Here is a 226,180-nt window from a genome sequence, read left to right as displayed (position 1 = left end):
GTACCAGCCGAGACCCTTGTAGGTCTCGTAGCCGGGCGTGGCGTGGAACGCGACCATGCGCCCGGAGATGTCCTGATAGAAGCCGCTGCGTTTGCCATCGAGCTTCAGCGACACCCGCTCGCTGAGAATGCCCTGGCCGTCCGAGGACGCGATGACGCGCAGATTCGAATCCACCAGCAGCACGCGCGCCTTGTCGCTTTCGCTGACACGGACGCCCTGCACGATCGCGCGCGCCTGGGCCTCCCAGTCGAAATGGATGGCGAGCACGCCGAGCGGCTTGCCATGCGCCTTGCCGTCCTCACGGACCGAGGCGCAATAGGTTGCGACCTGGGCGTTGCCGAGCAGCGGCTGGCACTCGACGTCGCCGGCGACGTAGTCGTCGCCCGAGCGCAAGCCCCGCGCCTCGCGAAACCATTTGGTGTCGGCGACGCTCTGGCCGACGACGTTGAAGCGGTCGGCGCGGCCGTTGGCGATCACCTTGCCGCTCGGATCGCACAGCCACAGATCGAGATAGACGGTGTAGGCCGACAGAATCACCGCGAGCCGATCGGAGACATGGGCGACGCGTGCGGCGTCTGGGTCCGCCGCGCAATCGACCACGGCCGAATCGGTCGCCCACCAGCGCACGTCGCAGGTCCGCTCGTAGAGATTGCGGTCGATCAGCTCGATCGCATTCAGCGCCAGATCGACCATGCGCTCGCCGCGCGCCCGCTCGGTCATGCGTTCGATCGAGCTCTTCAGATTGCCGGTGCGGGTCGTGAGCTGGCCTTCCAGCTCGCGCGCGATGGTCTCGACGAGCTGTCCGACGGCGCGGACCTCCTGGGCCACCACGGCGAAGCCCGCGCCTTGGGCGCCGACCCGCGAGCTCTCGATCAGCGCGTTCAGCGCCAGCATCTTCATCTGGTTGGTGATCTGCTGGATCGACTTGGTCTTCTCGCAGGCGATCTGATTGACCTCGCCGGTGAGCCGGGCGATCAGCGCCGAGACGTCGGTCTCGTCATCCTTGGGAGTCGTTTGTGCCGGAGCGGCGGAGGGCTGCGTCTTCAACTCGGGCGCGGTCAGCATCGGCAATGAACTCCATGTTGCCGCGCCTCCTGGTCGGCACGAAGAGGGCGGACAAATCGGATGTAATAATTGATTGAAATGTTACGGAGTTCGCCTAACGGCTGTTTAATGCACTCCATTGAACGCAGCTCGAATTTTAGGCAACCAGCCGTATATGGGCGGCATTTCCCTGATTTCCTGTGAGTTCCGCCAAGTTCTGGGACGATTCTGGTGGGTTTCATGGATGGAACCTGCTGAGGCAGGCCAGTTGCTGTAGATTCGACGGCGTCCGTTTCGAATCGCTGCGCTGCAAGCGAGGCCCCGCGCGTCATGGCACCATCCGCCCTTGCACTGCCCCTGAGCGCCCCGCAGGCGTTCCTGGGCGTGCGGCTGTCGCTGACCAACAAATTGTGGCGCGACCGGCTGGATGCGCGCGGCGCGGCGCGCGCGCTTGCGATGGTGCAGCGCTATCAACTGCCGGAGATGCTGGCCCGGGTTCTGGCGGGGCGTGAGGTCGAGCTCGATCAAGTCAACGACTTCCTCGATCCCACCATCCGCAAGCTGATGCCGGATCCGTTCACGGTGACGCAGATGGAGGCGGCGGCTGAGCGCATTGCCGACGCAGCGGTCAAGGGCGAGAAGGTCGCGATCTTCGGCGACTACGATGTCGACGGCGCAACCTCGGCGGCGCTGCTCGCCTGGCATCTGCGCCATTGCGGGCTCGATCCGCTGATCCACATTCCCGACCGCATCTTCGAAGGCTACGGCCCGAACGTCGATGCCATCCGCGCGCTCGCGGCCAAGGGCGCGACGCTGCTCGTCACGGTCGACTGCGGCACCACCAGCCTCGAGCCGCTGGCGGAGGCGCGGCGGCTCGGCATGTCCGTGGTGGTGATCGATCACCATCAATGCGGCGAGGAACTGCCCGAGGTCGACGCGCTGGTGAATCCGAACCGGCCCGACGATCTCTCCGGCCTCGGCTATCTCGCCGCGGTCGGGCTGACGCTGGTCACGCTGGTTGCGGTCAATCGCGAGCTGCGCGGCCGCGGCTTCTGGAGCAGCACGCGCCCGGAGCCGGATCTGCTCAGCATGCTGCATCACGTCGCGCTCGGCACCGTCGCCGACGTCGCGCCGCTGATCGCGCTCAACCGCGCGTTCGTCGCCAAGGGCCTGATCGCGATGCGCCGGCGCGACCATGTCGGGCACACCGCGCTGATGGATGTCGCCCGGCTCAACGGTCCGCCCGAAGCCTGGCATCTCGGCTTCATGCTGGGACCGCGCATCAATGCCGGCGGGCGCATCGGCCGCGCCGATCTCGGCGTGCGGCTGCTGTTGGAAAGCGACGTCTCCGAAGCCGCGCGCATCGCGGCCGAGCTCGACCGCCTCAACAGCGAGCGCCGCGTCATCGAGCAGCAGGCCGAAGCGCAGGCCGAGGCCGAGGCGCTGGCCTCGCTCGGCCTGGAGGACAAGGGCGCCGTCATCGTGACGGCGTCCGAAGGCTGGCATCCCGGCGTGGTCGGGCTGGTCGCGTCCAGGCTCAAGGAAAAGTTTGCCCGGCCGGCGTTTGCGATCGCGCTCGAGCCGGGCGGCATCGGCACCGGGTCGGGCCGCTCGATTCCGGGCGTCGATCTTGGCAAGGCCGTCCGCCATGCCGTGGAGCAGGGCATCCTGATGAAGGGCGGCGGGCACGCGATGGCCGCCGGCGTCACCTTGCGCAAGGAGCGGTTGGCCGAGTTTCGCGCCTTTCTCGAAAGCGCGCTCGCCGCCGACGTCGCCGACGCACGGCACGTCAACGAGATCCTGATCGACGGCGCCATCAGCGCGCGCGCCGCGACGCCGGAGCTGGTGGCGACGCTCAATCGCGCCGGTCCCTTCGGCAGCGGCAATCCGGAGCCGATCGTGGCGCTGCCGTCGCATCAGCTGGTTTACGCCGACGAGGTCGGGCAGGCGCATCTGAAGCTGCGCTTCAAATCCGGCGACGGCGCCATGGTGAACGCGATCGCGTTCCGCTCCGTCGGCCAGAAGCTCGGCAACGCGCTGGTTCAGCATCGCGGCCAGATCCTGCATGTCGCCGGCACGCTCACCGTCGACCGCTACCAGGGAGTCGAGCGCGTGCAACTGCGCGTCCTCGATGTCGCCGTGCCGGATCATGGACCGGCGATGATCAGGTAGCAGCCCCAACACCGCTGTCGTCCCAGACAAGCTTCGACGACGCTCGCGTCGGCGAAGCGCCGATCCGGGACCTATACGCAGCAGCAGACGTTGTGAGAACGAGATGCTCACTCCGATCATGCCTCAAACGGCTCCCTGTGGGTATGGGTCCCGGCGCGGAGGCCGGGACGACAGCGGAGTGCGGGGTGGCCGTCGCGTGTCTCATTGCAGGGCAAGTCTTTGTAATCTCGCCGCGCATCTGCGCCCGAGTGATGCTGGATCAAGACCCTCATCAGAGAAGAGAGGGCGCAGGGAATGCCGGGTGAAGGCCTCACCCATGGCCCGCCTGCAAACAAAAAGCAGGCGGCAGTCACCACAGGCAAAGCCGTTTCAACCGGCATTCCCTGCGCGGAGGTCTTAACGCTTATACGCGATCTCCCCGGTGTTCGGCTTGATAGCCACCGTCGTCTCCGGGATCATCATCACCCAAAGACTTGGCGCCAGCATCGGGGCGCCAGGACCACGCGATTTCACGTCCGCAACCTGCCGTTCGTCCGCGTACATCGAGCACGCTGCGACACGATCGCGGCCACCGCATCCCGCCCTCCACGTTCATGACGATCGCGAAGCGCCCCTCTCATGAGGACGGGACCGTCATATAATTTCCGATTTTCGTAAGAAAAGCAAGCGAAATCTTGCGCCTCCCAAAGCGGTTTCGGTCATCCGACTGACATCGCTGCGAGACATGACGTTCGCTTGCTGTGGCGTTGAGGAGCACGCGGCGACGGGACGTCGGTGTTGCAACCTGCCGCTCGTTCTTGCCATTTTGCCATCTTGGCGCACTGAGTCATCTTCGCGACGAGGGCGGCTGTCCGACAATGTGGGTGTTCGATGCAATATCTGTCTGGTGTCTTCGTGGTGCTGTTGCTGTGCTTGCCGTGGGCGCATGCCGAACCGGGCCTGCACTGGCAGACAGCAAACCCCAGCGAAAAGCCTTGGACCGCGGCGATTTCGCAGGAGGTTCAGCAGTTCGCCGACGCGCAGAAGCCGACGGCGATCATGGTGGTCAGAGACGACGAGATCATTGCGTCGTCGGGTGACATCGGCGCCAAGGTCAATATCCGGTCCGAGCGCAAAAGCCTCATCAGCGCCCTGTACGGCTTGGCGGTCGAGGAGGGCCGGATCAACCTCGACAGCACCCTTGCCGAACTTGCGATCGACGATCGTCCCGACGCCCTGTCGCCGACCGAGAAGACCGCGACGGTTCGCCAATTGTTGATGGCTCGTTCCGGCGTCTATCATCTCGCGGCCTACGAGACGCCGCGGATGAAGGACCTCCGGCCTGCCCGCGGAAGCCATCCGCCTGGCAGCTTCTGGTACTACAACAATTGGGATTTCAATGCGCTCGGCACGATCTATCGGCAATCCCTGGGCGACGTGTTCAAAAGCTTCGAGACGCGGATCGCGCGGCCGCTCGGCATGGAGGATTTTTCGACGAAGGATGGTCACTACCAGAAGGAGGACTCGTCCTCTCATCCCGCCTACGTGTTTCACATGAGCGCACGCGACCTCGCGCGGTTCGGCGTGCTTTATCTCAACGGCGGACGCTGGAACGGGACCCAGCTGATCCCGGCTCATTGGGTGACGGAATCGACGACGCGGCTGTCGGACACCGAGCAGCCTGAACGCGGCTATGGCTATCTCTGGTGGACGTACACGAAGGGCAGTCCGGGCGTCAGCGCCTTCTTGGCCAATGGCTATGGTGGGCAATTGGTCGTCGTCGTTCCGTCGAAGCGCCTGGTGCTAGTCGAGCTGGTCGATCTCGCCGTCAACCCGCATGGCGTCCGAACCCAGCGCGTCCTCGATCTCGTGAGCAGGATCAGCGCGTCGGTGCCGTGAGGAGCATGCGATGGCGATCGCGCTCGATCTGAGATCGGATCACGTCTCAGCAGGTGAGATCGAGCGTCCGTGGGATCGGGTCGCAGCGCGCGACACAGGGCTCCTCGACAACCGCGACTGCTCAACGCCAGGACGGCTTCGGCAGATGATCGGGACTGAATTTCGGCGTCGGCCGGGGCGTTTGCGGAGGTGCGGCGTCGTCGGACGCCGAGAACAGCAGCAGCGCCTCGAACGGCACGTCGGGAGCTTCCGCGGCATAGCCGGAGCACGTGACGGGCGTGCCTCTGCAGCACCCTTCGAGGCTGAGCGTCAGCTCGTCGGGGCCGAACAGCGACGGCTGTCCCGGCGCGTGACGCTTCGTCTTGATGATGGCGGTAAACCGATCGCCATGCGTCTCGTAGCTGCCGGCATAGCTCAGCACGGTATCGCCGCCGCAGACCTTGCCGCCCACCAGCTCGACGATGCCGGTTCCCTGGCCTTTGGGGGTCCTGAACCAGGCCGAATAGGTGCCTTCCTTCATCATCTGCCGCAGATCCCATCGTTGGGTCGTCCGCATCGTTGTGCGAGGCGAATTAAGAGAAGGTGAAAACAACCGTCAGAACAGGCCTGGAGCCCAAATTTGTTCGTGTACGAACGGAGGGAGCGTCAGCGGCCGGTCTCCGCGCACCCAGCCAGCCGTGCCGCGACTCGCGGAGTGCCTGGTTGCGCATCCCGTGGTCTTGCCATTCGTCTCAAGAAAATCATTCGGCTGGATGTCGGCCCGCGTATAAGGGCGCGTATAAGGGAATGAGAACTGGGCCAACTTTGAGGACTATCCGATGCCGTCCGAACCTCGCTCGCCGCGTCTTGCCGTTCTGATCGATGCCGACAATGCCTCGGCCAAGATCGTGGACGGGCTGTTCGAGGAGATCGCCAAGATCGGCGAGGCGAGCGTGCGCCGGATCTATGGCGACTTCTCCAGCCCGCGCTCCAGGCCCTGGGCCGACACGCTCGCCAGACACGCCATCGTGCCGCAGCAGCAGTTCGCCTACACCACGGGAAAGAACGCCTCCGACATCACGCTGGTGATCGACGCGATGGACCTGCTGCACAGCGGACGGTTCGACGGCTTCTGCCTGGTGTCCTCGGACAGCGACTTCACCCGGCTCGCGGCGCGCATCCGCGAGCAGGGCATCGACGTGTTCGGCTTCGGCGAGCAGAAGACGCCGGAGAGCTTTCGGCAGGCCTGCCGCCGGTTCATCTACACCGAGAATTTGCGCAGCGACGCCGCGACCAGCAAGGACGCCGATACGGCTGCGGCACCCAAGTCTCTTTTGCCCATCACCGCGGCGACGCCGATGATCAAGAACGTCATCACGCAGATGGAAAGCGAGGACGGCTGGGTCGCGCTCGGCGAGGTCGGCAAGCAGCTCTCCAACCTGGTCTCCGACTTCGATCCGCGCACCTATGGCTGCCGCAAGCTGAGCGATCTCGTCCGCAAGACCGGCGCGTTCGAGATCGAGGAGCAGCCGAAAGGCGGCTCGGTGCGCATCCGCGTCAGGGCGTCGAGCGCGTCGCAGCCCAAGGCGAAGGCGCCGAGGGGACACCGCGAGGCGGCGGCCAAGGCGTGACGCAAGCTGAGCGTCGCCGTTACTCGCAACATGACGGACACGTAGGATGGGCAAAGCAGCCGCCGAAGGCGGCAGCGTGCCCATCGTCGGGCGGCGTGCTCAGCGTGAGGTGGTGGGCACGGCGCCACTACCAGCTCTCAGGTGGCGAGAGCACGGCCGCGCCTTTTGCCCACCCTACATTTCTTCGCGGCTAGCCGCCCTGCCTGAGCTTCGCCAGCACCTTCAATCCCCCATAGCCGTCGGCGGGAGTGATGCCGGCCTTGGCCTGGAAGTCGCGGATCGCCTTCATGGTGTCGTTGCCGACGCGGCCGTCGGTGCCGCCGGTGTCGAAGCCGGCGGCCGTCAGGCGCTTCTGCATCTCCTGCACCTCGGCAAGCGTCAGCGCGCGCTCGGAGCCGGGGAAGGGCTGCAGGAACGGCGGTGCCCCCAGGATGCGGTCGCCGAGATGGCAGATCGCGAGCGCGTAGCTCATCGCCGGATTGTAGGACTTCACCGAGTAGAAGTTCGGGCCGAGCAGAAAGGCGGGGCCGCCCGCGACCGGAATCCAGAGCTGCGCGGTGGCATTGGGCTGTGGGAACGGCTGGCCGTCGGCGCGGGTGATGCCGGCTGCCTGCCAGGCCGCGTAGCTGCGGCTTCCTGACATGTTGCCGGGCGCGCGCACCTCGTAGCCCCAGTGCTCGCCGCGGTGATATTTGCCGCGGTTGACGAGATAGCGCGCGGTCGAGCCGAGCGCGTCGTCGGGGCGGCCGAACGGGTTGATCTTGCCGTCGCCGTCATAGTCGAAGCCGACGTTGAGCCAGACTTCGGGCATCCATTGCGTGTGGCCCATCGCGCCGGCCCAGGAGCCGCGCATCTCCTCCGGCGTGCTCCAGCCGCGATCGACGATTTTCAGCGCGTTGGTGAGCTCGGTCTCCCAATAGGCCTTGCGGCGCGGCTCGTTCCAGGCGAGCGCGGCGAGCGCCGGAAACACCGGGCGCATGTGGTTCTGCTGCACCAGCGGATCGCCATAGGCGGACTCGACGCCCCACAGCGCCAGCAGCGTGCCGCGCTCGACGCCAAAGTCCTTCTCGATGCGGGCGAACAGCGCCTCGTTCTTCTGCAGCGCGATCTTGCCGTTGATGACGCGCCAGTCGGAGACGCGACGGTTGATGTACTGCCAGAGCTGCTCCTTGAACTCCGGCTGGTTGCGCAACTCCTTGAACACGGTCATGTCGGGCTCGAGCCGCGCCATGACCCGGGTCCAGGTGGCCGGCGAGATGCCCTTGGCGAGCGCGCGGGCGCGAAAGCCGTCGCGCCAGGCCTCGAACTCGGCCGGGGCAGCCGCTGCCGGCAGGGCGGGGCCGAGCAGCGCGGCGGCACCGATGCCGGAGCGGAGCAGGGCGCGGCGGGTCATCGTATCGGGCTGTGAATCGGACTGAGTCATGGAGGGCAGTCTACCCGCTGATGCGGGCCGGCGGCAAAGCCCGGAACGGGCGGAACTTTCACGCTTGGTGGAGCTCGGCGGCGATGCGGGCCAGCCAACGGCGGATGGTCGCGAGGTCCCGCTTGCTCAGGTCGCCGGCGAGTCGCCGCTCCAGCGCGCTGGCGCGGCGCCGGGCCTTGGCGAGCAGAGCGAGGCCGTGCCGGGTCAGGGTCCATTGCAGCGCCCGGCCGTGCACGGGATGCGGCGCTCTCTGGATGGCGCCGTCGCGTTCGAGATTGCTGATGATGACGTTGACGGTCTGCGGCGTCAGCAGCGCGACGCGGGCGAGGTCGGCGCCGGACAGCCCGGGATAGGCCTTGAGCATCGTCAGCACCACGAATTGCGGATGGGTCAGTCCGGTCGCGATGAGCGCGCGGTCGAGCGACAGCCGCGCCGCGGCCTGTGCCTGGCGCAGCAAATAGGCGAGGTAGCCGTCCTCGCCGCGCTTGCCCTCGCCGGGCGATGGCGGGCGGGCCGCTGTCTTCGGCCGACGCGCGGGGCCGGCCTTTGCGGGGGCTGCCTTTCGCGACGCTCGCGAGGTCGTCAATTCCGGTGCCTTGCGCATATCATCAGAGCTCTGATAAGTTATCATATATCTGATAACATGAGAGACAGACCATGTCACATGCGCGCAGCGAGTACACCACGTTCCGGAGGCAGGCGCCGGAGCTGTACGATGCCATCCTTGCGGTGAGTCAGCAGGCGGCCAAGGCCGGCCTCGACAAGCAGCTGCTCGAGCTCGTCAAGATCAGGGCGTCGCAGATCAACGGTTGCGCGTTCTGCGTGCAGCATCACGTGCTGCTGGCCGAGAAGCTCGGCGTCTCCGCCGACAAGATCAATCTCGTCGTGGTATGGCGCGAGGCGCCGCAATTCTCGGCACGCGAGCGCGCGGCGCTGGCCTTCACCGAGGCGTTGACCACGCTGCAGGGCGGCGTCAGCGACGAGGTCTATGCGCAGGCCCGGGCGGAATTCTCGGAAACGGAGCTGGTGTTCCTGACGTCGGCGATCGGCGTGATCAATCTCTGGAATCGCTACGGCGTCGCGTTCCGCTGGACGCCGGCGGAGCGGCCGGCGCGGGCGGCGTCCTGAGTTGCCTGGAACCGCGGCACGGCCCGGCGGGTTATGCGCGGGAGGTAGAGGAGGCGCGCATGACCGGGACGGACGAACCGCTCAAGCCGGAGGATTTTCCGCTGGAAGCCGACAAGGAGCGCGTGCAGCGCCAGGACGGTAAGCCGATCGCCACGACCAAGAACAAGGCGATGGCGCAAGAGATTGCGGACCGCCTCAATGCCGAGGAGCATCGTCGCGAAGAGGACAAGTGGTCGGCGTGACTGTTGACTGTCTCCCCGTCTCGTATCTCGCTGAGAGTTGCGGGAGACAGATGCCGCTTGCAATCAGCTCGAACTAATAAGCGCGCGTGCCACGCTCAAAACGGATTCGCCGGCTGCGCCGGCTTGGGGCCTTCCGGCTTCGGCTCGACCGCGAGGCTGGGGTCGGTCGGCATCACGCGCGCGCCGGCGGCACGGGCGACCTGGCCGGTCGTCGAATGCCGTGCCGTCTCGACGGACTTGATCTCCGGCGGATGCCAGCGGTCGCGCACCAGCATTGTCAGCGCGCCCACGCAGAGCAGCGCAATCGCGGCTGAAACGAGCGCCGGTCCGGCTCTGCGATGCGGGTTGGCTGTCATCATCTGCGATCCTCCGTGGCCAGACAACCCGGAGCGGTGGGCCCCGGTTCCGGGTCCGCCGGCGATCAGTTCCGGTCGCGCGCGGCGGCGGCGGCGTCGGCCGCAGGTCCGAGCGGCGACGATCCGAGTGCCCCGGTGGTCGCCGGCGGCGACGCGGCGATCTCCTCCAGCCCGACCTCGCGGCCGCGGCCGCCGATCAGGCGCTCATAGGCTGCAATCAGCGTCACGTAGGGATTGACCCAGATCCAGCCGTCGCGCGTGAACAACTGGACGTCGAAATGCAGATGGCGCGTGGTGCCGTTGGGATGGTCGAGATAGTTCGAGACCACGCCGATCGGCTCGCCCTCGCGAAGGCTGCGGCCGTTGAGCAGGCCGTCGGCATCCATCGCCGCGGGATTCATGTGCATGTAGCGGAAGCGGACGTGCTCGGTGCCGCTGTTGACCTGCACCGTCACGGCCTGCTGCCGGGCCGAGCGGATCACGACGCCGTCGCGCACGGCGAGCACGCGCTGCCGCCACGGGTTGCAGCCGTTGGCGCCGTCGCGGCGCACCGGGCAGGCGCCCGGCCTGAGATCCTGGCCCTGATGGCCGAAGCCGCTGGCGCACTGGCCGACGTTGAAGCTGCGCGCCTCGCAGAAATTGTCGCGCCAGGGATACTGGCTCCACGGCTGGTCGAATTTGTCGCTCGCGCGCCTGCGGCCGAACGACTGTGAATGCACATAGGCCGGCGCATCAAGAGGGTAGCGGATCTGGGAATAGACGGTGCGGTCGGCCCGCCCGCCCTGGCCGCGTCCGCCGCTGTTGGCGACGATGTCGCCAACGGGCCGATAGGTGAAATCGGCATCCAGCGTGACCGGGCGCTCGGCGGCGAGCGGCGCGATCTCCGGCGGGATGCGCGACGGCTGTCCGCCGGCGATGCGCAGTGCCTTGAGGAAGCGCTCGGCGATGGGATAGGCCTCGCGGCAGGCGAGCCGCCGCGGCCGCGGCGCGCTGTCGAGGCACTGGATCGAGATCACATAGGGCACGCCGAAGCGCGTGAAGGCGTAGCGGACATAGCCCTCGCGAATGAAGCGGCGCAGATCGGGATATTGCGCTGACAGCGCCTTGACGGCTTCGCCCTTGCCGCCGGCGGGATCGGCGACATCGTAGGTGAGGAGTGAGCCGGTGATCTGGATCTCGACCGGCTTTGCGAAGACGCGCGACGGCAGGCCGGAGGTCACCTCCGGCGGCAGCGAGAACACCGCGTCGTAGCCGGACGGGCCGGCATCGAACAGGTCGGTCTGGAAGTCGGCCTGATAGCGCGGCAGGCCGCGCGCCGCGATGGCGGCGCTGCGGCGCGCGGCGAGATAGGCGGTGGCGTCGAACGGCAGCAAAACGGGGACCGGACTGCGTCCGATCCCCGTGAAGATGGTTGAGGTCACGCCGTTGAGCTGGACCAGCGCGGGCCTGCGCCGCGCATCACCGGCCGAAACGCTGCTCCGGCGCGCCGGCGCGAAGTCGGCGGCGACCTCGGGCGCCGCGTTGAGCTCGGAGCGGAGCTGGTCCAGCGCCGCGCGCCAGTCGGCGCGATTGACGGTGACGGAGGGCGTCGTGAAACCATCGGCCGCGCGCGTTGGCGACGCGGCCAGCGCGATGACCGCCGCAAGGGCGGCGGCGATGATGGTGACCCGTGCCCCCAATTCCCCCCACGCCCCCCGGCGTCAGATCCTCGAGATGCCTCAGTCCTTGGCGCGCTCGCAGTAGGAGCCGTCCTCGGTCATGACGACGATGCGGGTGCCGACCGTGATGTGCGCCGGCACGCCGGTACGAACGCCGTTGGAGAGCACCGCCGGCTTGTAGGACGACGACGCGGTCTGGCCCTTGGTGACCGGCTCGGTCTCGACGACCTCGAGCGTGACCCGCTGGGGCAGCGTGATCGCCACCGGGACCACGTCGTGCATCGACAGCTTGACCGTCATGTTCTCCTGGAGATAGGCGGCCTGGTTGCCGACCACGTCCTTCGGCACCTGGACCTGATCGTAGGTCTCCGGGTTCATGAAGTGGAAGCCGTCGGCATCCTCGTAAAGATACGTGAAGTTGCGCTCCTCGATCGTCGCCTTCTCGACCTGGTCGGTGGTCTTGAAGCGCTCGGAGATCTTCACGCCGTCGCTGATTCGGCGCATTTCGATCTGGCTGACCGGAGTGCCCTTGCCGGGATGGATGTTCTCGGCGGTGACGACGACATAGAGCTTTCCATCTTGCTCAATGACGTTACCCTTGCGAATAGAGCTGGCGATGACTTTCAAAGCTGTTTTCCTGACACTGAAAAAGGGGCGCCGGACTGGGCCGGGGCGCCACGCGACGCGGAATGCGGTTTCGGGCGGCAACATACTGATTTTGTCCGGGGTTGCCAGTCTTTTGCGGCCCGATCGGGCGATCCCCTGATGTCCCGGGAGCCCGCGCCTTCGCCCTGGTGGTCGCCGCAGCGGCACGCCGACATCAGGCCGTTCCTGCTCGCCCGGGCCGCCATCATCCGCGCGCTGCGGGCCTGGTTCGACGAGCAGGGCTTTATTGAGGTCGAGACCGGCATCCTGCAGGTGTCGCCGGGCAACGAGACCCATCTGCACGCGCCGGGCACCGACCTGACGAGGCCGGACGGAACCCGCCATCGGCGGTATTTCCGAACGTCGCCGGAATTCGCCTGCAAGAAGCTGCTGGCGGCCGGCGAGCGGCGGATCTTCGAGTTTGCCCGCGTGTTCCGCGACCGCGAGCGCGGCGACCTGCATCTGCCGGAATTCACAATGCTGGAATGGTATCGGGCGGAGGCGCCCTATGACGCGATCATGGCCGACACGGTCGTGGTGATCGCGCACGCGGCCCAGGCGACGGGAATCCGGCAGTTCGCCTTCCGTGGCCGCACCGCCGATCCCTTCGCCGAGCCCGAGCTGCTGACGGTTGCCGGCGCGTTCGAGCGCCATGCCGGCATCGACCTGCTGGCGACCATCCGCGACGGCGCGGGCGACCGCGCGGCGCTGGCGCAGGCCGCCGCTGGCAAGATCCGGATCAGCGACGACGACACCTGGTCTGACCTGTTCAGCAAGGTGCTGGTCGAGCATGTCGAGCCGCATCTCGGGCAGGGACGTCTCACCGTGCTATATGAATATCCGGCGCCGGAGGCCGCGCTGGCGCGGGTGGCGGCGGACCAGCGCGTTGCCGAACGGTTCGAGGTCTATGCCTGCGGCGTCGAGCTCGCCAATGGCTTTGGCGAGCTCACCGACGCCGCCGAGCAGCGCCGCCGCTTCGAGCAGGAGATGGCCGAGAAGGAGCGGCGCTATGGCGAGCGCTATCCGCTCGACGAGGACTTCCTCGCCGCCGTGGCCGCGATGCCGCAGGCGAGCGGTGTGGCGCTTGGCTTCGACCGCCTGGTGATGCTGGCGGCCGGCGCCACGAGGATCGACCAGGTGGTATGGACGCCGCCGGCAGGTGAGCGATGAACAGGGTCGAACGTCCGACGACATTGCGCAGCGCCGAGGATCTCGTCGCGCAGGGATTGGCTGACGCGGCGGACCAGCCGGCGCTGGCGCGCGTGGCGCAGCGCTATGCGGTGGCGGTGACGACGCATCTCGCCGACCTGATCGACGCTGACGATCCGAATGATCCGATCGCGCGCCAGTTCGTGCCCAGCATGGACGAGCTGAAGGCGGCGCCCGGCGAGCGCGGCGATCCGATCGGCGACGACGCGCATGCGCCGGTGCCCGGCATCGTGCACCGCTATCCCGATCGCGTGCTGCTCAAGCTCGTGCATGTCTGCGCGGTGTATTGCCGTTTCTGTTTCCGCCGCGAGATGGTCGGGCCCGGCAAGGACAACGCGCTGTCGGAGGAGGCCTATCGCGCGGCGCTGGACTACATCCGCGCACATGACGAGGTCTGGGAGGTGATCCTCACCGGCGGCGATCCGCTGATGCTGTCGCCGCGGCGGCTGAAGGAGATCATGGCCGATCTCGCCGGCATCGATCACGTCAGGATCATCCGTATCCACACCCGTTTGCCGGTCGCCGATCCCCAGCGCATCACGCCGGCGCTGGTCGAGGCGCTGAAAGTGCCGGGCGCCGCGACCTGGGTCGCGCTGCACGCCAATCATCCGCGCGAGCTCAGCCCAGCGGTTCAGGCGGCCTGCGCGCGGCTGATCGATGCCGGCATTCCCATGGTCAGCCAGTCGGTGCTGCTGCGCGGCGTCAATGACGATGCGGCGACCCTGGAGGCGCTGATGCGCGCCTTCGTCGAGATTCGCATCAAGCCGTATTACCTGCACCATGGCGACCTCGCGCCGGGCACGGCGCATCTGCGGACCACGCTGGCGCAAGGTCAGGCCCTGATCCGAACGCTGCGCGGCCGGGTGTCCGGCCTGTGCCAGCCTGACTACGTGCTCGACATTCCCGGCGGCTACGGCAAGGCGCCGGTGGGGCCGCAATACCTCACTGCCGATGAAACTGTTGAGCAGGATCATGCGGCAGGTGCGCAAACGCGCTATCGTGTGATTGACTATTGCGGCGAGGCGCACCTCTATCCGCCCGCCGCGGGATGAAGTGTCCTGCCGATTCCGCTGACACGGAGGAGCAACATGAAGAGACTTGCGATCGCGATGGGGCTCCTGATGGTCGTGACTGATGGCATCGCGCTGGCGCAGAGCGGCAGCGGCTCCTCCGCCGGCACCGGATCGAAGAGCGGCATGCCGCCGCAGGCGCCGGTCGGTCACCGCCAAGTCCGCCCGAGCGATTTGCCCAAGGCCGAGCAGGCCGAAGAAAATTCATTCAGCGGCATGACCAAGGAAGACCGCGAGCTCGATCGCAAGATCAAGGGCATCTGCCGCGGCTGCTGAGCGCGACCTGCGGCGCGCGCCCGACGCGCGCCGCTCATCGGTCGTGAGTGCTACGCCGAGCGCTCACGCGGGGAGTTGCGCTGCGCCGCACGCCGGGCGGCGACGGCATCGGCGAGCTGCTCCAGCACCTCCACCGTCGTGTCCCAGCCGATACAGCCGTCGGTGATGCTCTGGCCGTAGGTCAACGCCACGCCCGGCTTCACGTCCTGCCGACCCGCCACGAGATGGCTCTCGATCATCACGCCCATGATGCGCTGCTCGCCTGCGGCGAGCTGGCGTCCGACGTCGGCGGCGACCAGCGGCTGGTTCTCCGGCTTCTTGCTCGAATTGGCGTGGCTGGTGTCGATCATCAGCCGCGCCGGCAGTCCGGACTTGATCAGCTCGGCCGAGGCCTGCTCGACATGGGCGGCGTCGTAATTGGGGCCGCTGCCGCCGCGCAGGATGATGTGGCAGTCCTCGTTACCGGTGGTCGCCGCGATGCCCGAGCGGCCGCCCTTGGTCACCGCCATGAAATGATGCGGATGAGCGGCCGATTTCACCGCGTCGGCGGCGATGCGGATGTTGCCGTCGGTGCCGTTCTTGAAGCCGACCGGGCACGACAGGCCCGAGGCCAGCTCGCGGTGGATCTGGCTCTCGGTGGTGCGCGCGCCGATCGCGGCCCAGGCCACGAGGTCCGCGATGTATTGCGGCGTCGTCATGTCGAGGAATTCGCATCCCGCCGGCAGGCCGAGATTGTTGACGGCGGACAGCACGCTGCGCGCGAGCCGCAGGCCCTTGTTGATGTCGAAGGAATTGTCCAGGCCGGGATCGTTGATCAGGCCTTTCCAGCCAACGGTGGTGCGCGGCTTCTCGAAATAGACCCGCATCACGATTTCGAGGCGGTCGGCGAGGCGCTCGCGCAAGGTGGCGAGGCGGCCGGCGTAGTCGATCGCCGCGTCGGGATCGTGGATGGAGCAGGGGCCGACGATGACCAGCAGGCGGTCGTCGCTGCCGGTCAGGATGGCGTGGATCGCGTTGCGCGCCGCCATCACCACACGGGTCGCGGTGAGGGTGCGGGGGATTTCACCCATCACCTCCGCCGGCAGGCTCAATTCCTTGATTTCCTTGATACGAAGATCGTCCGTGGTGCTCAGCATGGCGGGCTCCTGGGTGTCTTGATGGGCACCTGCCGGCAACAAAAAAGCCGCCAGGTTCTGGCGGCTCGTTCGGATATCTTGCTGCAATGTGTCAGATTGAGCGCGATCCTCCCGCCGCCAGCGAGCTGTCGTAGCTAAAGTACCAATAGAAGCTGGTGGCGGCGTTGATCATGGCCATCCTATAGCGGCCGCGCGGCCGCTTGTCATCCCGAAAATCGAGCCCCCCGGCGTCAGCCGTTGCGCGCGGCGAGCGCCATGCCGATCATCGACAGCCCGCCGAACAGCAGGTTGATGCCGACCAGCAGACCGATGGCCCACATCGCCGTGCCCGGTAGCCCCGAAATGATGATGCCGGCGATCGCGATGTCGACGACGCCCGAGATTGCCAGCCACGACCAGCGCCCGGACAGCTCGCGGCGGTGCTCCAGCGCATACATGATGGTGGCGACGCCCTCGGCGAGGAAATAGACGCCGATTACGATGGTCAGCGTCACCGTCCCTTGAACCGGCTGCGCCACCAGAATGATTCCGGCGATGATGGCGAGAACCGCCGACAACAGCGACCACCAGAAGCCCGGCATGCCGCGGGCCCAGAAGGTGAGCGCGAGCCCCGTGATGCCCGAGATCAGGAACATCCAGCCGAGGAAGATCGTGACCGCAAGGCTTGCCAGCGGGGTGAGGATCATCGCAAGCAGGCCGAGTACGGCGAGGAGGATGCCCTCGATCAGGAAGGCCTTCCAATGCGTGCGCACGGCTGCACCCATTTGCGACCTCATGCGCTCGAGCTCGGGCGGAATCGTATCCTGCGGAAGGGTCATGATCGTCACTCCGGGCAAGGTCACGGGCTGGATGCCGCGTCCGCCTTCCCACGCAGATGGTGAGGAACGACGGCCGGGACAAGCGCGTGATGCGCGTTTCGTTGCTCTGATGGCGCGGCGGGGCCGGGATTATGCCGTCGTCCGCATCCGGTTGCGGCCGAAAACATAGATCGTCGTCGTGACAATCAGAAGGGCCATCCCGACGATGATCGCGGTGAGGCCCAGCGGAACCAGAACGCCGGCGACGTTGCGGTCCGGGTTGAGCAGCCAGTGCCGAATCGAGGTCAGCACGAATCCGAGCCCGACGAAGCCGGCGGCGCCGCCGAGCAGCAGCAGCGCCCACATCCTGCGCAGCTGGCTCAGTCTTGCCCGCGCCACCTCGGTGCGGGGCGTGTGGTGATGGGCGACCCGGCGCACCAGCCGTACGGCGAGGCCGATCGAGGAGAACCCGATCAGCACGCTGACGCCGCCGAGCCAGAGGCGCGCGGCGGTGTCGAGCGTCGACGCCCGCTGCAGCAACAGCAATGGATAGTCGAAGGCCGCATGCAGCATCACGGGAGCGGCCAGCACCAGCGCCCAGCTCGACAGCCGTGCCCCTTCGCGATTGTGGCGGTTGGCGCCGAGCGCCGTACTGGTGCGGGCGATCGCGAGATAGGCACCGGCAATGATGCCGAGCGCGCCGTGAAACGGCACGGTGAGCACGCTGCGCAGCACCGCCAGCGAGCGCCACATCTCGGCATGCTGGACGAGGTAAGCGAGATTTTCATAGGCAGCAAAGCCGAGGCCTACGGCCGCGCCATAGAACACCGTGTCCATGGCGTTGCCGACCTGCCGGCGCCGCGACCATAGCGCGGCGATCACCGCGACCTTGGCGAGCTCTTCCGGCAAGGCGACGCCGAACAGGGCCCGGACCGCCTGGGCGATCCAGGGATTCTCCAATGTCAGCCCGACATGCTGGAACGGCATCCTGACAATGCCGAGCAGCAGCACGCTGGCTGCCCCGAGCAGGAAGGCGGTCCAGATCTTGAGCGGGGGGCCTGAATTGTCACCGGCGGCGACCACCAGCCAGAGGATCAGCAGCGCGGGAGCGATCGCCGCGGTGCCGATCACGGTCGCGAGGGCTTCGAGCAGGTTCATTTGCGATGGCAAGTAAGCCATGGTCTCCGATCATCCAATGCGGCGGAGCCGAACCGGCCCTCCACCGCCCGCGCGGGGGTGGATTTGACATCGGTCCGTGGCCGCACGGCAAGATCTACATGTCGGCAGAATGAGCCGCCCTTCAAGGGAAAGAACCGCGCCCTGGCGCTCGATTGGGGAGAGACCGCCGCAGGGCCGAGTGCAGCCGCGGTCGGCTGCCGCCCGGCTGGCCTCAACGGGGCCGGGAGGTTCTCGGCGCCGTCGCCTCGCCGCCGCGCACCGGGGCCTCCTGGCGCGGCTCGACCGGGGTCCAGGCGTCGGTGCGGGAGGTGGTTGGCGCCTGGGCGGTCGTCGGCGTTTCCACGCAGCTCAAGCGTGGCGTCGGGTCGGCCACACGCCGGCATTCCAGACCTTCAGCGAGAGCGGCCTGACTGATCGCGCACGCAACCAGAACAATCGAAAGAACTCTCATGGTGCCCCTCGGAGCAGGCGTGGGTCGCCCGTGATGCAGGCTCGACTCGGTCGTGCCGTTCGATGATGCCCAGCTTGGTCGCAAAAGCGTGCAAATATTTGACCATTCCCGCCGTCATTCAAAAGATTCTTCCGAAATTCACGCGTGCATTCCATGAGTTGCAAGCGATGCGAGCGTTTTCCGCTGATGCAAATGCGAAGCCGTTCGCTCCGTTGCGGCGCCAAGGCTCGGCGGCTGGCGCCGAACCGCTATTTGCCCCCAGCTTGCTCGGCATGGGCGGCCGGGCGGGCTTGATGTGGCGAAGGGATCATGGTCGGTTGCCGCGATGAATTCGCCGCCTTGGTCAGCTTCCGACAGAGCCCGTGGTCCACGCTATCGCCGTGGCTGGGTCGACGACGCCGTGGCGGCCATCGAGGCCGACCAGTGCCGGACCGCCGACACGCACTTGATCCGGCTGATCGTGCCCGCGCTCGCGGGCATCGACATCTACCTGAAGGACGAGTCGACCCATCCGACCGGGAGCCTCAAGCATCGGCTGGCCCGATCGCTGTTTCTCTACGCGTTGTGCAACGGCCACATCCGCGAAGGCACGCCCGTGGTCGAGGCCTCCTCCGGGTCGACAGCGGTATCGGAAGCCTATTTCGCGCAGATGATCGGCGTGCCGTTCTACGCGGTAATGCCGCGCACCACCTCGGCGGAGAAGATCGCCGCGATCACGCATTACGGCGGCAACTGCCATCTCATCGATGACGGCCGGTTTCTCTATGCCGAGGCGGCTGCGCTCGCGAGCCGGCTCGGCGGCCATTACATGGACCAGTTCACGTTCGCCGAACGTGCCACCGATTGGCGCGGCAACAACAACATCGCCGAGTCGATCTTCAACCAGCTGCAGGGCGAGCGCTGCCCGCTGCCGGAATGGATCGTGATGGGCGCGGGCACCGGCGGCACGTCGGCGACGATCGGCCGCTATCTGCGCTACCGCCGCCACCCGACGCGGCTGTGCGTCGCCGATGTCCAGCATTCCGCGTTCTTTGACGCCTTCTGCAACGGCGACAGCGCCCGGACGTGCGAACGGCCGTCGCTGATCGAGGGCGTCGGCCGTCCGCGCTGCGAGCCATCCTTCGTGCCGGGGGTCGTGGATCGCATGATGAAGGTGCCGGATGCCGCCTCGGTCGCGGCGATGAACGCGCTGACGCGGCGGCTGCGCCGGCCGGTCGGCGGCTCGACCGGGACCAACTTCCTGGCGCTGTGCCGGTTGGCGGCCGAGATGCGGCAGGATGGACAGAGCGGCTCACTGGTCACGCTGATCTGCGATTCCGGGGAGCGCTATCGCCAAACCTATTACGAGCCGCAATGGCTCTCCGCGCGCGGTCTCGACCCCGCGCCGTACGAGGCAGCTCTGTCTGCCTTCCTCGACACCGGTGCGCCGCTGCGGCTCGAGGTTGCCGATGCGGAGAACCCGCTGCGCGCCTGAACGCCTCCCGGGGGGCGTCGCGGACCGCGGCGAGCGGCATCCGGATGCCCGGCATCGTGCGCGATCCCTGATCTGGATCAACGAAGGACGCGCCGGATTGCGCTTTGGTCCGACCCCGAACAGGCCTCCAAGGGCGCGCCGGAACGCAGGTTCGGGACGCGGGCAGGGGAAGGACGGATCAGGTGATGAACTACGACAGCTATTTCGAGCGTGCCCTCGACCAGTTGCACCAGGAACGGCGCTATCGCGTCTTCGCCGATCTGGAGCGCCTCGCCGGCCGTTTCCCCCGCGCAATCTGGCATTCGCCGGAGGGGCCGAAGGACGTCGTGATCTGGTGCTCCAATGACTATCTCGGCATGGGCCAGCATCCGAAGGTGATCGGCGCCATGGTCGATGTCGCCGCGCGCATGGGCACCGGCGCCGGCGGCACCCGCAACATCGCCGGCACCAACCATCCGCTGATCGACCTCGAGCGCGAGCTTGCCGATCTCCACGGCAAGGAAGCGGCGCTGGTGTTCACCTCGGGCTACGTCTCCAACGAGACCGGCATCTCGACCATCGCAAAACTGCTGCCGAACTGCCTGCTGCTGTCGGACGCGCTCAACCACAATTCGATGATCGAGGGCGTCCGCAAGGCCGGGAGCGAGAAGCAGGTCTGGCGGCATAACGACCTCGCCCATCTCGAGGAGCTGCTGCGGGCGGCCGATCCCGACCGGCCCAAGCTGATCGTCTGCGAGAGCCTGTATTCGATGGATGGGGATGTCGCGCCCTTGCACCGGATCTGCGATCTCGCCGAGCGGTATGGCGCGCTCACTTACGTCGACGAGGTCCATGCGGTCGGCATGTACGGCCCGCGCGGCGGCGGCATCGCCGAGCGCGACGGCGCGATGGCCCGCATCGACATCCTCGAAGGCACGCTCGCCAAGGCCTATGGCTGCCTCGGCGGCTACATCGCCGCCAATGCCAATCTGATCGACGCCGTCCGCTCCTATGCGCCGGGCTTCATCTTCACCACCGCCTTGCCGCCGCCGGTCTGCGCCGCCGCGACCGCCGCGATTCGCCACCTCAAGACCTCGCAGTGGGAGCGTGACCGGCACCAGGATCGGGCGGCCCGACTCAAGGCCGTGCTGAACGCCGCCGGGCTGCCGGTCATGCCGTCCGACACGCACATCGTGCCGGTGCATGTCGGCGATCCCGAGAAGTGCAAGACGGCGTCCGACCTGCTCTTGTCCGAGCACGGCATCTACATCCAGCCGATCAACTATCCGACCGTGCCGCGCGGCCTGGAGCGGCTGCGGATCACGCCATCGCCCTACCATGATGACGGCCTGATCGACACCCTGGCCGAGGCGCTGGTCGACGTTTGGGACCGGCTCGGCCTTGCGCGGGCGCCGCAGGCGCTGGCCGCGGAGTGAGCCCGTCCCGCTGACCTATCACATCGGCCAGTCAGTTTGATCTGCCGCAATGCCGCCCGCGCTCGCGCGGGCGTAATCTTTTGTGTTCAGGGAAAATGCCGGTTCGGCAGGGCCCGGCCGGCGCACAGGCGAGGGCGGCCATGGCTAGGATCATCGAAGCGCTGCTGCAGGAGCACGAGAATCTCGAGAAGCTTCTGTCGGTGCTCGAGCACGAATTGGAGCTGTTTGATCACAATCGGCGGCCGGACTACGACATCCTGCAAAGCATCATCGCCTATTTCGAGGACTATCCGCAGCGCTGTCATCATCCCAAGGAGGAGATGATCTTCGACAAGCTGCGCGAGCGCGACCCTGCCGCGGCCGCAGCCTATGGCGACGTCGACGACGAGCACGAGACCGAGGCGCGGCGGCTGCGCGGCTTTGCCGACGCCGTGAACGCGGTGCTGTCGGACCAGGAGATCCTGCGCGAAAGCTTTCATGCCGCCGTGCACCAGTTCATCGACAGCCAGCGCGAGCATCTGCGCAAGGAGGAGACCCTGCTGTTTCCCGCGGCGCTGCGCACCCTGAGCGCGGAGGACTGGGCCGATATCGATGCCCGCATGTCCGACCGCAAGGACCCGCTGTTCGACGGCGACGTCGCCGAGAAGTTCCACAATCTCGAGCGGACCATCCTGCGCTGGGAACAGGAGGCGGAGCAGGCGCGCGCCACCGCCGGCTGATGGCGTTTTGCCCAATTGCGCCCCGTGGCTGGTGGACTATAGTTCCAGTCGGGGCAGGCACTCTTTCGCGGAGCTGGCTATGGCCGCTTTGAACACTGGGCTCGATCCGGTCCGAGGTTCGTCGAATGCAGGGGGAGGGGCAGATGCGGCCCGGACGCCTGCGCAGGTCCCGATGGCGCAGCAGAGTGCCTTTGGCAGCCACGGCTACGACATGTATCCCCAGGAGCTCGTCCGGCTGTCGGGCTGCCAGGAGCAGGCGCTGCGCCGTGAGACGAAGCGCACCCTGCAACTGAGCTGACGGTCTTGTCCGATCTCGCCGCTCGATGGTCCTCGCGCTGCTTCATGGCCGGAACGCAAACCCGGGATCATGGTTGTAGAGCTCAGGATCGTGGTTATTCCGGTATACGTGCGTTAACCTATCATTAACCAGATCGCGCGACCCTGTTCGCATATTCCCCAGGAATGCGACGGAACCGGACGGCCGGAGCCGGCAGTCGCGACAAGAGGCCGGCGGCGTAACGCCCGCCGGCCTTTTTGCGTGGGCGGGTCAGCTGGAATTGACACCGCACCCTTGCGTCAGTTGCGCCGCGCCAGCGAGCGCAGGAACCCCTGATATTCCTCATTCAATTCCATATCGACCGCGGGCGCGAGCCTCAGCAGGACATTGGCGATGAACGCCTGGTCGTTTCGCGGCTCCTCCAGCACCTCGCGCAGCACCGGGACGTTGTCCTCGATGTGATGCAGAAAGGCGACGCCTTTCTCCGCCGTCTCGGTCCAGCGCGCCCGCGTCCATTTCGCCAGCGGATACATGATCTCGTGGACGAAGTTCGACTTGCGCGCCTTCTCGAAGAAGCGCAGTCCGGCGCTCCAATATTCCTTGGCGCGCAGTGGCGGCGGCGGCAGATCGCCCGTCAGCATCTTCTTGCCGGCCTGGCCGACGAAATCGTCGAGCGTGGTCGGTGCATCGATCGTGGCGCGGAAGTGCCACAGCGCGAACGAGCCGGGAAAATCCTTGCCCATGCCGTCGAGCAAGGCGGTCTCGACCTTGTCGACCGCGGCCTTGTCGCCCTTCAGCGACGCCGTCATCGCGAAGGCGAACAGCGCGTCGTTGCCGACCTCGTGGACGCCGCCGTTCTGCAATTGCGCCGCCGACAATGCGGGTGTCTTGCCGTCTGCAGGCACCGTGGCCTCGCCGGCGCGCTGCGCCTTGATGAAGGCGGTGATCTCGAGCCAGCCCATGAGGTTGGCGATGAAGGCGTCGGGATCGACATGCACGATGGCGAGATTGAGCGGCTCCTTGCGTGTTCTCAGCTCGGTCATGTCGGTCATGTCGCACTCCGCCGCAACTCGCCGCCGAGCGGTCTGTCGCCTTTGCGACACGTCGGCTCGTTCGACCAGATCTGCAGGGCAGGCAGCAAGAAGGGTGCCACGGTCTTGTCGGGCTCGCGGGGTACAGCGCGGTCCGCGGAACGAGTTTTGCTCGTGGTCCTTCGATTGCGATGGTCGCAATGGAGCATGAGGCCAGCGAATGTTCACCCGAGTCTGCAAGGCCGACACCATCGACGAAGGTGGCATGCGCCTCGTCATCGCCGACGCCCAGCTCATCATCCTTGCCTGGCCCGACAATGGCGAGCTCAAGGCGTTCCAGGGCGTCTGCCCGCACACGGCGGCGCCGATGGAGGAGGCCGGCTTCGACGGCCGCGTCCTCAGTTGCCCCGTGCACAATTGGACGTGGGATGCTTTCACCGGTACGCCGCTCCACCCGCCGGAGAGCGCGCTGGCGCAATATCCGGTCAAGGTCGAGGAGGGCGTGGTCTACATCGACACGGACGGCATCTCTCCGCTGTTTGCTGCGCGTTGAGCATGGCCGGAGGAGGCGCGGAAAGACCGCCGAGGGGTGGCTTGCCCGGCCGGCGAAACGCCTCTATACGTTCGGCGCGCGGCACGGAATCACTGTCGGTGGTTCAGCCGACCTCGCAGATCATCGCCTCAAGCGGCTGATTTGCTGAAGGTTTTACCGAAACGTGCAAGCGGCGATGGCACCGGGACCTCGTGCCCTCTGACATCGTGCGTATTGCTCCCTTCGTCTATCGGTTAGGACGCCACCCTTTCACGGTGGAGAGAGCGGTTCGATTCCGCTAGGGAGCGCCACTCCGCGCCGGCTTTCCTTACCCATCCCCCGATCTTGAAATCCACGGTCCGCGTCGAGATGCGGTCGGCGCGAGGTCTGCGCTCATGCACCGCAGGCGAGTACGTGGTCCGGTCAACCGTCCATTAGGGTCCTTGCCGTACTGCAGCGGGCGAAGCAGGAGCAGGATGATGGCCGCGCCCAAGAAGCGGGAAGCCCGCAAATCGATGAAGCAGCCGGCGTGGATCACGCTGGAGGGCGGGTTCGCCGTGCGCCATTGCCTGGTTCAGGACATTTCCAGCGCCGGCGCCAAGCTGACCCTGCAGGACGCGGCGGCGCTGCCGGCGACCATCCGGCTCGCCTTCGCGCGCGACGCAAGAACGGGCCGCCAGTGCCAGGTGGTGTGGCGCCGCGGCGCCTCGGTCGGCGTCAAGTTCATCGGCAAGTAGGCGTCGCTATCGCTTCCCTGCGGCAGACGCGCTAACAAGCGGCATGTGTCGATCTCTCATCCTGGGCGCCATCGCGGCGCTGGCCGCCGTGACCGTGGCAGCCGCCGGCTCGCCGGGATCATCGCTTCTTGCGCCACCGCTTCCCGCGCCGAAGGCGGCTGGACCCAACAAGGCTCCACTCCGCTCAGGCGCCGCCAGCAACAATCCCTGCGCGTCCTACGGTGCCAACTTCGTGCGCGTCGAGGGAACCGATACCTGCGTGAAGGTCGGCGGCGCCCTGCGTGTCGAGATGGGCACCTCGACCAGCCGCTGAGGTGCTCACGACAGCGGCGGCGCGATGTGGCGGATGAAGGCCGGGCGTTGCGCGATCTCCCCGTACCAGCGCGCGAGGCTCGGCAGCTCCGGCTTGACGACACCTTCAACCCCGAACCAGCGCCGGGCATAGGCGCCGAGCGCGATGTCGGCGAGCGTGAAGCGCTCGGCCTCGACATGGCTGCGCGTGGCCAGATGTGTGTCGAGGATGCACCACATCGCCGCGGCGTCGTCGGCCGCCTTCTGCAAGGCGGCCATGTCGCGCTGCTCCGGCGGCGTTCGCACCAGTCCCCAGAACAGCGGACGCTCGATCGGCTGCACCGTCGACAGCGTCCAGTCCAGCCAGCGCTCCACCGCGGCGCGGTGCCGCGGCGTCGTTGGATAGAGCGGCGTGCCATCGCCATAAGCGAGGCAGAGATAGCGCATGATCGCGTTGCTCTCCCAGAGCACGAAATCGCCCTCGACCAGCGTCGGGATGCGGCCGTTCGGATTCATCGCGAGATAGTCCGCTTCGTTGTTGCGGCCGAACTGCATGCCCGCGTCGATACGGTCATAAGCGACATCGAGCTCGGCGAGACACCACAGCACCTTCTGCACGTTCACCGAATTGGGGCGGCCCCAGATCGTCAGTCTGTTGTCGGCGGACACGTCCGGCTCCTGTCTGGGCGAGCGGCATTGCTAGCGAATGTTACGCAAAAAGCCCCGCTCGAAGCGGGGCTTTTCCGTCGAACGCGTCGTGCGCGGCGATCAGTGGCCGAAGAACAGCCACAGCAGAATGATCACCGGAATCGGCACGCCCAACAACCACAGTAGAATTCCTCGACCCATCTCGGCCTCCTCGAATCCTCTCCATCAATCGGAGCGACAACGCGAGGATGGCCTCGATGTTCCGGCAGGTGGAGGAGTGCGAACAGCTCACCAATGTCCGGTGTTCGGCATCGACAGCCAGGGCTCGGCCGGCGCCTTCGGCTCGCCCTTCTGCAACAGCTCGATCGAGTGCAGATCGGGCGAGCGGATGAAGGCCATGTTGCCGTCGCGCGGCGGCCGGTTGATGGTAATGCCGAGCTTCATCAGCCGGTCGCAGGTGGCGTAGATGTCGTCGACCTCATAGGCGAGATGGCCGAAGAAGCGGTCCTCGCCATAGCTCTCCTCGTCCCAATTGTAGGTGAGCTCGACCAGCGGGGCGCCGCGCGTCGGCGGCAGGCTCTTCAGCAGGTGTTCATCTTCGGGTGCGCAGAGAAACACCAGCGTGAAGCGACCCTTGTCGTTGTCGATCCGGCGCACCTCCTTGAGGCCGAGCGCATCGGAATAGAATTTGAGCGCGGCGTCGAGATTGCGCACGCGCAGCATGGTGTGGAGATAACGCATCGTTTCTTCTCTCCCTGAACTCGAAGCGGATGCTCAACGGCCGCCTGCGGACGCCGATCCATAGCAGCAATTCGTTCGCCCGTGTATCGAGCCTGATGCTGCGGCGATGCCGGCTCGCGCGGATGTGCAGTGCGCGCGGCGACGCATTCGACGGGGCCGCGCGGTGTTGCGAGAGCCTCTCCGTATGCCAGCGAATCGCTGTTTTGGCAGTGATTCGCGGCAGGGATGAACGGGCGCGATGCGACCGCATGCAGGGATTTCAGCGTGTTTCGCCCGCAATGTGAGGCCAAAATCACGCAGGACCATCGAAAATGCCTGGAAATATAGGGGAAAATGAATCGCATGCTCCGTTCGATCGCCATCGCAGCTTGACTTCTGCGCGCTCCGTTGGAATTTTGGCGCCGCTGTGGGTGCTTCGGGGCCCCTTGAAATGCAGGAGAATCCCGAAAAATCGCGGGGTGATACGCCACCAGACGACTGAAGTCCCGGCTGTGCAATGCAGCCAGAAAGCCCCGACCAGTCTGCGCAGCAATGCGCTGATAGCCGCGCAGTCGTCACGTCATTCACCGGTACCAATCACAAGGAGATACGATGGCTACCCAACTTTCCAAGTCGCAGCTGATCGAGAAGATTGCGACCTCGACCGAGCTGTCCAAGCGCGACGTCAAGAACGTCATGGAGACGCTCACCGACGTCGGCCACAAGGAGCTGAAGAAGAACGGCGTGTTCCTGGTGCCGGGCTTCGCCAAGTTCGTCGTCGTCAAGAAACCCGCCGTGAAGGCGCGCAAGGGCACCAACCCCTTCACCGGCGAAGAGATGATGTTCAAGGCCAAGCCGGCCCGCAAGATCGTGCGCGCGCGCCCGGTCAAGGCCGCCAAGGACGCGGTTGCCTGATCTGACCGTCAGTCACGGTCGTGATCACGTCAGAGGCCCCCTGAGAAGGGGGCCTCTTTCGTTGCGGAATGTGTAGGCTGCAGCGGGCCTGAGTGTCGCGTTCGCGGATCGCGAAGTCTCGCGCGGGGAGAGCGGAAAACGACAGCAGCGCCAGCGCGACGGAATATCTTCGTCGCGTGGCGCCACCCTCGAGCACTGGGCCCTGAAATCCCCAGTACTGATCTGTCTCGGCGTGCCGCAGGAAGGTTCAAGGGCTTTTCCGGGAAGTTTGACCGGCCCGTGCGGCCTCCGCCCGAGCGGGCAGCGTCGTCGCGCGCGCTGGGGACAAGCTGGTGGATGTTGCGCAGCAAGCCGTTGATCCGGGAGCCAAAAGACACAGGCTGGGAGCTGTGGACAGGCGTTGGATCGATTGTGGATGAGCCTCCGGCGTGATCGCCACGCGGCTCGGCGTCAGTCGCGGTCCAGATCCGCTCCGTCGTCCGTACCGGCCGCCTCGGTCCCGGGATGAAGGAACGCAAGCACGACGAAGCCGCCATAGCCGATGATGTTGAATAGAAGTTCCAGCCAGGATGCCATCGCGGACTCCCCCTAGAGGGGTGAACGCATGACTAGCGTTACCGTTCCCGCCGCGCGCGGGGGCGACCAGCCTGCAACCAATTCCCCCGCATCTGCGTTGTTTGGACGCATCGGAATTGGAGGACAACGATCATGAGAAAGGCATTGGCAGTTCTGGCGACCGCGGGTGCCGTCGCCGTCACCGCATTGGCGGCACCCGCGCCGGCACAGGCGCGCGGTCTTGGTCCGGGTCTCGCATTCGGCCTCGCGGCGGGCGCGCTGACCGCCGGCGCGATCGCGGCGTCGCATCCCTATTACTATGGTCCGGGCTACGACTACTATGACTACGGCCCGCGTTACGTCTACGCGCCCGGCCCGTATGCCTATTACGGCGGACCGTACTATCATCGCTACCACCACTGGCGTCATCACTGGTAGACGTCAGTCGTGAGAAGGAGAGCCCGGATGGCGAAAGCCTCCGGGCTCTCGTTTCATCCCTGCTATTCCGCGGCCTCGCCGCGCTGCGCCTTCTTCCACGCCGAGCGGGCATATTCGTCGCGTTCGCGCGCGAACTTCTCCTGGGTCGACTTGAACCGTGCAATCCTTGCGGTGATGTCGGCGCGCTCCTTCGCGCGGCGGTCGTCCTGCGTCTCGTTCTGCCTCACGGATCCTCTCTGCTCCGGTTGCTATCCGGCGAGCCTCGCCGTGAGACGCGTGACAAACTTCCTGGCGAATCGCTGGCGCGATGTGGATGTCCGATTGAGGCGTGATTGCGGACGCACGGCCCGGCTGCAGGCGGCCCGCGCGTTTTGCCGGGGACAGACCGCGGGAGGCGAGCGGCGCCAACGTCTTCAGGTAGACACGGAACAATCCGACTCGTTTTGCTTGTGGCCGCGTCGTTCACGGCCGGTTCCGGTGGATACGGAGTGGCACGACGACGCAGCCGGGCCGGACACGCTTGGAGGCGGGAGCCAGCTTGCCGTGCTATGAAGGGAGGACAATGATGATGCGAGGTCTCATGGTTCGGGGCAGCCGCTGATGATTGCATCCGATCTGCACGACGGGGTGAATCGCCTGGGAGACATGATCGCTGCGGCGCGTGCGATCGTGCCCTTCACCGGCGCTGGACTATCGACCGAGACGGGCATTCCGGATTTCCGTTCTCCCGGCGGTCTATGGACGCGCAACCGGCCGATCCATTTCGACGAATTCGTCGCCAGCCAGGAGGCGCGGGACGAGGCTTGGCGGCGGCGCTTCGCGATGCAGGAGACGTTTGCCGCGGCGCGGCCCGGCCGCGGCCATCTGGCGCTTTCGTCGCTCTACCGTGCGGGGAAAATTCCGGCCGTCATCACTCAGAACATCGACAACCTGCACCAGGACTCCGGTTTCGCCCCGGATCACGTCATCGAACTGCACGGCAACACCACCTACGCGCGATGCATCGGATGCGGGCAGCGCTATGAGCTCAACTGGATGCGCGAGCGCTTCGAGGCCGACGGTGCCGCGCCGGATTGTCCCGATTGCGCGGAGCCGGTGAAGACGGCGCCGGTATCCTTTGGTCAGTCGATGCCCGAGCATGAAATGCAGCGTGCCACCGAACTCGCGCAGCACTGCGATCTGTTCGTCGCGATCGGCTCATCGCTGGTTGTGTGGCCGGCCGCGGGCTTTCCATTGATGGCAAAGCGGGCTGGCGCGCAACTCGTGATCATCAACCGGGAACCGACCGATCAGGACGACGTTGCAGACCTTGTTATCCACCACGACATCGGCGAAGTACTCGGATCGTTCGTCCGTAATTGAACGGAAATTGATGCATTTTTGTCGGCATCTCTGTTCATATGCCTCACTGAAACCGATTTTTATCTATGCGCGGCACGAGGGAATGTTATCTTTGATTCGAGAGATTCGCGTGACTCATCGTGGGTATAGGTGGTGAGCACGTGTATGAGGGCGCCGTTGCAGGGGTGGCGGCTCACAATTCATATGTGAGGTCCGGGGTTATGGGGTCGGACGGATTTGAGTCCAAGAAGCTTGGGATGCCGGTCGTTGGTGTATCGACACCAACCCGGCTCGGGGCGGAATATCAAACCGGCGTCGCGCGCGACTCGGCAATCGATGCGATGACCGGTCTTGGCGAGAACCTCGTCGAAATCAGCGGTGTCATCAAATGGTTCGACGCCTCGAAGGGATACGGTTTCATCGTTCCCGACAATGGCTGGCCGGACGTGCTGCTGCACGTCACGGTGCTCAGGCGCGACGGCTACCAGACCGCCTATGAAGGTGCTCGCCTGGTGGTGGAGTGCGTGCAGCGCTCCAAGGGCTACCAGGCGTTCCGCATCGTCTCGATGGACGAGTCGACGGCGATCCATCCGGCGCAGATGCTGCCGCCGCGCACCCATGTGACGGTGACGCCGACCAGCGGGCTGGAGCGAGCCCAGGTCAAGTGGTTCAACCGGCTGCGCGGCTTCGGCTTCGTGACCTGCGGGGAAGGGAGCCCGGACATTTTCGTCCACATGGAGACCCTGCGCCGCTACGGCATGACCGAGCTGCGCCCCGGCCAATGGGTGCTGGTCCGCTACGGGCCCGGCTCCAAGGGCATGATGGCGGCCGAGATCCACCCCGAGACGGGCTCGCCGGCATTGTCCTCGCACTGAGCGGATGCTTCCTGCGACCACGGTATTTGACGGCCCCCGGAACGGCGCTTCCTGGGGCCGTTTTCATGTCGGCCCCGCTTCACGGACCGGGCCGCGGTCTTGCTGCGGAGGCCGCGACCGTGTAGTGACGGGTCCTCCAGGACAATGGTCCTTGAGAACATCGGGGTATAGCGCAGCCTGGTAGCGCGGCAGTTTTGGGTACTGCAGGTCGTTGGTTCGAATCCAGCTGCCCCGACCATCTCCGCAGCGGCGCGGCTTTCTCAGGCGGGGCCTGATAGCTGGCGCGATACTCACGATAGCGAGAAAGATTTCGGCCAGGCCGCCAGCGCTCAATCGGCCGAGCGACCGCGAGCGCGGCTGGGCCGATAAAAAAATTCGGATGCTCCCGCAGCGGCAAAACCCGGGAGCATCCGAAGTGTGCGGGTGAATCCGGGGAAGGAACATCCGCTGGTGGTCAGCATCCTCTGAATCGAAATCTCGCGTCTTTGCGCTAAATCAAATCAGGCGCAGGAGGCGGTTCGCGCGTCGGCCGTGCCGAGGTCGCGGCGGGCGGATCAGCGCGCCAGCTCGTCCTGCGCCAGCCGGCCGTCGATGATGTGCACGCGCCGGTGCATCTGAGCGGCGAGGTTGAGATCGTGCGTGACCGCGACGACGGTCTTGCCGCGCAGCGTGACGAGATCGCGCAGGATGCCGAACACCTGCGCGGTCGCGGCGGTGTCGAGGCTGCCGGTCGGCTCATCGGCGAGGATCACCGGCGGATCGTTGGCGAGCGCGCGCGCCACCGCCACGCGCTGACGCTGGCCGCCGGACAATTTGTCCGGCGTCTTGCGCAGATGATCGGCGAGGCCGAGCGACGCCAGCAGCTCCTCGGCGCGCTGGGTGGCGGCGCGCGGCGACAGCCGGGCCAGCGCGCGCATCGGCAGCGCGACGTTCTCGGTGATCGAGAACTCCGGCAGCAGGAAATGAAACTGGAAGACGAAGCCGAGCCGCGACAGCCGCACCTCGGCGCGCTCATCCTCGTTCATGCCCGTCGTCGAGCGGCCGTCGATCAGCACGTCGCCCTGGCTCGGCAGGTCGAGCAGGCCAAGCAGATAGAGCAGGGAGGATTTTCCCGAGCCCGACGGTCCGGTGATGGCGATGAGCTCGCGCGGACGGATCACGAGATCGATGTCGGCGACCAGCGTCACCGGCACCTCGCCGGGCAGCACCTTGGTCACTTGCCGCGCCTCGATCAGGGGCGGGCTCACGTCGCGCCCCGGATGATGTCGACCGGATGCAACCGCGCCGCGGCCCGGGCCGGAAAGTAGCCGGCGACGGCGCTGGAGATCAGCGCGACTGCGCCCGCCAGCAGATAGTGCTTCAGCGAATACAGCACGGGCAGATGATTGTAGTCGGAGAACGGCGTCTTGAACTCGAGCGAGGCGAGCCCGCGGGTGAGCAGGTAGCCGAGTGCCCAGCCGAGGGCGGCACCGGTGAGGCCGATGAACAGCGCCTCGACGATGAAGATGGCGCGGACCGTGCGGTCGCGGAAGCCGAGCGACTTGAGGATGGCGATGTCGCGGGTCTTCTCGTGGGTGATGGTCGAGATGATGTTGTAGGTGCCGAAGCTCGCGACCAGCAGGATGGCGCCGACGATGGTGTACATCAGCACGTTGCGCAGCGTGATCGCCGCCAGCAGATCCTCCTGCGCCTCCTGCCAGGAGACCGCCTTGTAGCCGGTCTGCTCGCCGATGCGCTCGCTGATCAGGCGCGCCTGCATCGGATCGTTGGTGCGGACGCGGATCTCGTTGATGATCCCGGTCTGGCGCTCCAGGATCTGCGCGGTGCGCAGCAGCACGTAGCCGGTGGTCTCGTCGGTGCCGCGGAAGCCGGAATGGAAGGTGCCGGCGACGGTCGCGTTCATGCTGATGCCCTGGGCCGAGGCGAGCGTGATGTTGGAGTTCACTCGCGCGCCGATCTTGGCCGCGAGCCGGTCGCCGAGCAGGATCGCGTGCGAGGACCGGTACAGCGAATTGAGATTGCCCTGCCGCATGTGGCTCGGCAGCGTCGAGACTTGGCCCTCCGTGCGCGGATCGATGCCGATGATCGTGACCGTCAGGTTGCGGCCGGCGAAGCGCAGCACGGCCTTTGACTGCACCGACGCCGTCAGCGCGCCCGGCACCCAGCCCTGCAGCGAGGCAATGGTGGCCATCGGGTTCTTGATGCCGGGGCGGCGGACGTTCGGGGTCAACCGGTGGAATTCGGCCGCCGCATAGACCTGGTCGGCCGGCTGGCGGGTCGGCTGGCGCAGCTCGTCGGTGATCGAAATGTGCGGCAGCGCGTCGACCAGCGTGCGGATGAAGTCGTCCTGGGAGCCCTCCATCATCGCCGCCATCATCACCGAAAACGCCACGCCGGTCATGACGCCGGCGATCGCGACCAGCGTCTGCCGGGCGCGATGGCGCACATGGGTCCAGGCGATGGTCAGGACGAGGCTCATGGCGCGGACGTCTCGGGCTCGATCACGCGGATCCGCTCGCCGTCCTTGATGTCGGCGGTCGCGGGCGCCGCGACCAACTCGCCTTCGCGGGCGCCGTCGAGGATCTCGACCGCCGCGGAGCCGCGGATGCCGATCCGCACCGCGCGCCGATGCACACGGCCGCCTTCGATCACCATGAGGCTGTTGTTGACGACGGCATTGGCCGGCGCGAGCAGCGTGTCGGCCGTCTCGCGGCTGACGATGTTGGCCTCGACGCTCATGCCGACGCGCAGCGGCGTGTTGTCGGGCAAGCCGATCCGCACGCGGAACGTCTTCGCCACGGGATCGCCCGCCGGCGTGATCTGCTTCACCGTCCCGGGCAGCGCCTGGTTGCCGAACGCATCGGCGCGCAGCAGCGCCTTCTGGCCGACCTGGACACGGGGGATGTCCTCTTCGTTGACGTCGGCGACGACCCAGAGCGGCTTCTCCAGGCCGACGCGGTAGAGGATGGTGCCGGGATCGACCATGTCGCCGACCTCGCCGTCCTCCTTGAGGACGACGCCGTCCATCGGCGCCACCAGCTTGAAGTAGTCGAGGCGCTGGGTCTGGGCCGCGATCTGGGCGCGGATGCGGGCGAGATCGCTTTCGGAGCGCTGGTACGCTTGCGAGGTGGCCGCGCCGCGCGCCAGTAGCTGCGTCTGCCGCTCGAATTCGAGGCGCTGGAATTCCTCCTGTGCGCGCAGATCGTTCAAGGTGGCCAGCGCCTCCTTGTCGTCGAGCCGCGCCAGCACGTCGCCGGCCTTGACCAGCTTGCCCTCGCAGCGGCAGCGCTCGACGATGCGGCCGCGAACCAGCGGCGTGCTCCGCGACCACGTCTCCGGCTCCACCGCGCCGGTTGCATAGACGATCTCGGCCGCCGTGCCGCGAGTGATGCGGGCGGTCGCGATGAGCGGTCCACGCATCCACCATACGGCAAACCCAGCCAGTGCGCCGAACAGCAGGATGATCGAGAGCAGGCCGCGCCACGGAAAACGACGCCGGCCGCGATCGACGGCCGGCGTGGCAGCAATGGCGTTGGATGGGTCCGGCGTCAGCATGTCCATGATCGAACGGACCCTGCGACGGGAGAAAGGCTATACTTAGCCCGCAGTGCCAGTCGCCACGCGGGGCGGAGCCATCTTGAAGTGCTGTTTGGCATAGGCGACGATCTGGCGATCGGTCGGGTGATCGGCAACTTCGACGCCGACGATGCGCTTTCCGACCGCAGGATGCTTCTCGTGCAGGTACTTGGCAAGCTCGGTCTTGGCGCTGGCCGGACCGATGATCAGGATCTCGCCGGCGTCATCGAGCGCGTGCGCGACCTCCTCGAGGAAATTCTTGTCGGGCGCCGCGTGGCCGCTGCCGATCTCGTTGGCCTTGTGGTGCAGATGCTTGGTCTGCAGGTGTGGATGCAGCGTCAGCTCGTCGGCACCGGTCAGTCCGATATGGAACACCTTGGCCTCGCTGTGATCGAGCCACACGACGGCATGGAAATGAGTCGGCATGTTCTGGTCCTTGTCAGCAAATCGCCGCGTGGCGGCCTTGTGCGTTCGCCAGGGAACGCGCGCCGCGGAAGGCGGCACCCTTTGTGATGCAAACCTTAGCGTGCCCGATCGTGGCCGGCTTGATGCAGGTCAACGGACGCGGGAACCCACCCCCGCGCCCCTGATGTGCGGGGTTTACTTCGGCGCAGGCGGCTTCGGCAGCGGCTTGTCCTGCCGCTTCGACCAGGAGATGTAGTAGGCCACGGTGGTCATGATCGCGATGCCCGCCGCGCTGACGAGGATCTGCGCCAGCAGCGAACCTGAGCTCAGCATGAGGGTGAAGTGGCCGATGAAGGACAGGAACACGCCGACGCAGAACACCGCCAGCGACTGTTGGCCGCAGACGACGAGGGGATCGAGCGCCTTCCACTCCAGGCCCGGCCATTCCTTCGGCACGAAACGGATGACCAAAATGACGATCACCACGAAATGCAGGAAGCGGTACGGCGCGAGATTGGTCTTGTCGTTGGGATTGAAGGCCGAATAGAGCCAGTTCGGAAACATCGATCCGAGCTCAGGGAAGCGGCCGGCCATCGTCATGACCAGTGCGAGCACCATATAGGCGATGCAGAAATAGAGCGTGGCCGGCGCCATGATGATGCCCATCGAGCGGCGGGCGCCGCCGAGCGCGCACCATGAGCCGAACACGAACAGCACCTGCCAGCAATACGGATTGAAGTACCAGGTGCCCGCCGGGTAGGCCGCGAAATTCCAGCCCATCTGTCGCGCCACGAGCCAGAGCACGATCGAGGCGATCATGGTCAGGTCGGGCTGGCGCAGCATCATCCACAGCACCGGCGGGAAGAAGCCCATCAGCACGATGTAGAGCGGCAGCACGTCGAGATTGACCGGCTTGAACTTCAGGATCAGCCCCTGGGCCAGCGTATCGCTGGCGTGGTCGACGAGGCCCGCGACGTTGAACTCGTCGATGATCTCGGAGACGCCGAAGCGCGTCGCCAGATAGCTGATGGCCACAATATAAATCACGAACAGCACGATGTGGGCGACGTAGAGCTGCCACACCCGCTTGAACAGCCGGGTGGCGCCGACGATGAAGCCGCGGTCGATCATCATGCGCGCATAGACGAACGAGGCGGTATAGCCGGAGATGAAGACGAACAGGTCGGCGGCGTCGCTGAAGCCGTAATTCCGCGTGGTGATCCAGTTCACCACATTGTCCGGGATGTGATCGAGAAAGATCGCCCAGTTGGCGATTCCGCGAAACAGGTCGAGCCGAAGGTCGCGCCCTCGCTCGGGCAGCGTGGCATTGATTTTCATGGCCGCTTCAACGCACTGTTTTGAATGGAAAACGTCGGGGGGCAGAGGCGCCGTGGCAGTCGACCGAGATTGTCACGGGACGGCAGAATGACTATACGGAGCACGATAAACGGTCATGTCCAGGATGGGAATCACCGTTCCGTGCTGAAGCTTGCCTGTAACCCATCCCGGCCGTTTCCGCCAAACGCATGACGACCGCAGCTTCCAGGGGCTCTACCAGCCATGACCGCACGCATTTTCAAGCCCGCCAAGAACGCGATGCAATCGGGCAAGGCCAAGACCCGGGACTGGCAGTTGGATTATGAGCCGGAGCAGCCGCGTTCGGTCGAGCCGCTGATGGGCTGGACGTCGTCCTCGGACATGAAGCAGCAGGTCACCTTGCGCTTCGACACCAAGGACGAGGCGATCGCCTATTGCGAACGCAAGGGCATTCCCTATGAGGTGATCGAGCCGAAGGAGCCGGTGAAGCGGCAGATCGCCTATGCCGACAATTTCTCGTTCCGCCGCGGCGAGCCCTGGACGCATTGAGGGGCCGACACGGCCATCATCCGTTCAGCAGCCCGCCGGGGATGGGCAGCGGCGCGTCCTTGGACAGGCCAAGCACCGGGAAGCTCCTGATGGCCCGGACGCCGGGCAGGGCAGCGAACTGGCGGAGCTGGCGGCTCATGCCTTCGACCCCGGTCGACACGCATTTCAGCAGAAAATCCGCATCTCCCGACAGCCGCCAGCATTGCTGGACCCAGGGCAACGGCACGATCGCGGCCTCGAACGCCTCCAGCGCCGTCTGGTGCTGGCTGTCGAGCTGAATCGACACGAACGCTACGACCTCATAGCCCAGCGACCGCTCGTCGATGCTGGCGCGGATGGACTTGATCACGCCGCTATTGCGCAGCGTCCGCACGCGGCGCAGGCAGTTCGGATGCGAGATCCCCACCCGGCCGGCGAGCTCGTTGATGCGGATCCGGCCGTCGACCTGGAGCTCCGCCAGGATCCTGCGATCGATCGCGTCGAGCTCCGGGCTGCCAGCCATCGGCGCGGCCCGTTCAGCCGGTCGGGTGATCAGGCCGGCCGCCGCCGGCCTGCGCAGGCCCGGCGGTGCGCGGCATGACGCCGGAGAGGACGAGCTTCTCATGGGCCGCGATGATCGTCTCCTTGCTGAGCCGGCCGCCCGGACGGTACCAGCTGCACAGCCCGGTCAAGAGCGCGATGATGGCAAAGGTCGCGACCTGGATGTCGTCGACGTCGAACACGCCTTGCGCCACACCGTCGCTGAGGATGTCGGCCAGCCGGCGCTCATAGGCGCCGCGCAGCGCTACCACCGCCTCATAGTTGCGGGGCTCGAGACTGCGCAGCTCCGAGTTGGCGATGAAGACCTCGCGCTTTCGGGTCATGTGATAGCCGACGTGGAAGGCGACGAACGCCCTGAGACGTTCGACCGGACCCTGGGTGTCGCGCAGCGCCTGTTCGAGCTCGCGCAGGAGGTCGTTGATGTGGTCCTGGATCAGCTCCGCCAGCAGCTCCTGTTTGGTGCTGATGTGATTATAGAGCGAGCCTGGCTGGATGCCGACCTCGGCGGCGAGCTGGCGCAGGCTCATGGCCTCATAGCCATGCTGGAAGATCAGCCGCAGGCCGGCCTTGCGGATCGCCTCCATCGTCGTCGGACCATGTGACCCGATCGTGCGCGCCATCTCGTCCTCGCTGGACCGTCCCGGTGCCGATAGCGGCGGATCCGCCACGGTAGGGGGTCCCGTAGTGAAGTCTGAAAATTCCGTGGTCTCAAGCAAATGCTGCCCGCCCCGGACCCTACAACAATCCGCTTGAGAATAGAATTTAAAAACGTATGATCGTTTAATTCGAGAAGGACGGATGGCCGCAAACCGGGCCGCCGGCGGGCAGGGAGGACAGCATGCGGGCAAAGATGGTACACCCGGGCTCGCAGCGGCCTGGACGGCCGCGACCGCTCTGACGCGTGCTCCCACGGCTTCCCCCTCCAGCCTCGCAACGAAGACGCCGGTCATGATGCTTCATTCCACGATCGATCCATCGTCCTCCGATTTCGCCCGTAATGCCGACGCCATGCGCGCGCTGGTCACCGACCTCAGGATGAAGCTGGCGCAGGTCGCCGAGGGCGGCGGCGAAGCCTCACGCAACCGGCACCTGTCGCGCGGCAAGATGCTGGCGCGCCAGCGCGTCGACCTGCTGCTCGACCCCGGAACGGCGTTCCTCGAACTGTCGCCATTGGCCGCACATGGGCTCTATGGCGGCGACGTCCACTCGGCCAGCATCGTCACCGGCATCGGCCGCATTGCCGGCCGCGAATGCGTCGTCGTCGCCAACGACGCCACCATCAAGGGCGGCACCTACTACCCGATGACGGTGAAGAAGCATCTGCGTGCCCAGGACATCGCCCGGCAGAACAATCTGCCCTGCGTCTACATGGTCGACTCGGGTGGCGCGTTCCTGCCGCTGCAGGATGAGATCTTCCCCGACGAGCGGCATTTCGGCCGCATCTTCTACAACCAGGCGCAGATGTCGGCGGCCGGCATTCCGCAGATCGCGATCGTGATGGGCTCGTGCACGGCGGGCGGCGCCTATGTGCCGGCGATGTCGGACGAGAGCATCATCGTGCGCAACCAGGGCACAATTTTTCTGGGCGGCCCGCCGCTGGTGAAGGCGGCAACCGGCGAGGTGGTCAGCGCCGAGGAGCTCGGCGGCGCCGACGTGCATTCGCGGCAGTCGGGCGTGACCGATCACTATGCGCAGAACGACGCGCACGCGATCGGCATCGCGCGGCGCATCGTCGGCACGCTGAAGCCGCCGGGCGCACGCAGCGCGCTGAACATGCGCGAGGTGCGCGAGCCGCGCTATGCGGCGGAAGAGATCTACGGCGTCGTGCCGGTCGACGGCCGCAAGCCGTTCGACGTGCGCGACATCATCGCGCGGGTGGTCGACGGCTCGGAGTTCGACGAGTTCAAGAAGCTCTACGGCCAGACGCTGGTGTGCGGCTTCGCGCATATCTGGGGCCATCCGGTCGGCATCATCGCCAACAACGGCATCCTGTTCAGCGAGAGCTCGCTGAAGGGGGCGCACTTCATCGAGCTGTGCTGCCAGCGCAACATCCCGCTGGTGTTCCTGCAGAACATCACCGGCTTCATGGTCGGCAAGAAATACGAGGCCGGGGGCATCGCACGCGACGGCGCCAAGCTGGTGACGGCGGTCGCGACCGCGTCGGTTCCCAAGTTCACCGTGGTGATCGGCGGCTCCTACGGCGCCGGCAATTACGGCATGTGCGGCCGCGCCTATGCGCCGCGTTTCCTCTGGATGTGGCCGAACGCGCGCATCTCGGTGATGGGCGGCGAGCAGGCCGCGATGGTGCTGAGCCAGGTCCGCCGCGATGGCATCGAGGCCAAGGGCGAGAGCTGGCCCACGGAGGAGGAAGAGAAATTCCGTAGCCCCATCCGTGCGCAATACGAGGCCCAGGGCAATCCCTACTACGCGACGGCGCGGCTGTGGGACGACGGCGTGATCGATCCCGCCGATACCCGCCTCGTGCTTGGCCTCGGATTGTCTGCCGCCGCCAATGCCCCGGTCGAGCCGACCAGGTTCGGCCTGTTCAGGATGTGATCATGGTTCGTCCCGGATTGTATCGCCGTTTCCGCAAGCTCCTGATCGCCAACCGCGGCGAGATCGCCGTGCGCGTCATCCGCACCGCACGCGCGATGGGATTGAAGACCGTCGCTGTCTATTCGGAGGCCGACCGCAACGCGCTGCATGTCGCTCTCGCCGACGAAGCCGTGCTGCTCGGCCCCGCGCGTGCCCGCGATTCCTATCTCAACATCGAGCGCTTGATCGAGGCTGCAAGGCAGACAGGCGCCGAGGCGGTTCATCCCGGCTATGGCTTCCTGTCCGAGAGCGCCGAATTCGCGCAGACCTGTCTCGACGCGGGCCTGATGTTCGTCGGGCCGACGGCCGCGATGATCACCGCGATGGGCTCCAAGTCCGGCTCCAAATTCCTGATGGAGCAGGCCGGCGTGCCGCTGGTGCCCGGCTATCACGGCGAGGCGCAGGACGAGGCGACGCTCGCCAATGAAGCCGCGCGGATCGGCTTTCCCGTTCTGATCAAGGCCTCCGCCGGTGGCGGCGGCCGCGGCATGCGCGTGGTCAATGCAGCCGGCGATCTCGCTGATGCCGTCACCAGCGCCAAGCGCGAGGCCAAGGCGGCGTTTGGCGACGACCGTGTGCTGATCGAGAAATTCGTCCAGAACCCACGCCACATCGAGGTGCAGATCATCGGCGACAGCCACGGCAATCTGGTGTCGCTGTTCGAGCGCGAATGCACCTTGCAGCGTCGGCACCAGAAGGTGGTCGAGGAGGCGCCGTCGCCGACGCTGACGCCGGAGCAGCGGGAGACGGTTTGCGCGGCGGCGAGGCGCGCGGCGGGCGCGGTGAACTATGTCGGCGCCGGCACCATCGAGTTCGTCTCCGACGGCCGCGACGTGTTCTTCATCGAGATGAATACACGCCTGCAGGTCGAGCATCCCGTCACCGAGTTGATCACCGGCGTCGATCTCGTCGAATGGCAGTTGCGCGTCGCCTTCGGCGAAGAGCTGCCGCTGACGCAGGACCAGATCCGGTTGCATGGTCATGCCATTGAGGCCCGCGTCTACGCGGAAAATCCCGCCAAGAACTTCATGCCCTCAGTCGGCACGATCAAGACCTGGCGGCTTCCTGCTGAAACCGGCGGCCTGCGCATCGATGCCGGCTATCGCGAGGGCGATGCGGTCTCGCCCTATTACGACGCGATGCTCGCCAAGATGATTGCCTGGGCGCCGACCCGCGAGGTCGCGATCGAGCGGCTCAACCGCGGCCTGGAGGACACCGACGTCCGCGGCATCGTCAGCAACATCCCGTTCCTGTCGGCGCTGCTGACGCATCCCGACGTCGTGGCGAACGCGATCGACACCGGTTTCATCGAGCGCCATCTGACGCATCTGACCCAGTCAGGGGCGGTGGCCGGTGACGTCGAGCTCTGTGCCGCCGTCGCGGCCATTCTCATCGACGAGCAGACCGTGGCCGTGAAGGAGCAGGGATCGCCGTGGCGCGCATCCGGTTGGATGCCGGTGGGACTGCGGCAGCGCATGTTCTCGTTCCGCCAGGGCGCCGGAGCGGAGTCGCGGACGGTGACACTGGCCTATGGTCCGGGCGTGCAGCGCCTGTCGATCGAGGGCCGCGAGAGCTCATTCTCGGTCACTCCGACCGACGATGGCGGCTTCGACCTTGTGCGCGACGGCGTCAAATCCCATGTGGTGGCCGTAATCGAGGGCCACGAGCTGTACCTGCGAACCCGCAACGGCCGTTTCGATCTGCATTGGATCGATCCGTTCGGCGGTGACGACGAGGAGCAGGCCGGCGAGGACAAGATCGTGGCGCCGTTGCCGGGGACCGTGGTGGCGCTGCTCGCGCAGGAAGGTGCGGTCCTGGAGAAGGGCGCGGCGATCCTGACGCTCGAAGTCATGAAGATGGAGCAGACCCTGCGGGCGCCGTTCGCAGGCCGGCTCAAGGCGATCAAGTGCAAGGTCGGCGACATCGTGCAGGAAGGCGTCGAACTGGCGGACCTCGAACCGTCCGCCTGATCCTCGAACCCGAAGAGGTCGGCATGAGCGAAAGCGTGCGCATCATCGAAATGGGCCCGCGGGACGGCCTGCAGAACGAGAAGATGCCGATCAGCGTGGCCGATCGCATCGCCTTTGTCCGTGCGCTGGTGGACGCAGGGCTGACCACGGTCGAGGTCGGCGCCTTCGTCTCGCCCAAGGCAATCCCGCAGATGGTGGGATCGGACGAGGTCATGCGCAGCGTCGCCGCGTTGCCCGGCGAATTCCACGTGCTGGTGCCGAACGTGAAGGGCTATGAGGCGGCGCGCGCCGCGGGCGCCAAGGTGATCTCGGTCTTCACGGCGGCCTCCGAGAGCTTCTCCCGCGCCAACATCAATTGCTCGATCGAAGAGTCGCTGGAGCGCTTCAAGCCGGTGATCGCCCACGCCAAGGCCGACGGCATCCGGGTGCGCGGCTACGTCTCCTGCGCGCTGGGTTGCCCCTATGAAGGCGAGATCAGGCCGCAGGCCGTCGCCAATGTCGCGAAGGCGCTGTGGGACCTCGGCTGCTACGAGATCTCGCTGGGCGATACGATCGGCGTCGGCACGCCGCTCAAGGCCAGGCAGATGCTGCGCGCTGTCTGCGACGACGTGCCGGTGACGCATCTGGCGATGCATTTCCACGACACCTACGGCCAGGCGCTGGCCAATCTCTATGCGGGCATGGAGGAGGGCGTCCGCGTCATCGATGCCGCGGCCGGCGGCCTCGGCGGCTGCCCATTCGCGCCGGGCGCGACCGGCAACGTCGCGACCGAGGACGTCGTCTACATGCTCGAAGGCATGGGCATCCGCACCGGCGTCGACATGACGAAACTGCTGGCCGCCACCAACGAAATCAGCCGGCTGCTCGGCCGGCCACCGGTCAGCCGTGTTGCCGCGGCACTGAATGCGAAGATGAGGCGAGTAGCGAATGGCGAGTAGCGAATAGGGAAGGCCCATTCGCTATATCCCCTATTCGCCACTCCCCATTCGCCATTCGCCGCCGCGTCAGCGGCTCAGATCCGGCCCCATCACGAGATCCGGCAGCGCCGTCGAGATCTGCGGCACGAAGCAGAGCAGCAGCACGGCGGCCATCATCAGCAGCACGAACGGCAGCGTGCCCCAGATCACGTCCCGCAGCGGGATGTCCGGCGCGACGTTTCTGATGACGAAGATGTTGAGACCCACCGGTGGATGGATCAGGCCCATCTCCATGACGATCGTCATCACCACGCCGAACCAGATGATGTCGAAGTTCGCCGCGCGCAGCGGCGGCAGGATGATCGGCGCTGTCATCAGGATGATCGACACCGGCGGCAGGAAGAAGCCGAGCACGACCACCATCAGCAGGATCGCGGCGAGCAGCTCCCAGCGCGGCAGATGCATCGCGACGATGTATTCCGCCACCGACTGCGAGATGTGCAGGTAGCTCATCACGTAGGAGTACAAGAGCGACATGCCGATGATCAGCATCAGCATGGTCGACTCGCGCAGCGTCGCCTTCATGATCGGCGCGAGGTCGGTCGGGCTCCAGACCCGGTAGATGATCGCAATCAGCACCAGCGCCAGGATGCCGCCGAGACCTGCCGTCTCCGACGGCGTGGCCAACCCGCCATAGAGCGCAACCATGACGCCGGTCAGCAGCAGCACGAACGGGATCACGCGGGGCAGCACGGAGAAGCGCTGCGCCATCGTGTATTCGTCCTTGATCAGGATGTCCGACCAGGTGCCCGACTTCTCATAGACCGTTTTTGCGCGCGCGTATTCCTGGCGGAAGCGCACGACGGCATAGACGCCGAACAGCGTGACCAGCAGCAATCCGGGGCCGATGCCGGCCAGGAACAGCCGTCCCAGCGATTTCTCCGCGGCGATCGCGAACAGGATCATCGTGATCGACGGCGGCAGCAGGATGCCGAGCGTGCCGCCGGCGGCGATGATGCCGGCTGCGAAGCCGCCGGAATAGCCGCGCTTGCGCATCTCGGGAATGCCGGCCGAGCCGATCGCCGAGCAGGTCGCGGGCGACGATCCCGCCATCGCCGCGAACAGCGCGCAGGCGAACACGTTGGCGACGCCCAATCCGCCGGGCACGCGATGCAGCCAGGCATGCAGCGCGGAGTAGAGATCCTGTCCGGCGCGGGAACGGCCGATCGCGGCACCCTTGAGGATGAACAGCGGGATCGACAGCAGCGTGATCGACGCCATCTCCTCGTAGACGTTCTGCGTGACGGTATCGAGCGACGCGGCCGGCATGTAGATGGCCATGAATACGACGGCGACGGCGCCGAGCGCGAACGCGATCGGCATGCCCGCGAACATCGCAAACAGGGTCGAGAGTCCGTAGGCAACCCCAATTCCGAACACGCTCATCGACGCGCTCCGGTCAGCGGGGCCACGATCTGCAGCAGCATCTGCAGGCACAGCAGGGTCATCCCGGCGGCCATCAGGCCGTAAGGAATCGCCAGCGGCGGCGACCACATCGAATTCGAGACCTGGCCATCGACCCAGGCCTCGTGTGTCAGGGTCCAGGATTTCCAGGTGAAGAAGGCACAAAACAAGAAGCTCGCGACGTCGACCAGCCAGAGCCTGATCTTGTTGGCGAGCGGCGACATCAGCCCAACGAAGGCTTCGATGCTGACGTGGCCGCGATGCTCCTGCACATAGGCCGCAGTCATGAAGGTGGCGCCGACGAGCAAGAACACGGCGGCTTCGTCCTGCCAGTAGTTGGCGGCCTTGAACAGTGCACGGCCCGCCACGCTGTAGCTCAGGATGACGCAGGCCGCGACCAGTGCGAACGCGGCCAGAACGACGATGATGCGATTGAGTAGCGAGACAACACGCTGGAGCGGCGCCAGCGGACCGCTGGCGCCGATGGCTGTCGTGGCCTCGGTATCGATGACGGGCGCGTGCATCAATCAGGCCGCGACGTCGGAAGCGAGCTTGAGGAGCTTGGCGCAGTTCGCAGACTTGCCGCCATAGTCCTTCCAGGCCGTGTCACGGGCAATGTCGCGCCATTTGTTGACGGTCTCGACATCGAGCTCCACAACCTTGGCGCCCGCCTTTTCGTAGACCTTGGCAACTTCGATGTCGTCGTCCTGCGCGCCCTTGCGCCCGAACGCCTCCATCTCCGCGCCGACCGCGAGGAGGATGTCCTGCTGGTTCTTCGGCAGCCTGTCGAACGAAGCCTTGGACATCATCAGCGGCTCGAGCATGAACCAGTACGACGCCTTGGCTCCGGAGGTGAGGGCCTTCGACACTTCTTCCAGGCGGAACGAGATCAGGCTGGTCGACGAGGTGATGCCGGCATCGCAGGCACCGGTCTGCATCGCGGTGTAGATTTCGTTCGATGGAACCGACAGTACCGAGGCGCCGGCCGTCTGCAGCACCATGTCCATCTCGCGCGAGCCGCCGCGCACCTTCATGCCCTTGGCATCGTCGGGTGTCACCAGCGGCCGCGATCGGCTGGCGACTCCGCCCGCCTGCCAGACCCAGGTCAGCAGGATGATGCCCTTGTCCGCCAGAAAATCGCTCAGCGTCTTGCCGACCGGCTCGTTCTTCCAGCGCATGCCCTGGTCGTAGGTCGTGACCAGACCCGGCATCAGCGCGATGTTGGTCTCGGGAACTTCGCCGCCGGCATAGGGCATCGGATAGAGGCTGATGTCGAGCGCGCCCTTCCGCATGGCGGAGAACTGCGCGACGGTCTTGATGAGCGAGGAGTTCGGATAGATCTCGGTCGCGATCTCGCCGCCGGAGCGCTTCGCAACCTCCTCCGAGAACACCCGGCAGAGCCGGTCGCGGAAATCGCCCTTGTCGATGGTGCCGCCGGGAAACTGGTGGGAGATCTTCAGCGTCGTTGCCGCGTGGGCCGTACCGGTTCCAAAACGCAGAATGGCCGGCGCAGCGAGCGCGGATGCGATGACATGACGGCGTGATAGCATGAGATTTCCCCTGGACAACTTTTGGTTGGGTTCCCGACCCCGGTTCGTTGGCGTGACTTATACCAGCCAATTTGCCGGACTTACCTCTAGCCGAACTAGACAGTTCGTTCGAGGCCAAATGCATGGGAAGCGACATATTGCTGCGGCGCACGTGCCGGCCTGTGAATCCCTTGCGCGGGTTGTACTAACATGGCTTTGCCGGGCAAAATTGTGTCGTTGATCCCAGAAGAGGGCGCATTCGAGTCAAATTTGATCGAACAATGATTCTCGTCCGCGCTCGTAACAATCGCCTTCATCGGAACGTCGATGTCCAAGAACGGCGCGTCCGTCGCCGTCGAACCCGTCATACGAAGGAGCGATCATCATGACCAATCGTAGCCGCCTCATCCTCGGAATCTCCGCTGCCGCACTCGCGTTCAACGTGGCCGTCGCGCCGGCGGCATTCGCGGAGGACAAGATGAGCAAGGACGATGGGATGAAAAAGGGCGCGATGTCCCACGACGGCATGAAGAAGGACTCGATGGCGAAGGACGCCATGAAGAAGGACGATGCCATGTCCAAGGACGGGATGAAGAAGGACGACGGCATGATGAAGAAGAACTGACGCGTCTCGCACGTCATCGTGCGATGGGACGACCGTATCAGTCCCATCGCCGATGAATGAGGAATCGCAGCGATGCCGGCTGCGACGACTCGTGGTGGCAGCGTCGCTGCTTACTTCTTCTTTCCACGGGCCTTGCGCGCGGCGTAGCGCGCATCGCGCTTCGCCTTCTGCTCGGCTTCCATCTCGGCCAGGCGGGCGGCTTGTTCTTCCGCCTCGCGCGCAAGCCGGGCACTCTCGGCGGCCTTGGCCTCTTCCTCGAGACGCTTCTGCTCGGCCTTGGCGGCCTCGCGCTCCAATCGCTGCTGCTCGCGGCGGGCGGCGGCGGCTTCGCGCTCCTGCCGTCGCTTCACGACTTCGGGATCGTCCGGTCCCGGCTGCGATTTGAACTTCTGCACGATGCTCTGGCGGGCCTGCTGTGCGGCCTTCTGCCGATCGGCAAATCCAGGTTCCTTGAATCCTCTCATGGAGACGTCGTCACTTCGCTAGTTGGGTGTTCGGTCAGGGTGTGGTCGGTCAGGGGCTGCACGCGCCGCCAGGCAATTCTTCCACGATGTCGTGAACACGAGCGGAGGCCGACGCGAGCCCGTGTGTATAGGATCGCATGCGTCGATGACAAATGCTTTATCGCCGCTCCTCCACATCCGACCTGCCCGGCGCTTGCATGGCGTTCGCCGGAGGCTATGTAAGCAGCCCCGTCGCTGACGCAGGTCGGCGGGCTGTGAGTCGCTTCACGCCTCGCGGCACCAGCGCACCGCCCGGGTGCGACATCCAACGGAGTTGACCGGCATGACCTCTGTTCGCCGTGGGCGCATGGCGCTCGGCCTCGCGCTCGTCGCTCTCGTGGTCAGCGCATGCGTGATGACCGCGGTCCTCGCCCGCCCGAGGCCCGTTTCGGCCGGTGTGCTGGGTTCCGAATGGGAATGCGGGCAGCTGTTCTGGGTGACGAGCTGCACGCGGATCGAGTCGATCTCGCCGGCATCGCGCCAGCAGCAGCAGCAGCAACCGCACGGTGAGGCCGCTGGCCTGCGGGCCGCCTAGGGCACCGATGAGTACGCAGGGGCCGGATAACGGGCGACGCGGCGCCGTGGCGGGACTCGTGTTCGCGGCTGTCGTGGTGGCCTTCGGCTTGTGGTTGGCCCGCAGCCTGACCTCCGCAAGCCGGATGCAGGATTGTCTGATGTCGGGACGAACCAACTGCAACGTGATCGTGCCCGACCGGTGACCGCCGATCAGCTCGAACCGGACCGGCAAGACCGCGCAAGCGAGGTTGCACGATCGGAGCGGCGAATCAGCGTGCGTCTCGGTTAACCTGACGCGGCAGGCTGACTTGGCCGCAAAATAGTCGGGATTTTACCCGTTTGTCGCGCAAATTATGGTGTGTCCGGACCGTACACGCGGAAGCCGGCGAGCCGGAGTCATCAGTCCGCATCGCACCCCGCCCTGTGCGGCAACCAACGCAGAAGGCGGGCGATCAAAGGGGTAGGGGAGAATGACGTTGTCCAACCAGAGCACACGGTGGCTGCCCGCGATCGCAATCCTGACCGCGGTCGCGATCCCCGCCCAAGCCGGGGCGCAAACCCAGGACCAGGCTGGTCCTGGCGCCGGGCATTCGCCCCAGGCCCGCTCGCCGGGTGTCATCCGCCAAGCGCCAGCCCAGGGTGGGCAACCGGGCGGCCAGCCCCATGTCCAGATTCCGCGGCAAGCCGGCCCCATGGCCGGCCAGCCGCAGGGAGCACAGCCGGCCGCACCGCCGCGGGCTGCCGTTGCCCCCCAGGGACGTCCGCCAGCGCCTGTGGCGCAGCAGGGACGTCCGCCGGGAGCCAGCCATGGCTACGCCGCAGGCCCGGGTCCGGCGGCGATCGGGCGGGGACCGGATGCGCGCTATGCGCACGGCAGGGTCTCCGTGCGCGACTATGGTGGGCAGCCTTATCGCGGCCGGATCGGCTGGGAAGGTGGCCGATGGCGGCACGAGGTTCACAACGGCCGTCCCGGCTGGTGGTGGGACGTCGGTGGCGTCTGGTACTATTATCCGGAGCCCATGGAAGGACCGCCGACCTACGTGTCGGAGGACTATGCTGACGATGTGGTCTATGCACCGTCGGCGGCCTACGAGGAGCCCCCGCCGGTCGCCTACGAACCGGCGCCGCCGCCTCCGGCCGAAGTCGATCCGGGCGCCAGCGCGCTCGGGGGCGCGATCATCGGCGGGGTGCTCGGCGGCATCCTCACCGGCAAGGCGGGCGGTGCCGCGGCGGGCGCCGTGCTCGGTGGTGCCACCGGCGCTATCGCCGGCGCAACGGCTGCGGCGCGACCGGGCTATTATCTGTCGCAGGGCAATTGCTACTATCGCTATCCGTCGGGAGAGTATGTCGCGGTCGATCCGCGCTCCTGCTACTGAGCCACTGCTGACGGGGCGGAGCGCTGCGGTCGAGCCTGCTCGGCGGACGCGCGGTCCTGGCCGAATCTCCGCAAAGCTCCGGAGCAGGAGTGGGAGCGAATCTTGATAGACTCCACTTCATTGTTCGAGAGGTGAGAGCTTCGGGGCCATGACCAAGGCGTCCAAGCTGGTTGCCGCCAAGGGCGGAAGGGTTCTCCTGGTCCGACGCCGGGCCGACGGACGCTGGATGTTTCCGGGCGGCCGCAAACGCGCGCAGGAAACGGCGAAGGATTGCCTGAAGCGCGAGATCAAGGAGGAGCTTCCGAAGCTCAAGCTCGGCCGCCTGCGGCTGTGGAAGGAAGTCACCGCCAAGAACAAGCGCTCGGGCCGCAAGATGAGCGACGCCATCTTCATCGCCAAGCATGCCAAAGGGCGCCTGGAGATCGGAGACAAGAAGGAGATCGACCGCGCGGTGTGGCAGAAGCCCTACGGACTCAGCCTGACGCCGACGTCGCGCTACATCCGCGACCAGCTGTTTCCACGAAAGTCGGACTGAACCATCGTATGCTGGGAACATCCCGGCCGCTTGGGCGTTATCTGCCCATGCCTTACGATAGCACAGACAGACAGCCTCGCGTCCTCACGCCGGAAGAGCGTCGGGCGCGTGACGCCACCCGCAGGGCTGATGCCGAGCAGGCCATGCGCGATCACGAGGCGGCCCAGCGGGCCTTTTACGCCAACCGCGAGCGGCTCAGGGCCGAGCGTCTGGCGCGGGAGGCCGCCACCAAGTCGGACTGATGGGAGCTCCGGTCAGCTCGCCTGGCGGCTCCGGAATGCGTTCGCCATCCGCAGGAACGCTTGATCAAGCAATGCATACATGTCGCCGGTGATGTCGCAATCGAACATCGCGCGGCGCATGCATGTCATCCACTCGTCGCGCTCGGCATCGCCGATCGGATACGGACGGTGCGCCGACATGATGCAGCGATGCTCGGCCCGCTCGAAATAGAGCGCCGGCCCGCCGAGCCATCCGCTGAGAAATTCGAACAGCAACTGCTTGATCGGACCAAGATCGGCGTCGTGCATCGCCCGGATGCGGCTGGCGCCGGGCTCTTGGTCCATGATGGTGTAGAAGCGCTCCGCCAGACGGCGCACGCCAGCCTCGCCGCCCACGAGCTCGTAGGGCGTCGCTTCGATCACAACTGCTTCTGCTTCGTTGGCTGAATTCGCTGCCGTCATCGCATCTCGTTTCCGCTCGTCCCTCTGCAGCCAACAAGCGGCAGAGGTATGGCGCCTTGATCTGGATCAAGCGGGAAAACGAGGGGGCGTTCGGGCTAGCGAATGCTCGCTTTGACGCGGCGCTGCCGGTCGGTATCGGCAGCGATCTGGCGCAGCGTCTGTCGGAGCAAAGCGAGGTCGACCGGCTTGGAGAACGGCGGATAGACGTTGAGGCCGAGGATCTTGCCGGCGCGGACCGTGACGTCCCGGGTCTGATCGTCGGAGCCGCTGATGATCAGCACCGGCGTGCGGGATTTGATGTCCGCCAACAGCTGCAACACCTCCGTGCCGGAGCGCTCGCCCAGATTCAGGTCGAGCGTGATGCATTCGAAGCTGCGCCGGCGCAGCACGTTCATCGCGCCGTCGACCGAGTTCACGCCGGTCGTCGCAAAGCCCGCCTGCACGGCGATCTTGCGCAGGATCGACAGATGAACGTCGGCATCTTCGATCACGAGAAGTTCGTTGAGCATGGTCCCCGCGCGGCTGTGTGTCGGCTTCTGATGGACCGGCGGAGCTTAAGAGGGGGTTTCTGATTTCCTCGTAAACATCCAGTCCCGTAGAACAACGGGAAGCTGCACGCTATCCACCATTGCCGGCGCGGCTCAGAACGGGCGCCGGCCCGGCATCGCGTTGGAGGAGCCCGGCAGATTGGTCGTCGGCGCCGAAGCGGGCGGTGGCGACCGGCCGCTCGATTGGCGCCAGTGCTGAACGTGCAGGAGGATCCCGGCCACCAGCAGCGGCGCGACGGCGGCAACCGCCAGCAGCGGCGACAGCGGCTTGGGGGTGATCATCTCCATCGTCATCTCGCAGACCATCCAGATGGCTGCGGACGCCAGCACGAAGTCGCGGGAGGGGATGCGAAGCCAGTACAGGAAGCCGGTGATGATCGCGGCCGGCGCAATGATCGGGCCGATCATGTAGAAGTTCAGCTCGGGCGGCGTCACGGCGTCGAGGACCATCGATGCCAGCAGCCACAGACTGAGGAACATCACAGCGCCGTCGACGTATCTCATGGCCAATCTCCGCCGCGACATTTTGGCGCAATCTTTGTCCGGTTTATGGCTGTTCCGTCAAGGGCCATGGCGTCCCAGCCGATTTGCAGCCCGTTTTGGCGGATTTTCGCCCGCCATCCCGACCGCCGACCAGCTCCTTGTTCCATTGCCGGCCCATGCTCAATCCGCCGAGAAGCCGAACGGAACCGACGACGTCCGGAAATCGTCCGGCAGGATCTCGCGCCCGATCGGCGGCGCCGAGCGCGCCGCGCATTTCGGGCGGTGGCAGACCCGGCAGGCGACGCCGATCGGGGTCGGCTCGTTGGCATCAGGCCCGTGGCCGTCGCGGGTGTAGATCAGCTGGCCCGCGTGCTCGGCGGCGCAGCCGACCGCAATCGCCCGCTCGACCCGGACGGCGCCGTAGGAGCCGCCGCCGGCGGTCACGGTGCGCGCGATCGAGAAGAAGCGGCGGCCGTCCGGCAGCTCCAGCCATTGCGTGACGATCTGGCGCGGCGTCTTGAAGATGCCGTGCACCGACCACAGCGGGCAGGCACCGCCGTGGCGCGCGAACGGGAAGCCGGCGCCGTCGAGCAGTTTTGAGACGTTGCCGGCGGGATCGACGCGGATCAGGAAGAACGGAATCCGCTCGGCGCCCGGCTTCTGCAGGGTCGTGACGCGATGCGCCGTCTGCTCGAAGCTGGTGCCGAACTGCCGCGCCAGCGCCTCAAGATCATAGGCCCTCGCATCGACGGCCTTCGCGAAGATCGAATAGGGCATGATGATCGCAGCCGCCGCGTAGGCCGCGAGCGCGCGCCGCGCCAAGAGCTCGGCGGTCTTGCTGGCGAACTTGCCGTCCTCCAGGGCTGCGCCGATCTCGGTATCGAGCTCGAGATAAGCGAGCTGCCGGGCGAGCTCGAATTTCAGGCTCGCGCTGTCCAGCGAGTCCTCGATCAGCAATTGTCGGCGGTGCAGGTCGAGCCGCCGCAGCGAGCCGAGCATCACGTTCGGCGGCATGTAGCGGACCTGGAGATTGTGCCGCGCGCGAAAGCGCTCGATGAAGCCGGCCGGCCCCGCCGAGACCTGCGGGGACCCGGTCGGCGGCCCCTGGAAGATGGCCTGGGCGAGGCGCTCGGCGGCATCGTCGAGCTGGGCAAAGTTGTTGCGGCGGGCGGCCAGGAAGCGGCGGACGTCGGCAACGGGATCGTTGGCGTCGAAACCGTCGTTGCCCGGCCGCGGCGCAGTGCCGGCCAGCGCCGGCGCGCGCTGCTCGGCCAGCGCGAGCTGCTCCTCGCGATACGCCGTGTAGAGGCGCAGGAAGGCTTCGGTCATGCCGGGATAGCTGACGGCGAGGTCGGAAATCTCCAGCGCGGGGATGTCGATGTCGGAGAACATCGGGTCCTTCAGGACCGACTGCATCCGCGCGGTGTGGTCGGCACCGCCGTCGCCGGCGAGGTCGGCCAGGTCGATCTTGTAGGTCCGGGCGAGGCGCAGCAGCATGTCGGCCGTCACCGGCCTCTGGTTACGCTCCAAAAGCGCCACGTAAGGCGCTGAGATTTCGAGGTCGGCGGCCATGTCGGCCTGGGTCAGGCCGAGCTCGCGCCGCAGGCGGCGCAGGCGCGGGCCCATGAAGATCGATCGTGCCGTGGCGGTGGTCATGGCCAAATCCCGGTCTTGTAATCTCCTTACAGCTATACACGAGAAGTTTGTAAAGTGTGACAAGTTTTCCGCGCAATGTCTGGTCCGCCGTCCCAGCGTGCTTACAACAGATCCCAGGTTGTCTTCACCGAAGGGATCACGGACATGAACTTCCAACCGCGTGGACTTCACGATCAGGCCCTCCAGGGCCCCGCGTCCTACCAGGCCGAAGTCGAGGCGGCGCGTGCGCTGCTCGAGACCCAGCCGACCTGGAACGGCGTCACCGCCGAGGCCGTGGCGCGCATGCGCCTGCAGAACCGCTTCAAGACCGGCCTCGACGTCGCCCGCTACACCGCGGCCGTGATGCGCGCCGACATGGCCGCCTATGATGAGGACAGCACCAAGTACACCCAGTCGCTGGGCTGCTGGCACGGCTTCATCGCGCAGCAGAAGCTGATCTCGATCAAGAAGCATTTCGGCAAGACCGACCGCCGCTACCTCTATCTCTCGGGCTGGATGATCGCGGCGCTGCGCTCCGAGTTCGGCCCGCTGCCGGACCAGTCGATGCACGAGAAGACCTCGGTGCCCGCGCTGATCGAGGAGCTCTACACCTTCCTGCGCCAAGCCGACTCGCGCGAGCTCAACGATCTGTTCCGCACGCTCGACGCGGCCCGCAAGGCCGGCGACAAGGCGAAGGAGACCGAGATCATCGCCAAGATCGACGGCTTCCAGACCCACGTCGTCCCTGTCATCGCCGACATCGATGCCGGCTTCGGCAATGCGGAAGCGACCTATCTGCTCGCCAAGAAGATGATCGAGGCGGGCGCCTGCGCGCTGCAGATCGAGAACCAGGTTTCCGACGAGAAGCAGTGCGGCCATCAGGACGGCAAGGTCACCGTGCCGCATGACGTCTTCCTGGCCAAGATCCGCGCCTGCCGCCACGCCTTCCTGGAGCTCGGCGTCGAGGACGGCATCATCGTCACCCGCACCGACTCGCTCGGCGCCGGCCTGACGCAGCAGATCGCCTTCTCGAGCCAGCCCGGCGATCTCGGCGACCAGTACAACAGCTTCCTCGACTGCGAGGAGGTCACGCCCGAGAACGCCCGCAACGGCGACGTCATCATCAACCGCGACGGCAAGATGCTGCGGCCGAAGCGGCTGCCGTCCAACCTCTACCAGTTCCGTCCCGGCACCGGTGAGGACCGCTGCGTGCTCGACTGCATCACCTCGCTGCAGAATGGCGCCGACCTCCTGTGGATCGAGACCGAGAAGCCGCATATCGAGCAGATCGCCAAGATGGTCGACCGCATCCGCAAGGTGATCCCGAACGCCAAGCTGGCCTACAACAACTCGCCGTCGTTCAACTGGACCCTCAACTTCCGTTGGCAGGTCTACGACGCGATGAAGGAGGCGGGCCAGGACGTCAGCAAGTACAACCGCGCCGAGCTGATGAAGGCGGAGTACGACGACACCCCGCTGGCGAAGGAAGCCGACGAGCGCATCCGCACCTTCCAGGCGGATTCGGCCAAGCGCGCCGGCATCTTCCATCACCTGATCACGCTGCCGACCTACCACACGGCCGCGCTGTCGACCGACAACCTCGCCCGCGAGTACTTTGGCGAGCAGGGCATGCTGGGCTACGTCAAGAACGTCCAGCGCGCCGAGATCCGCCAGGGCATCGCCTGCGTCAAGCACCAGAACATGGCCGGCTCCGACATCGGCGACGACCACAAGGAGTACTTTGCGGGCGACAAGGCCCTGAAGGCCGGCGGCGCGCACAACACGATGAACCAGTTCGGCTGATACAGTCCTGCTGAATTGTTGAACTAACACGACCCGTCTGGAGCGGCACCGCTCCGGGCGGGTTTTGTTTTTGCGCAGGCTTCCAAGGCGCAACTCGATACTCCCATCATAAGCGCGCTACTCGTGGTCAACGTGCAGCGGCGGCCTCGGACCCCCACCCCTCATGGTGAGGAGCGCCGCCCTTGCGGCGCGTCTCGAACCATGAGGCCACAGCGCGGGCCTCGCCCTTCGAGACGCCCGCCTGCGGCGGGCTCCTCAGGGTGAGGAGCGAAGGTCGTATTCCCGTCGCCATGAGCCGTCAGCCCCCCTTGATCGGCCGCCCTCACCGCTCGCTCAGCGCCAGCCGGGCGCCAAGCAAAGCAAAGCCGCCGGCGAAGGCGCGGCGCAGCCACGCCATCACCCGGGGGCGGCTGACGACGCGATCGCGCACCGCTGAGGCGAACAGCCCGTAGACAACGAACACCGTGAACGTCATCGCCATGAACGTGGCCGACAGCTCGAGCATGGCGGCGAGCGGATGCACTTCGTCCGCGGCGATGAACTGCGGCAGGAAGGCGAGGAAGAAGATCGACAGCTTGGGATTGAGAATGTTGATCAAAAAGCCGGTCAGTACCACGCGCCCAGCCGAGCGCACCTCATCCTTGGCGTCTTTGGCTGCCACGGAGAGCGCGCCGCGTTCGCCGAGCGTCTGCCAGGCCATGTAGAGAAGATAGGCGACGCCACACCATTTCAGCGCGGCAAAGGCCAGCGCGCTGGTGTGCAGCACGGCGGCAAGGCCAACGATGGCGGCGAGCATCGCCGGGATGATGCCGAGCGTGCAGCCGAACGCCGCGGCGACGCTCATCCGCGACCCCTTCGTCAGCGCCACCGCGAGCGTGTAGAGCACGCCGGTGCCGGGCGAGGCCACCACGATCAGCGAGGTCAAGAGGAAGGCGTAGGACATCGGGAAAGCTCCTTGGGCGAGACGAGGCGCATCAGCCCGCAAGGCGCGGCAGCAGCCTCAGCGCGTCGCCGCGCTCGATCTCGGCGGGCTGCTGATCGCTGAACACGGGTGGCGGCCACGATGTCAGGGAGCCCTCGCCATTTCAACCGGCTCGGGCGCCCGATGCGGCCGCCGCATCGCCTCGAGGTGAGGACCGGCAGCGTCGGCCTCAGCGCAGCCGGCGAGCATGACCGCGCCGATCGTGAGCCGTGGGCTCGTGCCGCAATGCGACGGCCAGGCGATGATGGCGGCGATGTTGCCGAGGAGGAGAACGGCGAGCAGGACGAGCATGGCCCGCCGTCCTGTTGGCGTGGGTGACGACATCGGGACTTCCTCACGATACGGTTGACGCGATCGCGGCTGCACCGCGACGATCGCCATCGGTTCGATCGCGTGCGGCCACACATGCGAACACACGCCGCGTCAGCGGCGCTTTTGCGCAGGTCTGATGTCGTCATGTAAGATCTTGTTGCTGTTCGTGCGCGCGCTCCCGGCAGCCGGTGATTGAAAGCCGCGTGCGTCCGCACCGCGGGGACGCAACGGGCGACGGCGGCTAGGCCCGCCGCATGACGATCGTTCGGCCGGGCCATCTGTACCTCATCACGATGCAGGAAGGGGTTGCGGGGCAGGTGGGCGCGTTCAACCATCGTCGCGACGCCTTTCGCGCCCGAGCTTTGCTGGTCGTCTCGCCCCCATGAAACAGAGGGCGCGGGGAATGCCGGGTGAGGGCCTCACCCATGGCCCGCCTGCAGAAGAAAAAGCAGGCGGCAGTCACCACAGGTTCAGCCGGATCAACCCGGCATTCCCCGCGCGATGGTCTTCACGCTTATACGCGATCTCCCCGGTGTCCGGCTTGATAGCCACCGTCGCCCTCGGGGTCATCATTCCCCGGAGGACTTGGCGCCAGCTTCGGGGCGCCAGGACCACGCGATTTCACGTCCGCACGGAGTCGTTCGTCCGCGCGCCTCAAGCACGCTGCGACCCGCCTGCGGCCACCGCATCCCGCGCCCAACGTCCGTGACGATCGCGATCCGCCCCTCTCGAGGAGCACGGGATGGGGACAGTCAATCATGAATTTCGGAAAAATGGAAGAGGAATATTTTTCAGAAGCGGACTGGACAGGGGTGATCGTGTTGAGCGGCCTGATGAAATAAGTTTGTCCGCGCATCCTCACAGCACATGTTGCTGGAAAGCGCAGCGCCGTCGCGCCATGATCCGGGAATGCCCACGGGTCACCGCAACCTGCGCGGGTACTGAACGCGCCGCCCTGGCATTGATCGCGAGGAAGGTTGTGGCGGAGCAACCGCGTCATGTTGATGGCCCTGAATTCCCGCCGCTGGCGATCGTCTGACACATGACCACCGACGCATTTGATGCTGGGGGACGACAGCGACTGTGTCCTGTCCGCAACGTCATCGGTTTTTGATAGTCGCTCTATTCCCCCTAAGGTTGCGGCTATTGTTCCCCAGATCGGCCCCTGCTACCGCTAGTCAACAACAGTAGGGGTGCTGTGGGGGCTCAAATGGACTATTTGCGTTGGATGGCCACCTGGCTGGCCATCCTTGGAGGGGCGTGTCTTGGCGGGTGTGCTGCGCCGCTTGCGGTCAACAATGTGACCGACATCAGGTCCAGCACGGGCAGCCGAGGAATCGACGTCTACGAGCCGAAGCGCCGAACCGACACAAGCGTGCCCGAGTTCGCGGGTGACCAGCTTGTGGAAGTGCGGACGTTTCACAATCCCGGCGGAGGAGGCGAGGTCGAGATGGCCGGGGCCTCCTGCTCACTGGAAGCCTCCGGTTTCAGCGCAACCATGACGAGCCCCGCGAAGGTGCGCGTGCCGCTCTATCGCGGACAGTCGAGCACGCTTGCCGTGACCTGCCAAAAGCCCGGCTATCAGAAGCGGATGATCACGGTCGCGCCCTTCGATGCGACGCGCCAGGCTCGTCTGGCCAGCGGCGTCAACGGCGGCATCCTCGGTGCGGTCATCGTGGCAGGCATCGATGCCGCCGCCGACAACACGAAGAACGACTGGCGTTATCCCGTGGCGAAGGTCGTGCTGGAGGCCGATCCCTCTGGCAGGTAAGGGACGGATCTTTCGTTACTGGGGCGGTTACGGCAGTTGCGGAAACAGGGCACTAACTCATTCGATCGCCTCTCGAGATCACAGGTTCGGGGCACGATAGTGCCGGCCACAATTGAAGAATGGTCGGTGATTGCCGCCTCTGCGGAGGAGATTTGGCGTCGGATCGTCACGCTGCGGGGACCAAAGGCGATCGAGGCTGAAGCAAGTCCGAAACGCTCCAGACTGCGCTTCGCCAGACGGGACCTGAACCCCGGGAGTAGACGACCATGAGAGCCCTCGCGCTGATTCCGCTGATCGCCTGCCTAGCCGGCTGCGGAATGATCGACGCCGTCCAGAACGGCCTTGCCTACAGCCGCGCCGTCGAAGCCGACCTCCTCGCCGAAACCGGTGTCCGGCCCGCGGTCGGCTTCAACTGGAATAACGGCACCCTGACCTCCGTCATGGTGACGTTCCCCAAGCTCTACACGGCCAAGCCGCTGCCGGAGCTATCGGAGAAGGTCCGCGCCGCCGTGCTCAAGGAGTTCAAGCAGAGTCCGAAGCAGTTGGTGCTCGGGTTTGCGGTGAATGGGTGAGGGGGGCGGGACTGCTGCATCGCCCAAGGTCAACAGAAGTCTAGTGCAGTCCAGCACTGTCACCGTAAGTCCCAGTTGTTTTGACAGCCCTCTGCTCCTCGCCTGTCAGTCTGGCGATAATCTCGGTGAAGGTATCAGAGATCAGAAACTCCGTCATGGGCGCGGCCAGAGTGATACAGCAATTTCGGCCAAGGACTTCGAGCGCGCATCAATATTGCTGAATTTGAAATTCGACAGCTTAACTAACTCTTGCGTAAGCTTTATCGACGACTCCTTATAAGCAGTCTTCTTTCGTCCAAAGGGGTTGTTGGATGCTCCGATATTGAGGGGGCCGGCAAAGAGCGTGAGATTTCCGATCCGATCTACGTACTTCGAATGCGCGGATTCGGCATGGTTGCCGAGATAGGCAACCCAATCGCCGTATTCGTCCTTTGCCTTCTTGGTCTTAATCTTTTGGGGCATGATGTGTTCGACGTGAACATCATCAGAGCCCAGCACCTGCAATTCTTCATGTTCGCCGTGCTTCGCAATTTCTATCTTTTCCAGGCAATACCGCGCTCGATCAATTAGGTTCGCCGAAAAATGGGCGTCGGCAAATTCGGTGCGGAATTTGTCATCCGTCGGACACAATTCACGATAGGCTGCCTTGGTCGATTCGACGGGATTTTTGGGTGGGTTTGCACAAAGCCGTGCGAAAAGAGCTTCAGTGTCGTTCGACCGCTCTCGACAGACGTGCCGGCGGAGCACGAAATTCTCGGTCAGCTTTAATATTTCCCGGAAGTCTTTATCGCTGCAGCCGTTGGCCCGCAGGTGCATAAGAAAGCCGTACGTTTGGACCGCCTTGATCATTTGCAAATTGCGAAGATGGCGATCGATACGCTTGTCCTTGGTTCGAGCGAATATCAAAGCGCTGTAAACCTCGGAACACAATGTTAGTCGCGATATGAACTCACTAAACTCAACCTTCTTGAGGGTGGGCGATTGAGCGGCAGCGACCTCAGCTAACACAGCATCAGCATCAGTAATGGCGCCATCTTCGTCCTCCTCATCCTCAGAATCGTTATAAAAGCCGTGCTCAGGAAGCGCCTCCGCTTCCTTCACCTGTTTCATGAAAAGGCCTTTGAACTCGGCAATAACCTCTGACGTCATTACTCTGCGTTGGAGAGTCGCCATCAAGAAGTAGCGAAAGAACGCGTCAGAGCTTGTTCCATCCAAGTTAATTAGCAACTTACTCCAATGTTTGCGAGCCAGTTCAAGCGAATCCGATCCGATTCTAGCGGCATTGCCGAGCAGAAAATTCTTGACGATGTCCGTCGGACTTAGTTTCAGGCCACGATTGTTGATCGTCTCGAACAGCTTAAAAGCATCTTTGGCATTACCAACATCGAGCCTAATGATGACCGCTTGATTGCGGAGCATGTAAAGAAATTCACGAACATCTTTCAATGAGGCGTCGGCGACCCGCTCGCGAACAAAAATGAAAGCACTAGCCAGATTCTGATTTTTGACGCCCGCTATTTCATCTCGCCGCAAATGCTGTTCAAACTCATCTGCATCAATCGATTCAAGTGCAATTTTCTTGACGGAAGTTCCGCTAAGCGGCTTTGCGTTCAGAAGCCGGCCTATATCGAACGCTTCGTCCGATGTTCCCTCTGCTTCGAGACGCTCTCGAATGCACTCGAGAATAATACTTACGGTAGTGAGCCGTTGCTGTCCATCGACCAGCTCAAGTTGATTTAGGCCAGCTTTATGATGGCCGGCCAAGCAAACGATGCTGCCCAGCAAATGAGTGTCGCCATTTTCGATTGCGGCGATGTCGTCCATAAGCTCGCCTACTTGACGTTCATGCCATGAATATCTGCGCTGGTATGTCGGGATGACATACTGCTCGTTCGTGGAGCCGAACAATTGATTCAGTGTAAGTGATGTCGGAGTAATCTTCATTGTCAGCTCCAAGCAGTTGTCAGGAAACGTTCTATCAAACGAGCCAGAGTTGCCGTTCAGCCAGATCGCGGTCTCCACGCCTCGATCTGGCTGAAGAACGGGCGCACGCCTCCGGAATCGTCGTGCCGCCAATGCTTGAGCAGGCGGCCGGGATTACGTTGACAGTGCACTTAATAATTCCGCCGGGTGGGTTACGGGAGACTCATGAAGTCGCCCCGGATCAACTTGATGATCCGATGATGCCCTTGCGCTGCAAGTCGTCAAAAATGGCCGCGACTGCGCTGGAGGCGTTTGCGCCATCGCCGACGAACAGAAGGCCGCCGGCGTTGACCTGACCATTTCCAACCCAGAGGTTTCGTCCTGTGCTTGCCTCAAGAAGCCGCGCCGTGAACGTGGTCTGACGCTTGTAGCGGTAGGTCGGCGTCGCGGTGGCAACCACCATGCCTGATGACGTCCCATTCATGGATATGGTCGACGTGTTGCCGAAGGTGTTGACGGTACCGATCGAGCTCGATGTTCCGGTGTATTGGCCCGACAAGATCGTCCCGGCGTATTGTTGCTGCACACCGCTATCGCCCACGCTGATGACGAGAACGCCTTCGATCGCGTCACGCGCGAGTCCCTGCTGAACCTCGGTATTGGTGTAGGTCCGTGTCGGTGGGAACAGCATCAGCGCGTCGTCAGCAACGACGCCGCGTTTCCGCGCCTCCTCGGCGATGTTGGTTTGGATGCTCGTGACGAGCGGGCCGGGTCCAGAGACGTAAGCGACCATGCGGCCGATCGGCTTCGCCGGCAATTGTCGGTCGGCATATCCCTGCATCGATGTCGCGATGCAGCCCGACAAGGCAATGGCAGCCAATGGAATCGCGACGACTGTTCTTGCCCAATTCATCGAAACGCCCCGGCAATAAATCAAAGACTGCAACGCTCGATTGTGCCTTGGATTGGCCGAACAAGCCAGTCGGCATGTGGACAACCTTACGCCGTCGTCATCCCAAAAAACCGCATCACGGTGGCGGTGCACAAAAATGGAGCTATGCGGCGCCACTTCCGACGCACAGCCCCTGACGCCGATGGTGGCTTGATGATCAGGCCTTGTCCTGTGGGAAGCGCGAGAATAGTGACGCCATGCTGAGAGGCCCAAGCGTCGAATGCACGCTTCTGGGCCTCGTAGCGAACGAAACCATAATCGTCGAGCAGAACCGGGGCGCCTGGCTGCAGCTTGCTCCAGAAGTGGTCGATGGCCGCGATCTCGGGCGTGACATTGTTCATGTCGATCGACAGATATGCGACGGCATTGATGTCGACGGTCGACAGGCTCGATGGGACACTGCCACGAATGATTTCGACGTTGTTGTATTCGGAGAAGTTGCGAACGGCATCCTCATAGATGTCGGTCTTGTACATCTCTCTGAAGTAGCCGAGGTTGCCGCTTGCGACCTCATCATCGGTGACGAGGCGCTCGTCGACACCGGTAAACGTATCAAATAGAAAAAATCGACGTTGGAGGTTGTTCCAGTCGAGATAGTGCATGATTGAAGAGCTGAGCATGCCGCGACAGACGCCGCATTCGACGAAATCGCCGCCAAGGCTGACGCCGATGCTGGCGCACCAGAGCGCAACATGCGCCCGCCAGAAATAGCGAGGCTCATAGCCCTCGGCGGCGGCGCCACGTTCGTAGGCGGCGACGAAGCGGGGATCCCGCATGAAGTCATGGTTGTGCACGATCGCGGGATCGGTCCGCAGTCCCGCGTAGTCGTATACGGGCGTGTAGAGCCGGGGGCCGGCAACGTCCGGAGTCGAGGGCTCGCTCGTGTTGGTGCCGTCGTTCGCTCCGGCCAGCTGCAGCTTGAGCTTGATGAGCTCGGTCGACATCTCACGAAGCGCCAAACTCTCGCGCTGCAGGTTCTGGAGATAGCTGGCCGATACCGTCTCCGTCGGTTCGCTGGCTTGCGAATCCGTTCGGACTTGATCCTCACCTTCGTTGTCCTGCTCGCTTGCATGTCCATTGCGGGCCGACGAGACCAGCTGATGGAGCGTGGATTGGCGAATGAGTTGGAAGCCGACGCCGTTGAGCAGCCGGTTGATCACGGCGCCATAGCTTGCAGACATGCTGGCTCCACTGGCGCGAACGCCTTGCCAAAAAGGCCTTACCGGAATTCGATAAAAATGACTTGCGATACCGTTGGTTGTCGACCTTAGCACCCTGGTTGCGCAGACTGCAATTCTGGCAGACGTGGAGGTGCCGACATGATCGAGCTGACGCGCGAGAGCGGACGCGCGGCGCGTCTGACCGCGTGATTCGGCAGCTTCTTCGTTACATCGCCTGGATGGAAGAGAACATGGAGACGTCTCGCCAGGTTCGTACGAGCATCGTAGCCAAGGAAATGACTGAGGATCCAAAGCCGCGTGAGGATCGAGGGCGTTCGACTCATCGAATATGAAATCGAGTTCCGATCGAGACCCATTCAGGCCGCCGCTTACGGGCGATCTAGGCCACGCATCGTCTTACCGATGTTCCGACGTGGCCAAGGGAGGCGTCTGCCAGGCTGACTATTCGATCGTTCGGGATCTTGGTGAGCGCGCCGGGACTCGAACCCGGGACCCCATGATTAAAAGTCACGTGCTCTACCGGCTGAGCTACGCGCTCGCTTCCAAGAAGCGGTGCGACGGCAGGGCCGTCACTGTCCGGATCGTCGGCAGGTACCCATCGGAACGCTTGCGGCGTGGCCGTGGTTCACTGCGGCATGAGATCGGGGCGGCAAAAAACCCCCACCTTGGGCCGCATGCTGTCGTGGGCGCTGTGTAGGGGGTGGGTCCGTTCCGGTCAATAGGGCGGGCGGGGGAAACCACGGGAGATCGACGGTCGTTTCGGGCGCGGCGATGACGGGGCCGTCGCCCGCCATGAGCCGCCGTCGGCGCTCGACAGAGCGACGGCGGAGGCGACATGCGGGGTCTCTCGGGCCGTCGCGATGAACCCGGATGTCGCTGCCGCCTGCGCCCTTCGGGCCCAGGCGTCCGCTCATCCGGGCTACGCGGCCTACGCTTCCGCAGGCCTCGCTCGGCGTTACACCTTCTCTGCCGCCTTCGTTGCCGCCGCGCTCAGCGGCGCCGGTTGCATCCCGGGCCCCGCCAGCTCGGGCACCCAGACCGGGCGCAGGCCGATCAGCTCGGCGGTGCGGACGGTGGTGTAGCGCCAGAACTCGAAGGAGTTGATGCGCGACATCTCCAGCAGCGCGATGGCGACCGCTGAGAGGAACGGCAGGCTCTCCAGGATCAGGACGGCGGCGAAAATGTAGAGCTCGGTGATGGCCAGCGTGTTGGTCACGATCAGGATGGTGGCGCCGATCAGGAGCAGGGCGCCGATCACGGCCTCCCAGAACGCCTGGAACTCGATCGACATCCGCGACAGGCCGCCCTTGGACGTGCGGGCGAACGCCAGGTGCTCGGTGATCAGGCCCTGCGCCACGGCGCGGCTGACCGTCCACTGCACGCTCATCGCCGCGACCATCGCGCCCAGCATCTGCCACGGCTTCACCGCCACCCGCAGCCGGTAGAGGATCAGGAAGTGAGCGAGCGAGACCACGAAGGCGGCGAGGATCGGGATGGTCAGGATCTTGTCGGGAATGGCGATGCCGGCGAAGGCAACGATCGGCGTCCAGATCAGGTTGAGGATCGCGACCACGACGCCGAGGCTCTCGGCACCGAGCCAGTTGAGCCAGCCGAGCGAGAACTCGCGCTTCTGGTCCGAGGTCAGCCGGCTGTGGCCGGGCAGGAAGCGGCGCCAGTGCTTCTTGACGATCTGGAAGCCGCCATAGGCCCAGCGATGGCGCTGCTTCTTGAACGCCTCGTAGGTGTCGGGCAGGAGGCCCTGGCCGTAGCGGGTGTTGGTGTAGTGGGTCTGCCAGCCGAGCTCCTGGATGGCGAGGCCGAGATCGGTGTCCTCGCAGATCGTGTCGCTCGACCAGCCGCCGGCCATGTCCATCGCCGCGCGCCGGATCAGGCACATCGTGCCGTGCACGATGATCGCGTTCTCCTCGTTGCGCTGGACCATGCCGATGTCGAAGAACCCGGCATATTCGCCATTCATGATGTAGTGCATCAGCGACAGATCCTCGTCGCGATGCTCCTGCGGCGCCTGCACCAGGCCGACGGCGGGGTCGGCGAAGGCCGGCACGAGGTCGGAGAGCCAGTCCGGCGTCACGACATAGTCGGCGTCGATGATGCCGATGATCTCGGCGTCGACAGCGGTGCGCTCCATCGCGATGCGCAAGGCGCCGGCCTTGAAGCCCTTGACCTTCTCGGCGTTGATGAACTTGAAGCGCTCGCCGAGCATGCGGCAGTGATCCTGGATCGGCTGCCAGAACGCCGGGTCGGGCGTGTTGTTGATGATGCAGACGACCTCGTAGTTCGGGTAGTCCAGCCGCGCCAGCGCATCCAGCGTCTGCTTCATCATGTCGACCGGCTCGAAATAGGCCGGCACGTGGATCGAGACCTTCGGGCAATAGCCCTCCGGCATGGCGGCGCGGTCGCGCGCGGCCTTGTCGCGGGTCAGCAGACGGCGCGGCTCGCGGCCGAAGGCGATCGCGGCGATCTCCTCGATGCGGGCCATCGCAATGAGGATCAATGGAACCAAGAGGATCAGGCCGAGGGTCAGTGCGAAGGTCGAGCCCCAGACGAAATAGTGCACGTTCCAATAGGCGAAGACGTTGGAGACCCAGGCACCGACGCCATGTGCCGTGATGGCGAGCATCATCGCCTGCAGCACGGTCGGCTGGCGCAGCCGCACGATCGGCAGCGACAGCAGCACGCCGACCAGCAGCGCGATGGCCGCGAGCTGCCAATAGTCGGGATTCACGATCGGGCCGGTCCAGGCGAATTTCGCCTCGCGCGCGGCATTGAGGACGCCCCAGTAGGGGCCGACGCCGCCTTCGAAATATTTCCAGGGCTGATCGATGGCCTCGACGATGTTGTATTCCATGCCGATCGAGGCGGCCTGGGCGAGAAAATTACGCAGCACCTTCGCCTGCCGGAGCGGCCCCGGCACGGCGGGGCCGCGGTTGTCGCCGCTGCGGCTGTAGCCCTGGCTCGGCCAGCCGAACTCGGCGATCATGATGCGCTTGCCGGGGAACTGCTTCTTCAGGAGCTGATAGCGATCCACCGCCTGATCGACGGCCTGGTCGTCGGTGAAGAATTCCCAATAGGGCAGCACGTGCGCGGCGATGAAGTCGACATTGGCCGCGAGCTCGGGGTTGTCGCGCCAGCTGTTCCAGACGTCGCCGGTGGTGACGGGCACGTTGACCGACTTCTTCACGCGCTTGATCTTCTCGATCAGCTCATCGACCTTCTGGGTCGCCGTGAGGATGGTCTCGTTGCCGACCACGATGCCGATGACGTTGCTGTTGCGGCGGGCGAGGGTGATGGCGGACTGGATCTCGCGCTCGTTGCGGTCCGGATCCTTGTCGATCCAGGCGCCGAGCATCACCTTCAGTCCGGCCTCCGCGGCCAGCGGCGGCACGATCTCGAGGCCGCCGGTAGAAGAGTAAAGCCGGATGGCCCGCGTCATCGTGGCGAGCTTCTTCATGTCGGCGCGGATACGTTCCGGCGAGGCCACGGTGTTGGCGCCGGGGGCTCCGGTTCCTTCATGCGGATCGTAGGAAACGCTCTGCAGCAGGCCGGTGAAATTGGGGGCCTCCTGCTTGTCCTGCAGCAGTCCCCAGAGGGCGGCGTGCACAGCGGTGACGAGGAGCAGGACGGCGACGACGGCACGCATTGGAGGGGCAACCATTCCTAGGATCAAGTCAGCGGCGAAGCGGAGCGGTCGATCGCCGTTCCATCTCGGGTATGCGATGCTACCGGGAGCACGTTCACGCGTGACGTTCGACGACGAACGACGAAGGCGGTCATTCTCACACCGTCACAGCCGAAGGCCGCGACATCATATGCCATCCCAACAGAGCCCAATCATGCTGAACGGTGCCTGAACCGGGGCGAGGCTCAAGCGCGCGTCGACGACCTCGATCGTATCCTGCCACGTGATCGGAGCGCTGTCATGCGCACGCCACGCATGGGGGGCGGTCGCCGGGATCGTGCGTCCTGCCTGCCTCAGGCGCCGGTCACTTCGCCGGAGGCTGCGCGGGCGAGGGCGAAGCCTGGGGGGCGGGCTGCTGCGTCGGCGCTGGCGACGCCTGCGCGGCCGGCGTCGCTGCCGGGCTCGAGGCTGGGCCCGGCGCAGGCGCCGCAGCCACCTGCGGCTTCGCGTCCGGATTGATCCAGCAGGTATGGACGTGGTTGTTCAGCGAGTTCGGCACCTTCGGATCGATCTGCGGGATGAATCGCGTCAGGCAGCGGAAGGCGGCCTGAACGTGGCCACCGGGGCAGCCGAACCGGTCATAGAGATCGAGGTGGCGGAAGGCGGTATCGAGGTCGTCGTTGTACATCAGCTGGACGACGCGGCGGCCGAGCCAGACGCATTCGGGATTGCCGGCCGGGCCGCCACTGAGCGCCTGGGACGCTTCGGTGAATTCGTCGGCCTTGCGCTGGTTGTCCCTCGACACGTCGGCCGGATTGGCCGCCTGCGGCTTTTGGTCCTGGGGATGGTCGCTGCCGCTCTGGGCGAGGGCGCCGGGCGCGCCGATGAGGAGCACGAGGCCCAGAGCCGCGGACAGGCGCGAAACCGAAAACTTGGACTTGAGCACGCGTCGACCCATAAATTCCCCGATTGTTGCCTTCGTGCCGTCCCCTGACGGACGCAGTGGTGATGCCGATCAAATCGGCCCCGATTGCGGCGGGAGATTGATTCCGACTGTCGCGGAGCGTTCCTGACGGGCGCTTGCGCAGGGCCGAGAAACCTGGTTGCGACGGCCGGGGTCAACCGGGATTCCCAATGACCGGAATCTCGGAATTTGTCCAGCAACGTACCAACTTTCTCGCGTCATCGTAAAAGGGTGATTTGAAGCGGGTCCGCCAAGAGTGCCGGAGGGCTCGGCCGATCGCCTACTTGGCAGATCGCCGCCGACCGGGTAATCGACACCACCCTGCCTGGAGACACGGAACTGAAATCCCTTCCTACGCCGCTGGCGCTTCTGCTCATATCCTTGGGTGTCATCGCCGCCGCGTGGTGGTGGCTGGCCCAGCCGATCACGCTCGCGCGCGCGCCGATCGAGCTCGATTCGAAGCTGCAGTGCGTGTCCTATGCGCCGTTCCGCGGCCAGCAGAGCCCGCTGGATCCGACCACCCATATCGACGCCGAGCAGATCGAGCAGGACCTGGTGCAGCTCGCCAAGATCTCCGAATGCGTGCGCACCTATTCGATCGAGAACGGCCTCGACCAGGTGCCGGGAATCGCATCCCGGGTCGGCATCAAGGTGATCCAGGGCATCTGGCTCGGCTCCAACAAGCTGAAGAACGAGCAGCAGATCGCGATCGCGGTCGACCTGATCAAGCGCTATCCGAAGGTGATCACGGCGGTCGTGGTCGGCAACGAGGTGCTGCTGCGCGGTGAGATGACGACCGCCGATCTCGCTGCGACCATCCGCAGCGTCAAGGCCCAGGTCCAGGTCCCCGTGACCTATGCCGACGTCTGGGAGTTCTGGCTGCGCAATCGCGAGCTCTACGACATCGTCGACTTCGTCACGGTTCATATCCTTCCGTATTGGGAGGACATGCCGGTGCGCGCAAAATTCGCCGCCTCCCATGTCGACGCCATCCGCCAGCAGGTCGGCGTCGCCTTTCCGGGCAAGGAAATTCTGATCGGCGAGACCGGCTGGCCGAGCGAGGGGCGGATGCGCGAGGGCGCGCTGCCGTCGCGCGCCAACCAGGCGCGGGTGGTGTCGGAGATCCTCAGCCTCGCCAAGCGCGAGAACTTCCGCGTCAACCTGATCGAGGCTTATGACCAGCCGTGGAAGCGCAAGCTCGAAGGCACGGTCGGCGGCTATTGGGGCCTGATCAGCGACGATACGCGGGCGCTGAAATATCCGCCGGGCGAGCCCGTCAGCAACTATCCGCTGTGGAAGCTGCAGATGGGCGGCGGCATGATCCTGTCGTTCGTGGTGTTCCTGGCCGGGTGGCTGACGGTGCGGCGCCGGCCCTGGCCGCCGCACGTTTCGGCCTGGATCGGGGTCGGGTTCTCCGCGACGACAGCGGGCGCGCTGTTCGGCATGGCCGCGGACAAGATGTTCTATGAGAGCCTCGGTGTCGGCGGCTGGCTGCATTGGGGGGCGCTGCTCGCTGCCGGCGTCCTGGCGCCCATCCTCAGCGCCAACGCGGCGATGGCCGGGCGGCCGTTGCCGACCTTTCTCGACCTGCTCGGACCGAATGACGGCCGCAAGCAGTTGAAGATCACCTACCTGCTGGGTCTGGTCCTGGTCGTGACGGTGCTGATCGCGGCCGAGACGGCGCTCGGCTTTGTATTCGACCCGCGCTACCGCGATTTCCCGTTCGCGAGCCTGACCATGGCGGTGGTGCCGTTCGCGATGCTGCTCGGCAATCGTCCGGCGCAGGGCGCGCGCCCGATCGCCGAGGCCAGCTTCGCCGGCCTGCTCGCGATCTCCTCGGTCTACGTGATCTACAACGAGGGCCGCGACAACTGGCAGGCGATGTGGACCTGCGCGATGTATCTGCTGCTGGCGTTCACGCTGTGGCGGGCGCGGGCCGCGCAAAGCCGAGGATGAGCAGGCCGATCGCCAGCCCCGACAGCACGATGTTGTAGAGCACGATGCCGAGGCCGGCGGCGATCAGCCCGCCGGTCAACAGCACGATCGACGGCCGCATCACGTGCAGCACTGCAATCACCAGCGCGGTGGCGCCGAATACCGAATTCTTGAACAGCGTGGTCGCGACCGCCCGGCTCTTGCAGGCCAGCGTCTGCAGGCCCGCATCGCAGGCCAGCGCGACGCTCGACAGCTCGATCGCGAGATAGCGCAGATAGAGGGCATAGCCGACGGTGACGAAGCCTATGATCAGGAGCCATTGCACCTGATAGGGCGAGAGGCGGAACGGGGTCTTTTTCATGCGCGGGACTATGCTGCGGAAAGGATCGTCGGACAAGCCGCAAAGCCGGTTCGCGGACTGCTTTCACAATCCGTCCCAACCGGCTTTGGCTGCACGATGATTTGAGGCTCAGGAGCGGCGGAAGAACGACGAGAGCGCCGACGGTTGCTCGGGCTTGGGCGCCTCTGCCGGCGGCGGCGCCGGTGCTGCTGCTGTGGGCGGCGGCTCCTCGCGCTTGCCGTGGCGCTGCTGCTGGGCCTGCGGCTGAAACGTGCGCCGGCGCTGCACCGGCTTCTGGGCGGCAACCGCGGGAGCGCCCGGCTTGGCCGCCTCGGCCCCCTCCGGCTCCTCGCGGACTGCGAGGCGCTGGCCGTCATAGACGGTGGTCTCGCAAGCGCGCCGGCTCTCGGCGAGCACCGCGCAGATCTTCGCCGCCGTGGCCGCGTCGCCCAATGGGCCGGCGCCGAGTCGCAGCTGCATGCCCGGACCGCTCCGGCCTTCCTTCAGGATGATGATCGGCCTGAGCGAGGCGAGGTCGGCATGGGTCTTCACGAGATCCCGCCACAGCGCCCGCAATCCTCCGAGCGAGCTGGCCGCGCCGAGATCGACGGCGAATTCGGTCTTCTGGACCGCCGTGACCGTGACGTCCGTGCTGTCATTGCCCTTGGCGGCGGCCTCTGCGGGCTCAGCCTTTGCGAGCTTGTCGGTCTCGGCCGGCTTGCCGGCCGGGTCCGGTGCGCCACCAGGCGGCTGGGAACCGGTCGCCGCGACGGCGGGTGCAGGCGGGGTCGGCGACAGAGCGGCGGAGACGGACGATGACGAAGCACCCGACAGCCCGGCCGACATCGGCCTGGACTGCTCCTGTTTCGTCTTGTCGGCGCTCGCGGCAGCCGCCGGGGAACCGGGCTGAGCCGGATTGATTCCGGCGGCCCCGTTGGGAATCGGCATGAACGGCGACGCGTTCGCGTAGGCCGGCAAGGGGCTGGACGCCGCGGAACTCGATGGGGCCGCCACCGTGGCCTGGGACTCCACGGCCGCGATCTGCGGCGCGGGTGCGGCTTTGCCGCCGGGGGCGGGATTGGCGGTTGCCTGGGCGCTCTGCTTGGCCAGCGCGCCGGTCACCGAGTCCAATCCCTGCTCGAGCACGGTCACGCGCGCGTACAGCCGGTCGCGATCGGTGTTGAGCGTCTCGATGGCCGCGCCGAGCTGGCGCGCCTCGCCTTGCGTCTCGCGGGCCAGCGACTGCAGCAATTGTGCCTGGCGCGACAGATCGGCCGCGGAAACACGGTCCTGCCGCCATCCCTGTGCGGCCTGATTGGTGAAAACGGCCAGGCCGACGGCGCCGACGGCGCCAGCCCCCCACCAGCCGAGCCGCCACAGCGCGCGGCGATCGAACTCGTTCTCGTCGGCAAACAGTCCGGACAGAGTCGCCCCCGTCTTCTCAGCTCCATTTGTGCCGGCGGATTTGCGGGAGTCCTTAGCCATGAACCTGCCTTAATCGAATCACGAAGCGAACATTAACAGGAAAACCACCAGGGGCTTCAGCGGGTGCGGTTTGCCCCGCGCAGAAAACGCATTATGACAGCGCGACCTATGCGCTCCCTTCATTCCAGGTGTTTCATGACCGCTCGATCCAGTCTGACCATCGTGCTTGCGGCAGGCGAGGGCACGCGGATGCGCACGAGCGTCCCCAAGGTGCTGCATCCCATCGCCGGCGAATCATTGCTCGCGCACGTCCTGGCGGCGGCGCCGCAAGGCGATGGCGCCAGCATCGCCGTGGTGGTGGGGCCAGGGCACGAAGCGGTCGAGAAGGAAGCCAGGCGCCTGCGGCCCGACGCGGATATCTTCGTTCAGCGCGAGCGGCTGGGGACGGCGCATGCGGTGCTGGCGGCGCGGCAGGCGATCGCGCGCGGCGCAGACGATCTGCTGGTCGCATTCGGCGACACGCCGCTGATCACGGCCGAGACGTTCGCGCGGCTGCGGGCAGCGCTCGTGGAAGGCGCAGCGCTCGCCGTGCTCGGCTTCCGCGCCGCCGATCCGACCGGCTATGGACGCCTTCTGCTCGACGGATCGAAGCTGGTCGCGATCCGCGAGCAGGCCGATGCAAGCGAAGCGGAGCGGGCGATCACGCTGTGCAATGCCGGGGTGATGGCGATGGACGGCCGTCGCGCGCTCGCGATCCTCGACAGGATCGGCAATGCCAACAGCAAGGGCGAGTACTATCTGGTCGATGCGGTGGCGATCGCGCGCGAGCAGGGGCTCGAGGCGGTCGTGATCGAGACCTCCGAGGACGAGGTGCGCGGCGTCAATACCAAGGCGCAGCTCGCCGAAGCCGAGGCGGTGATGCAGAACCGGCTGCGCCGCGCGGCGATGGATGCAGGCGTGACGCTGGTCGCGCCGGAGACCGTCTACCTCGCTGCGGATACCACGTTCGGCAAGGACGTGACCATCGAGCCGTTCGTCGTGATCGGCCCCGGCGTGTCGATCGGCGACGGCGCGGTGGTGCATTCGTTTTCGCACATCGTGCAGTCCAAGCTCGGCCGGAACAGCCTGCTCGGGCCGTTCGCGCGGCTGCGGCCCGGTACGACACTCGGAGACGGCGCCAAGATCGGCAATTTCGTCGAGGCCAAGGCCGCGGTGCTGGAGGCGGGCGTGAAGGTCAATCACCTGTCCTATATCGGCGACGCCCATGTTGGGGCCAATGCCAATATCGGTGCCGGCACCATCACCTGCAACTATGACGGCTTCAACAAGCACAAGACCAATATCGGCGAGGGCGCTTTCATCGGCACCAACACCTCGCTGGTGGCGCCGATCACCATCGGCGCCCGCGCCTATATCGGCTCTGGCTCGGTGATCACGCGCGACGTGCCCGATGATGCGCTGGCGCTCGAGCGGAGCCCGCAGACGACGCGTGAGGGCGCTGCGGCGCGCTTCCGGAATGCCAAGCAACGCCACAAGAAGTGAGCTGAGAAATCAGCCTTCGTCGTCCTGGAACTCGGCGAACATCGCACGTGTCAAACGCCACCCGCGGCGGGTGGCGTGCTTGACGGGCTCGTTGGCGCGATGTTTGATCGGCATCGGCTTGAGCTCGCTGCTCAAGGCCGGCGGCGGCCAGTGCGCCAGATGGCTTCCGGAGGTCGGATGCGACAGGCTCAGCGGGCTGGTGCCTTTGGGATCAGTTGGGCGGCGGCTATAGGTCATGGCGTCCTCTCCGACGCGACAGTCTCTGCGCGAAAGCGTTGACCGGGCGTTAAGTGCGCTCCGAACCGGACCTCCGCATCAAACCGGAGTTGCATGCAGGCCCTCGGTTAGGGCTCCCACTTAACCCTGTCGCAATCCGCAATAATTATTGAATCCTGAAAGCGCGCCGTTTTCGTTAAGACAATGCCACGCTTTTGAATCTCTCTCGACGATTTGGGGACTAGCGCTGATGTGCGGAATCATCGGGATCCTGGGACGCGGGCCGGTTGCCGAGCATCTCGTCGATTCCTTGAAACGTCTCGAATATCGCGGCTACGATTCCGCGGGCGTTGCTACGCTCGAGGGCGATCATTTGGACCGGCGGCGCGCCGAGGGCAAGCTCAAGAACCTGCAGAAGCGGCTCGAGCAGCATCCGCTGAAGGGGCACGCCGGCATCGGTCACACGCGCTGGGCGACCCACGGCAAGCCGACCGAGAGCAACGCGCATCCGCATGCGACTGACAACGTTGCCGTGGTACATAACGGCATCATCGAGAATTTTCGCGAACTACGGGCCGAGCTCGAAAAGCAGGGCGCCAGGTTCGCGTCGGAAACGGACACCGAGACCGTCGTCCATCTGGTCAACTCCTATTTGCTGAAAGGCCATTCGCCGCAGCAGGCCGTGGCTGCGTCGCTGCCGCAATTGAAGGGCGCGTTCGCGCTGGCCTTCCTGTTCAAGGGTCATGGCAACCTCCTGATCGGCGCGCGCAAGGGCTCGCCACTCGCGATGGGCTACGGCGATGGTGAAATGTTCCTCGGCTCGGATGCGATCGCGCTGGCGCCGTTCACCGACACGATCAGCTATCTCGATGATGGCGACTGGGTCGAGATCACCCGCGACTCCGGCATCATCCACGACGCCTCGGGCGCGGTGGTGAAGCGCGACGTGTTGAAATCCGGCGCGTCGTCGTTCCTGGTCGACAAGGCCAACTATCGCCACTTCATGGCCAAGGAGATCCACGAGCAGCCGGAGGTCGTCGGCCATACGCTGGCGCGCTATGTCGACATGGGCACCGAGCGCGTAGTGCTGCCGGCGCGGCTGCCGTTCGACTTCAAGGACATTCAGCGCATCTCGATCACCGCCTGCGGCACCGCGAGCTACGCCGGCTTCGTCGCCAAGTACTGGTTCGAGCGCTTCGCGCGCGTGCCGGTCGAACTCGACGTCGCCTCGGAGTTCCGCTATCGCGAGGCGCCGCTGCGCCAGGGCGATCTCGCCATCTTCATCTCGCAGTCCGGCGAGACTGCCGACACCCTGGCGGCGCTGCGCTATGCGAAGTCGCAGGGCGTGCACACGCTCTCCGTCGTCAACGTGCCGACCTCGACGATTGCGCGCGAGAGCGAGATCGTGATGCCGACGCTCGCCGGCCCGGAGATCGGCGTTGCCTCGACCAAGGCCTTCACCTGCCAGTTGATGGTGCTCGCGGCGCTCGCGATCGCGGCAGGTCGCGGCCGCGGCGAGCTCTCCGAAGCCGACGAGACCAAGCTGGTGCATGGCCTGGTCGAGGTGCCTCGCCTGATCGCGGCGGCGTTGACGACCGAGCCGCAGATCGAGAAGCTCGCCCGCGAGATCGCGAAGTCGAAGGACGTGCTCTATCTCGGCCGCGGCACCTCCTATCCGCTGGCGCTGGAAGGCGCGCTGAAGCTGAAGGAGATCTCCTACATCCACGCCGAGGGGTACGCCGCCGGCGAGCTCAAGCATGGGCCGATCGCGCTGATCGACGAGACCATGCCGGTCGTCGTCATCGCGCCCTATGATCGCGTGTTCGAGAAGACGGTGTCGAACATGCAGGAGGTCGCCGCGCGCGGCGGCAAGATCATCCTGATGACCGACGCCAAGGGAGCCGAGGAGGCGACCGTGGACTCGCTGGTGACGATCACCATGCCGGATATGGCCGCGACGTTCACGCCGATCGTCTACGCCATCCCGGTGCAGCTGTTGGCCTACCACACCGCCGTGGTGATGGGGACCGACGTCGACCAGCCGCGCAACCTCGCCAAGTCGGTCACGGTGGAATAGGCAAACGTCCGGCCCGGCGGATCGGTCGGTTCGCTTGATCACGGGGATCGGGATGACCCTCAACACCTGGCTGCTGTTCTTCGTCACGTCCGTGGGGATCTCCCTGACGCCAGGCCCGAACGGCCTGCTCGCCTTGACGCACGGGGCGCTGCACGGCGGACGCAGGACGCTGTTCACGATCGCGGGCGGCCTGATCGGCTTCATCCTCGTCATCGCGCTGTGCATGTTCGGCATCGGTGCGCTGGTGCAGTCGTCGATCACCTGGCTCGTGGTCCTAAAATGGGTGGGCGGGCTCTATCTCGCATGGCTCGGGGTCAAGTTGTGGCTCGCGCCGCCGGTGGGCGTCGATCTGGCCGACCAAGCCGTGACGGCCAGAGGACACGCGCTGTTCCGCCAGGGTTTCCTGACCGCGGCGACCAACCCGAAATGCCTGCTGTTCTTCAGCGCGCTGCTGCCGCAGTTCATCGATCCCGATCGCAGCCTGGCGGTGCAGTTCGCCGTCGTGGCCGTCACCTATACGGTGACCGAGTTCGTCACCGAATACGCCATCGCCAGCGCGGCGGCCCAGGTTCGCCCCTGGCTCGCGCGGGTTGGGCGGCGCTTCAACCAGGTCTGCGGCGGCATCTTCGTGGCGGTCGGGCTGGCCTTGCCGCTGCGCAGCGCCTAGGGCGCCGCGTTCGGCCGTCCGCGTCGCAATTCGCCGCCACGGACCTGAAGCACCTTCCGCCTGAAATGGGTGTCCGGCTGCCGGGCCACAGGTCAGCGGCAAAGCGCGCATGTGTAGGAAAGAGGGCCTTTGCCCTTCAAAAATCTGCTAAGACCCTTAGCTGAGATTTGATCCGACCCGGAAGTTCGCATGAGTTCCCGCGACGACCTGCCGCCAGAGACCGATCCCTTGGCCGATGCTCCGGCCGAGACGCCCCACCATGGGCTGATGTTCCGGTTTCGCAACTATTTCCTGACCGGCCTCGTCGTAGCCGGACCCGTCGCCATCACGCTCTACATCACGTGGTGGTTCGTGACCTGGGTGGACGGGCTGGTCCGGCCGTTCGTGCCTCTGGTCTATCGTCCGGAAACCTATCTGCCGTTCGGCGTGCCCGGCTCCGGCCTGATCGTGGCCGTGATCGGACTGACGCTGCTCGGCTTCCTGACGGCCAACCTGATCGGCCGCACCCTGGTCGACCTCGGCGAGCGGCTGCTCGGCCGCATCCCGGCGGTGCGGGCGATCTATCGCGGCCTCAAGCAGGTGTTCGAGACGCTGTTCTCGGGCAAGGGCTCGAGCCTGCGCCGAGTCGGCCTGGTCGAGTTTCCGTCGCCGGGCATGTGGTCGATCGTCCTGATCTCGCAGCCGCCGAGCACGGAGATTGCGAGCCGCCTGCCCGGTGACGACGAGCAGATCTCGGTGTTCTTGCCGTGCGCGCCGAACCCCACCACGGGCTTCTTCTTCTATCTGCCGCGGAGCAAGATCATCGAGGTCGACATGAGCGCCGAGGACGCGGCGACGTTGATCATGTCATGCGGCGTGGTGCAGCCGGGATCCGACCAGCAGAAAAAGGTCGCGGCGCTGGCCAACATGGCCAACACCGCGCGCCTCGCCAACGCACCCGCGCAGCCATCGCCGCATCGCGAGCCGGAGCCGGCCAAGGCGGACTAGGCTGAAAGGCCGATTGATGCGCATGGCCGGCCACCCGCGGAGGGGCTAGGCCGCATCCTGCGGAACGAACACGCGCAGGCGATGCCCGTCCGGATCGAGCGCGACGAACGTCGTTCCGAAATCCATCCGCGTCGGCGCTTGCGCGATCGAGAGTCCGCGCGCCTTCCAGTCGTCGTGCAGCCTCTGGACCTCGCCGGCATCGCCGACCGCGAACGCGACCTCGGCGAAGCCTGCGGCGCCTGTCGCTGTCGGCTCGACCGTGTGCCGCGACCACAAGCCCAGCATGACCCCCTCGCGCAGCGGCAGCATGGCGAACGTCGGCGATTGTTCGATCACGGGCCGGCCGAGCAGATCCGCATAGAAGGCGGCGCTCCTCGGCGGGTTGTCGACGTAGAGGATCAGGAAATTGAAGTCGGGCATCGTCGTTTCTCCGGTGGCGGCGCCGTCTGCAGCGCTTCAGCCACACGACTAGCCGAGCCCTCTGCCAGATTCTGTCAGCAGCCTTCGTGAGCATGGTCGGTGGCGGTCCGGTCCGCCCAGCGGGCAAACGTGCGCATCGCGGCGCTTTGCACTGCATGATGATGCGGGGAAAGCACAGCCACGGATGTCGTCGTTCCTACAACCAGCGGGCGGTGGTGTTTCGAATGGTCACCATGGAAACATCGGGCAAACAAAAGTAAGGCGTTGGGGAGGCGCGTAGGATGCCTGTGAGTAGGACGACATTGTTGTGCGCGGTCGCGCTGTCCGCAGCGTCCCTGCAACTGATGGGGCCGGCAGCAGCCCAGACCACCTATACGCGCATTCAGGCATTTGGCGACAGCTACGCCGACACGGGCAATCTCTGGACCTTCACCGGCGGCGCCGGCAAGCTGCCGCTCTATCCCACCGGCCGCTTCAGCGGCGGCACGAATTTCGTCGACACGACCTCGGCGCTGCTCGGCATTCCCCAGCTCAACTACGCGATCGGCGGCGCCATGGCCGGCAACACCAACGTGGTGGCGCCCGGCATTCCCGGCTTCTTCCAGGAATGGAGCGGACTGACGGGCTTCTCCGGCAGGATCTCGTCGACCGACCTGGTCGAAATCTCGGTCGGCGGCAACGATGCGCGGGCCTATTACCGCGCCGGCGGCTCGCTCGCTGGAGCGCCGACGGCCGCGGCCGTCACGGCCCAGCAGGCCATGGCCGGCATCAACGCGCTGGTCGGGGACGGCGCGCGCAGCATCGTGTTCACGGCCGGCGATGTCAGCACCTTGCCGGAGGCCGTAGGCAACGCCAATGCCCCGGCCGGCAAGGCCTACAGCACGACCTATAACAGCCTGATGCAGCAGTCGCTCGCTGGCGTCGCGCGTTCGGGCGTACGTGTCGAGTATGTCGACACCGGACTGGTGGGGACGCTAATCCAGGCCAATCCACAGCGCTATGGCTTCACCAATGTCGGCGCCTGTCCGGTGGCGTGCATCGGCAATCCGGCGCTGCAGAGCCAGTATCTGTTCTATGTCGACGGCGTGCACCTGACCTCGCACGGCTTCGAGGTGCTGGGCCAGTACATCGTCAACCGCCTCAACGCGCCGCTGACCTTCGCGCCGCAGGGCGAGGTGGCATCGATCACGGCGATGGGGTTTGCCTCGACGCTGTTCGGCAAGCTGGATCAGTTCCGCGAGACCACCGGCTTCGCGCCGTCGACGATGAATTCCTTTGCCGCCGTGACGAAGGCGCCTTACGCCAAGTCCCCTTACACCAAGGCGCCGCCGCTGGCGCCGGTCAGCCCATGGTCGTTCTACATGCAGGGCAATGGCGGCGTCAGCGACCGCCAGGGCAGCGCCGCCTCGAACGGCTTCAATCTCGACAGCATCGGCGGCACAATTGGTGTCGAGTACCGGCTGTCGGCGAACTCCATGATCGGTACCGCCTTCGACTATTCCAATCCGAAGGCGAGGCTGTTCAACAGCGCCGGCACCACGGATGCCAACTCCTATCAGTTCGGCCTCTACGGCGCCTGGGCGAGCAGCAACCTGTTTGCCGAGGGCCTGGCGACGATCGGCCGTCAGGACTATCGCAACACGCGGCCGGGCGTGGTCGACACCATCATCTCCAGTCCCGGCGGCACCACCTTCGTCGCGGCCGGGAAGGCCGGTTACCTGTTCGACGCAGGCACGGCGAAGCTCGGCCCGATCGGCGGGCTGACCTATGCCCGCGCCCGTGTCGACGGCTTCACCGAGACCGGCGATCCTGCGCTGACGCTCGCGGTCGGCTCGCAGACCGCCGAGACCCTGATCGGCAGCGTCGGCGTGCAGCTGCGCACCCCGTTCCAGGTGCAGGGCAACGTCATCAATCCGTACCTGAACCTGACGCTCGATGACGACATCATCGGCAACGGCCGCCTGATTCAGTACAACGCGACCTCGGCGCCCGTCATCGTCAACAACTGGACGGTTCCGAACGGCACCTCGCACAACGTCTACGGCCGGGTGAGCGCCGGCGTTGTGGCGCCATTCTGGAGCAATGTGGCGCTGACGGTGAATGTGTCGCGCACGATCGGACGCACGGGGGGAGACGATTTCTTCGGCAGCGGAGGCTTGAAGATCGCGTTCTGAGGGTCTGCCGCGGCAGCCAGCGTTCTCGGGGGCTCTGAGGGGCGCTGGCGTTGCGGCCAAGGCGAGGGCAGCCCGGAAGGGCTGCCCTTCGTTTTCGTGCCTTCAGTTTTGTCATGGGGTGGGCATAGTTTTAGAGACCATCGTTGGAATCGGAGCGTCATCATGCCTCCCAGCATTGCCGTCATCGCGCCCGGCGCCATGGGCAGCGCCATCGCCGCCCGTCTCGTGGAGCACGGCTGCAAGGTTCTGACTTCGCTCGAGGAGCGCAGCGCGGCGACGCGGGCGAGGGCGGCCGCATCCGGCATGGTCGGCGCCAGCGACGCCGAGATCGCCAATGCCGACATTATCCTGTCGATCGTGCCGCCGGGCGAGGCTGTGGCGCTGGCGGAGCAACTCGCGACGGTCATCAACCGGAATTCGAAGAAGCCCATCATCGTCGACTGCAACGCCGTCAACGTCGACACCATCCGGACCATCGAGGACATCGTGCTGTCCTCGGGCGCGCGCCTGGTCGATGCCGCCATCATCGGTCTGCCGCCGAAGCCGGGCACGAAGGGACCGGCGTTGTATGTGAGCGGCGAGGCGGCCGTTGATGTCGCCGCGCTGGGCCAACTCGGGCTCGATCTGCGCCGGATCGAAGGGCCGATCGGCGCGGCTTCGGCGCTGAAGATGTCCTATGCGGGCATCAACAAGGGCCTGACGGGGCTCGGCGCCGCGATGGTGCTGGCCGCCACCCGCGCCGGCGCCGCCGACGCGCTGCGCGACGAGTTGGCGCTGAGCCTGCCGCACGTCCAGGCTCGGCTTGCCAATGCGCTGCCGGACATGCTGCCGAAGGCCTATCGCTGGGTCGCCGAAATGCGCGAGATCGCGGGCTTCCTGGGTGATGACCATCCGGCCGCGCTGATCTACGAAGGCTTCGCCCGTCTGTTCGAGCACATCGCGACGGACGTGCAGGGGCAGGGCACCGATGCAGCGCAGCTGGTGGCGTTCGCCGAGAGCTGCAAGGTGAATAAGCCGGCGTCATAGACTCGTAGGGTGGGCAAAGGCGCACCGCGCAACGCGCGGTGTGACGTGCCCACCGTTGTTCTTTACGACCATCGACATGGTGGGCACGCGCCGCCTTTGGCGTCGCTTTGCCCACCCTACGACATGTCAGCCCGCCGTCAGCAGCGGGATCGCCTCGTCGCGTTCGTAGAGATAGAGCAGGCAGCGCAGCGCGTCGCTGCGCGGGCCCTTCAACTTCGGGTCCTCTTTCAGGATGCGCAGCGCCTCGTCGCGCGCCTGGGTGATCAGTTGGGCATGCACCTCGGGACGGGCGATGCGATAGCCGGGCAGGCCACTCTGGCGGATGCCGAGCACGTCGCCTTCGCCGCGCAGCTTGAGGTCCTCCTCGGCGATGCGGAAGCCATCGGTGGTCTCGCGGATCACCGCGAGCCGCGCCTTCGACATCTGCCCCGGCGGCTCGTGATAGAGCAGGATGCAAGTCGACGCTTCCGAGCCGCGGCCGATGCGGCCGCGCAACTGGTGCAGCTGGGCGAGGCCGAAGCGCTCGGCATTCTCGATCACCATGATGCTGGCGGCCGGTACGTCGACGCCGACCTCGACCACGGTGGTCGCAACCAGCAGCCGCAACTCGTGGGTCGCGAACCGGCCCATGACGTCGTCCTTCTCGCTGCCCTTCATCTTGCCGTGGACGAGGCCGACCTTGGCACCGAAGCGCTCGCGCAGGCTCTCGAAGCGATCCGTCGCATTGGTGAGATGATCGATGCCCTCGGCCTCGGATTCCTCGACCAGCGGGCAGATCCAGTAGACCAGCTTGCCGGCATCGAGCGCGCGCCCCACCGCGTCGATGACCTCGCCGAGCCTGGTGTCGGCGACCGCACGGGTGTCGATCGGCTGCCGGCCGGCCGGCTTCTCGCGCAGCTCGGAGATGTCCATGTCGCCGAAATAGGTCAGCACGAGGGTGCGCGGGATTGGCGTCGCCGACAGCACGAGCACGTCGACGGCCTCGCCCTTCGAGGTCAGCGCCAGCCGCTCGCGCACGCCGAAGCGATGCTGCTCGTCGACGATGGCGAGCGCCAGCGACTTGAAGACCACGTCGTCCTGGATCAGCGCGTGGGTGCCGACCAGCAGGTCGATTTCGCCGGCCTCCAGACGCGCAAGAATGTCGCGACGCTCCTTGCCTTTCTCGCGCCCCGTGAGAATGGCCACGTTCATCCCAGCGCGCTCGGCGAGCGGCGTGATGGTCTTGGCATGCTGGCGCGCCAGAATCTCGGTCGGGGCCATCAGGGCCGCCTGCTTGCCGGCCTCGGCGACGGCGGCTGCCGCCAGCAGCGCCACCACCGTCTTGCCGGAGCCGACATCGCCCTGCAGCAGCCGCAGCATCCGCACCGGCTTTTCGAGATCGGCGGCGATCGCTTCGATCGCCTTGGCTTGCGAGTTCGTCAGCGCATAGGGCAGGGCGTCGATGATCTTGCGGCGCAGCCGGCCATCGCCGGCATGACGGTTGCCCGCGGGCCGGCGCAGTTGCGCCCGCACCAGTGCCAGTGCCAGTTGGCCGGCGAGCAGCTCATCGAACGCGAGCCGCGACCAGAACCGGTTTTCCGGCAGGATGTCCGTCAGCTCCTGCGGCACATGCACCCGCGTCAGCGCCTCCTTCAAGGGCGGGAAGCCGCAGCGGCTGAGCACCTCCGGACTGATCCATTCCGGCAGTTCGGGCAGCTTGGTCAGCGCCGCGGCGATCGCGCGCCGCAACGATCCGAGCGCGAGGCCTTCCGTCAGCGGATAGACCGGATCGATGCCGGAGAGTTTTGCAAACCCCGCTTCATCCAGGATGCGGTCGGGGTGCACGATCTGCGGCACGCCGTCATACATCTGCACGGTGCCGGAGACATAGCGCTTGGCGCCGACCGGCAGCACCTTCTCGATGTAGTCGCCCTTGGGACGGAAGAAGGTCAGCACGACGTCGCCGGTCTCGTCGCTGGCGTAAACGAGGTACGGCGCGCGGGCGTTGCGCGAGGGACGGTGGCGATCGACCGTGACTTCGAGCGTCACCACGGTTCCGACCGCGACGTCGCGCACCTTGGGCCGGTTGCGGCGGTCGATCACGCTGGCCGGCAGATGCAGGAGCAGGTCGACCAGGCGAGGCGTCTCGCTGCAGCCGAGCAGGTAGCGTAGCAGCTTGTCCTGCTTCGGCCCGACCCCGGAGAGGGTGGTGACCGGCGCGAACAGGGGATTGAGAACGCTTGGGCGCATGGACCGAACACTTAAAGCGGTTTGAGAGCCGGAATAGCCGCGAATGCCAAGACATCCACGTCTTTTTCTCAAGTTTCAGGTGCCGGGCATGCCGGTTCTGCAGCCTGGGAGGGCTGACAGGAGCGCTGCGTGCCGCTATATCGAACCGCGCCCGGCACCGTCCGGGCTTTTGGCGTTGTCCTGCAGGAATATCGCGATGACCGGAACGACCCGATCGAGCCAAGGCCTAGACGACCGTCGCAAGCGGCTCCTGTTCCGCTGCTGGCATCGCGGCACCCGTGAGATGGACCTGATCCTCGGCCGCTTCGCCGATGCCGAGATCGGGAGCCTCTCCGAGAGCGAACTGGCCGAGCTCGAACAGCTTCTGGAAGTTCCGGACCCGGATTTCTATGCCGCGGTGACCGGCGCCCGGCCGCTGCCGCCGGAGCAGACCCCGGCATTGTTCGAGCGCATCAAGGCGTTCCGCGCGGTGGACGCCGATTGATGAAGAGCCCGGTCAAGTCGCCAGCCGAGCATCTCGCGCCGGGGCGCGCGCTGACGCTCGCCAATGTCGCCGAGGGCGCCGAAGGCCTGGTCGTCTCCGATCTCGCGCGGGCGGTCGCGGCCAAGCCGAAGCCGCCGGCGGTGAGCCTCGCCGTGGTCTGTCGCGACGGCAATCGGATGCAGCAGCTGGCGCGGGCGCTCGACTTCTTCGCGCCGGATCTGCCGGTGATGCAGTTCCCGGCCTGGGACTGCCAGCCTTACGATCGCGTCTCGCCGCATGGCGGTATTCTCGCCCAGCGCGTCACGACGCTGGCGCGGCTGTCGCGCCTCGCCGGCAGCGACAAGCCGCTGATCGTGCTGACCACCGTCAACGCCATCGTGCAGCGCGTGCCGGCGCGCGACACCATGGCCGGGCAGGCGCTGTCGGTCGCGCCCGGCCATGTCGTGCCGATGGACTCCGTCGTCGCCTGGCTCGAGCATAACGGCTATCACCGCTCGTCGACCGTGCGCGAGAGCGGCGAATATGCCGTGCGCGGCGGCATTCTCGACCTGTTTCCCGCCGGCCTCGACCAGCCGGTGCGCTTCGACTTCTTCGGCGACAGCCTGGAGTCGATCCGCACCTTCGACGCCGAGACGCAGCGCACCTTGCTCGACATGCGTTCGCTGGATCTCGTGCCCGTCTCTGAATTCCAGCTCGTCACCGACACCATCCGCCGCTTCCGCATGGGCTATGTCGCCGAGTTCGGCGCGCCCGAGCGCGACGACGCGCTGTACGAGGCCGTCAGCGAAGGCCGCCGCTATCCCGGCATGGAGCACTGGCTGCCGCTGTTCCATGACAAGATGGAGACATTGTTCGACTATCTGCCGAACACACCCATCGTGATCGAGCCGCAGGGCGAGGACGCCGCGCGCGAGCGCTTCAAGCAGATTATCGACTATTACGACGCGCGCCGCGAGGCGATGGAGCATCCCGGCGGCGGTGCGATCTACAAGCCTTTGACGGTTGACCGGCTGTATCTGACGTCGTCGGAGTGGGCTGAACGGCTCGCCGCCGTCCCGCTGGCGCGGGTGACGCCATTCGCGGTGCCGGAGAGCACCGGCGTCGTCGACATCGGCGCGCGGCAGGGCCGCAATTTCGCGCCCGAGCGCAACGATTCCGCCGTCAACGTGTTCGAGGCAGTTGTCGCCCACGTGCAGGCATTACAATCGGTGCGCAAGAAGGTCGTGATCGCGCTGTGGAGCGAAGGCTCGCGCGACCGCATGGCCAGCATGCTGAAGGACCACAAGCTGATCCACGTCACCAGCGTCAACACCTGGCGCGTGGTGCAGGCGACGCCGCGCAACGAGACCATGCTCGCGGTGCTCGGCCTGGAGACCGGCTTCGAGACCGACCAGATCGCCGTCATCTCCGAGCAGGACATTCTCGGCGACCGCCTGGTGCGGCCGCGCCGGGCGAGCCGCAAGCTCGACAACTTCATCTCGGAGGTGACGAGCCTCGCGATCGGCGACATCGTGGTCCATGTCGATCACGGCATCGGCCGTTTCGTCGGGCTGCAGACGCTCGAGGTCGCCGGCGCGCCGCATGATTGTCTCGAACTGCGCTATGCCGGCGAGACCAAGCTGTATCTGCCGGTCGAGAACATCGAGCTGTTGTCGCGCTACGGCTCCGACCAGACCAATGTCGAGCTCGACAAGCTCGGCGGCTCCGGCTGGCAGACGCGCAAGGCCAAGCTGAAGAACCGCATCCGCGAGATGGCCGGCGAGCTGATCAAGATCGCCGCCGAGCGCATGCTGCACGAGGCACCGAAGCTGCCGGTGCAGGCTGGCCTCTATGACGAGTTCTGCGCCCGCTTCCCCTATGACGAGACCGAGGACCAGCTCGCCGCGATCCAGGCGACGCTCGCCGATCTCGAAGCGGGACGTCCGATGGACCGGCTGGTCTGCGGCGACGTCGGCTTCGGCAAGACCGAGGTGGCGCTACGCGCCGCCTTTGCCGTCGCGCTCGACGGCAAGCAGGTCGCAGTCGTCGTGCCGACCACGCTGCTCGCGCGCCAGCATGCAAAGACTTTCGCTGAGCGCTTCAAGGGCTTTCCGGTCAACGTCGCGCAGGCCTCGCGTCTCGTCTCGACCAAGGAACTCAATCAGGTCAAGAAGGGCCTCGCCGACGGCTCGGTCGACATCGTCGTCGGCACCCACGCGCTGCTCGGCAAGGCGATCAAGTTCCGCGATCTCGGCCTCGTCATCGTCGACGAGGAGCAGCATTTCGGCGTCAGCCACAAGGAGCGGCTGAAGCAGCTGCGCGCCGAGGTGCATGTGCTGACCCTGTCGGCGACGCCGATCCCGCGCACCTTGCAGCTCGCACTCACCGGCGTGCGCGAGCTGTCGATCATCGCCTCGCCGCCAGTCGATCGTCTCGCCGTTCGCACCTTCGTCGCGCCGCACGACCCCGTGATGATCCGCGAGGCCCTGCTGCGTGAGCGCTATCGCGGCGGTCAGGCGTTCTACGTCGTGCCGCGCATCGACGATCTCGCCGAGGTCAAGGAGTTCCTCGACAAGACCGTGCCGGAGATGAAGGTCGCCGTCGCGCACGGCCAGATGGCGCCGACCGTGATCGAGGACATCATCGGGGCGTTCTACGACGGCAAGTTCGACATCCTGCTGTCGACCACGATCGTCGAATCCGGCCTCGACATTCCCCGCGCCAACACGCTGATCGTGCACCGTGCCGACATGTTCGGCCTTGCCCAGCTCTATCAGCTGCGCGGCCGCGTCGGCCGCTCCAAGCTGCGCGCTTATGCGCTGTTCACCCTGCCGTCGACGCACAAGATCAGCCCACTGGCCGAAAAGCGCCTGGGCGTGCTGCAGTCGCTGGAGACGCTGGGGGCCGGCTTCCAGCTCGCCAGCCACGACCTCGACATCCGAGGCGCCGGCAACCTCCTCGGCGACGAGCAGTCCGGCCACATCAGGGAGGTCGGCTTCGAGCTCTATCAGTCGATGCTGGAGGAGGCGATCGAGAACCTCAAGGCGGGCATCACCGAGCCGACCGTCGACCGCTGGTCGCCGCAGATCACGATCGGCATGCCCGTGCTGATCCCCGAGGACTACGTCTCCGACCTCTCGGTGCGACTGTCGCTGTACCGCCGGCTCGCCGATCTCGAGACCGACGACGAGATCGACAACTTCGCGGCCGAGCTGCGCGACCGCTTCGGCAAGCTGCCGGACGAAACGCGCTATCTGTTCAAGGTCGCCGCGATCAAGAACTACTGCCGCAGGGCCAATGTCGAGAAGGTCGATGCCGGCCCGAAGGGCGCGGTCATCGCCTTCCGCGACAACAGCTTCGCCTATCCCGATCGTCTCGTCGCCTTCATCAAGCGCCACGGCCAGGCCGCCAAGGTGCGCCCCGACATGAAGGTCGTGTTCCTGCAGGTCTGGGAGACGCCCGAGGAGCGGCTCGCCGGCACCACCGATATCCTGAAGGAACTCGCCGACCTCGCGGAGAAGAAGAAGGCGGCGTAGCGGAATGGAGCGTTAGCGAAGCATCCAGCCGAAATGCAACGCAAGGCTGGCGATCGTGAAGACTGAGACGATCGCGATCACGCTGATCCAGTCGGTCTGATCGCGAGATTGTCTGTTCTGCATCGCAACGCTCCGCTTCACAAGACGCCACACGCCCCGTCCGATGATCAGATCAGAGGAGTGAGGCGAATGCGCGATCTGAAGATGTACGTGTTTGGTTGAGATCGTGGCCAAGCCGACGTTCCGTCATTGCGAGCGAAGCGGAGCAATCCAGAAGCCACGCCAGAATTCCGGATTGCTTCGTCGCTTTGCTCCTCGTGACCTGCCCCTAAGAATTTCCTCCAGAAGGATTTAGAGTCCGGCCTGACGAAGGACGGACAGATGAAGCGTAAGCGGTTCACGGAAGAGCAGACCATCGCGGTTTTGAAAGAGCACGAGGCCGGCGCGAAGACGGCTGATCTTGCCCGCAAGCACGGGATCTCGGAGGCGACGTTCTACAATTGGAAGACCAAGTTTGGCGGCATGGACGTGTCCAGTTCGCCCCAGGACAGCGCTTCCGTATCCTCAACATCGTCGACGACGTCACCAAGGAGAGCCTGGGAGCGATCGCTGACACCTCAATCTCGGGCCGGCGGGTGGCGCGGGAGCTGACCACTATCGTCGCCCGACGCGGCAAGCCGGGTTCGATCGTCTCGGACAACGGCACCGAGTTCACCTGCAATGCGATGCTGGCCTGGTGCAAGGACAACGCCATCGACTGGCACTTCATCGCGCCCGGCAAGCCGATCCAGAACGCCTTTTGTCGAGAGCTTCAACGGCCGGATGCGCGACGAGTTCTTGAACGAAACGCTGTTCTTCGGCCTCGACGACACGCGGCGCAAGCTCGCCGCCTGGGTCACGGACTACAACGGCGAGCGGCCGCACTCTTCACTGAAATACCAGACCCCTGCGGCCTATGCCGCCAACCTCCCCGCAACGGGCGATCGGCGGCGCAACCCCGACCAGCTCCGCCAATCGCCGTTGCTGCACCCGCGCCACTCGGCTTAAAACCCAACAGGACTCTAAATGCTCCTGGATGAAACTTCGGTGGCAGGTCAGTTGCAGAACACGGCGGGCCTGCGATGCTCGCCCGTATCGGCCTCAGAGCGCTAGCTAAGTCCGGCTCGAACGCGTGTGCAACCTTGAGATGGTCGCACGAGTCCCTAAAGAGGATTAATGTTTCGCAGATCTTCATTAAGAAGATCAAAGGTCAGTTGTGGGGGGCGATTCAACTGCCTGGTCCAGGCATCGACGATGTCCGATCCACGATCACTATCGCCGGAGATAAATTTCCGCCGAGGCATTAGCTATGCCAGCGGTCTGGTCGCAATTGGACTGATCTATTTCGCCCTGGCAAAAGGTGGCCTTGCTCTCGCCTCTATTCATCCCAGTGCAACGCCAATTTGGCCACCGACAGGTGTCGCGCTGGCGGCGGTGCTGTTGTGGGGATATCGGACTTGGCCCGCAATTTTCACGGCGGCGGTGATCGCCAATGCGGCGACCGCCGGCTCGGTTGCCACCGCAATTGCGATTGCGACCGGTAACTCTCTTGAAGCCGTTGTTGGCGTTTACCTCATCAATCGATGGTCGAGCGGATGTAATACGTTTTCGACGCCAAATTCTGTCGCGAAGTTTACCCTGATTTGCCTCGTGATCGCGACACCGATCAGCGCCACCATTGGACTGTCCAGCCTAGCAACCGCCGGGTACATCGAACGGACGAATTTCGCAAACGCCTGGGTCACATGGTGGCTGGGAGATGTGACCGGCGCGCTGGTCATTGCCCCCGTTATCGTGCTTTGGGCATCAAGCCCCTACCATGCTTTCAACCGCAAGGAATTTTTGGAGACGGTCGGCGTCCTCGCAACAGCGGCGGCTGTTGGACTCATTGCTTTCAGCCCCCTGATCGAGCAAACGCCGAGCCGAAATCCACTGGGTTTTCTTGCGATCCTGCCAATGTTGTGGGCGGCGCTGCGCCGCGGTCCACGTGACACCGCAACGGTTGCGCTGGTGCTTGCGGGGATCACGATTTGGGGGACGCTCACGGGCGGCGGCCCCTTCACGACCGTGGATCTCAACGTTTCATTCCTGCTGGTGTTGATGTTCTTGATCAGTATTACCGTTCCAAGCTTGTTACTGAGCGCCGACGTCGAGGTGCGCAAGAAAGCGGAGGAAAGTCTGCGCCACTCGCAGATGGAACTCGAACGGAAGGTTGCAGAGCGTACGCAAGAGCTGGAGCTCGCCAATGCAGCAAAATCGCGCTTTCTTGCCATGGCAAGCCATGATTTGCGGCAGCCATTACATGCACTAGGCCTGTTCGTTGCCCAGCTGCGCACGCCGCTCAAATCGGGGGAAAGGACAAAGACGATCGAGCGGATCGATGCAACGCGCAAAGAAATGGATGAAATGTTCAACTCGCTCCTGGATATTTCCAGGCTCGATGCTGGAATCCTTACACCCAAAATTACCGAATTCCCAATCGCGCGCCTGTTGCAAACAATTGAGACTACGTTTGATCAGGCAACGCGAGAAAAAGGCTTGCGTCTACGCGTTCGGCGAAGTGATGCCTGGGTGCGGAGCGACGCCATGCTGCTCGAACGCATACTGCTCAATCTGGTATCCAATGCTGTGCGCTATACGTTACGAGGCGGGATCATCGTCGGATGTCGTCGGCGCGGTGAAATGTTGCGTATCGAAGTATGGGATAGCGGTCCCGGCATTCCTGAGGATCAGAAGCAGAATATCTTTGGCGAGTTTTTTCAACTACCCGGCCCAGAACGGAACCGGTACGGCGGCCTGGGGCTCGGCCTGGCTATTGTCGACAGGCTTCGCGTACTTCTCAACCATCAAGTCGACTTAGCTTCGACCGTGGGCCGAGGTTCGCGATTCGCAATCTTGATTCCGATGGCCGATAAATGCGTCACGTCCACTGAGCCCGTCGACACACCTCGCCCCGCAGTCGTTGCGGTCGAAGGCAAGGTAATTCTTGTTATTGCCGATGCTCCAATTGTGCGAGAGGAGGCGGGCGGATTGCTTGGCAAATGGGGATACTCCGTCCTTACCGCCGGATCCGACGAAGCTGCGCTTATCCGACTGGCTGAGCGCCAGCAACGCCTCGATCTTATAATCTCGGATTATCATCTTGCGAGCGGAAAGACCGGGATCCGAGCAGTTGAACAAATTAGTGCGGCGTTTGGCTCATCAATTCCAGCTATCCTCACCAGCGGCGATACGGCACCCGAACCATTACGTGACGCTAAGGATAGAGGGTACATTTTGCTGCACAAACCTGTCGACCCAATGCGGCTCCGCGCTGTCATGCAAGAGTTCTTGAGGGATCAAGACGATAGGAGAGATACCGGGGCGGCGTTATGAATCAGATTTCGGCGACAATTCCCAGCCCATTTTTCCTACTTCTATTACTGCCTCGGTGCGACTCGTTACATTGAGTGCCTTGAGAACGACCGTGATGTGGTTCTTCACTGTCGGCACGGCCATATCGAGGGTCTTGGCAATGATCTTGTTGCTTTTTCCCTTCATCAGGAGCGCAAGCACTTCAATCTGCCGATCGGTCAACCCGAGACCCTTGGGAGAGTCGCGCGTCGCTAGCTTATTTGCAAGCCGCGGAGACGCTGGTTCCTCAAGAATCTCCGAGGGAATGTAAATGCCGCCAGAGAACACTAATTTGATGGCGTTGAGCATGACCTCACGTTCGGTAGTTTTCGGGATGAAACCCAGGGCGCCAAGTTTGAAAGCGCGCTTGACTGTATCTTGATCATCCGAGGACGAGAGAATGACGATAGCAATGGTCGCATAGCGGTCACGCAGTTCGCGGAGGACAGAGAAGCCATCTCGATCAGGCAAATTGATATCAAGCAAAATGAGGCTGATGTCAGGATGTTCCTCGACTATGTGCACTGCCTCACGGCCGTTCGAAGCTTCAAAAATGACGGAGTCTCGCTTCAGTTGTTTCACGACAGCGTGCAACGCCTCGCGGATTAATGCATGATCGTCGACAATAAGAACTTTCATAAAATCTCTCCGTCATCCCATTGCACGGAGATCCAACTTAAAAAACATACACCCACCTTCGGGTCTTTGGCGAGGAAGAAGCTGGCGGAAGACTGGCTCCCGATACCGTCCATCCACCATCATCCTTGGCCCAACCAGCGGTTCGCCGCCGCGCACTCAAGGTAGGAGCCGAATGCCGTTGTGTGGTGTAATTGTAGTCACCTCACGGTAGGAGCGTGAGTACGGACCACGAAAGTCGTGGGACTCAGAGTCTCCTTCGCCTGTGGGCAAAGGTGATTGATGCCGAGATCTGTACGGTACCTTGATCATAGGACCTAGGAACCTCTCTCTGTGGACCTCGGGCTGATTTACGCGCGGTGCCGTTTGAACGATGATCGTCAAACTCACGCGCCAGCAGGTTCTACCAAGCGCCGCCATATGATCCTTATCGTAATAGCTTTCGTGGCGGGGTCGGCGTGAAGCAGATCTAGATTGCGGTGTTGTCACGATCCGGCAGCGCGGCGGTGACTTTTTGTCAAATTCGGTCCCTCTTGAAGCGTGCTCGTACGCCGGACGGGGCAATCAGATGCATGATCGAACTGCCGACCTGAAGCCATCGGTAGGCGCGTTGCCGGAGCTGAAAGGCTACGGCCGCGATTTGCGCATTGATGCCTGCCGCGGCATCGCGCTCTGGTGGATCTTTCTTGATCATGTCCCCAACAACATCGGGAGCTGGCTGACGCTGCGGAACTACGGCTTCAGCGATGCCGCGGAAGTGTTCATGTTCGTGTCGGGCGTAACCTGCACGTTGGCCTACGGCAAGGCATGGCGCTGCGGGGGCTGGACCGGCGTGATCGGCCGGACGCTGTGGCGAAGCTGGGATATTTATGTCGCATTTCTGCTGCTCACGCTCGCCTGCGCCATCATGGTTCACCTCGCAGGCGGCGGCCATCTTGCCGACGAGAGCAATACGCGCATTCTGTTGGAACAGCCGGGCGTGACGCTCGCGCACGCGGCGATCCTGCAATACTGCCCCGTCAACACCGACGTCTTGCCGCTCTTCGTGCTTTATCACCTTTTGTTCGCGCCGCTGCTGTGGCTGCTGCTGCGAGCGCCGAACGCAACGCTCGGCGCGTCGCTGTTGCTTTACGCACTGGTGCACGTCTTCGGCTGGAGCATCCCGGCATGGCCGAACGGCCACTGGGCCTTCAATCCGCTGGCGTGGCAGCTGCTGGTCGTGCTTGGCGTGTGGTGGATGATCGAAGACAAGAGAGCCCGGCCATGGGTGACCTCAGGCACCGCGCTTGTGGCTGCCGCTCTCTATCTGGTGTTCAGCCTCATCATCGCATTGAGCTGGAGCATCAAACCGCTGGAAGCGCTGGTCCCGCAGGCGTTGCTGACGCTGCTTTACCCGATGGACAAATCGAATCTCGATCCATTGCGACTGCTGCATTTCTTGGCCCTTGCGGTTTTGGTGGTATGGTTAGTGCCTCGCAATTGGCGAGGGCTGACGACGGCGGTGATGCGCGGCGCCATTCTCTGTGGCCAGAATTCGCTGCCAATCTACTGCCTCGGCGTTCTGCTGACGTTCGCCAGCCGCCTGGCGCTGCTCGGCATCTCGGAGGGGCTGACGATGCAGATCGCGCTCAGTGTTGGTGGCGTCCTGGTGATGATCGTGGCGGCGACGCTGCTGAACTTGATCAAGATCAAGCCGAGGCAGCAGCCGGACGCGAAGCCCGTCGAGCAGACAACCAGGTCTGAGCTGGTCGTCAATCTCAAGCCAGCCAAGGCGCTCGGCGTTGACATTCCGCCCACGTCGCCCCGCCTCGGGCCGACGAGGTGGCCGAATAAAGATGCTGTTTGCTCCGGTGCGCGAGTCCGGCTGCGGCGCTGGTCCAGTGCCAGCAATGAGCACGCCTTCGGGCCACCAGCGAAAACTGTGGGTCAGGTCGTGAATTAGATCACAAGGACCGTGGAGCCTGCCCTTTATTCTTCCGGCCATCGTACAGAGGAGCCAAGGCCATGATTTCCCACCCAAGGACCCACAAGGGAGCGGTGCTGATCGCGGCGTGTGTGATGTTTGCCTGCGTAGCGGCATTATTGTCGGTCAACCTGAGGTCACCCACTAGCGCCGCGCTCGGCGCTGACTGGCAGTGCAGCCGGCTTGCGCTCGTTATCACGACCTGCACCCATGTGCGTGCACACGAGACCGTTTCAACTGGCGTGCGCAAGCGGACCTGGTACCCGGAATCATAGCTCGGTGATACGGCGGTCTTTGAAGCGGCGTTGCCGGGCCTTTTTCTTGGTCCAGACGTTTCTTGGTCCAGACGAAGGGCTCAGATCTGACGTTATATGCTTTGATGTAGTGACCTGCCCCTAAGAATTTGCGGCCTATGCCGCCAACCTCACCGCAACGGGCGATCGGCTGCGCAACCCCGACCAGCTCCGCCAATCGCCCGTTGCTGCACCCGCGCCACTCGGCGTAAAATTCAACAGGACTCTAAATGCTGCTGGATGAAACTTCGGTGGCAGGTCACTCGCAATGACGCCCGTGACGCAGGCAACATCGTTCTATGAAGCCGCGCGTTGCGCCTCGCCGTAGACGCGGGCCAGCAGGCTTCGGGCGGTATCGCCGGCCTGCAGCGCGGCGACGGTGACCGAAGGCTCCGTGCGCGTATCGCGCTTGCCGTGGGAGGTGTGGCGCATCACGCTGGAGAGGCGGCGCGCGATGGCGTGAGCCGAGCGCAGATCGGTCTCGGCGAACACGACGACGACCGAGCCGTTGTCCTCGTGGGTGCCGAAATCCATCCGCCGCATCAGGCGGCTGATGATGCGGGCGCCGTCATACTGCGCGCGCGGATTGACCGGATCGAACGCGAAGCGGGCGACGGCAAGGCTGCCGCCGTTCTTCTGGGTCTGGCTGACGGCGCTGGCGAAGTCGCGGGCGAACGCGTTGCGGGTGAGCAGGCCGGTCTGCGGATCGAGCATGCCGCCGGCTTCGATGGCGCGCAGCGTGCGGTTGAGGCGGGCCTCGAAGGCGTGCTGGCGGATCAAGGGCAGCGCGCTGGCCGCGATGTGCGCGGGAGCGCCGGCGATGATCTCGAGATTGGCGAGTTCCTGCAGCGGTGCCGGCTGGTTGGCGGTGACGACCACGGCGAGGTTGCGGAAGCGAGTGTCCTCGGCAAGGACGGCGAGGAACGCATCGACCACGCGCGGCGAAAAACCTTCGCCGAGCACGATCCCGTCGATGTCGCGGCTCGACAGATGCTTCGCGGCGGCTTCGATGCTCAGCGCGCCGACCACGGCCATGCGCTCGCCGAGCGCAACCGAGAGGCCGGGCAGAGAGGTGCCGCGGCCGAGCAGTAGCACGGTCGCATCATCGAGCGGATCTGTTTCCGGCAGCGCGGCGTCGGGCGTCTTCTTCTCGTCGAGACGGCGCAATACGGTGGTGTGCAGAGTGCGGACACGCAGGGCGGCGCGCAGTCGCGCCAGCAGCCGTTCGTGGTTGTCGCTGTCCTGCAGGGGAAGAGCGTGATCGGGCAGGGTTGCGTCACCCGGCGTGATTGCGATCAGCGGCACGTAGGGCTTTCGCGCGCCTATATGACGCGAGAGCGCCGCAAGCTCGGCCGCATCAGCGCCCTCCATCACGGCCACCACTGCGGCCGGCTGCACCTTGGACATCGCGCTCAGCGCATCGGTCCAGCGCGTTTCGACGGAGGGGAGAATCTGCGCCGCCGCGAGGGCAGCCGTCAGCGAAGGCCGCGTGGAAGGAGAGACGATGAGAAGCGGGCCTTGTTGGGACATCCAGGAAACTCAGGATACGCTGACGATACGTCGCGATCCTAGGTCGCTCCCGTTAACGCGGCGTCAACACTGTTCCGAGCGCACCGGTTCCGCTGTCAGAGTGCGCGCCTTTCTCGCGGGCGCACCGGATCGACGATCTAGCCAACGCGGCAATATCAGCCGCCCGAGCTGGCGCGATCGCGGAAGGCCTCGACCATCAGCGGATTGAGTCCGAGTTCGGCGAGCGCTTCCCGTGCGCGCGCATTGTCCATCGCGCGGCCCGCGAGGCGGTGACCGCTGAGACGGTCGGGCAGAGCGGTGAGCAGCGCGCCTTGGCCGAGCCGCCGTGACCATTCGTGCAGATCTTGCGCGAGGAAGCGGTAGCCGCCCACGGCCATCACGCCTGCCGGCGGCGCCGTGATCGAGATCGTGTCCTGGGCGCGGTCGAAACGCACGGCGTATTCGGTGTCGACGTAGTCGCGCGGCGCTGCCGGCAGCAGCGAGTCGCTTGGCGGCGGCGGTGGCGCGTAGGCGGCCAGCACGACCATGGGCCCACGCAGTCCGAGCGTGCCCTTCGGCGTCACCAGGATCTCGCCGGCGATCGACGAGCCCGGCTGTTCGCGCGGCGCGCCCTGGCGTCCCGGTTTGACCGGGCCCGGGCTGCCGTCGGCCGCGGTGCGGCGCACCGCGAACAGGCCGGCTTCGCCGAACAGATAGACATCGGTGAGCTCGATGTCGCGCGTCTTCCACGATGCGCTCGACGCGACCTGCTCGGGCGCGCGCCACAGGCCGAGCACATAGCGCAGGTTCGGCAGCCGCGCGGCGAGGTCGCCCTCGTCGAGACGCAAGGCGAGTTGGGCCGGGGCGATCAGCGTATCGCAGGCCAGCTCCGCGAGCTGCTGTTCCAGCGCATCGGCGTCGAACGGGTGATGTAGTGCAAGGGTGCCTCCGGACAACAGCCATGTCACGACCGAAGCGGCGAGACCGGCGAATGACGACGGCAGGAAGGCCGACATCATGTTCACGCCCTGCGGCAGATCGCTCTCGAGCGAGACGGCGAGCCCGCCGGCGATCAGGCTCAAATGGGTGCGCGGGACGGCGCGGAAGCCGTCGGCGGTCACGTCGAACGAGACGATCGCGGCCTTGCGGCCGTCCGGCATCATCCCGCGCGTCGAACGCGAGGGTTTTGCGATCGACTGGTCCAGCGAATACATGCCCTCCGGCAGGTCGGAGCCGAAGCCGCAGACGTGGCGGATCGAGAACGCCTCCGCCGCCGCGTTCATCGCGAGATCGGAGTGGATCACGCCGTCGATCTTCGACATCGTGACGATGGCGCGCGCGCTGGTGCGGTTCAGCGCCGCCACGAGCTCCGACTGACGCCACAGCAGCGGGAACACGGCGACCACGAGGCCGGCGCGATGCGCGGCCAGCACCGTCAGCACGAACTCGATGGTGTTGGGCAGTTGGACCGCGATCACCGAATGAGCGGGCAGGCCGGCGTCAATGAAATGCGCCGCCAGCGCAGAGATCACGCGATCGGCTTCGGCATAGGTCAGGCGCATCGTCGGCCGCCCGGTGACGCGCTGCTTGTTGATCGGATCGACCAGCGCGACCGCATCCGGCTTGCGCGCCAGGATGCGTTGAAACAACGCGTCGAGCGTCGGCGACGTATTGGCCTGATTCACCTGTTGCCCCGTACTTTCACGGACCCGGCCACGACCAATTGCCCCGATTGGTCACTTCCGTGCCGGCTCCGGCCGCTGCCACCAGCTCTCCGGGAGCGCTCCCGTCAAAGCCGTCCTCTTTGGCCGTTCTATACGATTCCACCGCGCAATCCATTCCTCGGCGGCATTGAGCACTGGAATAGCGTAGAACCCCGCCATCAGGGTACGGTCCAATGCGCGAACCGTCGAGATAAATTCCGGCCTGTCGCGGGCGCGCAACAGCGCCGCGATCATGGCGTCGATCGCAGGATCCTTGGCACCCATGTAGTTGCGGGTTCCGGTGCGGTCGGCGGCCTCGCTGCCCCAATAGAACGCCTGCTCGTTGCCGGGAGACAGCGACTGGTCCCAGCGGTTCTGGATCATGTCGAACTCGAAGCTCAGGCGGCGCTGGTCGAACTGCACGGGATCGACGACCCTGATCGAAGCATTGATGCCGGCCCGCTTGAGACTGCCGGCGTAAGCCAGTGCAATACGCTCCTGGTCGCGCGTCGTGACCAGGATCTCGAAGGCGAGGGGGGCCCGCGTCGTCCGATGCCGCAAGACCGTCCCGTCGAAGCCATAGCCAGCCTCGTTCAGCAGATCGAGCGCCGCCTTCAGCGTTGCGCGGTCGCGGCCGGACCCGTTGGTGATCGGCAGGCGGTAGCTGCCGTCCAGGATGTCGGCGGGGATCTGCGCGGCGTACGGCTTCAACAGCTCTAACTCGGCCGCGTCGGCTGGACGTCCATAGGCCGAAAGCTCGGAGCCGGCGAAATAGCCGCCGCTGCGGCGGTACAGCCCGAAGAAGTAGTTGCGGTTGATCCATTCGAAATCGAACAGCAGTGTCAGCGCGCGGCGCACCTTGACGTCGGCGAACACCGCGCGCCGCGTGTTGAACACCAGGAACTGCGAGGGCTGCGGCATCCCCGAGGTGAAGCTGTCGCGGATGACCTCGCCATTGCGGGCGGCCGGGAAATCGTACCCGTCCTGCCAGCGCAGCGGCTCGGTCTCGACGCGGAAGTCGTACAGCCCGCGTTTGAAGGCTTCGAACTGTCCATTGGACTCGCGGTAGTAATCGAGCCTGATCTCGTCGAAGTTCCACAATCCGCGGTTGACCGGCAGGTCGCGTCCCCAATAGTCCGGATTGCGGGTGAGGGTGACGCTGGATCCCGGCTGCACCGCGGTGACACGATACGGGCCTGACCCGAGCGGCGCGGTCATCGTCGTGTCCTCGAAGCTCGCCACGTCCGTCGCGTGCTTCGCCAGAATGGGCATCAGGCCGAGGATCAGCGGCAGCTCGCGGTCCTCGGCGCCGCCGAAATCGAACCGGATGGTCAGCGGGTCGAGCACGTCGGTCCTGGCGACCTTGCCGTAGAACTGCCGGTGGTTGGGGCGGCCGTGATCGCGCAGCAGCGCAAAGGAGAACGCCACGTCCTCGGCGAGCACCGGGCTGCCGTCGGAGAAGTGGGCACGCGGGTCGAGTCGGAAGGTGACATAGGTCCTGTTCTCGTCGGTCTCGACAGTTTTCGCCAGCAGGCCATACAGCGTGAACGGCTCGTCGTTACCGCGGGTGAGCAGGCTCTCGACCACATAGCTGCGGATTTGCTGCACCGCGATGCCGCGGACGATGAACGGGTTCAGGCTATCGAAGGTGCCGAGCAGTCCCCAGACCAGACGGCCGCCCTTGGGCGCATCGGGATTCGCGTACGCCATGTGGTCGAAGTCGGCGGGCAAGGCCGGGTGACCATGCATGGCGATCGCCGCAGTTTCTGCCGCGTACGCCGTGGGAGTGTAGACCGCGGGCAACAATGCCAGGATGACGGCGACCCATCGCACGGCCGCGCTGAACATGCGCTGCAGCATCAGGATCGGGGCGCAAGCATTTGATTCGGAACAGGTCACAAGGGGCTTTTACCACAGGCTCGCCAGCGCTAGACCGCGGCTTCGACATGGTCTCGCGGCATTGATTCTTCCGCGCACCGCGTTAAGAAGGCGGGCGATTGAGTGAGGGCGGCAACGCCTGTCACTTAACCGCCTCATTTCCTGAGGAGACAGCCGCTTCAACGGCTTGGTGTGGCGCCTTTGGCGGTCTCGGGCGCTGCCGTTCAGAAAGGGTTTTCCGCAATGAATTTCCGTGACTTGGCCTCGTCGGTTGGGCCGCGTGGGCGGCTCGTCGCGCTGCTCGCGGTCACCGCGCTGGCCGTTTCCTTCGCTCCTTCGGTTGCGCAGGCTCAAGCGCCGAAGGCGAAGGCTCCGGCTGCCGCTCCCAAGGCTCCCGCTCCGGCCGCTCAGGCCCCTGCAACTCCTCCCGCCGGCGGCCAGCCTCAGGCCCAGGCTCAGCAGGAGATGCCGCAGCTGATCTACGCGCCGTGGACCAAGTTCTGCCTGAAGGGGCAGGATGCCAACGCCAAGCAGGTCTGCTTCATCGGCAAGGACGGCCGCATCGAATCCGGTCAGCCTGTGGTTGCAGCCGTCATCATCGAGCCTGAAGGCGAGCCGAAGAAGATCCTGCGCGTGACGCTGCCGCTCGGCATGCAGCTCCAGCCCGGAACCCGCATCGTCATCGACAACAACCAGTTCATGGAAGGCAAATACGTCATCTGCTTCCAGAACGGCTGCATGTCGGACTACGAAGCCACGCCTGAGTTCGTGAACAACCTGAAGAAGGGCCAGACCCTGTTTGTCCAGGCGATCAACTCGAACGGCACCGCGCTGACGCTGCCGCTGCCGCTGCAGGAAGGCAACAGCAGCTTCGCCAAGGCCTATGATGGCCCGCCGACCGACCCGAAGCAGTTCGAGGAGACCCAGAAGAAGCTGCAGGAAGAGCTGCAGAAGCGCGCCGAGGAGCAGCGCAAGAAGCTCGAGCAGACCCAGCCAGGCCAGCCGCAGGCGAAGCAGTAACGCCGGTCGGGTCCATTCCGCAAAATCAAGGGCGCTCCATTCGGAGCGCCCTTTTCGTTCTGCGAACGGATGTGAGGGGAACTTGCGCGCCGGGACCAAAGATCAAGCCTGCGCCGACGGCGCTGGGTTGAAACCCTCCGGTCGACAGGTCAGTTCATCAGCGGATTGCGCGGACGATAGCCGCCCGACTTGTCCTTGATGAAGATCTCCGCAACCTGGGAATGGCGGATCGGCTCGCCGGACTCGTCGGGAACCAGGTTCTGCTCGGAGACATAGGCGACGTATTCGGATTCCGCGTTCTCGGCCAGCAGGTGATAGAATGGCTGGTCCTTGTGCGGACGGACCTCCTCGGGAATCGACAACCACCATTCCTCAGTGTTGTTGAACTCCGGATCGATGTCAAAAATCACGCCCCGGAACGAGAACACCCGATGCCGGACGATCTGGCCGATCTGAAACTTGGCAGTTCGCGCTTTGATCATCCCAGTCGAATAGACCAGGATGGGGAGCGATGCTAGTGCCCCGCGGGCGGATTTGATCTAGACCAATCCGATTCGCGTCAAGCCGCGACGCCCCCGCATTCCAGGCCCTTTCCAGGCCCCCCAGGGGTCATCCTCCGAGCCCATGTTCGACATTCTCAACCTGGCCCTGCCTTATTTCGGCGTCGTTTTCATAGGCTTCGCCTGCGGTAAGTGGAGGAGGCTGCCCGAAGCCGGGCTCGCCTGGATGAACTTCTTCCTGCTCTACGTCTCGCTGCCCGCCTTGATGTTCAACCTCATCGCGCGCACGCCGTTCACGGAGCTGAGCAACCCTCCCTTCCTGGTTGCAACGACGCTCGCCACCATGCTCACCTTCGCCCTGGCGCTCGTGCTCGGCAAGGCCATCGGGCGGCTGTCGCTGCGCGAGGCGACCATGGCCGGGCTCGCGGGTGGCTACGGCAATATCGGCTATATGGGGCCAGGGCTGGCGCTGGCCGTGCTCGGGAGCAAGGCGGCGGCGCCGACCGCGCTGATCTTCTGCTGCGACAGCATCTTCCTGTTCTCGATCGTGCCGCTGCTCGTCGAACTGACCGAGCGCGACCACGCCTCGGTGGCGCATGCGCTGCGCACCGTGCTGCGTCAGATCCTGCAGAACCCGCTGATCATGGCGACGGCAGCCGGCATCCTGGCGGCCGCATTTCAGCTGCATCCGCCGACCGTGCTCGATCGCACCCTGCAGTTCCTGCAGAACGCCGCTGCGCCGACGGCGCTGTTCGCGCTCGGCGTGACCGTGGCGCTGCGCCCGTTCGAGCGGCTGCCCTGGGAGGTGCCGGTCCTGACCGTGGTGAAGCTCGTCGTCCACCCGCTGCTGTCGTTCGGGCTGATGCTGCTGTTCGGGCCGTTCGCGCAGCCCTGGGCCGCGACTGCGGTGCTGATGGCGGCGCTGCCGCCGGCGCTCAACGTGTTCGTGATCGCGCGCCAGAATGACAGCTGGATCGAGCCGGCCTCGTCGGCGGTGCTGATCGGTACCTTCGCCTCGGTGATCACCCTGACCAGCGTGATGTGGCTGATCCAGAGTGGCCGGCTGGTGTTTCCCTGATCGTCCTCAGCCGGCCCTGCGCGTGGCCCTCCATGACGGCGCCAGGCCCTCGCGCATCGCGAGCCGCCGCAGCGGACCGATGCCGCCGATCAGGTGCATGCCGACGGCGCGCAGCGACTGCATCGGCAGGAGATCGCTGAGCAGCGAGCGGTTGGCGACGTCGATGGCGAAGGTGCGGCTCAGGATGTCGGCGCGGCGCGCCGCACCATAGCGCGCGAGCACCTGCGGCGCACCGATATCCTCGCCGGCCGCATTGGCCTTGCGCACGACATCGGCGATGTCGATGCCGTCGCGCAGGCCGAGGTTCAGTCCCTGGGCACCGATCGGCGGCACCACATGCGCGGCCTCGCCGACCAGGACGATGCGGTTTTGCGCGTAGCGCAGGGGCCGCTCGATCGCGAGCGGAAACACATGGCGGCCCGGCTCGACGCGAACGCGGCCGAAGATCGAATGCGACTGCCGCTCGGCCGCTGCCGACAGGGCATCGTCGTCGAGCGCGAACAGCCGGTCGGCCTCCTTCGGGGCTGCGACCCAGACGACGCTGGAGCGGTCGCCCGGCAGCGGCACGAACACACAAGGTCCCTGCGGCGTGTGGAATTCCGTCGACACGTTGTGATGCGGCCGCGCATGGGTGATGTTGAAGGTCAGCGCCGACTGTTGCAGCGTGCGCCGGCTCACGCCGATACCGGCGGCCTCGCGGCACAGCGAATGCCGGCCATCGGCGCCGATCACGAGCCGCGCCGTCAGCACGCGGCCCGATGCGCTGGTGACGGTCACCGCATCGGCATCGCTGCGGACGCTTTCCGCATCCTCGGCGATCCGCACCAGGCCGTCGATCTCGCCGGCGCGTTGTTCCAGCGCCTCGACCAGGACGGCATTGGCGATGTTGTAGCCGAACACGTCGAGACCGATCTCGTCGGCGACGAAGCGCACCTCCGGGGCCCGGATCAGCCGGCCGGTATCGTCGACCAGCCGCATCGCCTTCAGGCCGGCGGCGCGGTCACGGCACGATGACCAGACGCCGATCTCGTCGAGGAAATCGACCGAGCCGCCGAGCAGGGCGGTGGTGCGGTTGTCTGCATACGGGGCCTTGCGGGCCACGAGCGCCGTCCGCGCCCCGGTCTGCGACAAGGCAACGGCGGCGGCGAGCCCGGCGGGCCCGCCGCCGACGACGATGACGTCAAAGCTGGCGTCTGTGTTGCTCATGCGGGAACATTTGACGTTCCTGCGGGGCTTTTTCAAGAGTATTGCGTGAGCCTGCGCGGCGCATCGCCGCAACGGCGGATATGCAATTGGCTCCGATTCCTGATAGCACTGGCGCCGCATGGATCAGTTGAGACCAGAGAGCAGGGTGGCCGCAACGCCCGCCCATCGCGCCGCGGCGTTCTCGGTGCACGTCTTCACCGCGCTCGGTGCGGGCGTCGCGCTCCTCGCGCTGCTCGAGGCCGTGCGCGAGCATTGGACAGCGATGTTCTGGTGGCTCGGCGTCGCGCTCGTCATCGACGGCATCGACGGGCCGCTGGCGCGTCGGCTCGACGTCGTCCATGTGCAGCCGGACTGGTCGGGCGAAGTGCTCGATCTGGTAGTGGATTTCACGACCTATGTGTTCGTGCCGGCCTACGCCATCACCGCCAGCGGGATGCTGCTGCCGCTCGCGGCGCCTGTCATCGGCGTCGGCATCGCCGTCACCGGCGCGCTGTATTTCGCCGATCGCCGCATGAAGAGCGACGACAATCATTTTCGCGGCTTTCCGGGACTCTGGAACATCGCGGCATTCTACCTGTTCCTGCTGCATCCCTCGCCATCGTTGGCGACCTTGGGGCTCGCGGTCCTGATCGCGCTGACCTTCGTCCCATTCCATGTCATCCACCCGGTGCGCGTCGAACGGCTGCGCTGGCTGACGCTGCCGCTGGTCGCGCTCTGGGGCGTCCTGGTCATCGATGTGCTGGGAAATAACTTCGCCGTGGACCCGATCGTGACGACGCTGTTGTGCGCGATCGCCCTCTACATCGTCGCGAGCGACTCCGCGATCCGCCTGTTGAGATACTTGAAAGCATGATCGACCTTCTGACCAGTCCCGAAGCGTGGGCGGCGCTGCTCACCCTGACCGCCCTCGAGATCGTTCTCGGCATCGACAACGTCATCTTCCTGTCGGTGATCACCTCGCGCATCCCGCAGCCGCAGGCGACACGCGCCCGGCAGGTCGGGCTGGCGCTGGCCTTGATCTTCCGCATCGTGCTACTCAGCGTGCTGGTCTGGCTGATCGGGCTGACGCAGCCGGTGCTCACGATCGGCGGCCTCGGCTTCTCCTGGCGCGACATCATCCTGATCGCCGGCGGCTTGTTCCTGATCGCCAAGGCCACGCATGAGATCCATGCCGAGGTCGAGGCGCGTGAGGACGGCGGGTCGCAGGGCGGCGGCACCAACAAGTTCTTCTGGGTGATCGTGCAGATCATCGTCATCGATCTCGTGTTCTCGCTGGACTCGATCATCACGGCGATCGGCATGGCCCAGGATCTCGAGATCATGATCGCCGCCGTCATCATCGCCATGGTCATCATGTACGTGTCCTCCGGACCGGTCGCTCGCTTCGTGGCGAACCATCCGACCACCAAGATGCTGGCGCTCGCTTTCCTGCTCCTGATCGGCGTCGCGCTGGTCGCCGACGGCTTCAAGTTCCACATCCCGCGCGGCTACATCTACTTCGCGATTGTCTTTGCGCTGGCGGTCGAAGCCTTCAACGTGATGGCCTCGCGCAACCGCAGGAAGCGCAACGCCTGACAGGTGCCGAGTTGACAAGGCCGTCGTGATCGCCTTCGCTTTTGCCGCCGGCAGCGCCCGATGCACGGCCGGAGTCCGGCTCTTTCAACGGAGCCGGATGTCCGATGAGAATCAGGTCCGATGAGAATCAGGTAAGTGTCGAAAGTTCTCTCGCCGGATTCTCGGACGCGGCGATGGAGAGTCCGAAGGGAGATGGCGGGATGACCAAGGCGGTGCGCGTGCACAAGGTGGGAGGCCCCGAGGTGCTCGTCTATGAGCCGGTCGACATCGCCGCGCCCGGCCCCGGCGAGGTCCGCATCCGCCAGCACGCGATCGGCCTGAACTTCATCGACGTGTACTACCGCACCGGACTGTACAAGGCGCCCGGCCTGCCGTTCATCACCGGCAACGAGGCGGCAGGCGAGGTGATGGCCGTAGGGCCGGGCGTCACGAATTTTCATCCCGGCGACCGCGTCGCCTACTACGAAAATCTGGGCGGCTACGCGACCGAGCGCAATATCGCTTGGCAGCGCCTGGTCAAGCTGCCCGACCACATCACCTATGAGCAGGGCGCGGTGCTGATGCTCAAGGGGCTGACGGTCTGGTATCTGCTGCACAAGACGTTCAAGGTCGAGCCGCACCATCGCGTGCTGATCCACGCTGCCGCCGGCGGCATCGGCCTGCTGGCCTGTCAGTGGGCGCGCGCGCTCGGCGCGCACGTCATCGGCACCGTCGGCTCCAAGGCGAAGGCCGATCTCGCCCTGGCCAATGGCTGCGACCACGTCATCCTCTACAACGAGGAGGACTTCGTCGCACGGGTCAAGCAGATCAGCCGCGGTGAATTGTGCGACGTGGTCTATGACGGGGTCGGCAAGTCGACCTTCCCCGGCTCGTTGTCCTGCTTGAAGCCGCGCGGTCTGTTCGTCAGCTTCGGCAATGCCTCGGGTCCGGTGCCGCCATTCTCGATCGCGGAGCTCAACAGCCATGGCTCTTTGTTCGCGACCCGGCCGAAGCTCAACGACTACATCGGCAAACGGTCCGAGTTGCTGGAGGGCGCCGACACGCTGTTCTCGGCGGTGATCAGCGGCAAGCTGCACGTGCAGATCAATCACGCCTATGCGCTGAAGGATGCGGGCCGGGCGCACGCCGATCTCGAAAGCCGCGCCACGACCGGGGCCTCGATCCTCAAGCCATAGGCGCTTGGCGATCGGGATCTGCCGCTAGAATTCGTCCCGGATCGAAGCGCCACCAGCCGAAGCCCGGCTCCAGAGCACCGCGTCCGTCTGCGCTGCCGTCGTCGACGCCTCGATCCGCGCCGGCGCGAGGCTGTCTTGTCCGTCGCGCCAGGCGCGCTCGCGCTCGGGGTCGTCGAGCGCCAGAACGAGACCCTGATTGAGCTCATAGAGGCCAGCGGCGAGTCCTGCGCTGTCGAGCGCTTCCCTGAGCGAATCCTGCACCAGGGCGCGCAGAGCGACGTGTGGCGCCGAGACCGGCACGTCCACCTCGCGGCCGGCCATGGCCTGCGCGCAGGCGCGCCGGTCGAACGAGGCATGGCCGCGGCAGGCGAGCGGACGCGCGGGATGGATGATGCAGCCGCCGCGCACGACGAATGGGCAAGGCTGGCGCAGCTTCATTCGCTCGGTCTCGCCCAAGCCGCGCGTCGCGCGGTTGGCGAGCTTGATCCGTCGTGACAGCGAGCCGAGCGCGGTTGCCGGCATGCGCTGATCGATCTGCCGGGCGTAGCGCGCGAGCAGGAATATCTCCGGTGCCGTCGCCGTCACGCGCAGCGCGCAACAGGAGGGGCAGCCTTTGGCGCAGGCGAGGGCGGGCAGATGCGCCGTCTGGGCATGGATGTTGGCTTCGAACAGATCGAAGGCGCGGTCGGCGAGCATGTTCGCCAGGTTCTGCGAGGCCTGCCCGGACGCCAGCAGCGCGCTGAAGACCCGTCGCAGTTCGCTGAAAGCTGCTTCGCTCAATGTTGTCCTCCGACGCCCGCACGAACCAAAACGTCAGCGACCGCGGCGCACCCGGCGCACCGCGGTCGACAAGGATGAGGCAGAGAGGACGCCCGCTGCCTCATCCGGAGAGAGCCGACGTCAGGCAGCAACGCCTTTCAGGATCGCGTCGAAGCAGGGGCGGGGGATGCGGAAGAATCCGCGGCCGCCGGCGAACGTCCGATAGTGCGGACGTGCCATCTCGAGCAGGCGCTCGTACCATTCGTTCGCGGTGAGCCCGGCCGGCTTCTCGCCGATCGAGTTGATGTCCGAGTTCGGAAAGAAGCGGACGTGAATCAAAACCTCTTCGGTGGCGGCAGCGGGGGCGATGTGGCTCGCGGCGTCCGTGACGGGTAGTGCCCGAGCCAGATTGTCTCTCGCCATTCTCGTATCTCCTTGTGTCGTACCGACGTCGTTGTCGGCGGAATGATCATCAGCTTGGTCCGGCAAGCCTCGTCCCTCCGAGCTGATCACATCCCGTACAACGCTATATCCACAAGGATATAACGTATGTCATCGGACCGCAGGTGTTTGGCTCCGCAAAGATCGTTGGTCAGGCGGCGCGCTGTCTTTGATCTAGGTCAATCGACGTCCGGTTCTGGAGCCTCCGGCGCGACACGATAGACCTGACGTTGTGGCTCCTCGTCTTCGCGCCGGCATGCTTCCGCTCCTCCGACAATCATGTTCTCGGCGATCGCGCGCCCCTCCGGACGCGCATCCCGCAAGGTCGGCTCGACTGATGAATGCCGCGCCGGTCCTAGCGACCTGAGCTGCTACGCCACGCACCGGGCAGCGCCGACCTTGGTCAGGATGCCATCCAGCGTGTCGATCATCGCCGCGATTTCGTCCCGGGTCACGTTGAGCGCCGGCATGAAGCGCAACGCATCCGGACGCGGCGCGTTCAGCAGCAGGCCGAGCTCGAAGGCATGCGCGACGATCGCCGGCGCGATCGGTCTGATCACGTCGAGCGCGAGCAATAGACCACGGCCGCGCACTTCGCCCAGGCCGTGCCTTGCCGAGATGCGCTGCAGCTCACTCTCGAGATAGATCCCGTTGTCCGCGACAGCCTTGAGAAACTCCGGCTTCTCGATGACGTCGAGCACAGCAAGTCCCGCCGCGCACATGAGCGGATTGCCGTTGAAGGTGCCGCCCTGATCGCCATGCTCGAAACAAGACGCCGCATCGGTCGCCAGCAGGGCGGCGAGCGGGACGCCACCGCCGATGCCCTTGCCCAAGGTCATGATGTCCGGGAGGACGTCGGCATGCTCATAGCCGAACAGCTTTCCGGTGCGGCCCATTCCGGTCTGGATCTCGTCAACGATCAGCAGCAGCCCGTGCTCGGCGGTCAGCGCCCGCAAATGCTGCAGGAACTTGTCCGTCGCGGGCCATACGCCGGCCTCACCCTGGATCGGCTCCAGCATTATCGCGACCGTCTGGTCGGAGATCAGCGCCTCGACCGAGTCGATGTCGTTCAGGCGCGCCTTGGGAAAGCCCGGTACCTTCGGCTCGAACAGCGGCTCGAACGCCTTCTTGCCAGAAGCCGACATCGTCGCCAGCGTCCGGCCGTGGAAGCCGCCCTCGAAGGTGATGATCTCATACGCGCCGTTCTTGCGCAGGGCGCCGTATTTGCGCGCGAGCTTGATGGCGCCTTCATTGGCTTCGGCGCCCGAATTTGTGAAGAACACCTGGTCGAAGCACGAGCGGTCGACCAGTGCTTTGGCGAGTTGCAGGCTGGTATCGTTGAAATAAGCTGGGCTCGGCGTGATCAGGCGCGCCGCCTGGTTGGTGAGCGCGCTGGCAAGCTCCGGCGGCGCATGCCCGAGCGCGTTCACGGCCCAGCCCTGGATGAAGTCCAGATAGCGCTTGCCGTCGTCGTCCCATAGCCAGGAGCCCTTGCCCTGAACGAAAACGGTGCGCGGACGCGCCGTGATCTCCATCAGAGCGTCGTAGGGATGGGAGGCGGTCAGCATGTGCAATCTCCTGTGCTCAGGGGGAAACGGTGGGCCAAAAAGCGAGAAGGCCGCTCCTTTGCGGGAGCGGCCTTCTCGAAAACCTGGAGCTGATGAGCTAGCTGATCAGCAACGTCTTCGGACATGGCGCGCCCCGGCATCGTCACGGCGGTGACGACGGCAAACGGCGGCGCGGCGGTTGGTCCGGTTGAAGATCATGCGGCGGCCATACAGGCAAATCGCAACCGGTGTCAAGATGCCGGCCTGCAGGCTGCAATACGGGCCGCTGCTCCGGGAAGCGGCGAGGGAAGCGCCGGCCGGTGCGAAGGCCGCACGATCCAATCTCGGGTCTCGCGCTTTAGTGACAACTTTACCAAACATTTAGCGGCTGCGTTTACTTTGCCGGGCAGCTTGAAAATGCAAGCGCTCAGGAAGAGCGATGTCGAACCCCCATCTCACGATCGCCGAAGAAGTGCAGGCGGCCATAGCCACCGGCTCAGCCGACCGCTGCTCCGGCGTGGCCGAGCGGGTGGCCGCCCTGTTCGTCGCCTCGGCCGGCAGCCTGGATATCGAGCAGCACGCGCTGTTTGCCGACGTCTTCGAGCGTCTCGTCAACACCATCGAGCTGCGCGCGCTGGCCGACGTCGGTGCCCGGATCGCACTCGCCGAACTCAGCGCCCAGCTTGCCCCGATCCCGCAGGCGCCGGCCGGCGTGATCCGGCGGCTGGCCTATCATGACGACATCGCCGTCGCGGGGCCGGTGCTTTCGGAATCGCCGCGGCTGAGCAGCGAGGATCTCGTCGAGATCGCGCAGACGCGCGGCGAGAAGCACCTGATTGCGATCGCCGGGCGCTGGTGGCTGCAGGAGATCGTTACCGATGCGCTGCTCGCGCGACGCTATCCGAGCGTGAGCCGCCAACTGATGAGGAATCCCGGGGCGCGGGTGTCTCCCGCCGGATTCGCCGCCATCGTGGCACAGGCGGCTGGAGATGCGGAGCTCACGGTCGCGGCCGGCATCCGCGCCGATCTGCCGGCAGCCTTGCGCAGGACCCTGTTGCAGCGCGCGACGGAGGCGGTGAGGGCGCGGCTGCTCGCGTCGGCGCCGCCGCATCTCTACGAAGAAATCCGCAGCGCCATTTCAGCGGCCACGGTCGACGCCGAGCGCGACATGTCGCGAAACCGCGATGGTGGCAGCTCCAAGGTGGCGGTTGGCCAGCTGAAGCAGGGCGGAAAGCTGACCGAGGCCGCGCTGCTGGAATTTGCCCGTCAGCGGCGCTACGGCGAGACGATCGCGGCCATCGCGGAGCTCGCGAAATGCAGCATCGAGCTGGTGCGGCCGCTGATGCAGAGCCTGCGCAGCGACGGCATTCTCGTGCCGTGCAAGGCCGCTGGACTGAGCTGGGTCACGGTTGCGGCCATCCTCGACAGCCGGTTCGTCTCAGGTGCAACGCCTCCCGACGAGCTGACCAAGCTCAAGAACAAATATCTCGAACTGAAGCAGGACGAGGCGCTTCGCCTGCTGAAGCTCTGGTCAGTTCGCACCACGGGCTCCTCGCACTGAGGGGCGGTCCGCAGGTCCAGGACGCGTTGACACGCCCGTCTGTAATTCCCCCGAGTTCCCGGCGGGTGGCCCGAGACGCGACAGAGCCGCGCTAGAAACCCGCGACCGTGCCGTGCAGGTCGTATTCGTCGGCACGCTCGATCTTGACCGTGACGATCTCGCCGACACGCAGCGGCCGCCGGCTGGACAGATAAACGGCGCCATCGATGTCGGGGGCATCAGCCTTGGTGCGGCCCTTGGCGACGCTTGGCCCGACCTCGTCGATGATCACCTGCTGACGCGTTCCAACCTTGCGCTTGAGCCGGCGCGCCGAGATCTTCTGCTGGCGAGCCATCAGGGCGTCCCAGCGCTCCTGCTTGACCGCGTCCGGGACCTGGTCGGGTAGGGCGTTGGAGGTCGCGCCGGCCACAGGCTCGTATTTGAAGCATCCGAGCCGATCGATCTCGGCCTCATCCAGCCAGTCCAGCAGATAGGCGAAATCCGCGTCCGTCTCGCCGGGGAATCCGACGATGAAGGTCGAGCGCAGCGCAAGGTCGGGGCAGGCTGCCCGCCAGGCCTTGATCCGGTCCAGCGTCTTGTCCTGCGCCGCCGGGCGGCGCATCGCCTTCAGGACGTTCGGGCTGGCATGCTGGAATGGGATGTCGAGATAAGGCAATATCTTACCGTCCGTCATGAGGCCAATCACCTCGTCGACATGCGGGTAGGGGTAGACGTAATGCAGCCGGACCCAGGCTCCGAGTTCGCCGAGCTCGCGCGCCAGATCGAGGAAGCGCGCCCGGACGCTGCGGTCCTTCCAGGCGCTTTCGGCATATTTCAGGTCCAGCCCATAGGCCGAGGTGTCCTGCGAAATGACCAGGAGCTCCTTGACCCCGGCTGCGACCAGCCGTTCGGCCTCGCGCAGCACGTCGGCTGCGGGGCGCGACACCAGATCGCCACGCAGCTTCGGGATGATGCAGAAGGTGCAGCGGTTGTTGCAACCTTCGGAGATCTTCAGATAGGCGTAGTGCCGGGGCGTAAGCTTGATGCCCTGCGGAGGAACCAGGTCGAGATGAGGGTTGTGCGCAGGCGGCGACGCGCGGTGTACGGCGTCCAGCACACTCTCGTACTGCTGCGGGCCGGTGATCGACAGCACACCGGGATAGGCCTGCTCGATCTGCTCCGGCTCGGCGCCCATGCAGCCGGTCACGATGACCTTGCCGTTCTCGGCCATGGCGGAGCCGATCGCCGACAGCGATTCCTGCTTGGCACTGTCCAGGAACCCGCAGGTGTTGACGATGACGACGTCGGCGCCGTCATGCTTCCGGGCAAGCTCGTAGCCCTCGGCGCGGAGACGCGTGATGATGCGCTCGGAATCGACCAAGGCCTTGGGACATCCGAGCGAAACAAAGCTGATCTTGGGCGCCGAACCCTGCTGCATCTTGGAACTGCCTGATGAGATAGGCGTCAGCTAGTCCGAATTGCCCAGAAAGACAAGGCTTTGACGCGGCCACGTCCATGCTATGGGTGAGGGCCCGGACAACCTGGTGATCGATGAGCGCCGAGCAATCGCCTAAAATCGTGATCGTCGACGAAAGCCCGATCCGCGCGGCCATCCTCGAGGAAGGCTTGCGGGAAGCGGGCTTTACCGGCGTCGTGCATGTCAGCGAGATGCAGGGTCTCCTGGCGCGCATCTATGCCCTGGATCCGGACGTCATCGTCATCGACCTGGAGAACCCGAGCCGCGACGTGCTGGAGCAGATGTTCCAGGTCAGCCGCGCCGTCCGCCGGCCGATCGCGATGTTCGTGGACCAGAGCGACGCAGCTTCGATCCAGGCCTCGGTGGAGGCGGGCGTCTCCGCCTACATCGTCGATGGCCTGAAGAAGGAGCGGATCAAGCCGATCCTCGACCTCTGCATCTCCCGCTTCAATGCGTTCTCCAAGCTTCAGGACGAGCTGGAGCGCGCCAAGTCCGCGCTCGAGGACCGCAAGGTGATCGACCGCGCCAAGGGCATTCTGATGAAGATGAAGGGCTTCACCGAAGAGGAAGCCTACGTGCTGTTGCGCTCCACAGCCATGCGCGAAAAGAAGAAGATCGGCGAGATCGCACAATCGATCCTGACCGCCTCGGAGATGTTGAAATGACCGGCCCGCTTCGCATTGGCTTCATTCCGCTGGTCGATGCCGCGGCGCTGATCGTCGCCGTCGATAAGGGCTTCACGGCCGCGGAGGGGCTCGACGTCACCCTCGTCCGCGAGGTCTCCTGGTCGAACGTCCGCGACAAGCTCAACATTGGCCTGTTCGATGCCGCGCATCTGCTGGCACCGGTGGCCATTGCGTCCAGTCTTGGTATCGGCCACGTCAAGGTTCCGATCGTCGCGCCGTTCAATCTCGGCGTGAACGGCAACGCGATCACCGTGACGCCGGCGCTGCATGCGGCAATCATGGCCCACCTCGAGGGTGATCGTTTCGACCCGATGGCGACGGCGCTGGCCCTGGCGCGCGTCGTCGCTGAACGGCGCAAGGCCGGCGCCGAGCCGCTGACTTTCGGCATGACGTTTCCGTTCTCGACCCACAACTATCAGTTGCGGTTCTGGATGGCCGCAGGCGGCGTCGACCCCGATGAGGACGTCCGCCTCGTGGTGCTGCCGCCGCCCTACATGGTGGAGAGCATCGCCAACGGTCACGTCGACGCGTTCTGCGTCGGAGCACCGTGGAACTCGATCGCGGTCGATCTCGGCATCGGCCATATTCTCCACTTCGTGTCTGACGTGCTGGTACGCGCGGCCGAAAAGGTGCTGGCGGTCAGGCAGAGCTGGGCTGACAAGAATCCCGGCGCCCTCGCCGGCCTGGTCCGCGCCTGCGCCAAGGCCGCCGACTTCATCGAGCAGAACCACGCAGAAGCCGCGCGTATCCTGGCCCAGCCGGAGCGGATCGGCGTCGATGCGGAGGTGCTCCAGCGTACGCTGGACGGCCGCCTCAAGATCTCGCCGGACGGCACCTTCCGCGAAAGCTCGCGCTATCTGCTGGTGGGCCGGGAAGAAGCGGGACGGCCCGAGAAGATCCAGGCGGCATGGCTGTATGCCCAGATGGTGCGGTGGGGCCAGACTCCCCTCAGCAATGAAGCCCTGGGCACCGCCATGGGCGTGTTCCGGCCGGATATCTACGACGCGGCGATGGGCACGGCTGCGGTCGGCACGGATGCCGCCATCGGCGCGTTCGCTGGTCCGCCTTTTGCGGTGGACGACGTGATCGGCCATCTCAAGGCATTCAAGATCGGCCGCTGGACGGCCTGATCCACCGCTCCGATCAGGGTCTGGGCACCGGGCGCCGCCGACCAATTTTTGGGCGGCGTGCCCGTATTTCGGGGCTTGAGCCTGACAACGCGCCTTCATCGATTCGGGTAGCGACCTGATTCTTCACGCTTTTTCTTGATTTGTCCCGCTGGCACGCAACTTGAATGTTGCGGTGCAGTCGGCCGCCGCAGACGCCGCTGACTGCAATCCATGTCGGATTTCCGCAGCAACGAAGCTGGTCGGATCGCTCACCTGAATCAGGCCATACCGGCCGGTCGGACGATGCGATCCTCATCCCATTCCCGAACGCCAATCGCCCTGGCCGCTGGAGCTTCGTCCGCCACCATGAAAATCGAATCGTTGTCAGTCGACTTCAACGACGAGCAGAAGCGCTACCTCGAAGGGTTGGCCGCGGGCCTCAAGGTCACGCTCGCAGGACGCGGCCAGGGTGGCGCGCCGACAGCAAGCGAGCCGACCGGTCCGGACGCCATCCACATCAAGGCGCAGGACAAGGTGATCGCGTCGGGACGGAAGCTCGCCGACCAGGAAAAGGTCAAGCGCGAAGGACATCCGTTCGATGCCTACGAGCGGCTGAAGCAGCAGGCGCGCAACGATGCCGCGCCATCCACGGCCGACAATTTCCGTTGGCGCTACTACGGCCTGTTTCACGTCGCTCCGGCGCAGGACTCCTACATGTGCCGTCTGCGCATCCCCAACGGCATCCTGAAGCATTGGCAGTTGACCGGCCTCGCCGATCTCGCCGACGAGCTTTGCGGTCCCTACAGCCACGTCACCACGCGGGCAAACCTGCAACTGCGCGAAATCCCACCCAGGCACGCGGTCATGCTGCTGGAGGGACTCTCGGATCTCGGTCTGACCGCGCGCGGCTCCGGCGCCGACAACATCCGCAACGTAACGGGAACGCCAACCGCGGGGATCGATCCGCAGGAATTGCTGGATACGCGGCCCTATGCGCGCGAATGGCATTTCCACATCCTCAACGACCGTTCGCTGTACGGCCTGCCACGCAAGTTCAACGTCGCTTTCGACGGTGCCGGGCAGATCGCGGCGCTCGAGGACACCAACGACATTGCGTTCTCGGCGGTCGAGGTGAAGGACGGATTTGGGGTTGCGCCCGGCGTGTGGTTCAGACTCGGCCTCGGCGGCATTACGGGACACAAGGATTTTGCCAAGTCGACCGGAATCATCGTCGAGCCGGAGCGGGCGACCGAGGTGGCTGACGCCATCGTGCGGCTCTTTATCGAGACCGGCGACCGCACCAATCGTCTCAAGGCGCGGCTCAAATATGTGCTCGACAACATGGGGCACGACAAGTTCATGGAAGCCGTCGAGACGAGGCTCGGCCGCAAGCTTGCACGCGTGCCGGACGAGGCGCTCGAGCCGCGACCCGACTCCGACCGCATGGCCCATGTCGGCGTGCACCAGCAGAAGCAGCAAGGGTTGAACTGGATCGGCGTCGTGCTGCCGCTGGGCAAGCTGACCACGGATCAGATGCGCGCGCTTGCCAGAATCGCAGCGGATCTTGGCGACGGCGAGATCCGGCTCACGGTGTGGCAGAACCTGCTGTTATCGGGCGTCCGCGACGACAAGGTCGCGCTGGCCTGCGCCGCGGTCGAGCAGATCGGACTGTCGGTCAAGGCCTCGCACATCCGCGCCGGACTGATCGCCTGCACAGGCAACGCCGGCTGCAAGTTCGCAGCATCCAACACCAAGAAACATGCGGCCGAGATCGGCGACTGGTGCGAGAGCAGGGTGGACGTCGACACGCCGCTGAACATTCATCTCACCGGCTGTCATCACTCCTGCGCCCAGCACTACATCAGCGACATCGGCTTGATCGCGGCAAAGGTGCCGGTTGGTGACGGCGACGACACGGTCGAAGGCTATCATCTGTTCGCCGGGGGTGGTTTCGGCCCTCAGGCCGATATCGGCCGCGAGGTCTATCGCGACCTCAAGGCGGCGGATGCGCCTGTAACCGTCGAGAAGCTGCTCAAGGCCTATCTCGCCCATCGCGCCTCGCCCGAAGAGACCTTCCTCTCGTTCGCACGCCGTCACGACGGCGAAGCGCTGCGCAATCTCGCCGAAGCCCAGACCTCGTCGCAGGTGTCAGCATGAACCAGATCACGCCCATGCCCAACATCGATATCATTCCTCCGACGGCGCCATTTTCCGAGGCGCAGCGCTCGTGGCTCAACGGCTTCCTGGCCGGAGCGCTCGGTCTAGACGGCTCGACAGCATTGTCGCCGACGCAGAACGGCGCTGTGCTCGCGCCCGCAGGCGACGGTGATGACGGCGAGGCGCCATGGCACGATCAGACCATGCCGATCGCCGAACGCATGAAGCTGGCCGAGGGTCGCCCGCTGCGCCGGCGCATGATGGCAGCCATGGCGCAGCAGGACTGCGGCCAATGTGGCTACAATTGCAACGACTATTCGGATGCGATTGCCGGTCGCAGCGAGGCGCGGCTGAATCTGTGCGTCCCCGGTGGCAAAGAAACCGCGCGGATGTTGAAGGCTCTTTACGAGGAGATCGACACGGCTCCGGCGGCCGCCAAGCCCGCTGCTGCCGCGCCGGCCACCGTCTCCGTCGTCGTCAGCGAGCCCGGCCGCTCGCGCGACAATCCGGTCGAGGCGACGTTCCTGTCGCGGCGCCTGCTCAACAAGCCGGGCTCGGAGAAAGAGACCTGGCACATCGAGTTTGATCTGGGAGAGAGCGGGCTCGACTACGTCGTCGGCGATTCCTTCGGCATCTTCGCCAAGAATGATCTCGGCCTGGTCGACCAGATCATCGCGCTGCTCGGCGCCTCGCACATGACCGAGGTGAACGGCAAGCCGCTGCGGCAGTGCCTGCTCGAGGACGTCTCGCTGGCGCCGGCGCCGGATTCGCTGTTCGAGCTGATCTCCTTCATCACCGGCGGCGCGACCCGCGAGAAGGCGCGGCAACTGGCGCAGGGTGAGGATCCCGATGGCGATGCGGCGACGCTCGATGTGATGGCGGTGCTGCAGAAGTTCTCCGGTGTCCGGCCGCATCCCGAAGCCTTCGTCGAGGCGCTGGAGCCGCTGCAGCCGCGGCTCTACTCGATCTCGTCGTCGCACAATGCCACGCCCGGCAAGTTGTCGCTGACGGTCGACTGCGTCCGCTACGTCATCGGGAAGCGCAAGCGGCTGGGCCTCGCCTCGACGTTCCTGGCCGAGCGGATTAATCCCGGCGACAAGCTGCGCGTCTATGTGCAGAAGGCGCATGGCTTCGCGCTGCCGGCCGATCCCAAGACGCCGATCATCATGGTCGGCCCCGGCACCGGCGTTGCTCCGTTCCGTGCCTTCCTGCTCGATCGCAGGGCGACCGGCGCGCCGGGCAAGAACTGGCTGTTCTTCGGCCATCAGCGCAGCGACTGCGACTTCTTCTACGCCGACGAGCTCAACGCCATGAAGACCGCGGGCCTCTTGACGCGGCTGTCGCTGGCGTGGTCGCGCGACGGCGACAAGAAGTTCTACGTCCAGGACCGCATGCGCGAGGTCGGCCGTGAGGTGTGGACCTGGCTCGCCGACGGCGCCCACCTCTACATCTGCGGCGACGCCAAGCGCATGGCCAAGGACGTCGAGCGCGCCCTGGTCGACATCGTCGCCCAGTTTGGTGCCCGGTCCACGGATGAGGCCGTCAGCTTCGTTGCGGACCTCAAGAAGAAGGGCCGGTTCCAACTCGACGTCTACTGAGCCGGAACCCGATGGAGAATATTTCTTGGTCGGAACACCGATCGAGAATTTTTTGGTTCCAAGCGGACCCGAAACAGGGGGCTTGTCGTTATTTCGCCGGTTGCCTTGCACCCGGCCGCGGGAACGCTTTTCTCATGGCCGGAACTTCAGGAGACCGGCCATGCGGACGATATCGACGCCCCTGCGACACATGCCCCAGGCCCGCGCCATTCGCGAGCGCAGCGCAACCGTCGCGCTGGTTGCCTTCTACAGCGCGATGGCGCTGATTGCCGCGATCACCCTGGGCACGTCTTTCACGCATCCGTTCTGATTCTCATCACCTCTTGAACGGCGCGACCGTGATGGCGGCCGCGTCGAGTGCCTTGCGGACCTCCCGCGCAATCTCGACCGCGCCGGCGGTGTCGCCATGGATGCAGACGGTGTCGGTCCGCATCTTCATCACCTTGCCAGTCACCGAAATCACCGCGCCGTCCAGAACCATGCGCACGACGCGATCGGCGATGACCTTGGGATCGTGCAGCACGGCGCCGGGCTTGCTGCGCGACAGCAGGAGTCCATCGTCGCCATAGGCGCGATCGGCAAACACCTCGTGAGCCATCCTCAGATTGGCCTTCTCGCCAGCTGTCACCAGCTTGGAGTTGGCGAGCACGACGAAGATCAGGCTGGGATCGACGGCCTTGATCGCCTTGGCGATGGCGTTCGCCGTCATCTCGTCCTCGCAGGCGACATTGGACAGCGCGCCGTGTGCCTTCACATGCGTGACCTTGTGACCGGCCGCGGTGGCGATCGCCTGCAGGGCGCCGATCTGATAGGCGACGAGGTTCTCGATCTCCGATGATTTCAGCCCCGGCATCGGACGCCGACCGAAACCATGCAGATCGCGATAGCCGGGATGCGCGCCGACGCTGACGCCTTTGGCCTTCGCCATCTCGACCGTCCGCCGCATGATGTCGGCGTCACCGGCATGAAAGCCGCAGGCGACGTTGACCGATGTCGCCAGCTCGATCATCGCGACGTCATTGCCCATTTCCCACGGGCCGAAGCCTTCTCCGAGGTCGCAGTTCAGATCGACGGTGCTGGTCATGTCAGGGTCCGCTCGTTGATGGGTCCGAAGCAACGTGAGATGTGATCAAACTAATCGGGAGTGACTCCAGGCCAAGTGGTGGCGTCGGTTGCGCTGACGGCATGACCGGCCACATTGGCCGTGAGCAGCGCATCGACGTTGAAGTCGCTGCTCGCGATCGCGGTGACGCGGCCGGGCAGGCTGCGCAACAGGTCCTTATAGCGGCGCAGCTCGGCCTGTGCCTCGACCATGCTCACCGCCTTGAAGCGGAACGGCGTGCCGGCGGGCGTCTGCGCCAGGCGGCCGAAATCGGCTGTGATGACGGTCGCGATCTTCGGATAGCCGCCGCTGGTGCCGCGGTCCGACATCAGCACGATCGGCGAACCATTGCCGGGCACCTGGATGCTGCCGTCCACAGTGCCGTCCGAGACGATGTTGTGACCGTGCAGGTGGCGGATCTGCGGCCCCTCGAGCCGATAGCCCATGCGGTCGCTGGTCGCCGAGACCATCCAGTCGCTGCCGAGGAACAGCGCTTTCATCTCGTCGCTGAACTCGTCGTCCTGCGGCCCCATGACGACTCGAATCGCGCCGCTAATTTTCGGCAGATCGATCCGCAGTTCCGGCGCGTCGCCGGCGGGTGCGACCTCGAACACGTCGCCGGCCTGGAGCGGCCGCGGGTAGGGACTGCCAAGTCCAGCGCGTGCATTCACCGAGAGACTGTTGAACATCGGTTCGCCGGCGATGCCGCCTTCGACGGCGAGATAGGTGAAGGAGCCGCCGCGAGCAAAGCCGAGCGTGAGTTCCTCTCCGTCGTTCAGCGTCACCGACGTGTTGATCTCGACCTGCCGCTTGGCAACATCCGCCGGTCGTTGCGCGCCCGCGAGCGCCACGCGCACCGCGCCGCCCTTCGCCGTGAAGGTCGCGCCGAACGGGCCGATCTCGATCGCAGCCGCCATCGGCTCATTGCCGACGAGGCTGTTAGCTGCGGCCAGCGCCAGCTTGTCCATTGCACCGGACGGTGTCAGCCCGTAGCGCTGCGCGCCGAAACGCCCGCCATCCTGGACCGAGCTTGCCGGGCCGATCTGTGAGACGACGAGCGTGCTCATGCGGCGATCCGCTCGGCAATGAGCTCGCCGCCCTCGGCGGCGCGCTCCTGCTCGGTGAAGGTCTTCACGTCAACGGCGTAGAAGCTGACCTCGTCGCCAGGCTCGAGCAGGAAGGTCGGGTCGCGATGCAGTTGAAACGTCCGCATCGCGGTGCGGCCGAGCAGGTGCCAGCCGCAGGGGCCCGCAAGGCATTGGATGCCGGTCTGGATGCCGCCGATGGCGATGATGCCTGCCGGCGTCGAGAGCCGCGGATTCTGGCGGCGCGACATCTGCAGCGTGGGATCGAGACCGGACAAATAGGACCAGCCGGGGGTAAAGCCAATCATTGCGACGCGATAAGTTCTGGCGATATGGCGCGCGACGATTTCGTCCGGCGTGAGACTCAACGCCTTCGCGACATCCTCGAGGTCGATGCCATTCTCTCCGCCATAGCAGACCGGAACCCGCCAGCGCCTGACCTCGCTGTCCGGCGCGAGCGACCCGGCCGACAGCGCCAATAGCCTTGCCCCGAGCGTGTCGTGGTCGATGACGTCAGCATCATAATGCACGAGCAGCGAACGATAGGTCGGCACCGTCTCCGTGATGCCCTCGATCCCGGCCGCTGCCACTGCATGGTCGAGCGCCAGGACGCGGCGGTTGGCGATCTCGTCGATCGTCCGGCTGAACTCGACGGTGACGGCGCTGTCGCCGCTGGGCAGCAGGCGGGGAGGTGGAAAGGGATCGGCCATGAGTCCGAAGTGATCCGCGTTGATGGTCCCTGATCTAGCTCGTTTCGATCGCAAGTGGAATTGGGTCAAAGGCAAAAAGTCTCGAAAATTCAATAAATTAATCGGATGCTCGGCGATAAGAAGACTTTATCGGATGGGCGCAAGCCCCGCATGCGCTGGACGCACCGAGCATTCCCTTGACGCCGCCTTCGTCGCTCGCAAGATGCGCCTGCTTTTTTCCGCCAGCCTGTTTGGAGCGCCAGTCTCAAGATGTCCCTCACCCCCGAAGCCATCGCCACCCTGTCTCAAGTCACAACCGCGACCATCACGACGGTCTTGCTGAAGAAGGGGTTGCGCAATGTCTGGCTGCGCGGCGCCAAGCCGCTGCGCCCGGGACAGAAGCGGCTGGTCGGTCCCGCCTTCACGCTCCGCTTCGTGCCGGCGCGCGAGGATCTGGCGACGCCGGAATCCTGGTCGTCGCCGATCTCGACCCGCACCGCGATCGAGGCCATGCCCGAAGGCTGCATCGCCGTGGTCGATGCGATGGGCGTCAAGGACGCCGGCATCTTCGGCGACATCCTCTGTGCCCGCATGGTCAAGCGCGGCGTCACCGCGCTGATCACCGACGGCGTGGTGCGTGACCTCGAAGGCGTGCTCGGCACTGGGCTTCCGGTATGGTGCGACGGCTACGCGGCGCCGCCTTCGGTCGCCGGCCTGACCTTCGTCGGTTGGGGCGAGGCGATCGGCTGCGGCGGTGTGGCCGTGTTCCCGAACGACGTCGTCGTGGCCGACCAGGACGGTGCGGTGCTGATCCCGCAGGCGATGCTCGATCACGTGCTCGCCGAGGGCCCCGAGCAGGAACGCATGGAGGCCTGGATCGTCGACGAGGTGAACAAGGGCGCGGTGCTGCCGGGTCTCTATCCGATGAACGCCGAGACCAAGGCGCGTTACGCCGCGTCGAAGAAGTAGTTCACGGCCCCGATCAATCGACGGCACAGATTCAGGAAAGGCAGAACAATGGTCGAAGTCTATCTCGCGGGCTCTCGCCCCACCCGCCGCGCGGCGGCGGAAAGCTTTACGGGCACGGTCTGGCAGGATCCGATCATCACGCCACAGGCTCCGGCTCGCGTCGCCTCGGCGCGTGTCGCGTTCGAGCCGGGTGCTCGCACGGCCTGGCACACCCATCCCCTCGGGCAGACGCTCTATGTCATCCAGGGCGTCGGCCGCGTGCAGGCCAAGGGCGGGCCGGTGCGCGAGATCAAGGCCGGCGACGTCGTCTGGATTCCGCCGGGCGAGAAGCATTGGCATGGCGCAGCGCCGACCACCGGCATGGTCCACGTCGCGATGCATGAATCGCTCAATGGCGAGCACGTGACGTGGATGGAGCACGTCACCGACGAGGAATACGCCACCCAGGTCGGCTGAAGCTGAGCAGCCCCCGAGATCAGTTCGAGCGCGCGGTCGCAGGGCCGCGCGCTTTTCATTTGAAAGAGCGTCGACCGCAGGCGCGGCGCTCAGTTCACCCGCGTCCAGGTCTGGCCGCCGCAGAACATGCCGCCGAAGGCGCAGCCCTGCACGCGCAGACTGTCCATTCCCTTCAGCGCGATGGTCGAGTCGTAGGTGCTGCCGCTGTTCGGATCGAAGATGCGGCCGGTCCACTTCTTCTCCTGCGTCTTGTCGCTCGGACGCATGTTGATCAGGATCTGCTCGCCGTTCTGGTTGGTCTTTGCGTCCACGGCGTAGCCGCAGAGATTGGTGCCGCAGGGCTCGATGCGGATCTGGCCCTCCTTCTCCTCGGTCAACCAGATGCCGACCGGCGAGTTGGGATCGCGACCGGCGGTCTGCGCCGCAGCGGGCGGCGCGGCTGCGGTGGTCACGGCAGGCGTCTGGGCTGGGCGCGGTGGCGGCGGCGCGGCGGCAGGAGCCGGAGCCGCAGCAGGTGCCACAACGGCCGTCGCAGCGGCTGGCGGCGCAACCGGTGCCGCGGCGTTGGCGGCCGGGGCCGCTTGGACGGGAGCAGGCGCAACCGGCGGGGTCGCCGGTACGGCTGCCGTCGGAGCTGGTGCGGGAGGAACAGGGGCTGGGGCCGCGGCGGCCGGAACCTGCGGCTGCGGGGCCGGCGTAACGGCCGCCTCGGCTGGCGCCTGGGCCGGCTTGTCCGCGCCGGGCTGCGGCCTGGCCGCCGGATCCGGATCGCGCTTGGTGCGCTTGGTCTTCTTCTGCTCGGTATTGTCGTAGACCCCGGGGATCTGCACGGTGCCGCGGTCGGGATCGATGCGGATCGTCTTGCCGCCGTATTCGATGACGTACTGCGCCTCGGCGGCACTGCTGGCCAGAACCAAAGCCACAACAGCCAACAGCCTCTTCATCCGTGTCTCCGCGATGTCGGTTGCTGATGTGAGCGAGCTCACGCGCAGTTAAGTCGCTGATGCGGCGTCCCCGGTTCAATGCGCGACCTGCTCAGAAATCGAGCGGCGCATTGTCGACGACCTCCTTCATCACGAAGAACGTGCGCGTCTGGCGTACGCCGGGCAGCGAGATCAGTTGGTCGCCATGCATCCGATTGAAGTCGTGCATGTCGCGGACGCGGATCTTCAGGAAGAAGTCGAAATCGCCGGCCACGAGATGACAGTCGAGCACGAATTTCAGCTTTCGGATCGCGGCCTCGAAGGTGCGAAAGCTCTCCGGCGTTGAACGGTCGAGCACGACGCCGACCAGCACCAGCGCGCTGCGCTCGACCTTCTCCGGCGCGATCTGCGCGCGCACGCTCCTGATGTAGCCGTCCTCGAACAGACGCTGGGTGCGGCGATGGCAGGTGGCCGGGCTGACATGGACGGCTGCGGCCAGGTCGGCATTGGTCATGCGGCCGTCCTTCTGCAGCAATTGCAGAATGCGCCGATCGACCCGGTCGAGATCCGGGGTGGAAGGTTCTTTCACATTTATTGTCATCTAAGGACGTATCTCTTGCCAAAGTCGAGCTTGGTGGACGTAAGCACGAAACATAGGAACGATAAAGAGAGCACCTTTCCCCGGCAATTTTGTATGTTTGGGGCGGCCCTTTCATCCACCCACGGAGAGACCCGTGCTTCGGCTCGACAAGTTCAAGAAGTATCCGCTGACCTTCGGTGCCACCCCGATCGAGCATCTGCCGCGGCTGACCGCGGCACTCGGCGGCAAGGTGCAGATCTACGCCAAGCGCGACGACTGCAATTCCGGCCTCGCGATGGGCGGCAACAAGCTGCGCAAGCTCGAATACATCGTGCCCGACGCGATCGAGTCGAACGCCGACACGCTGGTCTCGATCGGCGGCGTGCAGTCCAACCACACCCGCATGGTCGCGGCGACCGCGGCCAAGATCGGCATGAAGTGCGTCGTCGTCCAGGAGAGCTGGGTGCCGCACGAGGACGCCGTCTATGACCGCGTCGGCAACATCCTGATGACGCGCCTGATGGGCGCCGACAGCCGAATCGTGCCGGATGGATTCGACATCGGCATCCGCAAGAGCTGGGAGGATGCGATCCAGTCGGTGAAGGATGCCGGCGGCAAGCCCTACGGCATTCCGGCCGGCGCCTCCGTGCACAAGTTCGGCGGCCTTGGCTATGTCGGCTTCGCCGAGGAGGTGAGGGCGCAGGAAGCCGAGATGGGCATCAAGTTCGACTACATCATCGTCTGCGTCGTGACCGGCTCGACCCAGGCCGGCATGATCGTCGGCTTCGCCGCCGACGGCCGCGCCGACCGCGTCATCGGCATCGACGCCTCCGGCACGCCGGAGCAGACCCGCACCCAGGTGCGCCAGATCGTCGACAACACCGCCGAGCTCGTCGAGCTCGGCCGCAAGGTCCGCGACGACGAGATCGTGATCCTGAATGACTACGCCTATCCGGCCTATGGCGTGCCGAGCGCCGAGACCAACGAGGCCATCCGCCTCGCCGCCCGCACCGAGGCGATGATCACCGACCCGGTCTATGAGGGCAAGTCGATGCAGGGCATGATCGACCTGGTCAAGAAGGGCTACTTCCCGGAAGGATCGAAGGTGCTCTACGCCCATCTCGGCGGTGCTCCGGCGATCAACGGCTACAGCTACACGTACCGGAACGGGTGAGGGCGGTTTCGTCTTCCGCCGCCGCGTAGCGGTGGTCCGAGGTCCAACACCACATTCCGCTGTCGTCCCGGCCTTCGAGCCGGGACCCATAGCCGCCGGCGGTGCTGTTGTCGTCCTCTGCATCTCCGGCTGTGCCTCAAACTACGGCCTGTGAGTATGGGTCCCGGCTCAAGGCCGGGACGACACCGAATGTGTCGCGCGAGCGATCCACACATGACGTCGCCTTCTCGCGACGCGCCAGCGTCCGAGGGATCCATCAGTTCGCCCCTCTGAATGAAGAGGGTGCAGGGAATGCCGGGTGAGGGCCTCACCCATGGCCCGCCTGCAACAAGAAAAGCAGGCGGCAGTTACCACAGGATCAGCCGAACATCCGGCATTCCCTGCGCGACGGTCTTAACGCTTATACGCAGTCTCCCTGGTGCGCCGGGCTTGTTGGCCACCATGGCGACAATGCGCTTGCGCGCATTGCGCTGGACACCAGCATCGGGGTGTCAGGACGCTGCGATTTCACGTCCGCGCCGTGCCGTTCGTCCGCGTGCAAGCACGCTGCGGCAAAACGCGGCCATCGCCTCCCCACCTCGCGTGTCGAGACGATCGCGCGCAACGCCCCTCTCGTTGAGGTGGGATGGCGGCAGTCAATCATAGTTTCCGGAAAAACGAAAGGTGAATATTTTTAGCGCAAGGACTGGACAGGGGTCTTCGCGTTGAAATGACTGCAGGACTTTGCGTTTTGCGTCCTGCTGGACATTCCATGTCAGGTTCCGGCTGCGGCCTCATCTCGGAATCCGCAGTATCCCAATGGAGACCCTGACCGCCGTCTTGTATAAGCCCCGCGATTATGCTCTCCGGAGACATCCACAGCAGCGAAATCATCGTACTATGCTACACTCACGCTACCACGAACGCCGTCGAGATCACGTTCTCATAGCGGCCGTCGATGCGGACGGCGTTGCGTTGCAGCCCTTCGGCTCGGAAGCCGACGTCCTTAAGGCGATCGCATTCATGTTCTACTCGCGCACGGTCAGCTCGATGCGCGTGAGGCCGAAGGCAAGCGCGGCGTCCATCGTCCGTCGAATGAGAGCACGACCAATTCCGCGGCCGCGATGAGCTGGCAGCAGACCTATGCCGAGGGTGCCGCAATGGGCGTAATCACTCGGCAAGCACGTGTCCTGCGCCAGACGAGGGGAGGCAATGGCGCTGTCGGCGCAACGCAGGTCGCGCAGCTCCCCCAAGGCAGCATATTGGAAGACGGCTGTTCTCGCGTGCCACCGCGAGCGCGCGATCCGCAAGTCCCGTCGACGTGTCCAAGCGAGCCTGGCGGCAGGGCGATGACCTAACCTCCGTCTCGAAGCTTCGGCTCAAGCCGCCTCTGCCACCGGTTCCGATCCATCGCCAGAGGCGCCGCGCGCCGCTGTGCTGCCGGATGACAGGCCACGTCCTTTCACCAGACCGAAGATGGCGGGGATCACGATCAGAGTGAGCAGAGTCGATGAGATCATGCCGCCGATCATGGGGACGGCGATGCGCTGCATGATCTCGGAGCCCGTACCATTGCTCCACATGATCGGAAGCAGACCCGCCATGATGGCGACCACGGTCATCATCTTCGGCCGGACGCGCTCGACGGCGCCCTCCATGATCGCGTCCTGGAGATCGCGCCGGGTCAAGGGCGCGCCCTCAGCGGCCCGCCTGGCTTTCATCTCGGCGAGCGCGTGGTCGAGATAGATCAGCATCACGACGCCGGTCTCAGCGGCCACGCCGGCGAGTGCAATGAAGCCGACCGCGACGGCGACCGATAGATTGAAGCCGAGCCACCACATCATCCAGATGCCGCCCACCAGCGCGAACGGCAGCGACAGCATCACGATCAGGGTCTCCGTCATGGCCCTGAAGTTCAGATAGAGCAGCAGGAAGATGATGGAGAGCGTCACGGGGACGACGATCTTGAGGCGGGCAGCGGCCCGCTGGAGATATTCGTACTGGCCGCTCCAGACCACGTAGGTGCCGGCTGGAAACTGGATGTTCTCGGTGACGGCGTGCTGCGCGTCGGCGACGTAGCTGCCGATGTCGCGATCGCGGATGTCGACATAGATGTAAGTTGCAAGCTGTCCGTTCTCGGTCCGGATCGAGGTGGGTCCCCGGACCGGCTCGATCCTGGCGACCTCGCCGAGCGGCACGGCGCCGCCGGCCGGCATCGGCACCAGGACATCGTCGGCGATGGCCTTCGGATTGTCGCGGAGATCGCGCGGATACCTCATGTTGACCGTGAAGCGCTGGCGGCCCTCCACCGTGGTGGTGACCGTCTGGCCGCCGAGCGCAGCCGCGATCGTATCCTGGACGTCCTGGACCAGCAGGCCGTAACGGGCGAGCGCCTCGCGGTCGGGTGTGATCTCGAGGTAGTAGCCGCCGATGCCGCGCTCGGCATAGGCCGAGGACGTTCCGGGGACGGTCTTGATGACCCGTTCGATCTGCTTTGCCAGACGATCGATCTCGGTCAAATCAGTGCCCATCACCTTCACGCCGATCGGCGTGCGGATGCCGGTCGAGAGCATGTCGATGCGGGCCTTGATCGGCATCGTCCAGGCGTTGGAAACGCCGGGGAATTGCAGCGCCTTGTCCATCTCGGCGATCAGGCTGTCGATCGTGACGCCAGGGCGCCATTGATCCCTCGGCGTGAGGTTGACGACCGTCTCGAACATCTCGATCGGCGCGGGATCGGTTGCGGTCGCCGCCCGCCCGGCCTTGCCGTAGACCGAAGCGACCTCCGGGAACGATTTGATGATGCGGTCCTGCATCTGCATCAGCTCCGCGGCCTTGGTCACGGAGATGCCGGGCAGGGTCGTGGGCATATAGAGCAGCGTGCCCTCGTTCAAGCTGGGCATGAACTCGGTGCCGAGCTGGCGCGCCGGCCAGATGGAGATCGCGAGCACCGCGACCGCGGCGAGGATCACGATCGTCTTGGCCCGCAGCACGCCCTTGATGACGGGCCGGTAGATCCAGATCAGCAAGCGGTTGATGACGTTGCGGCGCTCGGGAATGATTCTGCCGCGCACGAAGATCACCATCAGCGCCGGCACCAGCGTGACCGACAGCAGCGCGGCCGCCGCCATCGAGAACGTCTTGGTGAAGGCGAGCGGGCTGAACAGCCGGCCTTCCTGCGACTCCAGCGTGAAGATCGGCATGAACGACACGGTGATGATCAGGAGGCTGAAGAACAGGGCAGGGCCGACCTCCGCGGCCGCGTCGATCAGGATTTGAACACGCGATTGGTCGGGCTTGGCCCGCTCGAGGTGCTTGTGGGCGTTCTCGATCATGACGATCGCGGCATCGACCATGGCGCCGATCGCAATCGCGATGCCGCCCAGGCTCATGATGTTCGAGCCGAGCCCGAGCAGTTTCATCGCGCCGAACGCCATGAGCACGCCGACCGGGAGCATCAGGATCGCGACCAGGGCGCTGCGGACGTGCAGCAGGAAGACGACGCAAACGAGGGCGACGACGATGCTCTCCTCGAGCAGGGTGTGCTTGAGCGTGGCTATGGCGGCATAGATCAGGTTCGAGCGGTCGTAGACCGGAACGATCTCGACCGATTTTGGCAGACTGCTCGCGATCTCATGCAAGCGCTTCTTGACGTTCTCGATGACATCGAGCGCGTTGACGCCGAAGCGCTGCAGCACGATACCGCTGGCGACTTCGCCCTCGCCGTTGAGCTCGGCAATGCCGCGCCGCTCGTCCGGACCGAGCTCGACGGTTGCGACGTCGCGCAGCAGCACCGGCGTGCCGCCGGACGTCTTCAGCACGATGTTGCCGAGGTCGTTTATATTCTTGATGTAGCCCTTGCCGCGGATGACGTATTCGAACTCCGAGAGCTCGACGGTGCGGCCGCCGACATCGGCATTGCTGGCACGGATCGCGTCGCGAATCTTCTGCATGCTGACGCCGCGATCGCGCATCCGCTGCGGATCGAGAACGACGTTGTACTGCTTGACGAAGCCGCCGATGCTCGCGACCTCGGCGACACCTTCGGCCTTGGCCAATGCGAATTTGAGGGTCCAGTCCTGGATCGTGCGGGCGTCGGCGAGGTTCAGCTCCTTCGACATGACGGCGTATTGATAGACCCAGCCGACGCCGGTGGCGTCGGGGCCGATCGTGGGTGCAATTCCCGCCGGTAGCCGCGACGCTGCGCTGTTCAGGAATTCCATCACGCGCGAGCGTGCCCAATAGATGTCGGTGCCGTCCTCGAAGATGACGTAGACGAACGACACACCGAAGAACGAGAAGCCGCGCACGACCTTCGACTTCGGCACCGTGAGCATGGCCGTGGTCAGCGGATAGGTGACCTGATCCTCGATCACCTGCGGCGCCTGACCGGGATATTCGGTGTAGACGATGACCTGTGTGTCCGACAGATCGGGGATCGCGTCGAGCGGCAGATGAATGAGCGCGTAGAATCCGGCGGCTGCGGCGAAGCCGGTGCCGAACAGGACCAGCAGGAGATTGCGCGCGGACCAGGCGATGATGCGGGCGATCATTTGTGCGCTCCCATCCCGGCGTGATCGGCGTTGGCGGGCTGCTGTTCAGCTGCTTCGGCAAAGCTCTTCAACGCGGCCTTGAGGTTGCTCTCGGCATCGATCAGGAAGTTGGCTGACGTGACGACCGCCTCGCCTTCCGACAGACCGTCCCGCACCTCGACATAGCCAGCGCCGTGGCGACCGAGCTTGACGGCGCGCGGCTCGTAGCGGCCGTCGCCCTTGTCGATCAGGACCGCCTGGCGGCTGCCGGTGTCGAGCACGGCCTCCGCCGGCACAGCCAGCACCGGCGCCGGGGCTGCGGTCTCGATCTCGGCATCGACATACATGTCAGGCAGCAGCGCGAGGTCCGGATTCGCGAGCTCGATCCGCACCCGCGCCGTCCGCGTGTCCTTGTTCACCTGGGGATAGATCACCGCGATCGCGCCAGCGAAGGTCCGCCCCGGGAAGCTGCGCGCGCGGATCATCACGGGCTGACCCACCGCGATGCTGCCGAGGTCGCGTTCGGCGACGTCGACGAGGGCCCAGACCAGCGAGATATCGGCGATGCGGAACAGTACGTCGCCCGGATTGGCACGCATGCCTTCGATCGCATTGCGCTCGAGCACGATGCCGTCGCGCGGTGCCGACCATTGCACCGTCACGGGGGCGACGTGCGACTTCTCCATGGCCGCGATGACCGGCTCCGGCACGTCCAGATTGGTCAGCCGCTGGCGCGAGCCGCGGCCATAGGCGGCATTGCCGCCGACGATGTTGGAATTGATGGTGGAGAGATATTCGGCGGCGGCCGCCGCGATCGCCGAGCTATAGATCTCCATCAGCGGCTGGCCCGCTCTGACGCGCGTGCCGGTCGTCACGTCGGCGATCTTCTGCACGAAGCTTTCGGCGCGCATCGCGATCACGGAGATGCGCCGCTCGTCGAGCTGGATGGTGCCCGGCGCCTTCACCGCGACGTGGAGCGTGCGCCGCTCGACCGGCGTTGACTTCACGCCGCTGCGCTGGATCTTGCCGGGCGACAGCTTCACCACGCCGTCGTCGGCCTCGTCGCCGTCGTAGACGGGAACGTAGTCCATTCCCATCGGGTCCTTCTTCGGAGTGGGAGACGTGTCCGGCAGGCCCATCGGATTGCGGTAGTAGAGAATCTTGCGTGAGGAGTCCGCCTGCTGCTTCGGCTTGGCCGGCTCCGGCCCCGCTTGATCGTCGTCGTAGACGGGCAGATAGTCGCGCCCGCGATCGTCCTTCCTGGGGGTCGCCGACCAAGCGGGGGCACCGCTTGGGTCGCGATAGTACAGCGGCATCCGATCCGCCGCGGCGGCGGCAAGAGGGGCGCGAAACGACGGAGGCGTGGTCTGGATGGATACGAGCCCACCCAAGCCGAGGCCAGCACCGACCGCAATGGTCGCGAGCAGACGCAACGTGTTCATGGCATCACCGTGAGGCGCGCTGGGCGCGCGCTATCCGTTGGGAGACTGGGGCGCTCGTCGGGAGCGCCCCGCGAAGCTCACTTCGTCGCCTTGACGATGACCTTGCCGGTGACCGTCTCAGGCTCGCCCTGCACCTTGGCGGACAGCGTGACCTGGTAGCGCCCGGCCATCGGCAGGTCGGTCTTGAAGGCGTAGACGCCCGGTTCCTTCGACGGCAGCGGCGCCACGTCCGACACCATGTCGGCCATCCCGTCGGGAGCCATGTCGACGCGCGTCTTGAAGATGACCGCGTCGGCGACCGGCTTGCCGGTCTGCTTGTTGGTGAGACGAATGGCGACCGTGACATCGTCGCCCTTCTTCATCTCCGGAGTGACCGGCTCGAACGTGTAGTCAGTCACGCCTGCCAAGGCGGCTGATGTGGCAAGCGAAAGGGTGGCGGCGAACGCCGCGATGCTAAGTCTGGAAAGCATGGTCCTGTCCTCATGAATGGATCTCGGCCGTGGCGCCGATGGCGCGCAGGCATGCGCGCGTCGGTACGAGATCAGACTCGAGGAGGCCGGAAAGGAGGACTGCCGCTATCGACGGAGGCCACTTGGTCGGCAGGAAGTGCCAGCGTGGTCGCCGCGATGGCGAGTGGAGCGACGACGATGGTCCTGATATCGCCGAGCGCAACCGTTCCGCCGGCGCAGCAGAAACCCATCCCACATTTGTCGCCGTGTGACGGGGAACTCGTCCCCTTCATGTCGTCAGGACAGCACTCGTCCATCGACATGTCGGCGCCATCGCCCATGGCCATGCTTGCCTGCATGTCGTTCGACGACATTGCGACCGCCGCCGTCGATGCGCCAATCGGCAGCATCGCCAGCGAGAGGGCGATCGCGAACGCCAGGATGGTCCGAACAAGCCGCATCAGGATCCGAGTTTGCCTTGGCCGCAGCATACCCTACTGCGCTTCCGGAGGCAGTCCTTGAGACGGGTCAAACTGCGCCATCGCGGACGCGATGGCTGCCAGGGTCGACGTCATCGACCCCGATATACCCCCATGGGGTAGATTCCGCAAGCGGGTGTGAATGCCCGGGCGAGCCGGGCATGACGACCGAAAGTCTGGTGAATTCCTGCCATTCCGGCGCGCGCCCGGTTTGAAGCGATGGTTCCGGCAGGAGTCGCGCGGGGCACATGCCAACGTCAATCAAACCAATTCTTGTAGATCGCCTGGTAGCTGCCGTTCTCGGTCGAGATGTGCAGCCACTGATCCACGAACGCCTTCAGGGCGACGTCGCGCTGCAGCCAGTAGGCCTTCTCGGAGAAGTCGAACGGCTTCTCCGGGTGGATGGCGCAGAGCACGCCGGGATGCAGCTTCTGCTGATAGCGCGTCTCGGAGGCATCGGTCATCATCAGGTCGGCGTCGCCCTTGGCGATCTCCTCGAAGATCGTGACGTTGTCGGTGTGGACGCGGATGTCGGCGGCCTTGACGTTGGCGCGGGCGAAGCGCTCATTGGTGCCGCCGGGGTTGACGACGACGCGGGTGCCCGGTCTGTCGATGTCGGCCAGCGTCTGGTATTTCGACGTGTCCGAGCAGCGAGCGATCGGCGTCTTGCCCTCGCGCATGATCGCGGTCGAGAAGTAGCCCTTCTTCTGGCGGTCGAGCGTGATCGACACGCCGCCCATGGCGACGTCGAACTTGTCGGCCTCGAAATCCTTCATCAGTTGCGGCCAGCTGGTCGGCACGAACTCCACCTTGACGCCGAGCGCCTTGCCGAGCGACTCGGCCATGTCGACGTCGAAGCCGGAGAATTTGCCGGTCGCCTTGTCGAGATAGGTGAAGGGCTTGTAGTCGCCGGTCATGCCGACCCGCAAGCTACCGCGCTGCATGATCTCGTCGAGGCGCGAGGCCTGCTCGGCGGCCGCCGGGACGGCAAGGCTGCAGACGAGGACGAGCCCAGTCAGAACGGACAGCGGACGATCGAAGAACCCCATGATGCGACACCTCGGCTTGAGTGGGACGAGGTTCTTCTTATACGAAGCGGTGTCGCGGGACGAGGGGCAGAGGCGGCTGTCGTACCGTTCGGAGCGGCTCACGGCCGCCGCCGGCGGTCGATGCTGGTCCACCAGGCGATGCCGCGCATCGTTCAACGATGCGGGGCGACCGAGCGCTAGGTCCGGCCGGGTCCTACCGGAGCAAACGCACCCTTGCCGGTCATCTCGTTCTTCAGCGCCTCGAAGCGCTCTGCCGCCTCGTGCGCACGGGTGTCGACCATGTCGATGGCGGCTTCGGCCGTCATCGGGCCGCTGCTGACGGCGATCGAGGTCGGCCCGACGGTCTCGTCGACGTAGTAACCGTCTTCGCCGCGCCGCGCGGTCCAGCGGAAGCGGATTGCAGAGATCGGGCCGGGCCCGATCTTGGTGTAGCCGTCGGCCTGATCGAACGAGACCACCGTGCCTGCGGCCTTCTTGGCGGGAGAGTTGGGAGCAGGCGCGGCCGCCCGGTTGTCACGCTTCGCAGACTCCGGCTTGTCGAGGATGCTCGCTATCGTTGCGAGCGCGTGCTCCGTCGCAACACTCATGATCGCCTCTGTTCCTACTGACGCGCGCAAACGCCGACGCCAATAGCTATAGTTGTAGCGAAATCTGGGCGAGATGCAATAATGCGTTCAAAATTGGGCGACAAAGCGGTGGACGAATATCCCGAGGAGTGCAGGAGGGCCCGTGCTCCAAAGGTGGATGGCCGGGACGGAGCCCGGCCATGACCATTCACGTACTGAGCAGATCTATCAGCGCGAGTCGGCGCCAGCCCGCGACTCAGAGCACGTCCTGATTGATCACGTTCTGCCGAATCGGATCGCCGTCGAGCACACTCAGGATGTTGCGCGCGGTCTGCTCGCTCATGCGGTCGACGGCCTCGCGGGTGACGCCGGCGACGTGCGGCGCCATGATCACGTTGGGCAGCGCATGCAGCGCGTGGCCGACCGGCGGCGGCTCCTGCTCGAACACGTCGAGGCCGGCGCCGGCGAGGCGGCCGGACACCAGCGCGTCGTACAGCGCTGCCTCGTCGATCAGGCCACCGCGCGCGGTGTTGATCAGATAGGCGGAAGGCTTCATCAGCCGCAGACGCGCTGCATTGAACAGGCCGATGGTCTCCGGCGTCTTCGGGCAGTGGATGCTGACGAAATCGGCGCGCGGCAGCGCGGCGTCGAGGTCGGTCACCGGCTCGCAGCCGGCGGCGGTGATGTCGGCGGCCGGCTTGTAGGGGTCGTAGACCAGGACCTGCATCTCCATCGCCAGGCAGCGCTTGGCGGTGCGGGTGCCGATGCGGCCGAAGCCGATGATCAGCACGGTCTTGCCGTACAGATCGAACGGCAGCACACCGAGCCGCGCGCCCCAGGTGCCGTCCCTGACCATCGCATGCATCTCGTTGGCGCGCTTGGCCAGCGTCAGCATCATGAACAGCGCTTGCTCGGCGACCGACGGCGAATTCGCGGTGCCCGCGACCATCAAGGGCACCTTGTGGCGGCTCAGCGCCGGCACGTCGACCGCGTCGAAGCCGACGCCGATCCGGGTCACGACCTTCATGTCGCCGGCAGCGACGAGCTCCGGCTCGCCGAACCGGGTCGCACCGAGGGCGACGCCATGCACCGGGGCATGGGAGGTGAGCAGCGCAGAAAAGTCCGCCGCCGAGATCATGTTGGGGAACTCGATCATCTCGACGTCGTCGCGCGCCGCGAGCAGCGCGCGTCCCTTGGCCGAGAAGGATTCCGTGACGAGGATCTTGTTCTTGTTGGTTGCCGTCCTGGTGGTCATATCCTGCCCTTGAAGCTTCTTGTGCTCGTCAGATCACGAGCCCGGTCGCCTCGTTTAGCAGGTGCATGTTGTTGAGGTCCATTGCCATGCGCAGAGGGCTGCCATCCCGCGCGCCGGCGTTGGGGTTGACCCGCCCGCAGACCGGCGTCTCGTTGAGGGTGAAGTAGACCAGCGTCTCCATGCCCATCGGCTCGGTGACGTCGAGCAGCGCCTCGAACGGCTCAATCCCAGGCTCCGCATGCGGCTTGGTCTCGGTGATGTGCTCCGGCCTGATGCCGAGCAGCAGCGGCTCATTTCGCGACACGGATTGATAGCGCGCGGCGCGCGCCGGCGGCAGCGGAAAGGCGATGCGGTCGGTGAGGCGGATGTGGAGCCGGCCATTGGCCTCCTCGAGCCGGCACGGCACGAAGTTCATCGCGGGCGAGCCGATGAAGCCGGCGACGAAGCGTGTCGCCGGATTGTGGTACAGCTCGTTCGGCGTGCCGATCTGCTCGATGCGGCCCTTGTTCATGACCACGACACGGTCGGCCAGGGTCATCGCCTCGACCTGGTCGTGGGTGACGTAGACCGTCGTGGTACGGACCTTCTGGTGCACCTTCTTGATCTCGATGCGCATCTGCACGCGCAGCTTGGCGTCGAGGTTTGACAGCGGCTCGTCGAACAGGAAGACCTTGGGATTGCGCACGATCGCACGGCCCATCGCCACGCGCTGGCGCTGGCCGCCGGAGAGCTGCTTGGGCTTGCGGTCGACGAGGTCGGCGATATCCAGCATGCGCGCGGCCTCCGCCACGCGGCTCTTGATCTCGGCCTTCGGATAGTGCTTCAGACGCAGCCCGAACGACATGTTCTCGGCCACCGTCATGTGCGGGTAGAGCGCGTAGTTCTGGAACACCATCGCGATGTCGCGATCCTTCGGCGGCACGTCGTTGACGACGTCGCCGCCGATGGTGATGTCTCCGTCGGAGATGTCCTCGAGCCCTGCGATCATCCGCAATGTCGTCGACTTGCCGCAGCCGGACGGGCCGACCAGCACGACGAACTCGTGGTCGGCGATATCGAGATCGATGCCCCTGACCGCCTCGACGTCGTCATAACGCTTCACGACCTTGCGCAAGCTCACTTCAGCCATGTGTGGTCAACCCCCGTCATCAGCCCTTGGTCGCGCCGGCCGTGAGTCCGGCAATGTAATAGTCCATCAGGAACGCGTAGATGATCAGCGGCGGCGCCGCGCCAAGCAGCGCGCCGGTCATGATCTGTCCCCAGTTGAAGACGTCGCCCTTGATCAGGCTCGTGACGATGCCGACCGGCAGCACCAGTTGGTCGGTCGAGGTCGTGAACACCAGCGGATACAGGAACTGCGCCCAGGAGACGGTGAAGGCAAAGATCGTCGCGGCGATCAGGCCGGGCAGGGCGACGGGAATGAAGATCCGCGTCAGCGTCTGCAGCCAGGAGGCGCCGTCGATGATGGCGGCTTCGTCGAGCTCCTTCGGGATCGACGCGAAATAGCCGATCATGATCCAGGTGCAGAACGGCACCGTCAGCGTCGGATAGATGAACAGCAGCACGTACCAGCGGTTGATCAGCTGGATGCCCGTGACGTCGCCGATCAGCGCGAACATCTTGAACAGCGGGATGAACAGCAGGCTGTCCGGAATCAGGTAAGTCAGGAACACGCCGGTCGCGAGCGTGGCCGAGCCCCAGAATTTCATTCGCGACAGCGCGAACGCCGCGGGGATGCTGATCAGCATGGTGATGATCACGACGACGATCGAGACCATGGCCGAGTTGAAGAAGAAGCGCATGAACTGGTTCGAGGTCAGCAGCTCGAGATAGTTCTCCAGCGTCGGGTGGAACACCCACCACGGATTGGTCGCCGCGGAGATCTCCGCGCTGCCCTTCAGCGAGGTGATCAGCATGTAGAGCGGCGGCACCAGCGAGAAGATCGCGAACAGCGTCAGGAAGAAATACGACCAGCGCAACGCCCAGGCGCGGTCGCGGCTCATCGAGCCATATTTGACGGCACGGGTCGGGCCGGCCTTGTCGATCGTGACGGTGCTCATCAGGATTCGTTCCCCCGCTTGTTGACGTCGCGCAGGATGAAGATGGCGGCCACCGCCAGGATCGGCACCATGAACAGCGAGACGCTGGCGCCGAGCGGAATGTCGCTGCCCTCGATGCCGACGCGGAACGCCCAGGTCGCGAAGATGTGCGTCTTGTCGAGCGGGCCGCCGGCGGTGAGGATGCGGACGATGTCGAAATTGGCGAACGTCACGATCAGCGAGAACAGCGTCGTGATGGCGATGATGTTGCGCATCATCGGCAGCGTCACGTACCAGATGCGCTGCCACCAATTGGCGCCGTCGATCGCCGCGGCTTCGTAGAGCTGCTCAGGAACCGATTTCAGCGATGCCAGGTACATAATCATGAAGAACGGCGCGCCGTACCAGATGTTCACCAGGATCACCGAGAACCGCGCCCAGGCGGCGTCGCCGGTCCACGGGATCGGGCCGATGCCGAAGAAGGCGAGCGTGTAGTTGAAGGCGCTGTAGGACGGGTCGAACAGCCACAGCCACGCCAGCGTGCTCATCGCCGGCGGGATCACCCAGGGTACCAGCAGCATGCCGCGCCATTTGCGCTGCCCCTTGGCGGGGATGTTGTGCACGAAATGCGCGACGATGAAGCCGATCAGCGCCTTGAACACGACGGCGGTGATCGCGAAGATGCAGGACTGCTTGACGACCAGCCAGAACGTGTCGCGCTTGAACAGGAACTCGAAATTGCCGAAACCGACGAAGCGCTGCATCGACTTGTTCAGCGTCGCCAGATGCACCGAATACAGGGCGGGATAAACGACGAGGAGCACGATCAGCAGGATCAGCGGCAGCGTCATCAGGAAAGCGGCGGTCGATTTCCGCTTCAGCGCCCTGTGCAGACCATTGCGGCGGGCCGCGCGAGGGCGGGCGACGGCGTTTTCACCGATGGCGGCATCAACCATGAAAAAGGGCTCCTCGTGATGTCCCCCGCGACGGCGGGGTCCTCACTGGATGGGGAACACTGACAAGGTGAAAGGAGGCGGCCCGCCTGCTGAAGCGGACCGCCGGCGTTGCTTCAACATGCCTCAGCTGCGCATGAAGCCTTCGCACTCGCCTTCGGCCCAGGCGAGGGTCGATTCCATCTTCTCGCCCTGGGCGTAGCGCAGGCACATCTTGGTCATCGTTGCCTGCGCATAGATCTGCTGCGCGATCTTGGGCGGAGCAGGGGAGGCTGCGATCGACAGCGTCTGGTGATTGTAGGGGTTGGGATAGTGATAGAGCGTCCCCTTCGGCGGGCCCTCCTCCTGCCACACCTTGAGCGTCGTCAGCTTCTGATAGGCCGGCAGATCGTAGCCGCCGCTCGCCACCACCATCTTCTCGATCGATGACGGCTTCGACAGGTGCACGATCAGGCTCTTGGCGGCCTCCTTGTTCTTGGAGAACGACCAGATGCTCCAGAAGTAGGGCAGGAACGGCGCGAAGCGGCCCTTGGGGCCGGCCGGGAAGCCGTGGGTCCAGCACTGCTCGGCAATCTGCGGCGCGTCGCGCTTGGCCACCGCCCAGGCGCTCGGCGGATTCATGATCATCGCGCCCTTGCCCGAGACCAGCCATTTGTTGTTCGATGCGTCGTCCCATGAGGCGACATCCGGCGGCAGTGCCGCGATCAGCCGCTTGTAGAACTCGAGCGCCTGGCGCACGGCATCCGTCTTCACCGTGACATCGCCCTTGGCATTCACCAGCTCGGCGCCATACGCCTGGAAGAACGCGCCGGCGGAGTCCACGCTATCGGTGGTTTCGCCGAGCCCGATGCCGAACGGCACGCCAGCCTTCTGGCAGGCCTCCGCCGCTTTCAGGAAGGTCTCTGTGGTCCAGCTGTCGGCCTTCGGTGGAGAGCCGGCCGGATACAGCTCCTGCACGTCGATGCCCGCATGCTTCTTCATGAGATCGATGCGGGTGCAGGGGCCCTTGATCTGACTGCCGACGCAGGCCGGCACGGCGAGCCATTTGCCGCCGGACTGTCCGAGATATTTGACGGTGCCGTTGACCTCGCCATTCTCCTGGATGATCGGCCCCATGATGTCGTTGACCGGCTCCAGCAATTCGGCATGCGCATGCGGCCACCAGGTCGGCATAGCGATCAGATCGTGGCCGGACTTCGCGGCGCCCTCGGCGGCGATCGTCAGCTCGATCTTCTTGCCCTGGCTGGTGATGTAGTCGATCTGGACCTCGACCTTCTCCTTGGCGGCCCACTCGTTGACGAGATCGGTCGAGGCCTGGTTGGCGCCCGGAACCCAATGGTCCCAGAAGCCTATCGAGAGCTTGCCGGCGGCGTAGGCACCGCGCACATAGGGCGCGGCAATCATGACCGCCGAGGTGGCAGCGGTCGCAGCAACGAATTGTCGACGGTTCAGCTTCCTCCGTGACATGGCGTTCCCTCCCTGGTGAGCCAAGCATTCTGTCAATGCGAATCCGATTTGTTAGTTGTTGCGTCGCGTCATGCGCGCATGGATTTCGCTTGGGTGCAATCAGAGCAGAATTGCGAGCGGCTGTCGAGAAAGCAGGTGAGGCGAATCCTTGAACTAATGGCGGGCACAATTCGTCGCAGGTCCGTAACTGATTGCATCGCAGCGCTGAGCGCTGCAGTGCAAGGCGCGTCCCCGGCAGAGCAGGAAGCAGAGCAGGAATCAGTCTAGCCGAACGCGTTCGATGCATCGCACTGCATGCGGCCGATGGACTTGCGCGTTGCGGCAACGATAGAATTCGTTGGAATCATGGCCGTCACGACCAGCGACTGCGCGCGACGGTCGGACGTGTTGCACGGAGCCTGAACTGATGATGACGAGCCCCGCCGGCATTTGGCGCCGGTCTTTCCGGTGCATCGCAATAGGAGTGTCAATAGGCCTCATCGGCCTGGCGGGCCTGCCGCGTCAGCTTGGCGCGCAGGGCCTGTTCAAGGGCGTCGAGCAGGGCGCGCGCGAAGGCAACAGGGCGGCGGGCCCGGTCGGCGGTGTGCTCGGCGGCGCGATCGGCGGTGTCGTCGGCGTGGTTACCGGCGTGACCGGGGCGTTCACCGGCAACAGCGGCCAGCAGAGTACGCAGCCCGAGGCACCGCCGGCCGAGGGCAGGAAGGCGAAGCCTTCCAAGGCGACGAAGACGAGCAAGGTCGCCAAGGCGACGCCGATGTTGACGCAGCCGGGCGTCCCGCAACTCACGGCCGAACAGATCGTCGCCAACAGCGACAGCAATATCGAGCGCCTGAAGACCGGGCTGAACCTGACGGAAGAGCAGGCGAAGAACTGGGGTCCGTTCGCCGACGCGATGCACGCGCTCGGCCGCAACGGCGCGGATCGACTCGAGCTGCGCATCGCGCGGTCGAAGCGCGATCCGCCGGATGACATCGTCGAGCAGATGCGCAACGAGGCTCAGTTCCTGGTCGATCGTGCCGCCGACCAGCGCGCGGTGGCCGACACGTCGGAACCGCTGTTCACCAGCCTCGACGACAAGCAGAAGCAGATCTTCATCGACGAGATGGTGCGCCTGAGTCGCGAGCGCGGACTGGACTAGCTCAACGGAGCTGGCGTCGTCGGGGCTGCGCCCGTTGGCAGCAGTGGCGCCTGCGGCGTGCCGTGACGCATGACCACCGCGGTCGCGCCGGGTCACGGTACACTAGTACCCTAAGAATGGCAATTGGTCGCGTTGACGGCATGGTCGGGAGAAAGCAGGCTCCGCGGCATGCACATTTATCGGGCATGAGCGGGCACGGCTCGCGCAACGTGCCGGCCACCATCGCTGCCTCTGCAACCGAATTGCGATGCAGGTTTGATGTACATTGCAATTGTATTACATGGAGAGCCGGAGCCGGCAGGGCGGCCTTCGCAGGCGTGCTGAATCGCAGCAGCGATCGGGCGGCAGACGATCAGCAGGCCGTTCGGCTCGATTTCTTGGAGGATTATTGTTGTCGAGAGTGCGACTGCGCCGGTGGATCGAGAACCGATTGGGGATTGGCACCGCCAGCACCGAAAGCCGCCTCGATGCGGACGTGAAACGCTTCGTCGATGCGCTGCAAGCGGAGTTGGTCGCTGCGAAGGACGAGTCCGAGCGGTACAGGCGCATCACCGAAGAGAGGGGCGTGATCATGGGCCGCCTGCGCGACGAGCGCGACGGCTACAGGCTGGAGTGGGAGGCGGCGTCCGCGGAGCTTCGCCGGCTGGCGCGTAAGCGCCTGGCCGTGGTCTCGGACAATGGAGCGACGCGCCCCTCCGGCAATGGCCGCGACGCGGCCCTGAGGAATTCTCCACCTTCCACGCTGCGGGTGCTGTGCGTCGGCACCGGCCGGGACGGCACGACGTCGCTGACGCGGATGATGCAGGAGGTGTTCGACAACCAGGGCAACGGCGACAGGGCCGTGCACGAATGGGCGTCGAGCGAGCTCAATGAGCTGTTCTGCCAGCTCAAGGAAACCAACGATCCCAGCTTCGCGGATCAGATTCGTCAGACGATCCTCGATTGCCCCCATGCTTGCGTCGTCGGCAACGGCTACGCGGCCGTGCTGCCGATCATCGCCGAGCTCCTCGGCGATCAGGTCACGCTGGTGCATCTGCGCCGGCGCGACCGGGCGGCGTGCATCGCAAGCTTGGTGGAGAATGCCGAGCTGTCGCCGCAGAACCACCTCTACTACGCCGATTCGCCGGCCGCGCGTCGCAAGCGTCCGACCGCTTTCCACTTCGGAGAGATGTCGAGGCAGCAATGGATGGATCTGTCGCTGGCCGACAAGTTCGGCTGGTACTACGACAAGACCCACGCCTTGATCGAACGCTACAAGAGCCTGTTCCCGAACACGCTCTCCGTCGATACCGAGGATCTCAACGCGGACAACGTGCGCCTCGCGCTGGCCCAAGCGGCCGGCAGTGCCGAGGCGCCGCGAGCCTTCCACGTCAACCGGTTCGTCGATCTGCGCCATGTGCCGCCCGATCGGCGCAGCTTCGTGCAGCGGTTGCTCGGCCAGCTCGATGTCCAGAAGCTCGCCCATGACGACCTGTACGGGCTGCGGCAGGTCCTCAACGAGATGGTCTATCATCTCTCGCATTTTCCCGACGCGGCGCCGGGCGCGCTGGATGAGCTGCGTTGGACGCTCAGCGAGATGCACGGCCTTCTCGACAACCGCATCCGCGACGTTCGCGAACTGATGGAGCGGGTCGGCGTGCCCTCCGAGACCGCCGGCGCCGTGAACGGCCACCGCGCGCCGCAGGCAAGCCATGGCGCGCACCCTGGTCGTTGACCGGACGCGCAGCTCTGAGCAGCGGGGCTGCGGGCGCGCTCGCCAGCGTTGTGCGCGGCCAGCCGATCCATCGGGTCCCGGATCAGCGGCAAGTTCGGGGACGTGGAAGGAGACTTGGCGGAAGGGGTGGGATTCGAACCCACGGTACCCTTGCGGGCACGCCGGTTTTCAAGACCGGTGCCTTAAACCACTCGGCCACCCTTCCATCCGGCATCGTCTCCGGAACGGCGATACCCGCGCCATGACGGCGCGGTAGCGACGCGATCCTTGTTTAGGGTGCTGGCTTGCGGCTCGTCAACGGCGCATTCACGCCTGCCCGAACGGCATCAGCTCAAAGCCCGCGGCTTAGCGGAGTGCGAAAACCATCAGACCCGAGCACAACACTGCCGTGCTCAGCGCTGCCAGGGCGAGAAAGCTGCTCGAAAGCAAGTCCGGACGTCCAACGTCTTGACGTCGTAGGTATGGGTATCGCATGGGCCACCTTCTACAGCTGGGCTGCCGGTCCGACCTCACGTCGATCGGAAGAAGCGGAGGACCGGACGAAGAGCGGTCTGAAAGATCTGTTGGTCGAAACTGCCGGCTTCAGGGATGTTCCTGAAGTGTCGTTATTGAAGCGGACGAAATCTTTGAAGCGGACGAGAGCCGACCATGACGTCGGCTGTCCGATCCGTCCGGAATCAGGCCCGCGAGCGGACCCCTTCAAACGCATGAGCAAGGAAGATCCCGGCGCCAACCAAGCCCATCACTGCCGTCATTGCTTCGATCATAGCGAACACACCCTGTTGCGCCCCACGTGAAGCAAACGACGTGCAGCCCTGCACAGTCAAAATGATTCAGGTCCCGGGAAATGAGAACACTCTCAAGTGAGGATTTCACGCAACATATGTGTCCAAAAAGGTGCACTCGCAACGAGGAGGCGGGGCGGAGCGCACGCTTAGGCGGCTATCGTCCTCCGGAAAGCTCCGGTTAACCACGGCGGGGCCTACCCCATTTCCGCCGTGTTCGGGTTGCGTTATCCTTGTGCGTTGAGTTGCGGGGGACGCGACTCGCGGGGACAAGCGCGCGGCGCGCGGGGCTGATGGGATGGCCCGGCTGCGACCGGCACATTGGTAATTGGGGTCGATGGGGATTGGTCAAACAGATCCGGTCGAGAGAGCGGTGCGCAGTGCCGTCGCCGTCCTCGCCTGCCTGATGGTCGCGAACTGCGCCTCGTCCAACAAGTTCGCCAGCAAGGTCGATCCGAAATACGGCGTGTCGTCGAGCCCGCGCGTCGTCGGATTCGGCGAGCCGGTGCCGAAGGGCGGCGGCGTCTACCGCATCGGCAAGCCCTACACCGTGGCCGGCAAGACCTACGTCCCGGAAGAGGACGCCAACTACCGCGCCGAGGGCATGGCGTCCTGGTATGGCGATGATTTTCACGGCCGCCTGACTGCCAATGGCGAGGTCTTCGACATGACGTCGCTGACGGCCGCCCATCCGACATTGCCGCTGCCGAGCTACGCCCGCGTCACCAATCTCGCCAACGGCAAATCGCTCATTGTCCGCATCAATGATCGCGGGCCATACCACGGCAACCGGCTGATCGACGTCTCCAACAAGGCGGCCGATCTGCTCGAGTTCAAGGGCAACGGCATCGCCAAGGTGCGGGTGGAGTATGTCGGCCGCGCCCCGCTGGAGGGCTCCGACGACGTCCAGTTGATGGCGACCTTGCGCACGGGCATCCCGGCGCCGGCACCGTCCCTGGTGCGCGTCGCCTCGGCCAGGCCGTTCGTGCCCGAGATGGGCACAGGCCGTCCGATTCGCGGCGAGATCCCGCTGCCCGAAGGGCGCCCCTATACGCTCGGCAACGGCTCGGCTGATCTCGCCTCGATCGGCGCGACCTCGGAAATGTCGGCGTCCAGCAGGACGCGGGGCCGCAACCTCGAGAACCCGCGCGCTGTGTCCTACGACCAGGACGGCCGCTACGTCTCGCAGGGCAGGGCAGAGCCGAACGACGGCGCCAACGAGGCGCGCGACATCATGAGCGGCCGCGGGCTGTACTGAACTCCGCCAAGCACGGCTTGTTCACGTGAACCGCCCCATGCCGGGGCGGTTTTGATTCCGGCGATCAGCAAAGCTTTATTGGGCCGAGAACGGCACGCGCGCTCTCGCCGAGTAGGTCCAGACGCGGGTGGTGCTGCCGATGCCGCCCAACTCGGCGCCGAGCCCGACGCTGGCGCCGCCCTGAGTCCTGATGCCGAGACCGCCCGTGGCGCGCGCCGACCAGCCCTGCAGCAGCGGGGTCGAGGCCAGACCGGTGCCGCCGTTGGCGAGCGTGTTGGCATCCTCCTTGTTGAAGTAATAGTCGCCATACATTCCGACGAACGGCGTCAGCACGATGCCGCTGTCGAACCAGGCCACCGGGTAGGCGGCTCTCAGGCCACCGGAGGCGCGGCCGCTGGCGAAGTCATTGGTGCCCTGCCGGGTGCCGAGCGAATCGGTATACGCATTCTGGTGCTCCCACAGCGCGTAGACCTTGGCCGAGGGCTCGAGCAGGAAGCCATAGGCCTTGTACATGCCCGTCAGTCCCGTCGACGCCATCCAGCGCTCGCCGTTGAAATTGCCCTGCGCCGTCCCGGCCGTGCCGTTATAGCCAATGCCGGAATAGGCGACCGTCGCATCGTAGCGGAGTGTCGGCAAGATCTTCCAGCCGAGATAGGCGCCAACCGTCCAGCCGTCTCCCTTGAGCTTCCCGTTGATATCCTGCTCGGTATAGCTGAAGGTCTCATACCCGCCGAGCACGCCGATCAGGACATTCGGCGTCGCCTTGTAGGTCAACCCCATCAGCGCGTTGAGCTGCTGGCCGTAGAGCGAGGTTTGGCTTGCCTGAGTGACACCGAACGCGCTGGTCGTGCTCCAACGGTCGATGTTGGTGCCACGCACATCGGCCCAGAGCAGCCACTGCTTGTCCTCGTGCCACTTTGGCAACGCCTTCTCCGGCGTCTGCTGGTCGATCGCTGCGAAGGCATTGTCGATGCGCGACCGGCCACGGGCGGATCTGCCGCCCGGGCCGGGGTTTCCGCCACGGTCTGTAAAGGCGCTGCTGCCCGAATTGGCCGAGCTCGGGACCGCCGCGGCGTCGTCCTGGTCCCGCGGGTCAGCCGAGAAATTGAAGCGCATGCGGCCGTTGCTGGGCGTCACGAACGCGCCGCCATCGTTGAAGCCATCAGCGATGGCATCGTCGATCGCCCCGGAAATGGCCTGGCCTGAGTTCTGCGCCACCATCTTGGTGACGTTGAGCTGCAACGCGCGAAGCCTGACGCTGTCGAGCGGAACGTTCACGGTCTGCGCAAGGCCGGGTGAGGTGCTCGCCGCAAAGGTTGGGCTGCCGGTATAGCTTGCGATGATGGTGTGGCTGCCGACCGCCAGCGCGGATGTGGTGAAGGCCGCAACGCCGCCGCTCAGCGTCGCTGTTCCGATCGGTGTGCCGTTGTCGCTGAACGTCACCGTGCCCGTCGGCGTTCCACCCGACCCTGTGACCGTTGCCGTGAACGTCACGGGTTGACCGCCCTGGCTCGGGTTCTGCGACGAGCTCAGGGTTGTCTGCGTCGTCGCCGACAAATAGGTGAACCGGTCCGCGACTGAGGTCGCGGACGTCTGCCCGTTGTTGGTCACGGTCACATCGACCGCCCCGGTGCCGGGGGGCGAGGTGGCCGTAATCGAGGTCGCGGAATTGACGGTGTAGCTCGCCGCATTGACGGCGCCGAACTTCACGCCTCCCGCACCGGTGGTGCCGGCGAGGCCGGTGCCGGTGATGGTGACCGTGGCGCCGCCGGCCGCGGGGCCTGACGTCGGCGAGATCGATGTCACGGTGGGCGCGCCGATATAGGTGAACTGGTCAGCCGCCGAGGTCGGCGAGGTGCCGCCGGCGGTGGTGACCCTGACGTCGACCGTACCGGTCCCCGCTGGCGAGGTCGCGGTGATCGAGGTGGCCGAGTTGACCGTGAAGCCGGTCGCGGCGGTGGCGCCGAAATTCACCGCGGTCGCCCCCGTGAAGCCGGTGCCGGTGATGGTGACCGAGGTGCCGCCGATCCCAGGTCCGGAGGTTGGTGCGACCGAGGTGACGGTCGGAGCTGTCGTATAAGTGAATTGATCGGCCGCAGAGGTGGCCGAAGTGCCGCCCGCGGTGGTCACCCTCACATCGATCGTGCCGGTGCCGGCGGGCGCGGTCGCGGTGATCGAGGTGGCCGAGTTGACCGTAAAGCCTGTCGCCGGCGTCGCACCGAAATTCACCGCTGTGGTGCCCGTGAAGCCGGTGCCCGTAATGGTCACCGACGTGCCCCCCGCCAACGGCCCGGCAGTCGGCGCGATCGACGTCACGGTCGGTACCGGCGAGTAGGTGAACTGATCGGCGGCCGACGTCGCCGAGGTGCCGCTCGGGGTGGTCACGCGGACGTCGACGGTGCCGGTCCCCGCCGGTGAGGTCGCCGTGATCGAGGTGGCCGAATTGACCGTGAAGCCGGTCGCCGGTGTGGCGCCGAAATTGACCGCGGTCGCCCCTGTGAAACTGGTGCCGGTGATGGTCACCGAGGTGCCGCCGGCGACAGGCCCGGATGTCGGCGAAAGCGAGGTCACGGTCGGCGGGCCGATGAAGGTGAACTGATCGGCTGCCGACGTCGCCGAGGGGCCGCCCGCGGTGGTGACGCGGACGTCCACTGTGCCGGTCCCAGCGGGCGAGGTCGCGGTGATCGAGGTGGCCGAGTTGACGGTGAAGCCGGTCGCAGGCGTCGCGCCGAAATTGACAGCGGTGGCGCCGGTGAAGTTCGTGCCTGTGACGGTCACCGTGGTGCCGCCAGCCGCCGGACCTGACGTCGGCGAGATCGAGGTGACGGTCGGTGCGGGGATGTAGGTGAACTGGTCGGCCGCAGAGGTCGCCGAGGTGCCGCCCGCGGTGGTGACGCGCACGTCGACGGTGCCGGTCCCGGCCGGCGAGGTCGCCGTGATCGATGTGGCCGAGTTGACCGTGAAGCCGGTCGCGGGCGTGGCGCCGAAATTCACTGCCGTTGCGCCGCTGAAGCCGGTGCCGGTGATCGTCACCGAGGTGCCGCCGGCACCAGCGCCCGATGTCGGCGAGATCGAGGTCACCGTCGGTGCTGCGACATAGGTGAACTGGTCAGCGGCACTGGTTGCCGACGTTCCACCGGCGGTCGTGACGGTCACGTCGACCGTGCCGGTGCCGGCCGGTGAGGTTGCCGTGATCTGGGTGGCCGAGTTGACCGTGAAGCCGGTTGCAGGCGTCGCGCCGAAATTGACCGCCGTCGCCCCGCTGAAGCCGGTGCCGGTGATCGTGACTGACGTGCCACCGGTTGTCGGACCTGCGGTCGGCGAGATCGAGGTCACGGTCGGCACGGCGGCATAGGTGAATTGATCCGCCGCCGAGGTCGCCGAGGTGCCGCCTATCGGAATCGTCACCCGGACATCGACCGTACCGGTCCCAGCGGGCGAGGTCGCGGTGATCGAGGTGGCCGAATTGACCGTGAAGCCGGTCGCAGGCGTGGCGCCGAAATTGACCGCGGTGGCGCCGGTGAAGCCGGTGCCGGTGATGGTGACCGTCGTGCCGCCGGCCACCGGCCCCGAGGTCGGCGAGATCGAGGTGACGGTCGGTGCGGGGATGTAGGTGAACTGGTCGGCAGCCGAGGTGGCCGAGGTGCCACCGGCTGTCGTGATGCGGACGTCGACTGTGCCCGTTCCCGCTGGCGAAGTCGCGGTGATCGAGGTCGCCGAGTCGACCGTGAAGCCGGTCGCCGGCGTGGCGCCGAAATTGACCGCGGTGGCGCCGCTGAAGTTGGTGCCGGTGATGGTCACCGTGGTGCCGCCGGCGCCGGGACCCGAGGTCGGCGAGATCGAGGTCACGGTCGGTGCGGGAATGTAGGTGAATTGATCGGCGGCAGACGTGGCCGATGTTCCGCCCACAGTGGTGACGGTAACATCGACGGTGCCAGTCCCGGAGGGCGACGTCGCGGTGATCTGGGTGGCAGAGTTGACCGTGAATCCGGTCGCAGCCGTAGCGCCGAAATTCACCGCGGTCGCGCCGCTGAAGCCGGTGCCGGTGATGACGACAGATGTACCGCCGGAGCCGGGGCCCGATGTCGGCGCGATCGACGATACCGTGGGCGCGGCCACATAGGTGTATTGATTCGCCGCCGCCGCCTGGGATGGCGCGCCATTGGTGACCGTCACATTGACGGTGCCCGCCGACCCGGCCGGCGCGACCGCCGTGATCTGGGTGTTGGAGTTGACCACGTAGCTCGTCGCATTGTTCGAACCGAACTTCACGCCGCCGGCGCCGGTGGTCCCCGTGAATCCAGTGCCGGTGATGACGACCGAGTTGCCGCCCGCGGTCGGGCCGGAACTCGGTGACAATGCGGTGACGGAGAGGCTGGGCGTGACGTTCGAGAGCGAGATGGTCAGGCCACTATCGGTGGTGCCGAACGTGCCAGTGCCAACATCAGTCGTCGACGAATAGTTCAGAATGATCGTGTCGGAGGTCGTCGGCGGCGCCGTCGTCATCGTCAGATTATAAGTTACGTAGTAGGCATTGCCGTTATTGGGATCAATCGTCTCTATCGGCGTGATCGTGTAGACGCCCCCATTCGAACCAGCGATCGATGCGGACGTGTCGGATCCGGCCCCTGTAATCGGGAAACCAGTATTTGTGTCAGTTCCGCACGCATTGTACAGGCCGCTGTTGGCGATTCGATTGTATTGTGTGCCCGTTTTCGGCACGAGCGTCGCGCCGGGACCGGTGGCGCCATTGACGCTGAATGTGATCTGCGAGTTCAGCTGAATGCTCGTCGAAACCGTCAATGCGGACACTGCCGTGCAATTGGCAGCCCAGGCGTCACTTGCAGCAATGGATACGAGGCCCACGACTGCCGAGACCACTGCCGAGACGACGGCGTAGCGCCGCGCGCCGGCTTTGCCGGGCCGGGAGGCAGAGGCTGTCGCATGGGAGGACGGGCGTGCCGGCGGTCTGTCGAGCGAGAAGCCGAAAGCGTGGGCGAATGCGTACCCCATGGCACGGACCACCATCCAGATCCCGGCAGTGAGATTCACAACGCCCCCTCGCGGCCCATCCTCGAGCTGGACGATGCCGCTGCAAATTCTTTGATAAAAAATTCGACTGTTATCGTGTGTATTAGGTCTTTTGCGTGCATTAGGCCGTGACGGTGCGCGGCGAGCAAGCAGGCAGACGATTGTTCCCGGCAAAACCCAGCCATTGCGCGCGCTTTTCGACCATCAGTTGCAGCTCGGCAACAGGGCAGTGTGTGGTCGAACCGCCTAGGTCCGCCGCGCCTCCCGCGGCAGCACATCTTGCGCGGCAGCCGACTCAGCGGCGCTCGCTGCGCGAGCGACACCGCCAGAAGTTGTTGCTCGTGATGACTGCGCGTGCGGGCTTGACTGTGCCGGTTCCGCCCACTAACAATCTTTGCGAGCATATGCGTCGTGGCGCACTGCGTTTTTGACCCATCGCGCGTCGATATTCCGCGCTTCAATGACAAGGCGATCCATCGCCTGATGGAAGAGGGGGGAGCATGCCGTTACAGCCCATCCTGGGTCAGATCATGCCCTTTGCCGGCACGACGGTGCCGAGAGGGTGGGCGCTGTGCAACGGCGCGCTCCTGGCAATCCCGACCAATCAGGCGCTGTTTTCATTGCTCGGGACCTACTACGGTGGTGACGGCGTCAGGACGTTCGCGCTGCCCGACTTGCGCGGCCGTGCGATTCTCGGATCCACCGGCGGCAGCGGCACCTTTCCTGCCGGCATGACCAGCGGCACGGTTTCGGTGACCCTGAACGCACAGCAGCTTCCAAGCCATAACCACATCGTTTTGGCATCGACAGCGCAGGGAGCCGGACGAGGCGCTTCGGCGACCAACAATCTGTTCGGCACCAACACCATTCCGCCAGCCGGCCCAAAGTCTATTTTCGTGACCGCAGGCAGCGGCGAGGTGCCGCTGGCGCCGGGCACGAATGTCCTCAACGAAGGCGGCAATCAAGCTCATAACAACATGCAGCCGTACCTGGTCATCAACTACATGATTGCGCTCAACGGCGTCTTTCCGTCTCGCGACTGAGACTTCGACCGCGAAGCGTTCAGCTCCAGCAAACCGCTTCCATGATTGAGCTTTCCCGAACTGCGCTTCGTGAGAGGCGACACGTTCCCGACATTGATTTGCAATCGATACTTGAAAGGGACTTCGGCGATGTCAGACCCCTTTATCGGCGAAATCCGGCTGTTCGGGTTTCCACGGGTGCCGGATGGCTGGCTGGCCTGCAATGGACAAAGCCTGGCGATCGCACAATACGATACGCTCTATGCCATCATCGGCACCACCTATGGCGGCGATGGCGTGCAGACCTTCAATGCGCCCGATCTGCGCGGCCGGGTGCCGATTGGCCAGGGGCAGGGACCGGCTCTGCCGCTCTATGTGCTCGGCGAGATCGCCGGAGAGGACGGACACGTCCTGATCGAGAGCGAGATGCCCGCGCATAGCCACGCGCTGATGTCGTCGACCGTCACCGCGGAAACGCAGACGCCGGGTGCGACCGTTCACCTGGCGACGGCGTCGGCGGGAAATCTGTACGCGCCGGCAGCAGACGCTGCGCCGTATGAGACGATGGCGGCCGGCGTCGCGCTTGCAGGCAACAGTTTGCCGCACAACAACATCATGCCGACGGTCGTGGGCAACTACTGCATCTGCTTCGCCGGCATCTTTCCGTCATCGGGCTGATCGCGCCTCGTCCTACGCGCGTCGGCAGATTTCACGCTTCACTGGATTTGAGGAGAGACCACGTGTCGGACCCGTATATCGGCGAAATCCAGGCCTTCCCGTTTACCTTTGCTGCTCAGGGCTTCAACCAGGCTTGGCTGCCATGCTTCGGCCAGTTGGTGCCGATCCAGCGATTCACACCCCTGTTCGCGTTGATCGGCACCGCCTTCGGCGGCAATGGGACCAGCAATTTTCAACTGCCCAACCTCAGCGGCTGCATCACCAACAGTCAAGGCGACGGTCCGGGCCTTCAGCCACGCGTGATCGGCGAATCGATCGGGAGCAGCACGGTCGGCCTGATCACCAGTGAGATGGCGGCGCACACCCACGGTCTGCAGTTGGGGAGCAAGACGGCCGTAAATGCGGCGCCTGGTCCGGGAACGGCCGGGACCATGGCCGCCATCGATCCCATCTTCAATGGTTTCGTGCCGCTGCCGAGCACCACCACGCTCGCACCGAACGCCATGACGTTGACCGGGCAGGGCATTCCCCATGACAACACGCAGCCGACCCAGGCGCTGATCTGGTGCATCGCCTATGCCGGCATCTACCCGTCGTTCAACAACTCCTGACCGGTGAGCTCGGTCGGCGTGACGACGATCGAATCCGAGATAGTCTCACGCGACGCCCGATTGCGGCTGCGGCTTGCCGAGGCCGCCGACGAGCCGTTCCTGCACAATCTGTTCAAATCCGTCAAAGGCGTGCAACTTGCCGCAGCCGGCTTGCCGCCTGCTATGCTCGACCTCGTGCTGGCGCAGCAATATCGCGCACAGGTCGAGGGCCATGCGGCGCAGTGTCCTGCGGCGCAATCGCTGATTATCCTCCGTGACGGCGCGCCGGTCGGGCGGCTGCTGCTCGACCGCGCGGCGCAGAGATGGCACGTGGTCGATCTCGCGCTGCTGCCGGGCGCGCGCAACGCGGGTGTCGGACGCGAGATCATGCAGGCGGTCGCCACGGCGGCACGGGAGCAGGGCGCCGAGGTGCTCTCGCTCGCGGTCGCGACGACGAATGAGGACGCGATAAGGTTCTACGTCCGGCTTGGCTTCCGCGACGTCGCGGACGAGGCGACGGCTTCGCATCGCACGATGGAGCGGTCGCTCGCGTGCTAGCGAGCAGGAGCCACCTCGCGCAGGAACGCAATCAGCGCCGCATTCACCTCGGCAGCGCATTCCTGCTGGATCCAGTGCCCGGCGCCGTCGATGATCAGCTTGCGCCGGAGATCCGGCAGCACGCGCGTCATCTCCTGAACGCGCTTGGCACCGATGATCCCGGTCACGACCGCGTCCTCGCTGCCGGCGATGAACAGCGACGGCTGGCGGATCTGCGCGTCCTGCCACGGCGCGGTGAGCTCCCAGTTGCGATCGATGTTGCGGTACCAGTTCAGGCCGCCGCGAAAGCCGGAAGCGCGATAGGCCGCGATAAACTCCGCGAGATCGGCCTCGCTGAGCCACGCCGGCAGAGCGAGATCCGGCGTCACGTCGCCGAGAAAGCCTTTGTCCGGTGCGACGAACAGCGACTGCGGATCGGAGAAGCCGCGCGCCAGCATGGTGCGCATCGTCAGCGCCACGTCGCGCTCGAGCTCGGCCTCGGCCGCGCCGGGCGTTTGAAAATACTGCCAGTAGAAATTCTCGATGCCGCCGGCGCGGAGCGTCTCGAGCGGCCGGCTGCGGCCGCGGAACGGCGGCGGCACGCTCAGTCCGGCAACGGCCCTGAACAGGTCCGGTCGGAACAGCGCCGCATGCCAGGCGACCGGCGCGCCCCAGTCGTGGCCGATGATGACGGCCTGGCGCTCGCCGAGCGCCCCGACCAGTCCGACCACGTCTCCGACCGCGTCGAAGATGGTGTAGGCGCCGATGTGGTCAGGCGCCTGCGAGCGGCCGAACCCGCGCATGTCGGGCGCCACGACCCGATAGCCCGCAGCGGCAAGGGCAGGGATCTGGTGCCGCCACGAATATGACAGTTCGGGCCAGCCGTGGCACAGCACGACAAGCGGGCCTTCGCCCTGTTCGCGCACGAACAGCTCGATTCCGTTGGCCTTGATGATCCGCGTCGATGACACCGTTTCCCCCTTGATTGCTCGACCTTTGATTGCCGGCCCAGGACGTATCGCACCGCGCGAAAGGCCGTGCAAATCCACGGGAGAGCGGTCTGATCCGCGGGATTGCCGAGTTGTTTGCGCCCCCCGCAGCTGCTAGATTCCCAGTGCGCTCCAGAGCTTAGCCGATGGATTTCATGACCTTACCGCTGCGTCGCGCCGGTTTCACGTCCGGACGGACGACGCGTGCGCTCGTCGCCTTGGCCGTGGCGGTTGCCGTCGGCTGGAGCGGTGCGCTTTTCGCTGCCAACCAGAGCGTCCAGGGCGCGCGCAAGGAGGATGGCGGCTTCGACGGCGATGCGCCGACCGCGATCCTGATCGAGGCCAACAGCGGCAGCGTGCTGTTCGAGAAGAATGCGGACGAGCTGCGGGCGCCCTCCAGCATGATGAAGCTGATGACCGCCGAGGTGGTGTTCAACGCCGTCAAGGAGGGCACGATCAAGCTCAATGACGAATACCGCATCAGCGAGAATGCCTGGCGCCGGGGCGGAGCGCCCTCCGGCACCTCGACGATGTTCGCCGCGCTCAACAGCAAGGTGTCGGTGAGCGACCTCCTGCACGGCGCCATCATCCAGAGCGGCAACGACGCCTGCATCGCGCTCGCCGAGGGCATGGCCGGCAACGAGAAGATCTTCGCCGCCGACTACATGACCAAGCGGGCGCGCGAGCTCGGCCTCACCAAATCGACCTTCGCCAATTCCAACGGGCTGCCGGATCCCGGCAACAAGATGACGGTTCGCGAGCTTGCCATGCTCGCCCGGCACATCATCCTGGATTTCCCGGAGTTCTATAAGATCTTCGGCGAGAAGGAGTTCACCTGGAACAAGATCCGGCAGCAGAACCGCAACCCGCTGCTGAACGCGATGGAGGGCGCCGACGGCCTCAAGACCGGCTACACCAAGGAAGGCGGCTACGGCATGGTCGGCTCGGCCGTGCAGAACGGCACGCGGTTGATTGTGGTCGTCAATGGCCTGGAGGATTCCGAGGACCGCGCCACCGAGGCCAAGAAGATGCTGGAATGGGGCTTCCGCAATTTCGAGACCCGCACCCTGTTCGCCGCGGAGCAGCCGATCGGCTACGCCAAGGTGTTCGGCGGCGAGAGCCGCTCGGTCAAGCTGTCGAGCCCGGTGCCGGTCAAGGTCATGGTGCAGAAGAACGGCGGCGACAAGCTGATCGCCCGCATCGTCTACAGTGGCCCGGTCAGGGCTCCCGTCGAGCCCCGGCAGAAGGTCGGGGTTGTCAGGGTTTGGCGCGGCCCCAATATCGCCATGGAGGCCCCTGTCTATGCTGCGGAAGCGGTGGGCAAGGGGTCCACGATGCGGCGTGCGATCGATGGGGTCAGCGAGCTCGTGATCGGGATGTTCCGCGCCGGGGCCGAGAAGCTCTAGAGACATGGCGGAAGCAGCTTTGAAACGTGGTCCTGGCCGCGGCCGATTCGTCACCTTCGAGGGCGGCGAGGGCGCCGGAAAATCGACGCAGATCAAGATGCTGGCGGACCATCTGCAGAAAGAGGGTGTGCGCCTGGTCCTGACCCGCGAGCCCGGGGGCTCACCGGGCGCGGAGATCATGCGCCACCTCGTGCTGTCGGGCATGGGCAGGCTGCTGGGCCCGGAGGCCGAGACGCTGCTGTTTGCCGCCGCTCGCGACGACCATGTGCGCAACGTGATTCTGCCGGCCCTGAACCAGGGCAGCTGGGTGCTGTGCGATCGCTTCTTCGATTCGACCCGGGCCTACCAGGGCAGCCAAGGCAAGGTCGCGCCGGACGTGCTCAATGCGATGCAGCGGGTGACGATCGGCGACCTCAAGCCGGATCTGACCCTCATCCTCGATATTCCCGTCGAGATCGGTCTCAAGCGTGCCGGGGCGCGGCGCGGCGCCGGAACCCCGGACCGGTTCGAAGGCGAAGACATCAAGTTCCACAAGGGGCTGCGCGACGCCTTTCACAAGATCGCCGCCGAGGATCCCCGGCGCTGCGTGCTGATCGACGCGACGGCGAGCGCGGAAACGGTCTCGCAGCTCGTTTGGGACGCCGTGCGCGAGCGCCTGTTCACGGAAGTGGCGGCGGCGTCATGAGCGCACGCAAGGTCGAGCCGGAGATCGCGGTCCGCCATCCACGCGAAACCACCGCCTTGTTCGGGCATCGCGACGCCGAGACGGCGCTGCTTTCCGCCTACCGCAGCGGACGGATGGCGCATGCCTGGCTGATCGGCGGCCCACAAGGCATCGGCAAGGCCACCTTGGCCTACCGCATGGCGCGCTTCGTGCTGGCCCACCGCGATCCCACCACCGCCGAGGTGCGTGCTGCCGATTCGTTGTACGTCGATGCGGAGGACCACGTCGCGCGCCTGATCGCCTCCGAGGCTCATGGCGGGCTGCTCACCTTGGAGCGCTCGGCCAACGACAAGGGCGTGCTGCGCACCGTCATCACCGTGGACGAGACCCGCGAGACGATCTCGTTCTTCGGCTCAACGGCGGCGGTCGAGGGCTGGCGGGTGTGCATCGTCGACACCGTCGACGAACTCAATCCCAACGCGGCCAACGCGCTGCTCAAGATCCTCGAGGAGCCGCCGCAGCAGTCGCTGTTCCTGCTGGTCAGCCACGCGCCGGCACGGGTGCTCGCCACCATCAAATCGCGCTGCCGCCGGCTGGCGCTGCGGGCGTTGTCGACCGACGACGTCGTCAGCGCCGCGGCCGAGGCCACCGGAATGGACGGAGCCGATCCGGCGCTGCGCGAGGCCGCCAGGGCTTCCGAGGGCAGCGTCGCGCGGACCCTGATGCTGTTGGGCGGCGACGGGCTGCAGCTGCAGACCCGGACCGCCGCGCTGCTCGCGAGCCTGCCCCGGATCGACCCGGGCGAGCTGCATGCCCTGGGCGATGCGCTCGGCACCAGCGACCGCGTCGCGCTGGCGAGCTTCCTCGACAGCATCGAGCGCTGGGTGGCGGAGCGGCTGCGCGCCGCAGATCCCAACGCGGAACTGCCGCGCCTTGCACGGCTGGCGGAGGTATGGGAAAAGATCGTCCGCGCCGCGCGCGACACCGAATCCTATAATCTGGAGCGAAAACCGCTGGTTTTCTCGGTGTTCGGGATGCTCGCCGAAGCCACGCGGTAACCGCGCCGACCATCATCCCGGGATCATCAGGATCAATCCGTCGACCGACGTCGTCAAAGAGGAATTTGCCGTGGCGAAGGCCAACAAGACCACCGTGAAGAAGGGCAAGCCCGCGGGCAAGAGCGCCGCGAAGAAGGCTACCGCCAAGGCGCCCGCGAAGGGCAAGGCCAGCGCGGCCAAGGCGAAGGCGGCGAAAGCGAAGAAGGACAAGGACGCCAAGAAAAAGACCGCCACGTCCAAGACGGCGCCTGCGAAAGCCAAGAGCAAGGCGCCGAAAGCGAAAGCAACCAAGAGCGCCGCCAAGAAGGCCGTGAAGGTGCCGGCGAAGAAGGCTGCGGCCAGGCCTGCACCACCGCCGGTCAAGAAGACGGCCGCCAAGCCCGCGGCAGCAACGAACAAGCCTTCGGCAGCGAAGCAGCCCGCCGCTCCGAAACAGCCGGCTGCACCGAAGAAGGTCGCGCCGGCCATCGTTGAAGCGCCGAAGCCGCCACGCGCCGCGAAGCCGAAAGCACCGCGCAAGCCGAAGGTCGAGGCCGTGGTCGTCGAGATCGACGAGGTCGTAGCGCAGATCGCCGCAGCTCCCGTCGACAAGAACACCTTCTACGTCACGACAGCGATCGCCTATCCCAACGGCAACCCGCATATCGGCCACGCCTATGAGGCGATCGCGACCGACGCCATCGCGCGCTTTGCGCGGCTCGACGGCAAGGACGTGTACTTCCTGACCGGCACCGACGAGCACGGGCTGAAGATGGTGCAGACCGCGCAGAACGAGGGGCTGACGCCATCGGAGCTGGCGACCCGCAACGCCGGCCGCTTCCGCGACATGGACGAGCGGCTGAACGTCTCGTTCGACCGCTTCATCCGCACCACCGAGCCCGCGCATCATCGCTCCGTCCAGGCGATCTGGAACCGCATGCGCGAGAATGGCGACATCTATGCCGACAGCTATGCCGGTTGGTACTCGGTACGCGACGAGGCCTATTACGCCGAGGATGAGACCGTCGTCGGCGAGGACAACGTCCGCCGCGGACCGCAGGGCACGCCGGTCGAATGGGTCGAGGAGAAGAGCTATTTCTTCCGCCTGTCGGCCTATCAGGAGAAGCTGCTGGCGCTGTATGACAGCCAGCCCGATTTCATCGGGCCGGACGCGCGGCGCAACGAGATCATCAGCTTCGTCAAGGGCGGGCTGAAGGACCTGTCGATCTCGCGCACGACGTTCGATTGGGGCGTCCGGGTGCCGCATGACGACGAGCACGTGATGTATGTGTGGGTCGACGCGCTGACCAACTACATCACCGGCGTCGGCTTTCCCGACGAGGATGATGCCAATTGGAAATACTGGCCGGCCGACGTCCACGTCATCGGCAAGGACATCATTCGCTTCCATGCGGTGTTCTGGCCGGCGTTCCTGCTGTCGGCCGGCGTGCCCGTGCCGAAGCGGGTCTATGCCCACGGCTTCCTGTTCAACAGGGGCGAGAAGATGTCGAAGTCGGTCGGCAACGTCGTCGATCCGTTCAATCTCGCCGATCAGTATGGCGTCGACCAGCTGCGCTACTTCTTCCTGCGCGAGGTGCCGTTCGGCCAGGACGGCAACTACAATCACGAGGCGATCGTCGCGCGCATCAACGCCGATCTCGCCAACGACCTCGGCAACCTCGCGCAGCGCTCGCTGTCGATGATCGCAAAGCAGCTCGGAGGCCAGCTGCCGGAGCCCGGCGAGTTCTCGGCCAACGACAAGGCGATCCTGGCGGAGGCCGACGCGATGATCGGCGCCGCACGGAAAGCCATGGCGACGCAGCAGATCCACCAATGGCTCAATGCGGTCTGGTCGGTCGTGGCCGAGGCCAACCGCTATTTCGCGGGTGAGGCGCCCTGGGCACTGGCGAAGACCGATCCGCCGCGCCAGCACACGGTGCTCTATGTCACCGCCGAGGTGATCCGTCAGGTCGCGATCCTGACCCAGCCGGTGATGCCGGCAGCGTCGGCAAAGCTGCTCGACAGCCTCGGCATCCCCGAGGATGAACGGAATTTCGCGCAGCTCGGCGGCGAGGTCAGGATTGCGGCCGGGACACAGCTGCCGGCGCCCCAGGCGGTGTTCCCGCGCTACATCGAGCCAACGGCGGCGTGATGCTGGTCGACAGCCATTGCCATCTGGACTTTCCGGATTTCGCCGAGGATCTGGATGGCATCGTCACGCGTGCCGCCGCCGCCGGCGTTGGCCGCATGGTGACGATCTCGACGCGGGTGCGGCGGCTTCCTGAGCTGCTCGCCATCGCCGAGCGGTTCGACAACGTCTTCTGCTCGGTTGGCACCCATCCGCACAACGCGGACGAGGAGGACGGCATTCCGGCCGAGGAGCTGATCGCGCTGACGCGCCATCCCAAGGTGGTCGCGCTCGGCGAGGCCGGACTCGACAATTTCTACGACCACGGCTCTAAGGACGCCCAGGAGCGTGGCTTTCGCGCGCACATCGCGGCGGCGCGCGCCACCGGCCTGCCGCTGGTGATCCACACCCGGGAGGCCGACGAGCAGTGCGGCCGCATCCTCGACGAGGAAATGGCGCGCGGACCTTTCAAGGCCGTGCTGCATTGCTACACCGGCGGGCGTGAGCTGGCGATGAAGGCGATCGATCTCGGACTGCACATCTCGTTCACGGGCATCGTGACGTTCAAGAAGTCCGAGGCATTGCGCGCGCTCGCCGCCGAGGTGCCCGCCGACCGCATCATGGTCGAGACCGACGCGCCGTATCTGGCGCCCGGCAAGTTTCGCGGCAAGCGCAACGAGCCCGCCTACGTCGTCGAGACCGCGAAGGTGCTGGCAGAAGCGCGCGGCGTCTCCTTCGAGGAGTTCTCGCGCCAGACCACCGAGACCTTCTTCAAGCTGTTCTCGAAGGTGCCGCGGCCACAGGAGGCTGCATGACGCTGACGCTCACAATCCTCGGCTGCGGCTCCTCGGCCGGCGTGCCGCGCCCGGCGCTGGGGTGGGGCGCCTGCGATCCCAACAACCCGAAGAACCGCCGCAGGCGCTGCTCGCTTCTGGCTGAGCGCCGCGGAGCGCATGGCGTGACGCGCGTGGTCATCGACACCTCGCCGGATCTGCGCGAGCAGTTGATCGATACGCAAGTCGATCACATCGACGCGGTGTTTCTCACGCACGAGCATGCCGACCAGACCCATGGCATCGACGATCTGCGCTCGGTGGTGATGCATCAGCGGCGGCGGATTCCGGTCTACCTGAACCAGTCGACCGCCAAGGACATCATGCACCGGTTCTCCTATTGCTTCATCTCGCCACCGGGAAGCGACTATCCGCCGATCCTGACCCAGCACGCGATCGAGGCGGGCGAGACCCAGGCGGTGGAAGGCAAGGGCGGCGAGCTGAAGCTGACGGCGTTCCTGGTCCAGCACGGCAACATCCCCGCGCTCGGCTATCGCATCGGCAACGCCGCCTACACGCCGGATCTCAACGACATTCCGGAGGAGAGCTGGGGAGCGCTCGAGGATCTCGACATCTGGATCGTCGACGGCCTGCGCCCCGCATCGCATCCGAGCCATTTCTCGGTCAGCGACGCGCTGGCCTGGATCGAACGATTCAAGCCGAAGCGCGCCGTCATCACCAACATGACCGCCGATCTCGACTACGAGGTGCTGCGCCAGAGCCTGCCGGCGGGCGTGGTGCCGGCGTATGACGGCATGCGGTTGGAGGTCGGTTAGGGCGCGTCGGCCACCCAAGGCCGTCATTGCGAGGAGCCGAAGGCGACGAAGCAATCCAGAGTCGTCGGAATGACCCTGGATTGCTTCGCTTCGCTCGCAATGACGATCATGGATAGCGAGTGCACCGGCTACCCGGCTTGGTGCATACAGCCCCGCAGCCGAATAGATGGAGGCACCGTCATGCTGTCGCTGTTCTTCGAGGTCGAGGTCAAACCCGGCCGGCTCGACCAATATCTGCAACTCGCCGCGGCGCTGCGGCCCGAGCTCGATGCGCTCGGCGGCTGCCTGTTCCTCGACCGCTTCCGGAGCCTGTCGCGCGACAATCTGATCCTGTCCTACCAGATCTGGCAGGACGAGGGCGCCATGACCGCCTGGCGCGTCCATGCCCATCATCACGACATCCAGACCCTCGGCCGCGACAAGGTGTTCTCGGACTATCGCCTGCGTATCGCCGAGTTGGTCCACGAAATCAGGCCAGGGCAGGCCGCCTGGCAGCCGGAGCGGCGCGGCACCTACAATGATCCGAAGCGGCGGGCGCCGACGTATGTGCTGGCCGTCGAGACGGCGAGGCCGCAGTTGGGCAGCGTGACCGACCTGCCGGTCGCGAGCTTCTCGAGCGTCTATCGCGAGGGCCGCTTCGCGCATCTGGTCGAGCTGCCGGACGAGGCCACCGGCCTTGCGCTGAGCAAACAATTGCTCACCGAGCCGGGTGCCGACAACATCCGTATCGTCGAGGTCACCCGCGACTACGGCATGTACGACCGCCGCGAGGCGCCGCAATATTACGCGGAGAAGACACGAGACGCGTAGCGAGCTCAGGTGGGGCAGCGCGGAATGCCATCGACCACGGCCTGATCAGGAGCAATCGAGCGCAGATCGACGTCACGTGCCAGCGTCACATAGTCGATGGTCTCCGATGTCCTCAGATAGGTCGTGAAGTTGATGGGGCCAGCCGGCAGCGCTACGGTGGTGCAGGCCTTCGGCGCGACCGAGATCGTGATCGATCCGCCACCGGCAGAGTTCTTTTCCGCCATCAGCTCGGCGCGAAAAGACTGTAGACGCACCGTGTCGGCCTCCTCGAGGCGGTAGGCGTAGATGCGCGTGCCGGCTCCGGCCTCCTGCGCCAGAGCCGGGGGATCCGGAATTTCCCGCAGCACGAAGTCCCGCTGCTGTTCCGCGCCGCGCCCGCGTTTCACGGCAATCCTCAGCACCACGCCACCTGGCAGCGGCCGCAGACTCGTGGGCAGTCTCACGGCCGCGCGCAGCTGTGCGGGGTCGCTGGTCTGGAAATCGACCCGGACCAGCTTGACCATTGAGGTCACCGGCATATGGCCACAACCAACAGCGCTCAACGTTAGTCCGATGGCCAGAACGAGCCGCTTGAAGGGATGCATGGGCATGAGGAGGAGCCTTCGTTTGACAGTCATTAATTATCGTAATACGATAAATTACTCACTGGTCAATAGGAGGCTCGTCATGGTGGACCGTGCGGATCAATCCCGTCGCCTGCGCCACTTCTCCCGGGTAATGGCCTGGATCACGGGGCTCGGCATCGTCTTGATCGCCGCCGCGACTTGTCTCGTCTTTATGATTCCGGAGTGGACGAGAGGTCTGCTCCTGGCGCGCCTCGGCACGGCTGGCGCGGAGCTGCAAACCACGCCGGATCGCGTGCTTTTGGGCGCGGCGGTGACTGCGATCCCGGTCGGCGTGATGCTGTACGGGTTGTGGCGGGTGAGAGCCCTGTTCCTGGATTTTGCGGAAGGGATGGTTTTCACGCTGGCGACAGCGCGCCGCTTGCGCGATTTCGCCGTCACGGTCCTGGCGCAGGCCTTGCTTGGTCCGCTGTCGTCGACGGCCCTGCTGATCGCCTTCACCATCAGCAATCCGCCTGGCAGCCGGCAACTCGGCATCGCGCTCTCGGTCAACGACTACATCGCGCTGATCGTTGGCAGCGTGCTGCTCGCCGTCGCCTGGGTCATGGCTGAGGCGACCCGGATCGCCGAAGAGAACGCCAGCATCGTGTGAGGCGTGATGCCGATCATCGTCAATCTCGACGTCATGCTGGCGCGCCGCAAGATGCGATCCAAGGAGCTCGCCGAACGCATCGGTATCACCGAGCAGAACGTCTCGCTCTTGAAATCGGGCCGGGTGAAGGGCGTGCGTTTCGACACCCTTGCGCGGATCTGTGAGGTGCTGCGCTGCCAGCCCGGTGACATTCTCGAGTATCGCAGAGGCAACGAAGACACCACCATGCCGGAGACCGCATGAGCGAGGCGCGCGCCTCGCTCATGCGCATGTCCTTGGCTTACGCCGAGATCGCCTTGGCCGAGTCGATCTGATTGCGCAGCAGGAATTTCTGGATCTTGCCCGTCGACGTCTTCGGGATCGGGCCGAACACCACGACCTTGGGCGTCTTGAAGCCGGACATGTGGCTGCGGCAATAGGCGATGATCTCGGCTTCGGTCGCCTCGGCGCCATCCTTCAGCTCGACGAAGGCGCAGGGCACTTCGCCCCATTTCGGATCGGGCTTGGCGACGACGGCGGCGAACAGCACGGCGGGGTGCTTGTAGAGGATGTCCTCGACCTCGACGGAGGAGATGTTCTCGCCGCCGGAGATGATGATGTCCTTGGAGCGGTCCTTGATGATGACGTAGCCGTGCTCGTCGAGCACGCCGAGATCGCCGGTGTGAAACCAGCCGCCGGCGAAAGCTTCCTGCGTCGCCTTCTCGTTCTTGAGATAGCCCTTCATGACGATGTTGCCGCGGAACATGACCTCGCCGATGGTCTCGCCATCGCGCGGCACCTCCTGCATCGTCTCCGGATTGAGCACGGTGACGGCTTCCTGCAACGGATATGGCACGCCCTGGCGCCGCTTCAGCCGCGCGCGCTCGGGCGCGGGCAGGTCGTCCCAGCCGGGCTGCTCGGCGCAGACCGAGGCGGGGCCGTAGACCTCCGTCAGGCCGTAGACATGCGTCAGCTTGATGCCGATGCTCTCGGCGCCTTCGAGCACCGCGACCGGCGGCGCGGCGCCGGCGATCAGGCCGACGACGGGCTTCTCCCGCTTGCCCTTGGGCGCGTCGGGCGCATTGATCAGCACGTTGTAGACGATCGGCGCGCCGCACATGTGAGTGACGCCGTGGGTTTTGATCAGCTCGAAGATCCTGGTCGGCTCGACCTTGCGCAGGCAGACATTGACGCCGGCCGCGGCGGCCATGGTCCAGGGGAAGCACCAGCCGTTGCAGTGGAACATCGGCAGGGTCCACAGATAGACCGGATGCTGGCCGAGCCCGCCCGCGAGAATGTTGCTGACAGCGTTCAGATAGGCACCGCGGTGATGGGTGACGACGCCCTTGGGATTGCCTGTGGTGCCCGAGGTGTAGCTCATCGCGATCGCGTCCCATTCGTCCGCCGGACGGCGCGGCTCGAACAGCGGATCGCCCGAGGCGACGGCGGCTTCGTACTCGATCTCGCCGATGCGGCTGCCGCCGGCATAGGAGGCGTCGTCGACGTCGATCACGAACGGCTTTGCGCCGCTCATCAGCTTCAGCGCTTCGCTGATCACGCCGGAGAACTCCGGATCGACCAGGATGATCTTGGCCTGGCCGTGATCGAGCTGGAACGCGATCGACGGCGCGTCGAGGCGGATGTTGAGCGTGTTGAGCACGGCGCCGGCCATCGGCACGGCAAAATGCGCCTCGTTCATCGCCGGGATGTTCGGCAGCATCGCAGCCACCGTGTCGCCAACGCCGATGCCGCGGCCCGCGAGGTACGACGCGAAGCGCCGGCAGCGGTCATAGGTTTGGCGCCAGGTGAAGCTGCGGCCTTCATAGACCGTGCTGACGTGGTCGGGATAGACGGCCGCGCTGCGCGCCAGGAAGCTGAGCGGGGTCAGCGGCACGTAGTTGGCCGGGGTCTTGTCCAGACCGAGCTGATACTGGTTCGTGCTCATCACCACCCTCCCTCGTGATCTCAGGAGTTTACAGGAAGCCGATCGAAATCCACGGGAAAATAGCGACCACGATGAGGCCGATGAGAAGCGCCAGCAGGTAGCCCCAGATCGGACGGATGCCCTCGGCGGGATCGACCCGGCCGATCGCGCAGGCGGCGTAATATCCGACTCCGAACGGCGGTGCGAACAGGCCAATTCCCATCGCCAGGATGATCACCATGGCATAATGCACCTCGTGCACGCCGACGGCACGCGCGATCGGAAACAGCAGCGGGCCGAACAGCACGATCGCCGGAATGCCCTCGAGCACACTGCCCAGGATCGTGAAGGCGACGATCGAGACCGCGATGAACGTCGCCGGGCCGCCCGGCAGCCCGGTCATGGCCGCCGCCAGCGCGCGTGAGAAGCCGGACTGCGTCAGGCCCCAGGCCATGCCGGTCGCAGTCCCGATGATCAGCAGGATGGCGCCGGAGAGAGCGGCCGTCTCAATCAGCATCGGCAACAGGCGGCGCCAGTCGAAGCGGCGATAGACCAGCAGGCCCGCCAGCACGCCATAGACGATGCCGATGGTAGAGACCTCCGTCGCCGTCGCGACGCCCTCGACGACGGCAGCGCGGATCACGAAGGGCAGGGCCAGGGCAGGGAGCGAGACGATGAAGGCCTTGCTGATCTCGGCTCCCGTCGCGCGGCGGACGCCGCTCATGTCCTCGTTGCGGTAGCGCCACCACACCAGCGCGCACAGCGTGATTGCCAGCACCACGCCCGGCAGCAGGCCGCCGGTGAACAGCGCCGCGATCGACACGCCGGTGACGGAGCCGATCGTGATCAGAACCAGGCTCGGCGGAATGGTCTCGGTCTGGGCGCCGGTGGCGGCGAGCAGGGCGACGAGATCGCCGGGACGGGCGCCGCGCGCCTTCATCTCCGGGAACAGCACGGGCGCGACCGCGGCCATGTCGGCCGCCTTGGCGCCGGAAATGCCGGACACCAGGTACATCGCGCCGACCAGCACGTAATGCAGCCCGCCGCGGACGTGCCCCAGCAGGCTCGCGAGGAACGCGACCATGGCGCGCGCCATGCCGGTCATCTCGATCAGCAATCCCAGGAACACGAATAGCGGCACCGAGAGCAGGATCAAATGGCTCATGCCCTCGTCCATGCGTCCAACCAGCACCATCATCGGCGTGCGGGTCGTCAGCGCCAGGTAGCCGAAGATGGCGAGCCCGAACGCGAACGCGATCGGCACGCCGGCGAACACGCACAGGCCGACCACGCCGACGAAGAAGATCACGAGGTTGATGTTGCCGAGCGGCTTCAGGACCGGCTGCGCCACCCAGAACAGCGCGATGATGGCTGCGATAGAGACGACAGCCAGCAGCATCATCTTGAGGCTGGCCGCGCGGGCGAGACGGATGAGGGCGAACAGCGCCATCAGTCCGATGCCGACCGGCAGCGCGGCGGCGCGCCAGATGTTTTCGATCTGCAGCGCCGGCGTCGTGATGAAGCTTTCCTCGTAGGCGTACTCCCAGGACGGCCAGGCGATCATGACAAGGAACGCCAGCGCCGCGGCAGTGGCGACCAGATCGAGATAGGCGCGCAAGCCGGGGCTGGCGCGCGCCACCATTGCCGTCATCCGCATGTGCTCGCCGCGGCGGAACGCCACCGCGGCGCCGAGCATCGCGAGCCACAGGAACAGGATCGAAGCCAGCTCGTCCGACCAGATCAGCGGCCGGTGCAGGCCGTAGCGCGCCACGACGCCCGCGAACAGGATGACGATCTCGGCCACGACCAGCAGCGCGGCTGGGATCTCGACCAGGAGACCCAGCAAGGCATCCAAGCCATCGAGCCAGGACCGGCGGCGAGGGGTCTCGATGACCACCTCGCTGATCGCGATTTCCGTGAACTCGGCATGCGCCATGACGTCACCCGAACGCCCCTACACGTTACGACAGCTTGCCGACGGCCTTTTCCAACAGCGCCCAGGCCTCGTCGCCATACTTGCCCTTCCACTCGGCATAGAAGCCGGCGGTACGCAGCTTGTCGCGGAACGGCGCGACGTTGGGCTGATTGAAGGTCAGGCCCTTCGATGCGAGCTCTGCTTGCAGGCCGGCATTGAGCTTGGCGACGTCCTCACGCTCCTTTAGGGCGGCCGCGTTGATGTGCTTGGCGACGATCGTGCGCATGTCGGCCGGCACGGCCTCCCAGGCGCGGCGGTTCGCTAGGAACCAGAAGCCGTCCCACATGTGGTTGGTCAGCGAGCAGTATTTCTGCACCTCGTAGAGCTTGGCGGTCGAGATGATCGCCAGCGGGTTTTCCTGGCCCTCGACCACCTTGGTCTGCAGCGCCGAATAGACCTCGCTGAAATTGATCGAGGCGGGCGCCGCCTCGAATGCCTTGAACATCGAGGTCCACAGCGGCGACACCGGCACGCGGATCTTGAAGCCCTTGAGGTCGTCGGGCCCATTGATCGGCTTGGTCGACGACGTCGTCTGGCGGAAGCCGTTGTCCCAGATCTTGTCCATGACCACCAGGCCCGCCTTGTTGATCTGGCCGCGCACGTAAGCGCCGAGATCGCCGTCCATGGCCTTCCAGACCGTGTCGTAGTCCGGGAACGCGAAGCCGATGCCGTTGATCGAGGCCGCCGGCACCAGGGTCGCCAGGATCAGCCCGGACAGCGTGAAGAACTCGACGCCGCCGGAGCGGATCTGGCTCAGCATGTCCGTGTCGGATCCGAGCTGGTTGTTCGGGAAGATCTGCAAGTCGAACTTGCCGTTGGTCTCGGCCTTGATCGCCGCCGCCATCTCCTTGGCACGAACGTTGAGCGGATGGGTGTCGGGCAGGTTGTTGGCGTACTTGTAGGTGAATTCGGCGCTCTGGGCGCGCGCCACATGCGGCGCCGCGATCCCACCCAGTACGGCTGACGCTGCGGAGGCCTTCAGCAGCGCGCGTCGTGACAGGCTCATGCTCGTTTCTCCCTGAGAAGCTTCTTCTTGTTGCATCCAGTCGCCGCATGATGGCGCGGTCCGAATCCCGCGACGTCAGCAGCGTCATCAGCGCTTATTGCAGCGATGAGCCGCAGCAGCAATATGCGGCGTTCGCTGCGGGCGCCTTGGCGCGGGTTTCAGGCGCCAATGGCGAGCGGCGATGGTCGTGCTCGCGACGCGGGTTGCAGGCTCGGTGCTACGGCAGAGTTTGAGGTGTTGGCCGCAAGTCTCTGATTTTCCTAAGTATATAAATATTCCATAATATACCTTATGCGAATTGCCGATGGGCGGCTCCTGACGTGAGAAGCCGCACAACGGCCCGCCCAGCGCACGTCGGCGCCTGTGCGAAATCGCCCCCGCCTTGTCACCCCGCAGTCTTCGTTTGGTCAAAGCCCAGAGGTCAAAAGCGCATCCTTCAGGATTGGGCACGGGCGTATCGCGAATGGGACCCGAAGACATGCCAGTTCAGTCGACGCCGAAGGAAGTTGATCCGGGTGATGTCGCGCTGCCGCCCGACGACGATATCTGCGAGGAGATCTATCAGCGGGTGCTGGCCGAGGTGCGCGCACGTATCGACCAGCGGATCGCCGCCATCGAGGCCCAGGCCGCCGCTGATGCAGTCGAGGCTGTCGACCCCGCTGTAGGCAGCGAGCCCGTGGAAACGCCTCCTCCGGCCCGGCGCCGGCCCGTATTGCGGGCGATGATCACGCTGATAGCGTCAGCCGGGCTCGTCGGCGCTGCCGTCACCCTGGCGCGGGACCATACCGAGACCATCACCTCCGTCACCGACCGGATCGAAGCGGCGGTTCAATCCATCCGGCGTGAGAACGCTCAGACGGTGAATCCGGCCGGGTCACCGGAGACGGCGGCGAGCGGATCGAGCGCGGCCGAGACGGCAGAGGCGGCCCCTGCCTCGCCATCACCATCCGTTTCGCCGACACCCGAGACGGCATCAGCATCAACGCGCTCCAGCGATCCATCCTCCGCGATGGCGGAGGCAACGCCAGAGCATGACATGCCGCCCGCTCCCGACCGGGACGTCGCGCCGCTGATCGAGAAGATCGCGCATGATGTCGCCGAACTGCAGAGCGGGTTTCAGGAGCTCAAGGCCAGCCAGGAGCAGGCCAACCGCGATCACGCCAGGGCGATCGAACAGCTGCAGGCGAGCCAGGACCAGCTCGCGCGCGCGTTCCGCGCTGCGAAGACCGAACCGACGACCGTCGGCGCAGCGGCGCGCCTCGCGCCCCGGCCGCCCCAGGCGCGCCCGCCCCGTTTCCCGTAGCTCCGAACGAATGAGATCCGGGCAGGGAGCTGGGACCCCTGCTCCTGTCCCTCAGAGATAGTCCGCCGCAGCCTCCGCCTCGAAGCGTTCCGGCGGGCCTTCCCAGACGATCTTGGCATGATCCAGCACGTAGACGCGGTCGGCGTGCGGGAGCGCGAAGGTGACGTTCTGCTCGCCGAGCAGCACCGTGATCTTGGTGGTCTCGCGCAGTCGATCGAGCGCCTTCGACAAGGTCTCCAGGATGACCGGCGCAAGTCCGAGCGTCGGCTCGTCGAGGATCAGGAGCTTCGGTTTCATCATCAGCGCGCGCGCGATCGCCAGCATCTGCTGCTCGCCGCCGGACAGCGTGCGCGCCAGCTGCGGCTGCCTCGACTTGAGGATCGGAAACAGCCCGAACAGCCATTCGAGCCGCTCGGCACGCTCGGTGTCGGGCAGCGCATTGCCGCCGAGCTCGAGATTTTCGCGCACGCTCATGTCGCCGAACAATTCGCGCGTTTCCGGACACTGCACGATGCCGGATCGCGCGATCTGCGCCGCCGTGCCGCCGGCAAGGCTGCGCCCTGCCCACTTCACCTCGCCCGAATACGGCACCAGGCCAGAGATCGCGTTGAACAGCGTCGTCTTGCCGGCGCCGTTGAGGCCGACGACCGAGACGAACTCGCCCTCGTGGACGTGCAGCGAGACGTCCTGTAGCGCTTGCGCCTTGCCGTAGAGCACGCCGACATTGTCGACCTGCAGCGCCGGCGTGACGTCCTTGAAGCTCGCTTCGGGCCGCGCGGTCGAGACCAGCGCGCCGCCGAGATAGACGCGGCGCACGGTCTCGTCCTGCATCACCTCGGTCGCCCTGCCCTCGGCGATCTTCTCGCCGAGATACATCGCGAGCACGCGGTCGACCAGCGCCGACACGCTCTTGACGTTGTGATCGACCAGCAGCACGGCGCGGCCGTCGTCGCGGAATTCGCGGATGAGGTCGGAGAAGTCGGCGACCTCGGAGGCCGTGAGGCCGGCGAAGGGTTCGTCGACCAGCACCAGCTTCGGGCTGCGCGCGACCGCCTTGGCGAGCTCGAGCCGGCGCAGGTCGGCAAACGCCAGCGTCGGCGGACGGCGATCGATGACACCGCCGAGGCCGACGCGCTCGGCGATCGCGCGCGCCCTGGCATCGACGTCCTTGTCGGCGAACAGCCGTGTCAGCTTGTCCGGCAGTAGCGCGACCTTGATGTTCTCCAGCACGGTCTGGCGCGCCAGCGGCCGAGAATGCTGAAACACCAGCCCGACGCCCATGCGCGCGATGCGGTGCGATGGCAGGCCGGCCAGCTCGACGCCATCGAGCTTGACCGAGCCTGCGGTCGGCCGCTCGACGCCCATCACGCTCTTCATCGCCGTTGACTTGCCCGAGCCGTTCGGCCCGATCAGGCCGAGGATCTCGCCGGGATGGATCGAGAAGCTGAGGTTCTTGACGGCGACGAGGCCGCCGAAGCGCTTGGTGAGGCCGCTGACCTCCAGCATCGGAGCGCTGCTCATGCCTTGCGTCATGCCTTGGCCCCTCCCCTGATCATGCCGAGGAAGCCGTCGGGGAAGAACAGGATGACCACGAGCGCGATCACCGAGACGATCAGGGTCGCGAGCTCGCCGAGTGGCCGCAGCAGCTCGCCCATGCCGATCAGGAAGATCGCGCCGATCGCGGCGCCGATCACGGTGCGGCGGCCGCCGAGCACGGCGGCGATGATGATCTGCACGCCGACACCGACATCGACGAAGGTCGAGACCGAGGCCGTGCCCATGTAGAACACCATCAGCGCGCCGGCGAGCCCGGAGAAGAACGCGCTGACGACGAAGGCCGCGAGCTTGTGCTTGGTGACGTTGAATCCGAGCGCGCCGGCCTGGATTTTGTCCTGCCCGCTCGCCTGCAGGATCAGGCCGATGGCGCTCCGCGACAAGCCGAACAGGATCGCACCGCTCACCAGCATGAAGCCGAGCGCGATCCAGTAGTTGGTCTTGGCATCGATCGAGATGACGTCCGGCACGGCGAGACCGATCTCGCCGCCGGTCAGCCCGGCCGCGACGACGATGAAGTTCTGCAGCATGAGCACGGCCACGAGCGTCGTGAGGCCGAAATAGGGTCCGCTGACGCGTAAGGCCGGAAGGGCCAGGACGACGCCGCCAACCACGGCCGCCAGCGCGCCGGCGGCGATGCACAGCCACACCGACAGACCCGGTGAGAAATGCGCGTCGAGAATGCCGGCCGTGTAGGCGCCGACGCCAATCAGGAAGGTCGGGCCGAAATTGACCTCGCCGGCGAATCCGAACAGCAGATCCCAGGACATGGCGAAGACGGCCGTATAGTACGCCACCGTCAGCAGCCCGAGGACGTAGCCGGAGACATAGGTCGGCAGCACGAGCGCCACGATGACGGTCAAGAGCCCGATCCAGAACAGCCGGGACGAAGCGAATGCCGGCATGCTCACCTCCGTCCGAACAGCCCTTGCGGGCGCAGATACATGACGACGACGAGCAGCAGCAGCGCCGGGATCGTCCGGTAGGCCGGCGAGATCAGATAGGCCGTTCCGGTCTCGAGATAGCCGACGACATAGGCCGCGATCAGCGAACCGGAGACGCTGCCGAGGCCGCCGAGCACCACGATCGAGAACGCGCTTGCCGTCAGCGGGCCGACGCTGTAGGAGCTGACGCCCAAGAACATGCCGAGCAGGATGCCGGCGACGCCGGCCAGCAGGCCGTAGATGGCCCAGACGGTGAGGTAGATCGACGATAATTCGATGCCCAGCAAGGTGACGCCGCGCGGGTTCATCGACGCCGCCATCACAGCCTTGCCGCGCCGTGTGCGGTTGACCAGAAACCACAACAGCCCGATCGCGACCCAGCAGATCACGGCGGTGAAGTATTCGTTCTTCGGCGTCCGCACGCCGAACACCGTGGTCACGCCCTCGACGATGGGCAGCACGGTCTTGGCGTTGTTGGTGAACAGATACGCGATCGCCTCCTGAATGATGATGCCCCACAGCAGCGTCGCGGTCAGGATGAAGATCTCCTTCTCGGACTCGGCGATGACCTTCGAGCGCTGGATCGGCCTGACGGCGATGAAGTAGGTGGCGAACGCCAGGAGGAAGCCGGCGAGGATGCCGATCAGCGCGCCGGTGTAGGGCCCGACGCCGAGCTCGCTGGCGGCGGCCCAGGCGGCGACCGCGGCGCCGACCATGATGGCGCCGTGGGAAAGATTGAGCACGCCCGAGACGCCGAAGATGAGCGTGAAGCCGGTCGCGCCGAGGGCATAGAGCGCGCTGATGGCAAAGCCATCGATCAATATCTGCCAGAAAAGCATTTGGAATTGGACCCGAACGTCGGACTGAGGCACCAAAAAAATGGGCCGCTCTTTCGAGCGGCCCGGCGATGCATCAGTTGCTGGCCGCCTTGAGCTTGATGAAGGACGGCCAGGTGATCGTGCCGGCGGCGAGCTCCTTGGGCCAGACGTTGACCTGCTTGCCGCTCTGCCACTGCAGCATCAGCCCGGTGATGTAGCCCTTCCCGGTCCGCAGCGCGTGCGGGTTCGGATCATCCTTCGGCTTGAAGGCGATGCGGCCGATCGTTCCGACATAATCGGTCGCTTCCATCGCCTCGACCATCTTGTCGGGATCAGTGCCGCCGGCCCGATGGATGGCGTCCGCGATCATGTAGACGTCGTCGTAGGAGGTGTAGCCGGCATAGGACGGGAAGTTGCCGAACTTCTTCTGATAGGCCTCGACGAAGGGCAGCGTCTTCGGCGTCACCGCAACGCCCGGGCCCGACACGGCGTTGTAGAACACGCCCTCGACGGCCCCGTTGGTGTCCTTCCAGAAGGTCGAGTTGGTCGCCTGCGAGGAGATGCCGAACATCGGAATCGGCACCTGCTGGCTCTTCCACTGCACCGTTGGCTGGGTGCCGACGTGTGAGATGCCGGTGATCATGACGTCCGGCTTCAGGGCTTCGATCTTGTTGAAGATCGGCGTGAAGTCTGTGGTATCAGGCGACATGCGGATGTGGTCGACGACCTTGAGCCCGATCTCCGGCAGGCATTTCTCGTAGCCGGCGTCGAGCGGCGTCGTCCACGCCGCATCCTCGCTCATGATCACCGCGGTCTTCATCTTATAGGGCTCGACCAGCAGATCCTTGGCCGCGTCGCAGACGAGGCCGGCCAACGAGGTCGATGTCAGATAGCCGTGGAAGGTGTATTTGAGCTGGTCGTAGTTCTTGGCGATGTTCTGGGTGATGACGTCGGAAGCGGCACCAGGCGTAATCATCAGCGTCTTGAGACGCCCTGCCCACGGCTCCAGCGCCAGCACGACCTCTGAGATGTAGCTCGCGATGACCGCGTTGACCTTATCCTCGCTGACGGCGCGCTGGAAGGCACGCACCGATTCCGCCGAGGAGGAATGATTGTCGTAGACGACGATCTCGATCTTGCGCCCGTCGACGCCGCCCTTGGCGTTGATCTCCTCGGCGGCCAATTGCGCTGCGGGTGCGATCGACGAGCCGGCGACGGCCTGCGCTTCGGAGATGACGCCGATCCTGATCGGGTCTGCGGCCCAGGCGGCCGAGGAGACGAGCGCAGTTGCGCAGCTCGCAAGCAAGATGGACTTGAGCGAAATCATGAAACCTCCCGAATCCTTATGCCTCTGACGGGCAGGCTCAACTTTGGTCTCCGATATGCCAGTGAGCAAGGGAACATCCCGAGACGTGCTCTGCGCTCAGCGCATTGTGACAGCGCGCGCCGCTCATGGCTCACTGAATGTCTTACAGGACGACTTGGTTCCTGCTGCCGCGCCCAAATATCCGCTGCATTGCAGCAGCGGATATTCCCAAGCTGAGGAAGGCCCATGTCCTCACGACGAGGCGGCGCCTTGACCTACATGAAGCTTCTCAACTGAAGCGGCGACCTCAACAGCACTCAGCCAAGCTGACGCAAGGGCCCAAGCATCTCGTGCACGTCGTAGGTCATGACGGCGAGAAGCGCCGCCAGCGCGAGATAAGTCCCGGCATATTCGAGCTTCGTCTGCAGCGTCGTGCCGTAATAGGCGACGTTCTCGGGCGCGCCGGGATCGTAGCGCCAGGCCTTCATCAGTTGCGGGGCTGCGAGGATGGCGATGAAGATCAACATCGGGCTCGGGCGGTAGAGCATCAAGGCGAGCAGCATCGGAACGCCGAGCAACCAGATCCGCGGGCTCAGCACGCTCGTCACACGTCCCCCGTCGAGCGGCGAGATCGGCAGCAGGTTGAACAGGTTGAGGAACAGGCCGGAATAGGCGATCGCAAGCAGCAGATTGCTGTCGTCCGATCGCGCCCACAGATAGACCGCAAGCGCGCCGGCGGTCCCGACCAGCGGACCGGCGAGTGCCACATGGGCTTCCGTCTCGACGTCGACCGGCTGCTCCTTGAGCGCGATCCAGGCGCCAACGAACGGGATGAAGGCGGGAGCCCCAACGTCGAGGCCGCGCTGGCGTGCGGCGATGTAGTGTCCCATCTCATGGGCAAACAGGAGCGCAATGAAGCCGGCCGCATAGCGCCAGCCCCAGATACCGGCATAGACGACCAGCGACAGCAGCATCGTGCCGCCGCTCATGGCGAGCTTCCCCCATTTCAGGCCGGAGAACAGGATCAGCAGGAGAGCCTTCACGCCGGCCCGCCCGCGTTGTCGCCGCGCCGCTTGCGGCGCAAGAAGTTCATGACCGCAGCCGCGGCGCCGACGACGGCGAAGATGATGATCTTGGCGAACTTCAGGACGAACGCACCGGCGAGCGCCAGCAGTCCGAGCTTCTTGGCGGCAACGCCGCCGACCAGCGCAAGCAATCCATATTCGGCGATCCGATCCGTGCTCGCGCTGAAATCCTCATAGCGCTTGCCGGCATTGTAGGAGAGATCGGACAGCAGCTCGTGCGCCACCGCCTTGTCCCCCGCGATCCGCTCCGAGCCGGACAGGAGGTTCAGGCTGAAATAGCCGTCACGCCCGAGCGCGTAGGTGTTGTAGTTGACGTTCTTCGGCGCATCGTCGGGCTGGCCCTTCTCCTTCGCGAGCAGCGACCAGACGAGACGATGCGCCGTGGCATCGTAGGCCGGCGGCTCGACCCAGCCGACGACGGCCATTTCCGGAAATCCGCGCGCCGCACGGTCCTTGTTCGCCTCCTCGGCGCCGGCGCGAAGGTTGCTCAGGAGATCGTCCGCGTTCCAGTTCTTGGCGTCGTCGTCTTTGATGTAGCCGTCCTTGATGTGCTTGATGACCACCATCCAATCGTCGTTCTGGCGTCTGCCGACGACCAGCCCGACGAAGGTCGCGTCGTTGACGACGTTGCCGAGCGCGCGTAGGACCCGCAGACCTTCGCTCTTCGGCACGTAGAAGTAGTCGGCCGGCAGCTTCAGCGTGCCCTGATCGATCAGCACGATGTCGCTTGGTCCGTCGGTGCCCGCCTGGCTCGCCGCCTGCCAAGCCGCCATCAATTCAGCCTTGCGCGTGGCCTCATCCGCTGGCGCGGCCTGCACGTGAGCGGTAAGGACTACGAACGCTGCGCACAACACTGCGCGCGCAATGACAATCAAGCTTTGCACCGGCCCCAATCCCCCAAAAATATCGGTCGGATAGTACCTCGAAGGCTCGGCGGTGCGCAACCAAGGGCGGATTCAAGCCTCTCGAAGCGATCTGCTGGCGCTGCACCGAGGGAGAGATGGTCCGAAAAGGCCCCCTCCTCGTCACGACGCTGTCTTGCTTTCGGCCAAAGCGGCGGGTCGAGTCACGTTTGAAAATTCAAAGAGAACAGCGGCGTCGGCGGCGGGCTAAAGGGTTTGGGGATCAGCAATGCAGTCCACACAGAACGTGCAACAGATTGATCAGAGCGAGATCGGCCTCGCCCCGGAGAAGCCCGAGAAGGCAAGCTACGATCAACTGTACCGGCGGGTGCTGCGCGAGGTGCTGACCCGGATCGATACGCGGCTCGCGGCGATCGAGAAGCCGGGTGTGGCGGCGGATGCTGCTGCGGCGGCGAGCACGAGCGAGGCGACAGGCAGCGGGGCCAGCCGCTGGGCGCGGATGAAGGCGCCGCTCGGCAAGCTGCGCGGGCGCAACGCCGTTGGTCTCGCTCTGCTGGTCGTGCTGGTCGGTGGCTCGGTCGCCTGGTCGCAGCGCGACGCCGGCACCTCGCTGATGGACCGCTGGATGCCGGGCGCCAGCGAAGCGTCGCAGGATGAGGCGTCGGTCCAGCAGGGCAGCGAGGATGCCATGATGTCGAATGCCTCGCTGAGGGGAGCGGAAGACACCACCGGCGCCCGTGAGCCGGGAACGTTGATGCAGAGGATGGCGCGCGACATCGCCGAGCTGCAGCAGGGCATCGAGCAGATCAAGTCAACGCAGGATCAGGCCAGCCGCGATCACACCCGCGCCATCGAGCAACTGCAGGCCGGCCAGGATCAGCTGATGCGACTGGTGTCGCGGATGACGAACCAGGCGGTGCAGGCACGCGGCACTGCGGTCCCCCCGGGCCCGCCCCAGCAGATCATCGTGACGCCGCAGCAGCGGACCACGACGGGAATGGCCCGTCCGCAGCCGGCGCAGCCGCAGGGCTCGACGTTCGGGACACTCTTTACCCGCAACACCTCGGGCATTCAGCCGCCGATGCCGCGTTGATGGTGTGATCGGCAGCGGCGATCGGTGGCGGTCTTGGCCGCCGCCGATGAGCGCACTCGCCGATCGGTCCTTACGAGCAGGTGTGAACGCGCCCGTCGTAGCCCCGATAGGTGCCCTTCTCCGCGTCATAGGTGCGGAAGCTCTTGCAGTTCACACCCCGCCTCTTCGCCTCCCGCTTCATGTCGCTCTTCGGTTCGCTCTTGGGCTTGCGGGCGCGGTGCTCGCGCTTGGCGGGCTTGGCGTCGTCCTCGGCATGTTGATGCGCTTGGCCGTGCCATTCGGGCTTGGCTGACGTGGTTGCGGTGTTCTGCTTCGCAGCCGCCTTCTCCGGCGTGGCCGCGGGCTTGCTCTCGGCGGCCTTCTCCTCGACCTTCTCCGATGCGGGCGCGTCCTTGGCGACGGCAGCGGGCTGAACGGCCAGAGTGGGCTCTGCCGGTTTCGACTCAGTCACGGCCGGCTTCTGGCCGACGTCGGTGCCGGAGTTCGGTTCGACCTTGGTCTCGGATTTGGCCTCGGCCGGCTTGCTCTCGGCCGCAGCATCCGTCGCGGTTTTTTCAGTCGATGCCTTGTCCGCCGGCGGCTGGCTCGCGCTGTCTGTGGCCTGAACGGGCTTGGTGTCCGCAGCGGCTGGCTCGCCGGGCTTCTCGGCCGTCTTCTCAGGCTCGGCCGCAGGCTTGCCGGCGGCATCCGAGGGCTGCTCGGCGGGCCTGGTTTCAGCGACCGCGGGTTTCGGCTCGGACTCTGCGGGCTTGTCGGCCGTCGGCGCGGCAGACTGCTCCGTGGCGGGCTTGGCCGCATCGTTCGCGGCTCCCTGGGCCCAGGCGCTGGAGCCAGCGATCACTCCGAGGACGCAGAACAGAACGCCGGCGCGGACGGCTGGCGGACAAACAACGGAAACTTGCATGCTGGAAAACTCGCTTGAGGGGCCGGCAGATTGCCGGTTTACGTCATCTGCAGCCAGCTTTCGCCACGAAAACGGCATGCGCGCAAAAGAGTCGCACAAGGTGTGCTTTCCGCATCATGAATTTGCAATCGCGGCGTGAAGGCCGGCGTGCCGACACTCAATGCGCCGGATGCCGACGGCACATTGGCCGCCTGAATGGCGCGGACTGCGTCCGGCTGGACCCCGGGTGGCGTCGCGGCGCTTCACGCGCTCACGGCGTTGCGGCTGATCACGTGATGGTAGTACGACGCGCTGAGCTTGGGCGTGCGCACCTGCGTGTCGAAGTCGACGTGATAGATGCCGAAGCGCTGCTTGTAGCCGAACACCCACTCGAAATTGTCCAGCAGGCTCCACAGGAAGTAGCCCTTCACGGGCACGCCCTCGGACGTAGCGCGCTGCAGCTGGGCGAGATAGTTGCGCAGATACATCACGCGGTCGAGGTCGTGGACCTTGCCATCGGCGGTCAGCTTGTCGTCCGAGGAGGTGCCGTTCTCGGTGATGTAGATGGTCTGGAGATTCCAGATCTTGGCGGCGAGCTTCGGCACCCAATAGGCCGTCTCCGGACCGACCAGCAGCCAGGGTGAGCTCATGTGCGGGAACGAGGACGGCATCGGCAGCACGTCGAATCCGGCCGCGCGGTCCGACGCGACGACATAGGCTTGCGGCGCGTAGATATTGAGGCCGACGAAATCGACCGGCGCCGAAATGATCTTCAGTTCGTCGGCGGTAAACTTCGGCGCGTCCTTGCCGGACCACGCCAGGAACCCTTCGGTATAGCGCCCCTCGAGGATGACGTTGAGAAAGCCGGCATTCAATTCGCGCGTCGCGATCTCGGCGGCGCGGATGTTCTCCGGCGTGTCGATCGCCGGCAGGCAGGCCGTGATGTTCTCGGCCATGCCGACGCGCATGCCGGCGCGCCCGCCGGAGCGGATGGCCTGGACGGCGAGACCGTGCGCCAGCGCCACGTGATGGCGCGCCTGGTTGACCTGCTGCTGCGGCAGCTTCAGCCCGGGCGCGTCGACGCCGAGGCCATAGCCGAACGGGACGAAGCGGCCGCATTCGTTGATGGTGAAGATGGTCTTGACACGGTCGCCGAGATGCTGCGCGACGTAGCCCGCATAATGCGCAAAGGCCTTGGCCGTGTCGGCCGAGAGCCAGCCGCCGACACGGTCCTGCAGCGCCTGCGGCAGATCCCAATGATACAGCGTTGCGTACGGCGTGATGCCGTTCGCCAGGAGCTCGTCGACGAGCCGGTTGTAGAAGTCGAGGCCCTTCGGATTGGGCGTCAGCCCGCCGTCGGGAAACAGCCGGGGCCAGGCGATCGAGAACCGATAGGCCCGGCAGCCGAGCTCCTTGATCAGCCGCACGTCGTCCTTGTAGCGGTTGTAGTGATCACAGGCGACGTCGCCGGTGCTGCCGTCCTCGATGTTGCCCTGCAAATGCGTGAACACGTCCCAGATCGACGGCCCGCGGCCATCGGCCGTAGCCCCGCCCTCGATCTGGTACGACGACGTCGCCGTCCCCCACACGAAATCGGCGGGAAACCGCCGCCCGATGTCCTCCTTCACCGCGCCCTCCTCCGCTTGCGCCGGGCCATTGGCCGCCCCGAGGGCGGCCAGCCCGGCCAGCTTCGCAAGATCACGGCGGGAAACGTCGTTCGGCATTGATGAACCTCAAACCTCTGTTGCTATCGTGCCCGATCGGAACGGCGAAAGCACTACGAACCATATCTGCGCTCCGACTTGAACAGCCCGAGGTGGCGGCAATGGAGCGGCCCCGATCACATCTGCGTCCGGAATCGGCGCGTCAATGACCGATGACGCCGCGCTCGGCATTGTGACCGCCGCACGGCTGCGGCGGCAGTGAAACGCGACTGCTCGCACCGTGGGTTCGTAGTGGCCCCGGCTCGACAGCGGTGCCCGATTACGCCTATGGTTGAGTCATGACGGATCACGATCACCATCACGACCATCAGCACGATCACTCGGACCTGTCCGAGACCGATCTGCGCGTCCGCGCGCTCGAAAGCATCCTGACCGAGAAGGGGTATATCGATCCCGCCGCGCTCGACGTGCTCATCGAGACCTATGAGAGCAAGGTCGGTCCCCGCAACGGCGCGCAGGTCGTGGCGCGGGCCTGGAGCGATCCGGCCTATCGAGCGCGCCTTCTTGCCGACGCCACGCCGGCGATCGGCGAGCTCGGCTATGCCGGCCGCCAGGGCGAGCACATCGTGGCGGTCGAGAACACGCCCGATCTGCACAACATGGTCGTGTGCACGCTGTGCTCCTGCTATCCGTGGCCCGTGCTCGGCCTGCCGCCGGTCTGGTACAAATCGGCGCCCTATCGCGCCAAGGCGGTGAAGGATCCGCGCGGCGTCCTGAAGGATTTCGGCTTCGAGCTGCCGCCGACGACGAAGATCCGGGTGTGGGATTCGACGGCCGAGGTCCGCTACTTCGTGCTGCCGATCCGCCCCGCCGGGACCGACGGCTGGAGCGAGGATCAGCTCGCCGCGCTCGTCACGCGCGACAGCATGATCGGCACCGGCTTGCCGAAGCAACCGCACGAGGTTGGCCGCTGATGGATGGTGCGCACGACATGGGCGGCGTGGCCGGCTTTGGTCCGGTCCGCCCCGAGCCGAACGAGCCGGTGTTCCACGCCGAATGGGAGCGTCGCGCCTTTGCCATGACGCTGGCGATGGCGACGCCCGGCGGCTGGAACATCGACATGTCGCGCTTCGCGCGCGAGAACCGTCCGCCGGACGACTACCTCGGCATGAGCTACTACCAGATCTGGCTCGCGGGCATCGAACGGCTGATGCAGGAGCGGCATCTGGTCGACGCCGATGAGATCGTCGCCGGCAAGGTGCTGCATCCGGCCAAGCCCGTCGCCAAGATCCTCACCGCCGATGCCGTCGCGCCGACCTTGCGTCGCGGCGGCCCGACCGAGCGCGCGGCGACGAAGCCGGCGCTGTTCGCGGTCGGCGACCGCGTCCGCGCCAAGGACATCCATCCGACGACGCATACGCGGCTGCCGCGCTACGTGCGCGGCCATCTCGGCCGCGTCGAGGCGGTCAGAGGCGTGCACGTGTTTCCGGACAGCAACGCCCATGGCGGCGGCGAAGACCCGCAATGGCTCTACACGGTGTCGTTCAGCGGCGCCGAGCTGTGGGCCGATGCGCCCGATCCGCTGCTGGAGGTCACGGTCGACGCCTTCGAGCCCTATCTGGAGCCGGCCCGATGACACCCGACCGCGAGGCTGCAGCCGCGGCGACGCGCGCCCTGCCCGGCATTCCCGTCGACGACAGCGGGCCCGTGTTTCGCGAGCCGTGGGAAGCCCACGCCTTCGCGATGGCCGTCACGCTGCACGCCCGCGGCCTTTTTACCTGGCCCGAATGGGCGGCTGCGCTCGCCGACGAGATTTCGCGCGCGCAAGCGTCTGGCGATCCCGATTGCGGCGATACATATTACCGGCACTGGCTCGCGACGCTCGAGCGGCTCGTCGCCGAGAAGGGCGTCACCTCCGCCGACGCGCTGACGCGTTACCGCAATGCCTGGGATCACGCTGCCGATCGCACCCCGCATGGCAAGCCGATCGAGCTCAGGCCCGAGGATTTTGTCGGCTGAGCCCTTCGCGCGCGCGTCTGGCGGATGCTTAATGCCCGGTGTGCGGACGATCCTGCTTTTGATGGTCCGGTCTTAACGGCCGGCTATTCATGCCGCGAATAGCGGTATTCGTTCGAAATTGAACGTTCATCAGTGCGTCCGTAGCGTCCCGCGCATCTTCTTTGCTGAAGTTGAGGGGGACGTCGAAATGCCCGCGCCAGAGTTCGCCACCATCGTCGACACGCTCGCCGGCGTGCGTCAGGATTATCACGAGAAGCTCAAATCGATTCCGCAATACGAGGCCTTCCTGCTGATCGAGAGCTCGACCGAGAAGGCTGCGGGAGCCCTGCACGGCACCGAGGCGTCGGGCTCCTCCATCGCCACCGACGTGATCGATTCGCTGCAATATGCGCGCAACCGGTTCGAGCAGCATATGGCCTCGATCCCGGAGTATCGCGTGCTGGTGGCGATCGACAGGCTGATCAAGGAAATCTCGCAGCATCTCGGCCTCGCGCCGCATGATGATGCGCCGGCCAAGGAGGGCCTTGCCGCGGCCGCCGAACAGCCCGCCGAAGCCGCCGAGGCTGTGGCCCGCGCTGCGAGCGCCGACACCGATGCCCCCGCCGAAGAGGCCGCGCCCCCCGAGCCGGAGCAGGCGGAAATGGCCGAGGACGAACCGGCCGCAGCCGCAGCGGAGCCGGTCGAAGCCGAGGCCCCCACCCTGCGTATCGTCGACACCCCAGTGAAGTCGCCGTCGATCGTGCCCGCCGATCACGACGGTGCCGCCCACCACGACGACGACATCGTCGTGCTCAACGCGCCTGCCTGGGAGAAGAGCGGCAAGGACGCCAAGGACGACATCACCGCGCGCCTCGTCGCACAGGCGGCATCCGCGGCAGCCAATGAGGCCGATGACGGCCACCACCTCGCCGATGCGGATCTCGTCATCGTCAGCCAGCGTGAGCCGTCCGACAACGAAGCCGCCTGAGCGCTCGTCTGTCGCGCAGCTCTCCGCGGGGCCCGAGGGCCCCGCTTCCGATTCAGGATGGCCCGCCCGCCGCGATGTACGCGCGCCATCCTTTGGCGCGCAGCTCGCAGGCGGGGCAGTGACCGCAGCCGTGACCCCAGTCATGCCGCGCGCCGCGCTCGCCGAGATAGCAGGTGTGCGACTGGTCGCGGATCAGGTCGACGAGACCGGCGCCGCCGAGGTCATGCGCCAGCTGCCAGGTCGCGGCCTTCGACAGCCACATCAGCGGCGTGTGCAGCTCGAACGCGCGCGCCATGCCCAGGCTCAGCGCATTCTGCAGCGCCTTGATGGTCTCGTCGCGGCAGTCCGGATAGCCCGAATAGTCCGTCTCGCACATGCCGCCGACGATGTGGCGGATGCCGCGGCGATAGGCGAGCGCCGCCGCAAAGGTCAGGAACACCAAGTTGCGGCCCGGCACGAAGGTGTTGGGCAGGCCGTCGGCGCCCATCTCGATCGCGACGTCGCGCGTCAGCGCGGTCTCGGAGATCGCAGCCAGCGTTGGAATGTCCAGCGTGTGGCTGTCACCGAGCTTGGCTGCCCAGTCCGGGCGCAGGCGCGCGATGCCCTCGACCAGCCGGTCGCGGCAGGCGAGCTCGATCGCATGGCGCTGCCCGTAGGCGAAACCGATCGTCTCGACGCGCGCGAAGCGGTCGAGCGCCCAGGCCAGGCACGTCGTGGAATCCTGCCCGCCCGAGAACAGCACCAGGGCCGTCGTGTCCTGCTCACTCATGGCCCCCGCTTAGCATCATCGACGGGTCGGGCCAACCCGCCGGGCGCATCCCGTGCAGTCGCCCTTTTCGCTGGGAGCCGCGCGCGGCTTGGGGCATACAGGACCCGATCGAACGATGCTGTCAGGACCTGCCCATGATCCCCTCCCGCGACATCTCACGCCTGATCGAGATCATGGCGGCGCTGCGCACGCCGGTCACCGGCTGCCCGTGGGATATCGAGCAGACGTTCCGGACCATCGCGCCCTACACCATCGAGGAAGCCTATGAGGTGGCGGACGCGATCACGCGTGACGACCTCGACGATCTGCGCGAGGAGCTCGGCGATCTCCTGCTGCAGGTGGTCTATCACGCCCGCATCGCCGAGGAACAAGGCGCGTTTGCATTCGGCGACATCGTCGAGGGCATCACGAAGAAGATGGTCCGCCGCCATCCGCATGTGTTCCCGGACAAGGACGGCAACGTCACCCAGCCCACCAAAGGCACCTGGGACCGCATCAAGGCCGAGGAGAAGGCCGAGCGCGCCGCACGGCGGCCGCCCGAGGCGCAGACGAGCAAGTCCTCGCTGCTATCAGGCATCAAGGCCGGACAGCCGGCGCTGGTCCGCGCCATGGAGCTGCAGCGCAAGGCCGCGACCGTCGGCTTCGATTGGAACGATCCGCGCGCGGTGTTGCAGAAGATCCGCGAGGAGGCCGACGAGATCGAGGCCGCGCTCGACAACAAGGATGCGACCGAGCTGACCGAAGAGACCGGCGATCTCCTGTTCGCGCTGGTCAATCTTGCCCGCCACGCCGAGGTTGATCCGGAGACCGCATTGCGCGGCACCAACGCCAAGTTCGAGCGCCGTTTCGCGCACATCGAACAGGCGTTGACGGCGAAGGGCCGCACGCTCGAAGAAGCGTCGCTCGACGAGATGGACGAATTGTGGAACGAGGCGAAGCGACTGGAGAAGTAGCGTCCCCGGTTCCGAGGTCGTGATCAGCCGCCCTTGCGCGACAGCTCGGCCCTTGCGATCTCGACGAAGCGCTGGGCGGCCGGCGACAATCCAAAGTCGGCGCGGCTCAGCAGCGAGACGTGCCGATGAATCGTCGGCTGCGACAGCGGGATCGCGGCCAAGGTCGGAAATTGTGCCTTGGGCAGCATGTGCGCGGGCAGGATGCTGATGCCGGCGCCCTCCGCCGTGAGCGCCAGCGCGGTCGTGATCAGCGACACTTCCCAGGCAGGCTTCAGCGACCGCCCGGTCTCCGCCAGCGCCTCGTCGATCTGGCGGCGGATGCGCGTGCCGTGACGCATCGTGATCAGGTCGGAGCTCATGATGCCGTCCCACGTCAGACGGCGGTGCTTCTCGAACCGGCCGTCCTTGATGCCGATCGCCGAGAGCGGACTTTGCATCAGCGTCTCAATCCTGACCTCCGGTACGCCCTCGTCCTCCACGCTGCCGAGGCCGAACTCCGCATGCCCGGCCATCACGATCGCGAGCAGTTCGTCGGGCGCGACATCACGCAGATCGATGCGCACCTCGGGATGGCGCGATCGAAACGTCGCAAACACGCGTGGAAGCAGCGCCGACGCGACGCCCGCTGAGACCGCGATGGAAATTCGGCCGGCCTTGATCTCGGCAAGGTCGCGCATCCGCTGCGACAGCCCCTGCGTCCCCGCCAGGATGCGTTCCGCCGCCGTGATCGCCTCGCGGCAGGCCGCCGTCGGGTGCAGCGCCCGCGTCGTGCGATCGAACAGCTTGAGCTGAAAGTTCTCCTCGATCTGCCGGATCAGCAGGCTGATCGCCGACTGCGTGACGCGCAGCTCGGCGGCCGCCTTGGTGATGCTGCCGAGCCGATACACCAGGACCAGGGCCTCCAATTGCCGCAAGGTCGGGGGCATTAGCTTTCCTCATGAATGAATGAGAATTTTGTGGCTAATCGAAAGAGTTTGATCATGCAACATATTTGCAAACAGCCGGCGGCTGCGGTGAAGCGGCCAGGCAATAACAAGCACATGGGGAGGGACATTTGACGCAAGCGATCAATCTCACGCGCTACGTCGACGAGCGGCCGCTGTCGGGATTCCAGATCAGGGTGATCTGCCTGTGCGCGTTGGTCGTCGGGCTCGACGGCTTCGATGCCCAGGCGCTCGGCTTCGTCGCCCCTGCCCTCAGCAAGGACCTGCATCTGGCGCCGGGCGCCCTGGGACCGGTGTTTGGCGCGTCCCTGTTCGGCGTGATGATCGGCTCGCTGGTGTTCGGCGCCCTGGCCGACTATCTCGGGCGCAAATGGCTCGTCGTCGCCGGGGTTCTCGTGTTCGCGCTTGGATCGCTGGCGACCACCCAGGCCACGAGCGTATCCGACCTCGTCATCATTCGGTTCCTCACCGGCCTCGGGCTCGGCGGCGTCCTGCCCAACACGATCGCTCTGACCGGCGAATATTCGCCGCAGCGTCGCAGGACCCTGTTGATCATGCTGATGTTCATGACGGTGTCGCTGGGATCGGCGATCGGCGGAGCGGTCGCGGCCAAGCTCATCACCGCCTATGGCTGGCAGATCATCTTTCTCATCGGCGGCATTCTGCCGCTCATCCTCTGTCCCGTCCTCATTATCTGGCTGCCGGAATCGCTCTCGCTGCTGGCCCTCGACGACAACAAGAATGATCGCGTGCGCGCGCTGCTGACGCGGATCGATCCGTCGGACCGCCTGCCCGCCGACGCGCGCTTTACGATCATCGAGGAGAGCGGCAAAGGCTTTCTGCTGCCACAGCTGTTCACCAAGCGGCGCCTGCTGCCGACCTTGCTGCTGTGGGTCATGTTCTTCATGAACATGATGGACATCTATTTCCTCAACAGCTGGCTGCCGACGCTCACACATGGTGTCGGGCTCGACGTCCAGGCGGCGATCGCCGTCGGCATCGCCTTCCAGCTCGGCGGCATGCTCGGCACCGTCGGGCTCGGCCTGCTGATCGAAAAGTTCGGCTTCGATCGCGTCCTGTTCGCGACCTACGTTGCCGGCTTCCTCTCGATCATCACCATCGGGATCGCGGGAGCCTCGTTGCCGATTCTCGTGCCGGCCGTCTTCATTGCCGGCGTCGCGGTGATCGGCGGACAGATCGGCTGCAACGCCTACGCGGCGCGCATCTATCCGACCTACATCCGCGGCACCGGCATCGGCTGGGCACTGGGCATCGGCCGCTTCGGCTCGATCCTCGGCGTCACGATCGGCGGGTTGATGCTCGCGGCGAAATGGGACGTCTCCTCGCTGTTTCAGGCCAGCGCGGTACCGCAACTGTTCTCGGCGCTGGTGATCCTCGGCCTCGCGGTCCTCGGCATGCGCGGCAGTCTTCCGAGCGCCGACGATGCGCAACGCAGTGCGCTCTCCACGCCCGAGCGCGCGTAGATCAAAGCAAGAGAACCGACATGAAGACGATACGAACCCAGGTGCTCATCGTGGGCGCCGGCCCGGTCGGACTGACCGCCGCCATGGATCTCGCCTCGCGCGGCATCGACGTCGTGGTCGCGGAGATCAGGCGCGCCGGAGAGCCGCCCAACGTGAAATGCAACCACGTCTCCGCGCGCTCGATGGAGGTGTTCCGCCGCCTCGGCATCGTCCGCGAGGTGCGCGAAGGCGGCCTGCCGGCTGATTTTCCAAACGACTGCGCCTATCGCACCGCCGTCGTCGGCCGCGAGCTGACGCGCATCCCGATCCCATGCCGCCAGGACCGCTACACGGCAACCGGTGGGCCGGACACCGATTGGCCGACGCCCGAGCCGCCCCATCGCATCAATCAGATCTATCTCGAGCCGATCCTGTTCGCTTGCGCAGAGGCGCAACGCGGCATCACGATTCTCAACCGCGTCCAGGTCGATCGGTTCGACCAGGATGAAAACGGCGTGATCGCGCGGGCGCGCGATCTCGACGCCGGCCGGGACATCACCATCTCAGCCGACTATCTGATTGGCTGCGACGGTGGCCGCTCCACGGTGCGCAAGCTCATCGGCTCACGGCTCAGCGGCACCGATGTCGTGCAGCGGGTGCAGTCGACCTACATCCACGCTCCTGCGCTGAAGGAGCTGATCACCCAGAAGCCGGCCTGGATGACGATGTCGCTCAACCCGCGGCGCTGCGGCACCACCGTCTCCATCGACGGCCGCGACAACTGGCTGATCCACAACCACCTCGCGGCCGAGGAGCTCGAGTTCGACAGTGTCGATCGCGATTGGGCACTGCGCACCATTCTCGGTGTCGACGACCGTTTCCAGTATGAGATCATCAGCAAGGAGGACTGGATCGGACGTCGCCTGGTGGCGGATCGCTTCCGCGATCGCCGCGCCTTCATCTGCGGTGATGCGGCGCATCTGTGGATCCCCTATGCCGGCTACGGCATGAATGCAGGGATCGCCGATGCGGTCGACCTGTGCTGGATGCTTGGCGGCGTCCTCCACGACTGGGCCACCCCTGCCCTGCTCGACGCGTACGAAGCGGAGCGGCAGCCGATCACCGAGCAGGTGTCGCACTTCGCGATGAACCACGCGCTCGCGGTGATGAGCCAGAGACGCGCCGTGCCTGCGGAGGTGGAGATCGATGGCCCCGTCGGCGACGCGGCGCGCAGCAAGGTCGGCAAGGCCGCCTATGATCTCAACGTGCAGCAATATTGCTGCGCCGGCTTGAATTTCGGCTACTACTACGACCGGTCTCCGGCGATCTCATACGATGGCGAGACGCCGCCGCCCTACGGCATGGGCCATTTCAGCGCGTCCACAGTGCCCGGCGCACGCGCGCCGCACGTCTGGCTGGCCGATGGCCGATCGCTGCTGGATGCGCTTGGCCCGGCCTACACGCTGGTGCGGTTCGATCCGGCCGTCGATGTCATGCCATTGGTCGACGCCGCGGCCCGCCAGGGCGTTCCCTTGACGCTCGTCGACGTCGAGCGCGCAAAGGCCGGCTATGGATTCCCGGACAGCCTGCTCGTGCTGCGGCCGGACTCGCACATTGCCTGGCGCGGCTTGGCCGCACCGCTCGAGCCCAACGACCTGGTCGATCGCCTGCGTGGACAGGCAAGTCAGAGCATGCGCCGTGACGATGCCGTCGTCGCCCTGACCCGCGTCGTCGCGCCATGACCCGCCACACCACCGCGCATTACTTCCTCGAGGCGCTCGTCGAGATCGGCATCGACTACATCTTCGCCAATCTCGGCACCGATCATGTCTCGCTAGTCGAGGAGATTGCACGCTGGGACAGCGAAGGTCGACGGCACCCCGAGGTGATCCTGTGTCCCCACGAGGTGGTCGCGGTGCACATGGCAATGGGCTATGCGAGCGCGACCGGCCGCGGCCAGGCCGTGTTCGTCCATGTCGATGCCGGCACGGCGAATGCGTGCATGGCGATTCAGAACGCCTTTCGCTACCGGCTGCCGGTGCTGCTGTTTGCAGGGCGGGCTCCGTTCGCGATGCATGGCGAGCTGCCGGGAGGACGTGACACCTACGTCCACTTCGTGCAGGAGAGTTTCGATCAGGGCAGCATCGTGCGTCCTTATGTCAAATGGGAATACACGCTGCCGTCGGGTGTCGTCGTCAAGGAGGCGGTCGCCCGCGCTGCCGCGTTCATGCACAGCGATCCGCCCGGCCCGGTCTACATGATGCTGCCGCGCGAGACCCTCGCCGAGACCTGGGACGAGGCGGCGATGCCGGCCTACCCGCCCGCGCGCCGTGGCAGCGTCAAGGCGGGAGGGATCGAGCCGGAGCGCGCGCGTGCCATCGCGGACGCGCTGATGAAGGCGGAGAATCCGATCGCGCTGACCGCTTATCTCGGACGCAGCGCCGAGGCCGTCTCTGTGCTGGAGCGGCTGGCGCTGGTCTGCGGAATCCGTGTCGCGGAGTTCAACCCCGTCACGATGAACATCTGCCAGGACTCCCCTTGCTTTGCCGGCTCCGACCCGGCCGCGCTGGTCGCCGGCGCCGATCTCGGGCTGCTCATCGACATCGACGTGCCATTCATTCCGCAGATGCTGAAGGCCGCCGATCGGCTGCGCTGGATCCAGATCGATATCGACGCCCTGAAGGCGGACATCCCGATGTGGGGATTTGCCACCGACCTCCGTATTCAGGGCGATTCGGCCGTCATTCTTCGTCAGGTGCTGGAGATCATCGTTGCCCGTGGCGACGACGCCTATCTCACGAGAGTGCGCGACCGGATCGCGAGCTGGCAGCCCGCACGCGAGGCCGCGCAGGCGAAACGGATATCCGCGGCGGCACAGAAGGGCCGGATCGGAGCGATCAACCCGGCCTATTTGTTTGCGCGGTTGCAGGCGCTGCTGTCGGAGGACGACATCGTCCTCAACGAGGCGGTCCGCAACGCGCCAATCCTGCAACAGCAGCTTCGCCGCACCAAGCCGATGACCTATGTGGGCCTGGCCGGCGGCGGCCTCGGCTTCAGCGGCGGCATGGCGCTCGGACTCAAGCTCGCCAATCCCTCAGCGCGAGTGGTGCAGATCGTCGGCGACGGCGCCTATCATTTCGCCGCGCCGGACTCCGTCTACGCCTTATCGCAGCAGTGCCAGCTCCCGATCCTGACCGTGATCCTCGACAACAACGGATGGCAGGCGGTGAAGGCATCGGTGCAGCGCGTCTATCCGGACGGCGCCGCACAGCGCACGGACTCCTTCCTCTCTAGGCTCAGCACCGGGCGCCAGGGCGAGCAGCGTCGTCTCGCCGACATCGCCTGCGCATTCGGCGCCCATGGCGAGCGGGTCGACGATCCCGACAAGCTCGATGCGGCGATCGAGCGCTGCCTCGCCGCCCTCGGTGACGGCCGAGCCGCCGTGCTGCACGTCGACATCACGCCCTTGTAGCCAGATGGATAGGCGCAGCGATGCATGTCATCCTGCACGAGAGGCAAACGACGTCGCGCGAGGCTCACGCCACGCGGGGCACGCCGTGATAGCGCTCGACCACGATGTCGCGCTTGGTGGCATCGACGCGCACGGTCATGTCGTAGTGGCCCTCGTGCAGCTCCTTGGCCAGCACTTCGGCGTTGCGATGCAGCCAGGAGATGCCGGCGCCGTCGGCCGCATCGATGGTGAGATCGAGCGTCGTCCGCGCCGCCGCGAGCCGGTCCTCGATCGTCTGCAGGAGCGCGTCGACGCCCTCCCCGGTCTGGGCCGAGACCAGCAGGCACGGGCGCTCCGGTGGCCGCCGTGCGGCGATGTTGGCGAGGTTCTCGCGCGCCGCCTCGTCGAGGCGATCGATCTTGTTCCAGACCTCGATGATGGTGTCGGTGGCCTCGGGATCGATGCCGAGCTGGCTGAGCACCAGCTCGACATCGTGCTGCTGCGCCTCGGCATCCTCGTGCGACATGTCGCGGACGTGCAGGATCACGTCGGCCTCCAGCACCTCCTCGAGCGTGGCGCGGAAGGCGGCGACGAGCTGCGTCGGCAGGTTGGAGATGAAGCCCACGGTGTCCGACAGCATCGCCTTGCCGCCATGCGGCAGCGTGATCGCGCGCAAGGTCGGATCGAGCGTCGCGAACAGCATGTCGGCGGCCTGGACGTCGGCGCGCGTCAGGCGATTGAACAGCGTCGACTTGCCGGCATTGGTGTAGCCGACCAGCGCCACGACGCGATACGGCACGCGCTGGCGTCCGGCGCGATGCAGCCGCCGCGTCGCCTGGACCTTCTTCAGCTCGTTCTCGAGCCGCGTGATGCGGTCGCCGATCAGCCGGCGGTCGGCCTCGATCTGGGTCTCGCCGGGACCGCCCATGAAGCCGAAACCGCCGCGCTGGCGTTCGAGATGGGTCCAGGACCGCACCAGGCGGCTGCGCTGATAGTTGAGATGCGCGAGCTCGACCTGCAGCGCACCCTCCTTCGTCTTGGCGCGGCGGCCGAAGATCTCCAGGATCAAGCCGGTGCGGTCGAGCACCTTGGTGTTCCAGGCCTTCTCGAGGTTTCGCTGCTGGATCGGCGAGAGCGCGCAATCCATCACCACCAGCTCGACGCCATGGCCGGCGATCACGCCGGCAATCTCTTCGACCTTGCCCTTGCCGAGATAGGTCGCGGGGCGGATCTGCCCGATCGGCGTGAGAATGGCCTCGGCCACGGTCAGGTCGATGGCCCGCGCGAGGCCCGCCGCCTCGTCGATCCGCGCCTCGAAATCACGCATGTCGGATTGGCCTGCTTGCGCGCCATCGTCGCCGCGGCGCGCTCGCAAGTAGGGGCCGACCACGATGACGAGCCCGGTCCCCTTATTGTCATCCGGCCTCGACAGGCCGATGGTCCCTTCGCGATCGCGGGGTTCCAATCAGGTCACTCTCACGTCAGGTCACACTCACGCAGACGCGTCCTCGCCGCCTTCGAACAACTGGATCGGCGCGCCTGGCATGATGGTGGAGATCGCATGCTTGTAGACGAGCTGCGAGTGACCGTCGCGCCGGAGCAGCAGGCAGAAATTGTCGAACCATGTGACAATCCCCTGCAGCTTCACGCCATTGACCAGGAAGATCGTGAGCGGCGTCTTGGTTTTGCGGACATGGTTTAGAAAGGTGTCTTGTAGGTTTTGTGCGCGGTCTGCCGCCATTGTTATTGTCTCGCAGTCTTGTGCTTTTTCTTATTGAACCTTCGATGTCCCGATCGCAGGCCCCGGATTCATCGAGGTGGCCCATGGTCCATTGAGATCCCCCTCGAGGGACCACGGGATGCCGGATTAGAAGACAGGCGAGCATATTAGGCAAGCCGCTTGCAAGGAAGCCGGTTCCAAAAGAGCCGGATTCATCCGTAAAATTCCGGAAATGGACGAATTTTCCAATGTAAATTCGTCCAGTCGGCAGGTTTGGCCGAGCTGGAGCCTCAGCCGACGCCGAGCGCCTTCAGCTTGCGATGCAGGGCCGACCGCTCCATGCCCACGAACTCGGCCGTGCGCGAGATGTTGCCCGAGAAGCGGCTGATCTGGGCGATCAGATAGTCGCGCTCGAACACCTCGCGTGCCTCGCGCAGCGGCAGGCCCATGATGTGCTCGCCATTGTTGCTGGTCGGCATCGCCGGCACCATCGATCCCACATCCGGCGGCAGCATGTCGGCGGTGATGATCACCTCCGGTCCACCGGCGGCCAGAATCATGACACGCTCGACGTTGTTGCGAAGCTGACGGACGTTGCCGGGCCACACATGCGACTGCAGCACGGCCATGGCGTCCTGGCCGATCTGCCGCTTTGGCAGGCCGGTCGTGGCCGAAATCTGCTCCATGAAATAGTCGATCAGCTCGGGAATGTCCTCGCGGCGCTCCGACAGCGGCGGAACCCGGATCGGCACCACCGACAGACGGTGATAGAGGTCCTCGCGGAAACGCCCGGCGGCAATCTCCTCCTCGAGATTCCGTGCGGTCGAGGAGATGATGCGCACGTCGACGTGCACCTTGGTGGTGCCGCCGGCGCGCTGGAACGTCTGGTCGACCAGCACGCGCAGGATCTTGTTCTGCGTCTCGCGCGGCATGTCGGCGATCTCGTCGACAAACAGCGTGCCGCCATGGGCCTCCTCGAGCGCGCCGGTCTTGCGCGACTGCTCGCCGTTCGACTGCTCGATGCCGAACAGCTCCTCCTCCATCCGCTCCGGCGTGATCGCGGCGGCGTTGATGACGACGAACGGGCCCTCGGAGCGCGGCGACTGAGCGTGCAACGAACGCGCGGCAAGCTCCTTGCCCGAGCCCGGCGGGCCGACGATCAGGATGCGGCTGTTGGCCTTGGCGGCGCGCTCGATGGTCTGGCGCAACTGGTTCATCGATGGCGAGCGGCCGGTCATGCTGCTCGCGGTCGGCGCCAGCTGCTTGAGCTCGCGCACCTCGCGCTTTAGCCGGGAATTCTCCAGCGCACGCGTCGCTACCAGAATCAGCCGGTCGGACTTGAACGGCTTCTCGATGAAGTCATAGGCGCCGCGCTTGATCGCGGCGACCGCCGTTTCGATGTTGCCGTGGCCGGAGATCATCACGACCGGAAGGTCGGGATGGTCCTTCTTGATCTGCTCGAGGAGCTGCAGACCGTCGAGCTTGGAGCCCTGCAGCCAGATGTCCAGGAACACCAGGTTGGGACGGCGGCTCGTGATCTCCGCGAGCGCCGAATCGCTGTCGCGCGCGGTTCGCGTCGTGAAGCCTTCGTCATCCAGGATGCCGGCGACCAGCTCCCGGATATCGGCTTCATCGTCGACAATCAGAATATCACTCGCCATGGGTCACGCCTGTCTCGTCAGCTGCCGGTTGCGGCTTGGATTTTTGGTTCATCATTGGTCGTTTTAACTGTGTCAGCGGTTTCGCCGCCGGCCTCGGTCTTCTGCGCATTGTCAGACGCCCCCGCCTGCTCCTTCGCGCCCGTCTTCGCGGCCTGGCCGGAGACGGCAAAGCGCAGTCGCATCCAGGCGCCGCGCTGGCCGGGACGGAAATCGGACGCGTCCTTCAGCTCGAGCTTGCCGCCATGGTCTTCCAGCACGCGGCCGACGATGGCGAGCCCGAGGCCGGTGCCCTTGGCGCGCGTCGTGACATAGGGCTCGAGCAGCCGCTGCCGCGCCACCTTCGGCAGACCGATGCCGTTGTCGATGACGTCGATCAGCACGTCCTCACCCTCGCGCGAGGCGACGACATCGATTCGGCCTTTGCCGAGCTCCGCCTCGGGCACCACCTCGATCGCCTCGGTGGCGTTCTTGATGATGTTGGTCAGCGCCTGCGAGATCAGGCGGCGGTCGAACTGCGCGCGCAACGGGTCCTGCTTGATCTCGGTCTCGATGTCGATCTCGGGATGCGCGACCTTCATCAGGAACACGGCCTGCCGCACGGTGTCGGCGACGTCCTCGCCTTCCATCACCGGCTTCGGCATCCGCGCGAATCGCGAGAACTCGTCGACCATTCGCCTGATGTCGTCGACCTGCCGCACGATCGTCTCGGTACATTGCTCAAATACCGCCTTGTCCTCGGTGATGACCTTGCCGAATTTGCGGCGGATGCGCTCAGCCGAGAGTTGAATCGGCGTCAGCGGATTCTTGATCTCGTGCGCGATGCGGCGCGCGACGTCGCCCCAGGCGGACGTGCGCTGCGCCGAGACCAGCTCGGTGATGTCGTCCAGCGTGATGATGTAGCTGTCGCGCGCCTGGTTGGTCTGCTCGGCGGTGACGCGAACCGACAGATTGCGCTCGTGGCCGTCGCGCTGGATCGTGATCTGCCCCTGCACCAGCCGCTGCTTGCCCTCGCGCGCCGTCTTCATCATGTCGTCGAGCTCGGGCAGCACGTCGGAGAGCGGATGATCCAGCACCTCCTGCTCGGCATGTCCGATCAGCTTCTCGGCCGAGCGGTTGAGGATGCCGACGCTGCCCGAGGCATCGACGCCGATGATGCCGGCGGAGGCCGACGACAGCACCGCCTCGATGAAGCGGCGCCGGCTGTCGATCAGCTCGCTGGCGCTGACCAGCTCATCGCGCTGCGTGCGCAGCTCCTGCGTCATCTTGTTGAAGGTCTGGCCGAGCTGGGCGAGATCGCCCTCCGAGCGATGCACCGGGACCTGGACGTTGAGATCGCCGGTCGACACGGTGTTGGCGGCATTCATCAATTGCCGGATCGGCGCCACCAGCCAGTTGGCGAAGTTCAGCCCGATCAGCACCGAGGCCATCAGGATGGTCAGTGCGATCACCGCGAACATCAGCGCGAAGGCGATCTGGATGCCGAAACGGCGCGCCTCGACCTGGGCGTATTCGGCGACCGACAGCTCGGTCTGCTTGAGCTGCTCGACGACCTGCGGATCGAGCGGACGCGCGACGTAGAGGAAGGTGTCGTTGAACGCGCGCAGCCGGATCACCGCGGCGACGTAGTTCGACTCCGGCAGGACCGCGATCTCGGGCTCCTCCTCCCGGACATTGTTGAGGAACTCGGGCGCCGGCGGCGAATAGGCGAGTTGCACCCCGCCGGTCTCGGCCCAGACGATCGGGTTGGTGTTCTTGTCGATGATCATCGCGCCCGGCAAGTTGCGCGAGGCCGCGCTGGCAGTCAGCAGCTCGCGGAAGCTCGCGCGGTCCTGGTCGAACAGCGGCCTGGCGCGCGCGATGTCGGTGGCCATGCCGATGATGTCGCCGCGGATGAACTGCGCGTGCTCCTGCATGTAGGCGCGCGCGATGGTCAGCGAGTTCTGGATCGCGACTTTCGCTGGTCCGGAGAACAGCCGGTCGAGGCCGCGATCGATGGTGACGTTGGCCGCCACCGCGACCAGCACCGCCGGCAATACCGCGATCACCGAGAACAGGCTGACGATCTGGACGTGCAGCCGCGCCGCCGCCCGGCCGCGCCGGCGGGCCTGCACCACCTGCCAGACCTCGCGGATGATGATCCCGACCAGGACCAGGATCGTTCCGGCGTCGATCAGGTAGAAGGTTTTGACGACGTCGGTCGTCGGCTCGACCGGGGTCAGCCCGACCAGCACGATGAAGGTGAGGAAGGCCGACAGCAGCGCGAGCGCCACCGCCACCGGCGCCAGCCAGGTGCGCCAAGTCCAGCGCCGGCCCTCGGTGGACGACGAATCGAAGGGGGTGGCCGATGTCTCTGCGCTGGTCATTCCGGCAAGGTGGGTGATGCTGAACGCGGCATGTCCGGGAATCGGACTGATGCATTCCTACCACGCTGTTGCCAAATTGCGACAAATCCGCGGCGCCGGAGCGCGTCGCGGATTTGTCTACATTAATTCTCACCTGAGGCGGGCCAGAGCCCGCCGGAAAGGTATCAGATCACCATCAAGCGCCGCTGCGGTACACCTGAATGTCGAGGTCGCGAATCTTCTTCCGCAGCGTGTTGCGGTTGAGGCCGAGCAGATCGGCCGCGCGGATCTGGTTGCCGCGCGTCGCCGCCAGCGCTGCCGTCAGCAGCGGAATCTCGATCTCCTTGAGGATGCGGTGGTACAGCCCCGGCGGCGGCACGCCGTTGGGAAAGCCCTGGAAGTGCGAGGACAGATAGGCCTCCACGGCACCGCCGAGATTGTCGATCGAGGTCGGCGTGTTCGAGCCGGTGGTCACCGCCGGCGGCGCCAGCTCGCCATCGATCACCGAGGCAGTGATCACGTCCTGCGGATACAGCGCGGCCAAACGCCGGGCGAGATTCTCCAGCTCGCGGACGTTGCCCGGCCAGCGGTGCTGCTTGAGCCGCTCCAGCGCCGCAGCATCGAGCTTCTTCGGCGGCAGCCCGTCCTTCTCGGCCAGCGCGAAGAAGTGGCGGACGAGGTCCGGCAGGTCCTCGATGCGCTCGCGCAGCGGCGGCAGCCGCAGCGGCACGACGTTGAGGCGGAAGAACAGATCCTCGCGGAACAGCCCCTGCTGGATCAGGATGCGCAGGTCCTTGTTGGAGGCGGCGACGATGCGCACGTCGGTCTTGATCGGGGTGCGGCCGCCGACGGTGGTGTACTCGCCCTGCTGCAACACGCGTAAGAGCCGCGTCTGCGCCTCCATCGGCATGTCGCCGATCTCGTCCAGGAACAGCGTGCCGCCCTCGGCCTGCTCGAAACGGCCGGACGCTCGGGTGTTGGCGCCAGTGAAGGCGCCGCGCTCATGGCCGAACAGTTCCGACTCGATTAGGTCGCGCGGGATCGCCGCCATGTTGACCGCAACGAACGGGCCGTTGCGGCGCTTGCCGTAATCGTGCAGCGCGCGCGCCACCAGCTCCTTGCCGGTGCCGCTCTCGCCGGAGATCATCACCGTGAGGTCGGTCTGCATCAGTCGCGCCAGCACGCGGTAGATGTCCTGCATCGCCGGCGAGCGGCCGACCAGAGGGATCGATTCGAACTCGCCGTCGTCGGGCTGGCTCGCCGCACGCTCCTTCGGCTCGGCCAAGGCACGGCCGACGATCGCGATCAGCTCCTTCAGGTCGAACGGCTTCGGCAGATACTCATAGGCGCCGCGCTCCGACGCCTTGATGGCGGTCATGAAGGTGTTCTGCGCGCTCATCACGATGACCGGCAGGTTCGGCCGCATCTTCTTGATCCGCGGCAGCAGGTCGAACGCGTTCTCGTCCGGCATCACCACGTCGGTGATGACGAGATCGCCCTCGCCCTGGCTCACCCAGCGCCACAGCGTGGCGGCGTTGCCGGTCAGCCGCACCTCATAGCCGGCGCGTGACAGCGCCTGGTTCAGGACCGTGCGGATGGCCGTATCGTCGTCGGCAACGAGAATGCTACCTGCAGGCATAGGTGGTCCTCAATTTGATCCCTGTGAGGCATGCAACGGCGTCCCCGAAACGTCATCGCGATGGCCGTGGTCTGGTTGTCTGGTTGCGCTGTACATCGGCATCAGCACCCGGAAGGTCGTCTTGCGCGGCTGCGACTCGCACTCGATGATCCCGCCATGGTCGCCGACGATCTTCGCGACCAATGCAAGTCCGAGGCCGCTTCCGGTCGGCTTGGTGGTCACGAACGGATCGAACAGATTGGGCATCAGGTCTTCCGGCACGCCGGGGCCGTTGTCCCTGACGCAGAACTCCAGCGGCAGCGACACCCGCGATTTCTTGCCGGGCACCGACAGGCGCACGCCCGGGCGGAAGGCCGTGGTGAGCTGGATCTCGGCATCCGAGCCGAGATCGACGACCGCTTCCGCGGCATTCTTGACCAGGTTCAGGAACACCTGGATCAGTTGATCCTGGTTGGCGAGCACCGGCGGCAGCGACGGATCGTAATCCTCGACGAAGCGGATGTTGCGGGCAAAGCCCGACTGCGCCAGCCGCTTCACGTGATCGAGCACGGAATGGATGTTCACGGGCCCGCGCGCCACCGGGCGGTCGTCGCCGAACACCTCCATGCGGTCGACCAAAGTGACGATGCGGTCGGCCTCGTCGCAGATCAGCCGGGTCAGCATGCGGTCCTCAGAGGAGGCCTGCTGCTCCAAAAGCTGCGCGGCGCCGCGGATGCCCGACAGCGGGTTCTTGATCTCGTGCGCGAGCATCGCGGCCAGCGCGATCACCGAGCGCGCAGCGCTGCGATGCGTGAGCTGGCGGTCCATCTTGTCGGCGATGGTGCGCTCCTGCAGCATCACCACGATATGGCCGGGGCGCTCCGGCAGCGGCGCGACGTGCAGGTCGACGAGCCGATCGGCGCCGGTGCGCGGCGTGCCCAGATCGACCTTGTACTCGTTGACCGGCGCGCTGGTGGTACGGACCTGGTCGATCAGCGCCAGCAAGGGGCTGCCGAACGGCACCAGCTTCTTCAGCGACTGCCGCTGCAAAAACTGCGTCGAGGAATCGAAGAAGGATTCCGCCGCCATGTTGGCGTCCACGATCATGCCATCCGGGCCGATGACGAGGACCGGATTCGGCAAAGCGTTGAGGATGGCGTCGCCATCCGACGGAAGTCGCTTGCGCTGTTCTGCGGCTGAGCTCATGCGGCTGCACTCCAGGCAAAATCGTCGAAAGCCTCACGCAGCGCCCGATGCACCTGGGATGGCTGCTCGGACGTCAGGATCTTTTCGCGCCATGCCTTCCGTTTTTCGGCCGGCGCCTGGGCGTGCTGGGCGGCGACGTCGAGCCCCCAGCTGAGATGCTTGCGGGCGTGGCGCAGGCCGACACGCGCGCCATAGTGACGGCAGATCTCGTCATAGAGCGCTGTGAGAAGACTGAGCTGCTGAGCCAGTTCGGGCGCGCCCTCTTCCGCACCGCCGTCGAGCCGGCGGCCGATCTGGCCGGGAAGCCAGGGCTGTCCTTGCGCGCCGCGCCCGATCATCACGGCATCGGCGCCGGACGTATCGAGCGCCTCGCGCGCGTCTTCGTAGGTGGTGATGTCGCCGTTGACGACGACCGGCAGATCGACGGCATCCTTCACCGCGCGCACCGCGCTCCAGTCGGCGTCGCCCTTGTAGAACTGCTGCCGCGTGCGGCCGTGCACGGTGATCAGCTGCACGCCCGCGGCTTCGGCGCGGCGCGCCAGCTCCGGTGCATTGAGGCTGCCCTCGTCCCAGCCGAGCCGCATCTTCAGCGTCACGGGCACATCGACGGCCTCGACCGTCGCCTCGATCAGGGTCAGCGCATGATCGAGATCACGCATCAGGGCCGAGCCGGACTGGCCGCCGGTGACATGGCGCGCCGGGCAGCCCATGTTGATGTCGATGATATCAGCGCCGCCCTCCTCGGCGACCCTCGCGCCCTCGGCCATCCAATGCGCCTCGCAGCCGGCGAGCTGCACCACATGCGACCCGACGCCGCTCGCCTCGCAGCGCAACCTGGATATCCACCGCCCGCGCACGAGATCGTCGCTCGCGGTCATCTCGGACACCACCAGCCCGGCGCCGAGCTCGGCCGCGAGTCGGCGGAACGGCGCGTCGGTGATGCCCGACATCGGCGCGAGAATGGCCCGGTTGGCGAGTGAAACGTCGCCTATCTTCAAGGCTTTGGCGTGTGTATTGGCCGGACCGGTCACGAACGACTCTTAAAGCTCTTCGGACGCATCATCGCGTCTGCGCTGTACTCTCAAGCACAAATCTTGGGCAGTCAAGCGTCATGCCTACACTTTAGCCAAGACAATCAGCATTTCAAGTGCAGTGCAGCAAAATATGCTTGTTCGGCAGTCATGGTAAACCCGTGAGCCGCCGGATTTTTGCATGGCTCAGCGAGGATGCCCACAGGCGGCGGGCGATCGGCCCGCTCGAGGCCACGGCGCCTCCCGGCACGTGCATCGCGATCGCAGTTGCCGCTCAGACAACGTGTGATCCTGCTCGCTTAACATGTTCTGCAGATGTAAGAAGCCGCGAACCCATCATCTCCCTTTGCATCGATACCCTGTTCCCATGACGACTTCTCAGCGGACTGCAGCCATTCTCGTCGCGGCCGGACGTGGCCTGCGGGCCGGCGCCGGCGGTCCGAAGCAATACCGCATGATCGGCGGCCGCACGGTCATCCATCGCGCGCTCGCCGCCTTCGCCGATCACCCCGAGGTGGCGGTGGTCCAGCCGGTGGTGAACCCCGACGACATCGACATCTTCAACGCAGCCGTCTTCGGCCTGCGCCACGAGGTCCCAGCGCATGGCGGTGCGACGCGCCAGGCCTCGGTGCTCGCAGGCCTGGAAGCGCTGGCGCCGCACAAGCCCGACATCGTGCTGATCCACGATGCCGCGCGTCCGTTCGTCACGCCCGCCGTGATCTCGCGCGCGATTCGAGCGGCCGGCAAGACCGGTGCGGCGATTCCTGTGGTGCCGGTCACCGACACCATCAAGGAAGTCGGCACGGGCGGCGACATCACCGCGACACCGGAGCGCGCGAAGCTGCGCATCGCCCAGACGCCGCAGACCTTCAAGTTCGACACGATCCTGGAGGCACACCGCCGCGCCGCGCGCGACGGCCTCACCGAGTTCACAGATGATGCGGCGATCGCCGAATGGGCGGGATTGACCGTCGCGACCTTTGAGGGCGATGTTGCCAACATGAAGCTCACCACACCGGAAGATTTCGTGCGCGAGGAAGCGCGCCTTGCCGCGCAGCTCGGCGACATCCGGACTGGCACCGGCTACGACGTCCACGCCTTCGGCGAAGGCGACCATGTCTGGCTGTGCGGCCTGCGTGTGCCGCATAGCAAGGGGTTCCTTGCCCACTCCGACGGCGACGTCGGTCTGCACGCTCTGGTTGATGCAATTTTGGGCGCCCTGGCCGATGGCGACATCGGCTCGCACTTCCCGCCCTCCGACATGAAGTGGAAAGGCGCCTCCTCCGACCAGTTCCTGAAATACGCCATCGAGCGCGTGACCGCGCGTGGCGGCCGCGTCGCCAATCTCGAGGTCACGATGATCTGCGAACGCCCGAAGATCGGCCCCCTGCGCGACCAGATGCGCGCCCGCATCGCCGAGATCACCGGCGTCGACATCTCGCGCATCGCGGTGAAGGCCACCACCAGCGAGAGGCTCGGCTTCACCGGCCGCGAGGAAGGCATCGCAGCGACGGCGAGCGCGACGATCCGTCTGCCGTGGAGCGCCTAGAGGCGCACCACCCTGTCACCGCTCGTGGAGCTTTCGATCTGACGGTCGGATGAGGACAACGCAGCCATGGCCAGCGAACGTCAAATCGGCTCTACCAGCGCGCTGGCCCGCTCGCTGCTCGACCTGTGCCGGTCGCGCAAGCTGATGATCGCGACCGCCGAGTCCTGCACCGGCGGCCTGGTCGCCGCAGCGCTGACCGACATCCCCGGCTCCTCTGATGTCATCGACCGCGGCTTCGTCACCTACTCGAACGAGGCCAAGCGCGCGATGCTCGGCGTCGAGGCTTCGACCTTGCAGACCTTCGGCGCGGTCTCCAAGGAGACCGCGATCCAGATGGCGGTTGGCGCGCTCGAACGCGCCGATGTCGATCTCGCGGTGGCCATCACCGGCATCGCCGGCCCCGGCGGCGCCACCCCCGGCAAGCCGGTCGGCCTCGTCCATTTCGCCGTCGCCGCCCGCGACGGCCGCATCACCCACCGCGAGCACCGTTTTGGCGCCATCGGCCGCAGCACTGTGCGCACGCGCTCGGTGCTGGAAGCCCTGCGCCTGCTGATGGAGCTGGCCCGGCCACAGGTCGCTGCCAAGCCCAAGCGCGCCGCCGCCACCCGCCTCCGTCCGCGCGTCGCCCGCGCGCCACGGCTGCATCCGGTGAAACGGCCACGCCGGCCGCGAACTTAGTTGCTCGTCATGAGCGCAGCTCTCGCCCCATCGTCATCCCGAGCGCAGCGACGCGATCCAAGACTTTCGCGCTTCAAGACATTGGATTGCTCCGGCGCGACAGCGCCTCGCAATGACCAGATGTTCAATCTTCATTCCGCCCCTAACCGAACTCATCCGGATTGCGCGCCGTGTGACGCACACTGTGAATGACCACCTCGTCGGCAGTAACTTCGTAGTAGATGAGGTAAGGATAAGGATTGACAATCAATCTGCGCAGGCCCGGATGGGTCGATTGAGCACCTGCCTTAGGACAATCAACCAACATGTCAAAGACGGACTTGATCCGCATGTGAACGCGCCTTGCGCCGCCTGGCGAATGCGATGCGATGCGATATAATCGAGTACGCTCTCAAGCTCGTTCGCTGCGCGAGTCGTGAAGCGAAGCTTCAGAGACCGTGCTTGGCCCATATGGCCTTGATTTCCTCTTCGGTCGCGAACCGCCCTTGATCTGCTTGGCGCAGCGATTCTTCCAGCGAAGCAAGGTCGGCAGGAGTCAGCTCAACGCAAGCTTCGTCGTATCCAGTCAACCGTAACAGTACCCGCACCAGCTCATCCTGCTCTTCGGCCGGAAGCTGGCGTGCGACGTCAAAAGCCCTGTCAAGCAATGTTGTCATGCAGGCAATATATACTGGCGAGCCTCCGCCGGGAAGTGTTCACGCAATAGGCTGCAGACAGCTAGGCAAAGCGCCGCCCGTAAGGTGCCCGGACTGCCGCCATGTCAGCCGCGCATTCGGAATGGTGGGCACGGCGCGCCCGCACTGGCCGGGACTGAAGCTAACGTTTGGGAGTTACCGCAGAACCTCGACGGCTTGATCAAATCATCTTGTCATCGGAGGCACGAGCTGGTGGTGAACGCAAAGATGGTCGGCACGACAGACCCTATGGCACCCGAGGTGATCTGCCGATGGATTGTCCACTCCGGTTCGACGGCCGGTCATTGGGCGGAACGGGCGGTCCAGTTGGCACAACTTTCGCGGGTACACGCTATTTCGTAGTTCAACGTGAGGAGACCGTCTTGCTTCATCGGACCTTCGCCACTCTCGCGCTGCCGCTCCTCCTCCTGACCTCCTCCGCCCACGCCGCTGGCTTGCAGCTCTTGGAGGTCGATCATGGATTCCACGGCATCATCTGGACGCCTTGCGCCGCAGACGCCGGTAGGGTGCCGGTTGGAAGCCTCGCGATCCCAGGGCTGGAGACACTGCCCGGGGTAAAGAATTGTCCAATCAAGGGCACGAAGCTGCCATTGGTCGTCATGTCCCACGGGCGCGGCGGCTGGATCGGTGGAAACCACGATGTTGCGGAAGCGCTGGCGGACGCGGGATTCATCGTCGCGGCGATCAACCATCCCGGCGACAGTGTCGGCGACCTGGCGCAGCGCGACAGCCTGTCGGTCTGGCTCTCACGGCCGCAGGACATGATGCATCTGATCGATTTCATGTTGAACGATTGGACAAGCAGAGCCGCGATTGATCCGGACCGTATCGGCTTCTTCGGCTTTTCGCGCGGTGGCTACACCGGAACCGTTCTCGCCGGCGTCGACCCGGACTTTCAAAGGGTGGCGCACTACTGCACGCAACAGAACCCGTTCTGCGAGCAGGTCCGCAATGGCGAGTTTCCCAGAAGCTGGCCGCACGACGAGAGGATCAAGGCGGCCGTGCTGGCCGACGCCGCCCACACGGTCGGATTCACGCGAGCAAATCTCGCGAGCATCAAGATTCCCCTCCAGGTCTGGCGCTCGGAGCTCGGCGGCAACGGGGTCGATCCGGAAGGGACCGCCCGCGTAACCGCGAGCCTTCCCGGCACGCCCGAGGTCCACACCGTGCCCGCCGCGCATTTTGCTTTCCTCGCGCCGTGCTCCGCGGAGCTCGCGGCCGCCGTCCCGCGCATCTGTGCTGATACGCCTGCGGATTTCGACCGCGCGGCGTTTCACCGAGAGTTTGACGCCCAGGTCGTCAGGTTCTTCTCCGAGAAGCTGGGCAAGTAGGATCCGTGGCAGAACCTGCGTTCCGCCGCGTCGCTCTCATGCGCGCCAGAACGGGCGCCGGCACAGCCGCCGCGCCTCGTCGCGTGTCAGGCCGTAGTCCTGCAGCACCTCGTCGGCGATCCACGGCAACTCCCGGGCGAAGCGACCGCGCTCGCGCCAGCGCTTCCACCAGAGCCGCAGCAATGACACTGGCTGCAGCTCGGCGCAGCTTTGATCAGGCGCCGGTCGCGCCAAGTAGTAGATCTCGGCGCCGGGCTTGGGCGAGATGGGATGGCTCGCCGAGGGACCACGGCGCCGCTCGTCGAGTTCCTGGAAACGCAGCACATGATGGAGCGGAGTTCGCTCCTCGATGGCGCTGCCCCTCGGATCGTCGGTCGTGCTCGGCATGGCGGGCTCCCCTTCAAATGAAGAACCTGCCGGCAACAAAAAAAGCCGCCAGGTTCTGGCGGCTGATCGGATCATTTGCTGCAAATCGTCAGATTGAGCGCGATCCTCCCGCCGCCAGCGAGCTACGGTGCGTGATGCGACCAAAACGATGGGAAGCGACGGTGATCATGGCCGGCTCTATAGCTGATCGCCCTGAGGTTGTCATCATCGAATCCGGTGCGAGGCGGGCAAGCGCCTTGCCCGATCTGGTCAGGAGGGAAAAGCACCGACGGTCCGCGCAAGTTGCCGCGCCAACGGTCCGGGCAGAGCCTCATCGAAAATCCGGCTCAGCGTGCGGTAATACCAGATCGTCCCATCCCTTCCACCGGTGAAGCGTTGCCACACGACGTCGCCCACCTCATCAAGGTCGCTCGCGATCGCTTCCGCGTTGTCAACCTTGTCAGCGAGCGAGACCAGCAGCGATGACGCCGGCTTGAGCGGCAGCCGGGCGAGATAGGCTTCCTTCCGCGGGCGCCAGGCCGGCCTCGGATCGCCCCAGGAATCCGTGCAGTCCGCGACGATCCCGGCGACGCGATCGCCAAAACGCCGGCGGATCTCATCCAGCGTGGCCTGCCCGCCCTGGTCCTCGGCGGCGTCATGCAACAGTCCCGCGATAGCCTGCACCTCGCTGCCGCCCGCCGACAGCACGCGGCTGGAGACGCTCAGCAGATGCGCGATGTAGGGCACGTTGCTGCCCTTTCTCAATTGGGTCCGGTGCAGCCTTGTCGCATAGACGAGCGCTTCGTCGTAGAGATGGGAGAGTAACATTGCTTGCTTTCTTCTCTGGCTGACGCAGGGTCAGACCGATGGTTCGTCATTGGGGATTGTCGGCATTGTTCCAATCATTGGGCACCACGTCGAGCATCATCCTAGCCGACCCGTCGGGCGAATCAGCTGGCGTGCGGAATAGCGGAGAGCCCGCCTCCGGTGCCTTGCTGCGATCGAAGCGCATCGCGAGGGCGTGCGCCAAGACACTGATTTCCTCAATCCGTTCAATGTCCGACTCACTGTCCAGTCCTGCCGACGAAAATATTCTCGTTTCTATTTTCCAGAATTCATGCTTCCCTCTCGTCATCCCGCCTCGACACGAGGGGCGTATCGCGATCGTCACGACACGCGAGGTGGGGAGGCGATGGCCGCCGATGGGCCGCAGCACGTCTGATGACGTGCGGACGAACGGCTCTTGGCGGACGTGAAGTCGCAGCGTCCTGGCACCCCGATGCTGGTGTCACGCCGGTGGAGATGATGATCCGCCGGTCACGGGGGCAAGACAGCCCGGTCCCCGGGGAGACTGCGTATAAACGTGAAGACCATCGCGCAGGGAATGCCGGATGTCGGCTGGACCTGTGGTGACTGCCGCCTGCTTTTTGTTGCAGGCGGGCCATGGGTTGCGGCCAGCACCCGGCATTCCCTGCGCCCTCGTGATTTCAGAGGGTCGATCGAGATGCACAGCCCGGGCGTGATTGCGCCGCGGAGGATGCGGCTGCGTGCCCGCTGGATGCCGTCCCTCACCGTCCGGACCGCGATCGCCGACCATTATCGCTCGCCCCTCCACGGCCTAAAGGTTTTGGTTAATTTTGTCCTGCTACGTCTCGTGCATTCTTCTCTGACAGTGGATTCGGGACCCCATGGCTTTCTTCTCCGGCAAGTCGGCTGATCGCACGCATAACCTCCTGATGACGGAGCTGTTCGAACGCCATCGCGACGCCATCCTGGTGATGTCCGACGGCAAGATCATCGCCTGCAACGAGACCGCGGTTCGCTTCGGCGGCTTCCGCAGCAAGCAGGACTTGCTGTCGCGTTCGCCGGCGACCATGGCGCCGGAGTTTCAGCCCAGTGGCAAGCGCTCCGCCGACGTGGTGAAGGAGATGGATGCCAAGGCCAGGCGCGAGGGCCACGCGACGTTCGAGTGGACCACCAAGCGCGCCGACGGCAGCCCGGCCCTGGTGCAGATCACGCTGGTGCCGACCCAGGTCGAGGGCCAGACCTACGTCATGAGCTTCCGCCGCGATCTTTCCGACCTCGTCGCCGCACGCGAGGAGAAGAAGCGCGCGCTGGACCAGATCGCCAAGGATTTCGAGACCAGCGTCGGCGCCATCGCCAATGCGATCTCCGGCGCCTCGCGCGAAGTCGAGACGACGGCCGCGTCGCTGACGACCACGGCGGATCAGGCCGCGCAACGCGTGGCGCTGGTCGCGTCGGCGTCGAACTCCGCATCGTCCAACGTGCAGTCGGTGGCCGGCGCCACCGAGGAGCTCTCGACCTCGGTCAGCGAGATCAACCGCCAGGTCGCGACCTCCTCAACCATCGCAGCCGAGGCGGTCGAGGCGTCCTCGCGCACCAACGATCTCGTCAACAGCCTGGCGGACGCGGCCGCCAAGATCGGCGCGGTCACCGACATGATCAACGCGATCGCGAGCCAGACCAACCTGCTGGCGCTGAACGCGACCATCGAGGCGGCGCGCGCCGGCGATGCCGGCCGCGGCTTCGCCGTCGTGGCCTCGGAGGTGAAGAGCCTGTCGAGCCAGACCGCCAAGGCGACCGACGAGATCAGCGCGCACATCAGCGCGATGCAGCGCGCCACCAGCGACACGGTGGCTGCGATCCAGGGCATCGGCGGCACCATCGGCCAGATCAGCGAGATCGCCAAGACCATTGCGACCGCGGTCGACCAGCAGGGCCACGCGACGCAGGAGATCGCCCGCTCGGTCAGCCAGGCCGCCAGCGGCACCCGCGAGGTCGCCACCAACATCGGCTCGGTCAGCCAGACCGTGGAATCAGCTGGCGGCGCCGCGCGGCAGATGCTGGGCGCGGCCGGCCAGCTCGCCAAGCACGCGGACGAGCTGCGCGGCAAGGTGAAGGACTTTTTGAGCGCCGTGCAGGCGGCGTAGTTTCGATCGCCGGCGCGACGTGTCCGCGATCAGAACGACTCCGCGACGATGTCGCGGAGCAGCTGTTTGAAGACGTGGATAGGAAGGAAAGCGCTCGGGCTTCGCACTCGGAACGCGCGGGGTGAGATGACGAGGAGCGTCCTCACCCTTCGCTGTCGTCCCGGGCAAGCCAGAGCGGCGCGCAGCGTCGCGGAGGCGCCGACCCGGGACCCATACTCCGCGGCGGCTATGGTTCGCGGGGATGACAGCTGAGGTTGGGGCGCCGGCCGTGGTCTACCATCGGCAGGGATTGGCAAGGACTTACGTCGACGACACCGCCGGCTTGCGGCCGTAGATCGCATCCGCGCGCTTCTCGAACGCCGCCGACATGCGCGCGAAGATGGTGTCGAACATCGAGCCCATCAGCATCGCCAGCATGCGGCTCTTGAACTCGTAGGCGATGAAGAACGTCACCTCGCAGGCGCCCTGCTCGCGCGGCTCGAAGCTCCAGCGGTTTTCCAGGCTGGAGAACGGCCCGCTGACATACTCGACCAGGATGTTGCGCTTGGCCCGATCTAGCGTAACCCGGCTGGTGAAGGTCTCCTTCACGAGCTTGAACGAGACCGTCATGTCGGCGACGACGACCTCGGTGCCATCGGGCTTCTGGCTACGCTGGCGCACCACCAGCTTCTCGCACAGCGGCACGAATTCGGGATAGCGCTCGACATCGGCGACGAGGTCGAACATCTGCTCGGCCGTATGCGCGACGCGGCGCTTGTTGGAAAATCTCGGCATCTGGTCTCGATCAGCGCGCGATGGCGGCGCGCGCGGCCTTCAGCTTGGCGAAGTCCTCGCCGGCATGGTGCGAGGAGCGCGTGAGCGGGCTCGCCGACACCATCAGGAAGCCCTTGGTATAGGCGACGGTCTCGTAGCCGGAGAATTCCTCCGGCGTGACGAAGCGCATCACGGCGTGGTGCTTCCTGGTCGGCTGCAGATACTGGCCGATGGTGAGGAAATCGACCTCCGCCGAGCGCAGGTCGTCCATCACCTGCAGCACCTCGTGGCGCTCCTCGCCCAGGCCGACCATGATGCCGGACTTGGTGAAGATGGTCGGATCGATCTCCTTGACCCGCTGCAGCAGCCGGATCGAGTGAAAGTAGCGCGCGCCGGGACGGACCGAGAGGTAGCGCGACGGCACGGTCTCGAGATTGTGGTTGAAGACGTCGGGCTTGGCGGCGACGACCTGCTCAAGCGCGCCGTCCTTGCGCAGGAAGTCGGGCGTCAGCACCTCGATCGTCGTGGTCGGACATTTCGCGCGGATGGCACGGATGGTCGCGGCGATATGGCCGGCTCCGCCGTCGGCGAGATCGTCGCGGTCGACCGAGGTGACGACGACATGGGCCAGGCCGAGCTTGAAGGTCGCCTCCGCCACATGCTCGGGCTCGCCGGCGTCGAGCGCCTGAGGCAGGCCGGTCTTGACGTTGCAGAAGGCGCAGGCCCGCGTGCAGGTGTCGCCCATGATCATGAAGGTGGCGTGCTTCTTGTCCCAGCACTCGCCGATGTTCGGGCAGCCGGCCTCCTCGCAGACGGTGACGAGGCCGTTCTCGCGCACGATGTTGCGGGTGTCGGCATAGCCGCGGGTGGTCGGCGCCTTGACCCGGATCCAGGCAGGCTTGGCCGGCGAGATCGAGTCCGGCCGGTTCGCTTTTTCGGGGTGGCGCGGGCGCAGCGGCGTGTTCGAGAGCGTGTCGACGATGGTGACCATGGGATTCGCACAAACCTCTGTTGCGCCCTAGCTATTCCGTGCCGCGGCGCGCCGCAACCGGCTGGCCGAGGATACCAGGGCATGGCAGATATGGGCAGCGCGGAACAGCGCTGATCGAGGCGGATTTTCTCCAGAATGGCGCAAAAACCGGCAAAAGCCCCCGGGGTTTCACGGCCCCGGCGGCATGGCGCGGCCAAACGGCTGACGCGGGCGTTCTTCGCCCGCGAGGTGCTGGAGGTGGCGCCGGAGCTGATCGGGGCGACCTTTCTGGTCGACGGCGTCGGCGGAACCATCGTCGAGGTCGAGGCCTATCATCACACCGACCCGGCGGCGCATTCGTTCCGGGGCCCGACGCCGCGCAACCAGGTGATGTTCGGCCCGCCCGGTTTCGCCTATGTCTACCGCTCCTACGGCATTCACTGGTGCATGAACTTTGTCTGCGAGGTGGAGGGCTCGGCGAGCGCGGTCCTGATCCGGGCGATCGAGCCGACGTTCGGGATCGACGAGATGCGGCAGCGGCGCGGGCTGGAGGATGTCAGGACACTGTGCTCGGGGCCGGGCAAGCTGACCGAGGCGATGGGGATCACGATCGCGCATAATGGCCTGGCGCTGGATGCTCTACCGATCGAGCTGTTCGCCCGGCCTGAGGATGTAGAGGTCGTCACCGGCGTCCGCATCGGCATCACCAAGGCCGTCGAGCTGCCCTGGCGGTTCGGACTGAAGGGCTCGCGGTTTTTGAGCAAGCCGTTCGCGCGCTAAGCCCATGGCAGTCATTCCGGGATGGCCCAAGGGACCAGACCCGGAATCTCGAGATTCCGGGTTCGATGCTTCGCATCGCCCCGGAATGACGAAGGAGAGAGGACTACGTCACGCGCCCTGAAGCCGCGACAACGCGTCCTGGAACTTGGCCTTGCGGGCCAGTGCCGCCTCGCGCTTCTCCTTCTCCTCCTCGACGAGTTCCTCGGGCGCGTTGGCGACGAACTTCTCGTTGCCGAGCTTCTTGTCGACGCGCTCGATGTCGGCCTCGGCCTTGGCGATCTCCTTGCCCAGGCGGGTGCGCTCGGCGGCGAGATCGACCACGCCCTTGAGCGGCAGCGCCGCGACCTCGCCGCGCACGACGAGCTGGGCGGAGCCTTCGGGCGCCGTATCGGCGAAGGAGATGTCGGAGAGACGCGCAAGGCGCTTGATCACCTCGCTCCAGCGCGGCGCGCGCTCCCTCGTCTCGGCGGAGGCACCGACGAGCGCGAGCGTCATCAGAGTCGCCGGCGGGATGTTCATCTCGGCGCGGACCGAGCGGATGGACGTGACGAGATCGACCACCCAGCCGATCTCGGCCTCGGCCGCCTCGTCCTTGAAGCTGGCGGCGTCGAACGAGACCAGCAGCGGCGGCACCAGGGGATCGCCGAAGCTGGCGGCCGACAGCGCGGCGATCTCGGCGACCGTCGGCCTGTCGGTGCGGTGTGGCCAGGGCGACAGGGTCAGCAGACTGTCGCGCTTGGCGGTCGACTCCCACAGCGCCTCGGTGATGAAGGGCATGAAGGGATGCAGGAGCTTGAGGATCTCGTCGCGCGCCCAGGCGACCATGGCACGGGTCTCGGCTTTGGCCGGGCCGTCCTCGCCGAGCAACGTCGGCTTGGAGAGCTCGACATACCAGTCGCAATAGACATCCCAGACGAAGCGGTAGATCGCATTGGCCGCGTCGTTGAAGCGATACGCCTCCAGCGCCTCGGTGACCTCGCGCGTCGCGGCGGCGGCCTCGTGGGCGATCCAGCGGTTCAGCGTCTCCTTGGCGGAGGCCGGATCGAAGCCGGCCGGCACCGTGCAGCCGTTCATCTCGGCGAAACGGCTGGCGTTCCAGAGCTTGTTGGCGAACTTGCGGTAGCCGTCGACGCGCTGGGTCGACAGCTTGATGTCGCGGCCCTGCGCCGCCATCGCGGCCAGCGTGAAGCGCAGCGCGTCGGCGCCGTGCTCGTCGATCAGCGCGAGCGGATCGATGACGTTGCCTTTCGACTTCGACATCTTGGCGCCCTTCTCGTCGCGGACGAGCGCATGGATGTAGACGGTCGAGAACGGCACCTCCTTCATGAAATGGATGCCCATCATCATCATGCGGGCGACCCAGAAGAAGATGATGTCGAAGCCGGTGACCAGCACGTTGGTCGGGTAGTAGCGCTTCACCTCCGGCGTGGCGTCGGGCCAGCCGAGCGTCGAGAACGGCCACAGCGCCGAGGAGAACCAGGTGTCGAGCACGTCCTCGTCACGTGTGATGAAGCCGTCGCGCTTGTTGCGGTCGAGCGCCATCTCCCGCCCCTGCTCGGCCGTGATGACCTCCTGCTCGACGTAGTAGCCGAGTGCGTTGGACACCGCCTCTTCCTCGGTCTCGGCGACGAACACCTTGCCGTCGGGCCCGTACCAGGCCGGGATCTGGTGGCCCCACCACAGCTGGCGCGAAATGCACCAGGGCTGGATGTTCTCCATCCAGTCGAAATAGGTCTTCTCCCAGTTGCGCGGCACGAACGTCGTCGCGCCCGACCTGACGGCTGCGATCGCCGGCTGCGCCAGGGTCTTTGCGTCGACGTACCACTGGTCCGTGAGGTACGGCTCGATGACGACACCGGAGCGGTCGCCATGCGGCACCATGTGCGTGTTCGGCTCGACGCGCTCGAGGAAGCCGAAGGACTCCAGCCGCTCCAGGATCTTCTTGCGCGCAGCAAAACGCTCGATGCCGTGGAACTCCCTGGCAAACTCCTCGGAGCCCTCAGGCAAACCGCGCAGATAGTCCTCGTTGTCGACCAGGGCGATGCAGCCTTCACGATCGAGAATGCTGATCTGCGGCAGGCCGTGGCGGCGGCCGACCTCGAAGTCGTTGAAGTCGTGCGCCGGCGTGATCTTGACCGCGCCGGTGCCCTTCTCAGGATCGGAATAGGTATCGGCGACGATCGGGATCTCACGCCCGACCAGCGGCAGGATCACGCGCTTGCCGACGAGATGCTGATAGCGTTCGTCGTCCGGATGCACCGCGACCGCGCTGTCGCCGAGCATGGTCTCGGGACGCGTGGTGGCGACCACGATGAAGCTCGTGGGATCCTCGGGGCTGAACGTCGTGCCCTCGATCGGATAGCGCAGGTACCAGAGATTGCCCTTGACCTCGATCTGCTGCACCTCGAGGTCGGAGATCGCGGTCAGGAGCTTCGGGTCCCAGTTGACCAGCCGTTTGTCCTTGTAGATCAGGCCGGCGCGGTGCAGCTCGACGAACACCTTCACGACGGCCTTGGACAGGCCCTCGTCCATGGTGAAGCGCTCGCGGCCCCAGTCGCAGGAGGCGCCGAGGCGCTTGAGCTGGTTGATGATGGTGCCGCCGCTCTCGTCCTTCCACTGCCAGACGCGCGCGAGAAACTTTTCGCGGCCCATCTCGCGGCGGCCGGGCTGCTGGCGCTCCATCAGCTGACGCTCGACCACCATCTGGGTCGCGATGCCCGCATGGTCGGTGCCCGGCTGCCACAGCACGTCGCGGCCGCGCATGCGCTCGAAACGGCACAGGATGTCCTGCAGCGTGTTGTTGAGCGCGTGCCCCATGTGCAGCGAGCCGGTCACGTTCGGCGGCGGGATCACGATGGTGAAGGGATCCGCATTGCGCCGATCGGGGCGACCGGCGGAGAACGCGCGGGCATCCTCCCAGACCAGGGACATGCGACCTTCGAGATCGGTGGGCTGATAATTCTTATCGATCATGGCATTTCCAGCGGCGCGGGGCCGGCTGTCCAATTCGGGATGTCGCGGAACTCGTCCGGGCCTTTTGTGACACGACCTGAAAAAGCTCGCGCAAGCTGTTGGTGCTTGGGCTGTTTTCGGACTGATGTCCGACCGCGGACCGCGCTCCCGGAAGAGCCCTCTCGATCCGTCCGGCAGGGATCAGCTTGACAGGGCTAGAAAGCCGCCGCGGCGCGCCAAGTCAACAGCAGCGGCGAACATTGACGGATAGCGTCTACCGCCCGTCGCGGCTCACTCCAGAACGGAACGGGAGATCGTGCCGTCTTGGCGTCAGCGGCCGCGCGAGACGCGCTCGATCTCCGCCTTGACGATGCGCTCCACCAGGGCCGGAAGATTGTCATCCAGCCACGATTTCAGCATCGGACGCAGCATCTCCTTGACGAGGTCCTCAAGCGTCCGGGCGTTGTTGCTCAGCACCGTATTGGCCAGCGCGTTGAACGCCGATTCGACGGCGTTCACCGTCGATGGGGCCAGGATCGGCTGCTTCGGCGTGACTTGCTCGAACGCGGACTCGAAGCTGGCAGCCTTCTGATTGAGCCGCCCGGCCTCGATGAACTCGATATCGTCCCGCGGATCCACCTTTCGGAAGGATGCCGCGGCGGGGGCTGGCGCTGGAGCGGGAGTCGGTGGGGCCACTGCCATGTCGTCCGTCAACTCGAGTACTTCAGGTTCGGGATCGGGCTCGGGTGCTACCGGCCGAGCCTCTGCGACTGGAGTCGTTTCATCCAAACCCGCCAGCAATGCGTCAATGTCGTCCTGGTTGTTGCTCGCGGCGGCCGCAGGCGCTGGCGGCGGCGGTGCGGGAGGCGGAGGTGCGGGCTTGGCGGGAGCCGCAGCGGCGATCTTCGAAGGCGGGATGTCGTTCATCGCCGACTTCGCTGCCGGGGCCGCCGGCTTCTCGGCCTTGACCGGCTCCGGCGCGGCGGCCTTGTCTGCCGCCGGCGGCTTACCCTCGTCGTCGGCAATGATACGCCGGATCGACGCCAGAATCTCCTCCATGGAGGGTTCTTGGACCTTCGCAGGCTGCGTCATTTCCGACTCCAAATCAGCAACGCTGCCGTACGAACCGGCTCAGCGCAAAAGTCCCGGGCGCCGGCCCCAAGTGGCTTGGACTTCTCAACGGACATGCCAACTTGTCTCCGGACAAGGCCTGATCGATGCAAAACAACAGAACGATACTGCCCATGTCGGAGTCTATTCTTGGAAGAACTTCCGACGCAGTCCGAATCGTTCGGCGGCCATTTTGAGGCTATGTCATGGCAACAAATGAATGCAAGCAACGCTGGCCGCGAACCCGGTGGAGCACGAAAGTCGCCCATCAAGCGTCGCCCATTCGTCACAACCACAGCATGTGCCACAAAAAAATCCCCCGGCCAAGGACCGAGGGATCAGGGTCGATATTAAGAATGTACTAATGACCATCCGGCGTCCGTACACCCGCCCAGTTATCCCGGACCTGCTGGTAGTGCACGCTGGGATCGTAGGTGGTGGTCGGCAGGTTCAGCACCTGCGGTGACAGCCGCCCCACGGTCTGAAGCACCGTATAGGATGCCACCACGCGGTCATGCTGGGCGTTCACCAGCGAATTCCGCGCGTTGACCAGCGCCTGCTGAGCGTTGAGCACGTCGAGGGTGGTGCGCTGCCCGGCCTTGGCCTCTTCGCGGACACCATTGAGGGCGATCTCGGAGGCTGAGACCTGGGCCTGTGCCGACTGCACCTGTGCCTTGCCCGCAAGCAGCTTGCCCCAGGCAGATACCACGTCGGAGCGAGCCTGATCGCGGGTCTGCTCCAGGACCAGACGCTGCTGCGCCAGCGACTCCTTGGACTGCCGGATCAGTGAATATTCCGCCCCTCCGTTGTAGATTGGGACGTTCAGCGAGGCGACAGCCGACGCGCTGAACCCACGATAGGATTGCAGGCTCGACTCATAGCCCTGCTGAGCCTGAGCCTGGACGTTTACGGTCGGCAGCAGCGCACCTTCCTTGATCTTCGTGTCAAGATACTGGACGTCGATGCCATACATCGCCGAGGTCACGCTCGGGTTTTCCGTCAGGGCCGTTTCGACCGACTGCTGGAGGGTCGGCGGCAAGTAACGGTCGACAGGAGAGCCCGGCGCCAAGTTTTGGGGATCGTTGCCGATGATTCGGCGGAAGTTCGAGCGGGTCGCCGTTAGTTGGGCCTCTGCTGTGAGCTGCTGCGTGCGGCCGGCGGCGAGCTGAGCCTCGGATTGTGCGACGTCGGTGCGGGTGACCTCGCCGACGTTGAACCGATCGCGGGTCTGCTTGAGCGTCTGCTCCAGCACCCGCGTGTTGCTGCGCTGGACCTCGACGATCGCCGCATCGCGCAGATAGTCCATATAGATCGTGGCCGCCGCTAGCAGCACCTGCTGCTCAAGAATGCGGAGAGCCTCGCGTTGCGCCGAGACGTTCGCCTCGGCCTTGCGCACGCCGTTTGCCGTCTGCTGACCGTTGTAGAGAGTTTGGTTGACCGTCAGGCCGACGCTTCGCGGCCTCTGCACGCCGTGCGCGGCCGGCGTCGCGGGTGCCGCCTGCAAATCCGTATACTGAATGCCCGCCGTCGCATTCAGACTGACCTTCGGCCGATACCCCGAGAGTGCCTGCGGAACGCCTTCGTCGACCGCACGAGCCTGAGCCCGCGACGCGTTCAGTTGCGGGTTGTTCTGATAGGCACGCACCAGCGCAGCCTCGATCGTGTCGGCGAGCGCAGGCGCCGGGCCCGCACAAGCCATCACGAGGACCGCAGCCGCCGCTGCGGTGACGAGCTTCACCCCAAACATCCCTGTTCCATTCATTTGTTACCGGCTCGAACGCCAGAGCCGGGCCGTAACCTGTTGAAGAGACTCCCGCGCACCTCGCACCTTATTCCCCATGCAAGCGCAACGGAACTACCCAAGCCTGGAACCTGTGCCGAAAACTGTCAACGTGCAGCATCCAGGCCACACTTCTGATTTAAAACAGAATTTCGCCCGCCAGAGGGCGCGAAAACGACGCAGCAAACCCTGCTCGCCACGGGATGGCCCGCCAGTTCAGAGAAGCCGCGAAGAACTTCGTTGGGCGATTTAAAACACGAATTCCGGGAGCTGTTCGAGACCGGGAATGACCGGTGCCGCGGCATCGAACAGGACCCTGCTGCCGATATCACCATGCGATCGCGTAAAGATCATGGCGCGGGCGGGACGTACGGTGGCGAAGACACCGACCAGGCGGCCGCCCTCCTTCAATTGACGGCAAAGACCGTCGACAGGGACCTCGGTGGCCCCATTGAGGAGAATCACGTCGAAGCGGCCGTCCGCCGGATCGCCCTGCGCGGCCGGCGCGACCCGAATCGTGACCGGGCAGCCATCGACGCCGGCAAGCAGCTGCTTGGCGCGCCCTTCGACCGCAGAGTCGACCTCGGTCGCCGTCACGCTGCCCGCGAGTCGGGCGGCCAGCGCGGCGAGATAGCCCGTCGCACATCCAACCACGAGCACGCTGTCGGTTGGCTTGATCTCGGCAGCCTGCAGCAGCTTTCCGGTCAGCATCGGCTTGATCAGATACCGCTTGGCAGAAGCGGATTCGGAGACGTCGAGATCCAAGTCGAGATAGGCCAACGCCTGCCGATCTGCGGGAACGTAGGCTTCCCGCGGCACGGTCAACAACGCATCCAGCACGCGGTGATCGGTGACGTCGCTGGTCCGAACCTGACCATCGACCATTTTCTGGCGCGCCGTCGCGAATGAAGACATGAGCAGACCTGCAAACAAAGTGGATGGACCGCGGACGATCTGCGCAATCTTTTGGTACAAGGTCCCCGAAAAGGCAACATGCGGGTTTGAACGGATCCGCTGGGAAGCCGCGTCTGCGAGGGCGGTCGCCGGCTACTCGATCACCACGGCGAGTCGTCCGAGCAACTGCACGATCTCGTCAATATGTTCGGAATCACCGCGCGTCACCATGTCGGCCAGCCGCGTGAGGCATTCGTCGTCGCTGAGACGCTCGACCTGGTCGGGAATCAACGAGGGCGCGGAGACTGCTTCAGCGAATGGGATGACGGTGTTTGGCATCTACGACACTCCATGACCGCGGGCACTGGCCGGTTCCAGCAAACTATCGGGGCCGGTTTGCTCCCCTCCAAGTGAATTTCCTGTCATCGAACTGTGGGCGACCGCTGCCCAGCAAGCGTTCAAAATCAATCTAACCATCTGAAACTTCGGTATTTTATTCCTGAACCCGCAATCGTCGCAAAGATGCGATTTCGTTCTATGCAAGGCGAAACGGCTTTGTTATACGCAGCCGCATTCGCGAACATCGCTTCGCCTGTTCCTCGGTAGCTCAGCGGTAGAGCATTCGACTGTTAATCGAATGGTCGCTGGTTCGAATCCAGCCCGGGGAGCCATTCTGGCCAAGCCGAATGGTTCTTTATCCTCACATTCCCTCTTTGCTTGTGACGCTGGGCACCCGCCGATTCGCGGCGAACGCGCGCCTCCTGACCGTCATCTGGCTGGGCGGCGTGGCTGTCCGCCTTGACGGCGCATGGGGCGTCGGGCAAGCGGGACGGATCTCTTGCAAGTGGCGACCAGCGATGCCGATTTCCGATCATCTGAGAGCCGTCCGCAGCAAGATCGGCCATGATCTGTTGGCGACCACGGCAGTTTCCATCTCCGTGTTCGACGACCAGGGCCGCATTCTGCTCGGACGCGACGCGGAGACGGGCCTCTGGACGTTGCCTGGCGGCGCCATCGATCCGAATGAGCACCCAGCCGACGCGGCCACCCGCGAATGCTTCGAGGAGACCGGACTGGTGGTCCGGCCAAAACGTCTGCTCGGGGTGTTCGGCGGCCCGGAGTTCCTCATCCGCTATCCCAACGGTGATCTGACCTACTATACGGTCATCGCGTTCGAGGCCGTCATCGAAGGCGGCGCGCTTGCGCCCGACGGCGAGGAGATGGCGAGCCTGCGATTTGTCGATCGCGCGGAATGGGAACAGCTTGCGGTGTCGCCATCGAGCCGAATCATCTCGCGGCAGGCGCTCCAGCACGACCCCGTCCCCTACTTCGCTGCCGCGAGCTGGCGGCCCGAGAGCTGATCCGGACACAAGACGTTGGATCCTGTCGCCGCAAGCCTCATGCTGATGGCCGGTCTGCTTCACGCGACTTGGCATGCCATCGTCAAGACCGGCAGCAGCCTCTCTCTCCTGGCTGGCATGGGGCTGGTGAGCAGCGTCCTGATCCTGCCCTTCATGTTTCTCGTTCCCGTTCCGGCCCCCACGACCTGGCCGCTCATCCTCGCTTCGCTCGTCTTGCACGCAGGCTACAAGGCGAGCCTCGCAACGGCCTACCGCTCGGCCGAGCTTGGACGCTCCTACCCGATCGCGCGCGGCGCCGTTCCGCTGTTCGCAACGCTGTTTGCCTCGCTGGGTCTACAGCAACCGCCACGGAGCGGGCAGTTGATCGGGATTGCCGTCATCGTCCTCGGCATCACCGGCCTGACGCGCGACCGCATCCACGGTCCCGTCGATCGCCGTGCGTTCTGGGCTGCGATCTGCGCCGCCGCACTGGTCGCGGGCTATTCGGTCGTCGATGCGGCAGGCACCCGGCAGATCGAAGGCTGGGCTTCGTTCACGGTCTGGATGATCGTGCTCGAAAGTGTCGCGTTCTTCCTCGTCGCGATGATGCTGCGAGGGCCTGCGCTGGTGTGGGAGATCCGCGACGCCTGGATTCCGGTGCTGATCGCAGGAACCCTGGGGCTGGCGTCATTCGTGGTATTCCTTTGGGCCTTGAGCCGCAATCCGATCGCCAATGTGGTGGCCTTCCGCGAATGCAGCGTCTTGTTTGCGACGCTGATCGGCGTGCTGTTCTTGAAGGAGCATGCGACGCCGCGGCGGCTCTGCTGCGCCGCACTGATCGCAGCCGGGCTGGTCGCCATCGCCTTGCTCAAGCCGGGCTGAGCTTCTCCAAACTGCCGAAGCGATTGGTCCGGAAAGCATGGTTCCATCTTCGTCGCTTAGTGCACAACATGCGCCGGCCCGCGGCCGGGAAGTTCCGTAAAACTCCTCGTTGCAGAATCGTAACAACTAATTCAGTGTTAACCACTTTGTCATTTTCGAGCTTCAACCCATTGTCCTTGTAGCGTGAGAGTCCTTCAGTCCCGCTGATACTGAGGTGGCCCATGCCTACTGTCCTCATTATTGACGATGACTATCCTACGCGCGCTGCGCTGGAAGCATCATTGAAGAAGAAGCGATTCTGCGTGTTTCTCGCGCCGGACGGTCCGACCGGCATTCGATTGATCGGCAGCGTGTCCTTCGATGCCGTCGTGATCGACATGTTCATGCCGGGTATGGATGGGATCGCAACCATTCGTGAGCTCATCAAGATCGATCCCACGGTGCCGTTCATCGCGATCTCCGGCTACGCATTCACCGACAAGAAACAGGGCGCTCCGGACTTCCTCGGTATGGCAATCAAGCTCGGAGCGACGGCAGCGTTGCAGAAGCCGTTCGACATCCGCGATCTGCTCGAAGCGGTCGATCGTGCGATCGAGGTGCGTCAACGACTTCTGACCGAGGCGCGGCACGTGGCTCCTCGTCCACATCTGTCAGGAAGGCCTCATGATGAACATCCTGGTCGTTGATGACGAAGTCGGCGTTTGCTGTGTCATCCAGCACCTTCTGGTTCGCGAGGGCTACGCGGTCACTGCCGTCACCGACGGTCGGCTGGCGATGGATGCGGTGACCCGCGGTGACTTCGCCGCGGCTCTGATCGATCTCAACCTGGCCGACATGGACGGCAACGACGTGATCCGGGCTGCACGCGCGGCTCGGCCCACGATGCCCATCGTGATGATGTCGGGAATGGTGCTGGAATCAGGACGCGGGACGGCTGATTTGCTCGGCCCCTCGGCCAGAGTGGTCGGCCTTCATCGTTTGGCGAAGCCGTTCAAGCCGAAAGACCTGTCGCAGCTGATGCGTGACATTCTGGCGCAGGACACCGAACCTCTCGCCGTCGCGGTCTGACCGCCAGCGATTCGGTCGCACGCGTCGAGCCGGGAGCCGATCGCCTCTTCGACCTTTGCCGGAGAAGCAGCCTGCGACTCGCGGCAGGCGCGTCGATCTCTTGCTCACGGTCGGCTGCAGACCGGCTCGTCGTCGCTGTACGACATCACCTGGCGCTCAGGGAGACGGGTCAAGGGAAGACGAGAAGTCTCGAGGGGTGTGAGCCTGTTCACACCGGAACAGCGCGGACCGCGCTACCTTTTGGAACAACGGGCACCGGTAACGATTAGGTCCTTTGCGCCCGATCGTTAGAATTTGAGCGATCCGCTCAATTTGAACAAAGTGGAATTTTGCCATCGTGGCTCGCAGTTTGCGCGAGGGCAAGATGAGCGAAGCCGAATACGAGTTGTTGATGGACGTTGTGAGAACGGCTATTGCGCCCGAGACCGAGACCGATTCCATGGCCCGCTTGTTTTCGATCCTGCATTTCCCCACGGCAGCCAACGACAACCAGGGCGCCTGGCCGCTGATCCCGTTTCCAGACGGCTGGTTCGCGGCCTGCTGACGCGCGATCTTCTGTCGCCATGCAGGCCAGGCGATCGGCACGTCTTGGCCGGAACACTACTGCGGTCTTCGTTTCCTGGAATGGCGACGGCCGAGGCCGCCGCCATTCAGATCACCGGCGCTACTTCCTGACTGCGAACGCCCAGACGACGCCGCCTTGCGGGACGTTGTCTTCGAGACCGATGTTGCCTTTCGAGAGCGCATCCTGGATGCGCTGCGCGTCGACGCCCCAGCCGGACTGCACGGCGATGTACTGGGTGCCATCGACCTCATAGGCGACCGGCATGCCCATGATGCCCGAATTCGTCTTCTGCTCCCACAGCAGTTCGCCGGTGTTGGCATGGAAAGCCCGGAACATCCGGTCATTGGTGCCGCCGACCAGGACGAGATCGCCCGCCGTCGCGGTCACCGACCCGAACAGCTGGGATTTCGGGAAATTGTGCGACCAGACCTTCTTGCCTGTCGCTGGATCCCAGGCCTGCAGCTCCCCGAAATGGTCGGCACCGGGCCGCACCGTGAGCCCGATGTCCTCGGCCTTGGTGCCGAGCCAGAGCTGGCCGGGAACGAGCGACAGCTTTTCCCCGGTGAAGCCGCCGCAGAAATTCTCGTTCGCCGGCACGTAGACGAAGCGCGTCTTCTGGCTGTAGGCCGCGGACGGCCAGTCCTTGCCGCCCCACAACGAGGGACAGAAGTCCACCCGCTTGCCGAGCGTCGGCTTGTGCGCGGGATCGACGATCGGCCGTCCCGTCTCGGGCTCGATCCCCTTCCAGACATCGGTGTGGACGAAGTTCCAGCCGTTGACGTAGTTGATGCGCTCCGGCGTGCGCTCGAGCACCCAAAAGATGGCGTCGCGTCCGGGATGGATCAGGCTCTTGAAGCTGCGGCCGTCGCGCTGCAGGTCGACCAGCATCGGTGCGTCGACCTCATCCCAGTCCCACGAGTCGTTCTGGTGATACTGGAAATGTGTCTTGACCTTTCCGGTCGCAGGATCCAGCGCGATCACCGAGCTGGTGTAGAGATTGTCGCCGGGGTGCAAGCCCCCCGGCCAGGGCGCGGCGTTGCCGACGCCCCAATACACCGTCTGGGTGTCCTTGTCGTAGGTGCCTGTCATCCAGGCGGACCCGCCGCCGTTCTTCCAGTCGTCGCCGCTCCAGGTGTCATGCCCGGCCTCGCCTTCGGCTGGAATCGTGAAGGTGCGCCAGAGCTCCTTGCCGTCCTCGGCGTCATAAGCGGCAACATAACCGCGGACGCCGAACTCGCCGCCGGAGCCGCCGACCATCACCTTGCCGTCGACGATGAGCGGCATCAGCGTGAGATATTGTCCCTTCTTGTAGTCCTGGACCTTCTTGTCCCAAAGCACCTTGCCGGTTTGGGCGTCGAGCGCGACCAGATGATCGTCCGTCGTGGCGAGGTAGAGCTTGTCCTGCCAGAGGCCGACGCCGCGATTGGTCGGATGCAGCTGGAACAGATCCTCGGGGAGCTCGCGCTTGTAGCGCCAGTACTGGTCGCCGGTCTTTGCGTTCAGCGCGATCACCTGCCCCATCGGCGTCGTGATGAACATGACGCCGTTGTTGACCAGAGGCGGCGCCTCGTGCCCTTCGACGACGCCGGTGGCAAAGGTCCAGACCGGCACCATGTCCTTGACGTTCGTGGTGTTGATCTGGTCGAGCGGACTATAGCCTTGGCCATCATAGGTCCGACGATAGAGCATCCAATTGCCTGGCTCGGGATTTTCGAGCCGTGCGGGCGTGACAGGACTGTAGTTGTCGATGGGGCCGGCCACGGCTACAGGTGCGGCGAGACAGGTGAACGCCACGGTGCTCGATAGCAGCCATTGCTTGATCGCGGTGGACGTGATGGACATGGACAAACCTCCCCTGCTTCGTTTTTGGATTCACTTGTTGTCGTGACGGGTGTCGAGACGATGCGAGTTCCGATCGGCACATGGGATTCTCATCAGCCCTGTTGGCCACCTACCCTTCCAATGAAGGGCGCAGCGATCATGAGCGCGCCGTCCTTGATCACGAGGGGAAGCGCGGCAAGCCGCCGCGGCGCGGGGCCGAACACGACCTGCGCCCCGCGCCTCGGGTCGTACTCGGAATTGTGGCACATGCATTTGAAGACATCGTCGTTGCCCTCGGTCGCCTTGATCCAGGCCGTGACCGGGCATCCCGCATGCGAGCAGATAGCCGAGTAGGCGACGATGCCCTCGGCCGCGCGCTGACGCGTGTCTTCGTCGAGTTCGGTTGGATCGAGCCTGACGAGCAGCACCTCGTTCAATCGCGATCCGTCACGCACGATCGCATTCGCAGGATCCTTCGGCCACGCATGAACCGGTGGCTCGCCGATCTTCAAGTCATCAGGCGTGATCGTCTGCCCTTCGCGTTCCCCTTCCGAGAACACGATCAGGTCGCCTTTTTGCGGCCGCTTCTCCTTGCGCGGATCGTCGTCATCGGCCGCTGCGCTGGTGACTGTTGCGCATGCGGCAAGCGTGCCGAAAACCACCGAGCGGCGCGTCGGGTGATCATCCATGACAGATCTTTGCGTGTGAAGTCGTGTGTGAGTCGTGGGAGTGCTGCTCTACAGCCCGGCGCCCCGCAGTACACCCTGACATAGAATAATTAGACCAACACAACCTGAAAAAATCAAGGCGCGTTGCGCGAATTCGCCACGATGTTTTCGACTATCGTCGCTGCTGCGCGTCATTGCCGGTGCTGCAGTTCGGCGAAAGGTCCTCGCGATCGGGACCGACGGTGTCGCCAGCGCCGTCTGGAATTGCGACCACGCGAGATGTGGAGCGGGGTCGCGATGAGCGCGGCGCGACAACACCCCTATGCGCTGCCGTGGCCCGATGCCGACCAGCTCGAAACGCGGCTCGGGGCATCGAACTTCCACTTGGCTAAGGGTCCGGATCGATGGAGTCGGCCTCGCGACGAGAGTGGTTGCCTAAGCGCGAGATTGCCTATATTGCTCCGCCCACAGGGGCCACGTGGCGGAGTGGTTACGCAGCGGTCTGCAAAACCGTTTACACCAGTTCAATTCTGGTCGTGGCCTCCACTCAATCAAAATCAAGCGGTTGGACTACCCATTGGGGCCGCGAACCGGCCCTAGATGGGCAGATCGTCGATGCCGCCGGGATAGCTGACCTGCGCGCGCGGCCAGGTCAGAATTGCCACTCGTTCACCGGCCGAGACGCCCGTCCGATCCGAGCCGGACCTGCCGGCCAGCCGGGGCGCGTAATCCCGGAACTGCACCACATTGGACTTTTCTGCTTCCTGCATGGCTCTCATCCTCGTTCCATGCTGCAATGCAAGAAGCGTACCCTTGGTTCCTAAACCCGCCGTTTGCGGCTGCGCCAATCCGGCTTGCGGGCCTTTGGGCGGGGCGTGAGCTCCGGATGCTCTTTCTCCACCTCCCGATACCGCGCAAGCATGCGCTCGAAGCTCGCGTCGAGGGCCGTCGCGATCTCAGGCCGCCGTTCCAGCGCGGCCATCAGCATCCCGGCCGCCTCGATGGTCGACAGCCCGTCGCGGCGCGGTTCGCGGCGCAGCCGACCGTAGCGCGACGGCTGCCGCGGCCCGAGGATCACGCGCTGGCACTTCAGCATCCACGGATTGCGCCACCACAGCGCCTTGGCCTGGCTCCAGGTGCCGTCGAGCAGGATCACGCCCTCGATCGACTTGAGGATGGCGTGCTGGTTGTCGGCCACCTCACCCTTGCGGGTCACCGCCACCACCTCGCTCTCGGGATCGAGCTCGGCCACCTTCGCCGAGCCGAGATAGAGAATGGCCCAGCGCGCGGGATCGGCGACCGGCCGTCCCAGTGCCTTGGCGAGGCTCGGCCAGGATAACCCGACCTTGACCACCGCGTTCTTGAAGTGCAGCGCGGCGAGCCGCGCGGTGCCGAGGGCGCGATCCTGCTCCTGCGGGTGCTGCAGGATCAGGAGCCCCAGCCGGCTTTCCAGCGGTGTGACGCTGTCGCAGATGCACAGCGGCAGCGGCTTCTGGCAACGCGGGCAATCGGGCGGCGCCTCGGTGGCGAGCGGCGGATGGTCGTGTGGTTCTGGCATGCGGCGGCTATACGCGCCCGCGGACAGCGCCACAACGGCTCATTCGGCGGGCGCGGCAAGCGGCTCCGGCGCAGGCCGGCGGCGCAGCCGGTCGATCAGCAGGTAGATCACCGGCGTGGTGTAGAGGGTGAGGATCTGCGACACCAGCAGCCCGCCGATGATGGTGATGCCGAGGGGACGGCGCAGCTCGGTGCCGGGACCGGTCGCGATCACCAGCGGCAGACCGGCGAACAGCGCGGCGAGCGTCGTCATCAGGATCGGACGGAAGCGCACCCGGCAGGCCTCGAAGATCGCGTCGGCCGAGGACATGCCGCGCTGGCGCTCGGCCTCGAGCGCGAAATCGACCAGCATGATGCCGTTCTTCTTGACGATGCCGATCAGCAGGATGATGCCGACGAAGGCGATCACGGTCAGCGGCGTATTGGTGATCTGCAGCGCGAGCAGCGCGCCGAGCCCCGCCGACGGTAGCGTCGAGATGATGGTCAGCGGATGCGCCAGGCTCTCATAGAGCACGCCCAGCACGATATACATCGCGGCCAGGGCGAACAGGATCAAGAGCGGCTGGCGGCCGCTGCTCTTGTTGAAGTCTCCGGCATTGCCGTCGAAGCTGCCGCGGATGCCCTCCGGCATGTGCAGCTCGTCGACGGCGCGCTGGATGTTGGCGGTCGCAGTCTGCAAGGGCACGTCCGGCAGCAGGTTGAACGACACGGTGGTCGAAGGGAACGATTGTGAGTGATACACCGCCAGCGGTGACAGGCCGCGCTCGGCCTTGACCAGCGCCGACAGCGGCACCTGCGCGTCCCCTGCCCCGGCCACATAGATGCGGTCGAGATTCGAGGGATCGGTCTGGAATTTCGGGTCGATCTCCAGCACGACCATGTACTGGTTGCGCTGGCTGTAGACGATCGAGATCTGGCGTTGCGCGAAGGCGTTGTTGAGCGCGTTGTCGATGTCCTGGACGCGGACGCCGAGGCTCGCCGCCTTCTGTCGGTCGATCCGCAGCGCGAGCTGCAGCCCGCCGGGATCGCGGTCGCTGGAAATGTCGGTGATGCCGTCGACCGTCTCCAGGCGCTTGGCGACGATCGGCGCCCATTTCTGCAGAAGGTCGAGATCGGGGCTGCTCAACGTGTACTGGTAGTCGGAATCGCTCTGACGACCGCCGGTGCGCACGTCCTGCGCGGCGAACATGAAGAGCCGAATGCCGGGGACCATCGCGAGGCTCCGCCTGAGACGGTTGATCACGAGCTCAGTCGAGACGCCCTCGCGCTCCGCCGGAGGCTTGAGGTTGATGAACATGGTGCCGCGGTTGGACGTCGCGCCGCCCGGCCCGCCGCCGCCCCCGATCGTCGAGCCGATCCCGGCCACGGCGGGATCGGCCATCACGATGTCGGCGAGCCGCTGCTGCAGGCCCAGCATGGACTGGAACGAAATGTCGGCCGAGGCGCGCGTCGCACCGATGACGAAGCCGGAATCGTCGGTCGGGAAATAGCCCTTGGGCACCTTGATGTAGAGCGTCACCGTGAGCGCGATGGTGGCGAAGAACACGATCAAGGTGAGGAACGGATAAACCAGCACGCCGCGCAGCGTCCAGGCATAGAAGCGGACCATGCCGGACAGCGCGCCTTCGACAATACGGTCGAACCAGGTGGCACGATCGGACAGCGTCTCCTTGATGTAATGCGCGCAGATCATCGGCGTCACCGTCAGCGACACCAATGTCGACACAACGATTGCGAAGGTCAGCGTCAGCGAGAACTCACGCAGGAGACGGCCGACGACGCCGTCCATGAAGATCAAGGGCACGAAGGCTGCAATCAAGGAAAGGCTGATCGACAACACGGTAAAGCCGATCTGGCGGGCGCCATCGAGCGCGGCGCGCATCGGCGACAGGCCATGCTCGAGATTGCGGTACATGTTCTCGATCATGACGATGGCGTCGTCGACGACGAAGCCGACGGAGATCGCGAGCGCCATCAGCGAGAGATTGTCGATCGAGAAGCCTGCGAGCCACATCGCCGCGCAGGTGCCGGCCAGCGCCAGCGGAACCGAGACGCCGGCCGCCACCGTCGGCACCAGGCGGCGCAGGAACAGGAACACGACGACCATCACCAGCACGGCGGTCGCGAGCAAGGTCCACTGCATGTCCTCGACCGAGGCGCGAATGGTCCCGGTGCGATCGACCAGAGTGGCGATCTCGATGCCAGCCGGCAGCCATTGCTTGAGCTCGGGGATCAGCGCCTTCACACGGTCGACGGTCTCGATCACGTTGGCGTCGCCCTGTTTCGCGATCTGGATCAGCACCGCCGGCTGCTTGTTGAACCAGGCGATCGAACGCACGTTGCGTACGGAATCCTCGACGTCGGCGACATCCGACAGCCGCACGAAGCTGCCATTGCTGCTCTTGATCAGGATGTCGCGGAATTCGGCCGCACTGCGCATCTGCCGGTTGATGGCAATGGTCTCGCTCTGCCGCGCGCCCTCGAAGATGCCGACCGGCCCGATCGGATTGGCATTGATGATCGCCGTCCGGACATCGTCGGTCGAAATCCCGGCATTGGCGAGCGAGACCGGATTGAGCGCGATGCGCACGGCGGGTTGATCGGCGCCGCTGACCGTGACATTGCCGACGCCGGGCACCTGGAACAGACGCTGCGCCAGAACGGTGTCGGCGACGTCGTACATCGCGCTCGGCGTCATCGTCTTCGAGGTCAGGGCCAGAACGAATACGGGTGCCGCGGCCGTGTTCGCCTTGCGGAAGCGCGGCAGCGCCGGCAGGTCGCTCGGAAGGTCCGACAGCGAGGCGTTGATGGCCGCCTGGACGTCACGCGCGGCCTTGTCGATGTCGCGGCCGATCGAGAATTGGATCTGGATGTTGGTGGTGCCGAGCGAACTCGTCGATGTGATCTGGTCGACACCTGCGATCTCGCCGAGCCGCCGCTCCAACGGCGCCGCGACCGTCCCCGCCATGACGGACGGGTCCGCACCCGGACGCGACGCGCTGACGAAGATCGCGGGGAAATCGACGTTCGGCACCGGCGCGACGGGAAGGAAGATATAGGCGACGATCCCGACCAGGAACAGGCCGATCGAGAGCAGCGTGGTGCCGACCGGCCGGCGGATGAACGGCTCGGAGATCGAGGCCATCACTGGATGCCTTCGGTCGCACCTGCGATCGGCGGCGACGGCAGGTTCGGCGCCGGCGGCAGCGCGCGCTCGAAGCGACGATTGATGCGGTCGAGCGCGAGATAGATGACCGGCGTCGTGTACAGCGTCAGCAATTGGCTGAGCAGCAGGCCGCCGATGATGGAGATGCCGAGCGGAAAGCGCAGCTCCGAGCCGGTGCCGCTCTCGATCGCCAGCGGCAGCGCGCCGAACAGCGCGGCCAGGGTCGTCATCATGATCGGGCGAAAGCGCAGGAGACACGCCTGCACGATCGCGTCGTAGGGTGTGCGGTTTTCGTGACGCTCCGCTTCGAGCGCGAAGTCGATCATCATGATCGCGTTCTTCTTGACGATGCCCATCAGCAGAATGATGCCGATCAGACCGATCACCGACAGGTCCTGGCCGAACAGCATCAGCGCCAGAATGGCGCCGACACCCGCCGAGGGCAGCGTCGACAGGATGGTGATCGGATGGATGTAGCTCTCATAGAGCACGCCGAGCACGATGTAGATCGTGACCACGGCCGCCAGCAGCAACCAGGGCTGGCCGGCCAGCGACTTGGCGAACTCGGCGGCATCGCCCGAATAGACACCGATGATGCTGCCGGGCATGCCGATGCGGTTCTCGGTCGCATGGAGCGCCTCGACCGCCTCGCTCAGCGCCGCGCCGGGCGCGAGATTGAAGCTCAGCGACACCGCCGGAAACTGCGCCTGGTGCGAGATGGCGAGCGGCGCGGTGGTGCGCTTCAGGCTCGCCACCGCCGAGAGCGGCACTTGGCCGCCGGCGCCAGGCAGATAGAGCTTCGATAGGATCGAGGGATCGCGCTGATACATCGGCAGCGCCTCCAGCACGACGCGGTACTGATTGGCCTGACCATAGATCGTCGAGATCTGCCGCTGCGCGAAGGCGTCGTTGAGCGTGTCGGTGACGCCCTGCAGACTGACGCCGAGCTGGCCGGCGCGCTGGCGGTCAATGGTCAGCTCCGCGCGCAGGCCGCCCTCCTGGGCTTCGGAGGAGGCGTCGCGGAATAGAGGGTCGCGGCGCATTTCTCCGACAAGCTGCCTCGCCCATTTCGACACCTCGGTGGCATCGGCGCCGGTCAGCGTGTACTGATATTGCGAGCGGCTCGCCTGGGTCGAGATCTGCACGTCCTGGACCGGCTGGAAGTACACGGTCATGCCGGGCACGCCCGAGGTCTTCTGCTTCAGCCGATCGATCACCTCGGCGACGCCATCTTGCCGCTCGCCGAGCGGCTTCAAGGTCATGACGAGACGGCCGACATTGGTGGTCGGGTTGACCGATCCGGCGCCGATCACCGAGACGACGCCGACGACGTCGGCGTCAGCTTGGATCGCGGCGGCGACGTCCGCCTGGCGTTTCGTCATTTCGGCGAACGACACGTCGGGGCCGGCCTCGGTCACCGCAGTGATCGAGCCGGTATCCTGCAGCGGCAGAAAGCCCTTGGGCGCGACGACGTAGAGCGCCAAGGTCGCCGCCAAGGTCGCGAAGGTCACGACCAGCGTCTCGGTCTGGCGATCCAGCACCCACAGCAGGCTGCGATGATAGACGGCCACGGTACGGTCGATGAAGCGGCTGACGGCGTTCAGCCCCGGCAGCACCCACTCCTCGCTGGCGTGCTTCAACAGCCGCGAGCACATCATCGGCGTCAAGGTCAACGACACCACCGCCGATGTCACCACTGCAATCGTCAGCGTCAGCGCAAATTCCCGAAACATGCGGCCGACCAGACCGGACATGAACAAGAGTGGAATGAACACTGCGATCAGCGATACCGTCAGCGAGATGACAGTGAAGCCGATCTCGCGCGCGCCTCGCAGCGAGGCGTTCATCGCGCTCTCGCCATTCTCCATGTGGCGCACGATGTTCTCGATCATCACGATGGCGTCGTCGACGACGAAGCCGGTGCCGATCGTGAGTGCCATCAGCGAGAGATTGTCGAGGCTGAAGCCGGCGAAGTACATCACGCCGAAGCTCGTGATCAGCGACAGCGGCAGCGCGACGCCGGCGATGATCGTGGCCCGCAACGAGCGCAGGAACAGCAGCACGACCAGCGTCACCAGCACCACGCTGAGCAGCAGCGTGAACTGCACGTCGTGCACCGAGGCGCGGATGGTCACGGTACGATCGCTGACGATAGCGAGCTTCACCCCGGCCGGAATCATGCGCTGCAGCTTCGGGATCTCGGCACGGATCTGCTTGACGACCTCGATGACGTTGGCACCCGGCTGGCGCTGGATGTCGAGGATGACCGCAGGGACACCCTGGTACCAGCCGCCGGTCCGATCGTTCTCCAGACCATCGAGAATCGTTGCGACATCGGCGATCGTGACCGGCGAGCCGTTGCGGTAGGCGATGATGATCGGCTTGTAAGCGTCTGCGGCCCCGATCTGGTCGTTGGCCGTGATCAGATAGGCCTGCTGCGCCCCGTCCAGCGATCCCTTGGGTCCGGAGACGTTGGCGCCTGCGATGGCGGCGCGCAGGTCCTCTATCGAGATGCCATAGGCCGCGAGCCGCGCCAGGTCGGCCTGCACGCGCACCGCGGGCTTCAGTCCACCGAGCACCGAGACGCGGCCGACGCCGGAGACCTGGCTCAGCCGCTGCGCCAGGATCGTGTCGGCCATGTCGCTCATCGCGCGTAGCGAGATCGTGTCCGAGGTCAGCGCGAGCGTCATGACCGGGGCATCCGCCGGATTGACCTTGGCGTAGGTCGGCGGATAGGGCAGCGACTTTGGCAAGACGCCGGCGGCGGCATTGATTGCCGCCTGGACGTCCTGCGTGGCGCCGTCGATGTCGCGTCCGAGATCGAACTGCAGCGAGATCTGGCTGACGCCGAACGAGCTCGTCGAGTTCATCGCGGACAACGACGGGATCTGGCCGAGCTGGCGCTCCAGTGGGGCCGTGATCAGCGAGGCGATCACATCAGGGCTGGCGCCCGGCAGTTGCGTCGTCACCTGGACAGTCGGGAAGTCGACCTGCGGCAGCGCCGAGACCGGCAGCGCGAGATAGCCGAGCAGGCCGCCGATCAGCAGGGCGACGCCGAGCAGCGAGGTCGCGATGGGACGGCGGATGAAGGGTTCGGAGACGCTCATCGCGACTGCTCGTCACTCTTGCGGTTGCGTCATGGCTGTGCCTTCGCACCGCGACCTGCCTCACTCCCTCCCTGGGGTGCTGCACCGCCGGCGTCGGTCTGCCCCCCAGCCTCAGGCCTGCGGCGCCGCTCGCCGTCCTTCGGCGCGCCTTCGGGTGGCGCTCCGCCCTCCTTCGCCTGCTCTTTTCCTTGCGGATTGCGGCTGCGCTTGCGCGGCGCCAGATCGGCCTGCGGCGTCTGCTCGGCGCGTCCGACCACGACTTTGACACCGTCGGCCAGATTGGCAAAGCCGGTCGTCACCACGCGGTCCGACGGGCTCAAGCCGCTGGCGATCACGGCCTCGCTCTCGTTCTGCTGCACGACCGTCACCGGATGCGCCGAGGCGATGTCGCCCTCGCCGATCACGTAGCTGAACGTGCCTGCCGGCCCGC

205 protein-coding genes, 6 tRNA genes and 2 pseudogenes (2 of these 213 running past the window's edge) are annotated in these 226,180 nt (G+C 65.4%); 100 read left to right on the top strand and 113 right to left on the bottom strand.

Annotated elements, in window-relative coordinates:
• On the bottom strand, window positions 1-1,065 hold the 5' portion of the coding sequence (locus QX121_RS02615; RefSeq protein ID WP_315737832.1) for a methyl-accepting chemotaxis protein. Its footprint begins 24 nt before the window's first position; only the first 1,065 of its 1,089 coding nucleotides appear in the window; the start codon lies at window positions 1,063-1,065; the stop codon falls past the left edge of the window.
• Window positions 1,066-1,374: 309 nt separating this feature from the next.
• Between QX121_RS02615 and recJ the strand changes: the two genes are divergently transcribed.
• Both recJ and QX121_RS02605 read left to right on the top strand, forming a co-directional pair.
• Entirely contained in the window at window positions 1,375-3,216 is a 1,842-nt protein-coding gene (gene recJ, locus QX121_RS02610; protein WP_315811093.1) for a single-stranded-DNA-specific exonuclease RecJ, read from the top strand.
• 870 nt (window positions 3,217-4,086) lie between these two features.
• Complete coding sequence (locus QX121_RS02605; RefSeq protein WP_315737834.1) at window positions 4,087-5,094, top strand: serine hydrolase; 1,008 nt, start codon at window positions 4,087-4,089, stop codon at window positions 5,092-5,094.
• Window positions 5,095-5,215: 121 nt separating this feature from the next.
• Here the strand turns inward: QX121_RS02605 and QX121_RS02600 are convergent, their stop codons facing one another.
• The gene (locus QX121_RS02600) at window positions 5,216-5,617 is read right to left on the bottom strand and encodes a hypothetical protein (RefSeq protein ID WP_315737835.1); all 402 of its coding nucleotides are present in this window, start codon (window positions 5,615-5,617) and stop codon (window positions 5,216-5,218) included.
• Between the two features lie 295 nt (window positions 5,618-5,912).
• Here QX121_RS02600 and QX121_RS02595 point away from each other — a divergent pair, with 295 nt between their 5' ends.
• Window positions 5,913-6,704, top strand: a complete 792-nt coding sequence (locus QX121_RS02595; protein WP_315737836.1) for an NYN domain-containing protein — start codon at window positions 5,913-5,915, stop codon at window positions 6,702-6,704.
• Window positions 6,705-6,894: 190 nt separating this feature from the next.
• Here the strand turns inward: QX121_RS02595 and QX121_RS02590 are convergent, their stop codons facing one another.
• A complete protein-coding gene (locus QX121_RS02590; protein WP_315811092.1) occupies window positions 6,895-8,127 on the bottom strand; it encodes a lytic murein transglycosylase in 1,233 nt (410 codons plus the stop codon).
• Between the two features lie 58 nt (window positions 8,128-8,185).
• The gene (locus QX121_RS02585) at window positions 8,186-8,731 is read right to left on the bottom strand and encodes a MarR family winged helix-turn-helix transcriptional regulator (protein ID WP_315811091.1); all 546 of its coding nucleotides are present in this window, start codon (window positions 8,729-8,731) and stop codon (window positions 8,186-8,188) included.
• Window positions 8,732-8,784: 53 nt separating this feature from the next.
• Here QX121_RS02585 and QX121_RS02580 point away from each other — a divergent pair, with 53 nt between their 5' ends.
• Together QX121_RS02580 and QX121_RS02575 are read left to right on the top strand one after the other, a co-directional pair.
• A complete protein-coding gene (locus QX121_RS02580) occupies window positions 8,785-9,255 on the top strand; it encodes a carboxymuconolactone decarboxylase family protein (protein ID WP_315785262.1) in 471 nt (156 codons plus the stop codon).
• Between the two features lie 59 nt (window positions 9,256-9,314).
• Window positions 9,315-9,497, top strand: a complete 183-nt coding sequence (locus QX121_RS02575; RefSeq protein ID WP_315737840.1) for a hypothetical protein — start codon at window positions 9,315-9,317, stop codon at window positions 9,495-9,497.
• Between the two features lie 95 nt (window positions 9,498-9,592).
• On the opposite strand, the gene QX121_RS02570 is transcribed toward QX121_RS02575, so the two are convergent.
• From QX121_RS02570 to efp, 3 genes are all read right to left on the bottom strand, one after another.
• Window positions 9,593-9,856 carry a hypothetical protein gene (locus tag QX121_RS02570; RefSeq protein WP_315811090.1) on the bottom strand — a complete coding sequence of 88 codons (264 nt, stop codon included), beginning with the start codon at window positions 9,854-9,856 and terminating at the stop codon, window positions 9,593-9,595.
• 62 nt (window positions 9,857-9,918) lie between these two features.
• Window positions 9,919-11,532: a M23 family peptidase gene (locus QX121_RS02565; RefSeq protein ID WP_315811089.1), complete on the bottom strand. Its 1,614-nt coding sequence runs from the start codon at window positions 11,530-11,532 to the stop codon at window positions 9,919-9,921.
• Window positions 11,533-11,571: 39 nt separating this feature from the next.
• Window positions 11,572-12,138 carry an elongation factor P gene (efp, locus tag QX121_RS02560; RefSeq protein ID WP_315712097.1) on the bottom strand — a complete coding sequence of 189 codons (567 nt, stop codon included), beginning with the start codon at window positions 12,136-12,138 and terminating at the stop codon, window positions 11,572-11,574.
• A 138-nt stretch (window positions 12,139-12,276) separates the two neighbouring features.
• Between efp and epmA the strand changes: the two genes are divergently transcribed.
• The 3 genes from epmA to QX121_RS02545 are packed head-to-tail and all read left to right on the top strand — an operon-like array spanning window position 12,277 to window position 14,711.
• Entirely contained in the window at window positions 12,277-13,326 is a 1,050-nt protein-coding gene (gene epmA / locus QX121_RS02555) for an EF-P lysine aminoacylase EpmA (protein WP_315811088.1), read from the top strand.
• Entirely contained in the window at window positions 13,323-14,417 is a 1,095-nt protein-coding gene (locus QX121_RS02550) for a lysine-2,3-aminomutase-like protein (RefSeq protein ID WP_315785274.1), read from the top strand. The genes epmA and QX121_RS02550 overlap by 4 nt, the downstream gene beginning before the upstream one ends.
• A 36-nt stretch (window positions 14,418-14,453) precedes the next feature.
• Window positions 14,454-14,711 (top strand): hypothetical protein, encoded by a 258-nt coding sequence (locus QX121_RS02545; RefSeq protein WP_315737845.1) that lies wholly within the window; start codon window positions 14,454-14,456, stop codon window positions 14,709-14,711.
• Between the two features lie 50 nt (window positions 14,712-14,761).
• On the opposite strand, the gene QX121_RS02540 is transcribed toward QX121_RS02545, so the two are convergent.
• The 3 genes from QX121_RS02540 to QX121_RS02530 form a co-directional block, all read right to left on the bottom strand.
• Complete coding sequence (locus QX121_RS02540; protein ID WP_315811087.1) at window positions 14,762-15,847, bottom strand: 3-deoxy-7-phosphoheptulonate synthase; 1,086 nt, start codon at window positions 15,845-15,847, stop codon at window positions 14,762-14,764.
• A 230-nt stretch (window positions 15,848-16,077) separates the two neighbouring features.
• Window positions 16,078-16,665, bottom strand: a complete 588-nt coding sequence (locus QX121_RS02535; RefSeq protein ID WP_315811086.1) for an HdeD family acid-resistance protein — start codon at window positions 16,663-16,665, stop codon at window positions 16,078-16,080.
• 129 nt (window positions 16,666-16,794) lie between these two features.
• Window positions 16,795-17,823, bottom strand: a complete 1,029-nt coding sequence (locus QX121_RS02530; protein WP_315737848.1) for a PrsW family intramembrane metalloprotease — start codon at window positions 17,821-17,823, stop codon at window positions 16,795-16,797.
• A gap of 776 nt (window positions 17,824-18,599) precedes the next feature.
• Here QX121_RS02530 and QX121_RS02525 point away from each other — a divergent pair.
• The 4 genes from QX121_RS02525 (at window position 18,600) to QX121_RS02510 (ending at window position 22,180) form a co-directional block, all read left to right on the top strand.
• Complete coding sequence (locus QX121_RS02525) at window positions 18,600-19,748, top strand: PLP-dependent cysteine synthase family protein (RefSeq protein ID WP_315811085.1); 1,149 nt, start codon at window positions 18,600-18,602, stop codon at window positions 19,746-19,748.
• Between the two features lie 185 nt (window positions 19,749-19,933).
• The gene (gene hemA / locus QX121_RS02520; protein ID WP_315811084.1) at window positions 19,934-21,163 is read left to right on the top strand and encodes a 5-aminolevulinate synthase; all 1,230 of its coding nucleotides are present in this window, start codon (window positions 19,934-19,936) and stop codon (window positions 21,161-21,163) included.
• Window positions 21,164-21,303: 140 nt separating this feature from the next.
• Window positions 21,304-21,882 carry a hemerythrin domain-containing protein gene (locus QX121_RS02515; RefSeq protein ID WP_315774681.1) on the top strand — a complete coding sequence of 193 codons (579 nt, stop codon included), beginning with the start codon at window positions 21,304-21,306 and terminating at the stop codon, window positions 21,880-21,882.
• Between the two features lie 172 nt (window positions 21,883-22,054).
• Window positions 22,055-22,180, top strand: a complete 126-nt coding sequence (locus QX121_RS02510; protein WP_315737852.1) for a hypothetical protein — start codon at window positions 22,055-22,057, stop codon at window positions 22,178-22,180.
• Window positions 22,181-22,458: 278 nt separating this feature from the next.
• On the opposite strand, the gene QX121_RS02505 is transcribed toward QX121_RS02510, so the two are convergent.
• Window positions 22,459-23,211, bottom strand: a complete 753-nt coding sequence (locus tag QX121_RS02505) for a hypothetical protein (RefSeq protein WP_315737853.1) — start codon at window positions 23,209-23,211, stop codon at window positions 22,459-22,461.
• A gap of 199 nt (window positions 23,212-23,410) precedes the next feature.
• Here QX121_RS02505 and QX121_RS02500 point away from each other — a divergent pair, with 199 nt between their 5' ends.
• The 4 genes from QX121_RS02500 to QX121_RS02485 all read left to right on the top strand — a co-directional run bounded on the left by QX121_RS02500 (window position 23,411) and on the right by QX121_RS02485 (window position 24,772).
• A complete protein-coding gene (locus tag QX121_RS02500; RefSeq protein WP_315737854.1) occupies window positions 23,411-23,743 on the top strand; it encodes a Rieske 2Fe-2S domain-containing protein in 333 nt (110 codons plus the stop codon).
• Window positions 23,744-23,958: 215 nt separating this feature from the next.
• A tRNA-Glu gene (locus QX121_RS02495) sits at window positions 23,959-24,033 on the top strand.
• A gap of 168 nt (window positions 24,034-24,201) precedes the next feature.
• Window positions 24,202-24,459, top strand: a complete 258-nt coding sequence (locus QX121_RS02490; RefSeq protein ID WP_315811083.1) for a PilZ domain-containing protein — start codon at window positions 24,202-24,204, stop codon at window positions 24,457-24,459.
• 43 nt (window positions 24,460-24,502) lie between these two features.
• A complete protein-coding gene (locus QX121_RS02485; RefSeq protein WP_315811082.1) occupies window positions 24,503-24,772 on the top strand; it encodes a porin in 270 nt (89 codons plus the stop codon).
• 5 nt (window positions 24,773-24,777) lie between these two features.
• On the opposite strand, the gene QX121_RS02480 is transcribed toward QX121_RS02485, so the two are convergent.
• Complete coding sequence (locus QX121_RS02480) at window positions 24,778-25,419, bottom strand: glutathione S-transferase family protein (RefSeq protein WP_315811081.1); 642 nt, start codon at window positions 25,417-25,419, stop codon at window positions 24,778-24,780.
• Window positions 25,420-25,686: 267 nt separating this feature from the next.
• Window positions 25,687-26,139, bottom strand: coding sequence for a VOC family protein (locus QX121_RS02475; RefSeq protein WP_315737857.1), 453 nt, complete (start codon window positions 26,137-26,139; stop codon window positions 25,687-25,689).
• A 591-nt stretch (window positions 26,140-26,730) separates the two neighbouring features.
• On the opposite strand from QX121_RS02475, the gene QX121_RS02470 reads away from it, so the two are divergent.
• Window positions 26,731-27,033: an HU family DNA-binding protein gene (locus QX121_RS02470; protein ID WP_172109121.1), complete on the top strand. Its 303-nt coding sequence runs from the start codon at window positions 26,731-26,733 to the stop codon at window positions 27,031-27,033.
• Window positions 27,034-27,483: 450 nt separating this feature from the next.
• Here the strand turns inward: QX121_RS02470 and QX121_RS02465 are convergent, their stop codons facing one another.
• Window positions 27,484-27,609 carry a hypothetical protein gene (locus QX121_RS02465; protein ID WP_315811080.1) on the bottom strand — a complete coding sequence of 42 codons (126 nt, stop codon included), beginning with the start codon at window positions 27,607-27,609 and terminating at the stop codon, window positions 27,484-27,486.
• Window positions 27,610-27,741: 132 nt separating this feature from the next.
• Between QX121_RS02465 and QX121_RS02460 the strand changes: the two genes are divergently transcribed.
• The gene (locus QX121_RS02460; protein WP_315737859.1) at window positions 27,742-28,026 is read left to right on the top strand and encodes a hypothetical protein; all 285 of its coding nucleotides are present in this window, start codon (window positions 27,742-27,744) and stop codon (window positions 28,024-28,026) included.
• Between the two features lie 62 nt (window positions 28,027-28,088).
• Here the strand turns inward: QX121_RS02460 and QX121_RS02455 are convergent, their stop codons facing one another.
• Window positions 28,089-28,253 carry a hypothetical protein gene (locus QX121_RS02455; RefSeq protein ID WP_315811079.1) on the bottom strand — a complete coding sequence of 55 codons (165 nt, stop codon included), beginning with the start codon at window positions 28,251-28,253 and terminating at the stop codon, window positions 28,089-28,091.
• A gap of 373 nt (window positions 28,254-28,626) precedes the next feature.
• Here QX121_RS02455 and QX121_RS02450 point away from each other — a divergent pair, with 373 nt between their 5' ends.
• From QX121_RS02450 to QX121_RS02440, 3 genes are all read left to right on the top strand, one after another.
• Complete coding sequence (locus tag QX121_RS02450) at window positions 28,627-29,388, top strand: SIR2 family NAD-dependent protein deacylase (RefSeq protein WP_315811078.1); 762 nt, start codon at window positions 28,627-28,629, stop codon at window positions 29,386-29,388.
• A 200-nt stretch (window positions 29,389-29,588) separates the two neighbouring features.
• A complete protein-coding gene (locus QX121_RS02445; protein WP_315737862.1) occupies window positions 29,589-30,242 on the top strand; it encodes a cold-shock protein in 654 nt (217 codons plus the stop codon).
• Between the two features lie 161 nt (window positions 30,243-30,403).
• Window positions 30,404-30,480 (top strand) — tRNA-Pro (locus QX121_RS02440).
• 316 nt (window positions 30,481-30,796) lie between these two features.
• Here QX121_RS02440 and QX121_RS02435 read toward each other — a convergent pair.
• The 5 genes from QX121_RS02435 to QX121_RS02415 all read right to left on the bottom strand — a co-directional run bounded on the left by QX121_RS02435 (window position 30,797) and on the right by QX121_RS02415 (window position 35,561).
• Complete coding sequence (locus QX121_RS02435; protein ID WP_315811077.1) at window positions 30,797-31,489, bottom strand: ABC transporter ATP-binding protein; 693 nt, start codon at window positions 31,487-31,489, stop codon at window positions 30,797-30,799.
• Window positions 31,486-32,721, bottom strand: a complete 1,236-nt coding sequence (locus tag QX121_RS02430) for an ABC transporter permease (RefSeq protein ID WP_315811076.1) — start codon at window positions 32,719-32,721, stop codon at window positions 31,486-31,488. The genes QX121_RS02435 and QX121_RS02430 overlap by 4 nt, the downstream gene beginning before the upstream one ends.
• Window positions 32,718-33,797: an efflux RND transporter periplasmic adaptor subunit gene (locus QX121_RS02425; RefSeq protein WP_315811075.1), complete on the bottom strand. Its 1,080-nt coding sequence runs from the start codon at window positions 33,795-33,797 to the stop codon at window positions 32,718-32,720. The genes QX121_RS02430 and QX121_RS02425 overlap by 4 nt, the downstream gene beginning before the upstream one ends.
• 42 nt (window positions 33,798-33,839) lie before the next feature.
• The gene (locus tag QX121_RS02420) at window positions 33,840-34,244 is read right to left on the bottom strand and encodes a translational machinery protein (RefSeq protein ID WP_315772149.1); all 405 of its coding nucleotides are present in this window, start codon (window positions 34,242-34,244) and stop codon (window positions 33,840-33,842) included.
• A gap of 174 nt (window positions 34,245-34,418) precedes the next feature.
• Window positions 34,419-35,561, bottom strand: coding sequence for an OpgC domain-containing protein (locus QX121_RS02415; RefSeq protein ID WP_315737867.1), 1,143 nt, complete (start codon window positions 35,559-35,561; stop codon window positions 34,419-34,421).
• Between the two features lie 222 nt (window positions 35,562-35,783).
• Between QX121_RS02415 and QX121_RS02410 the strand changes: the two genes are divergently transcribed.
• Window positions 35,784-36,089 (top strand): ETC complex I subunit, encoded by a 306-nt coding sequence (locus QX121_RS02410; protein WP_315737868.1) that lies wholly within the window; start codon window positions 35,784-35,786, stop codon window positions 36,087-36,089.
• 16 nt (window positions 36,090-36,105) lie between these two features.
• Here the strand turns inward: QX121_RS02410 and QX121_RS02405 are convergent, their stop codons facing one another.
• Window positions 36,106-36,591 carry an Lrp/AsnC family transcriptional regulator gene (locus tag QX121_RS02405; protein ID WP_315811074.1) on the bottom strand — a complete coding sequence of 162 codons (486 nt, stop codon included), beginning with the start codon at window positions 36,589-36,591 and terminating at the stop codon, window positions 36,106-36,108.
• A 13-nt stretch (window positions 36,592-36,604) separates the two neighbouring features.
• Window positions 36,605-37,249, bottom strand: coding sequence for a TetR/AcrR family transcriptional regulator (locus tag QX121_RS02400; RefSeq protein ID WP_315797367.1), 645 nt, complete (start codon window positions 37,247-37,249; stop codon window positions 36,605-36,607).
• 328 nt (window positions 37,250-37,577) lie between these two features.
• Here QX121_RS02400 and QX121_RS02395 point away from each other — a divergent pair, with 328 nt between their 5' ends.
• Genes QX121_RS02395 through QX121_RS02385 form a run of 3 tightly spaced genes read left to right on the top strand, consistent with a single transcriptional unit; the run spans window position 37,578 to window position 42,132 of the window.
• A complete protein-coding gene (locus QX121_RS02395) occupies window positions 37,578-39,185 on the top strand; it encodes a carboxyl transferase domain-containing protein (RefSeq protein WP_315772143.1) in 1,608 nt (535 codons plus the stop codon).
• A gap of 2 nt (window positions 39,186-39,187) precedes the next feature.
• Window positions 39,188-41,194: an acetyl/propionyl/methylcrotonyl-CoA carboxylase subunit alpha gene (locus QX121_RS02390; protein WP_315811073.1), complete on the top strand. Its 2,007-nt coding sequence runs from the start codon at window positions 39,188-39,190 to the stop codon at window positions 41,192-41,194.
• A gap of 23 nt (window positions 41,195-41,217) precedes the next feature.
• Window positions 41,218-42,132 (top strand): hydroxymethylglutaryl-CoA lyase, encoded by a 915-nt coding sequence (locus tag QX121_RS02385; protein WP_315737873.1) that lies wholly within the window; start codon window positions 41,218-41,220, stop codon window positions 42,130-42,132.
• A 66-nt stretch (window positions 42,133-42,198) separates the two neighbouring features.
• Here the strand turns inward: QX121_RS02385 and QX121_RS02380 are convergent, their stop codons facing one another.
• The 3 genes from QX121_RS02380 to dctP are packed head-to-tail and all read right to left on the bottom strand — an operon-like array spanning window position 42,199 to window position 45,125.
• On the bottom strand, window positions 42,199-43,557 hold the full coding sequence (locus QX121_RS02380; protein WP_315811072.1) for a TRAP transporter large permease: 1,359 nt from the start codon (window positions 43,555-43,557) through the stop codon (window positions 42,199-42,201).
• The gene (locus QX121_RS02375; protein ID WP_315737875.1) at window positions 43,554-44,099 is read right to left on the bottom strand and encodes a TRAP transporter small permease; all 546 of its coding nucleotides are present in this window, start codon (window positions 44,097-44,099) and stop codon (window positions 43,554-43,556) included. The genes QX121_RS02380 and QX121_RS02375 overlap by 4 nt, the downstream gene beginning before the upstream one ends.
• Before the next feature lie 3 nt (window positions 44,100-44,102).
• Window positions 44,103-45,125, bottom strand: coding sequence for a TRAP transporter substrate-binding protein DctP (dctP, locus tag QX121_RS02370; protein WP_315811071.1), 1,023 nt, complete (start codon window positions 45,123-45,125; stop codon window positions 44,103-44,105).
• A gap of 364 nt (window positions 45,126-45,489) precedes the next feature.
• Between dctP and QX121_RS02365 the strand changes: the two genes are divergently transcribed.
• Entirely contained in the window at window positions 45,490-45,729 is a 240-nt protein-coding gene (locus QX121_RS02365) for a pentapeptide MXKDX repeat protein (protein WP_315755521.1), read from the top strand.
• Between the two features lie 110 nt (window positions 45,730-45,839).
• Here the strand turns inward: QX121_RS02365 and QX121_RS02360 are convergent, their stop codons facing one another.
• Complete coding sequence (locus tag QX121_RS02360) at window positions 45,840-46,193, bottom strand: DUF6481 family protein (RefSeq protein WP_315737878.1); 354 nt, start codon at window positions 46,191-46,193, stop codon at window positions 45,840-45,842.
• Between the two features lie 322 nt (window positions 46,194-46,515).
• Between QX121_RS02360 and QX121_RS02355 the strand changes: the two genes are divergently transcribed.
• From QX121_RS02355 to QX121_RS02340, 4 genes are all read left to right on the top strand, one after another.
• On the top strand, window positions 46,516-46,767 hold the full coding sequence (locus QX121_RS02355; RefSeq protein ID WP_315811070.1) for a hypothetical protein: 252 nt from the start codon (window positions 46,516-46,518) through the stop codon (window positions 46,765-46,767).
• A 451-nt stretch (window positions 46,768-47,218) separates the two neighbouring features.
• Complete coding sequence (locus QX121_RS02350) at window positions 47,219-48,124, top strand: hypothetical protein (RefSeq protein WP_315811069.1); 906 nt, start codon at window positions 47,219-47,221, stop codon at window positions 48,122-48,124.
• A gap of 148 nt (window positions 48,125-48,272) precedes the next feature.
• Window positions 48,273-48,659, top strand: coding sequence for an NUDIX hydrolase (locus QX121_RS02345; protein ID WP_315712048.1), 387 nt, complete (start codon window positions 48,273-48,275; stop codon window positions 48,657-48,659).
• A 47-nt stretch (window positions 48,660-48,706) separates the two neighbouring features.
• Window positions 48,707-48,901 (top strand): hypothetical protein, encoded by a 195-nt coding sequence (locus tag QX121_RS02340; protein WP_315737880.1) that lies wholly within the window; start codon window positions 48,707-48,709, stop codon window positions 48,899-48,901.
• 12 nt (window positions 48,902-48,913) lie between these two features.
• On the opposite strand, the gene QX121_RS02335 is transcribed toward QX121_RS02340, so the two are convergent.
• The 4 genes from QX121_RS02335 to QX121_RS02320 all read right to left on the bottom strand — a co-directional run bounded on the left by QX121_RS02335 (window position 48,914) and on the right by QX121_RS02320 (window position 52,029).
• Window positions 48,914-49,342: a group II truncated hemoglobin gene (locus QX121_RS02335; protein WP_315737881.1), complete on the bottom strand. Its 429-nt coding sequence runs from the start codon at window positions 49,340-49,342 to the stop codon at window positions 48,914-48,916.
• 95 nt (window positions 49,343-49,437) lie between these two features.
• The gene (locus QX121_RS02330) at window positions 49,438-49,851 is read right to left on the bottom strand and encodes a response regulator (RefSeq protein WP_315737882.1); all 414 of its coding nucleotides are present in this window, start codon (window positions 49,849-49,851) and stop codon (window positions 49,438-49,440) included.
• A gap of 132 nt (window positions 49,852-49,983) precedes the next feature.
• Window positions 49,984-50,394, bottom strand: a complete 411-nt coding sequence (locus tag QX121_RS02325) for a hypothetical protein (protein WP_315737883.1) — start codon at window positions 50,392-50,394, stop codon at window positions 49,984-49,986.
• 159 nt (window positions 50,395-50,553) lie between these two features.
• Window positions 50,554-52,029 (bottom strand): short-chain fatty acyl-CoA regulator family protein, encoded by a 1,476-nt coding sequence (locus QX121_RS02320; protein ID WP_315811068.1) that lies wholly within the window; start codon window positions 52,027-52,029, stop codon window positions 50,554-50,556.
• Between the two features lie 144 nt (window positions 52,030-52,173).
• Here QX121_RS02320 and QX121_RS02315 point away from each other — a divergent pair, with 144 nt between their 5' ends.
• On the top strand, window positions 52,174-53,811 hold the full coding sequence (locus QX121_RS02315) for an isocitrate lyase (RefSeq protein ID WP_315811067.1): 1,638 nt from the start codon (window positions 52,174-52,176) through the stop codon (window positions 53,809-53,811).
• 322 nt (window positions 53,812-54,133) lie between these two features.
• On the opposite strand, the gene QX121_RS02310 is transcribed toward QX121_RS02315, so the two are convergent.
• Together QX121_RS02310 and QX121_RS02305 are read right to left on the bottom strand one after the other, a co-directional pair.
• A complete protein-coding gene (locus QX121_RS02310) occupies window positions 54,134-54,754 on the bottom strand; it encodes a LysE family translocator (protein WP_315811066.1) in 621 nt (206 codons plus the stop codon).
• Between the two features lie 123 nt (window positions 54,755-54,877).
• Window positions 54,878-55,084: a hypothetical protein gene (locus tag QX121_RS02305; protein WP_315811065.1), complete on the bottom strand. Its 207-nt coding sequence runs from the start codon at window positions 55,082-55,084 to the stop codon at window positions 54,878-54,880.
• 1,231 nt (window positions 55,085-56,315) lie between these two features.
• Here QX121_RS02305 and QX121_RS02300 point away from each other — a divergent pair.
• Together QX121_RS02300 and QX121_RS02295 are read left to right on the top strand one after the other, a co-directional pair.
• Window positions 56,316-56,876, top strand: a complete 561-nt coding sequence (locus QX121_RS02300; RefSeq protein ID WP_315811064.1) for a hypothetical protein — start codon at window positions 56,316-56,318, stop codon at window positions 56,874-56,876.
• A 266-nt stretch (window positions 56,877-57,142) separates the two neighbouring features.
• Window positions 57,143-57,448 carry a hypothetical protein gene (locus tag QX121_RS02295; protein ID WP_315811063.1) on the top strand — a complete coding sequence of 102 codons (306 nt, stop codon included), beginning with the start codon at window positions 57,143-57,145 and terminating at the stop codon, window positions 57,446-57,448.
• Between the two features lie 153 nt (window positions 57,449-57,601).
• Here QX121_RS02295 and QX121_RS02290 read toward each other — a convergent pair whose 3' ends face one another.
• From QX121_RS02290 to QX121_RS02265, 6 genes are all read right to left on the bottom strand, one after another.
• On the bottom strand, window positions 57,602-59,392 hold the full coding sequence (locus tag QX121_RS02290) for a DUF262 domain-containing protein (protein ID WP_315811062.1): 1,791 nt from the start codon (window positions 59,390-59,392) through the stop codon (window positions 57,602-57,604).
• A gap of 220 nt (window positions 59,393-59,612) precedes the next feature.
• On the bottom strand, window positions 59,613-60,284 hold the full coding sequence (locus QX121_RS02285; RefSeq protein WP_315811061.1) for a hypothetical protein: 672 nt from the start codon (window positions 60,282-60,284) through the stop codon (window positions 59,613-59,615).
• 86 nt (window positions 60,285-60,370) lie between these two features.
• Entirely contained in the window at window positions 60,371-61,504 is a 1,134-nt protein-coding gene (locus QX121_RS02280) for a TylF/MycF/NovP-related O-methyltransferase (protein WP_315811060.1), read from the bottom strand.
• Between the two features lie 462 nt (window positions 61,505-61,966).
• Window positions 61,967-62,042 (bottom strand) — tRNA-Lys (locus QX121_RS02275).
• Between the two features lie 417 nt (window positions 62,043-62,459).
• Window positions 62,460-65,165 (bottom strand): glycosyltransferase, encoded by a 2,706-nt coding sequence (locus tag QX121_RS02270; RefSeq protein WP_315811059.1) that lies wholly within the window; start codon window positions 65,163-65,165, stop codon window positions 62,460-62,462.
• A 343-nt stretch (window positions 65,166-65,508) separates the two neighbouring features.
• The gene (locus QX121_RS02265; protein WP_315774716.1) at window positions 65,509-66,102 is read right to left on the bottom strand and encodes a beta-1-3, beta-1-6-glucan biosynthesis protein; all 594 of its coding nucleotides are present in this window, start codon (window positions 66,100-66,102) and stop codon (window positions 65,509-65,511) included.
• Window positions 66,103-66,483: 381 nt separating this feature from the next.
• Between QX121_RS02265 and QX121_RS02260 the strand changes: the two genes are divergently transcribed.
• Window positions 66,484-68,064, top strand: coding sequence for a beta-(1-6) glucans synthase (locus tag QX121_RS02260; protein WP_315811133.1), 1,581 nt, complete (start codon window positions 66,484-66,486; stop codon window positions 68,062-68,064).
• Here the strand turns inward: QX121_RS02260 and QX121_RS02255 are convergent.
• Complete coding sequence (locus QX121_RS02255; RefSeq protein WP_284416120.1) at window positions 68,024-68,404, bottom strand: hypothetical protein; 381 nt, start codon at window positions 68,402-68,404, stop codon at window positions 68,024-68,026. The genes QX121_RS02260 and QX121_RS02255 overlap by 41 nt on opposite strands.
• Before the next feature lie 108 nt (window positions 68,405-68,512).
• Window positions 68,513-69,868 (bottom strand): hypothetical protein, encoded by a 1,356-nt coding sequence (locus QX121_RS02250; protein WP_315811058.1) that lies wholly within the window; start codon window positions 69,866-69,868, stop codon window positions 68,513-68,515.
• A 135-nt stretch (window positions 69,869-70,003) separates the two neighbouring features.
• Between QX121_RS02250 and glmU the strand changes: the two genes are divergently transcribed.
• Complete coding sequence (glmU, locus tag QX121_RS02245) at window positions 70,004-71,350, top strand: bifunctional UDP-N-acetylglucosamine diphosphorylase/glucosamine-1-phosphate N-acetyltransferase GlmU (RefSeq protein WP_315772133.1); 1,347 nt, start codon at window positions 70,004-70,006, stop codon at window positions 71,348-71,350.
• Between the two features lie 9 nt (window positions 71,351-71,359).
• On the opposite strand, the gene QX121_RS02240 is transcribed toward glmU, so the two are convergent.
• Window positions 71,360-71,587, bottom strand: a complete 228-nt coding sequence (locus tag QX121_RS02240; RefSeq protein WP_315811057.1) for a hypothetical protein — start codon at window positions 71,585-71,587, stop codon at window positions 71,360-71,362.
• Window positions 71,588-71,816: 229 nt separating this feature from the next.
• On the opposite strand from QX121_RS02240, the gene glmS reads away from it, so the two are divergent.
• The 3 genes from glmS (at window position 71,817) to QX121_RS02225 (ending at window position 75,297) form a co-directional block, all read left to right on the top strand.
• Window positions 71,817-73,643, top strand: a complete 1,827-nt coding sequence (gene glmS, locus QX121_RS02235; RefSeq protein WP_315797383.1) for a glutamine--fructose-6-phosphate transaminase (isomerizing) — start codon at window positions 71,817-71,819, stop codon at window positions 73,641-73,643.
• A 52-nt stretch (window positions 73,644-73,695) separates the two neighbouring features.
• Window positions 73,696-74,310 (top strand): LysE family translocator, encoded by a 615-nt coding sequence (locus QX121_RS02230; protein ID WP_315785352.1) that lies wholly within the window; start codon window positions 73,696-73,698, stop codon window positions 74,308-74,310.
• Window positions 74,311-74,499: 189 nt separating this feature from the next.
• A complete protein-coding gene (locus QX121_RS02225; protein WP_315737899.1) occupies window positions 74,500-75,297 on the top strand; it encodes a DUF502 domain-containing protein in 798 nt (265 codons plus the stop codon).
• A gap of 45 nt (window positions 75,298-75,342) precedes the next feature.
• Here QX121_RS02225 and QX121_RS02220 read toward each other — a convergent pair whose 3' ends face one another.
• On the bottom strand, window positions 75,343-75,717 hold the full coding sequence (locus QX121_RS02220; protein WP_315757431.1) for a VOC family protein: 375 nt from the start codon (window positions 75,715-75,717) through the stop codon (window positions 75,343-75,345).
• Between the two features lie 281 nt (window positions 75,718-75,998).
• Between QX121_RS02220 and QX121_RS02215 the strand changes: the two genes are divergently transcribed.
• Together QX121_RS02215 and QX121_RS02210 are read left to right on the top strand one after the other, a co-directional pair.
• Window positions 75,999-77,891, top strand: coding sequence for an autotransporter domain-containing protein (locus tag QX121_RS02215; protein WP_315811056.1), 1,893 nt, complete (start codon window positions 75,999-76,001; stop codon window positions 77,889-77,891).
• 162 nt (window positions 77,892-78,053) lie between these two features.
• Window positions 78,054-78,917, top strand: coding sequence for an NAD(P)-dependent oxidoreductase (locus QX121_RS02210; RefSeq protein ID WP_315774723.1), 864 nt, complete (start codon window positions 78,054-78,056; stop codon window positions 78,915-78,917).
• A gap of 126 nt (window positions 78,918-79,043) precedes the next feature.
• Here QX121_RS02210 and recG read toward each other — a convergent pair whose 3' ends face one another.
• A complete protein-coding gene (gene recG, locus QX121_RS02205) occupies window positions 79,044-81,146 on the bottom strand; it encodes an ATP-dependent DNA helicase RecG (protein WP_315811055.1) in 2,103 nt (700 codons plus the stop codon).
• 196 nt (window positions 81,147-81,342) lie between these two features.
• Between recG and QX121_RS02200 the strand changes: the two genes are divergently transcribed.
• The 4 genes and pseudogenes from QX121_RS02200 (at window position 81,343) to QX121_RS02185 (ending at window position 88,559) form a co-directional block, all read left to right on the top strand.
• Window positions 81,343-81,630, top strand: coding sequence for a succinate dehydrogenase assembly factor 2 (locus tag QX121_RS02200; protein WP_315737904.1), 288 nt, complete (start codon window positions 81,343-81,345; stop codon window positions 81,628-81,630).
• Entirely contained in the window at window positions 81,630-85,145 is a 3,516-nt protein-coding gene (mfd, locus tag QX121_RS02195; RefSeq protein ID WP_315811054.1) for a transcription-repair coupling factor, read from the top strand. Before QX121_RS02200 ends, mfd begins: the two co-directional genes overlap by 1 nt.
• Before the next feature lie 381 nt (window positions 85,146-85,526).
• Window positions 85,527-86,192: pseudogene (locus QX121_RS02190) on the top strand (integrase core domain-containing protein).
• A 246-nt stretch (window positions 86,193-86,438) separates the two neighbouring features.
• A complete protein-coding gene (locus QX121_RS02185; protein ID WP_315811053.1) occupies window positions 86,439-88,559 on the top strand; it encodes an MASE1 domain-containing protein in 2,121 nt (706 codons plus the stop codon).
• On the opposite strand, the gene QX121_RS02180 is transcribed toward QX121_RS02185, so the two are convergent.
• Entirely contained in the window at window positions 88,554-89,216 is a 663-nt protein-coding gene (locus QX121_RS02180; RefSeq protein WP_315811052.1) for a response regulator transcription factor, read from the bottom strand. The genes QX121_RS02185 and QX121_RS02180 overlap by 6 nt on opposite strands.
• 565 nt (window positions 89,217-89,781) lie before the next feature.
• Between QX121_RS02180 and opgC the strand changes: the two genes are divergently transcribed.
• Together opgC and QX121_RS02170 are read left to right on the top strand one after the other, a co-directional pair.
• Complete coding sequence (opgC, locus tag QX121_RS02175) at window positions 89,782-91,155, top strand: OpgC domain-containing protein (protein WP_315811051.1); 1,374 nt, start codon at window positions 89,782-89,784, stop codon at window positions 91,153-91,155.
• A 426-nt stretch (window positions 91,156-91,581) separates the two neighbouring features.
• Window positions 91,582-91,713 (top strand): annotated as a pseudogene (locus tag QX121_RS02170) (IS3 family transposase); the annotation flags it as partial.
• 53 nt (window positions 91,714-91,766) lie between these two features.
• Here QX121_RS02170 and QX121_RS02165 read toward each other — a convergent pair.
• The 3 genes from QX121_RS02165 to QX121_RS02155 all read right to left on the bottom strand — a co-directional run bounded on the left by QX121_RS02165 (window position 91,767) and on the right by QX121_RS02155 (window position 96,541).
• The gene (locus tag QX121_RS02165) at window positions 91,767-92,999 is read right to left on the bottom strand and encodes a GGDEF domain-containing protein (RefSeq protein ID WP_315797391.1); all 1,233 of its coding nucleotides are present in this window, start codon (window positions 92,997-92,999) and stop codon (window positions 91,767-91,769) included.
• A gap of 155 nt (window positions 93,000-93,154) precedes the next feature.
• A complete protein-coding gene (locus QX121_RS02160) occupies window positions 93,155-94,663 on the bottom strand; it encodes a class I adenylate-forming enzyme family protein (protein WP_315811050.1) in 1,509 nt (502 codons plus the stop codon).
• A 51-nt stretch (window positions 94,664-94,714) separates the two neighbouring features.
• Window positions 94,715-96,541 carry an extracellular solute-binding protein gene (locus tag QX121_RS02155; protein ID WP_315811049.1) on the bottom strand — a complete coding sequence of 609 codons (1,827 nt, stop codon included), beginning with the start codon at window positions 96,539-96,541 and terminating at the stop codon, window positions 94,715-94,717.
• Window positions 96,542-96,802: 261 nt separating this feature from the next.
• Between QX121_RS02155 and QX121_RS02150 the strand changes: the two genes are divergently transcribed.
• The gene (locus QX121_RS02150) at window positions 96,803-97,579 is read left to right on the top strand and encodes an invasion associated locus B family protein (RefSeq protein WP_315757443.1); all 777 of its coding nucleotides are present in this window, start codon (window positions 96,803-96,805) and stop codon (window positions 97,577-97,579) included.
• Window positions 97,580-97,728: 149 nt separating this feature from the next.
• On the opposite strand, the gene hspQ is transcribed toward QX121_RS02150, so the two are convergent.
• On the bottom strand, window positions 97,729-98,061 hold the full coding sequence (gene hspQ, locus QX121_RS02145; protein WP_315711998.1) for a heat shock protein HspQ: 333 nt from the start codon (window positions 98,059-98,061) through the stop codon (window positions 97,729-97,731).
• 142 nt (window positions 98,062-98,203) lie between these two features.
• On the opposite strand from hspQ, the gene QX121_RS02140 reads away from it, so the two are divergent.
• The gene (locus QX121_RS02140) at window positions 98,204-99,157 is read left to right on the top strand and encodes an AEC family transporter (protein WP_315811048.1); all 954 of its coding nucleotides are present in this window, start codon (window positions 98,204-98,206) and stop codon (window positions 99,155-99,157) included.
• A gap of 6 nt (window positions 99,158-99,163) precedes the next feature.
• On the opposite strand, the gene QX121_RS02135 is transcribed toward QX121_RS02140, so the two are convergent.
• Complete coding sequence (locus tag QX121_RS02135) at window positions 99,164-100,363, bottom strand: UbiH/UbiF family hydroxylase (protein ID WP_315811047.1); 1,200 nt, start codon at window positions 100,361-100,363, stop codon at window positions 99,164-99,166.
• Window positions 100,364-100,481: 118 nt separating this feature from the next.
• Between QX121_RS02135 and pcsA the strand changes: the two genes are divergently transcribed.
• From pcsA to QX121_RS02120, 3 genes are all read left to right on the top strand, one after another.
• The gene (pcsA, locus tag QX121_RS02130; protein WP_315811046.1) at window positions 100,482-101,216 is read left to right on the top strand and encodes a phosphatidylcholine synthase; all 735 of its coding nucleotides are present in this window, start codon (window positions 100,482-100,484) and stop codon (window positions 101,214-101,216) included.
• Window positions 101,213-101,938, top strand: coding sequence for a TerC family protein (locus tag QX121_RS02125; protein WP_315811045.1), 726 nt, complete (start codon window positions 101,213-101,215; stop codon window positions 101,936-101,938). The genes pcsA and QX121_RS02125 overlap by 4 nt, the downstream gene beginning before the upstream one ends.
• Before the next feature lie 200 nt (window positions 101,939-102,138).
• Window positions 102,139-103,113 carry a quinone oxidoreductase gene (locus QX121_RS02120; protein ID WP_315737917.1) on the top strand — a complete coding sequence of 325 codons (975 nt, stop codon included), beginning with the start codon at window positions 102,139-102,141 and terminating at the stop codon, window positions 103,111-103,113.
• Between the two features lie 24 nt (window positions 103,114-103,137).
• Here the strand turns inward: QX121_RS02120 and QX121_RS02115 are convergent, their stop codons facing one another.
• The 3 genes from QX121_RS02115 to QX121_RS02105 all read right to left on the bottom strand — a co-directional run bounded on the left by QX121_RS02115 (window position 103,138) and on the right by QX121_RS02105 (window position 105,881).
• Window positions 103,138-103,893 (bottom strand): hypothetical protein, encoded by a 756-nt coding sequence (locus QX121_RS02115; protein ID WP_315737918.1) that lies wholly within the window; start codon window positions 103,891-103,893, stop codon window positions 103,138-103,140.
• A gap of 120 nt (window positions 103,894-104,013) precedes the next feature.
• Window positions 104,014-104,295, bottom strand: a complete 282-nt coding sequence (locus QX121_RS02110) for a hypothetical protein (protein ID WP_315737919.1) — start codon at window positions 104,293-104,295, stop codon at window positions 104,014-104,016.
• Window positions 104,296-104,684: 389 nt separating this feature from the next.
• Window positions 104,685-105,881, bottom strand: a complete 1,197-nt coding sequence (locus QX121_RS02105; protein WP_315737920.1) for an acetylornithine transaminase — start codon at window positions 105,879-105,881, stop codon at window positions 104,685-104,687.
• A 418-nt stretch (window positions 105,882-106,299) separates the two neighbouring features.
• On the opposite strand from QX121_RS02105, the gene QX121_RS02100 reads away from it, so the two are divergent.
• On the top strand, window positions 106,300-107,421 hold the full coding sequence (locus QX121_RS02100; RefSeq protein ID WP_315737921.1) for a DUF2336 domain-containing protein: 1,122 nt from the start codon (window positions 106,300-106,302) through the stop codon (window positions 107,419-107,421).
• 91 nt (window positions 107,422-107,512) lie between these two features.
• Here QX121_RS02100 and rimO read toward each other — a convergent pair whose 3' ends face one another.
• A complete protein-coding gene (gene rimO, locus QX121_RS02095) occupies window positions 107,513-108,838 on the bottom strand; it encodes a 30S ribosomal protein S12 methylthiotransferase RimO (RefSeq protein WP_315811044.1) in 1,326 nt (441 codons plus the stop codon).
• Between the two features lie 113 nt (window positions 108,839-108,951).
• Between rimO and QX121_RS02090 the strand changes: the two genes are divergently transcribed.
• From QX121_RS02090 to QX121_RS02070, 5 genes are all read left to right on the top strand, one after another.
• Window positions 108,952-109,542 carry an ANTAR domain-containing response regulator gene (locus QX121_RS02090; RefSeq protein WP_012044202.1) on the top strand — a complete coding sequence of 197 codons (591 nt, stop codon included), beginning with the start codon at window positions 108,952-108,954 and terminating at the stop codon, window positions 109,540-109,542.
• Window positions 109,539-110,693 (top strand): CmpA/NrtA family ABC transporter substrate-binding protein, encoded by a 1,155-nt coding sequence (locus QX121_RS02085; RefSeq protein ID WP_315797401.1) that lies wholly within the window; start codon window positions 109,539-109,541, stop codon window positions 110,691-110,693. Before QX121_RS02090 ends, QX121_RS02085 begins: the two co-directional genes overlap by 4 nt.
• Before the next feature lie 345 nt (window positions 110,694-111,038).
• Entirely contained in the window at window positions 111,039-112,829 is a 1,791-nt protein-coding gene (locus tag QX121_RS02080) for a NirA family protein (RefSeq protein ID WP_315811043.1), read from the top strand.
• A complete protein-coding gene (locus QX121_RS02075) occupies window positions 112,826-114,427 on the top strand; it encodes a sulfite reductase subunit alpha (protein ID WP_315774742.1) in 1,602 nt (533 codons plus the stop codon). Before QX121_RS02080 ends, QX121_RS02075 begins: the two co-directional genes overlap by 4 nt.
• Before the next feature lie 160 nt (window positions 114,428-114,587).
• On the top strand, window positions 114,588-114,737 hold the full coding sequence (locus QX121_RS02070) for a hypothetical protein (protein ID WP_315811042.1): 150 nt from the start codon (window positions 114,588-114,590) through the stop codon (window positions 114,735-114,737).
• A gap of 6 nt (window positions 114,738-114,743) precedes the next feature.
• Here QX121_RS02070 and QX121_RS02065 read toward each other — a convergent pair whose 3' ends face one another.
• Genes QX121_RS02065 through pxpB form a run of 3 tightly spaced genes read right to left on the bottom strand, consistent with a single transcriptional unit; the run spans window position 114,744 to window position 117,324 of the window.
• On the bottom strand, window positions 114,744-115,511 hold the full coding sequence (locus QX121_RS02065) for a 5-oxoprolinase subunit PxpA (RefSeq protein ID WP_315811041.1): 768 nt from the start codon (window positions 115,509-115,511) through the stop codon (window positions 114,744-114,746).
• Between the two features lie 50 nt (window positions 115,512-115,561).
• Window positions 115,562-116,596 (bottom strand): biotin-dependent carboxyltransferase family protein, encoded by a 1,035-nt coding sequence (locus tag QX121_RS02060; protein ID WP_315811040.1) that lies wholly within the window; start codon window positions 116,594-116,596, stop codon window positions 115,562-115,564.
• On the bottom strand, window positions 116,593-117,324 hold the full coding sequence (gene pxpB, locus QX121_RS02055) for a 5-oxoprolinase subunit PxpB (RefSeq protein WP_315811039.1): 732 nt from the start codon (window positions 117,322-117,324) through the stop codon (window positions 116,593-116,595). The genes QX121_RS02060 and pxpB overlap by 4 nt, the downstream gene beginning before the upstream one ends.
• 249 nt (window positions 117,325-117,573) lie before the next feature.
• On the opposite strand from pxpB, the gene QX121_RS02050 reads away from it, so the two are divergent.
• Window positions 117,574-118,272 carry a ribonuclease activity regulator RraA gene (locus QX121_RS02050; RefSeq protein ID WP_315757460.1) on the top strand — a complete coding sequence of 233 codons (699 nt, stop codon included), beginning with the start codon at window positions 117,574-117,576 and terminating at the stop codon, window positions 118,270-118,272.
• A 48-nt stretch (window positions 118,273-118,320) separates the two neighbouring features.
• Window positions 118,321-118,728, top strand: a complete 408-nt coding sequence (locus QX121_RS02045; RefSeq protein WP_315737931.1) for a cupin domain-containing protein — start codon at window positions 118,321-118,323, stop codon at window positions 118,726-118,728.
• A gap of 89 nt (window positions 118,729-118,817) precedes the next feature.
• Here QX121_RS02045 and QX121_RS02040 read toward each other — a convergent pair whose 3' ends face one another.
• Both QX121_RS02040 and QX121_RS02035 read right to left on the bottom strand, forming a co-directional pair.
• Window positions 118,818-119,672, bottom strand: coding sequence for a DUF2147 domain-containing protein (locus QX121_RS02040; RefSeq protein WP_315785412.1), 855 nt, complete (start codon window positions 119,670-119,672; stop codon window positions 118,818-118,820).
• 91 nt (window positions 119,673-119,763) lie between these two features.
• Window positions 119,764-120,240, bottom strand: a complete 477-nt coding sequence (locus QX121_RS02035) for an Lrp/AsnC family transcriptional regulator (RefSeq protein WP_315774749.1) — start codon at window positions 120,238-120,240, stop codon at window positions 119,764-119,766.
• Between the two features lie 145 nt (window positions 120,241-120,385).
• On the opposite strand from QX121_RS02035, the gene QX121_RS02030 reads away from it, so the two are divergent.
• A complete protein-coding gene (locus QX121_RS02030) occupies window positions 120,386-121,405 on the top strand; it encodes a 1-aminocyclopropane-1-carboxylate deaminase (protein ID WP_315757464.1) in 1,020 nt (339 codons plus the stop codon).
• Between the two features lie 1,007 nt (window positions 121,406-122,412).
• Here QX121_RS02030 and QX121_RS02025 read toward each other — a convergent pair.
• From QX121_RS02025 to QX121_RS01970, 12 genes are all read right to left on the bottom strand, one after another.
• Complete coding sequence (locus tag QX121_RS02025; RefSeq protein ID WP_315811132.1) at window positions 122,413-122,565, bottom strand: GNAT family N-acetyltransferase; 153 nt, start codon at window positions 122,563-122,565, stop codon at window positions 122,413-122,415.
• Window positions 122,566-122,763: 198 nt separating this feature from the next.
• On the bottom strand, window positions 122,764-125,937 hold the full coding sequence (locus QX121_RS02020; RefSeq protein WP_315779887.1) for an efflux RND transporter permease subunit: 3,174 nt from the start codon (window positions 125,935-125,937) through the stop codon (window positions 122,764-122,766).
• The gene (locus QX121_RS02015; protein WP_315811038.1) at window positions 125,934-127,358 is read right to left on the bottom strand and encodes an efflux RND transporter periplasmic adaptor subunit; all 1,425 of its coding nucleotides are present in this window, start codon (window positions 127,356-127,358) and stop codon (window positions 125,934-125,936) included. The genes QX121_RS02020 and QX121_RS02015 overlap by 4 nt, the downstream gene beginning before the upstream one ends.
• A gap of 77 nt (window positions 127,359-127,435) precedes the next feature.
• Entirely contained in the window at window positions 127,436-127,828 is a 393-nt protein-coding gene (locus QX121_RS02010; protein ID WP_315779891.1) for a FixH family protein, read from the bottom strand.
• A gap of 71 nt (window positions 127,829-127,899) precedes the next feature.
• A complete protein-coding gene (locus QX121_RS02005; protein WP_315811037.1) occupies window positions 127,900-128,268 on the bottom strand; it encodes a hypothetical protein in 369 nt (122 codons plus the stop codon).
• A 275-nt stretch (window positions 128,269-128,543) separates the two neighbouring features.
• Window positions 128,544-129,335: a transporter substrate-binding domain-containing protein gene (locus tag QX121_RS02000; RefSeq protein ID WP_315811036.1), complete on the bottom strand. Its 792-nt coding sequence runs from the start codon at window positions 129,333-129,335 to the stop codon at window positions 128,544-128,546.
• Window positions 129,336-129,511: 176 nt separating this feature from the next.
• The gene (locus QX121_RS01995; protein WP_315811035.1) at window positions 129,512-129,922 is read right to left on the bottom strand and encodes a hypothetical protein; all 411 of its coding nucleotides are present in this window, start codon (window positions 129,920-129,922) and stop codon (window positions 129,512-129,514) included.
• Between the two features lie 235 nt (window positions 129,923-130,157).
• Complete coding sequence (locus tag QX121_RS01990; RefSeq protein WP_315774759.1) at window positions 130,158-131,156, bottom strand: hydroxyacid dehydrogenase; 999 nt, start codon at window positions 131,154-131,156, stop codon at window positions 130,158-130,160.
• A 28-nt stretch (window positions 131,157-131,184) separates the two neighbouring features.
• Window positions 131,185-132,285: a sn-glycerol-3-phosphate ABC transporter ATP-binding protein UgpC gene (locus tag QX121_RS01985; protein ID WP_315737943.1), complete on the bottom strand. Its 1,101-nt coding sequence runs from the start codon at window positions 132,283-132,285 to the stop codon at window positions 131,185-131,187.
• 19 nt (window positions 132,286-132,304) lie between these two features.
• Window positions 132,305-133,216 carry a carbohydrate ABC transporter permease gene (locus QX121_RS01980; RefSeq protein WP_315757471.1) on the bottom strand — a complete coding sequence of 304 codons (912 nt, stop codon included), beginning with the start codon at window positions 133,214-133,216 and terminating at the stop codon, window positions 132,305-132,307.
• Window positions 133,216-134,151: a sugar ABC transporter permease gene (locus tag QX121_RS01975; protein ID WP_315737945.1), complete on the bottom strand. Its 936-nt coding sequence runs from the start codon at window positions 134,149-134,151 to the stop codon at window positions 133,216-133,218. Before QX121_RS01975 ends, QX121_RS01980 begins: the two co-directional genes overlap by 1 nt.
• 123 nt (window positions 134,152-134,274) lie before the next feature.
• Window positions 134,275-135,615 carry an ABC transporter substrate-binding protein gene (locus tag QX121_RS01970; RefSeq protein WP_315737946.1) on the bottom strand — a complete coding sequence of 447 codons (1,341 nt, stop codon included), beginning with the start codon at window positions 135,613-135,615 and terminating at the stop codon, window positions 134,275-134,277.
• Between the two features lie 409 nt (window positions 135,616-136,024).
• Here QX121_RS01970 and QX121_RS01965 point away from each other — a divergent pair, with 409 nt between their 5' ends.
• Window positions 136,025-136,753: a Spy/CpxP family protein refolding chaperone gene (locus tag QX121_RS01965; protein WP_409999306.1), complete on the top strand. Its 729-nt coding sequence runs from the start codon at window positions 136,025-136,027 to the stop codon at window positions 136,751-136,753.
• Window positions 136,754-137,153: 400 nt separating this feature from the next.
• Window positions 137,154-138,467, top strand: a complete 1,314-nt coding sequence (locus QX121_RS01960; RefSeq protein ID WP_315811034.1) for a hypothetical protein — start codon at window positions 137,154-137,156, stop codon at window positions 138,465-138,467.
• 115 nt (window positions 138,468-138,582) lie between these two features.
• Here QX121_RS01960 and QX121_RS01955 read toward each other — a convergent pair.
• A tRNA-Ser gene (locus QX121_RS01955) sits at window positions 138,583-138,672 on the bottom strand.
• A gap of 917 nt (window positions 138,673-139,589) precedes the next feature.
• Here QX121_RS01955 and QX121_RS01950 point away from each other — a divergent pair.
• Window positions 139,590-140,510, top strand: coding sequence for a septal ring lytic transglycosylase RlpA family protein (locus QX121_RS01950; RefSeq protein WP_315797417.1), 921 nt, complete (start codon window positions 139,590-139,592; stop codon window positions 140,508-140,510).
• A gap of 75 nt (window positions 140,511-140,585) precedes the next feature.
• Here QX121_RS01950 and QX121_RS01945 read toward each other — a convergent pair whose 3' ends face one another.
• Window positions 140,586-145,016: an IPT/TIG domain-containing protein gene (locus QX121_RS01945; RefSeq protein ID WP_315811033.1), complete on the bottom strand. Its 4,431-nt coding sequence runs from the start codon at window positions 145,014-145,016 to the stop codon at window positions 140,586-140,588.
• 1,025 nt (window positions 145,017-146,041) lie between these two features.
• Here QX121_RS01945 and QX121_RS01940 point away from each other — a divergent pair.
• The 4 genes from QX121_RS01940 to QX121_RS01925 all read left to right on the top strand — a co-directional run bounded on the left by QX121_RS01940 (window position 146,042) and on the right by QX121_RS01925 (window position 148,389).
• On the top strand, window positions 146,042-146,584 hold the full coding sequence (locus QX121_RS01940; protein ID WP_315797419.1) for a phage tail protein: 543 nt from the start codon (window positions 146,042-146,044) through the stop codon (window positions 146,582-146,584).
• A 129-nt stretch (window positions 146,585-146,713) separates the two neighbouring features.
• A complete protein-coding gene (locus QX121_RS01935; protein WP_315811032.1) occupies window positions 146,714-147,241 on the top strand; it encodes a phage tail protein in 528 nt (175 codons plus the stop codon).
• Between the two features lie 62 nt (window positions 147,242-147,303).
• Window positions 147,304-147,852, top strand: a complete 549-nt coding sequence (locus QX121_RS01930; RefSeq protein WP_315811031.1) for a phage tail protein — start codon at window positions 147,304-147,306, stop codon at window positions 147,850-147,852.
• A gap of 18 nt (window positions 147,853-147,870) precedes the next feature.
• Complete coding sequence (locus QX121_RS01925; RefSeq protein WP_315811030.1) at window positions 147,871-148,389, top strand: GNAT family N-acetyltransferase; 519 nt, start codon at window positions 147,871-147,873, stop codon at window positions 148,387-148,389.
• On the opposite strand, the gene QX121_RS01920 is transcribed toward QX121_RS01925, so the two are convergent.
• Window positions 148,386-149,339: an alpha/beta hydrolase gene (locus tag QX121_RS01920; protein ID WP_315811029.1), complete on the bottom strand. Its 954-nt coding sequence runs from the start codon at window positions 149,337-149,339 to the stop codon at window positions 148,386-148,388. The genes QX121_RS01925 and QX121_RS01920 overlap by 4 nt on opposite strands.
• Before the next feature lie 164 nt (window positions 149,340-149,503).
• Between QX121_RS01920 and QX121_RS01915 the strand changes: the two genes are divergently transcribed.
• The 7 genes from QX121_RS01915 (at window position 149,504) to QX121_RS01885 (ending at window position 157,011) form a co-directional block, all read left to right on the top strand.
• Window positions 149,504-150,763 carry a D-alanyl-D-alanine carboxypeptidase family protein gene (locus tag QX121_RS01915; protein WP_315811028.1) on the top strand — a complete coding sequence of 420 codons (1,260 nt, stop codon included), beginning with the start codon at window positions 149,504-149,506 and terminating at the stop codon, window positions 150,761-150,763.
• 4 nt (window positions 150,764-150,767) lie between these two features.
• Window positions 150,768-151,448 (top strand): dTMP kinase, encoded by a 681-nt coding sequence (tmk, locus tag QX121_RS01910; protein WP_315811027.1) that lies wholly within the window; start codon window positions 150,768-150,770, stop codon window positions 151,446-151,448.
• Window positions 151,445-152,485, top strand: a complete 1,041-nt coding sequence (locus QX121_RS01905) for a DNA polymerase III subunit delta' (protein ID WP_315811026.1) — start codon at window positions 151,445-151,447, stop codon at window positions 152,483-152,485. Before tmk ends, QX121_RS01905 begins: the two co-directional genes overlap by 4 nt.
• A gap of 70 nt (window positions 152,486-152,555) precedes the next feature.
• Window positions 152,556-154,616 (top strand): methionine--tRNA ligase, encoded by a 2,061-nt coding sequence (gene metG / locus QX121_RS01900; protein WP_315811025.1) that lies wholly within the window; start codon window positions 152,556-152,558, stop codon window positions 154,614-154,616.
• Window positions 154,616-155,407 (top strand): TatD family hydrolase, encoded by a 792-nt coding sequence (locus QX121_RS01895; RefSeq protein WP_315811024.1) that lies wholly within the window; start codon window positions 154,616-154,618, stop codon window positions 155,405-155,407. The genes metG and QX121_RS01895 overlap by 1 nt, the downstream gene beginning before the upstream one ends.
• Window positions 155,404-156,201 (top strand): MBL fold metallo-hydrolase, encoded by a 798-nt coding sequence (locus QX121_RS01890; protein WP_315811023.1) that lies wholly within the window; start codon window positions 155,404-155,406, stop codon window positions 156,199-156,201. Before QX121_RS01895 ends, QX121_RS01890 begins: the two co-directional genes overlap by 4 nt.
• A 180-nt stretch (window positions 156,202-156,381) precedes the next feature.
• Window positions 156,382-157,011 (top strand): antibiotic biosynthesis monooxygenase family protein, encoded by a 630-nt coding sequence (locus QX121_RS01885; protein ID WP_315774779.1) that lies wholly within the window; start codon window positions 156,382-156,384, stop codon window positions 157,009-157,011.
• A 5-nt stretch (window positions 157,012-157,016) separates the two neighbouring features.
• On the opposite strand, the gene QX121_RS01880 is transcribed toward QX121_RS01885, so the two are convergent.
• Window positions 157,017-157,601, bottom strand: coding sequence for a hypothetical protein (locus QX121_RS01880; RefSeq protein ID WP_315811022.1), 585 nt, complete (start codon window positions 157,599-157,601; stop codon window positions 157,017-157,019).
• Window positions 157,602-157,617: 16 nt separating this feature from the next.
• On the opposite strand from QX121_RS01880, the gene QX121_RS01875 reads away from it, so the two are divergent.
• Both QX121_RS01875 and QX121_RS01870 read left to right on the top strand, forming a co-directional pair.
• Window positions 157,618-158,226 carry a DUF2975 domain-containing protein gene (locus QX121_RS01875; protein ID WP_315811021.1) on the top strand — a complete coding sequence of 203 codons (609 nt, stop codon included), beginning with the start codon at window positions 157,618-157,620 and terminating at the stop codon, window positions 158,224-158,226.
• Window positions 158,227-158,232: 6 nt separating this feature from the next.
• Entirely contained in the window at window positions 158,233-158,469 is a 237-nt protein-coding gene (locus QX121_RS01870; RefSeq protein WP_315757488.1) for a helix-turn-helix transcriptional regulator, read from the top strand.
• A gap of 37 nt (window positions 158,470-158,506) precedes the next feature.
• Here QX121_RS01870 and QX121_RS01865 read toward each other — a convergent pair whose 3' ends face one another.
• The 3 genes from QX121_RS01865 to QX121_RS01855 are packed head-to-tail and all read right to left on the bottom strand — an operon-like array spanning window position 158,507 to window position 163,110.
• Window positions 158,507-160,150 (bottom strand): acyl-CoA synthetase, encoded by a 1,644-nt coding sequence (locus tag QX121_RS01865; protein ID WP_315811020.1) that lies wholly within the window; start codon window positions 160,148-160,150, stop codon window positions 158,507-158,509.
• A gap of 28 nt (window positions 160,151-160,178) precedes the next feature.
• Window positions 160,179-162,065, bottom strand: a complete 1,887-nt coding sequence (locus QX121_RS01860; protein WP_315811019.1) for a TRAP transporter large permease subunit — start codon at window positions 162,063-162,065, stop codon at window positions 160,179-160,181.
• 25 nt (window positions 162,066-162,090) lie between these two features.
• The gene (locus QX121_RS01855; protein ID WP_315811018.1) at window positions 162,091-163,110 is read right to left on the bottom strand and encodes a TRAP transporter substrate-binding protein; all 1,020 of its coding nucleotides are present in this window, start codon (window positions 163,108-163,110) and stop codon (window positions 162,091-162,093) included.
• Window positions 163,111-163,588: 478 nt separating this feature from the next.
• Here QX121_RS01855 and QX121_RS01850 point away from each other — a divergent pair, with 478 nt between their 5' ends.
• Entirely contained in the window at window positions 163,589-164,413 is an 825-nt protein-coding gene (locus QX121_RS01850) for a hypothetical protein (RefSeq protein ID WP_315811017.1), read from the top strand.
• Window positions 164,414-164,464: 51 nt separating this feature from the next.
• On the opposite strand, the gene QX121_RS01845 is transcribed toward QX121_RS01850, so the two are convergent.
• From QX121_RS01845 to QX121_RS01820, 6 genes are all read right to left on the bottom strand, one after another.
• A complete protein-coding gene (locus tag QX121_RS01845) occupies window positions 164,465-165,934 on the bottom strand; it encodes an ATP-binding cassette domain-containing protein (RefSeq protein WP_315737990.1) in 1,470 nt (489 codons plus the stop codon).
• An 8-nt stretch (window positions 165,935-165,942) separates the two neighbouring features.
• Window positions 165,943-166,872, bottom strand: a complete 930-nt coding sequence (locus QX121_RS01840) for a branched-chain amino acid ABC transporter permease (protein ID WP_315811016.1) — start codon at window positions 166,870-166,872, stop codon at window positions 165,943-165,945.
• Window positions 166,873-166,874: 2 nt separating this feature from the next.
• Window positions 166,875-167,750 carry a branched-chain amino acid ABC transporter permease gene (locus tag QX121_RS01835; protein WP_315811015.1) on the bottom strand — a complete coding sequence of 292 codons (876 nt, stop codon included), beginning with the start codon at window positions 167,748-167,750 and terminating at the stop codon, window positions 166,875-166,877.
• 73 nt (window positions 167,751-167,823) lie between these two features.
• The gene (locus tag QX121_RS01830; protein ID WP_315811014.1) at window positions 167,824-169,056 is read right to left on the bottom strand and encodes an ABC transporter substrate-binding protein; all 1,233 of its coding nucleotides are present in this window, start codon (window positions 169,054-169,056) and stop codon (window positions 167,824-167,826) included.
• A gap of 296 nt (window positions 169,057-169,352) precedes the next feature.
• Window positions 169,353-170,078, bottom strand: a complete 726-nt coding sequence (locus QX121_RS01825) for a site-2 protease family protein (RefSeq protein WP_315811013.1) — start codon at window positions 170,076-170,078, stop codon at window positions 169,353-169,355.
• Window positions 170,075-170,893, bottom strand: a complete 819-nt coding sequence (locus tag QX121_RS01820) for a DUF2167 domain-containing protein (RefSeq protein ID WP_315737995.1) — start codon at window positions 170,891-170,893, stop codon at window positions 170,075-170,077. The genes QX121_RS01825 and QX121_RS01820 overlap by 4 nt, the downstream gene beginning before the upstream one ends.
• A gap of 358 nt (window positions 170,894-171,251) precedes the next feature.
• Between QX121_RS01820 and QX121_RS01815 the strand changes: the two genes are divergently transcribed.
• The gene (locus QX121_RS01815) at window positions 171,252-172,076 is read left to right on the top strand and encodes a hypothetical protein (RefSeq protein ID WP_315811012.1); all 825 of its coding nucleotides are present in this window, start codon (window positions 171,252-171,254) and stop codon (window positions 172,074-172,076) included.
• Between the two features lie 70 nt (window positions 172,077-172,146).
• Here the strand turns inward: QX121_RS01815 and QX121_RS01810 are convergent, their stop codons facing one another.
• Window positions 172,147-172,980 carry a hypothetical protein gene (locus QX121_RS01810; protein ID WP_315811011.1) on the bottom strand — a complete coding sequence of 278 codons (834 nt, stop codon included), beginning with the start codon at window positions 172,978-172,980 and terminating at the stop codon, window positions 172,147-172,149.
• Here QX121_RS01810 and QX121_RS01805 point away from each other — a divergent pair.
• Entirely contained in the window at window positions 172,979-173,119 is a 141-nt protein-coding gene (locus QX121_RS01805) for a hypothetical protein (RefSeq protein WP_315737998.1), read from the top strand. The genes QX121_RS01810 and QX121_RS01805 overlap by 2 nt on opposite strands.
• 103 nt (window positions 173,120-173,222) lie before the next feature.
• On the opposite strand, the gene QX121_RS01800 is transcribed toward QX121_RS01805, so the two are convergent.
• On the bottom strand, window positions 173,223-174,683 hold the full coding sequence (locus tag QX121_RS01800; protein WP_315770711.1) for a GH1 family beta-glucosidase: 1,461 nt from the start codon (window positions 174,681-174,683) through the stop codon (window positions 173,223-173,225).
• 278 nt (window positions 174,684-174,961) lie between these two features.
• Here QX121_RS01800 and nthA point away from each other — a divergent pair, with 278 nt between their 5' ends.
• The 4 genes from nthA to QX121_RS01780 all read left to right on the top strand — a co-directional run bounded on the left by nthA (window position 174,962) and on the right by QX121_RS01780 (window position 177,609).
• Window positions 174,962-175,597 carry a nitrile hydratase subunit alpha gene (nthA, locus tag QX121_RS01795; protein WP_315738000.1) on the top strand — a complete coding sequence of 212 codons (636 nt, stop codon included), beginning with the start codon at window positions 174,962-174,964 and terminating at the stop codon, window positions 175,595-175,597.
• Window positions 175,597-176,259 (top strand): nitrile hydratase subunit beta, encoded by a 663-nt coding sequence (nthB, locus tag QX121_RS01790; protein WP_315779952.1) that lies wholly within the window; start codon window positions 175,597-175,599, stop codon window positions 176,257-176,259. The genes nthA and nthB overlap by 1 nt, the downstream gene beginning before the upstream one ends.
• Window positions 176,256-176,642 (top strand): nitrile hydratase accessory protein, encoded by a 387-nt coding sequence (locus QX121_RS01785; RefSeq protein WP_315779954.1) that lies wholly within the window; start codon window positions 176,256-176,258, stop codon window positions 176,640-176,642. The genes nthB and QX121_RS01785 overlap by 4 nt, the downstream gene beginning before the upstream one ends.
• 187 nt (window positions 176,643-176,829) lie before the next feature.
• Window positions 176,830-177,609 carry a hypothetical protein gene (locus QX121_RS01780; RefSeq protein ID WP_315811010.1) on the top strand — a complete coding sequence of 260 codons (780 nt, stop codon included), beginning with the start codon at window positions 176,830-176,832 and terminating at the stop codon, window positions 177,607-177,609.
• Window positions 177,610-177,661: 52 nt separating this feature from the next.
• On the opposite strand, the gene queC is transcribed toward QX121_RS01780, so the two are convergent.
• Window positions 177,662-178,378 (bottom strand): 7-cyano-7-deazaguanine synthase QueC, encoded by a 717-nt coding sequence (gene queC / locus QX121_RS01775; RefSeq protein WP_315770720.1) that lies wholly within the window; start codon window positions 178,376-178,378, stop codon window positions 177,662-177,664.
• A 134-nt stretch (window positions 178,379-178,512) separates the two neighbouring features.
• Here queC and mazG point away from each other — a divergent pair, with 134 nt between their 5' ends.
• Entirely contained in the window at window positions 178,513-179,331 is an 819-nt protein-coding gene (gene mazG, locus QX121_RS01770) for a nucleoside triphosphate pyrophosphohydrolase (RefSeq protein ID WP_315811009.1), read from the top strand.
• A gap of 23 nt (window positions 179,332-179,354) precedes the next feature.
• Here mazG and QX121_RS01765 read toward each other — a convergent pair whose 3' ends face one another.
• Window positions 179,355-180,257: a LysR family transcriptional regulator gene (locus tag QX121_RS01765; RefSeq protein ID WP_315738006.1), complete on the bottom strand. Its 903-nt coding sequence runs from the start codon at window positions 180,255-180,257 to the stop codon at window positions 179,355-179,357.
• 128 nt (window positions 180,258-180,385) lie between these two features.
• Here QX121_RS01765 and QX121_RS01760 point away from each other — a divergent pair, with 128 nt between their 5' ends.
• Genes QX121_RS01760 through QX121_RS01750 form a run of 3 tightly spaced genes read left to right on the top strand, consistent with a single transcriptional unit; the run spans window position 180,386 to window position 185,210 of the window.
• Entirely contained in the window at window positions 180,386-181,759 is a 1,374-nt protein-coding gene (locus QX121_RS01760; RefSeq protein WP_315811008.1) for an MFS transporter, read from the top strand.
• Window positions 181,760-181,779: 20 nt separating this feature from the next.
• Window positions 181,780-183,480 (top strand): FAD-dependent oxidoreductase, encoded by a 1,701-nt coding sequence (locus tag QX121_RS01755; RefSeq protein ID WP_315811007.1) that lies wholly within the window; start codon window positions 181,780-181,782, stop codon window positions 183,478-183,480.
• Window positions 183,477-185,210 carry a thiamine pyrophosphate-requiring protein gene (locus tag QX121_RS01750; protein WP_315811006.1) on the top strand — a complete coding sequence of 578 codons (1,734 nt, stop codon included), beginning with the start codon at window positions 183,477-183,479 and terminating at the stop codon, window positions 185,208-185,210. The genes QX121_RS01755 and QX121_RS01750 overlap by 4 nt, the downstream gene beginning before the upstream one ends.
• A 64-nt stretch (window positions 185,211-185,274) precedes the next feature.
• On the opposite strand, the gene hflX is transcribed toward QX121_RS01750, so the two are convergent.
• From hflX to dusB, 7 genes are all read right to left on the bottom strand, one after another.
• The gene (hflX, locus tag QX121_RS01745; protein ID WP_315738010.1) at window positions 185,275-186,654 is read right to left on the bottom strand and encodes a GTPase HflX; all 1,380 of its coding nucleotides are present in this window, start codon (window positions 186,652-186,654) and stop codon (window positions 185,275-185,277) included.
• Between the two features lie 27 nt (window positions 186,655-186,681).
• Window positions 186,682-186,930: an RNA chaperone Hfq gene (gene hfq, locus QX121_RS01740; protein WP_006613906.1), complete on the bottom strand. Its 249-nt coding sequence runs from the start codon at window positions 186,928-186,930 to the stop codon at window positions 186,682-186,684.
• Between the two features lie 269 nt (window positions 186,931-187,199).
• On the bottom strand, window positions 187,200-188,570 hold the full coding sequence (locus QX121_RS01735) for a sigma-54 dependent transcriptional regulator (protein WP_315738011.1): 1,371 nt from the start codon (window positions 188,568-188,570) through the stop codon (window positions 187,200-187,202).
• A gap of 17 nt (window positions 188,571-188,587) precedes the next feature.
• Window positions 188,588-190,933 (bottom strand): PAS domain-containing sensor histidine kinase, encoded by a 2,346-nt coding sequence (locus QX121_RS01730; protein WP_315811005.1) that lies wholly within the window; start codon window positions 190,931-190,933, stop codon window positions 188,588-188,590.
• Between the two features lie 175 nt (window positions 190,934-191,108).
• Window positions 191,109-192,551, bottom strand: a complete 1,443-nt coding sequence (ntrC, locus tag QX121_RS01725) for a nitrogen regulation protein NR(I) (RefSeq protein ID WP_315711890.1) — start codon at window positions 192,549-192,551, stop codon at window positions 191,109-191,111.
• Window positions 192,552-192,560: 9 nt separating this feature from the next.
• Window positions 192,561-193,736, bottom strand: coding sequence for a nitrogen regulation protein NR(II) (locus QX121_RS01720; protein ID WP_315774795.1), 1,176 nt, complete (start codon window positions 193,734-193,736; stop codon window positions 192,561-192,563).
• Complete coding sequence (dusB, locus tag QX121_RS01715; RefSeq protein WP_315811130.1) at window positions 193,733-194,686, bottom strand: tRNA dihydrouridine synthase DusB; 954 nt, start codon at window positions 194,684-194,686, stop codon at window positions 193,733-193,735. The genes QX121_RS01720 and dusB overlap by 4 nt, the downstream gene beginning before the upstream one ends.
• 448 nt (window positions 194,687-195,134) lie before the next feature.
• Here dusB and QX121_RS01710 point away from each other — a divergent pair, with 448 nt between their 5' ends.
• Window positions 195,135-196,316, top strand: coding sequence for a bifunctional 2-C-methyl-D-erythritol 4-phosphate cytidylyltransferase/2-C-methyl-D-erythritol 2,4-cyclodiphosphate synthase (locus tag QX121_RS01710; protein WP_315811004.1), 1,182 nt, complete (start codon window positions 195,135-195,137; stop codon window positions 196,314-196,316).
• Window positions 196,317-196,382: 66 nt separating this feature from the next.
• On the top strand, window positions 196,383-196,994 hold the full coding sequence (locus tag QX121_RS01705) for a CinA family protein (protein ID WP_315774796.1): 612 nt from the start codon (window positions 196,383-196,385) through the stop codon (window positions 196,992-196,994).
• Between the two features lie 142 nt (window positions 196,995-197,136).
• Here QX121_RS01705 and QX121_RS01700 read toward each other — a convergent pair whose 3' ends face one another.
• Entirely contained in the window at window positions 197,137-197,325 is a 189-nt protein-coding gene (locus QX121_RS01700; protein ID WP_315811003.1) for a type II toxin-antitoxin system RelE/ParE family toxin, read from the bottom strand.
• A 97-nt stretch (window positions 197,326-197,422) separates the two neighbouring features.
• A complete protein-coding gene (locus QX121_RS01695; protein WP_315811002.1) occupies window positions 197,423-197,650 on the bottom strand; it encodes a hypothetical protein in 228 nt (75 codons plus the stop codon).
• Between the two features lie 401 nt (window positions 197,651-198,051).
• Between QX121_RS01695 and QX121_RS01690 the strand changes: the two genes are divergently transcribed.
• Window positions 198,052-199,020: an alpha/beta hydrolase family protein gene (locus QX121_RS01690; RefSeq protein ID WP_315811001.1), complete on the top strand. Its 969-nt coding sequence runs from the start codon at window positions 198,052-198,054 to the stop codon at window positions 199,018-199,020.
• A 36-nt stretch (window positions 199,021-199,056) separates the two neighbouring features.
• On the opposite strand, the gene QX121_RS01685 is transcribed toward QX121_RS01690, so the two are convergent.
• From QX121_RS01685 to QX121_RS01675, 3 genes are all read right to left on the bottom strand, one after another.
• Window positions 199,057-199,407 carry a DUF1127 domain-containing protein gene (locus QX121_RS01685; RefSeq protein ID WP_315738019.1) on the bottom strand — a complete coding sequence of 117 codons (351 nt, stop codon included), beginning with the start codon at window positions 199,405-199,407 and terminating at the stop codon, window positions 199,057-199,059.
• Window positions 199,408-199,656: 249 nt separating this feature from the next.
• Window positions 199,657-200,214: an HD domain-containing protein gene (locus tag QX121_RS01680; RefSeq protein WP_315811000.1), complete on the bottom strand. Its 558-nt coding sequence runs from the start codon at window positions 200,212-200,214 to the stop codon at window positions 199,657-199,659.
• Window positions 200,215-200,260: 46 nt separating this feature from the next.
• Entirely contained in the window at window positions 200,261-200,521 is a 261-nt protein-coding gene (locus QX121_RS01675) for a hypothetical protein (RefSeq protein ID WP_315738021.1), read from the bottom strand.
• Between the two features lie 228 nt (window positions 200,522-200,749).
• Between QX121_RS01675 and QX121_RS01670 the strand changes: the two genes are divergently transcribed.
• On the top strand, window positions 200,750-201,103 hold the full coding sequence (locus QX121_RS01670; RefSeq protein WP_315810999.1) for a hypothetical protein: 354 nt from the start codon (window positions 200,750-200,752) through the stop codon (window positions 201,101-201,103).
• A complete protein-coding gene (locus tag QX121_RS01665) occupies window positions 201,075-202,337 on the top strand; it encodes a methyl-accepting chemotaxis protein (RefSeq protein ID WP_315738023.1) in 1,263 nt (420 codons plus the stop codon). Before QX121_RS01670 ends, QX121_RS01665 begins: the two co-directional genes overlap by 29 nt.
• Before the next feature lie 300 nt (window positions 202,338-202,637).
• Here QX121_RS01665 and QX121_RS01660 read toward each other — a convergent pair whose 3' ends face one another.
• On the bottom strand, window positions 202,638-203,111 hold the full coding sequence (locus QX121_RS01660) for a type II toxin-antitoxin system RatA family toxin (protein WP_315738024.1): 474 nt from the start codon (window positions 203,109-203,111) through the stop codon (window positions 202,638-202,640).
• A gap of 10 nt (window positions 203,112-203,121) precedes the next feature.
• The gene (gene lipA / locus QX121_RS01655; RefSeq protein ID WP_315770755.1) at window positions 203,122-204,081 is read right to left on the bottom strand and encodes a lipoyl synthase; all 960 of its coding nucleotides are present in this window, start codon (window positions 204,079-204,081) and stop codon (window positions 203,122-203,124) included.
• Window positions 204,082-204,216: 135 nt separating this feature from the next.
• On the opposite strand from lipA, the gene QX121_RS01650 reads away from it, so the two are divergent.
• On the top strand, window positions 204,217-204,840 hold the full coding sequence (locus QX121_RS01650; RefSeq protein WP_315810998.1) for a DNA-3-methyladenine glycosylase: 624 nt from the start codon (window positions 204,217-204,219) through the stop codon (window positions 204,838-204,840).
• Window positions 204,841-204,948: 108 nt separating this feature from the next.
• Here the strand turns inward: QX121_RS01650 and QX121_RS01645 are convergent, their stop codons facing one another.
• The 5 genes from QX121_RS01645 to QX121_RS01625 all read right to left on the bottom strand — a co-directional run bounded on the left by QX121_RS01645 (window position 204,949) and on the right by QX121_RS01625 (window position 211,915).
• Window positions 204,949-207,813: a valine--tRNA ligase gene (locus QX121_RS01645; protein ID WP_315810997.1), complete on the bottom strand. Its 2,865-nt coding sequence runs from the start codon at window positions 207,811-207,813 to the stop codon at window positions 204,949-204,951.
• 309 nt (window positions 207,814-208,122) lie between these two features.
• The gene (locus QX121_RS01640) at window positions 208,123-208,884 is read right to left on the bottom strand and encodes a DUF2497 domain-containing protein (RefSeq protein ID WP_315810996.1); all 762 of its coding nucleotides are present in this window, start codon (window positions 208,882-208,884) and stop codon (window positions 208,123-208,125) included.
• A 379-nt stretch (window positions 208,885-209,263) separates the two neighbouring features.
• On the bottom strand, window positions 209,264-210,649 hold the full coding sequence (locus QX121_RS01635) for a TolC family outer membrane protein (protein WP_315810995.1): 1,386 nt from the start codon (window positions 210,647-210,649) through the stop codon (window positions 209,264-209,266).
• 282 nt (window positions 210,650-210,931) lie between these two features.
• On the bottom strand, window positions 210,932-211,597 hold the full coding sequence (locus tag QX121_RS01630) for a protein-L-isoaspartate O-methyltransferase family protein (protein ID WP_315810994.1): 666 nt from the start codon (window positions 211,595-211,597) through the stop codon (window positions 210,932-210,934).
• Window positions 211,598-211,729: 132 nt separating this feature from the next.
• Window positions 211,730-211,915, bottom strand: a complete 186-nt coding sequence (locus tag QX121_RS01625) for a hypothetical protein (RefSeq protein ID WP_315774806.1) — start codon at window positions 211,913-211,915, stop codon at window positions 211,730-211,732.
• Between the two features lie 257 nt (window positions 211,916-212,172).
• Between QX121_RS01625 and QX121_RS01620 the strand changes: the two genes are divergently transcribed.
• The 6 genes from QX121_RS01620 (at window position 212,173) to QX121_RS01595 (ending at window position 215,410) form a co-directional block, all read left to right on the top strand.
• Window positions 212,173-212,247: transfer RNA gene (locus QX121_RS01620), tRNA-Asn, on the top strand.
• A 48-nt stretch (window positions 212,248-212,295) separates the two neighbouring features.
• Window positions 212,296-212,937 (top strand): NUDIX hydrolase, encoded by a 642-nt coding sequence (locus QX121_RS01615; RefSeq protein WP_315811129.1) that lies wholly within the window; start codon window positions 212,296-212,298, stop codon window positions 212,935-212,937.
• Between the two features lie 15 nt (window positions 212,938-212,952).
• Window positions 212,953-213,798, top strand: coding sequence for a GRP family sugar transporter (locus QX121_RS01610; protein ID WP_315810993.1), 846 nt, complete (start codon window positions 212,953-212,955; stop codon window positions 213,796-213,798).
• A gap of 221 nt (window positions 213,799-214,019) precedes the next feature.
• On the top strand, window positions 214,020-214,484 hold the full coding sequence (locus tag QX121_RS01605) for a response regulator (RefSeq protein WP_315810992.1): 465 nt from the start codon (window positions 214,020-214,022) through the stop codon (window positions 214,482-214,484).
• Window positions 214,462-214,866 carry a response regulator gene (locus QX121_RS01600; RefSeq protein ID WP_315797444.1) on the top strand — a complete coding sequence of 135 codons (405 nt, stop codon included), beginning with the start codon at window positions 214,462-214,464 and terminating at the stop codon, window positions 214,864-214,866. Before QX121_RS01605 ends, QX121_RS01600 begins: the two co-directional genes overlap by 23 nt.
• A gap of 364 nt (window positions 214,867-215,230) precedes the next feature.
• Entirely contained in the window at window positions 215,231-215,410 is a 180-nt protein-coding gene (locus QX121_RS01595) for a hypothetical protein (RefSeq protein WP_315711867.1), read from the top strand.
• A gap of 120 nt (window positions 215,411-215,530) precedes the next feature.
• On the opposite strand, the gene QX121_RS01590 is transcribed toward QX121_RS01595, so the two are convergent.
• Window positions 215,531-217,273, bottom strand: a complete 1,743-nt coding sequence (locus QX121_RS01590; protein WP_315810991.1) for a methanol/ethanol family PQQ-dependent dehydrogenase — start codon at window positions 217,271-217,273, stop codon at window positions 215,531-215,533.
• A 92-nt stretch (window positions 217,274-217,365) separates the two neighbouring features.
• A complete protein-coding gene (locus tag QX121_RS01585) occupies window positions 217,366-217,941 on the bottom strand; it encodes a ubiquinol-cytochrome c reductase iron-sulfur subunit (protein WP_315797446.1) in 576 nt (191 codons plus the stop codon).
• 451 nt (window positions 217,942-218,392) lie between these two features.
• On the opposite strand from QX121_RS01585, the gene QX121_RS01580 reads away from it, so the two are divergent.
• Window positions 218,393-218,466, top strand: a tRNA-Cys gene (locus QX121_RS01580).
• A 50-nt stretch (window positions 218,467-218,516) separates the two neighbouring features.
• Here QX121_RS01580 and QX121_RS01575 read toward each other — a convergent pair.
• The 5 genes in view from QX121_RS01575 to QX121_RS01555 are tightly spaced (at most 50 nt apart) and all read right to left on the bottom strand, a layout consistent with a single transcriptional unit that may run on beyond the window.
• On the bottom strand, window positions 218,517-218,690 hold the full coding sequence (locus tag QX121_RS01575) for a hypothetical protein (protein WP_315779999.1): 174 nt from the start codon (window positions 218,688-218,690) through the stop codon (window positions 218,517-218,519).
• A 50-nt stretch (window positions 218,691-218,740) separates the two neighbouring features.
• Window positions 218,741-219,478, bottom strand: a complete 738-nt coding sequence (locus QX121_RS01570) for a tRNA-uridine aminocarboxypropyltransferase (protein WP_315774818.1) — start codon at window positions 219,476-219,478, stop codon at window positions 218,741-218,743.
• Window positions 219,479-219,517: 39 nt separating this feature from the next.
• Window positions 219,518-222,622 (bottom strand): efflux RND transporter permease subunit, encoded by a 3,105-nt coding sequence (locus QX121_RS01565; protein WP_315780003.1) that lies wholly within the window; start codon window positions 222,620-222,622, stop codon window positions 219,518-219,520.
• Window positions 222,622-225,750: an efflux RND transporter permease subunit gene (locus tag QX121_RS01560; RefSeq protein WP_315810990.1), complete on the bottom strand. Its 3,129-nt coding sequence runs from the start codon at window positions 225,748-225,750 to the stop codon at window positions 222,622-222,624. The genes QX121_RS01565 and QX121_RS01560 overlap by 1 nt, the downstream gene beginning before the upstream one ends.
• Before the next feature lie 29 nt (window positions 225,751-225,779).
• On the bottom strand, window positions 225,780-226,180 hold the final stretch of the coding sequence (locus QX121_RS01555; protein ID WP_315797451.1) for an efflux RND transporter periplasmic adaptor subunit. 994 nt of this gene lie beyond the right edge of the window; 401 of the gene's 1,395 nt are visible here — the last part of the coding sequence; its start codon lies off the right edge, out of view — the gene reads right to left on this strand; it ends in the stop codon at window positions 225,780-225,782.

It is taken from the genome of Bradyrhizobium sp. SZCCHNR2028 (assembly GCF_032380995.1).
Taxonomy (GTDB): Bacteria; Pseudomonadota; Alphaproteobacteria; order Rhizobiales; family Xanthobacteraceae; genus Bradyrhizobium.
Note: the sequence above shows the minus strand (reverse complement) of the source record. Positions and strands in the feature narration are given on the sequence as shown.

Bases quoted from the DNA above. Each gene is read 5' to 3' on its own strand.
- recJ (WP_315811093.1), top strand. From the start codon at position 1,375: ATGGCACCATCCGCCCTTGCACTGCCCCTGAGCGCCCCGCAGGCGTTC.
- QX121_RS02605 (WP_315737834.1), top strand. From the start codon at position 4,087: ATGCAATATCTGTCTGGTGTCTTCGTGGTGCTGTTGCTGTGCTTGCCG.
- QX121_RS02600 (WP_315737835.1), bottom strand. From the start codon at position 5,617: ATGATGAAGGAAGGCACCTATTCGGCCTGGTTCAGGACCCCCAAAGGC.
- QX121_RS02595 (WP_315737836.1), top strand. From the start codon at position 5,913: ATGCCGTCCGAACCTCGCTCGCCGCGTCTTGCCGTTCTGATCGATGCC.
- QX121_RS02590 (WP_315811092.1), bottom strand. From the start codon at position 8,127: ATGACTCAGTCCGATTCACAGCCCGATACGATGACCCGCCGCGCCCTG.
- QX121_RS02585 (WP_315811091.1), bottom strand. From the start codon at position 8,731: ATGCGCAAGGCACCGGAATTGACGACCTCGCGAGCGTCGCGAAAGGCA.
- QX121_RS02580 (WP_315785262.1), top strand. From the start codon at position 8,785: ATGTCACATGCGCGCAGCGAGTACACCACGTTCCGGAGGCAGGCGCCG.
- QX121_RS02575 (WP_315737840.1), top strand. From the start codon at position 9,315: ATGACCGGGACGGACGAACCGCTCAAGCCGGAGGATTTTCCGCTGGAA.
- QX121_RS02570 (WP_315811090.1), bottom strand. From the start codon at position 9,856: ATGATGACAGCCAACCCGCATCGCAGAGCCGGACCGGCGCTCGTTTCA.
- epmA (WP_315811088.1), top strand. From the start codon at position 12,277: ATGTCCCGGGAGCCCGCGCCTTCGCCCTGGTGGTCGCCGCAGCGGCAC.
- QX121_RS02550 (WP_315785274.1), top strand. From the start codon at position 13,323: ATGAACAGGGTCGAACGTCCGACGACATTGCGCAGCGCCGAGGATCTC.
- QX121_RS02545 (WP_315737845.1), top strand. From the start codon at position 14,454: ATGAAGAGACTTGCGATCGCGATGGGGCTCCTGATGGTCGTGACTGAT.
- QX121_RS02540 (WP_315811087.1), bottom strand. From the start codon at position 15,847: ATGCTGAGCACCACGGACGATCTTCGTATCAAGGAAATCAAGGAATTG.
- QX121_RS02535 (WP_315811086.1), bottom strand. From the start codon at position 16,665: ATGACCCTTCCGCAGGATACGATTCCGCCCGAGCTCGAGCGCATGAGG.
- QX121_RS02530 (WP_315737848.1), bottom strand. From the start codon at position 17,823: ATGGCTTACTTGCCATCGCAAATGAACCTGCTCGAAGCCCTCGCGACC.
- QX121_RS02525 (WP_315811085.1), top strand. From the start codon at position 18,600: ATGAATTCGCCGCCTTGGTCAGCTTCCGACAGAGCCCGTGGTCCACGC.
- hemA (WP_315811084.1), top strand. From the start codon at position 19,934: ATGAACTACGACAGCTATTTCGAGCGTGCCCTCGACCAGTTGCACCAG.
- QX121_RS02515 (WP_315774681.1), top strand. From the start codon at position 21,304: ATGGCTAGGATCATCGAAGCGCTGCTGCAGGAGCACGAGAATCTCGAG.
- QX121_RS02510 (WP_315737852.1), top strand. From the start codon at position 22,055: ATGGCGCAGCAGAGTGCCTTTGGCAGCCACGGCTACGACATGTATCCC.
- QX121_RS02505 (WP_315737853.1), bottom strand. From the start codon at position 23,211: ATGACCGACATGACCGAGCTGAGAACACGCAAGGAGCCGCTCAATCTC.
- QX121_RS02500 (WP_315737854.1), top strand. From the start codon at position 23,411: ATGTTCACCCGAGTCTGCAAGGCCGACACCATCGACGAAGGTGGCATG.
- QX121_RS02490 (WP_315811083.1), top strand. From the start codon at position 24,202: ATGGCCGCGCCCAAGAAGCGGGAAGCCCGCAAATCGATGAAGCAGCCG.
- QX121_RS02485 (WP_315811082.1), top strand. From the start codon at position 24,503: ATGTGTCGATCTCTCATCCTGGGCGCCATCGCGGCGCTGGCCGCCGTG.
- QX121_RS02475 (WP_315737857.1), bottom strand. From the start codon at position 26,139: ATGCGTTATCTCCACACCATGCTGCGCGTGCGCAATCTCGACGCCGCG.
- QX121_RS02470 (WP_172109121.1), top strand. From the start codon at position 26,731: ATGGCTACCCAACTTTCCAAGTCGCAGCTGATCGAGAAGATTGCGACC.
- QX121_RS02465 (WP_315811080.1), bottom strand. From the start codon at position 27,609: ATGGCATCCTGGCTGGAACTTCTATTCAACATCATCGGCTATGGCGGC.
- QX121_RS02460 (WP_315737859.1), top strand. From the start codon at position 27,742: ATGAGAAAGGCATTGGCAGTTCTGGCGACCGCGGGTGCCGTCGCCGTC.
- QX121_RS02450 (WP_315811078.1), top strand. From the start codon at position 28,627: ATGATTGCATCCGATCTGCACGACGGGGTGAATCGCCTGGGAGACATG.
- QX121_RS02445 (WP_315737862.1), top strand. From the start codon at position 29,589: ATGGGGTCGGACGGATTTGAGTCCAAGAAGCTTGGGATGCCGGTCGTT.
- QX121_RS02430 (WP_315811076.1), bottom strand. From the start codon at position 32,721: ATGAGCCTCGTCCTGACCATCGCCTGGACCCATGTGCGCCATCGCGCC.
- QX121_RS02425 (WP_315811075.1), bottom strand. From the start codon at position 33,797: ATGCTGACGCCGGACCCATCCAACGCCATTGCTGCCACGCCGGCCGTC.
- QX121_RS02420 (WP_315772149.1), bottom strand. From the start codon at position 34,244: ATGCCGACTCATTTCCATGCCGTCGTGTGGCTCGATCACAGCGAGGCC.
- QX121_RS02415 (WP_315737867.1), bottom strand. From the start codon at position 35,561: ATGAAAATCAATGCCACGCTGCCCGAGCGAGGGCGCGACCTTCGGCTC.
- QX121_RS02410 (WP_315737868.1), top strand. From the start codon at position 35,784: ATGACCGCACGCATTTTCAAGCCCGCCAAGAACGCGATGCAATCGGGC.
- QX121_RS02405 (WP_315811074.1), bottom strand. From the start codon at position 36,591: ATGGCTGGCAGCCCGGAGCTCGACGCGATCGATCGCAGGATCCTGGCG.
- QX121_RS02400 (WP_315797367.1), bottom strand. From the start codon at position 37,249: ATGGCGCGCACGATCGGGTCACATGGTCCGACGACGATGGAGGCGATC.
- QX121_RS02395 (WP_315772143.1), top strand. From the start codon at position 37,578: ATGATGCTTCATTCCACGATCGATCCATCGTCCTCCGATTTCGCCCGT.
- QX121_RS02390 (WP_315811073.1), top strand. From the start codon at position 39,188: ATGGTTCGTCCCGGATTGTATCGCCGTTTCCGCAAGCTCCTGATCGCC.
- QX121_RS02385 (WP_315737873.1), top strand. From the start codon at position 41,218: ATGAGCGAAAGCGTGCGCATCATCGAAATGGGCCCGCGGGACGGCCTG.
- QX121_RS02380 (WP_315811072.1), bottom strand. From the start codon at position 43,557: ATGAGCGTGTTCGGAATTGGGGTTGCCTACGGACTCTCGACCCTGTTT.
- QX121_RS02375 (WP_315737875.1), bottom strand. From the start codon at position 44,099: ATGCACGCGCCCGTCATCGATACCGAGGCCACGACAGCCATCGGCGCC.
- dctP (WP_315811071.1), bottom strand. From the start codon at position 45,125: ATGCTATCACGCCGTCATGTCATCGCATCCGCGCTCGCTGCGCCGGCC.
- QX121_RS02365 (WP_315755521.1), top strand. From the start codon at position 45,490: ATGACCAATCGTAGCCGCCTCATCCTCGGAATCTCCGCTGCCGCACTC.
- QX121_RS02360 (WP_315737878.1), bottom strand. From the start codon at position 46,193: ATGAGAGGATTCAAGGAACCTGGATTTGCCGATCGGCAGAAGGCCGCA.
- QX121_RS02355 (WP_315811070.1), top strand. From the start codon at position 46,516: ATGACCTCTGTTCGCCGTGGGCGCATGGCGCTCGGCCTCGCGCTCGTC.
- QX121_RS02350 (WP_315811069.1), top strand. From the start codon at position 47,219: ATGACGTTGTCCAACCAGAGCACACGGTGGCTGCCCGCGATCGCAATC.
- QX121_RS02345 (WP_315712048.1), top strand. From the start codon at position 48,273: ATGACCAAGGCGTCCAAGCTGGTTGCCGCCAAGGGCGGAAGGGTTCTC.
- QX121_RS02340 (WP_315737880.1), top strand. From the start codon at position 48,707: ATGCCTTACGATAGCACAGACAGACAGCCTCGCGTCCTCACGCCGGAA.
- QX121_RS02335 (WP_315737881.1), bottom strand. From the start codon at position 49,342: ATGACGGCAGCGAATTCAGCCAACGAAGCAGAAGCAGTTGTGATCGAA.
- QX121_RS02330 (WP_315737882.1), bottom strand. From the start codon at position 49,851: ATGCTCAACGAACTTCTCGTGATCGAAGATGCCGACGTTCATCTGTCG.
- QX121_RS02325 (WP_315737883.1), bottom strand. From the start codon at position 50,394: ATGAGATACGTCGACGGCGCTGTGATGTTCCTCAGTCTGTGGCTGCTG.
- QX121_RS02320 (WP_315811068.1), bottom strand. From the start codon at position 52,029: ATGACCACCGCCACGGCACGATCGATCTTCATGGGCCCGCGCCTGCGC.
- QX121_RS02315 (WP_315811067.1), top strand. From the start codon at position 52,174: ATGAACTTCCAACCGCGTGGACTTCACGATCAGGCCCTCCAGGGCCCC.
- QX121_RS02310 (WP_315811066.1), bottom strand. From the start codon at position 54,754: ATGTCCTACGCCTTCCTCTTGACCTCGCTGATCGTGGTGGCCTCGCCC.
- QX121_RS02305 (WP_315811065.1), bottom strand. From the start codon at position 55,084: ATGCTCGTCCTGCTCGCCGTTCTCCTCCTCGGCAACATCGCCGCCATC.
- QX121_RS02300 (WP_315811064.1), top strand. From the start codon at position 56,316: ATGGACTATTTGCGTTGGATGGCCACCTGGCTGGCCATCCTTGGAGGG.
- QX121_RS02295 (WP_315811063.1), top strand. From the start codon at position 57,143: ATGAGAGCCCTCGCGCTGATTCCGCTGATCGCCTGCCTAGCCGGCTGC.
- QX121_RS02290 (WP_315811062.1), bottom strand. From the start codon at position 59,392: ATGAAGATTACTCCGACATCACTTACACTGAATCAATTGTTCGGCTCC.
- QX121_RS02285 (WP_315811061.1), bottom strand. From the start codon at position 60,284: ATGAATTGGGCAAGAACAGTCGTCGCGATTCCATTGGCTGCCATTGCC.
- QX121_RS02280 (WP_315811060.1), bottom strand. From the start codon at position 61,504: ATGTCTGCAAGCTATGGCGCCGTGATCAACCGGCTGCTCAACGGCGTC.
- QX121_RS02270 (WP_315811059.1), bottom strand. From the start codon at position 65,165: ATGCGTGCCGTCGTCGCCGTCCTGCTCCTCGTCACCGCTGTGCACGCC.
- QX121_RS02265 (WP_315774716.1), bottom strand. From the start codon at position 66,102: ATGGGTCGACGCGTGCTCAAGTCCAAGTTTTCGGTTTCGCGCCTGTCC.
- QX121_RS02255 (WP_284416120.1), bottom strand. From the start codon at position 68,404: ATGAAAAAGACCCCGTTCCGCCTCTCGCCCTATCAGGTGCAATGGCTC.
- QX121_RS02250 (WP_315811058.1), bottom strand. From the start codon at position 69,868: ATGGCTAAGGACTCCCGCAAATCCGCCGGCACAAATGGAGCTGAGAAG.
- glmU (WP_315772133.1), top strand. From the start codon at position 70,004: ATGACCGCTCGATCCAGTCTGACCATCGTGCTTGCGGCAGGCGAGGGC.
- QX121_RS02240 (WP_315811057.1), bottom strand. From the start codon at position 71,587: ATGACCTATAGCCGCCGCCCAACTGATCCCAAAGGCACCAGCCCGCTG.
- glmS (WP_315797383.1), top strand. From the start codon at position 71,817: ATGTGCGGAATCATCGGGATCCTGGGACGCGGGCCGGTTGCCGAGCAT.
- QX121_RS02230 (WP_315785352.1), top strand. From the start codon at position 73,696: ATGACCCTCAACACCTGGCTGCTGTTCTTCGTCACGTCCGTGGGGATC.
- QX121_RS02225 (WP_315737899.1), top strand. From the start codon at position 74,500: ATGAGTTCCCGCGACGACCTGCCGCCAGAGACCGATCCCTTGGCCGAT.
- QX121_RS02220 (WP_315757431.1), bottom strand. From the start codon at position 75,717: ATGCCCGACTTCAATTTCCTGATCCTCTACGTCGACAACCCGCCGAGG.
- QX121_RS02215 (WP_315811056.1), top strand. From the start codon at position 75,999: ATGCCTGTGAGTAGGACGACATTGTTGTGCGCGGTCGCGCTGTCCGCA.
- QX121_RS02210 (WP_315774723.1), top strand. From the start codon at position 78,054: ATGCCTCCCAGCATTGCCGTCATCGCGCCCGGCGCCATGGGCAGCGCC.
- recG (WP_315811055.1), bottom strand. From the start codon at position 81,146: ATGCGCCCAAGCGTTCTCAATCCCCTGTTCGCGCCGGTCACCACCCTC.
- QX121_RS02200 (WP_315737904.1), top strand. From the start codon at position 81,343: ATGACCGGAACGACCCGATCGAGCCAAGGCCTAGACGACCGTCGCAAG.
- mfd (WP_315811054.1), top strand. From the start codon at position 81,630: ATGAAGAGCCCGGTCAAGTCGCCAGCCGAGCATCTCGCGCCGGGGCGC.
- QX121_RS02185 (WP_315811053.1), top strand. From the start codon at position 86,439: ATGTCCGATCCACGATCACTATCGCCGGAGATAAATTTCCGCCGAGGC.
- QX121_RS02180 (WP_315811052.1), bottom strand. From the start codon at position 89,216: ATGAAAGTTCTTATTGTCGACGATCATGCATTAATCCGCGAGGCGTTG.
- opgC (WP_315811051.1), top strand. From the start codon at position 89,782: ATGCATGATCGAACTGCCGACCTGAAGCCATCGGTAGGCGCGTTGCCG.
- QX121_RS02165 (WP_315797391.1), bottom strand. From the start codon at position 92,999: ATGTCCCAACAAGGCCCGCTTCTCATCGTCTCTCCTTCCACGCGGCCT.
- QX121_RS02155 (WP_315811049.1), bottom strand. From the start codon at position 96,541: ATGCTGCAGCGCATGTTCAGCGCGGCCGTGCGATGGGTCGCCGTCATC.
- QX121_RS02150 (WP_315757443.1), top strand. From the start codon at position 96,803: ATGAATTTCCGTGACTTGGCCTCGTCGGTTGGGCCGCGTGGGCGGCTC.
- hspQ (WP_315711998.1), bottom strand. From the start codon at position 98,061: ATGATCAAAGCGCGAACTGCCAAGTTTCAGATCGGCCAGATCGTCCGG.
- QX121_RS02140 (WP_315811048.1), top strand. From the start codon at position 98,204: ATGTTCGACATTCTCAACCTGGCCCTGCCTTATTTCGGCGTCGTTTTC.
- QX121_RS02135 (WP_315811047.1), bottom strand. From the start codon at position 100,363: ATGAGCAACACAGACGCCAGCTTTGACGTCATCGTCGTCGGCGGCGGG.
- pcsA (WP_315811046.1), top strand. From the start codon at position 100,482: ATGGATCAGTTGAGACCAGAGAGCAGGGTGGCCGCAACGCCCGCCCAT.
- QX121_RS02125 (WP_315811045.1), top strand. From the start codon at position 101,213: ATGATCGACCTTCTGACCAGTCCCGAAGCGTGGGCGGCGCTGCTCACC.
- QX121_RS02120 (WP_315737917.1), top strand. From the start codon at position 102,139: ATGACCAAGGCGGTGCGCGTGCACAAGGTGGGAGGCCCCGAGGTGCTC.
- QX121_RS02110 (WP_315737919.1), bottom strand. From the start codon at position 104,295: ATGGCGAGAGACAATCTGGCTCGGGCACTACCCGTCACGGACGCCGCG.
- QX121_RS02105 (WP_315737920.1), bottom strand. From the start codon at position 105,881: ATGCTGACCGCCTCCCATCCCTACGACGCTCTGATGGAGATCACGGCG.
- QX121_RS02100 (WP_315737921.1), top strand. From the start codon at position 106,300: ATGTCGAACCCCCATCTCACGATCGCCGAAGAAGTGCAGGCGGCCATA.
- rimO (WP_315811044.1), bottom strand. From the start codon at position 108,838: ATGCAGCAGGGTTCGGCGCCCAAGATCAGCTTTGTTTCGCTCGGATGT.
- QX121_RS02090 (WP_012044202.1), top strand. From the start codon at position 108,952: ATGAGCGCCGAGCAATCGCCTAAAATCGTGATCGTCGACGAAAGCCCG.
- QX121_RS02085 (WP_315797401.1), top strand. From the start codon at position 109,539: ATGACCGGCCCGCTTCGCATTGGCTTCATTCCGCTGGTCGATGCCGCG.
- QX121_RS02080 (WP_315811043.1), top strand. From the start codon at position 111,039: ATGAAAATCGAATCGTTGTCAGTCGACTTCAACGACGAGCAGAAGCGC.
- QX121_RS02075 (WP_315774742.1), top strand. From the start codon at position 112,826: ATGAACCAGATCACGCCCATGCCCAACATCGATATCATTCCTCCGACG.
- QX121_RS02070 (WP_315811042.1), top strand. From the start codon at position 114,588: ATGCGGACGATATCGACGCCCCTGCGACACATGCCCCAGGCCCGCGCC.
- QX121_RS02065 (WP_315811041.1), bottom strand. From the start codon at position 115,511: ATGACCAGCACCGTCGATCTGAACTGCGACCTCGGAGAAGGCTTCGGC.
- QX121_RS02060 (WP_315811040.1), bottom strand. From the start codon at position 116,596: ATGAGCACGCTCGTCGTCTCACAGATCGGCCCGGCAAGCTCGGTCCAG.
- pxpB (WP_315811039.1), bottom strand. From the start codon at position 117,324: ATGGCCGATCCCTTTCCACCTCCCCGCCTGCTGCCCAGCGGCGACAGC.
- QX121_RS02050 (WP_315757460.1), top strand. From the start codon at position 117,574: ATGTCCCTCACCCCCGAAGCCATCGCCACCCTGTCTCAAGTCACAACC.
- QX121_RS02045 (WP_315737931.1), top strand. From the start codon at position 118,321: ATGGTCGAAGTCTATCTCGCGGGCTCTCGCCCCACCCGCCGCGCGGCG.
- QX121_RS02040 (WP_315785412.1), bottom strand. From the start codon at position 119,672: ATGAAGAGGCTGTTGGCTGTTGTGGCTTTGGTTCTGGCCAGCAGTGCC.
- QX121_RS02020 (WP_315779887.1), bottom strand. From the start codon at position 125,937: ATGATCGCCCGCATCATCGCCTGGTCCGCGCGCAATCTCCTGCTGGTC.
- QX121_RS02015 (WP_315811038.1), bottom strand. From the start codon at position 127,358: ATGAACACGTTGCGTCTGCTCGCGACCATTGCGGTCGGTGCTGGCCTC.
- QX121_RS02010 (WP_315779891.1), bottom strand. From the start codon at position 127,828: ATGCTTTCCAGACTTAGCATCGCGGCGTTCGCCGCCACCCTTTCGCTT.
- QX121_RS02005 (WP_315811037.1), bottom strand. From the start codon at position 128,268: ATGCGGCTTGTTCGGACCATCCTGGCGTTCGCGATCGCCCTCTCGCTG.
- QX121_RS02000 (WP_315811036.1), bottom strand. From the start codon at position 129,335: ATGGGGTTCTTCGATCGTCCGCTGTCCGTTCTGACTGGGCTCGTCCTC.
- QX121_RS01995 (WP_315811035.1), bottom strand. From the start codon at position 129,922: ATGAGTGTTGCGACGGAGCACGCGCTCGCAACGATAGCGAGCATCCTC.
- QX121_RS01990 (WP_315774759.1), bottom strand. From the start codon at position 131,156: ATGACCACCAGGACGGCAACCAACAAGAACAAGATCCTCGTCACGGAA.
- QX121_RS01985 (WP_315737943.1), bottom strand. From the start codon at position 132,285: ATGGCTGAAGTGAGCTTGCGCAAGGTCGTGAAGCGTTATGACGACGTC.
- QX121_RS01980 (WP_315757471.1), bottom strand. From the start codon at position 133,216: ATGAGCACCGTCACGATCGACAAGGCCGGCCCGACCCGTGCCGTCAAA.
- QX121_RS01975 (WP_315737945.1), bottom strand. From the start codon at position 134,151: ATGGTTGATGCCGCCATCGGTGAAAACGCCGTCGCCCGCCCTCGCGCG.
- QX121_RS01970 (WP_315737946.1), bottom strand. From the start codon at position 135,615: ATGTCACGGAGGAAGCTGAACCGTCGACAATTCGTTGCTGCGACCGCT.
- QX121_RS01965 (WP_409999306.1), top strand. From the start codon at position 136,025: ATGACGAGCCCCGCCGGCATTTGGCGCCGGTCTTTCCGGTGCATCGCA.
- QX121_RS01950 (WP_315797417.1), top strand. From the start codon at position 139,590: ATGGGGATTGGTCAAACAGATCCGGTCGAGAGAGCGGTGCGCAGTGCC.
- QX121_RS01945 (WP_315811033.1), bottom strand. From the start codon at position 145,016: ATGACGACGGCGCCGCCGACGACCTCCGACACGATCATTCTGAACTAT.
- QX121_RS01940 (WP_315797419.1), top strand. From the start codon at position 146,042: ATGCCGTTACAGCCCATCCTGGGTCAGATCATGCCCTTTGCCGGCACG.
- QX121_RS01935 (WP_315811032.1), top strand. From the start codon at position 146,714: ATGTCAGACCCCTTTATCGGCGAAATCCGGCTGTTCGGGTTTCCACGG.
- QX121_RS01915 (WP_315811028.1), top strand. From the start codon at position 149,504: ATGGATTTCATGACCTTACCGCTGCGTCGCGCCGGTTTCACGTCCGGA.
- tmk (WP_315811027.1), top strand. From the start codon at position 150,768: ATGGCGGAAGCAGCTTTGAAACGTGGTCCTGGCCGCGGCCGATTCGTC.
- QX121_RS01905 (WP_315811026.1), top strand. From the start codon at position 151,445: ATGAGCGCACGCAAGGTCGAGCCGGAGATCGCGGTCCGCCATCCACGC.
- QX121_RS01895 (WP_315811024.1), top strand. From the start codon at position 154,616: ATGCTGGTCGACAGCCATTGCCATCTGGACTTTCCGGATTTCGCCGAG.
- QX121_RS01890 (WP_315811023.1), top strand. From the start codon at position 155,404: ATGACGCTGACGCTCACAATCCTCGGCTGCGGCTCCTCGGCCGGCGTG.
- QX121_RS01885 (WP_315774779.1), top strand. From the start codon at position 156,382: ATGCTGTCGCTGTTCTTCGAGGTCGAGGTCAAACCCGGCCGGCTCGAC.
- QX121_RS01880 (WP_315811022.1), bottom strand. From the start codon at position 157,601: ATGCCCATGCATCCCTTCAAGCGGCTCGTTCTGGCCATCGGACTAACG.
- QX121_RS01870 (WP_315757488.1), top strand. From the start codon at position 158,233: ATGCCGATCATCGTCAATCTCGACGTCATGCTGGCGCGCCGCAAGATG.
- QX121_RS01865 (WP_315811020.1), bottom strand. From the start codon at position 160,150: ATGAGCACGAACCAGTATCAGCTCGGTCTGGACAAGACCCCGGCCAAC.
- QX121_RS01860 (WP_315811019.1), bottom strand. From the start codon at position 162,065: ATGGCGCATGCCGAGTTCACGGAAATCGCGATCAGCGAGGTGGTCATC.
- QX121_RS01855 (WP_315811018.1), bottom strand. From the start codon at position 163,110: ATGAGCCTGTCACGACGCGCGCTGCTGAAGGCCTCCGCAGCGTCAGCC.
- QX121_RS01850 (WP_315811017.1), top strand. From the start codon at position 163,589: ATGCCAGTTCAGTCGACGCCGAAGGAAGTTGATCCGGGTGATGTCGCG.
- QX121_RS01845 (WP_315737990.1), bottom strand. From the start codon at position 165,934: ATGAGCAGCGCTCCGATGCTGGAGGTCAGCGGCCTCACCAAGCGCTTC.
- QX121_RS01840 (WP_315811016.1), bottom strand. From the start codon at position 166,872: ATGCCGGCATTCGCTTCGTCCCGGCTGTTCTGGATCGGGCTCTTGACC.
- QX121_RS01835 (WP_315811015.1), bottom strand. From the start codon at position 167,750: ATGCTTTTCTGGCAGATATTGATCGATGGCTTTGCCATCAGCGCGCTC.
- QX121_RS01830 (WP_315811014.1), bottom strand. From the start codon at position 169,056: ATGATTTCGCTCAAGTCCATCTTGCTTGCGAGCTGCGCAACTGCGCTC.
- QX121_RS01820 (WP_315737995.1), bottom strand. From the start codon at position 170,893: ATGGCGGCTTGGCAGGCGGCGAGCCAGGCGGGCACCGACGGACCAAGC.
- QX121_RS01815 (WP_315811012.1), top strand. From the start codon at position 171,252: ATGCAGTCCACACAGAACGTGCAACAGATTGATCAGAGCGAGATCGGC.
- QX121_RS01805 (WP_315737998.1), top strand. From the start codon at position 172,979: ATGCTGGAAAACTCGCTTGAGGGGCCGGCAGATTGCCGGTTTACGTCA.
- QX121_RS01810 (WP_315811011.1), bottom strand. From the start codon at position 172,980: ATGCAAGTTTCCGTTGTTTGTCCGCCAGCCGTCCGCGCCGGCGTTCTG.
- QX121_RS01800 (WP_315770711.1), bottom strand. From the start codon at position 174,683: ATGCCGAACGACGTTTCCCGCCGTGATCTTGCGAAGCTGGCCGGGCTG.
- nthA (WP_315738000.1), top strand. From the start codon at position 174,962: ATGACGGATCACGATCACCATCACGACCATCAGCACGATCACTCGGAC.
- nthB (WP_315779952.1), top strand. From the start codon at position 175,597: ATGGATGGTGCGCACGACATGGGCGGCGTGGCCGGCTTTGGTCCGGTC.
- QX121_RS01785 (WP_315779954.1), top strand. From the start codon at position 176,256: ATGACACCCGACCGCGAGGCTGCAGCCGCGGCGACGCGCGCCCTGCCC.
- QX121_RS01780 (WP_315811010.1), top strand. From the start codon at position 176,830: ATGCCCGCGCCAGAGTTCGCCACCATCGTCGACACGCTCGCCGGCGTG.
- queC (WP_315770720.1), bottom strand. From the start codon at position 178,378: ATGAGTGAGCAGGACACGACGGCCCTGGTGCTGTTCTCGGGCGGGCAG.
- mazG (WP_315811009.1), top strand. From the start codon at position 178,513: ATGATCCCCTCCCGCGACATCTCACGCCTGATCGAGATCATGGCGGCG.
- QX121_RS01765 (WP_315738006.1), bottom strand. From the start codon at position 180,257: ATGCCCCCGACCTTGCGGCAATTGGAGGCCCTGGTCCTGGTGTATCGG.
- QX121_RS01755 (WP_315811007.1), top strand. From the start codon at position 181,780: ATGAAGACGATACGAACCCAGGTGCTCATCGTGGGCGCCGGCCCGGTC.
- QX121_RS01750 (WP_315811006.1), top strand. From the start codon at position 183,477: ATGACCCGCCACACCACCGCGCATTACTTCCTCGAGGCGCTCGTCGAG.
- hfq (WP_006613906.1), bottom strand. From the start codon at position 186,930: ATGGCGGCAGACCGCGCACAAAACCTACAAGACACCTTTCTAAACCAT.
- QX121_RS01735 (WP_315738011.1), bottom strand. From the start codon at position 188,570: ATGGCGAGTGATATTCTGATTGTCGACGATGAAGCCGATATCCGGGAG.
- QX121_RS01730 (WP_315811005.1), bottom strand. From the start codon at position 190,933: ATGACCAGCGCAGAGACATCGGCCACCCCCTTCGATTCGTCGTCCACC.
- ntrC (WP_315711890.1), bottom strand. From the start codon at position 192,551: ATGCCTGCAGGTAGCATTCTCGTTGCCGACGACGATACGGCCATCCGC.
- QX121_RS01720 (WP_315774795.1), bottom strand. From the start codon at position 193,736: ATGAGCTCAGCCGCAGAACAGCGCAAGCGACTTCCGTCGGATGGCGAC.
- dusB (WP_315811130.1), bottom strand. From the start codon at position 194,686: ATGTCGGGCATCACCGACGCGCCGTTCCGCCGACTCGCGGCCGAGCTC.
- QX121_RS01710 (WP_315811004.1), top strand. From the start codon at position 195,135: ATGACGACTTCTCAGCGGACTGCAGCCATTCTCGTCGCGGCCGGACGT.
- QX121_RS01705 (WP_315774796.1), top strand. From the start codon at position 196,383: ATGGCCAGCGAACGTCAAATCGGCTCTACCAGCGCGCTGGCCCGCTCG.
- QX121_RS01700 (WP_315811003.1), bottom strand. From the start codon at position 197,325: ATGCGGATCAAGTCCGTCTTTGACATGTTGGTTGATTGTCCTAAGGCA.
- QX121_RS01695 (WP_315811002.1), bottom strand. From the start codon at position 197,650: ATGACAACATTGCTTGACAGGGCTTTTGACGTCGCACGCCAGCTTCCG.
- QX121_RS01685 (WP_315738019.1), bottom strand. From the start codon at position 199,407: ATGCCGAGCACGACCGACGATCCGAGGGGCAGCGCCATCGAGGAGCGA.
- QX121_RS01680 (WP_315811000.1), bottom strand. From the start codon at position 200,214: ATGTTACTCTCCCATCTCTACGACGAAGCGCTCGTCTATGCGACAAGG.
- QX121_RS01675 (WP_315738021.1), bottom strand. From the start codon at position 200,521: ATGACGAGAGGGAAGCATGAATTCTGGAAAATAGAAACGAGAATATTT.
- QX121_RS01665 (WP_315738023.1), top strand. From the start codon at position 201,075: ATGGCTTTCTTCTCCGGCAAGTCGGCTGATCGCACGCATAACCTCCTG.
- QX121_RS01660 (WP_315738024.1), bottom strand. From the start codon at position 203,111: ATGCCGAGATTTTCCAACAAGCGCCGCGTCGCGCATACGGCCGAGCAG.
- lipA (WP_315770755.1), bottom strand. From the start codon at position 204,081: ATGGTCACCATCGTCGACACGCTCTCGAACACGCCGCTGCGCCCGCGC.
- QX121_RS01650 (WP_315810998.1), top strand. From the start codon at position 204,217: ATGGCGCAAAAACCGGCAAAAGCCCCCGGGGTTTCACGGCCCCGGCGG.
- QX121_RS01645 (WP_315810997.1), bottom strand. From the start codon at position 207,813: ATGATCGATAAGAATTATCAGCCCACCGATCTCGAAGGTCGCATGTCC.
- QX121_RS01640 (WP_315810996.1), bottom strand. From the start codon at position 208,884: ATGACGCAGCCTGCGAAGGTCCAAGAACCCTCCATGGAGGAGATTCTG.
- QX121_RS01635 (WP_315810995.1), bottom strand. From the start codon at position 210,649: ATGTTTGGGGTGAAGCTCGTCACCGCAGCGGCGGCTGCGGTCCTCGTG.
- QX121_RS01630 (WP_315810994.1), bottom strand. From the start codon at position 211,597: ATGTCTTCATTCGCGACGGCGCGCCAGAAAATGGTCGATGGTCAGGTT.
- QX121_RS01625 (WP_315774806.1), bottom strand. From the start codon at position 211,915: ATGCCAAACACCGTCATCCCATTCGCTGAAGCAGTCTCCGCGCCCTCG.
- QX121_RS01605 (WP_315810992.1), top strand. From the start codon at position 214,020: ATGCCTACTGTCCTCATTATTGACGATGACTATCCTACGCGCGCTGCG.
- QX121_RS01600 (WP_315797444.1), top strand. From the start codon at position 214,462: ATGATGAACATCCTGGTCGTTGATGACGAAGTCGGCGTTTGCTGTGTC.
- QX121_RS01595 (WP_315711867.1), top strand. From the start codon at position 215,231: ATGAGCGAAGCCGAATACGAGTTGTTGATGGACGTTGTGAGAACGGCT.
- QX121_RS01590 (WP_315810991.1), bottom strand. From the start codon at position 217,273: ATGTCCATCACGTCCACCGCGATCAAGCAATGGCTGCTATCGAGCACC.
- QX121_RS01585 (WP_315797446.1), bottom strand. From the start codon at position 217,941: ATGGATGATCACCCGACGCGCCGCTCGGTGGTTTTCGGCACGCTTGCC.
- QX121_RS01575 (WP_315779999.1), bottom strand. From the start codon at position 218,690: ATGCAGGAAGCAGAAAAGTCCAATGTGGTGCAGTTCCGGGATTACGCG.
- QX121_RS01570 (WP_315774818.1), bottom strand. From the start codon at position 219,478: ATGCCAGAACCACACGACCATCCGCCGCTCGCCACCGAGGCGCCGCCC.
- QX121_RS01565 (WP_315780003.1), bottom strand. From the start codon at position 222,622: ATGGCCTCGATCTCCGAGCCGTTCATCCGCCGGCCGGTCGGCACCACG.
- QX121_RS01560 (WP_315810990.1), bottom strand. From the start codon at position 225,750: ATGAGCGTCTCCGAACCCTTCATCCGCCGTCCCATCGCGACCTCGCTG.